We start from the raw sequence: 230,686 nt of genomic DNA on the forward strand, positions 1-230,686 counted from the left end.
GAGGAGATACGGTTCCAGATCTCCGGCGACCACACGGCCTCGGACATAGACGCTGTTCTGGATATCCTCAGGGAGTACAGGGATAAGAGGTAGAGGAGGTCGGCCACTCTCGTTCCACCAGAACAAGAAACACCGCCAAAGCCAGCATATCGGCACTGCCTCCGGGACTTACCCAGTTATCCAGACAGTAGCGTTCCATGGCGGCGACCTTGCGACGTCCCTCGGAGGTCTTCATGCAACCAAGGCGCAAGGCCTCCTCGGCGGCCTCCGCCAGGTAGATCATTCTCTCCTTTCCTCCTCGGGACAACACGTTGGTATCGTTTCCCGAGGCCAGGACGGAGAGCAAAGCGTCGCACATAGCGAAAGACGATAGAGGATCGGGATAGGACTTAAGGCGGGAGAGGGCGACGAGAGCGCTGGGGAACCCTCTCTCCGCCTCTCCCCTGATACCGTCGACTCCCATAGACACGAAGAGCCTCTCTCCGGCGGAGAGGGGCTCTTCGTGTCTAAGAAGCAGGGGAGTCAACTCTCTCTCGACTATTCCTGCCACGAAGGATCCCGCAGCCTTCGCCACCGCCTCTCCATGAGGGATCTCCCCTAAAGACACGGTCCTCGAGACTGCCGCCACGGCCAACCCCATAGAGAAGATCGCTCCCCTGTGGGCGTTCACTCCTCCGGTGGCCTCCTCCATCGACGACTCCGCCTCTCTTCCGGCGGATCTCAACACCTCCAGACATTCCTCCGGAGGTTCACGGTGAAGCTTCGTTCCTATAGTGGCAGCCTGTTTAAAAAAAGGCCCCAAGGCCAAGGCGCTGGCAACGAAGGACCCGAAATCCATGTCGTGGTGGGCTCCTCTGTCGATAGACGTTACCAACCCGGGTTTGGGCGAGGAAGCGGCCTCGTGGATAAGAGCCCTCTGAGCCAAGGTCGCCAACCTGTCGGACAGCATACGAGGGGAGCTCAGCGGACTCCAGCCCTGTCTAAAACGGTGTTTATCCTCGCTCTCAGAGTGCACTCCAAGGCGCCTTTATCCTGAATTCTAAGGACACCCTTCTCAAGGCCGACTTGGGAGACAAGCTCATCGACTACCTCCCTTATTCTCCTGCCTCTTTGCTTCATAACGATACTCTCGACCTCCACCTCTAAGACTTCGTCCGACGGAGAGAAACTAACCATTACATCGCTGGATTCGAGGGTACCTGCTACCGCGGCGGAACTGAACTCCATGCCAATCACTCCTCGTTTTCTTTATCTTTATATCGATTTAAAAGGTAATTCCAGGTTACGTCGGGAACCAGTGGGCGGACCGAATCCATCTCCCCCGACTCCAGCAAAGCTCTAACCCTGGAAGCGCTTATGGGGACACCGCCGCTCTCTATCCGAGACAGCTCCTCCACCGCAACTCCCAGAGGTGGCAGATCGGTCTTCATGGTCTCGTTGTAGAGCGCGGTGAGACGACAGTTCGGTTCGCTACCCACGAATCGTCTGGAAACACCGAGTGCCGGAGCTATTTTAGTACCGAATAACCGGATGTCCAGAGAAGCGTGTACTGACTCCGCCTCCCCTCCCTTGGTGAAGTAGGTGGGAAAGGTTGCGGAGGAGATGACGTAGGGTCCACTGGGTATCACCGTAACGTTGTCCAAATCGGACAACCCGGAACTCACCATAAGGAACCGGTCCTCGAAGGGAAAGATCGACCGATCCTCCTCCACCACGAGGACGAAAAGATGGGATGACGAAGAGGAGGCCCTCTCGAGAAGCCATCGATGGCCCAGGGTAAAGGGGTTGCAGTTTACGACCACCGCCGAGCTGTCCCTTCCAGTAGCCATTTCGGAGAGGCCGGCGAGGTATTTGTCCAGACCGGGACTTCCCCACTCCAAAAGAGAGGCCCCTTGAACCGAGACGATCTCTCTGAACCCTAGACGGGAAAAGCTGAGGGCCTCCGATGGCTTGGTGAACAGAAAAAGGTGACCGATCCCCTCCGAGACCGCCAGAGAGATGACCCTGGAGAGAAGGGAAGCCGCCAAGCCCTCCCCCTCGAAAGAATCGTCGACCGCCACACCCTGGACGACCGATCGAATCAAAGAGGCGGTACCTACAAGCCTATCGGAATCGAAAGCCCCCCAAATTCTTCCACCTCCACCGGGGACGGCAAGCCCCCTGGAGGCCAGAAGCGAGGTCCTCTCCTCAATCTCGCTTTGAAAACAGAGTTCCCTTATCTCAACCATAAAAAAGCACCTCCCAATAAAGGGCAAACAGCAGGTTGAATATTCAGAGACTGTCTTGCCGTGCATATATAGCGTCTTGTGAGAAAACGTACTTTACAAACTTCCCTTTTGAGCATAGTATAACAGATATGGATGCTGCATCAAGCATCCTGGATCCAAAAAGGAGACTGACCATGCCATTACTTTCTAAAGCCAAGGAAATAAAGATCAAGCCGGTAAGGGAGATCGTCTACGAACACATCAGACAGGCCATCGTAGGCGGCGAACTGGAACCGGGCACCAGGTTCACCGATGGAGAGATCGCGACCGAGTTCAATATCAGCAGGACTCCCGTCAGAGAGGCTATACAAAAACTGGAGACCGAGGGCCTGATAGAGAGGGTTCCCATGAAGGGCAACGTGGTAAAGGGCCTGCTCCCCAAGGACGTGGCTCAGATATTCGCCTTGAGAAAAGCACTGGAATGTCTGGCGGTACGTTATGTAGCGGTCAACGCCACGGAGGAGGAACTCGGCCTCATAAGGGGCACCCTGGATCAGGCAAAAACCTATATGAACACCCTACAGGGAGACGCCCTGGCGGACGCATACGTTCCCATAGTGGCAAGGTACAACAAGGCCATGTTCGAGGCATCCCACGCCCCCAGGGTGGTGGACCTCATATGGAGCCACCGAGAGATGCTGGACCGGTACAGGGTCGTAAGGATCGTCATAGCCAAAAGACTTAACGAAAGCTACAGCACGAGAGAACAGATGTACGGCTATTTCGTGGACAGGAAGCCCGACGACGCTGCGATCCTCTGGGCAAGCCATATAGACAGGTCCTACAGGATATGGACCGAGGTTATAGGTTGCTCCGAGGATATAGGGGCACACGACTATATGTGAGATACACCCCTACGGGGTTATTTGTTTGAGGAGCGGGTAGGAAGAGAACGGTAAAGAGCTTCACAAGAGGGGTAACAAAGTCCGTCCAAAATCGAAGGGAGGAAACGTTTCATGAAAAAGCTTTTCGTATTGTTCTGCGCAACTCTGTTGGTCGTAGCCTCTTCCGGCGCGGCCCTGGCCGACTGGTCTCCCAAGAGACCTATCGAGCTCATCGCACCGGCCGGTCCTGGAGGTGGTTGGGATCTGCTATGCCGCACCATACAGAAAACCCTTAAAGAGGAAAAACTGGTCGATCGTCCCGTGCTCGTCACCAATAAACCCGGCGGAGGCGGAGCTACCGGATGGAACTACCTCAAGGGAAAGGAAGGCAAGGGCGAGTATATAGCGGCAACCTCCACCCTTCTCATACTGAACAACCTGTTCGAAAAGAGCCCTCTTACATATAAGGACTTCACCGTCCTCGCCAACCTTCAGGCCGAGTGGATCGCCGTAGCTGTGGCCAAAGACGCTCCCTGGACCAACGGCAAAGAGCTTTTCGAGGCCATCGACGCCGATCCGGACGGCATGGTCATAGGGGTTGGACCGGCTCTCGGAAACGACGACCACATATCCTTCCTGATGCTGGCACAGAAGTACGGCGTAGATCCCCAGAAGATCAAGTTCGTCGTCTATCCCAAGACCGCCGCTGAGCAGATTCCCGCTCTCATGGGCGGCCACGTCAAGGCCATCACCATCGGCCTGGCCGAGGTAATGGAGCAGCACAAGGCCGACAACCTGAGGATAATCGGCATCAGCTCCAAGGAACGTCTCGAGTCCCTCCCGAACGTAAAACCCTGGGTGGAGCAGGGAGTCGACATGGTGTTCCCCCACTGGAGAGGCATCATCGCCGCTCCCGGATTGAGCGAGGAGCAGATTGCCTATTGGCAGGGAACCGTCGAAAAGATGATAGAAACCCCCACCTGGAAAGAACAGCTCGAAAAACTGGAGTGGGCCCCCTTCTACGAAAATCCCACGGAGTTCGCCGCATCCCTTGCGGACCAGACCGAAAACTTCCAGGCTACCCTCAAGAAGGTCGGACTCATCAAGTAGACAGGAACAAAGACACAACCGAAAAGGGCGGGGATAAGGTTCACCCCGTCCTTCTCTTCCACCCCCCTCTATAAATTTTGACTTTGGCCCATCCAAATAACAGGAGGTAAGGAAATGACGAAAAACATGATCTCCGGGCTTCTCGCCGTCGTCCTGGGCTTAGCCTATATCTACGGAACCGCCTTAATTCCGGAGGTAAAGGCGGGAGACGAAATAGGACCAAGGCTTTTTCCCTACATAATAGGTATCTCTGCCGTGATATGCGGAGGTTTGTTGACCCTGTCGGAACTACGAAAGAAGGAGAGGGAGCCGTTTTCCTTCGGCTTCGTGACGGAAAGGCCCATATGGATCAAGATATTCGCCATCATAGTTCTGGGGATATTTTATGGAGAGACCCTGGATTATCTGGGCTACGTCATAGGGACAATCCTCTTCATGATTCTGGTGGGATCGATCCTGAACAAAGGACGGTTCGTTCAGAACACAGTCATAGCGGTTTCCTTTTCCTGCGTGTGTTACGGAGTGTTCTCCATAGCCCTGAAGCTGAGTCTCCCCAGAGGGCTGCTGAGCTTCCTGCCCTTCTAGAAGAGGTGATATGAATGGACGCTGTTTTCGCAAACTTGGCTCTAGGATTTCAAACGGCTCTCACTGCGACCAACGTACTGTGGGTCTTCATCGGAGGATTTCTCGGCACCATAATGGGAATGCTGCCGGGCTTGGGCCCCGCCACCGGGGTAGCCATACTGATACCTATAACATACGGAATGAACCCCACCACCGCCCTGATAACTATGTGCGCCGTCTACTATGGGGCTATGTTCGGAGGCTCCAGGGCCTCAATAATGATCAACACCCCCGGGGACGCCTCAGCCATAGTCAGTTGCTTCGACGGATACCCGATGACGAAAAACGGCCAGGCCGGATCTGCCCTCGCCATATCCGCCATAGCCTCTTTCATCGGAGGAACCATCGGAATGATCCTGCTGGTGTTCCTTACGGGCCCCATAGCCAGCTACGCCTTCAAGTTCGGTCCGGTGGAGATGTTCTCGCTGCTCATGTTCGCCCTGACCGCCACGGTTACCCTCTCGGAGGGCAGTATCCTCAAGGGATTCATCGCTGTAGCCATAGGCTTCATGATATCTACCATAGGGATCGATCCCCAGACGGGGATCAATCGCTTCACACTCGGAGTTGAACCCCTTCAGGACGGAGTGGACTTTCTGGTCGTCATGATAGGTCTCTACGCCGTATGTGAGGTATTCAAGAACATAAAGGACGTAAACGTACAGCATAAGATAGATTCCAAGACCATAGGCAAGGTGTGGGTATCCTGGGCGGACTTCAAGAAATGCCTCATGCCCATGCTGAGAAACTCGCCTCTAGGCTTCTTCATCGGGGTACTCCCCGGAATGGGAGGGACTATAGCCACCTTCATGTCCTATGCCATGGAGAAATCGCTCAGCAAGACTCCCGAAAGGTTCGGCAAAGGCGCCATCGAGGGACTAGCCGCTCCCGAGGCGGCCAACAACTCCTGCTCTTGCGGGGCCATGGTTCCCCTGCTAACACTGGGTATCCCTGGATCGGGGACGACTGCGGTCATGCTGGGAGCCCTGATGTTATTGGGAGTTCGCCCCGGGCCTATCCTCTTCGCCCAGTACCCCGAGATAGCCTGGGGGGTCATAGCCTCTCTGATCGTCGGGAACATCGCTCTGCTGGTTATAAACCTGCCTCTGGCCATCCCGCTTGTCCAGCTTCTCAGGATACCTCAGAGGATCATGCTTCCTCTCATCCTGGGAATGGGATTCATGGGAGCCTATTTCCTGAACTACAGCGCCTTCGACTTCATTTTGGTGACCGTGTTCGCTCTGGGCGGCTATATGTTCAGTAAGCTGGGAATTCCTATACCGCCTCTGGTTCTGGCTCTGATACTTGGAAGCTCGACGGAACAATATTTCAGAAACGCCATGACCATAGCCAACAGCGACCTGGCCATCTTCGTAGAGAAGCCCATATCCGCCGTGTTGCTCTCCATGGCTGCCATATCCTTCTGCTACGCTCTCTACAAAAGACGAAAGGTGGCGACTGAATAGATGACGAAGACAGCGATAAAAAGACCTCGTCGCTCTCTTCTCTACGTACCGGGCAACAATCCGGCTATGGTGCAGAACTGTAGCGTATACGGGGCCGACGGGGTACTGCTTGATCTCGAGGACGCCGTCGCCGTTACCGAAAAGGACGCGGCCAGACATCTGGTTTCCCAGGCCCTTGTGGACCTTCCCTTCGACGGAGTGGAAAAGGTCGTCAGAATAAACGGCAGAGACACCCGATTTTTCGAGGACGATCTTAAGACAATAGTCCCTGCCAAACCGGACAGCATAAGGCTACCGAAGACGGAATCCCCCGAAGACGTAGTCGAGGCGGACCGCATAATCTCCGAGCTGGAGAGAAAAAACGATATACCGGTGGGATCGATAGAGATCCACGCCATGTTGGAGACCGCCTTGGCCCTCATCAACGCCTACTCCATAGCAACGTCGTCTCCCAGGGTCACTGCTCTTACTCTTGGAGGGCAGGACTTGGCAGCTGACCTGGGGATAGCCCGATCCAGAGAGGGGACCGAGCTGCTCTACGCCAGGAGCCACGTCATATTGGCTGCGAAAGCGGCAGGCAAGGAGGCTTTGGACACGGTCTTCACCGACGTAAACGACCAAGAAGGGCTGGAGGCCGAGTGCCGTCTGGCTGTACAGCTGGGATTCTCCGGCAAGGCGGCCATACACCCGTCTCAAATAGGGACGATACACAGGGCCTATAGACCGGACGAAAAGAAACTTATTAAGGCCATAAGGGTAGTCAAGGCAGCTAAAGACGCCGAGGCGAAGGGACTGGGAGTCATCGCGGTTGACGGCAAGATGGTGGATGCTCCGGTGGTTGCTCAGGCCAACAGGACAATCGAGCTGGCCAAGCTCTCCGGGATGGAGGTATCGCTTTGAAGCTGGATACGACCGTAAACTCAATAGGGAGAAGGATCCCTCGTTCCATCCCAGGGCTTGGAGATCTGGCTCCCTTCGACGGAGCTTTCGCCAGACTGGACGGATCCTATCTCTGGTCCCCTGAGTCTAGGACCAAAAAGATAGGAGCCTTCGGAGGCCGCAAGCTGGCCTCAAACCTAGCCGAGGCAATTAAGAGATCTGGACTTCAGGACGGAATGACCATATCGTTCCACCATCACCTCAGAAACGGCGATGCGGTACTTCCGACGATCATAAAGGCCATCGAGGAACTGGGAATAAAGGGACTGACCCTGGCTCCCAGTTCCCTGACCGACGCACACGAGATAGTGGCCGATGCGGTTCGACGGGGAACCATAGCCAGGATACACACCTCCGGTGTAAGAGGCGAGATAGGCAGGATGATATCCCGAGGCGAGATGGAGATTCCCGTGATGATACACAGCCACGGAGGGAGAGCCAGGGCCATCGAAGAAGGGCGCATCTCGGTGGACGTGGCGTTTCTCGGCGCTCCCACCTGCGACACCATGGGGAACATGACGGGCTCCACCGGTAAGTCCGCCTGCGGAACCCTGGGCTACGCCCAGATAGACGCTAGAAACGCCGGACACGTCATAGCTGTCACGGACAACCTCGTGGAGGCTCCTCTGCCACACCACATATCGATTCCCCAGTACCTGGTGGACCAGATAGTACTGGTCGATTCTCTAGGCGACGCATCCAGGATAGCCTCCGGTCCTGCCAGGATATCCAAGGACCCGGTCAACCTGAGGATAGCTGAGAACGCCTTCGACCTGATCAGGGCCTCCGGGCTTATGGTGGACGGATGCTCCTTCCAGGTAGGAGCGGGAGGAGCCAGTCTCGCCGTGGCCAAGTACGTCAGGGACTACATGAGGGAGAGCTCCATACAGGGAGGCTTCGGCATTGGGGGCATCACCGGCTACATGGCGGACATGCTCGGCGAGGGGCTGTTCAGAGCGCTCTTCGACGTACAGAGCTTCGACGCAGCCGTCACCGAATCGGTGGCGGGACACCCTAACCACGTGGAGATAGACGCTTCCTGGTACGCCAACCCCTTCAGGAACTGCGTCGTGAACGACCTGGACGTAGTGGTCCTAGCGGCTCTGGACGTGGACGTGGATTTCAACGTCGACGTACTGACCGGCCACGACGGGATACTCAGAGGCGCATCGGGAGGTCACTCCGACACAGCGGCAGGCTCAAAGCTCTCGATAATAACCATACCGTCCATAAGAGAGGGAGTACCGTCCATAAGGGATCAGGTACAGACGGTGGTAACCCCGGGAGAGACGGTGGACGCCATAGTAACAGAGAGGGGAATCTGCATAAATCCCCGAAGGGAGGACCTGGCGAAGCTCGCCAAAGACGCCGGTCTTCCGGTCAAGGACATAGGTCGGCTCAAGGCCGAGATAGAGAACATGACCGGTGTTCCCGATCCTGTGGAGTTCGACGACGAGATCGTAGGAGTGGTCGAATACAGAGACGGAACTATAGTGGACTCTATAAGAAAGGTCCGCTGATCCGATCGAAGAAACGAAAAAATGCCCCTGCTTAAGCAGGGGCATTTTTCAGTTCTTCAGACCTTCGGTAATGGCGATGAACTCCTTCTTCAGCCTATCGTTGGAGAAAACCACCACGTCGGGAATCTCCAAAGAGGCTAGAGCGTCGAAATCCTTCCTGTTGGCCTTGACCAAATCAAGCAGTCCTCTGGCGAGCCTCATAGTCCTGTAGGCGTTGTAGGCCACTCCGTAATCCCTTCCGAAGGCATCCACGTTTTTCAAGGCAAAATCCCTCTGTTCCTCCAGATATCCCCTGTATGCCTCTATAGCCCTGAGGGTTATGGCGGTAGAATCGAGATTGCTCCTCAGAAGAGCCCTCTGTGAGGAGGTAAGAGACGGATCGCCCATCTGAGCCCCCATCTCCGCGGCAAGGCCTTCGGCGGAGGTCTCCATGTCGTTCAGTTCCGGAATATAGCGGTTCTCTATCTTCTCCACGAATCTCTCGTTCATGACCAGACAGGTCCGAATCAGCAGGGCATAGATGCCGTAGTACCTCTTGGCCACGGAGATATCGTCCGATGAGCTCTCCATCAGCTCGGTCAACTTGTCCGCAAAGAACCTGACGTTGAGGTAGACCCCCTGCATGGCCACTATATCGTCGGCGGTGACCCCCGCCAGCATTCCACGGATGCTCTCGTCCGATCCGTTCACCCCGGATTTTTTCATCGCAGACACGAAGTCATCCTCCAGGGAGTCCAGAGCTCTTTCGTCGGATACCATGGCCTCCGTCTCCGACTCTATAGTCTCGTCCAGATCGTCCTTGCCTCGGTTGAGAAGCCCTCCCTCGGAAGGAGCGGAGACCCTACGTTCCTGAAGCAACGCCAACTTGGCCCTTCGCGAGGCGATCCTCTCTCTCAAAGCCATTATCTCCGCCCGAATATTTGAGGCCTCCGAATCGGCCAATATCGCCACGACCTCCTCCAAGATGGAGTCGATCTTTCTGTCGTTTTTCGATCTGTCGTTCCCGATCAGCCGTTCATCCGGAAGGTATTCGGCCTCGTCGAGACGCCCCAGTGCATCGTCCAACTCCCCCATCGCATCATCCCACAGGGAGGAAAATCTGTCCGAGTCAGACCCTGTAAGCCAGGATGGGAGGGACAGAGAGGGCAACTTCAGATCCCATTCGTAGGCAGGGGAACAGATCAACAACAAAGAGGCTAAAAACGCACAAAGACGGGATGTCATACAATTCATCTATTTGATCAACTTCACCGAGATACTGCCCTCTCGCTTGGAGGAAACCCTCATAACCAAGGACGATATGTGGGAGGACCCTTCCATGAAGGCCTCGACCCCTTTCCGAATATCGTCGTCCTGGAGGAAAATGCTGTTGGCGTCCACTATATCCTTGACCGCCTCGCGAAGGTCGGCGACGGAGATCGCCATTACCGCCAGATTACCCTCGTCCAGAATCGGAACCAGAACGGCAGGTACCTTTCCGGGAAGACCGATCCTCTCGTAGTCCACCGCTCCGAGAACCAACCGTCTATCTCCCACCGCGACAGTCGCACTGACCATGCCGTTCATGCCGTAGGCCTTGCTCCAACCGTCCAGGTCCAGTTCTTTCAGCCCTACGGGAGGGGCCATTGCGTATATCCTTGGCAGGGCCTCCGCGACTTTGGCCAGCACGTCGGATTTCTCAGGCTCCATCAGAAGGAACAACCCCGGCACGTCCCCTATGGGACTTCTGCTCCTGGCCCCCAGTACAAGAGAGATCCGACCGCCCAGAAGATCAAGGAGGTCCCCCACCTCGAGCCCCGTCGCCTCGTAAAGCTGCTCCATTCCTCTGTCGAACTCCTCCATGTCCCCGGAGGACAGACTACTACCGAGAGACGCGAACAATCTGTCCCTGTCGATTCTGGCCAATCGTGCCGAGAGGAAACCGAGGATCCGATCTCCCAGCAAGGGAATGTCTTTACCTATAGGAAGAAGAGCTCCTCCGACGGTAGGATCGACGAAGAGGTCCATGGCGTTGGTGAACCATTTGAGAGAGATCTCCTCCGTTTCCCCCAGCAAAGCCACCTCGAAATCCAGAGGATCCTTGCTATAAAGGGCCATCTCATCGTCCATCTCGGACCGAAGCAGTTCGTTGGAGACGAAGGCCTTCATCAGAATCTGAGGCGAGCCCTCGAAACGACAGCTTGCGTCGACGGTTTTTCCATGTCCCGATGCGACGTCGATCATTTCCCTCAGCCCCTTGCCGGAAAGGGCTATCAGCACCGTCTTTCTGTCCTGTTTCCACAAGGCGGAGTAAAGCCTGGGCATATCGTCGTCGTCGGGGAACTCCACTATGGAAAGGGGTATGAGTTCCTTCCCCAGCTCTTCATCGAAAGGCTTCAGAACCACCTCTTCGTCGTCGGCCATACGGGACACTGTCAACCTCATAGCGTCGGATGGATCCACGTCCTCCAGGGACCTGAAGGCCCCGTAGACAGAGGCGATCTCGTCGGACTTCACCGTGAGAACCATCGCTCCCTCGGCGACCGGAGGCATCTGATCGGCGATCTCGTCCATCTCCTTCTCGGAAACGGAGTTGCCTGCTAGTTCTTTGAAAAGCCCTATCGGGGCGTTCCATCGAATAAAAAAGGACACCTGGTCCTCCTCGGAAGCGGGGAGAAAGCTCTCCGGTATGGCCGACTCGGGAACAACTGCCGCCTTCCGGCTCTCTAACTTTCCGGAGGAAATGACGGGGACCTGTTTTTCTGCACTTTCACCGTCCAGAACGGGGAAAATCCTGTCGAAGCTGGATCTCTCCTCAGCAATTTTTCCATTTACTAGACCGTAAACCCTTCGATAAGAAAAGGTCTTGGTCCTCTCGTCAGGGTAGGTGATGGTCATGACATCCTCGACTGGAAGTCCCGTCTCTCCATCTTTCTCTACGACCCGTCCCACCGATAACCTATCGAATCGAACGGTCGCATCCATTCTATTGAGTCTAACGATCCAGGACAGGGTCTCTCTACCGTAATCGGTATCCACGTCAAGAAACGGAGAGAGATTCTCCAAATTGCCGTCCGAGACTGACCTCTCCAGAGCACCGTAATAATCCTCGATAAAATTCGACATATCCGCCCCGTAGGATATCCCACAAAGCGCGGTTACCACCAGGGACAGGGCTAAAAGCGACAAAAGCTTGCGCATTCTCATCGGGTTTACCTCCTCGTTTTGAGTTTATTCGGCCCCGGATATCTCAACCCCAAAAAAAAGGGAGAAACCTCCAGATTCTAAGATTATGACACATAGAGGCGCTATACCCCAAGCCTCGACCTCACATTCTCGTCTATGGCCGCCATAACCCCGTTCTTATCGGCCAACCAGGAAGGGGCCACCAAACGTCCGCCCCACACGTCAGCGGTAAGTCTCTGGACCACGAAGCGACTGCCCTCCAGGGCCAGAACTTCGGCGACCTTCGAGACGTATCGATCCATCGACAGGGGCTCGAACCGTCCACTCATATAAAGATCCTCCAAGGGGGTACACCTCAGGACGTAGAGAGGATGGAATTTTAGGCCGGTGACGCCACGGTCCAAAAGCCACCTGGCCGAACGGAGAAGCTGGTCGTCCCGTTCACCGGGAATACCTGCTATCAGGTGTGCCGACACTGAAAAAGGTTCATCGAGACACCTGTTCAGAGTATCTTCGACACAGGCCAGATCGTGCCCTCTTCTCAACCATCTCAGACTGTCCTCGTCGGTGGTCTGCACCCCCAGCTCCAACCAGACCTCGAAGTCAGATCTACAGAGAGAGGAAAGATAGGAGACGACCTCGTCCGAGACGATATCTGGCCTGGTTCCCACGGCTAACCCTAAAACCGGAAGATGACGAGTGGCCTCGGCTTGGGCTCTTTCGATCGCCTCTTTAAGTCTACCCAGAGGACCGTAGGTCGATGAATAACTTTGAAAGTAAAGGATACAGCCTTTAGCTTTGTAGTGTTCTACGGCTGACTTCATGCCTTTTCGAACCTGAAGTTCCAGACTTTCTCCTCTCATCCAGGCCCCGTTACCTCCCCCGGACGAATCACAGAAGATGCAGCCCCCCTCCCCCAGGCCGTTCCTGTTGGGACAACCGGAACCTATGTCCAGGCTTATCTTCTGGACACGGTTTCCAAACCTACGCCTAAGATCGGCTGACCATTTTTTATACAGCAAAGAAACACCTCCAGCTCCAGACAATCGAACTAACGGATACGAAAAACATAAAAATACACTTGACTTTACCCTCAATTAGGCCCTATCGTTGAGTGGTAATATTCATTTTTGTTCATTCAGAGATTCGAAAAAACCCTACATCTACGAAAAGAGAGGAGATGTAAAAAAATGAAACTATTGAACAGAATGACGATAAAGGCAAAACTGGTGATCGCCTTCGGATTTCTCATATCGGCCATGATATCGGTATCAACCGTAGGTATAGATGGCATGGCAAAAATAGCTCGAAGGGTAAAACTAGCCGACGACATGAACCGTCTGGTGAAGATGGCACGACAGGTTAGGGTAAACGAGAAAAACTATATCATACGCCAAGATGCCGCCTCTCGTGAAGCGGTGTCCGAGGAGATCTCAAATATAAAAAAGCAGATATCCCTCAGCAAGGAACTTTTTCTCGATGAAAATAAAAAAGCAAATCTGGGAAAAACCGAGGTCATTTTACAGCATTACGAGAAAAGCATCTTTTCCTTGATAGAGGCTATAGATGAAAAGACGAACTCTCAGATTAAAATGGAAGAGTCGGCTAGAAACGCACTTAATTTAGCAGAGGAAATCCGAAAAAGACAAAAAGAAATGACTGCACAGCTTATGGAAGAGTTTCGCAAAAACGACGCTCTTTTCGGAGAGGACATAATCTTCACAGCTGACATGCTTTCGGAGGGGAACGACAGGGCCGATGTAGCCAACAGACTCATAAAACTAGTCCTACAGGCAAGAAGGGAGGAAAAGAACTTTATCCTAAGAGAAGACGAAGAATTCTACAAAAACGCCGTCTCTTCGTTGGAAAACCTTATAGGACAGGCTAAGATATTGGGAGAAAGCTCTCCAGATCAAGAGATAAAGAAGCTTACAGAAGGCATAATATCCGCTTCGAATGCATATAAAGAAGCTCTCGATTTATATCGAAAAAGCTGGGAAAAAGCCAGCGCTCAGACACCTATTCTACTGGAAAACGCAAGATCGTTCGTGAAATTAGCGGAAGACCTTCGTGCCGACGAAAAAGATGCAACCGCTTTGGCCGAAAAAGTCACGGCTAGAATTTTTATGTCGATCGCCATAGCCTCGGTTTTGTTCGGCATCGTCTCGGCCTGGCTAATAACGTCAAGTATACTGAAGTCCATATCTGAGAAAATAAAGCTCATAGAAAAATTCAGCGACAAAGATCTAACTGTAAACTTCAGGACCGATAGCAAAGACGAACTGGCAAGAATAAACGTCGCCCTGGAGTCGATGGGAAAAGCGATTTCGCAAAGTTTTATGCATTTAAAAGAAAAGGCCGATAGATTCGCCGATATGTCGGAAAACATGGCGGCCCTGTCGGAGGAGACGGCAGCATCGATAACCGAGATAGAGACATCGGTCGACCGTTCTACCGAACTGGCAGAGAGCAACTCGGCCGGTCTGGAAGAGGCTAACGCCGGAATAGAGGAAGTAGCAGGAGGAGCTACCAACAGTGCCTCTTCGGCGGCAAAGGGACTGGAAGCAGCGGAAGAAACCGGTCATAGAAGTAGGGAAGCGATGAATTCGATGAAAGAAGTCTCCGATAGAATGACCCAACTAGGAGAACATTCAAAACTGATAACCAAGACGATGGAGTCCGTTGGACATTCGGTAACAGGAATATCCGGTTTCGTGGAGACCATCGCCACCATAGCCGATCAGACTAATCTGTTGGCCCTTAACGCGGCTATTGAAGCGGCAAGAGCGGGAGATGCAGGAAAGGGCTTTGCCGTCGTGGCGGAGGAAGTAAGAAAGCTGGCAGAGGAATCCAATCAAGCGGCTCAGGAGGTAGGACGGGTTATAGCGGAGCTGAAAGAACATTCGTCTGAAGCAGAACAGGCTATGAACAGATCGAACGACCTGGTACAGGAAACCCTAGGAGTCACAGAAAAAACCAGAGAAGACATGGAAGAGATGCTGTCCGTTGCGGAATCGCTGCAGGAGGTAGTAAGATCTGTAGCCACTACGGCGGAGGAACAGGCCGCCTCTTCTCAGGAGATGGCATCATCCATAGACATGATAACCAAAGGGACGGTGGAGATGGTTGAGGCGTTCGAGACCATCAAAAACTCCGTCGTTGAAACAGCCAAAGCATCTCGAGGTTTCGCAGAAGACTCGCAGGAAATCTCCTCCGGTGCCGCGGAAATACAGTCCATCGTCGGGGAATTCAGGATAGAAAATCAAGGAAGAGAACTCTGTCCCGTAGAGCGGTAGACCTGAAGGCCAAAGGGTGGTAGTCTAGTGGGAAAAGCAGCGCTTCGGGGGGACTCAGATGAACGATGGAAGGTTCAAGACGAAAAAAGAAGAGATAATGGCTGCCATCAAGGAAAGCGGCTTTCGTATGACCCGACAGAGGGATCTCATAGTGGCTACGGTGCTGGAGCGGATAGAGAAAGAGGACATCGCTCCGGGAATGCAGGAGATACTTACCTCGGTCCAGGAGCTGGATCCTTCTATAGGGATGGCCACCATATACAGAACGGTCGAAGTGCTGTCCAAGCTGGGATTCATAAGCCTGATAGACCAAGGAGAGGGGTTCAACAGGGTAACCCTCAACCAGGGAGATATCACCATACACGCCTTTTGCCGAAACTGCGGTAAATCGATCTCCATACCGAACGAAAAGGACTTGGTCGACTCCATAAGAGAACTAACTCTGTGCGATGAATTCACTCTTCTTCCTCAGGCCTTCAGGATATGCGGCATATGCGATGACTGCCGCAGCAAAGGCGTTTCATTAGAAGACCTACCTCCCGGTCGAGGACGGGGGATGGGACGAAGATGCAGAAGGAGACGGGGATATAAGGAAGATTGACATATTAGCCGAATGGACTTATCCTGCTTATGATAATCAATATCATGAGCAGGATTTTTTTTCGAGGAGGAAGAGACACCATGAAGATAGCTTTTCCAGTTGAAAAGGGGCTTATATGCCCTCATTTCGGCCATGCACCGGAGTTCGTATTCGTAGAAATAAAGGACGGAGTTCAGGGGAAAAGGGAGACGGAAACGCCTCCTAAACACGAACCAGGGGTGCTCCCGAGATGGCTCAAGGAAAATGGTACGGATGTACTCGTCTCGGGAGGACTGGGCAGCAGAGCGTCGGAGATTCTGGTCTCCCAGGGAATTCAGGTGATCACCGGCATAACCGGTCCGATAGACCAGGCCATAGCCAAGCTCGTCGACGGTGAACTGAAGGGAACCGGATCCCTCTGCTCTCACGATCACGGAGATTGCGACCACTGATATGACCGTATTGGCAGTAGCCAGCGGAAAGGGAGGAACCGGCAAGAGTTGCATCGCCTCTTCCTTGGCCTTGGCCGCTGGACAGGTCGTGGCGGTGGACGCCGACGTAGAGGAGCCCAACCTAGGCAAGCTTTTGGGCATGGCTCCGAAGGAGATATACTCTGTGTCCCTTCCCATGCCCGTTTTCGACGAAAAACTGTGCAAGAGATGCGGCCTATGCGCCAAGGAATGCCGGTTCAACGCACTGGTGCAGTTCGGAGATCTTCTGCCCAGGTTGAACGAAGGACTATGTCACGGTTGCGGCGTTTGTTCCATGGTATGCCCTCATGGGGCGATAACCGAGGGGTCTCATGTCATAGGCAAGGTCTCCAGAGATCAAGCGGGAGATCTTGCCTTCCTGGAGGGTAGGCTCGACGTGGGATGCCCCAACCCGGTACCGGTCATAAAATCCGTAATAGATACGGCAAAGGAAGAGGGAGATCTCATAATAGTGGACTCACCTCCCGGGACGGCTTGCTCCATGGTCGAGGCAACCGAGCAGGCGGACTACGTATTGCTGGTCACCGAGGGAACTCCTTTCGGAATGGCGGACCTTAAACTCGCCCTCGAGGTAGTGTCGGATCTGAAACGTCCGGCAGGGGTCGTGGTAAACCGCAGCGATCTAGGCGGGAGCGATCCCGAGGAGATCTGTCGTCGCCACGACGTACCGGTCCTCGCCAGGCTCCTCTTTTCCAGACAGGTAGCTCAGGTCTACGGACTAGGAGAGTCTCCCTACAGAGGATCGTCCCTCTGGAGAGAACAGATGGACCGCCTCTGGAATTCGGTCAAGAAGGAGGCGGGACTATGAAAGAGATAGTCATAGTAAGCGGCAAAGGCGGCACCGGGAAAACCTCGGTAACAGCCGCCCTTGCCTCTCTTGCCTCTCAGGAAGGGGTCGTGCTCTGCGACGCAGACGTCGACGCACCGGACCTGTGGTTGTTGATTCCTCCCAAGAAACAGGAGGAAATCCTCTTCATGGGCATGGACGGCGCAGAGGTGGACGAAGCGGTCTGCATTGGATGCGGGAAATGTCGTGGTTTCTGTCGTTTCGACGCAGTGGCCATGGTGGACGGCAGGGCCCGCATAAGACAGGGCAAATGCGAGGGCTGCGCAGGCTGCACCATGGTATGTCCCGTCCAGGCCATATCCATGGTTCCAAGACGACAGGGAAGTTGGTTCAAGGCCGAGACGGAAAAGGGCAAACTGGTCTATGCCAGACTATATCCCGGAGGGGAGAACAGCGGGATGCTGGTCACCACCGTCAAAAAAGCGGCGGAGGAAACGGCTAAAAGAGAGGGACACCCCTTCGTTTTGGTGGACGGACCTCCCGGAATAGCCTGCCCTGCCATAGCTGCTTTGACTGGAGCTTCTCTGGCGGTAGCGGTCACTGAGCCGACCGAATCGGGCATACACGACCTGCTCCGGCTACATCAGATAGCAACCAAGCTGGACGTACCTACGGCGGTCGTACTGAATAAATGGGACGTGACCTCCTTAGCTCCCAGGGTCAGAGAGGTCTGTTTGGAGACAGGTATCCCCATCCTGGGAGAGATCCCCTTCTCCAAGGAGATCCCCGAGGCGGTGGCTTCCGCCAAGGTTCCTTTAGAACCGATGACCCCTGCGATACAGAAGATCTGGTCAGACATAAAGGAACTGACGAAATAGCGAAGAGGGTCGAGCCTGAAAAAGGTTCGACCCTCTCTTATTTTCTTGAAAAAAGAAAGCTCTACACCGACCTCTTGAGCTCCCCGGCGATACAGAGCCTTACGGCCTCGGAAGCTGAGACGCCCGAGGCTGAAAAGGCGGTCATCCCACCGGCCCTCATGGCTGATTCAGCGTTGGGTCCGAACTGTGGCCCTATGACGATCTTGGCACCCTCGGACGCGACCATGGCAACGGCCTGACCGCCGGCACCGTGGGCCACTGACGATGTATCGTTCCTGAGGGACTTGATATAAACTCCGTTTTCGTCGAATATAGCAAAATAAGCGGCTCGCCCGAAACGATCGGCCACCAAGGCTTCCGAACCCTCTCCCTGAGCTGCAACAGCGTACATAAGAAGACCTCCTATTGATATCAAAATTCCTTATCATTGTAGCACAGAGACCTCTTTCGTCGAGTAGCAAACTCTAACATCTGTAAGGCTAAAAGAGGATCGGAACTATCGAATCCATCTCCATTCCGTCCGAATCGACGTGTATGGAGATGCCGGTTCTGAGGGGGAAGAACTTACCCTCCAGTGTAGCAGCCAGAGCCATCTGACCTCCGAAACCGGTGCAGTGGCCCGCTCCTACCCAGCTGGGAGATCTCTCGGCCAGAGCCTCGGCGGTCCACTCTATCCGTTCCGGCTCGGCCTCTATAAGATGAAGTCCTCCCACTATGCCACTCAGCGATTCGCCGGGGAAAAGAGCCGCTCCCATATCCAGTATGTTTATTATACCGGCGTGGGCACAGCCGGTGAGCACGGTCATCCCGCCGCCCTCAACCAGTGCATAGAGAGAGATATCGTCGTCCATACGATCGGGTACCGCCATGCCTCCTCTGGAGGTGCGCAGCCCCGTCGGTGGAAGCTCCACCTCGTTCAATCTGGGGACCTCTCCGGAAACGTAGAGCCCGGGGAATATCTCCATCGGATCGGACGTGAGGATCAGCTTGCCTCCGGAGGACTCTATACGCTCCGCAGAATCCTCCTCGGACATCCCTATGTTCCTCCACTCGGGATCGACGACGAAATGGGGTCTGAATATGTCGGGATGGGCGATCACGGGGATGCCGCTGGAGGAGGAGGCGGCCAGAAGCTGAGCTATTCCTCTAGTGTGATCGTAATGACAATGGGTCAGCACCACTGCATCCAGATCGTCCAGGTCTATCGACAGCTCCTCCATGTTGTTTACCAACGCCAGAGGGTTCTGACCTACGTCCACCAAGATCCTACGCACCACCCCGTCTCTCAAGGTCTCAACGTAAAGGGAAATTCCATGCTGTCCTAGAAAGGGCGATTCATACAGAACCGTATCCTCCGCCAGGATCGTTATCGACAGACTGTCCAGACGGGAGACGTTAGGATATTCCTTCGTGATCCTTTTAAAGGGAGAAGCCATCGGGCAACAGTCCTTCCACCGTCCACCGCAACTCGTCCGATCCGTCGCAGAAGGCACGAACCTCCGAGGACGGATCGAAGAACTCGGCCAGTACCTGACGACAGGCACCACAGGGAGAGTTGGCCTTCTCTCCCGGGGTAAATACCGCCAAGGCCACGAAGTCCCCTCTACGATATCCTGAGGCCACGGCGGAGAATACGGCGGTACGTTCGGCACAGTTGGTCAGTCCGAAAGAGGAGTTCTCCACGTTACAGCCGGACAGAATCTCCCCATCGGCCATCAATATGGCCGCACCCACGGGGAAACCGCTGTATGGGGACCAGGATTTAGTCGAGGCCTCGGAAGCCGCTTTCGCCAGACGGGGCCAGTCCACAGAGACGGGGCTCATCGTTCATCCCCTCCGACCACGTCGTCCACGATCCTGCCCAGGATATCGTCCTCAAGAGGATCTCCTCTGTCTCTCATGCTTATGGCTCTGTCCACTATCGCTCGAAGTTCCTTCATGGACACCGACCCCAATCGAGGGTAAGCCGATTGCTCAGCAAGCCAACGGTCGATGATCTCCCTCTGGAAACGCCAGTGTCGTCCCACCTTGTGGCCCGGGACCTTACCCTCCTGGCAGAGTTTATACATACTCGACTTGGAGATCTTAAGATATTTAGCCAGTTCCTCTATGGTCATTATCTCGCTCAAATAAGGACACCTCCTTGAAAGACGGCGCGTTCAATATACGACCGATTATAGCAATATCGACAGCAACAGACAAAAAAAGACTACCGAAAACAGAAAGAGGCACGACGGAGTAACGTCGCACCTCTTAAAAATTCTATCCTATCCTGAATTAATCGTAAAAAACTTTAACTCCCGGAGCTGCCTCAGGATCGTGGTAAAAAGCTCCGACGCCCTTGTCAACGACATCCTGATAGGAGGGGATACCGGAGATTACTACGGCTCTATCGGGGGTCGTCTGGTTGAAGACCTGGAGCATTGTCATAAAGGTCGTAACGTGACGGCCGACTCTTACGTCGATATGCCATCCGTTCTCGTCGATGGGAGCGTAGAGAAGCCTGTGCTCCCCGGCCTTCATGACGAAACGATCTTTACCGGTCATAAGCAGCTCCTCGTCGGTTATGCCTCTGATGCGGTCCAGCATGGGCTCCGCCACCTCGGCCAGCAGGGACATGGCCTGGCTGTGATCCCCGATCTCCCTGTGGGAGAGCCCGTGAAGAGCGGCAGGGGAAAACTCCATTCCGATAGGAACGGGAAATACACCGGAGGTCAACATCATGGAAGTCATGGCTGCCACTGCCTGTCCCTTTTCGTGGGTAACTATGGTGTTCTCCACGGGATACTCCAGCTCGGCCTCGTGATAGTCCATGGCCAAATCGACGTTCTCGTTACGGATCAGCTCCATCATAGCGAAGTTGGTCCGTTCTGTGATAAGCCCGTCAGGACGACCGGGCCAGGTCCTGTTGAGGTTCCTTATGTCCATGTAGGCCAGGTTCTGACCGCTGGGATAGTGGACGTAGACCTCGGGATCGGGCCAGGAGTCCAGTGCGTTGCTGCAACGATCCCCCATCCTCCAGGTTTTGGTACCCCAGGGGGTCTTGACGCTGTAAAAACGAGGATAGGCCTCGCCGTTTCTGGTGATCTGAGACGCGCTGGTGTTGGCTCTGGTGACCACTATGAGTCGCCCCTGCTCAACCACAGCGTTCTCTACGAACACCTGAGCGGCCATGTTGCTGGCAGGCTCCTCCGGATGGGTACCACCTATGAGAAAGGCAGTTCCCCCCGGAACCCCGCTGTCCAGGATATACACATTGCAATCGTTTACCGTATCGGCGACTACCGGGCTGAAATCGCCGAGTTTCTTTACCTCTGTGACCCCGGGCCCCGCAACGGTAGGCTCCTTGAAAAGACGATGCTCTCTGAACATGGACCCAGAGAGGGCCACCAGAGCACCGGCCGCTATAACGGCGGCAAGCTTGACTGTCTTCAAATTGCTCATTCCGTCCACTTCCCTTATTTAAGCCGAAGAATCCGGAGGACGAAGGGCATCATTATGATGCTGTAGAGAATCGCCTCCTGGGGACTCCTGGTCTTTACGAAATTTCTTATCACTGCCACCAGGAAAAACACGCTGATGGCGTAGTAAAGGGCCATCACGCCGTTGTTGAGGGTAACGAGACTCATCGATCTAACCTCCCAGGAAAGCCAGTTTCTTGCTGTATATCAAGAAGAGGGTACACAGCAAAGCTACGAAGAGGGACGGGACTATGCAGGCCTTTACAAAGTCGGCGAAGTATCTCCCCTTGTAATCCATCTCCATGACGGTAGCTCTTCCCACCACCGCTGTCGGAGGCAGACAGTCTCCCAGAGGCCACATGACTGCCCAGGCGGAGAGAGATACTATCGGGTCGAGTCCCTTCATGTTGAAGAGCATTATCAGAGGAACCCCTATCAGGGGCGCGACAGCGTACTGGACCAGCCCTTCGGAAAGGGGGAGAATTATCCACAGAGTCGCGAAAAGAACGGCCATGGGGAGGGTCACCACCGCCAGGGATATCAATCCTCTGGCTCCGCTGAGAGCCATCACCTGTATGAGCGATCCGACGACCACCATGATGCCGACCAGACCGAGAAGGTTCTTGACCGTATCGGTCGCTACGTCGAGAATCCTGAGCTTAACGGGGCTGAGGATTATCGTAACGGCGGCACAGATCATGAATATAAGGGGCAATCCCACGGTGGGGAAGGTGTAGGGCCATATCCTGCCAGCTAACACCAAGGCGACCAACGTCAGGAAGGGAAGAGCTGCCTTGAGCCAGTTCCATCCCTCGGGAGCCTCTGGCAGTTCGGAGAGAGCCTTTTCCGTGTCGACCGGTTCTCCCTTGCCGGCGAGATAGAAGGTGGAGAAAAGTGCTCCCGCCACCGATAGTATCAACAGAGGCTTGGCGAATCCCACGTAGGGCATGTTGGCACCGGCGGCGGCCATCATGGCCCACAGGTTGATCGGAGGTGCCGCAGCGCTCATGGCCGCCAGCATGAACACCAAGGCGACCCTTCTGGTCTCCGGAACTCCCATGGCGGCCAGGACAGATCCCACCAGGGCTCCGACGGTGAGGACCGTGGTAGCACCGGACCCCGTGATGGCGCCGGGGATTAGCATGACGACGGTCAGCAGAAGCAGACAGACGAAACGATGCCCGGCGAAAGAACGGACTATCTTGCGGACTATGAAAGCCACGCCTCCGGCCTCTTTGAAAAGGGCCATGAAGAATGTGGCGCTCATGAAGATAAGACATACGTCGTAGTAGGTAAAGGCACCTTCGACGACGTGGCGCAGGAGCTCCGTCACGGTAATGGCGGAACGGGGGTCCACCCCTTTGGGCAGGATCATGTGAGCCAGGGCTCCAAAAAGGGCGGCAAGGAACATCGAGAGCTCGGTGGTCACCTTCATCCTCTTCGCCAGAGCGAAGACGACCGCGATGACTATCAGGACTCCGATGGAGTGATGGAACATGGTCATTCTCGGCTACGTCCTTTCCTCTTCCAAAAATAAAGGGGCCCCTAAAGGCCCCGTACGGAGTCTCCTTTAATTCTTCAGACCCTGTCCGATTCCGAGAGCGTCCTTCACCTTGATAATCGGGATATTGTGCTCTTCGGCGTATTTGGTAAAGTAACCATCGCTGTCGCTGTCGACCGTTGCGAGAACTGCGTCGGCATTGGAGAGAACCGCGTCTATGGATGCCTGGTCGGACTGGTCGGTCCTACGGGCCATCCCCTCGACGTGGGCTCCTATGACCAACATGCCCTCGGCCTTGGCGGCCTCCATGAGCTCCTGGACTCGTGCGATCTCCTTGTCGACGTTGGTTCCGGCAGCACCCATGCCCTTCATGCTGGTACCACTGGTGACGATAAGGGTCTTGTATCCTTTGCCCTTAATGTCGGCGGCGGTAAGGTTATTGTTATGCTCCGCCTTGAATCCGGCCTGCATGCTGGACATCTTCACCATCACGGCACCTGGACTCTGTCCGCAGGTGGTGACTATCAGAGGATCTTCGATAACGGGTTTATCCGCAGCAAAGGCGACCGAGGCGAAAACGACGGTCAGAGCGACGAACAAAAAAGCTACAAACGTTTTTCTCATTGTCAACACAACCTCCCTAAATAATATCTCTTCGATATCAACGTTGTACATCGCTGTAAAGTATAGTGGACGGAGCGGAGAGCGCAAGAAAAAGTACACTTATGTCCTCTTTATTGCCTCATTTGGTTCAAATTGGCCATCTTCCCCGAACAAAATCAGGCAGTGAGGGGGGACGTCGGATCTAAGCGGGGACCGAGATCATCCGACGATCCCCGCGACGTTACCGAGTATCAGTCCTTGAAATCCTCGCCGAAACCGACGGCCTCAAGCCACCAAGTGGGGTACCCCACGGACTGCTGTTTTCCCTCGGGGGTCATGATGTAGCCGTCCTGGTACTTTCCGACCAGCTTCCAAGCAAGGCCCCACATGGCGTTCTGGACCTTCTCCATGTTGCCGTAGGTGTAATCGGTGAGGTAGGCGACGGCCTTCTTGGGATCCTTCTTGTAGAGGTCGACGGCTTCCTTCTCTACGGCGTTCTGCTGCATGAAGAACTCTTTCTCCCACTTCTGCTGTTCGGCGTTGACGTCCTTGATCATAGAATCCCAGCGAAGCTGAGCCCAGTTGTTGACGAAGTTGAACGCCCACCAGGCGGAGTTGGGGTCGAACTCGTGGCGTTTGCCCTCGCTCCATCCGGCGGGAACCTTGGTCACGCCGCAGTAGAGAGGCACGTATATCGTGGTGTCAGGAGCGTCCTGTCCGAACCACAGCACTCCACCGACGGGATCGGGAAGCCACTCGCGGCTCTGGGACACGAAGCTGTAGGAACAGCGGAACATGGAGATGGCTCTGGGCCAGTCCTTGTCCTTTTTGCCCTCGGGACGGACGTCCTTGGGGGTGGGCCAACGATGGGGGTTGCCGAAGGGGCCAGCGGCCATACCCTTGGTGAGATCGTACTCGGTTCCCTCGAGATGGTCTCTGTAAATGGCCATGATATCCTTAACCGCAACCTTCTTGTCGGGCTTCGCGGAGAAGGGGTAATGACTCTTCTGGGAGGTCAACTCGAAATTCTTCGAGGGAGCCAGAAGGTTGAAGCCCCTCCACTCGCGGATCGACTGATAATGGCCTGATCCGTAGGGGTTGGGGTTGTAGGCCTCGGAGAAATTGAAGGGAGAGCCGGGCTTCCACCAACCCATCTCCTTGGCCAGGTCGGTGACGTTGGAGGAATACATGAAGTTATCCTTATCCTCGAAGTCGATGACGCCGATACGGGAGCGGTTGGCACAGACGACCACGTGATCGTCCGGAACCCTGCGAGCGGCCCAGATGGCACCGGGTTTGCCGCTGTCCTTGTTCCAGAGCATTCCGGGACCGCAGATGTCGAACACCCAGAGCTCCTTGGTGTCGGCGATGATAAGGGTCTCTCCGCCGTCACCGTAGCCGTATTCCTCGGCCAGCTCGCCCATGACCTTGATCGCCTCTCTGGCGGTCTTGGCCCTCTGAAGTCCGAAGATCTCGAGGGTCTCGATCCAGAAGGCGCCGTCCTTGGCGTAAAGCTCGTCACGGCCGCTCCAGGTATCCTCGCCGAAAACGAGCTGATGCTCGTTCATGAAAGGATAGCCTATGTGAAAATAGGTATAGGTCTTCTCGACCTGGGGAATGTCCAGGACCTTCTTGAGAGGCCTGGTGGGCTGGGTCCCGTGACAGACGTCCTGATAGACCGGGGTGGTTGCTCCGGCCTCGAAGGTCTGTCCAGGGATTATCTGAATCCTGTTGTCGTACCATCCGTCGCAAGTATGGCTGACCATAACTGAACCGTCCACGGTGGCGTTACGACCTGCTCCGATAGGAGTACAGGCCAAGGCCGCGGAAGCCATAAAGGTACCGGCCAAACCAAGAAGCAGGCTTTTTACCAAAGCTTTCTTCATAAAAAAAACACCCTCCTCGCACACTACATACCGATATGTCTCCGGTACGTCTCGATCTCGACACCCCTCCGCACCGTCCAAAATAGGATGCCATTGGACCTATCGATCATTGTAAGGGAAAGCTGCGAGGAAGGACAGAATAATAAAAATTTATGGCCGAAATTGTACTATTTTGTTCATGGAAAAAATGCCCCCTGGATACATCTATCGGGTGAGCTCATACTTGTTTATAGGCCTGCCTACCTCCTGGTACTCCCTCTCCATCACGGCCTTATCGGAGGCGACCAGATACTCGAGATATCTTCTGGCCGTTATCCTGGAGACCCCTATGGCCTCGGCGGTCTCGACAGACGAAAGGGGCTTGTCAACCTTGGTCAGCAGAGCTTCCACCTTTTCCAGGACATTGGGATTCAACCCCTTGGGCAGCACGGTCTGCACGTTTTTCTTATTTCGCGCCAACAGAAGATTGTCTATGTCCTGCTGGTCCACCTGGTTGGGCCCCTCTGTCAATCGATGGACCACCTGGCAAAAGGCCTGAAGGGCCGCCTTCATCCTATCGAAGGCGAAGGGCTTGACTATATAGTCGAAAGCGCCGGCCTGAAGGGTTTTGTTCACCGTAGCCTTGTCCCTGGAAGCGGAGATTATGATGACATCCACGTTGCTGCCGCTTTCCCTTATCCTCTCAAGCGTCCCCAGACCATCCAATCCGGGAAGAAATATATCTAGTATGACAAGACGGACCGGCCTTTTTCGAAGAAAATCCAAGGCCTTCAGCCCGTTGTCCACCATGCCGACCACACGGAACCCCTCCACCGAATTGACGTAATTCTGATGTATATCCGCTACCATAGGATCGTCCTCTACTACCAGGACATCTATATAATCCATGTTCAGATACCTCCGTTAGGTAATGTCACCATAAACTCTGTGAATCCTCCCGAAACATAATCTATCGAGAGATCACCGCCCATGGCGTCCACCAGTTTTTTGACGTTGTAGAGTCCGAACCCGGAGGGACGGCTCTTGGTCTTGGTGGAGAAACCCTTGTCGAACATACGGGACTCTATCTCGTGAGTGAGGGTCCCCCCGTTGTCCTCGACGCTTATCATAATCTGGTTAGACTCGTCGAATATGGCGAAGTCGATTCTGGGATTCTCTACTCCCGAGGAAAGCACCGCCTCCATGCCGTTCTCCAGCAGGTTGCCTATTATCACCACCATGGCCTGGTCGCTTATGCCGACACATTCGCCGCAGTAGCTGTCCGGATCTATACGTATCTCTATGCCCAACTCTCGACATCTCCCTACTTTCCCGATGACTATCCCTCCGACGGCAGGGTTTTTTATATTCTCCGAGATGAAGGACGTGGTGGAGCTTTCCGGGTTCGCCTCGGACGTTATGAACTCGATGGCCTTTTCATGCCTTCCCATCTGGATCAGTCCCGCTATGGCCTGCAGCTTGTTCTGAAATTCGTGGTTCTGCACCCTCAGGGACTCCACGTACATCCTGACGCCGGTTATCTCCTCCGCCAAGGCGTGCATCTCCGTCATATCCCTGAAAGTGGCTATAGCTCCGTATACCACGCCTCTGTAGACCACGGGAGCCTTGTTGCCTATCACTAAAGTTCCCCTAAGGTTCTGCTCTAAATCGAAAACTGGCTCCCCGGTGTCCAATACCTTGACCAGATCGACATCGGGGACAGCCTCTTCTGCCGGTTTTCCCACCACATCCAGGCCGACGGCCAACAGTTCCTGAGCGACCTTGTTGATCATGGACACCCTGCCGTCTTTGTCCACAGCTACTATCCCGTCTCTTATAAAGTCCAGGATCTTCTCCCTCTCGCCGGAAATCCGAACGACCTCTCGCTTGAGCATGACGTTCCAACCGACTATCGTGGCCAGTATAGCCAGAAAGAGGCCGCCTATCTTCATCAGAGTGTCCCTATCGACGATAGGTCCGTCGTAACCTCCGAACCATTTGCCCACGAGCCTTCGATAGGATCCGTTTTGTCTGAGGGTCTCGAAGGCCTTGCCCAGCCTTATGGCGAGTTCCGAGTCACCTCTGGTCACGACCATGCCCTTCTCCAATGTGAACACCGGAGGGGATATATACTCCAGATTACGGACCCCCATCTCCTTCCAAAGATAAAGTCCCTGATAGGTTCCCACCAGAGCTCCGGGATAAAGACCGGACGAAACCATTCTAACAGCCTCGTCCAGGGTCTTTACCGACACTATCCTAGAAGTGAGCCCACCGGAGGTCAGAAACGCCAGTCCGGCACCGTCCTTCTCGACAACCAAAGGCTTTTCCCTGAGATCTCTTATGGATTCCACCCCTCCCTCTTTCCGGACGAGGCAAGAGTAGGGTTCTTCCGCTATGGGGAAGGAGAAACATATATCCCAAGCATCCTTGCCCGAGATACCCTGTATCGGCAATTTCAAGGGATTGGTCCCACCTAGTTCCGATGGATCAACGTTGTATACCTGCATATAGGAAAAGGGCTCCACGTCCCTGGGGACAGGATGAGGTGTTCCCAACACGACGTCTATACGGCTTCTGTACATCGATTGGCGAAGTCCCTCCCAGCTCCCGATCCTAAGGCTGATCCTCATGTTCTCCACTGAGGCGATCTCCTTCATGAGGTCGACGAAGAATCCGGAAGGCAGATCACCCTCCTCCACCAAAAAGGGCGGATCGGCGGGAAGGCAGAGGACGTGTACGGTCCTTCCGACCCCTTCTATCAAAATCGGCTCCTCGAATGAAAAAACCGCGGAAGTCCAGGACAGCCAGAGAATCGATGCCAAAATCGGCAAGAGCCTCGTCATCACCAGAATTTATTTCCGTTGTACTTGGCTATGAGCTCGCGACACAGCCTCCAGTAACCGTCTCGAACTCCCTCCATCCTGTCGACTGTAAGTTCCGTCAAATAAATTGAACACCTTTCCGGCGACCGCTCGTAAAGCTCCACGGCCTCTTTGTCGACGAGGAGAAGAGACCCCATGAAACTCTTCTCCAAAGGATTTCTGAACAAAACCAGGTCTTTCATCGCCCTCTGATATCTTCTGTTCACAAGATCGCTGGCCAGACTGACACACCACCGAGCAGAGGCGGGATCGAAGAAATCGGCCTCGAAAGTACGCCAGCTATCGGCGGTATCGGTCACCCCGGCGTATATGGGAACGTAGCAGGAGAAAAGAGGCAACCCCATGCCGAACCACATAATTCCCCCGACGGGATCGGGCAACCAGTTTCTGTTCTGAGCGACAAAGCTATAGGAAGTCCTGGCAGCTATAGGCCTGGAATAGGGTATATTCAACAAAGACCTAGTAGCCCTGTCCGGCACCGGGGTGGCCAACTCGCTCTTCACGAGCTCCCCGTTTACCCCGGGGACGAGCCAGGCCTGGTTGTCCTCCATGGAAAAAGGAGTGTCCTGCAACCTGGAACGGAAGATATCGAATACATCCGATACCGAGACCGGGCTCTCAGGCTTAAAGGAAAAAGGATACGATCGAAGCTCACCGTATGGATCCCAACGAATCGATGGAGCCAAATCAGAATAGATGCAAAAAAGCCGACTCCTCACCCACATAGAGGACGGGGACCACGGCCCGTAACCGGGGGAGTATATCTCCGTCCAGTTGAAGGGGGCGTTCGATGCGGGATCGTACCAGCCGTTGCTCACCGCCGGATCCATGTAGTTTTCGGAGACCATGAAATGTTCGCCGTCGTCGGGGTCGACCACGCCTATCCTGCTGGCGTTGGCTATGACAGCCACGTGGTCGTCCGGCACTCTCCTGGCCGCCCAAATGGCTCCTGGACGACCGGAATCGGGGCTCCAGTCGTATCCGACGCTCATTATCTCCAGTATCCATATCTCGTCGGTGTCCGCTATGGCAAGGGACTCTCCCTCGTAGGCACAGGACCCCAGGAAACCGTACCTCTCGGCCATCTCGCCTATAAGCCTTATGGCGTCTCGAGCGGTCCTCGTTCTCTGAAGAGCCAGTATGGACAGCTGTTCCACCGTCATTATGGATTTTGTGTCGGGATAGAAGGCCTTGAGCTCGTCCTTCTGTCCTATGGTGGACTCCGCTATGGCTAGTTGGTGTTCGTTGTAGCTGGAGTAACCGGTCCTGAAGTATCCGTATGTCTCCTCAACCTCGGGAATCTCGGCTATCTTGACCGGCTTTCTATCGTCCTCCCCTAAAAGGTTCAGATATATCGGCGTAGATTCACCCGAGCCGTGTTTCTTTCCCGGAACGTATCTGATGTTGGAATCGTACCATCCGTCGGCGGTCTGAGAGGCTATCACTGAACCGTCCACGGTAGCACCCTTTCCGGCGACCACGACGGTACATCCGAAAGCAGCGTAATTACAGACTAAAGACAGCCAGACCACCATTGCGATCTTGCAATATCTCATCGTCACTCCTCCTTTCCCCCTGCATACCCTTATGATACCATCCAGTTTTACAAGGTTCATTGGTCCTCGTTTTGAATATGCGATAAAATAGGTCCGTCACGACCTGCCCTTCATGAGGCGGGACATCGAAGGGAGAGAAAGTTTATGGATATGCCTGTTCTAAAGATCGGCGGACACAGCCCTCGCCATCCTCTGATACAGGGGGGCATGGGGGTGCTCGTGTCCGGCCCGAAACTGGCTGGTGCGGTTGCCCGATCGGGGGCCATCGGTACCATAGCATCGGTAGGGCTTGCGGCGGCTCACCCCGACTTCACCGGACGTAACTACTTTGAGATCAACCAAAAAGCCATCAAGGAATACCTGGCGGAAGCAAGGGAGATAGCCGGCCCCGACGGTATACTCGCGGTAAACTGCATGGTGGCTTTGACTGACTACGAACTTCACGTAAAGGCGGCCTGCGAGGGAGGAGCTCAGATAATAATCTCCGGAGCCGGACTCCCTCTGAAGCTACCAGAGTATACCAAAGACTACCCCGATGTAGCACTGGTCCCCATAGTCAGTTCCGCCAAGGCAGCCCAACTGATAATGAGAAGGTGGAAGAAAACCTGCGGCAGGATCCCCGACGGATTCGTAGTGGAGACCCCGCTATATGCGGGAGGGCATCTCGGAGCCAGAGACGAGGCGATGGTAAAAGATCCGTCTTTGTCCCTTGAGGTAGTAGTCCCGGAGCTGGTGTCTTTCCTGGAAAAAGAGGGGCTGGACATACCTGTTATAGCTGCAGGGGGCATATGGGATAGAGAGGACATCCTAAAGGCGTTCGATCTGGGAGCCAAGGGAGTACAGATGGGAACCAAGTTCGCAGCCACTGAAGAAGGAGATGCCGATATAAGGTTCAAGCAGGCCTACGTGGACGCAACGGAAGACGACGTGGTGCTGATACACAGCCCGGCAGGACTTCCTGGCAGAGCGCTTAGGTCTCCTATGGTGGACCGATATCTGAAGGGCGATGTCGAGAGCAAACCCTGTATGGCCAACTGTCTGACCCACTGTAAATATCGCAAGACAAAGGAGACCTTCTGCATAGCCCAAGCCTTGGTCGACGCCTACAGAGGAGACTGGGAGCACGGACTTTTCTTCTGTGGGAGCAACGTCACGAAGGTAAACAGCATTGAGAAGGTCGAGGACGTGATCCAATCGCTTTTCCCAGAATAGGCATAGTCAAACCCAGAAAAAAGAGGGTTCCGAGATGAAATCGATCTCGGAACCCTCTTTTTTCTGGTTCAACCTTCAACCAACATGTCCTCCAGTCCACCTCCGGGAGTCACCATGGGAAAGACCTTGAAGTCGTCGCTGATGGGACATTCTATAAGACTCGGGCCGGGATATCCGAAGGCTCTGTCAAGACAGACATCCAGATCCTTCCTTGAGAAAACCCTAAATCCCTGGGCCCCGTAAGCCCTGGCTAGGGCTACGAAGTCACAGACCGGCGTCTCCACAGTAGCGCTGTACCTCTCATCCCAGAAAAGCTCCTGCCATTGGCGGACCATTCCCAGGGAACCGTTGTTGAACAGAATTATCTTGACCGGTAACTCCATGCGAACGGCGGTCTCCATCTCCTGAGAGTTCATTAAAAAACTCCCATCTCCGGAGAGACAGACCACCGGTCTTCCCGGTTTGGCCATGGAGGCCCCTATGGCGGCGGGCAACCCAAATCCCATGGTGCCCTGGCCACCGGAGGACAGGAAGGTCCTCGGCTTCAGGGACTTCCAGAAGAGGGCTCCCCACATCTGATGCTGTCCGACATCGGTGGTCACTACGTCCTCCGGGGAAAGTCTCTCGCGAACCGTATCCATTATGTCTTCGGGAGAAAGAACTCCGTCCGGGCTAACTTCCTTCGAGACTAGAGATTCCCATCGAGAGGCCCATTCCTCAAAAGAATGTTCGGGAGGCTGATCGTTTAATATCTCTAGCCCTCTCTTGAGATCGGACAGAACGGCCAGATCGACCGGGACGTTCTTCCCTATCTCCGCTCTGTCCAGATCCACATGGACTACAGAGGCATCCTTTGCGAAACTGGATACCCTTGCGGTGGTCCTGTCTCCGAGCCGACAGCCCAACACCAGCACCAGATCGGACCGAGACAGGGCCCTGTTGGCCCTTACCGTTCCGTGCATTCCCGCCATGCCCAGGGAGAGACGATGATCTTCCGGAAAAGCCCCTTTGCCCATCAGGCTGGTGGCCACAGGGATGGATCGAGAGGAGGCGAAGCGAAATAACTCGTCGGAGGCTCCGGAGAGGATCGCCCCTCCTCCGGCCAATATGACCGGCCGCTTCGATTCGTCCAACAGACCCATGATAGAAAGGACCACCGAAGCCCCGTCCTGATCGAAGCTCTCCCCGGGGAAGGTCCTCTCGACTACCTGTTGTTCTCCATCGATAACGACCTGACGTTGAACGTCAACCGGGAGATCGACCAGGACCGGTCCGGGACGACCGGAGGAGGCGAGTCGAAAAGCGGATCGAACGGTGGAAGCCAATTCCTCCACCCTCTCGACGGAGAAGCTGTGCTTGACCATGGACAGCGAGGCTCCATAGAGGTCTGCCTCCTGAAAAGCATCGCTACCCTTGAGTTTCCCCGCCACCTGCCCGGTCAACACGACGATGGGAACAGAGTCCGCCTGGGAATCGGCCAGAGCCGTCAAGGTATTCAAGGCTCCCGGCCCCGAGGTGGCTATACATAGACCGACCTTGCCGGAGGCCCTGGCGTAACCGGCCGCTGCGAAACAAGCCCCCTGTTCGTGTCGGAACAAGACGTGCTTTATCGACGACCCATAGAGGGAATCGTACAGAGGTATAACTGTTCCCCCGGGAACTCCGAAGGCCACGTCAATGCCACAGCTCTCGAGGGTCTTTATCAATATATCCGCTCCGGTGAAGGACGACTTCATCTCTCGATCCCCTCCTGGGTAAAATACCGTCTCGGGCCCTATCTAGGGGCCTTTTTAGCCTCCAGCCAGGGCATCATATCCCTGAGATCGGCTCCTACCTGCTCCAGCTGCTGCGAGACCTCTCTCCTCCTCCAGGCCTTCATCCTCGGACGACCGGTCTGATTTTCCAGGATCCAGTCCTTTGCGAAGCTACCGTCCTGGACCTCTCTGAGCAGCTCCTTCATAGCCGTTCTAGACTCCGATCCGATCACCCTGGGACCGGCCACCATGTCTCCGTACTCGGCGGTGTCGCTTATGGAGTATCTCATCCAGGAAAGACCTCCCTCGTATATGAGATCGACTATGAGTTTCATCTCGTTAAGACACTCGAAGTAGGCTATTTCCGGCTGATATCCCGCCTCCACCAGGGTCTCGAAACCGGCCTTCATCAGTTCCGTAACGCCTCCGCAGAGCACCGCCTGCTCCCCAAAGAGGTCCGTCTCCGTCTCCTCCTCGAAGGTGGTCTCGATAACCCCGGCCCTTCCGCAACCTATGGCGGACGCGTAGGCCAGTCCCAGATCCTTGGCGGATCCCGTGGCATCGTTGTAGACGGCCAGCAATCCCGGAGTTCCCTTCCCCTGGGTATACAGACGCCTCACTATGTGCCCCGGACTCTTTGGAGCCACCATGAAGACATCCACGTCCTCCGGTGGCTCTATCTGGTGATAGTGAACGGCGAACCCGTGGGCAAATGCCAAGGCCATGCCGGACTTCAGGTTGGGGGCTATCGATTCTCTATAGACCGATGGCTGGACCGTATCGGGCATCAGTACCATGACGAGATCGGCCTTGGCAACCGACTGGGCCACGGAGAGCACCTCGAAACCGTCCTCCCTGGCCACCCCGGCGGAGCGGCTGCCTTCGTGAAGCCCCACGACCACAGAGACCCCGCTGTCCCTGAGATTCTGGGCATGAGCGTGCCCCTGGCTGCCGTAACCCAACACCGCCACCGTCTTGCCCTCCAGCTTTGCCGATACCGCATCTCCGTCGTAGTAGACCTTTGCCATAACCTTAAGCACTCCTTCGCTCTCTCTCGAAATCGGAGGCTCCCTCGAAGAGAACAACCTCCACCGTCTCCATCAACCGCCGAAGCTGCAGGATCATACGATCGCACCTCTCCTGCCCTTCGGCCACCTCCAGACGACACCAACAAAGCCCGTCGTCTCTGCCTCTCTCGGCGGAGAAGCTGATGAGATCGTAGCCTCTTCTCAGCACCATCGAAGCTATCCTCACCATGGTTCCGGGCTCGTCCTGGGCGAGAACCCCTATCCTCCGATACAAAGCACTCCCTCCTTTTCGACCATAAAAAAAGGCCGGGATCCTCTACGAGGATCCCGGCCTGGCGTCGCGGTCGGACTATACGCCGACAGTCACTCCAGGAAGGACCCCGCAGCTGATAACGACGACTATAATAATGACAAATAGATTAAGGGTTGCCGTTGCTTTCATAGCGAGCTCCTTTCCCGGTCCAGAACCGGCGGGTATTGGCGGAAATGATACGAGCGAAAGAGTTTTTTGTCAACCCCTACTTCTCCGATTCTTCCGAAATCAACTTTTTCAGTTCGTTAAGCTTCAATCCGATCTCCAGATAGCTGGTCTCCATTTCCTGAAAGGACTTCATATCCTCCAGGTAAGGACCCTTTCGGTACTTCCTGTCCTTTTTGTGTCTCTCCAGCTTCACGCACAGGTCCCTGAAGGACCCCATCGCTTTCGACATTGCCCTGGAGTAAGCCCTCAAGACCATCAGAAAACGGCCCTCCTCAGACTCTTCCGAAGGAGACAGCCCCTTTATCCCGACCCGGACCTTCTCCAGTCTGTCGAGAAGAGGAACGACCGCCTCGGAAGCCTCGAGAGGATCCGGTCTGAAAAGTCCGAGGGCTTTCTTGAGAGAGAACTTGAAGATCCGATTTTGTATCGAAAGATACTCCCTGAGTACCGAGTTGACCTCCAGAGCGAGATCTGCGACCTCCCCTGTCATCACGATTCGGAGCATCTCCTCTCGGCGGAAGCCACCACGTTGCCCAAAAGCATGGCGATGGTCAAAGGCCCTACGCCGCCGGGAACGGGAGAGATAGCTCCCGCAACGGAGGCGACCGAATCGTAATCGACGTCGCCGACGATACCGTCCTCTGTGCTGTTTATACCGACGTCGACAACGACCGCACCGGGTTTTATCATTTCGCCTTTGATCATTTTAGGACGGCCCACCGCAGCCACAACGATATCGGCGGAGCGCAGGACCTCCGTAAGGTTCGCGGTCCTGCTGTGACAGTAGGTGACAGTGGCGTTTTTTTCCAGAAGCATCATTCCTACAGGCTTGCCCACTATGTTGCTTCGTCCGACTACCACGGCGTGCTTGCCCTCGAACTCCACGTCGTAGCTCTCCATGAGATACATCGCCCCCTGAGGGGTACAGGGCCGGAGGGACGGTAGGCCGGACATCAACCGTCCCAGATTGGCAGGGTTGGAGCCATCCACGTCCTTATCGGGATCTATAGCGGCCTGGATTCTCTCGTTGGATATATGGCCGGGAAGGGGCATCTCCACCAGAATACCGTTAACTCCGTCATCTCGATTAAGTTCCTCAACGAGATCGAGAAGTTCCTCTTCCGAGGTCTCTCCGGGAAGCTGACGAAAGTCGAAGGAAATCCCTACGGATTCGCAGTTCTTCTTTTTCTGACCGGCGTACACCTTGGACGCAGGATCGTCTCCCACCAGCACCACCGCCAGAGAGGGAACTATCCCTTTTTTACCTAGCTCCAGGACCTTCGCCGCTATAGTCTCCTTGGCTTTCTTGGATACGGCTCTACCGTCCATCACGATATTATTCAAGTCACGACCTCCCTATCGTCATGAAATTACGATCTATCCGTTATTCTATCTCAAAAGGACCGAAACGACAGGGAAGTCGCCGAAGAATGCGGTTAAATAAGTCCTTTTTCCTCCAGATACTCCCTCGCCACCACGTCGGCGGGAAGCCCCACGGCGTCGACCTTATAGTTCAACTCCTGCATGATCTCGTTGTCCAGCTCCGATATGGGGGCCAGTATCTCCACCACGTCGGGATTGACATCGAGAAACTCCTTCCTAACGGTCACGCACAGGTTATAGGCAGGGAAAAATTTCTTGTCGTCCTCGAGGACCAGAAGGTCGAATTTAACCAGCTTCCCGTCGGTAGGATAGGCCATGGCTACGTCTATCTGTCCCCTATTGATGGCCTCGAAAGTCAGACCTATGTCCATCAGCTTTCTCTGCCCCGTGGTCAGCTCGATTCCGTAGGTCTCGATTATCCCGGGAATACCGTCGGGACGTTCGTTAAACTCAGAGCCTATACCGAACACGACCTCCTCAGGATGAGAGTTGTTGTACTCGGTAAGCTCCGAGATGGATGTGCCCAACTTCTCCGCATCGCCCTTCCTTATGGCCAGTGCGAAGGTATTGTTGATCTTGGAACGGTCAAGCCACACGATGCCGTTTCGCTCCAGGTCCTCGGCCTTAACCTTCTCGTAAAGCTCCTTGGGGTCTCCCACCTTTTCATCGTGTTTTAGGTAAAGAGGCCAGGCGGTTCCGGTATACTCGGCGTAGATATCGATCTGACCGGAGGTAAGAGCCGTCCTGGTGATGGAGCTTCCTGTTCCCATCTTCTTCGATACGTCGTAGCCCCCGTTCTCCAGGAGAAGTGCCATCATCTCACCTACCACGTACTGCTCGGTGAAGTTCTTTGCCCCTACCGTGACCTCTTTGGCAGAAACAGAAGATGCCCCGATAGTCAGGAGCAGACTAAAAATCCCTAACGCTAAAACCTTTGACGCTGACTTACTTAAAAAATTCATGTTTACCTCCTAAGCGTTATCTTCCCTGGGACAATCCCTTGGGAACAACTTTTTTCTCTACGGACGCGAATATGAAATCGACGACCAGGGCCAAGATGGCAGAGAGCCCGGCTCCCACCAGGATGGCACCGTTATTTTGCATCTTCAAACCGGTGAAGATAATATCTCCTAACCCTCCGCCTCCTATGACCGCCGCCACTGTGGCAGTCCCTATGTTTATGGTGGCGGCGCTTCTCACCCCGGACATGATTACCTCAGAGGCCAAAGGCAGCTTGACCTTCAGGAGAATCTGGCCTCTGGTCATGCCGATCCCCCTAGCCGCCTCCACGACCTCGCCGGGAACCCCCAGAAGTCCGGACACCACGTTGAAGACAACAGGGACGAGACAGTAGATTACAAGGGCAAGGATAGCTGGAGCCTTTCCTATCCCGACGAAGAGGAAGGAAAAGGCCACTACCGCGATGGAGGGGGTAGCCTGAGAGGCACCCAGAATCGTAAGAAGGGAACGCCCAAACCCCTTACCGCCACCGGTGGCTATGAAGATACCCAACAGCAAACCCAGGATTATTGATATAGCCATGGAGGAAAGAAACAGTGTGATATGGGAAGAGAAAGCTATCCATATCTGTTCTCCGTGACCGGCAATGTAGGAGATCACCTACGATCACCCTCTACCTGGGAAAACACGTCGGAGAGATGGATGACTCCCAACAGTTTTCCGATTCGATCCACCACCGGAAGCTGCCTAGCTCCGACCTCCAGCATCCTCGACAGGGAGTCGGTGACGCTGGTGTTCCTCTCCACTCTGGCACATTTCTCCTCGTAGTCTATGGAGATACGTCCTTTTTTATTCCCCTTGTCCAGGACATATCTGCCCAACAGGATTCCACCGTCATCTATCAGATAGGCGGTGTTAATCACCTCTCCTTCAAGACGTTTCATCAGAGCCTCCCTAGTCTGAGAGACAGTATCCTCTCTGACGATGGAGAAATACCCCCTGTCCGTGACGAATTCCTTGGCCCTCCTGAGAGACAAGGCCTTGAGGGTCCTGTCGTGCCCAAGTAGGCTCTCGACGAACTCGTCAGAGGGGTTGTCCAGTATCTCCGAGACCGAATCGTGCTGGACGACCGCTCCGTCCTTCATGACCACAACACTATCGCCCATCTTGATGGCCTCGTTTATATCGTGGGTTACGAAGACTATGGTCTTTCCTATCTCTTCCTGAACCTCCAGAAAAGAGTCCTGGATGGTAGTCCTGTTTATCGGATCTATCGCTCCAAAGGGCTCGTCCATCAAAAGCACCTCCGGGTCCGCCCCTAAAGCTCTGGCCAAACCGACCCTCTGTTGCTCTCCTCCGGAGAGCTGAAGGGGATACTTTTCGGCATAGCTTCCGTCCAAAGTCACAAGATCTAGCAGCTCGTAGACCCGCTTGGAGATTTTCTCTTCCTTCCACCCCAAAAGCCTGGGTACGGTGGCGACGTTGTCAAACACCGTATAGTGAGGAAAAAGGCCGACGTGCTGTATAACGTACCCTATGGACCTCCTCAGATCCACCGGGTTCATATCGGTAACGTCCTCTCCGCCTATCATGATCCTTCCGCCCGACGGTTCTATCAGACGGTTGATCATCTTAAGGGTCGTCGTCTTTCCACATCCGGAAGGCCCTATGAGCATGGTTATCTTGCCCTTCTCTATCGAGACGTTCAGGGAGTCTACCGCGACCTGATCGTCAAATTTTTTGGTTACGTCTATGAGATCTATCAACTATTTCAGCTCCTAATCTTCTGGCGATAAGCCCTTGGGGGTTACGATCGTCTCGAAACGCAGCAAAAGCCAGTTTGCCAATATCCCCAAGAGAGCAACCGACAGAGCTCCGGCTCCCACCATCATTATGTTCGACCGGGCTATCCCAGAAAAGATAAAACCACCCAACCCGCCGGCTCCCACCAGAGAGGCAAAGGCGGCCACGCTGATCCCCATGACCACGGCGAGACGGACCCCGGCCATTATCACCGGCAGGGCCAGAGGTATACGGACCTTCCAGAGAACCTGCATCCTTGAAAGACCGATTCCCGTGGCGGCTTCGATGATCGCCGGAGACACTCCGTTCAAGGCGGTATAGGTGTTCCTCGTTATGGGAAGAAGGGAATAGATGGAGATAGCCAAGACGGCTGGAACGACTCCAAGCCCCATCTTGACGGAGGCCAAAAGGGCCACCATTATTCCGAAAAGCGCCAAGCTGGGTATGGTCATCAAGATACTGGAACCGTATATGACCAAACGGGCTATTCTGGGACGAGAGGATATCCATATCCCCAGAGGAAGACTGATGCAGATCGCGATGGGAACGCTTATTCCGACTATGAGGAGATGTTGAAGAAGAGCCTCCAGAAGCTTTACGTGATAGTACTTTAAAAACATCGATAACGATATAGTACACTCACTCCTTTCCGTCGACAAAAAGATCCGACACATATAAAATAACACTAATAGCCGAACCGGACAACATAAAACGCCATGAAGAGACATATCCGCAACACAAAACACGCATACAGAAAGAGGAGAACATCAAATATGACTAAGAAAAGATACATGACACCGGAAGAGGCCGCGACGGCCAGAGGGGTGACTCCGGCGACCATTAGAAAATGGCTCAGGGAAGGATATATCGACGGAATAAAGATGGGGAGACTGTGGAGAGTCGTGGAGGACGGCGACGTCGAGATAGAGAAACTGGACAAGAAAACGGAGGCTCTACTGAGAGGCTCTCTCGAGAAACTGCAGGAATCGATGAACCGGATAACAGAGCTGATCGGATCAGGCGGCAACATCCAGCTGATAAGGGCATTGTGCACCGTTCTTCCCCAGCTAGAGGACGCCTCGGATAAGATCGTAGCTCTCTCCGAAATGGCATCGCGAGAAAAAATATGAAAAAATGGATCGACGGCCTCAGCTTGACGGCCGTCGATCTTATATGTTCAAACCATGTAACGGTTAAACCGGATCGGGAGCTCCTACCCCCGATTTTTCCATATGGACATCCACCTGAGGGAACGGTATCTCTATTCCCTCCTTCTCGAATATCTCCTGGATCCTGTAACGCATATCGCTGGCCACACCGGTCGGGAAACCATTTTTGACATCGACCCAGAAATACAGTATGAAATTCATCGAACTGTCTGCATATTCCGAAAAAAGAACGAAGGGCTTCGGATCGGGAAGCACAGTCTGATGATCCCTGGCCAGTCCCAACAGGATCTCCTCGACCTTTCTGGCAGGAGTGCCGTAGGCCACACCGATTTCCAGCTTCCCCCTTATGATCTTGTCCGATAAGGTCCAGTTGGTTATGCGGTTATCCAGAAAATAGCTGTTCGGAACCAGAACGTCGTAGTTATCGAAGGTCCTGATCTTGGTGGAACGGGAGTCGATCTCCAACACAGTAGCGGTGATATCGTCCACCTGGACTATATCGTTGATCTTGAACGGCTGCTGGACCATGAGTATAAACCCGCTGATCAGGTTGTTGAACAGATTCTGGGCTCCGAAACCGATACCGATGGCTACGGCACCACCGAGAAACGCAAAGGCAGTGAGAGGCACGTTGACGACCTTGAGGGCAATGAGGAAACTTCCGCATATCAAGACATAGTAGATAAGCCTTTCTATGGCATGAACCCCTGTGACGTCGACTCTTTTAGAGTGAACCAGCAGCCACTTACGGATGAACTTGGCTATCCTTCTGCTGGCCATAAGACCGAAGGACAACACCACCAGAGCTATCACGAACTCCCTCAGCCTGACGGCGTAGCCCCCCATATGCCATAGCTCGGTGTTCAAGATCTCGGCCGTCCTGGCACGCCACATGGAGGATACCTTCTCCGTTATGGCGACCTCCTTTATGTGGCTCTTGATCTCCTCCAACAGCCTCCTGTTCATGGTATCCAATGTTATAAGGGATACCATGTAATTCATGTTTTGTGACATTATATCGTCCAGAATCTTGGACCTTTTCTTTAGAGAGGCTACGGCAACCTTATCCTTGGCTTGATCAAGCTCACCGCTCAGGGCTATCGACCTAGCGTGAAGGGCGGCCTGATACTTCTGTTGCGAGATGAGGACATCCTCGAAACGTCCGACCTTTTGCTCTACCTCGTCCCTCTGCTTCAGCAGAACATCCGCACCGATGCCTCCGGGCTTCAAAAGATCGTACCGGTCCATCCATATATCCTTCATCTCGTTGAGAAAGCCGACCATCTCCTGGGTCTGCTCCATGGTGAGATGCAGATATTCCCTCTCTATCTCCGCCATGGAGAACACCCTCTGAGCCTCTTTCACCGCCTTATCGCCGGTGGCGGCACTGAGTTTGGCGTGAGCTTCCGCATAGGCGTCCTCGGCCTTGGATATGTCTTTTCCCAGGGCCTCCACCTTTTTCTGAAGGGCCTTGAGCCCCTCCTCGTATCTGCCCACACCGGCCTTCATGTCCCCCTCGTCGAAAGAAACGTTAGAATAGATATATCTCTTGACGTCCTCGGCCTGACCCAGACGAAGCCTTGCGGCATCCCTCTGAAGACGAAGATTCTCGAGGTTTCTCTCCAGATAGGCCAAGGTCACCTTCCAGAGCTCCTCGTTCACCTGCGCTTTTTGAAAGGCCCAGAGCTTTTTGTTCTCCCCGTCCGTTCCTTTGGCTTTATCCAGCTCGCTTTGGGCTAATCGAAGGTCCTTTCCCGCCTCGTCCAGCTGGGATCTGGAGCTGACTATGGCCTTCTGCTCTCTGGCTATGGACTCCTCTAAAGTCTCCAGTTTGGAGGATAGATCGTCAGCGTTGGCCAGATAATCGTCGTAAAAACTCAGTTTATAAGGAGGCTCTTCCTTCAGGGATAATCTGGCCTGCCCCTTTTCGGACTCCCTCTTCTTCAGGTCATCTTTAAAACCAACGGTCTTCTCGACCGCACCGTTAAGTCGCTTGTAGAAATTTTGGAGCGAAGATAGAACGGTGATCCTGTCCTCCACATCCGCCTCCGACACCCCGTAACGAGCGGCCGACTCGGCTACCGGCACGGATGCCCAGGATCCTATGGATCGATCCAGCTCGGCTATCCTGTTCTCGTTCTTCGCAATGTCGTATATGTCGCCCGACGCGGTATCTCCCGACGCAGGACCACCCTGAGCCTCTTCGACCGCTCCATCCTGTGCAACGGCGGTAAGGGCGTTCCCATCGGACACCTCGGGAAAGACCGTAAAGGACAGCAACAGAACGAAGATCAAAAACGTTTTTCTCATCCTATCTCCCCCCATCGTTATCTTATGGTACCACAACGCACTGGAGTTCAGCTCCCCTCCGGTGTATTATCGCCTCAGTTTTTATACCAACGAGGAGGTTCTCTGTATGAAAATATACATGAGCGTCGACATGGAAGGTGCCACAGGAGTAGTTAGATCGGAGCAGACGAAAGCTTCTCGCGAAGAATACCGTTTCGGTCAGGCCATGCAGACCCACGATCTCAAGGCCGCGATAGAAGGGGCATTAGAGGGAGGGGCTAGGGAGATCTTGGTCAACGACTCCCACGACGGGATGATAAACATATCCCCTGCGGATCTCTCAAGATACGGTGGCCGAGTCAGGATAATATCCGGCTCTCCCAAGAAGCTCGGCATGATGGAGGGGGTGGAGTGCTGCGACGGTGCCTTTTTCCTCTGCTATCACGCTATGGCAGGCACAGAGAGGGCCATTCTCGATCACACCATATCGGGAAAAGCGGTGTACGGGGCCTGGCTTAACGGCAAAGAGGTCGGGGAAATAGGGCTCAACGCCGCGGTATGCTCGGAGCACTCGATCCCGGTACTTCTCGTGACGGGAGACACCGCCGCCTGCGAAGAGGCCCGTTCCACCCTGGGACAACAGGCCCTAACCTGTTCGGTAAAACGAGGAATCGGCCACTCCTCCGCCGACTGCCTTCCTCCCGACGAGACTTTCGAGATCATCCGAAAAGGGGCCTTCGACGCAGCAAAAAGTCTGAAGGACGGAGAGACAGGAAAAAACGAAATTTCCAGGGGAGCTTTTCAGCTGGACATATCCTTCCACTACACATCTCAGGCGGACAACGCCGCAACGATCCCCGGAACGACCAGGGTCGACGGAAGGACCGTAAGGATAGAGGGCATCGGCATGGACCTGATGAGAAGATGGGCTGGATCCCTCATCTCCTTAGGTGGATCGGTGGCATTTTAAGGACGGTTAGTCAACAGGGGCGGATGAACCTAGGTTCACCCGCCCCTGTTGACTTTTTTCGGACAAATCTCTAAGATGGGAACGTATCCACTTTTGAATCCATTTGCACAGAGGAAGAAAGGGAGGCTAGCCATGGAGATACTGGCCGATGAACAGGCTTTCAGGACGATTATCGGTTTGATAGTGGAACACAGGCTTTCTCCGGGAGAGAGACTGTACGAGCCGGAACTAGTCGAGATGCTGGGGATGAGCAGAACTCCCATAAGACAGGCTCTCGGCAGACTGATGACCGAGGGCATCCTGGAAAAGATCCCGGGGCAGAAAGGATACAGAATTCCCGCCTTGACCAAGGAGGACCTGCTTCAGGTTTTCGTGGCCCGATCCACCCTGGAGAGCAGAGCGGCGGAGCTGGCGGCAGAACTGGCGACGGAGGAGGACATAGAGACTCTTTTAGAGCTCAACCACAGGGAATCGGATTTCGTAGAGCTCTACGGGAACCAGAGGAAGGGATTTTTCGCCGAGCTCAACGAGGATTTTCACACCAGAATAGTGAGGCTCAGCGGAAATCTCTATTTTCAACGTCATTTCAGCCAACTCTACCATCGGTCTTCCCTTTACACCTTCTACTTCTCGCCCTACTACATACTGGATGTAAACGCTCCGGAGTATGTAGCCCGCAGAAAGGACGGAAGGTATAAAAGCTCGATGGAACATAAGCTGATAGTCAGGGCTCTGAGCGAGAGAGACGGGTTGATGGCTCGAAAACACATGGAGGAACACATACTGAACACGGTGAAACACAGGCTCAGCCTTGGGATGCTGTAGAGAAAGCGACGACCGAGATCAATTCGAAGAGGAGGAAGGATTTTGGGTAGATTCATAGTTAGGAGGCTGATGCTGGCGATTCCGGTATTGATAGGGGTCTCTATAATAGCCTTCTTGATTCTTCATCTATCCCCGGGAGACCCGGCGGAGCTCCTGGCCGGAGACGAGGCGACCCAGGCGGATATCCAGCTGATCAGGGAGGAGTTCGGACTCGACAAACCCCTGACGACCCAGTACTTCCGCTTTATCCGAGGGGTCTTCACAGGAGAGCTGATCTCCATGAAATACGAGATCCCGGTGATGGAGATAGTCGGCAAGAGGCTCAAAAACACGCTGATCCTATCCTCCGCCGCCATAGTCATCTCCGTCGTGATAGGGATAATGGCCGGGATCCTCTCGGCGGTGCATCGGTACTCGTGGATAGACTACCTGTCGACCTTCATAGCCCTTCTCGGTGTATCCATGCCGGTCTTCTGGTGGGGGCTTCTGATGATCCTCCTGTTCTCCGTGACCCTGATGTGGCTTCCATCGGGAGGAATGGGGGGCATAAGACATCTGATAATGCCGGCCATTGCCTTGGGAACGGCGTCAACCGGGATCATAGCCAGGATGACCCGCTCCAGCATGCTGGACGTACTCCAGCAGGACTATATCACGACCGCTGTCGCCAAAGGACTGAGGCAGAAACTGGTCATATACCGTCACGCTCTGAGAAACGCCCTCATTCCGACGGTGACGGTAATAGGCCTCCAGTTCGGATATATGCTGGCGGGAGCTGTTCTGACCGAGTCGGTCTTCTCCTGGCCGGGAATAGGGAGGCTGCTGGTCGACTCCATAATGGGAAGGGACTATCCGGTCGTCCAGACGGCCCTGCTGGTAATAGCCCTAATATTCGTACTGGCAAACCTTGTGGTAGATGTCCTGTACGCGCTTTTAGATCCGAGGATCAGATACAATGACTGACGTTAAAAAAACGGCGAAAAACAGATCGCACCTGAGCATAATATGGCGCAGACTCAGCCGCAGCAAAACCGCCGTGCTGGGACTGTTCATAGTGACCCTTTACGTCCTCATAGCCCTGGTGGGACCCCATATGGCTCCATACGATCCCCTGGCCCAGAACCTCAGCGACGCATTTCTGGCACCGTCGGGAGATCATCTGATGGGCTGCGACGAGTTCGGACGAGATATATTCAGCAGGATAATCCACGGAGCTAGGATCTCGCTGATAATTCAGTTCAACTCGGTGGTAATAGCGTTAGTAATAGGCATAGCCCTCGGAGCAATCGGAGGTTATTTCGGCGGGCTGATCGACGAGATAATAATGAGACTGATGGATATAATGCTGGCTTTTCCCGGCATGCTCCTGGCCCTGGCCATAGTGGCCATGCTGGGCCCCAACCTGACTAATCTCATAGTCGCCATAGGGATATACTCGGTGCCCCAGTTCGCCAGGGTAACCAGGGGAGCGGTGATATCGGTGAAGAAAAACGACTACGTCACGGCGGCCCAGGCCATAGGAGAATCGAACCGATCGGTGATAATGAGATACGTGCTGCCAAACGCCCTCTCCCCCATCATAGTCCAGACCACCCTGAGGATGGCAACGGTGCTCCTCACCGCGGCGGGACTGGGTTTCCTCGGACTGGGAGTGCAGCCCCCCACCCCGGAATGGGGAACCATGCTCAGCGGAGCCAGGATGTACCTTCGAACCGCCCCCTTCGTGGCGTTCTTTCCCGGCCTGGCAATAATGATAGTTGTCCTGGGATTCAACTTTTTCGGAGACGGGCTTCAGGACGCCTTGAACCCCAGACTTAAGGAGTGACCGTGGTGGCTGAGAAGATATTGGAGGTCAAGGACCTCTCTACGTGGTTCTATACGGAGGAAGGGATCGTGAAAGCCCTGGAGAAGGTGAGCTTCTCCATAGGCCAGGGAGAGATCCTGGGCATAGTGGGAGAGACCGGATGCGGCAAATCCGTCACCTCCCGTTCCATAATGGGCCTGATTCCCCAGCCTCCGGGAAAGATAGTGGAAGGGCAAGTCCTGTTTCAGGGCAGGGATCTGCTTACCCTGCCGGACGACGAGATGCGCTCCGTCAGGGGCTGCGATATGGCGATGATATTCCAGGATCCCATGAGCAGTCTGAATCCGGTGCTGAAGGTCGGATTCCAGGTCGAGGAGGCAATAAAGGCCCACGGTTCGGTCTCCGACACGGAGGCAAGATCCAGGGCCCTCGAGATGTTCCGTAAGGTCAACATACCGGACCCGGAGAAGTCGCTGGGAAGATATCCCCATCAGTTCTCCGGAGGGATGAAACAGAGGGTGATGATAGCCATGGCCCTCTGCTGCAACCCCAAGTTATTGATCGCCGACGAGCCTACGACCGCCCTGGACGTATCGATACAGGCCCAGATACTGTCGCTCATCAAGGCTCTTCAAAGGGACTTCGGAAGCTCGATAATGCTGATATCCCACGACCTGGGAGTCATCGCCACCATGGCGCAGAAGGTAGCGGTCATGTACGCCGGCAGCATCATAGAGTACGGAACGGTTAACGACATATTCGACTCGCCTCTCCATCCCTACACTAAGGGACTCATAGGGGCGATCCCGAGGCTGGACAGGGATCAGGAGCGACTGGACGTCATAAAGGGATCCCTGCCGAATCTAATACATCTGCCGGAGGGATGCAAGTTCCGAGAACGCTGTCCCATGGCGGAGCCGATCTGCGCCACGGCCCGTCCTCCCAGAATTACCGACGACAAAGGACACGAGGTGGCCTGCTATGCCTATCGTTGAGGTTTCCAACCTGAAGAAGCACTTCCCCATCGACAAAGGGATCGTTTTCCCCAAGGTCGTCGGCCACGTAAAGGCCGTCGACGGAGTCTCTTTCTCCATTCCGGAGGGAGAGACCCTAGGGCTGGTAGGAGAATCGGGGAGCGGGAAGTCCACGGCGGGGAACATGATCCTACGGCTGCTCTCCCCCACGTCGGGAGACGTCCTCTACAGGGGGAGATCGGTGCTCGAGATGGACGAGGCCGAGCTTCACCGGTTCAGATCGAAGGCCCAGATGGTGTTCCAGAACCCCTTCGCCTCGCTCAATCCCAGAATGATAGTCAGGGACATAGTGGGGCGGGTGCTGAAGGTCCACGGGGTAAGGGACGAAAACGACATATCCGACAGGGTGCTAAAAATCCTCCTCGAAGTGGGACTCAAGGAAGAACATATGACCCGCTATCCACACGAGTTTTCCGGAGGACAGAGACAGAGAATCGCTGTGGCCAGAGCTCTCATATCCGACCCGGACTTCATAGTCCTGGACGAGCCCACTTCGGCCTTGGACGTATCGGTTCAGGCCCAGATCCTGAACCTTTTCAAGGATCTTCAGAGCGAGAGAGGACTGACGTATCTGTTCATATCGCACGACCTCAGCGTCATAAGACACATAAGCCACAGAGTGGCGGTACTTTATCTGGGAAAGATGATGGAATACGCTTCGAAAAGGGATCTGTTCTCCTCGCCTCTCCACCCCTATACCAGAGCTCTCCTGGAGAGCATTCCTAAACCCTACGTCACGGGAGAGGACATAGAGGACAAGGTCATAAAGGGAGACATACCCAGTCCCATAGACCCCCCGGCGGGGTGCCGATTCCACACCAGGTGCCCCGAGGCCTGCGAAAGATGCAGAGACGAGGAACCGGCTTGGAGGGAGGTGAGAGAGGGACACTTCGTGGCGTGCCACCGCGTCTGACAGGCCGGGGAACCGGCATAACGAACCTAAAGGACAAAAGGAGGTTTAAAAGAATGTTGCGAATCGGAAGAAAAGGACTGTTGCTCGCCCTCTTAACGGCCCTGGCGGCCACAAGCTTTACCGCGGCCGCCTTCGGAGGCGGCAAGGAACTTGTGATAGCAAAGAGCAGAGAGGCCCTCGCCCTGGATCCCCAGGACATAAGCGACACTCCCTCGGAGGAGATAAACCACGCCATATACGAGGGGCTGGTTACCTTTGACGAAAAGCTTAACGTAGTGCCTATGCTGGCGAAGGAGTGGAGCCACTCGGAGGACGGCCTGGAGTGGACCTTCAAGCTTAAAGAAGGAATCGCGTTCCACAGCGGCACCCCCTTCGACGCCGAGGCGGTAAAGGTCAACTTCGACCGGATACTGAACGGCAAATACAAGAGGACCTCCCTTTACGCCCCTGTCATAAAGGAGATCTCCGTGGTGGACGACCATACGGTCAAGTTCACATTGAAGGAGTCCTTCGGCCCGTTTCTGAACGTGCTGGCCCATACCGCCGGTCTGATCCTGGACCCCAGCTACGTCCAGGATCCGAAGAAAAACGAGTCGATCAAACACAGGCCCTCCGGAACCGGCCCGTTCATGCTGGACGAGTGGGAACAGGGAGACTATATCGCCCTCAAGGCCAATAAAAAATACTGGCAGGGAAAACCCAAGATCGACCGCCTCGTGTTCCGCACCGTCCCGGAGGACAGCGCCAGGGCGATGATGATAGAGACCGGAGAGGTCGACATAGCCGAGCAGATCCCTCCCACCGACGTGGAGAGGCTTCTCAAGAACAAGAAGGTAGACATGAAGGTCCTGCCCTCCATAGTCGTTCAGTTCGTGGGGGTCAACTGCCAGAACGAAGTACTGAAGGACCCGGCGGTCCGCAGGGCACTGGCCTACTCCATAGACCGTCAGGCCATCTGCGACAAGATCCTCATGGGCTACGCCGAGCCGGTCAACTCCATGGTCGCCCCTCTGGTGAACGGCTACAGCGAGGTCTCCGGCTTCACCTATGACCCCGAGAAGGCCAAGGCGACCCTGGAGGAAGCAGGATGGGCCGACTCCGACGGAGACGGGATTAGAAATAAAGACGGCAAGAAACTCACCGTGGAATTCTGGACTCACGGAAGGGATACCCTGTCACTGAAGGTTCCCCAGGCTGTTCAGTCCTTCGCCTCGGCCGTCGGTTTCGACTGTAAGATGAAGGTCATGGACTGGGGCGCATTTCTGGCCGCGACGAGAAAACCCGTAGAGGAGAGCACATCTCAGCTCATGTGGCTGGGCTGGAGCCCGTCCACGGGAGACGCCGACTGGGTATACCGTCCTCTCGTCCACTCGGACTACTGGCAGCCCAAGGGCCCCAACCGGCCGTTCTACAGCAACGAGATCGTAGACGAGAACATAATGGTCGGCTTCCACAGCGTAGATCAAGACGAACGTAGAGAGGCATACAGAAAGGCCCAGGAAATACTCAACCAGGAGCTTCCCTGGATTCCTCTCTACACCAGAAAGACCCTCCACGCCTTCAGCAAAAAGCTGGAGAAAGTGGAATATCTTCCTCTGGACTTCGTTGTCATATCTCACGAAACCGACAAAAAATAGCGTTTAAGACAGGCCTCCTCTAATCGGAGGAGGCCTTTTTTCGACCTCTGGGAGGGGACGAACTTGATCTCTTTCGGCATAGCTCTTTTATTCATCGCAGCTTCGCTGTTTCTTATACCTACAAAAGCCCGAGGCTGTACCTGCATAGTGGTGGGTAAAAATGCATCCGCCACAGGCAGGGTATTAGTGGGACACAACGAGGACGACCCGGGAAGATGCGTTATGGCCCACCACCTGGTACCTCCGGTCGAAAGGCCCGAGAGAACCGCAACTTCCTTCGAACCCTGTTCCGCCTCGATAGACCGCTCCGGAAGATCTCTGGGATACATATGGTCTCAGGCCCGTTCGGTGCCGGCCCTGTCCGGGGCGGACTGTTTCCTGAACGAGAAAGGGGTCTTCGTCGCGAGCGACAGCTGCCGGCATTCCAGACAGGATAACGAACCGGACCTGTCAGACGGAGGCCTGGTATACGGACTCAGAATATCCATAGCTGAAAGGGCCCGATCGGCCCGTGATGGAGTCAAAATAGCGGCGGATCTTATCGAACGATACGGATACGACAATACCGGCAGATGCTACATAATAGCCGACGCCGAGGAAGCCTGGCTTCTACAGGTTATAAAGGGAAAACACTACTGCGCCAAGAGAGTGGACGACGACGAGGTAGCCTTCATACCGAACCACTACACCATAAGACATGTCGTCCCGGGAGAGGAAGGGGTTTTTCTGTCCCGAGGGTTTATCGAAATGGGCGAAAAAAAGGGATGGCTGACGGGAAAAGACGACTGTTTCGACTTCGCCAGGACGGTACAGGACCGCAGCAGTGTAAACCTTCGAGGGAACCTGTACAGACACAGACACGCCTTGTCTCGGATAACCGGAATGGACTGGAGCGAAGAGGGAGACCTTCCCTTCTCGGTCGAACCGAGGCGTCCCATGGACATCAAGGATGTCATAGGGGTCCTCAGGGACCACTACGAGGGAAGCTCCGACGACGTCAGAGGAAAATGGGACAGCTCGCCCCACTACACAGAGATCCGCCGGATATGCACCGGCACCACATTAGGAGCCCTAGTGGTCCGGTTCAGAGACCGCCCGGAGCTCAACACACTCTGGACCTCCAGCGGAAGACCTTGCACGTCTCCATTCGTTCCCTGGTACGGAGGGGTTCTAGGCATGCCCCAGGAATTTCTGGTCGAGGATCACGAGAGCTCTCTGAAGAGACACTTTAACTTCACCCCGAAGGACATGGCCTACGATCCTTCCATTCCTTGGTGGGAGATACAGCAATTTCAGTCGCTCCTGGACGGCCAGTTCGATGACAACTTCGAGACGGTGAAAAGTCACGTCGAAGAGGTGGAGAAAAACTGGATCGACGAGGACGACGTAATAGCGGAAAAGGCCCGATCCCTCATGGACAAGGACAGGGAAGAGGCATTGCTGATACTGACCGGGGAGACCGCGAAAAAGGCGAGACAGTCGATGGACGTGGTCCGCTATATGGCAGGCAGACTCCCCAGAACGGAGATATCGACCGACTCGAAAAGGATCACCTACAAATCGAGAGAAGAGGAGATAACCCTTTACATCAAGAGCGACGCCCAACCCGTCGAGGATAGACTCATTTTCGGCCAGGGAATGCAATCCCCCGAAAGCTGGGCTACGGCTATAAGAGGTTCCCTCAGAAGGAGGGACTCGGACTGGGAGGTCTCCTTTAGGGTAAGGGAGCTAACGGAAAAATGCATCCCCTGTCACAGCGACTTCTGGCTCTACGGACTGGACGACTCGGGCAGCCCCATCGTGGGGAACGTAGTCATAGACGTGGTCGAGAAAAAAAGCAGCCTGTAATAAAAAAGGATCGCCTTGAAGGCGATCCTTTTTTATTACAAGCTGAACTTAGAGAACTGATCTCTCATGCCCTTTACGGCTTCAGCCAAAGCCTCGGGCTCGAGAACCATTTCCATCATGCTGATCTGGTTCTCCCATTCCTCCGGATCCGCCTCATCGCGGATATCCTGCTCGAAAATGTCGTAGACGGCTAGTCCTAACTGGACGCCGGCGAGTGGTCCTGCGTAGGTGGGGTCTCCGTTACACACGGTCTCGGCGTAAATCTCTGCGCCTTCCGCGTCGGAGGAACCCAGTACAACCACGATATCCTCGGGGTTGTACTTCTCAGCAGCGTCTTTGACGCGCTGCTGGTTCTGCAGGTCCATCGCTCCAGCCGCCGTTCAGACGAAGCACTCGGTGACGGAGAAGATCACCTCGGCTCCACTGTTCTTGAAACACGCCTCCATGGCAGGTGCGGGAACACCGTCACGCTCGCCGAGGAGGATAAGTTTCTTTCCGGCCAATTTGCCCATGCTTTTCACCTCCCTCTTCTTGATGACGGCTCTCGACAAAGGGGCGACACGAGCCCTTATGCCACCGTCTAAGGCCACATTATAACCGAAAAGGTCCTTTTTTGTATCCCCCTATTACGTTTTTCTGAGGCCGTTTTTTAAGTATTTCCTCTATGGCACCGTCTTCGTCCTTGCTCTCCGTTTCACCGTCGGGACGACGAAGCTCCACACGCTCATTCACGACAAAGATATCCCACGGGAAAGGGAAGGCCCCCTTCGGGTTTTTTCCACATTCATCATCGAGAAGAACGGATAGCCCCTCCGATTCGAGCTTCATTCCAATCGACACAGCCCGAGCCTCGTTCTCCTCTCCTTCGAAGCGAATCGAGACCTCCGCAGGCGAGACAACACCGGGCAAGGAAGTAAGATCGAACATGGCCCCCTCCAAAGAGGTCATATGGACTCTAACGGTCCAGCAGAACGGCCGGGCCTTCTTCCTCTCCTCGTCCACGTAGGTAAGGGAAGGTTCCGAATCGGCGAGCTCGTTCCAAAGCTCCAAAGTCGCCAAAGGGGTTACCGATGCCTCGAAAAGAGGGGCACCACAGAGAGGACACATATCCCCGGGCTCCATCGCAGCAATGTCCGCCACGGGAGCAGAGAAATCCCTACCCCACCTGGCGCCGGTGAGATGGTAATCCCTCTCGTTGGCCCCCACGACCGCCCAGGAGATTCCCTCCACCGATCTGTCCGCAAACAGGACGATCCCCTCGGGGAGCCCGATGGGACCTAGGTATCCGGCCAGGTTTCCAAGGAGATACCGAAGCTCGTCGTCCGACGACGGGTGCAGATCCGCACCGGCAGCGGCGGACAGCTTGTCCAGAGAGACCGACCTGTCCCCCCTTATCAGGGCGATTACGCCCTTGCCGTCCCGATCGGAGAAACACATGGTCTTGACGGTCTTCTCCGGCGACAGGGACAGAAAATCGCATAGAGAATCTATGGTGCCGACCCCTGGGGTATGGATCCTGGCGAGCTCGGCCTCATCTTCGACGGGAGCCCCTCCGAACTCCATAGGGGAGGAGGCAACCCCTCTCCAGCCGCAGGAACATCCCAGTCCATCAAGCAGGGAGAGATCGCCTTTCTCACCGTCATGGACCAGACGACACCTCGTTCCCTGACGGACGGTCTCGTCCCATCGTCTGACGGCAAGCCCGACCTCGGCCAGGGCGATTCCCAGGGCCCTGAAGACGGAGATAGCCATGGAGGCTCCCTCTTCTTCGTCGAGACAGTAACCCTGTAGCTCCAGATCGTCTTCCCGTCTCTGGAGGAACAGCGCCGGCAGCTGGATCGATCTCTTTATGTGACGCACCGCTATAGCTAAAGCACCTTCCGGTACTGGACAATGGACCCTCTGAGGGTACCAGGGGGCGAGGGCCTCTACGAGATAGTCCTCAAGCCGTCTGTCCATATCCTCTCCCATAGGAAGCCTCATCACCGCGTGGGCGTTGGGGTTCCACATGGCGAATCCGGCCTTGACCATGGCTATTACGCCTCCGTCTTTAAGCTTGGACGGGGTCTTTCCTCTAGGCGCCAACAGTTCGCTGGATTTCAACAACGATCATACCTCCCGATTATATGTTCTTCGAACTCGGCCAGGCTTCTCCTCTTTCTGCCTTCCCGTCCCTCAACCGGGGAAGAGAGGAGCATGGAGTCGATCACCGCTTCCTCCGTAGCCTCCACGACGGCCCGGAAGAAGCGGTTCGCCAAATTATCGCTGACAGGAGAGATCTCGACTGGTTTCACCCCTTCGTGGGGTATCCTGTAGGCCGTAGAAAAGGCTAACGCGATCTCTCCGCTCCCGTTTCCTATGTAGGCTCCGGTCCTGACTATGCCCACCGACGTCCTCTTGCAGAGTCGCTTCAGCTGTCTGGATGTCATGGGAGCATCGGTGGCGACGACCGCTATTATCGATCCCTGCTCCTTCAGTCTCTCAGGAGGAGCCTCCCTAAAAATGGCCTTCCCCACCTTGACCCCGTCGATCGACAGGTCTCTCATCTCACCGAAATTCGAGAGCACCAGCACTCCCACGGTGTAACGAGCCCCGTCCAGTTCTACCAGACGGGAGGAGCTCCCTATGCCTCCCTTGAGCTGATAGCAGGACATGCCCTTCCCCGCTCCGACGTCTCCCATGGAGAAATCCGGCGAGGCGGATCTAACGGCCTCTCCTACATGTCGGGGCTTAACGTTAAGCCCTCTTATATCGTTCAGAAAACCGTCGTTGCACTCGCACACCACCGAATTTACCGTTCCTGTGGTGTCTCCGATTCCCCCATCCAGGGCCAACATCTCGTCGACCAACCCTCTGACGCAGTCTCCCACCGAAAGGGTGTTGGTCAGCACGATCGGGGTCTCCAGGGTTCCCAGCTCCTCTATCTGGACGAGTCCCACCGACTTTCCGAACCCGTTTATGACGTGACAACCGGCGGGAAACTTGTGTCTGAAAGTATTTCCCGGTCCCGGTATGATCGCCGTCACCCCGGTCTTTACCGGTCCGTCGTCCAAGGTGACGTGCCCCACCGATACTCCCTGGACGTCGCCGATGGAGTTTTTAGCACCGGTCGGCATAAAACCGATCTCTATTCCCATCTCCCTGGCTCTGACCATATCGACATCCACCTAAAGGTCGAAAGAGGCCAATACGGGCGTGTGATCCGAAGGCTTTTCCCAACCTCGAGGATCCCGATATATCCAGCTGTCCGACGACAACTTGGCCAGATCGGGAGAAGCCAGGATATGATCTATCCTCCAACCGATGTTTCTGTCCAGGGCGTTCTTGACCCGATAGTCCCAGAAGGAAAACTCACCTTCCTCCGGCCGATGGGACCGGAAAACGTCCACCAGCCCCTGACAGACGGTCCCGAAGAGATCCCTGATATCCCTGTGAAAGCACACGTGTTTCGCCTTGTTCTTAGGGTTGGCGACATCCTTTTCCTCCGGAGCTACGTTCATATCCCCCACCCACAGGACCCTCTTACCATCGGAGATACGGTCGGATATCGTCGTTTGTGTCCTTCTCAAAAACTCCTGTTTCACCATATAATCGTCGTGATCGATGGATTTTCCCTGAGGAACGTAGGTGTTCATAACCCAGATATCGCCGAAGCGAACCGACAGAGCTCTGGTGTCGAATACAGGTTCCTTTCCGTCGTCGAAGCCGTAGACTATTTCGTCCGGCTCCTCCAGAGAGGCTATCGCCACGCCGTTGTAGCTTTTTTGGCCTCTGAAGGCCACAAAGTACCCCATGTCCACGAAGGCCTGGAGAGGGAAATCCTCGTCCCTCGCCTTGGTCTCCTGAAGACACAGGACGTCCACTTTGCTATTATTGAGCCATCTCTCCAAAACGGGAAGTCGGCTTCTTACCGAGTTGACGTTGAAGGTCGCTATGGTCCAGGACACTGAGATCCCCGCCTTTCTAGTCGATTTAGCCTACATTCTACATCAATCGGAGAGACGAAGAGGAGGTCGGTACATGAAGATACAGAGACAGAGTCGATACCTCCTGGGCTGGATATCGGGGGTAACCCTGACGGGGATACTGGGCATGAGGTTTTTTCTGGACTTGTCGTGGGTGGACTCGATCTTCTACACCGCCACCACCGTCTCCACCGTGGGATACGGAGCTCCTCCGGGAGTGGACGACTCGGACAAGCTCTTTCTCGCCATTCTCATCGCCGCCAGCCTGGGAACGGTGGGATACGCCATAGGCATAGTCAGCCAGAATTTCTTTACCATGCACATAAGGGCCTCCCTGGGGAAGGGACACGACAGGAGGATAAAAAGAATGGATAACCACTGGATAATATGCGGATTGGGAAGATACGGTCGACAGGTGGCGGCGATGCTGCGACACGAGGGGGTTCCCTTCTCCGTAATAGAGAGCAAGGAGGAAGTGGTAGTGGAGGCCAGGGATCAGGGGTATCTCATGGTACAGGGCGACGCCAGCGAGGAGGACGCACTTCTCAACGCCGGGGTCGAGAGAGCCAAGGGACTTATCGTCACCCTCGACAGCGACGCTCAGACGGTGTACGTCGCACTGACCGCCAGGGCCCTCAACAGGGATATCCACATAGTGGCCCGAGCCAGCGACACGAAATCCGTATCGGTTCTGACCAAGGCAGGGGTCAACAGGGTGGTCAACCCGGTGATAGCGGGATCGGCGTCTCTGGTCCGAGCCTCGCTTAAACCCTCGGTAGCGGATCTTCTGGACCTGGTGGTCATGTCGAGAAAGCTGGACCTCGACTTCTCCACCGTGACGGTGGAAAAAGGGTCCTCCCTGGCGGGGAAGACCCTTATGGAACTGGACTTCAGAAACACATACGACGTCACGGTACTGGCCATACTAGGCGCCGACGACGCCCCGGTGTACAACCCAACGGGAGGGCAGACCATAAAGGGCGGCGACAGAATAATGGTCTTCGGAGAAAGACACCGCATAGCATCTCTAAGGGAAGCCCTCGGGAAACTGGCTACTTAACGGAGATACTCGTCCTTTCGAACCAGTCCGGAAGGACCGTTTCCGTCCAGGATCCTGAGGCAATTCTCAAGAGCTATCTCCAGGGCCTCGCCGGGGGCCGTCTCGGTCTGGTTCGAGTTATGAGACGAGCCCACAAGATTCGGCAACTCCATCAGCGGTTCATCGGTCGAGAAGACCCCTCCGTCTCTGGGCTCGTTCCACCAGACGTCCAAAGCGGCGAAAAAGTCGGGGCTGCTCTTCAATCTGCGGTAGAGAGCTCCTTCATCTACTATGGCGGCCCTGGCTATGTTTACCAGGATGGCGTCGTCCTTCATGGAAGTCAGGATATCGTCGTCGAAAAGACCCTCGGTCTCCTTGGTCAGAGGAAGCGCCAGGACCACCAGATCGGCCTGACCGAGAGCTTCCTCGAGCTCCGACATGGTCCAGCCCCGACTGAGAAGGGAGTCCTCCGGCCTACGCCTTCCCAGACCTTGAACCTCCATTCCGAACCGAGACAATACAGACGCGGTCTCCCTGCCGATTCCCCCGTAGCCCACTATCAGAGCGACCTTGTCCTTCAGGGTTTTCAGTCCGTATCCCATAAAACCGAAAGTCCCATCCGACAGGTCCCGGGTCTGCTGGACCAGCCTCCTGGAACAGCACAGAGCCATAGCAAGGACGTGCTCCGCTATGGGAGGAGCCCAACCGCCCACGTTGGCGTAGAGATCGGTATCGTCGCCCAGACGATCCATCGGAACCTGGTCCACCCCGGCCGAAACCGTCTGGACCGCAGGAACATTTCTCAGAGCCGCCCATTCCCCATCTGTCAACTCCTTTGAACTGAGAAACTGACAGAGAAGAAGATCGCATTTTTCAAGCTCTCCAGGCCTGTCTTCCTCGGCGAGGTCCTTCACCCAAACGACCTCTATGCCCTTAAGTATCCTCTCCACCTTCTCCGATACCCCGTCGGGTCCGAAGGTTATCCCTATCCTGCCGGACATAAAAACCCTCCTTTTATTCTCGATAATGCCCACCGGGGGCATATCTGCAAACTACAAAGTCATTTTACTATCGCAAACCGCGATTGACAAAGGTCAAAAAAGGTCACTCCCTAAAAACACCATGATGAAATGAACAGGTGCCTTTTCAGATCCACGATCGGATGTAAAATAACAGAAAAAACAAGGTGGTGTCCCTATGAGATACGAAGATACCCCTCCTGCCGTGAGGGTCAGAAAAAAGGAAAGCTCCTGTTCCGCCAAGGAACCACCTCGCCTCGACTCTTCTCTTATATCCCAGATGTCCACCGCCACCATCGCGGCAGTCAGGTCTGCCCTCCGAGGGCTCACCGATGGGGATGGAGCCGCCCTGGCACAGGCCGCCAGAAACGGCCACATAGTAGAGGAACTGTTCATGCAGGAGAACGACCTCTCCCAGATGGAATCGCCGGAGAGGGATCTCCTTGACCTGGCGAAAAGGCTCAGCGACGTAGCGTCTCTAGCGGTAGAGGCAAGCAGAGAGGACGACGTCATGAAATCCGTGATGGACGAACTTCCCCTCTATATCGAGACCATACTGGACGATCTAGCACCGTCGCCGGCAAGATGCTATCTGCCATCCTCCGGCGTCAGAGCCTCCAGAAAAAGGCTTTCGTGCATAAAGGAGGAGTTGGTGAACTCCATGGCCAGGACCTCCGATCCAAAGACGATAAGATCGGGGATCTCCATATTCAAGCTGATAGAGCATCTGGAAGAGGCCATGCCTTTGGCTATAAAGGTCGGATCCGCCTTGTCCAAAGCGAGGAAAAGGATATAATGTGAATATACGGTTCTTTCAAAAAAGTCCATCGACTGAGGAGAGGGGAGGATTTTTTCATGAAAATGAAAGAAGCACTGGAACTGGCAATCCATGCGGAGATAGAGGCCGGAGAGTTCTACAGGGCCTGGGCGGAGAACACCGACAAGGATTTCCTTAAAAAAGAGCTCGACGACCTGGCGATATGGGAAGGAGAACACGAGGAGGGACTCAAGAAGCTGTATCTACAGGAATTCGGTGTAGCCTTCGAGAGAGATCCGTCCATCGTGGTGGAACCGGAGCTGAAGGTCCAGACGAAGGACTTCGGCGACGTCACCAGCCTTCTCAGGATAGCCTCCGCCGCCTATTTATCCGAGATGCGAGCAGCCGAGCTATACGAAAGGATGGCGGAGGGCTCTACCGGAGAGGCCAAGGACATCTTCATTAAGCTCAAGAAGATGGAGGAAGGCCACATGGACCTAGCCAAGAAAAGGTACATGAGCATAAGGGAAGACGTCGTGGGCTTCAAGGCCTTCTGATCCTGCCCTAACTGCGAATATCGAGAAAAGGCGCCGAGGACAGGGAGAAATCCCCATGACCTCGGCGCCTTTAGAAAGATCAGAGATCTCTGAGCTTTCTCCTGAGAACCTTTCCCGACGGAGACATGGGAAGACCCTCAACGAAATCCACCTTCCTGGGGATCTTGTAATGGGCGAGCTTGCCTTTGCAATAGGATATGAGCTCTCTGGCCGATACGGATCGGCCCTCCTCCAGAACGACGAAGGCCCTTCCTATCTCGCCCTGAACCGGATGGCCCATGGCGACCACAGCCACCTGAGCAACCGCCGGATGACGACTTATGACCCTTTCCACCTCCTGGGGGTACACGTTGAACCCTCCCACGATTATTATGTCGGTAGCCCTGTCCAGAACCGTGATATATCCATCCCCGTCGAACCTCACGATATCCCCGGTGTTGTACCATCCGTCGGCCATCCGTTCCGCCGTGATCTCCGGAGCCTTGTAGTAACCGTCGAACACCGACGGACCCTTGACCCAGAGGATGCCGTCCTCTCCGGGACCCAACGTCTTGCCGAACTCGTCCCGGACCTCCCAGCTATAACCGGGGATAACAGGACCGATGGTCCCCAACTTTCTGGAATCGTAGCTCGGGTTGACCGCCACTACAGGTGAACACTCGGTAGTTCCATACCCCTCGAGAAGAGGCACCCCTAAATACTCCTTCGACGCCGAGTCCAGCTCGAGATTAAGACGATCTCCTCCGGTAACGACCATACGGACCGATTCGGGACGTGGAGCTCCGTGAACTATGGCCCTCTTGAGGAAGTCCACCATGGCGGGGACGAGAAGGAGAACGGTGGCCTCACCCTCCTTTATGGCCTCCAATGTCCCTCCGGGGGGCATGAAAAGAGGGACGACTACCTGCATCGCACCGTGGACCAGCCCCATGAGCCCTCCCAGGGTAAGTCCGAAAGAGTGAAAGTTGGGAAGGGCCCAAAGGATCCGGTCCTCCTGGGCCAGCTTGAGCACGGACCAACAGACGTCCACGTTGTCCAATAGGTTACTGTGGGACAGGGGAACTGCCTTGGGCAGCCCGGTGGTCCCGGAGGTAGCGAAGATAACCGCCATATCCCCACCGGTTCTCTCCGTGTCGGTTTTTCCAGAAAGGAAGGATATCGGACCATCCAACGGCATCCTTGATACAGTGTATCCCTCCACGGAATTCTCCGTCTTGTCGTCGCCTTCTCCGCACACGACGGTAAAAGGATCCACCAGATCCAAAGTAGGCAGCAATACGTCCGACCCGGCGCGATAGTTGAGAGGTACGACGGTTCCCTTAAGTCGCCAAACCGCAAGAGCCAGGGCCAAAAAGGCGGGACAGTTGGGGACCAACGTCACCAGACGATGGCCTTCGCCGAATCCGGCCTCCCTCAAAAGAACTTCGTCCCTGTCCGCCATAGAGGATAGATCCGACCTGCTCAGCCAATCGCCAGCCCACCAAAGGACATCGGCATCTCCGTCCTCTGCTAGAACGGATGAAATCCTCTCTTCCAATCTTTCCACTTTAACTCCTCCCCCGGGTTCCCCCAATACGGTAAAATACATATAGAGAAACATTGTAATATCTAAATCCTTTCCTGTCCAAAGGGTTGCATAGAAAAGCACGTACCTAAGCCCCATCCAGTGGTATCATTGGGTCATTCCACCAAGAGGATACGGAGGGAAAACCCTATGAAAAACCTATACGAAGAACTTACGTCGGAATTGGACCACGTCATATCCGAAAACGCCGTCGATGCGGCCGCTCTAAGCGACGATCTGGCCGACAATCCCGAGCTGGGAGGACAGGAATTCCGCTCTAGCGAAAAGATGTCCGATTTCCTGCAAGAAGCGGGGCTTCAGGTGGAGAGACCCTTTATGGACATTCCCACAGCCTACAGAGCTACGGCAGGAAAGGGAGGACCGGTGGTCGCCCTTCTGGCTGAATACGACGCTCTGCCTGGGCTCGGTCACGCCTGCGGCCACTGTCTCAGCGGAGCCATGAGCCTTCTGGCTGGAGCGGCTCTGGCCAAGATAGCCAAAAAGGTCGAGGCCACCCTATGGGTAGTGGGAACTCCCTCGGAGGAAACCGACGGGGCCAAGGTCACCATGTCGGAGGTGGGAATATTCGACGAGGTCGCCCTGGCAACGATGATCCACGCCGACTCGGATAGATCCCACGTAGGCTACAGAAGCCTGGCCATGGACGCCCTAGAGTTTCGTTTCACCGGAAAGGCCGCCCACGCCGCCGGGGCTCCCTGGGAGGGCAGAAACGCCCTTAACGGGGTACAGCTCTTCTTCCATGCGGTGGACATGTTGAGACAGCACGTAAAACCGGAGGTCAGAATGCACGGAATAATCTCCTCGGGAGGAGAGGCCCCCAACATAGTGCCCCAAGAGGGAGCGGCGAAATTCTACTTCCGATCGCCCACCAGATCCTATCTGAACGAGATAACGGAAAAGATCTGCGACTGCGCAAGAGGCTCAGCTATGGCGACCGGAACCGAGGTATCATGGTCAAACGTCGAATTCAGCTTCGACGAGATGATCCCGAACGAGCCAGCGGAGAGAATGATGGAAGGGGTGTTTGACGAGCTGGGGGTTCCCTACGATCCGCCCCATGGAGCCCAAGGCTCCAGCGACGTGGGAAACGTTTCCCACCGATGTCCGGCCCTTCAACCTCAGCTCTCCATAATGGACGTATACGCCGCCCACCATACGGAGGAGTTCGAAAGGGCAGTCAAGACCGACAGAGCTCATAGTGCCATGGAGACAGGCGCCAGGATACTGACCAGGGCGGCGCTTAAGACCTGGCTGAACCGTGATCTCAGGGAAAAGATGAGATCGGCCATATCCGGATAGAGGTGGTCCGCTCCTATCCGCGATGAACCGGGAGGTGATGCAGCTTGAACAGGGAAGGACGAGACAAAGACAGTTTCTTCACCCTTACCCGCGACGACATAAAAGAGGAGACTCTCCCGGATCTGAAGAAAAACACCCTTCAGATCTTCCTGAGCATGCTGGTTTTCGTCACCTTCATATCGACCCAGATCTGGATGGACCGAAGGGCTATAGGGAGACACGAATCGACCTTCAACATACAGCAAAGTCGCCAGATAATGGTAGGAAGGGAGGCCATGGAGGACAGGCTAAGGTCCCTCATAAGCAGGCTGTCGAGCCTCACCAATACATCTCTCCCTCAGGCCATAAAGATGGACGCCACGGACTTTATCAAGGAGAGACTCTCCCTGATGGTCCATGCCAACGAAGACGTTGCGGCGGTCCTGTTGAAGCTGAAGGACGGCACAGGATGGGAATACTCCTACAACCGCCTTATCTCCCCCGGCCCGGCTGCCCTCAGAAAGGCCAGAGAGGCCATGGCACTGGGGATGGACGACCGCTCCAGAAAAGCCTCCCCCATAAGGGTGGATACCGTGGACATAGTGGATAGACACCCGATAATGGTGATTACCTTCGATATATTCTCAGGCCATGGAGAACCTCAAGGACATATGGTCGTAGCCCTTGACCTGCTGCCGGCCATAGATCGCTACGTAGTGCCCCTTCGAGGAGGGGCTCACGGATGGGCATACCTCGTCGACGAAGGAGGCAAGATCCTTTACCACCAGTTTCCGTCTCTGATCGGATCTTCGGCATCATCCTTTCTGACAGGAGACGGAGAAGCCATCGATACCATGATGAGGCACCCCAGCGGAGAGGGCTCCCTTTACGAAAACTACGGCTCGGGGCAGGACAGAAAGCTGGTGGCCTGGGATACTCTCAGGATATTGAATCGCAAGCTGTTACTGGTTCTGTCTACTCCTGAAGAGGACGTAGACGCCATAGTGCAGGAGGACAGGACACTGCGTTTTCTCCTGGGGCTCATGCTCCTCAGCTCTCTGTCTCTTTCGTTTCTTTGGGTAGCCGACAGAAGACACCGGGCTAAGCTAAGGGAAAGCGAGGCAAGATACCAGACCATAATCGACGATCAGTTCGAGCTGGTTAGCCGTTTCGACACGGACGGAAGGTTCTCCTTCGTCAACGACGCCTATTGCGGCTTTTTCGGATTTAAGAGAGAGGACGTACTGGGCAAACCTCTGGGATCGGTCAGGGACTCGAGATACGCCCGTATCTCTATGGAGTTGTTCAAGTCCATATCCACAGAGAACCCGTTCAACTTCAACGAGGAGAGAATATCCATGCCGGATGGTTCGACGAGATATTTAAGCTGGTCGAACCGAGGGATCTTCGACGAAAAGGGGAAACTCGTCGAGATACAGGGCGTCGCCCGAGATATCACCGACAGAAAAGAGGTCGAGTTGGCCCTCCAGGAGGAGACGTTACAGCTGGAAAACCTACACAGTATAGTGCAAAAGCTGACCTCCGCCGGAAGCAAGTCGGAATTGATACGTTCTCTTATAGAATCCCTGACCGAGGAAATGGACTACCGAAGCGCCTTCGTGTCTCTGAGATCCGGAGACGACGAAGGATCGGAACTGTTCAGCAGCGGCGACAGAAAAAGACCTCACGTTAAGACCGAGGACCAGGCTGTGACCACTGAGCACCCCCTCGTCCTCCAGCGGGAAGATCGACTCACACAACTGTCCGTCCCTGTGACCTTCAAGGGAAGAAAACTCGGCGTGCTTTCGGTCCTGTCGGTGGTAGAGCCTAAAGAAAGAGAGATCAAGAAGATCTCCATACTGTCGGACCATCTGGCGGGACTGCTCGTCCTGCTGGAGGTGATGGACAAGAGGACCAGAGAGGCACTGATAGACCCTCTGACCGATATATGGAATAGAAGGTACATACTCAAACACCTGGAGAGCGAGAACAACCGGATAAAACGCTACGGAGAGAAGGCCAGCCTGGCAATAATAGACCTGGGAGAGTTCAAGCTGGTGAACGATCTTTACGGCCATGAGGCCGGAGATGAGACCCTGAAGAAAATCGCTTCCGTCCTGAAGGAAAGCATAAGGATCTGCGACATGGTGGCCCGATACGGAGGGGACGAGTTCCTTGTGTACCTGCCGAACACGTCTCCCAAACAAGCGGAGGTAGTGCTATCCAGGGCCAGTCAGATGGTGGCGATACGTGACTTTCCCCATCCGGTAGCTCTCGATTACGGTATAGCGGGGTTCCCCGACGACGGAGAGACCATCGAGGAGATCATAAAGGTGGCGGACGACAGGATGTATGCCGCCAAGGCCAGGAGAAAACAAAAGATATAGACGATAAAAGCGCTCGCCCCTTAGAGGCGAGCGCTTTTTCGTACGTCTTACTTATCGATTTTTCCATAGAGCTGCCGGTAAACGAATAGGTTTCCCATGACCTTCTTCACGTATCCTCTGGTCTCGGTGAAGGGTATCTCCTCCATCCACAGGTCCAGGGATCTGTCTCCGAAAGACTTGTTCCATTTGTTGACGTTGCCGCTACCGGCGTTATAGGCCGCCAGCGACCACTCCAACCTTCTGTAGGAACGGAGCAACCTGGAGATATGGGCGGTACCGAGGGTTACGTTATCCCTCACCGAGAACAGATCGTATGTTCCCATCTTGAGGGTATCCGCCTCCCACTTAGCAGTACGGGGCATCAGCTGCATAAGCCCGGAAGCCCCTACCCAGCTCACCGCAGAGGGGTTGAAAGCGCTCTCCTGCTTCATTATGGACCATATCATGGCGGGTTCCACCTGAAAACGGTTCGCCATCTCCTCCACGACATCCCTGTAGGGCCTGGGATATAGGAATTTCGCCAGATCCCTGTAAACCCCGTCGGGCCCTACTGCATAGGACGCCAGCGAACGGGCGGCCCGAAAGGCCTCGTCCTCGTTGCCCATCCACGCCGCCAACCAGGCTCCGTTATACCTCTTCTGAGGATCTGAGCTACCGGAAAGACGCATCTTAGCGTGAATGACGAACCCCCAACGCTCCAGCTCGGACTTCTCCCTCTTTAACTTTCCCGCTCCCGGAACCATCGATACGGGGTCGCCGGGAAAGGCGAGATAGGAATATATCGACAACGGATAGTTTTCCGAGAGTGCCTTGAATGACTTAACCGCTTCGTCCGGACGATTCAGCCTCTCCAGACATCTGCCCTTCCAGTAAAGGTGCTCCGCCGGGGCCATTCCCTTGGAGCTCGACGCCTTCTCGAAAAAGGAGAGAGCCCCTTCGTAGTCCCCTTTGTCCCAACGAACCCAGGCCCTGTCCCACAGGATCGAGCTTGCCTCGGAGGATCGGGGGTAAAGCTTCAGGATCCTGTCCTCCTCGTCAGTCTTAGCCTCTCCGGAGAGGATCCCGGCGTAGGAGCTCTCCGCAGACAGAGCCCTGTCTCCGGAGAGCTCTCTGGAGGCCCTGAAGAGGATCTTCTCCGCCTCCTCCATATGTCCTCTTTTGGCTATAAGGGCGATCCTCCTGCTGCCCCGAACAACGTAATCGCTGTCATCCATGAAGATCAACCTGGACAACAGAGGAAGGGCCTCTCCATAACGCTTCAGCCGATAGAGGGCCATGGACCTATAGTAGAGGGCGCTCTGTGAGAAGGAACCGCTCAGGGGGACCTGAGCCAGATATTTCACCGCCTTGTCGTGATCCTCACGAAGATAGGCGGCGTATCCCAGACGGTAAGACTTTTCCCGGGACGGAGGCGCCTTCTCGAAAAGCTTCAAGGCCCTGGAGTTGAGGGGCCTTATCCTGAGAGCCGCCGAGGCGTCCGAGAGAGAGGGATCGGGAAAATCCATCAGATCGTCCAGGGTCTTGGCCTTCAATGTAGAGTCGTCCGTGGCCGAGAGCATCCTTCGCATCCATTTACGTCTTTCCTCCTCGTTGCCGGTGAGCCTCGACAGGGCATAGCAGACGTAGTAGGTCAAATCCTCGGGCGGCGAGGACAGATAGAGGTCCAATGCCTCTCCGTAGGCGGCCTTCGGATCGCCGATCCTCTCCAGGGCCAACACCCTCAGCATCGACGCGTAGGGTCTGATCTCCTCAGGGTAACGGTCTCCCACCTCATCCATCAAAGCAAGCGAATCTTCCCAACGGCCCTTCGTCCAGAGACCGTTGGCCAACATAGACATCTCCCTGGGAGACAGGTCCTCCGACGTCACGGAGGCCAACTCGTCCCATCGACGTTCCCAGAAAAGTCGTTCGACCTCCGAGGAGAACGACGGCGAGACCTCAAGCGAAAGCGACATAGCTAGACACAAAACCATGGAAAACATAAATTTTTTCATGTAAAAACAGGCCTCCTTCCGATCATATAACAGCATAACATGGCATACCTCACCTTCAAAGGGCTATAATCTCTACTGTAGAATCGAGAAAAAGGAGGTTTACCATGATAACCCGTTCCCTTATAGAGCTGATATTCTCAGCGGCCAGTATAGAGAGGTGGAACGACCATCCCAGACCGGTTCAGTTTACCGAGATGGCTAAACAGGCCCATAAGTTCGTCATAGCCTACGTCATAGGCCGCTACGAAGAGGACAGAGGCGCGGAGGTCGACTGGAACGCGATCATAGAGGGAGGAGTGTTCGAATACCTTCACAGGGTCGTGGTCACAGACATAAAACCTCCGGTCTTCCATCGATTGATGGCGAACGAGCCCCAGAGAAAAGACCTCAATCGATGGGTCATGGACAGGCTTTATCCGCTTCTGTCACCTCTTCCGGGCGGAGTCGCAGACAGGTGTCGGACCTATTTCGACGAGGACGACCACAGAGTAGAGAAAAGATATCTCCAGGCCGCCCACTATCTGGCTACGAAATGGGAGTTCGAGTTCATATACGGCTGGAGCCGTCCCATATTTCACATCGAAAGGACCAAAGAGGAGATCGAAAGACAGGTAAAAGAACATATGGACATAGAGGGGGTCAGGCAGCTTATAATGAGCGATAGTCTCCCGGAGAGCGACAGGGGGTTGGCCGGATTCATCTCCCTGGTCGGCCAGCTCAGGTTCCAGAAAAGATGGGCTCAGACTCCAAGGATCCCTCAGACCTCGGTGTTAGGGCACCTTCTGTTCGTAGCCGTCCTGTCATGGCTGGTCGTGCTGGAGACGGGGGGATGTTTCAGAAGAAGATACAACGCCTTCTACGGAGGGCTATTCCACGATCTTCCCGAGATCCTGACCAGGGACATAATATCCCCGGTAAAGCGATCCGTGGAGGGGCTGGACCAGCTGATAAAGGAGCTTGAGATGGAGGCCATAGCCACCGACGTGCTCCCTCTACTTCCCGAATCGTGGCATCCCGAGATGCTGACCTTCGTGAAGGACGAATTCGAGAACCGTATATGGCCGAAAGGGCAGACGGCCCCGACGATATTGGACCGAGACATAGGGGAGGATCAGGACAGAGACGAGCTGAACCCCATAGACGGCAGGATAATCGAATCCTGCGACAAGCTGGCGGCCTTCATAGAGGCGTCCGAATCCGTAAGGCTAGGCATAAAATCCAACGAACTTTTCGAGGGCAAGAGAAGCATATATATGCGATACGCCCATAAATGCGTCAACGGCTACCCGGTAGGGGTACTGTTCGATTACTTCCGATAGAAAAAGAAGGTGCGACCGCAGATGACGGAAACGGAAAGACCGATGCAGGAAGAGGAAGAGAAAAAACCGTCCCTCCTGAAGAGATTCGGGAGAAACTTCGTCACAGGACTTCTGGTATTTCTGCCGCTGGCCATACTCATATTTATAGTAAGGCTCCTGGTGCAGACCTTGACCACCGTCGCCAAGATACTCTTCGGCTTCACCGAATCGGTGGAGATGACCATGATCATGTTCGTATCCATAGTATTCGTGATAACCTACGCCGGGAGCAAGTTCGCCCGCAGAGAACGATGGACCCTGAACTCGCTGGAGAGAGCCATAGTGGCCATCCCTTTGGTCGGGTCTTGGTACGAGACCATAAAGGACCTGGTCGGATCCTTCACGGGGACAGGGAAGACCGACGCATATCTGGGGGTGGTGCGGATACCCATGGGCCCGGGGCATCTTCTGGGTTTCGTCACCAGAAGGGACGTGGAGCCGGACGGCAGAGTTATGCTCAGCATATTCATGCCCACGGCCCCCAACCCTACATCCGGAATAGTCATGTTCTTCTGCGAGGATGACATAACCTACGTAAACATATCTCCGGAGCACGCCTTCAAGATCATCATCTCGCTGGGACTGAAGCGCTAGGAGAACATCCCCGTGCTGAGATACTTTTCCCCTCTGTCGGGCAAAACCGTCACCACCAAACCTTCGGGGCCGATCTCCCTGGCCTTCACCACAGCGGCGTGGAGATTTGCCCCGGAGGATATTCCGCAGAGGAGACCCCATCGAGAGACCAGCAGCCTGGCTCCATCCCTCGCCTCTTCGTCGTCTACTGCGACGATCTCGTCGATCAAATCGACGTCCAGGACCTTGGGAACGAAGCCGGCTCCGATGCCCTGGATGTCGTGAGAACCGGAACGGCCTCCGGACAGCACGGAGCTTCCCTTAGGCTCCACAGCGACCACCGAAAAAGAACGTCCTGCCCCTCTGAAGGCTTCGGCGATTCCGGTCAAGGTACCGCCGGTACCGACCCCCGCCACGAAGGCATCTATCCGCCTTCCCCAGAGATCACGGAGTATCTCCTGACCGGTGGTCACCCTATGGGCCCAGGGGTTCCCGGGATTGGAAAACTGGTCCATCGTCAAGGCTCCGGGGATCTCCGCTACCAGCTCCTCCGCCCTTCGGACGGCCCCCATCATACCCTCTCCTGCGGGAGTAAGGACGACCTCGGCTCCGTAAGCCTTCAGCAAAGACCTCCGCTCGACCGACATGGACTCGGGCATGGTCAGCATTACCTTGAGCCCCAGACCTCGACTCAACATGGCCAGAGCTATTCCGGTATTGCCCGAGGTGGGCTCCACCACGACGGTCCCATCGCAGAGTTCCCCTCGTTCCTCCGCCCGACGGAGCATCCCCCAGGCGGCCCTGTCCTTTATGGACCCTCCTACGCCGTTCCCCTCTATCTTCAGGGCTATCTCCGCACCGTCCTCGAAGGGACGCACCACGATCATAGGACTCTCCCCTATGGCCTTCGACTTGACCAGCTCGTCCACCTTATATCTCATCACGCGACCTCCATGTTTTTTCCAATCCCGGCCATCGAGGCCTCCATGTCGGCTAGACGACGTTCCAACTCGGCCACCTTTACCGCAAGCCGAGGCTCTCCGTCCTTTATTCCTGCCGGCTCTCCAACTACCGTTACACCGTAGGGAACATCGTCCAACACCACGCTGCCCGCCCCTATACGGGCTCCGTCTCCTACCTTCACAGCTCCGAGGACCAGTGCTCCCGCACCTATGATTACTCCATTCCCGATCGACGGGTGTCTCTTTCCCTTCACGTTTCCTCTGCCGCCCAAGGTCACTCCATGATACAGGACCACGTCGTCGCCCACTTCGGCGGTCTCTCCCACCACGACCCCCATTCCGTGATCTATGAAGACCCTCCTGCCGAGGACGGCTCCGGGATGGATCTCCACTCCGGTGAACCATCGGGCAAGCTGACTTATTATCCTGGGAACCAGCGGAACTCTCCAAAGACCCATCCGATGGGTGACTCTATGAGCCCATATGGCGTGAATACCGGGATAGCATAGGAGCGCCTCCAAAACGCCTAGCCATCCGTCCGGAAGAGCCGGATCCTCTCTTTTGATTACCTCCACGTCCTCGATCAGACGACCGAAAAAACCCTTGTTTTCACTTTTCATGGCTCAGACCTCCCGAAAAAGACAAAACCGTAGCGATCGAAGACGAAACAAAAAAACGGAACCGCCCTTACAGGGCGATCCCGTTGAGATCCCGTATTACCGGGTATATTCGTCAAGAGAGTTGTCGTATCCGTCTCGCGGACCGCAACGGGCCAATATGCCCCGCAGTCCACGACTGCGGCGGATCAGTAGTTCATCCACCGACAACAACAGCTGAAAAAATTGAGAGCTTCTAGACGGACGTACATATGACTATCTCCCTTCATCTGTCTTGATTATCAGGCAAGATAACATAGACCGACCGATACAGTCAACCCCTTTTTTCAGTGGAACTTGTTGTTGTTATACTTGGTTATGAGGTTCCAGTTAAGCCCCCACCAGGCTCTTTCCACCTGGTCCATGCACTCTAATGTGAAATCGGTGAGGTATTCCCTGGCCTTCTCTGGACTCTCTTTGTACAGCTTGGCAGCCTTGGCGTCCACCTCGGCTATGCGATCGAAGAACCCCTTCTCCATGGGATCTCTCACAGCTCTAAGATCGGTCATGGCATCGCCGTAACGATGGTTTACCAGCTCATCGGAGAGGATGAACCCCCACTGGGTCGACTCGAGGCTAAACTGTTCGCGATCGAAGGTTCTCCAGCTCTCCTTTGTGTCGGTCACGCCGTTGTATATGGGCACGTAGCAGCTGGTATGGGGGTTATCGTAGCCGAACCAGAGAATGGTCCTCATAACATCCGGAACGTCACTCCTGGCCTGGGAGACGAAGCTGTAGGCACAGTCCCATTTGGAGACGGGACGGTTGTAATCGATTCCCAGAAGGCGACGAACGTCCCTGTTGGGGAACGGGGTTGCCAGAGGGCTCTTGACGCACTTCTCTCCGTCCCTGACGTACCAGGCCCCGTCTTCGTACATGTCGAAGGGGGTTCCGGTCATGTGGCTTCTGAGCATCTCCATCACGTCAGCCACGGATATCTTCTTCTCCGGCTTGATGGCGAAGGGATAGGACATGGTCTCTGCATTGGGATCCCACTCTCTGGAGGGAGCCAGGATCTTGTGGATCGTGTGAAGCCTGTTGCGGACCCACATGGACGAAAGGGCCCAGTCGTCGTTTCCGGTTAGGGAAGAATAGGCCCTCTGCCAGATGAAGGGCTCGCCCCCTTCGAGGTCGTACCATCCCATGTCTATGGCAAACTGCCTGTACCCCTCGGCGACCATGAAATTATCCTTGTCGTCTGGATCGATCTCCTGAATACGACTCATGTTCGGGACCACGACGACCATATCGTCCGGGACCCTCTGGGCGACCCATATGGCTCCGGGCTTGCCGCTCTCGGGAGTCCACATCATGCCGGTGCTGCGAAGCTCGAATATCCAGGCCTCCTCCGAGTCGGTCACGGAGAGACATTCTCCCTCGCTGCCGCAGGAGGGAAGGAAGCCGTACTTCTCTGCCAGATCTCCCATAACCCTTATGGCCTCCCTGGCCGTCTTACCCCTCTGAAGGCCGAATACCTCCAGCTGCTCCACAGTCATGATGGCCCTGGCGTCGGGGCGGAAGGTCTTGAGCTCTTCCTTCTGACCGATGGTGGTCTCTCCTATGGCCACTCCGTGCTCGTTCATGAAGGGATATCCCACGTGGAAGTAGGAATAGGTCTTCTCCACCTGGGGGATCTCACCTATCTTGACCGCTGGACCGTATTCCTCGTTGGTTATGTTCCAAAACACCGAAGCGGTCTCGCCTTTCTCATGGGTCCTTCCGGGAATAATCCTGACCCTGGCGTCGTAGAAGGCACCGTCGGCGGTATGGGAAGTTATCACCGATCCGTCCACGGTGGCGTCCTTACCAGCCACGATGTCGGTACAGCCGAGGGATGGACCTACCATAAATACGGAAATAGCCAGAGCGCCTATGAAGCGTATTGCGGATTTTCTCACAGGTATCTCTCCTTTCGTTCCAAACAACTCGTATCGTCGAAACCACGCCAACCCCGTAAATACACCTCCATCGTCTTCAATCTACCTATTTCCGACTTAGGAATCAACTTTATGTTCTATTCTTTTCCGTTTTGTTCGTTTTTTTACGCGAGCCTATCGACATGGAGGCAATTGAGGGGTTTGTGTGCTATCATCTCTTTCTATATTCGAGCTTAAGGAGGCAACTATATGTGGTTGCGACAGATAGCCGAACATATACCGCTCTTCGGATCGATAGCCAACGCCGTCGCTATCGTCATAGGAACGTTGTTCGGCCTGACTTTCAGATCCAACCTGCCGTCCTCGGTCACCACGGCGGCTTTTCACTCTATCGGTCTCGTGACCCTTTGGCTAGGGGTGTCCATGACGGGATCCACCGGTAACGTTCTGGTGCTGGTGTTCAGCGTCGTTGCAGGCACAATAGCGGGGGAGTTTCTCGATCTGGACGGAAGGCTCCGAAGAGGAGCCGAATCCCTACAGAAGAAGATAGGGGCGTCGGGGAACGCAACGGAGGGATTCATGACCGCCTCGTTGGTGTTCTGCATGGGGTCCATGGCGATACTGGGAGCCATAGAGGAAGGGGTCGGAGACTGGCCGAGGCTCCTCCTTACTAAGTCGCTGATGGACGGCATTGGGTCGGTGGCCTTCACCGTATCGCTTGGAGTCGGAGTAGGCCTGTCGGCTATATCGGTCTTCCTGTATCAAGGATCCATAACCCTTGCCGCCAGTGCCCTTCAACCTTACATGACCCAGACCATGATAGACGAGATCTCGGCGGTCGGAGGGATAATGCTCATAGGGATAGGCCTGGGAATACTGGAGATAAAGAGGATAAAGGTGATGAACATGCTGCCGGCACTCCTCGTGGCGGCAATCATATCGGCTTTCATCTAGCCATACGGGAAAGAGCGGGGGACTCCCCTCCTCTTTCCCGTATTCTATTTTTAGATGTGTTTCCAGTGCTTGAAGCCCTCTCCAACCACCTCGGCGACGTCGGATAGGACGATGAAGGCCCTGGGATCTACGGACACTACGAAACGCTTGAGCTCCATGGCCTGCCTCCTGTTTACGACCACTATAAACATCATCCTCTCGTCGCCGGTATAGGCCCCCTCGGCCTTTACAACCGTGGCGCTCTTGCCAAGTATCTCGAGGATAAATCGTCGGACCTCGTCGTCTTTGGACGTTATCACCGTGACCTGTTTTCTCCTGTCGAAGGACTTCAGGACGCTGTCTATGACCAAGCTCTCCACATACAGGGCAATGCCTCCGAGCAATAATTTCTCCAGATCTACGACGAACCATGATCCGAGAAGTATGGCTATGTTTATGTAAAAAGAGTACATACCGACGTCGACTCCCCACCTCTTCCTGGCAGCCATCACTATGACGTCGGTCCCCCCTGTGGAGGCCCCCACACGAAACACCAATCCTATACCCAGCCCACCGAAAACACCGGCCAGAATAGCCGCCAGAAACTCGTCCTGTAGCATCGGATAGGAGAACAGCTCGAAAAACGCCACAGCCCCGGAGGTTAGCATAGAGACGTAAAGAGTCCAGAGAACGAACCGAGGAGACAGGACCTTCCATCCCCAGCCAAGCAGAAAAACGTTTCCGAAAGCTATGACCCACGCAGGAGAGATATTCCAGACATATTTTGTCAAAATAGCGATTCCGGCCAGACCGGCACCGGCAAAACGATAGGGAATAGTGAGAGCAACTATGGCAAAGCTCATCAGAACAGTCCCAACGGTAGCTAGCCAAAAAGTGTTCCACTCCCTGCGGACCAATTCCGCAAAACGCCCTACAAGGCGATTAGGCGACATAAACTCCATTTCAAACCTCCCACTAAAAATTCCGAGAAATAAAGAAAGCTCTCTAAACACCATGATAGGTATTTTTACCTATCTAAATCGACGAGGATACCTTATAATAAGCGTAGGATATTCCACCGAAAGGAGGCGGAGCAGATGAACACGAGAAAGATAATAACCCTGGTGACCGTCTTTCTGATCATCGGGGGAACGTTGTACTTCAAGGGACTGAAAGGCACGGAGACACCTGCTACAGCGGAGGACAATGCATCGGAGAATTATCCTATCCTCCTCGACCTCAGCGCACCGGGCTGACCTGCCTGCGTCGAGATGGCGCGAATCCTGGAAGGGTTCGAGGAAGGGTACGACGGCGTAACGGTCAGAAAGATAAACCTCATGGAGAACATGGACTACGCGAAAAAATACGGAGTAAGGGTGGTCCCCACATTGGTATTCCTGTCCCCTGAGGAAGAAGTGCTCCTAAAGCACGAGGGGATAATGAACTCCGAACAGCTCAAGGACAGCTGGAAGGAGCTCGGATACGAACTGGAGGACTTGAAATGACCGGGAGGTATCGCCTTGGGTAACCTACTGGCCGCGGTCCAAGCCGCCCTATCTGGCACAGGCTCTGCGGCACTTGTAGCGGCCTTCGTATGGGGCATATTCAGCGTCCTTTTGAGCCCTTGCAGCTTGGTGAGCATACCACTTGTAGTCGGTTATATCCAGGGGCAGGAGGAAAAGGGAACGAAGAACGCTCTCCTGGTCTCGGGAGCCTTCTCCCTGGGGATACTGGTCAATATAGCCCTGGTAGGAATGGTGATCGCCTCCGCAGGAGCTCTCATGCAGGGACTCAGCTCCGCCATGAACTACATCGTATCGGCGGTGCTCTTCGTCTTCGGCCTTCATCTTCTGGACGTGATAACGATCCCCTGGTTCGTTTCGGGAAACGTAAAGGCCGGGAACAAAAAGGGTCTGCTAGGAGCCCTGGCTCTTGGAACGGTATCCGGAATGGCGCTTGGCCCCTGCACCTTCGCCTATATGGCCCCTATGTTGGTCATAGCCATGAAGGCATCGACGGACAGCCTCGCCAGGGGGGCGTCCATAGTAACACTCTACGGCCTGGGCTACGCTTTGGTCATTCTACTGGCCGGGACCTTCGCGAACGGATTGGACCGATACATGAACTGGACCGACAACAGCAAAGGGCCTTTCGTGATCTCCCAGATATGCGGATGGCTCGTGGTGGCAGCTGGAGCCTACTTTCTCTACGTTGCCTAGAAAAGGATACAGATGGAGCGTGCCGTTCAGGTACGCTCCATCTTTTGTTGCAAAAACACCTCCGAGTATTTAGAATTGACGATACAGGGCTTCGCTCTGACATATCATCGAAGGGAAGTGTTTTATCGTGAAAGTCTTCAGGCGTACGTCGACGATACTGCTTATGTCCTTGATATTGATGGGACTCACCGCGGTAACCTCTACGGCGGTGACGGTGAAGATGTCCTACAACGGACCGCCGAAAGCGGAGGACAACGCAGTCCACGCCTTCGCGGAAAACTTCAAGAAGTTGGTCGAGGAGGGAACCGAGGGACGGGTTACCTTCGAGCTCTTCCCCGATAGCCAGCTGGGGACGGAAGAGGAGCGAATGGAGCTCCTGATGAAGACCGGCCTTAACCAGCCGATGGCCAATATAGCCTCCTTCGCCGGAGTGGCTCCGGTTTTCCCCGAGATATACGCCTCGTCCATACCCTTCATGTTCGATTCCTACGAGGCGGCCCACATATTCTTCGATAAAAGTCAGTACTGGAAGAAAGCCCAGGAGGAGTTCCGCAACAGGACCGGGGCGGTGCTGCTGGAGGCGGTCGAGGAAGGCGGATTCCTGGCCTTCACCAACTCGAAGAGAGCCATACACGGCCCGGACGACTTCAAGGGACTCAAGTTCAGAGGAATGGACGAGGGTCAGTTGGCCATATACAAGGCCTTCGGAGCCAGCGGAACACCCATCCCCTGGACGGAACTCTACATGGCCCTCAAGACCGGTGTCGTTGACGGTCAGATGAACCCGGCCATGTACATAATCATAGGTAGCCTCTACGAGGTACAGAAATACATGACTCTGGCCAATATACAGTACTCCGATCAGTTCTTGGTCATGAACGGTGACCTGTTTGATTCCCTCTCCGAGGAGGATCGCAGGGTAGTCGTCGAGGCGGGCAAGGAGGCCAACCGCATCAGCCGCATGGAGGTGGAGGCGGCTGACTCCAAACAGGTGCAATACCTGAAGGAAAAGGGTATGGAGGTATACTCTCCCGACGAAAACGAGATGGATCAGTTCAGAGAAAAGGGACAACCGGAATACATAAAATGGCTCAAGACCAAGGCGAGTCAGGAATGGCTGGACCTGGCGGTGCAATGCGCCACCAGAGCGAACGAGGCGTCAAAGGAATAGCGCTATGGACGGCTCGAGCGACCTCGGAAAAGTCCAGAGGATGGCCGTCGCCATGGAGCGACTCAGCGCCGTGGTGGCCGGCTTTCTCCTGTTGGTCAACGTGGGAGATATAGTGCTAGGCATCTTCTTCCGTTACGTTATGAAAAGCTCGATCATATGGACCGAGGAGGTAGCTCGATATTCCCTGGTTTGGTTGGTGATGTTGGGCGCGGCGGGAGCCCAGGCAAATGGGGACCATATGTCGATAGACTTTCTGGCGCCGCGTTTCCCAAGATGGCTGAAAAAGGTCTCCTACATAGCCAGGATGGGAATACAGGCGGTGGTACTGATCCTCCTGATATGGCTCGGCAGCAAGAACGTCGCAGGGACCTGGACCATGAAGACCATGGCTCTAGGCATCCCCAAGGCCATTCCGCTCATGGCCGTTCCCATCGGCATGTCCATGTTGTTGATGCAGCTCCTGCTCCAGGAGCTGCATCGCCCCTCAGACGGAGGTGACCGGTCATGACGGGACTCATGCTCCTGGGAGGGTTCTTCCTCCAGATGGCTCTGGGAGTGCCCCTCTACGCCTCCTTGTTGTTCACGGGATTTCTCGGCATATTGGGTACTGGAAACCTGACGCTCCTCAGGGCCATTCCGCAGCAGTTCTTCGGAGGAATGGACGTTTTCTCGCTGATGGCCATTCCCTTCTTCATACTGGCCGGAAGCCTGATGAACCGTTCTGGACTGACCGATCGACTGATCGACTTCAGCCGTCTGTTAGTAGGGTCGGTCCGGGGGGGGCTGGGATACGTAAACGTGGTGGGAGGCATTATTCTGGCTGGGGTAAACGGTTCCGCCGCGGCGGACGCCTCGGCCCTGGGATCCATTCTGATACCGGCAATGGAGAAAGAGGGTTTTCCCAAAGCCTATGCCGCAGGGCTTACCGCCGGAAGCTCGCTGATAGGCCCGATAATACCGCCCAGCATATTCATGATAATCTACGCCGCCATGACCAACACATCCATAGGTGGGCTGTTCGCCGCTGGGGTGGTCCCGGGGCTGGTCCTCGGGCTGGCCTTCATGGTCATGAACTGGTTCTTCTCCAAACGCTACAAGGTTCCCATGACCGACACCGCCGCGGTTAGGGCCAGGGCCAAGACCATACTGAGAAAGTCAGTAGCGGCACTAATTGCGCCACTGATAATAGTCGGAGGTATCGTGACCGGGGTGGTGACCCCAACCGAGTCAGGAGCTCTGGCTGTGGTCTACTGTCTGCTGGCGGGGATAGCCGTCACAAGGCAACTGACATGGTCCGGCCTCTGGGACTCGATCTACGAGACGGTCAGGCTCACCAGCGCCATCTTTCTGATAATGGGAGCCGCTACGGTGGTAGGGTGGTTTCTAAAGTGGGAGAGGGTAACACAGAAATTCGCCTCTGTGATAGTGGGGATGGGACTGTTGGAACATCCTTGGCTGCTGATGCTAGTGCTCAGCTCCATAATTTTCGTCATAGGGATGTTCATGGAGGAGGTGGCGGTGCTCACCTTGCTGACCCCTGTCTTCGCCCCTCTGGCGGTAAAGGCGGGGATAGACCCATTCCACTTCGGCATAGTAATGACCTTGAACGTGACGATAGCATTGATAACCCCTCCCGTCGGGGCCTGCAACTATATCGTGGCAGCGGTGGGCAAGGTACCGCTAGGAGACCTGTTCCGGGAGATATGGCCCTTCATAGCGGTGGCCATGACCGTGTTGATGGCCATAATATCCTTTCCGGCGATAACGGTCACGTTGCCCCGAATGTTAGGTCTCTAGTGACGGAGGTGAAAATATGACGAAAAAAACCCCTCTTCTGGTCGAAAGCGGAGAGCCTCTCGTATCGGCCAGCCTGTACCCCGAAAAGATACTGTCCAGGCCTCAATATTTCATACAGGGCCTTAAGGAAAGCATCCCCGAGTCGTTTCTCCGAGTAGGGGTCTACGAACGGCTGGTAAGGGCGGCGGATCGCCTTCCGAAGGGATGGAAGTTCGTTCTTCTGGACTGCTGGAGAGCTCCCGAGCTACAGAGGGAGCTGTTCGACACCATAAAAGACGAGATTTTCAGGGACCATCCGGAACTATCGCCGGACGAGGTGGACCAAAGGGCCAGGATATTCGTGGCCTACCCCTCGACCGAGCCAGATCTCGTATCGGGACACTGTACGGGAGGATCGGTGGACCTGACCCTGGCGGACGAAAAAGGACGGGCCGTTCCCATGGGCTCGGGGTTCGACGAGACCTCCGAGAGGTCCTACACCGACCACTACGACAGGACCCTGGAGAGTAAAGATGCCCTTTCCCAGGAGGAAGAGGATATACGGAACAACAGGAGGTTACTGCTGAATCTCATGGAGAGCGAGGGGTTCTCCAATTATCCCAATGAATGGTGGCACTTCGACTACGGCAACAGGAACTGGGCAATCAGAACAGGTCAGGAAAAGTGCATATACGGTTTCGTCCGTCCCAATATGAGATGGCGAAGTTGACGAAACAAACGATAGCCCCGCCCGGGCTCTATTTAGCCCGGGCGGGGCTATCTCATGGACAGACACTCGGAGAGATACCCTTCAGTCGAAATGGACTCCCTCTATAGCCAATAGTTTACTCTTGATCCCCAGTCCGCCGGAATATCCACCGAGAGAGCCGTCGGCCCCTATTACCCTGTGACAGGGGATAACCACCGGTATGGGGTTTCTGCCGTTGGCACCACCTACTGCTCTGCAGGCCTTCGGCTTGTCGATCGATGCGGCCAGCTGGGAATACGACACCGTGGTACCGTAGGGGATGGCCTTCAAGGCGTTCCATACCTTCAGCTGAAAATCGGTGCCGTTCAGGGAAAGAGGCAGATCGAATTCCCTCAGCTCTCCGGCAAAGTAGGCCCTAAGCTGTTCCACTGCCTCTCTGAGATCCGAGGGAGACCGTCGCCAACGGTCGAATAGAGACTTAGGGGCATCCTTGCCCTCGTACAGTCTGATCCTGCTGATCCCTACTTCGTCCATGACCACCAGGGCACCGCCCCATTCGGTCTCGACGTTGTCGTAGAGCATCTTACCTCAAGCCTCCCATTATGTTTACCATCCAACCGTAGAGGACCGGTATATGCTGAGGTTTAAAGGCGAAGGTAGCGAAGGCCCCCATGGCGACCACACTGTGTAGGATAGACAGGAACCCCTCGTATTTCTCCCTCAAGGCGATATAGCCCAAGGTCCACATACATATGGCCATACCTATGATGTAGAAGATAACCGGACTGCCTGCGTCGGGCAGATGGGTCATTATTCTTATCTTGAGGACCGCGTAGGCGGACCATCCCATCAGGAAATAGGCCTGAGCTATGAAAAACACCAGGTCCAGGGCCACCCTCAACAGCTTGCTCTGAAGATCGTCGCCAGTGGTATCGCCGAACTCCCCGGAGGCGATGGAGCGCCTGGTTCCGGACACGAAAGGGGTCACGTACCGAGCGTACAGCACCGCTATGATGTAACCCCACAGTATCAACGACAGTGTGAAAGAAAAAGCCTTCATGCGCTACATCTCCCTCAGAACGTAATCCAGATGGCCCAATCCGACGGCCTCTCCGTGACGAAGCTGCTCCATCGAATCGATCCTGTCGTACAGTTCCTTGAAGGGATCGGTCCCGGCCCTGGAGATCACCATATCGAGACAGGCCTTGTCCAAAGCTACAGGATCGGTCGAGGCGGCAAGTCCTATGTCGGGCACCACCGGGGCGTCGCTCCAGGGGACGCAATCGCACTGAGGCGTCACGTCCATTATGAAGTTCAAAAAAACCGTCTTTGTTTCCTTGTCCGCCACGGCTCCCAGGGCGTACTCGGCCATCCTCCGGTGAAACTGGACTACGTCGGTCCTCCAGTCCAGAGAGATCGCCGAGGCGGGACAGACAGTGAGACATTCGCCGCAGCCGATACAGACGTCCTTATCTATAACGGCCTTTCCTCCCGTCATGGAGATGGCCTTGACCGGGCAGTTTCTGAAACAACGGCCGCATCCCACGCATTTTTCGTCGTCTACCGACATCCTGGCCGAATGCTGCTCCTTCTTACCCTCGGCGGGAGCGCACCCCATGGCCAGATTCTTCACCGCACCTCCGAAACCCGCCATGACGTGCCCCTTGAAATGGGACAACACTATCATCGAGTCGGAGGAACGGATGTCCGAGGCTATCTTGACAGAGGAGAACATCTCTCCCCTCACGGGGATCTCCTGAAAGTTCCCGCTCCTGAGACCGTCGGCTATTACCAGAGGAGCCCCCGTTACCTCGTAACCGAAGCCGTGCTCTATGGCGGTCAGAAGATGGTCCACCGAGTTCTTCCTGCTGCCGGTGTAGAGAGTGTTCGTGTCTGTAAGAAAGGGCTTAGCTCCCTTTTCCTTGGCCCAGTCCACCGCTTTTCTCACGAAGATAGGGCGTATGAAACCGTCGCATCCCCTCTCGCCGAAATGGAGCTTTACCGCCGTAAGGTCCCCTTTTCGTAAAGTCCTTCCTCCGGCTGCTTCCAGAAGACGACGTATCTTGTTGCCCTTGTTGTCCTCCGGCGTCTTGCTCCTCATATCGCTGAAATAAACGGTCGAAGTCATCGGCTCCCCCCCTATAAAAACTGATCTGCTATTCCACAAGACTTAAAAAATCCCGTCCTCTATAATAGCAACTTTAGGGGACAAAAGCACGAAATGCCGGGACAGGATCTAAACCTTGACGACCATATCCGGAGGATTCACCCAACGGCGCATCTCCGCCCTGACCATGTACCAACCCAGCATACCGCCACCCACGTCGACGATCGGGAAAGAAAGCCATACTCCATCCACTCCCATCAGAGGGGGAAGTATAAACAACGGGGGCAACAGAAAGATCACCTGGCGGCATATATTGAGGATAAGGCTCTGTTTCGCCTTACCCAGGGCCTGAAATACGAACCCCGATATTATGGCGACTCCCGCCAGGGGGGCCCCTATATAGCCTATTCGGATGGCCCTCTCAGCCAAATCCAGCAGAGGCTCGCTCTCCTTGTTGAACAGCATGGCCATCTGCCTCGGGAAAAGCTCTGCAACTATCAACGAACAGAGGAAGAAAATCACCGCGGACGCCATGGCCATGCCGACGGTCTTCTTAACCCTGTCGAAATTCCCCGCCCCGTAGTTGTAGCCTATTATGGGTTGAGACGCCTCTCCTATACCGACCGCCGGCATGAACAGCAGACTGTCGAGGCTGAAGAAGATACCCATGGCAGAGACCGCCAGCTCCCCTCCCAGACGGCTCAGTGTACGGTTGAATATGACCATTACGAAGACGAAAAACATCTCCATCATGAAGGGAGAAAACCCCACAGCTATCATCTCCGCCATTATCCTCTTTCTGGGGCGGAAGCTCTCTCGGGTGAAACGAAGCTCGCCCATCCCCTTAAGATAGAACAGCAACACCCAGCAGGCGGCTCCCAACTGAGCCAGCACCGTCCCGAGAGCCGCCCCTTTAACTCCCATGCCCATCTTAACTATGAAAACCCAGTCCAGAAAGACATTGGTGCAGGCCCCAAGGATAAGGGTCCACATAGCATATCTCGGATGCCCCTCGGCCCTTATGAAGTAATTGCAGCAAAAGCTTATCAGCTGAAATGGAACGCCCCAAAGTATGACCGACATATAGGATCGAGTGAGAGGCATCAGGGTCTCGCTGGCACCGCAGAGATACATAAGCTCTTCCATAAAGGAAAAGACCAGCACCATGAGGACCACCGAGGAGATCAAGACGGCCAGGAAGCCGTTTCCCATGGCAAGTTGAGCCCTGTCTTGCTCGTTCTCCCCGAGTCTCCTGGATATCTGAGACGAGGTTCCCACTCCTATCAGAATACCGGTGGATATAACGAGAAGGAAAAACGGGAAAGCCACGGTTATAGCGGCTATCCCGTTAGGACCGACGGCGTGACCTATGAACATCCGATCCACTATGTTATAAAGGGCACTGGCGACCATTCCCACTATGGCTGGAAGGGAAAACTGAAAAAGCAGCCGCCAGATCGGGTCACTACCCATGCGCTCAGAACGTTCTTTAGATGTCATTTTTGCTACCTCCATATTTCATGCGACTCGCGGGTCGGTCAACCCATTCTACGACAAGATAGGAAAAAATGGCGATTTTTATATCGGTAATCTAAAAACATAAAGATAAAACCCCAAGGAGGTGCTACCATGAAAATCGATATCGTGTTGGAGACCTCCGACACATCTTTATACCTTGTGGATCTTCCACAGCCGATCGAGGGATTCGAACACTTCATATGCTCCTGGATACTGGAGGATCGAGCAAAAGAGATCGTGTCGGTGGTGGACTGCGGCCCCCGCTCCTCCATACCGGTACTGGACGGGGCCCTGAAATCTTTGAAACTACGGCCGGACAGACTTCTGCTTACCCATATCCACCTCGACCACGGAGGAGGTGCGGGAGATCTGTGTAGACTCTACCCCGACATGACTGTTACGGCACACCGAAGAGGGCACCGTCACCTGATGGACCCCGAAAGACTTTGGAAGGGAAGCCTTCTGGTGCTCGGAGACACGGCGACATCCTACGGAAAGCCACTGCCGGTACCGGAAAAATCTCTGAACTATGCCCTTTCAGATATATTTACAATAGAGACCCCGGGACACGCTCACCATCACCTGTCGTTCCTATATTCCGGGGACAGGAGGATACTCTTCGCAGGGGAGGTCGCAGGGGTATGTGCCGATCGCATGGTAAATCGATGGTACAGAGATAAAACAAAAAAGGCCCCCTACCTTAGACCGGCAGCCGCTCCCCCCTTCCGCATCGAAATTGTCAGAGAATCGCTCCGATCCATCCTGAAACTGGATCACGACCTGTTCTGTCCGGGACACTATGGACCGGTCGACGACGGAGCGACCTTCATGGAAAAAGCCCTTGACCAGCTGAATCTTTGGGAGGAGACTATCTCCCTAGCTCGTGAAGACGAGGATCCCGACGCCCTGGTGGGCCATCTCATCAAGACGGACCCGGCTTTGAAGCCCATGGAGGACTTTCTTCCCGAGGTGATATCGAGAGAGAGAGCCTTCATGACCAACAGCGTGAGGGGTTTTATGAAAGATATATCGGATAAAAACTGAGAGGAGACGTATTATATGCTGAAAGCCATAGTAGGAGGAACGGTAGAAACGATATCGTCCGGGACGATTCAGGGAGGTACCGTCCTGATAGAGAACGGCAGGATAAAAGAGGTCGGAGCGGGACTTTCCATACCAGGCGAAGCTGATATCGTAGACGCCTCGGGCATGACGGTCACCCCGGGCCTCATAGACGCACACACCCATATAGGGACCTGCCCGGAGGGAATTCCCTACTCCATGACTGACGAGAACGACATGACCGACCCGAGCACCCCTCAATTGAGGATATTGGACTCTATATACCCATTCGACGAAGCCTTCGGCGAGGCTAGGAAAGGAGGAGTGACGGCGGTGCAGGTCCTTCCGGGAAGCGCCAACGTCATAGGAGGACAGGGGGCCGTCATAAAAACCAGAGGTCTAGTCGTGGACGAGATGGCTGTCCTTGCCCCGTCCGGCATGAAGGCAGCCCTGGGAGAGAATCCCATAGGGGTCTACAAAGAGAAAAACCAGCTGCCAACCACGAGGATGGGCAACGCCGCCTGCATGAGGAACACCCTTCAGGAAGCCTTCAACTACAAGGCCGCCAAGGAACACTGGCTAGCCAAAAAAGACGAAAACAAGGATCCCTTCGAGATAAAACCCGGCATGGAGGCTCTGCTGCCGGTGGTGGAGAAAAAGATGCCCCTCAGGGTACACTGCCACAGGGCCGACGACATAGCGACGGCCGTAAGGACCGCCGAGGAATTCGGGATAGAGCTGACCCTGGAACACTGCACAGAAGGACACCTCATACTGGACTACCTGGCGTCGAAGAAAGTAATGGCGGCGGTAGGCCCCACCCTATCCTGCCGTCCTAAGATAGAGCTCAGACACATGACCTGGGACACCCTTAAGGTCTTCTCCGAGAGGGCGATCCACTTCTGCATAATAACGGACCACCCAGTGACCCCGGTCCACTCCCTGATGCTCTGCGCCACCATGGCCCACCGGGCTGGACTGTCCAGGGAAGAGGCCCTAAGGGCAGTAACCCTGTCCTCGGCTGAACATCTTGGCCTGGAGGCTAGAATGGGATCTCTGGAGCCGGGGAAGGACGGAGACATAGTCCTATGGAAGGGCGACCCCTTCGACGCAAGAACGGAGGTAGCCATAACCTTCATAGACGGAGTAGAGGTCTACAGGGCCTAGAAAAAAAGGCGGAGCCGGGATGCTCTCGGCTCCGCCTTTCTTTCTACCTTTCAAGAAGGAAACACGCCACCTCGTGATCCTTCTCCACCTCCACCAGAGGTGGTTCTTCCTCTCTGCACCTATCCATGGCGTAAGGACATCTGGTGTGGAACCGACATCCCGAAGGCGGATCTATAGGAGAGGGAATGTCGCCCTCCAAGGGGACCCTCTCCACCTTCACGGTGGGATCGGGAAGGGGGATCGCCGACATCAACGCCTTAGTATAGGGATGAAGGGGATTGATGAATATCGAGTCCTTGGAGGTTATCTCCACCACCTTGCCGAGGTACATTATGGCGATCCTGTCGGAGATATGCTTGACCACCGACAGATCGTGGGTGATGAAGAGATAGGTAAGGCCCAGCTCCTGCTGAAGATCCCTCAGCTCGTTCAAAACCTGGCTCTGAATGGACACATCCAGGGCAGAGACCGGCTCGTCGCACACTATGAACTTGGGATTCAAAGCAAGGGCTCGAGCTATACCTATTCGCTGTCTCTGACCGCCGGAGAACTCGTGGGGATAGCGGAAACGATGTTCGGGACGAAGACCGGCTTTGACTATCACGTCGGTGACGTACCGGTCAAGCTCCTTACGACCTTTGGCGATACCGTACAGCTTCACCGCCTCTCCCACTATCTCGCTCACGGTCATCCTGGGATTGAGGCTACCGTAAGGGTCCTGGAAGATTATCTGGATGTTCTGTCTGACCTGTCCGGGGTTTTCCTTGAGCATCTGCCCCAGCTCTCGACCCTGAAAGTAGACCGAGCCGTCGGTCGGTTCCAGAAGGTGCATCAAGGTCCTGCCGGTGGTCGACTTTCCGCATCCGGATTCGCCCACCACTCCCAGCGTCTCTCCCTCTCGGATGGAGAATGAAACGCCATCCACCGCCTTCACGTGGTTGACCACCTTCTTGAATATGCCCTTCCTTATGGGGAAATATTTCTTCAGGTTCTCTACCCTCAGAAACTCCTCCCTCTCGACGGGAACGCTCATTCCTCGACCCCCTCTCTGTCGGGATGATCCTCGTACAGCCAACAACGTACCTTGCGGTCGCCCTTGAGCCTGTATATGGGAGGCTCCTCGACGCTGCATCGATCTATGCACTTATCGCAGCGATTGTGGAACTTACAACCCTCCGGGAAGTCCAACGGGTTCGGCACCACCCCGGGAATGACGTCCAATCTTTCCTTGTCGCAGTCCATCCTCGGTATGGACCGAAGAAGCCCCTGGGTATAGGGATGAAGGGGGTCCTTGTAGAGGGGAACCACGTCGGCCTCCTCCACGACCTTACCGGCGTACATCACCACCACCCTCTGGGCCATCTGGGCTATGACTCCCAGATCGTGGGTTATGAACATTATGGCCGAGTTCAGCTTCTCCCTCAGATCGTTCATGAGATCCAGTATCTGAGCCTGTACCGTCACGTCCAAAGCCGTGGTGGGCTCGTCCGCTATCAGCAGAGCAGGGTTACAGGCCAAGGCCATGGCTATCATGGCCCTCTGCCTCATCCCTCCGGAAAGCTGGTGAGGGTATTCGTCCACCCTCTGATCCGGAGAAGGTATCCCGACCAGGTCCAACATCTCGACGGCCCTCTTTTTGGCCTGCCGATCGTCCATCTTCTGATGAAGCCTCAGAGGCTCCATGATCTGCTCCCCTATGGTGTACACCGGGTTCAAACTCGTCATGGGCTCCTGAAATATCATGGAGATATCGTTGCCTCGGATCTTCCTCATCTCCGGCTCGGAGAGGTTCAACAGGTCGACTCCGTTCATGACGATCTCTCCTCCGGCCACTCGACCGACCGGCTTGGGCAGAAGTCCCATTATGGACAGAGAGGTCACAGACTTGCCACATCCCGATTCACCGACTATGCCCAGGGTCTTGCCGGGCTCGATGGAGAAGGAAACACCGTCCACGGCCTTGACCGTTCCGGCGTCGGTGTCGAAATAGGTCTTAAGGTTTCTGACTTCCAACAATGCCATGCCCGACACCTCCTATCTCTTGAGCCGAACGTCCAGAGCGTCCCTCAGGCCGTCTCCGACGAAGTTAAAGGCCAAAACAGTGTACATTATGGCCAGACCGGGGAAGATCGCCCACCACCATTGACCGGTAGCCAGGTACTTCTGCCCCACCGAGATCATCAGCCCCCAGCTCGGAGTGGGAGGCTGAGCTCCGAAACCGAGAAAGGCAAGCCCCGCCTCCACCATTATGATGCTGCCCAGCCCCAGGGTCGCCTGAACTATGACCGGAGCCAGCGCGTTGGGAAGAATGTGGGAAAAGATGATCCTCCAGGTCGGTATACCGAGCGCTTTAGCCGCCTCTACGTACTCCCTCTCCCTGAGGGATATGAACTGGGCCCTGGTGATCCTAGCGACCGGAACCCAGGAGACCAGACCGATGGCGACGAATACGACCATCATGCTGGGATTGTTGAACACGGCGATTATAGCCAGAACGAAGAGAAAGAAGGGAAAGGCGAATACCACGTTTATCAACCACGATATGGCATCGTCGACCCAGCCTCCAAAATAACCGGCCAGGGCCCCCAGAGGGATGCCTATCATGAGGGACACCAACGTGGCGAAAACCCCTATCTGTAGGGAGATACGGGCCCCGAATACGACCCTGCTGAGGATATCCCTTCCGTAGAGATCGGTACCCATGAGATGACTAGCAGTAGGGGCGGCTAGCTTGGCCGCCTTTCCCTCGGTCCATATAAGCTGTTTAAAGGGATCGTAGGGAGCTATCTGAGGAGCGAAAAGAGCCACGGCCAGGAGAAAGAGGACCATGATAAGCCCCAACATGGCCAATTTATTCCTTCGAAAACGCACCCATGCCTCATACCAGAGACTGCCGTGCTTGCGGTTCTTTGCGGTATCGACCGCTTTATCCTTTTTATTCAACCTCGATCCCCCCTTAATCGTAACGGATCCTGGGATCGAAGAAGCCGTAGGAGATATCGACGATCAGGTTGGCGACGAGGAAAATCAGCGCCATAAAGATGACCGTCCCCCTTATCATGGGGAAATCCCTGGCTATGAGAGCCTCCACCGAGAGACGACCTATTCCGGGCCAGGCGAATATCGTCTCGGTGAGAACCGCGCCGGAAAGCAACGAGGCTATCTGAGTCCCCACTATGGTGACCACAGGTATCATTGCGTTTTTGAGGGCATGCTTCATCACCACGACATTTCCCGCCAATCCCTTGGCTTTGGCGGTCCTTATATAGTCCTGGTTCAAGACCTCGAGCATACAGGACCTGGTAAGACGGGCGGTCAAAGCCCCCGGTCTCACTCCCAAGGTAATCACAGGCAGTATGAGATAGCGCCACGATCCGTCGCCGTATCCCGCTCCGGGCAACCATCCCAGACCATAGGCAAAGACCAGAAGAAGCAGAAGCCCGACCCAGAAGACAGGGGCACTCACCCCTGCGATAGCTATTATCATGGCCGAATAGTCGAACACCGAGTATTGCTTGACCGCCGAGAGAATCCCGGCACCGACTCCTATCACCGTACCGAGCAACAATGCCCACATGGCGAGCCGTGCCGTCGCTCCTAAACGATCCTTGATGGCATCTGCCACCTTCTCGTTGGTCCTGTAGGATGTCCCCAGGTCCCCCTTAATCAGCTGACTAATGAAGTTTATGTATTGTTTATGAAGGGGCAGATCCAACCCCAGATCGTGACGGATCTTGGCTAAGGTCTCGGGATCTCCTCTTTGACCCATCATAATCATGGCCGGGTCTCCGGGAACTACGTTGATCAAGATGAAAACGGCCGTAACGACTCCCCAAACCACGGGAATAGTGTATAAAATTCGCCTCATTATATAAGTAAACATACCAGGGTCACCTCCTGTCTATCGTGATAAAGACTCTACCGTAAGAGACGCCGTGATGCCGAGATAAATTCCCCTTCAGAGATCTCCCACGACAAAGCGGATAACTTTATCGCACAAATCAATCACCTCCCCAAACAAAGCCATGAACATAAGTTACAAAACCCCCTCCCGACGACGCGGGTATCAGAGTAATTGCCGCTAATAACAGGACTCAACAAACAGGAAGATAGAAAAAACAGTCTTTTTTGAGAAAACTTGAGAGATGAAGACGATGTAACATGAGGATCAATAAGTTTATTATACTCCTATTTGTCGATAGAATCACCTACTTTTTAACACCGCTACTATTGCCCCGATACCAAAAGAACAGTATACTCGCAATGTATCCTCAAAATGGATTCCTTTGTGGATTCTAAAAACTCGACATCACAGAGGACCCATGGGGATCGATCATCTCGGCAGAGAGAAAACGGAGGGAAGAAAAAATGAAAAGAACCTTTGCGCTGGTATTACTGGGCATCCTTATCGTAACTATCCTGTCTACCACGGTATCGGCGGATCCTAAAAACGGGGGAATCCTCAGATGGAGGATAATAAACGACCCACCGTCGCTCGACCCGGTTACATCCAACATAACCACAGCCACGAGGGGAACCAATCTCTATCTAGAGACACTGGTCAAGACGAGTCCTTCCGGCAAGGAGATACTCCCCTGCCTCGCCGAAAACTGGGAGGTCGACGACGACTCCAGGGTATGGACCTTCCATCTCAGAAAGGGAGTGCTCTTTCACGATAACGTACTGGGAGAACCTACTCTCAACGGAGGCAGAGAGATGACCGCCGAGGACGTAAAATATTCCTTCGAGCGTTTGGTAAAGATGAAATCCGCCAGGGTCTTCTTCGCAGACAAGATAAAGGGCTACCAGGAGCTCAACGATGGCAAGGTCTCCGAGTGGGCCGGAGTTGAAGTCCTGGATGATTACACCGTTCGGTTTACGCTGGACGAGCCTTTCGCGCCGTTTCTGGCGGTACTGACCTATCCGTCCTTCGGGGTGATTCCCCGAGAGGACGCCGAAAAATGGGGCAAGAATTTCACGTTTCATCCCGTAGGGACCGGCCCCTTCGTCCTCCAGGAATGGAAACACGACAGCGTCGCCTCTTTCCGCAAAAGCCCGAATTACTGGGGCCAGGACGATAGGGGAGTGAAGCTGCCATACCTGGACGGAGTCGATCTTATGGTCATACCGGACAACGGCGTGGCCTATCTGGAGTTCAAAAAGGGCAATATAGACGTCCTTCCGGACATACCGGACGAGTACTATCAGGAACTCAAGGACGGCTTCGGCCCATCCTTCCAGGAGCGCCCGGGACTCAACACCTATTACTACGGCATGAGCCAGTCTGGCAAGCCGTTCATGGACAACCTCAAACTCCGTCAGGCACTCAACTACGGGGTAAACAGAGAGGGCATAAACGAGCTGGTCCTCAACGGCAGATACCAACCGGCCAAAGGAGTGCTGCCTCCTGGAATGCCGGGCTACAACGACGATCTGAATGGCTACGAGTACGATCCGGAAAAGGCTAAACAACTCCTCTCGGAGGCAGGCTATGAGAAAGGCCTGGAGCTTACACTGTACTTCAACAACAACCCCAGACACCGCTCCATAGCGGAGGCCATGCAGGCCCAACTCGGAGAGCTGGGAATAAAGATCCGGCTATCCTCCTCCGAGGTAGGGGCCCATTACGACGCGGTTCGGCGAGGAGATTTCAAGTTCTTCCGGGCCGGCTGGGCCGGGGACTACGCCGATCCGGACAACTTCCTCTACACCCTGTTCTGCTCCGACAACTTCGGCCCCAAGGGCAACTACTGCCGATATAAAAACGACGACGTCGACCGCTGGCTGAAAGAGGCCAGAAGAGAGACCGACCCCGACAAACGTTGGGAGCTCTACGGAAAGGCGGAGCAGCAAATAGTGGACGATGCGGTCTGGATGTTCCTCTTCTACCAGACCACCAGCCTTGTCACCCGCCCCGACGTCCAGGGGGTAGAGCTGGCATTTTTGGGAGATTACATGACCGAACTGACCGAGGTCTGGCTGGACAGATAAGGGTTAGGGTAGGAAAATCGAGTCGAAACTACAAGACGATAGGGGGGCCGCGTCCTGCGGCCTCCCTATCTCTGGAACTGGATGAAAGAAAGGGATGACCTATCGTGAAAAGGGAAAACATGTCGCCCGAGGACCTGCTGGAGTTTCGCTTTCTCTCCGGTCCGTCCATCTCTCCCGACGGAAGAGCTATCTGCTACTCGGTCCATAAGGCGGACCTGGAGAAAAACCGCTACGATTCGAGACTGTGGCTCCATATCCTGGACTCCGGGGAAAACCGCCCTCTGACGGGATCCGGGAGGGAAAAGTGTTTTTGCTGGAACAACGACGGCGAGGAGATCGTCTTCGCCAGCGACAGGAAAGACCCAGAAAAGGGAACCACCGACCTGTACGCCATAGCTCCAGGGGGAGGGGAAGCTCAGCCTATCGGATCCCTGCCGTTCGCGATCTCGTCCATCGTCCACCTTGAAGGGAACCGCTATCTCCTGTCGGGAGAGGATCCCAGGAAATCGGAAAAGCTGGCGGAAGCGGACTACATGGTCTTCGAGCAGGTGCCTTTCTGCTCCAACGGCAAGGGGTACACCGCCCAGAAGAGAACGGCTCTGTACATCTACGAAAGGGGTGGCAAAGCCAGAAAGCTGACTCCCGACACGCTGGACGTGGATCGCTACAGGCTCTCACCGGACAAGACCAAGGTTCTGATAACCGGCCCGGACTTCACCGACGTAAGGCCTATCAGGAGCGGCCTCAGGGAGCTAGACCTGAAAACGGGGGAGATCGACGAGCTTATCCCCGACGGATCCTTCGCCTGCAAGTGCGCCGACTATCTGGACGGAGTCGTGGTGCTCACGGGGTCAAAACTCGACAGACACGGCATAAACGAAAACGTCACCTTCCACGTGCTCAAAGACGGCGTCCCGAGAGAGATCATACCCGGACTCGACAGAGGACTCAGAAACTCCGTAGGCTGCGACTGCCGTTACGGAACCTCCGATCTCAACCTGGCCTTCTTCGTGGACGGCGGCAAGATCTGGTTCGTCTCCACCGACGGAATCGAGTCGCATCTGCACTCTCTGGACCTGTCGGGAAAGATCGTTCAGGAAACCGAAAAGATCTCCTCCGTGGACGATTACCATGTAAGTGGCGGGAAGGCCGCCGTGATCGGATTAAAGGGGCTCGCCCTCCAGGAGCTCTACATCGTCGAGAGCGGAGAGGAGCGCAGGGTCTCGGGCTTTAACGGATGGACGACGTCCGAGAGGAATCTGTCCGTTCCCGAGTCCTTGGCGAGCCGTTCCGACCCGGGTTACCCCATAGACGGATGGATCATGAAACCCACGGATTACAGGGAAGGAGAGAGGTATCCCGCCATAATCCACATCCACGGGGGCCCCAAGACGGCGTTCGGCGAGGTGTATTTTCACGAGATGCAGCTCTGGGCCGCCAGAGGCTATGTGGTGGCCTTCTGCAACCCCAGGGGAAGCGACGGAAAGGGCAACGACTTCGACGATATCAGGGGTAAATACGGCACGGTGGACTACGACGACATCATGGCCTTCACGGACGAGGTGGGAAAACTGCCCTTCGTGGACGAAGACCGCATGGGGGTTACCGGAGGGTCCTACGGAGGCTATATGACCAACTGGATAATAGGTCATACCGATCGATTCAAGGCCGCGGTATCCCAGAGGAGCATCTCCAACTGGATCTCCAAGGCCGGGATCTCCGACATAGGATATTATTTCGTCCCGGACCAGCAGGACGCCGACATATGGGACGACGTCGAGAAACTCTGGTGGCACTCCCCTTTGAAATACGCGGACCGCGCGACGACGCCTACTTTATTCATCCACTCCGACGAGGACTATCGGTGCGAGCTGTCCCAGGGGCTTCAGATGTTCACCGCCCTTAAGCGCCACGGGGTGGACAGCAAAATATGCGTCTTCAAGGGAGAGAACCACGAGCTAAGTCGAGGGGGGAAACCACGAGAGAGACTGGCCCGTCTGGAGGAGATCTCCCGTTGGTTCGATAGATATCTCAAGGACTAGAGAAACGATCGGAGGGAGAGCGATATCGCTCTCCCTCCGATTTATCACAGAGATGGATCAGGGAAGTATGGCAAAACAACGGGCGGGGAAACCCGAGCCGTCCTTGAGCTTCGGGAAAGCCGCTATTATCAAAGCCCCTGTAGGCGGCACCTTATCCAGGTTCGCCATCAACTCTATCTGATAGCGATCCTGGGCCAGAACGTAATGCTCGCAGACCATATTACCGTTGGAGGAATCGACGCCGCAGTCGGTATCGGCGGTCTCGTGTCCCGATGCAGTCACTCCCCTCTCCTCGTAGAGGAACTTGAGGGAATCGAGGCTGTACCCGGGATAATGGGCAATGCCCTTCTCGTCCTTGTTGTCCATGGCATCGCAGTCGGGCCAGCGTTTGGACCAGTCGGTCCTGAGGGCGAAAAAGCAGCCCTCCGGGACCCTGCCGTAGGAGTCCTCCCAGGCGATAATATCCTCCCTGGAGAGACATCTGTCCGGATTTCCCGAGACATCCCGAGAGAGGTCCAGAACGACCAAAGGCAGAAACATCTCCTTCACGTCGATCAGATCCACCGTCCTTCCTCCCGGGACGAAGTGTCTCGGAGAATCGACATGGGTTCCCCATTGGCCCACCAAAGTCATCTTCTCCACCCAGAAACCGTCGTTTTCCACCGTGTAGAGGTCTCGCCTCTCCATATCGTGAAGAGCGGGATAGTGGGGAATTCCGGGACAAAAGGAGTGGGTGAGGTCGACGAAAGTCCTGCCCTTCAGCTCGCGGTAAAGCTCCATCAAATCCATTACAGACACCTCCTATAGGTCATCCGGACCATAGGGATCACACTTTGAATTGATCCAGATGCCTTCTAAGCTGATCCATCCCCTCCAAAAGGACCTCTGTCTGAGAGACCACCGATTCGAAAGCGTCCTTGGCCTCCTCTGTAATCCCTCCGATATCGCCCAGACGTTCGACTATCTCGGAGGTTCCCTTAGCTATGCTGTCCACGGCGTTGGCCATCTCCGTGCTGGACATGGACTGAGCCTTGCTCAGCTCTGAGACCTCGTTCATGACGCCATCAACCGCCTCGATCTCCTTCATGCTGGAGGCTAGATCGTTCCTGAGCCTATCGGCCCGATCCACCACCTTACCCAGGATCTCCTCCTCCTCGACCGTTCCCTGGATGGATTCTTTGGCGTAGACCGACAGGGTCTCTATCAGGGAGGATATCTCCTGAGCCGCAGAGTTTGACTCCTCGGCAAGCTTGCGGACCTCCTCGGCGACCACGGCGAACCCCTTTCCGGCGTCTCCAGCCCTGGCGGCCTCGATGGCGGCGTTGAGAGCCAACAGGTTGGTCTGATCGGCTATACCGGTGATAGCTCCCACAAAGCCGGTTATGGACTCCACCGCGTTCTCCAGAGAGGACATCTTTTTCCTGTTCTCCTGGGATTTGACGCTGACGCCGTTTATATCCTGTACCACCTGCTCCATCTGATTAGATACGCCTTCGGTAAACTTATAGGTCTTGGACGAGGCTTCCACTCCCCGTTCCGAGGCCTTCGCGACGGAGTCGGCTGTGGCGGCCATCTCCTCTACCCCGGCATTGGACTCCTCCACGGCAGCGGCGTTGGTCTGAGAGAGCCCCATAATCTCCTCCATCGAGGATTTCACCGTATCTATCGTGCCTAGAGAGCTCTGCGATCTCTCCGCCAAGACGTGGGAATCCTCCCCGAGCTTTCGAGCTATGGACATCATGTCGACCACGAGAGCCGAAAGCTTGTCCATAAACTGGTTCAACGACCCGCAGAGTCTGCCTACCTCGTCGGAGGTCTTTATGTCCATACGGACCGTGAGGTCTCCCTCTCCCTCGCCGAGATCCCTGACGACCTCGGTCATCTTACGAAGAGGCGAGGCGACCCTTAGAAGGACGAAAACGTTCAATGCCAACACGGCGGACAGCAACACTATAGATATGGTTACGGTCCTGTTCCTGATGGCCCTCTCGGTCTCGGAGGCCTGTCGGTTGAACTCGGCTATAAGGTGATCTCTGGTCTCCTCGCTGCCCTTTCTGAGGTCTCCCAGATAGGACAGATCGAGACCTACCTCCACGGAACCGATGACCTCTTCCTCGTGAACGATGTCTGCCTTGAAGGAGGAAAAACCGTCACCCTCGGGCTTCTCTCCCGCCGCAATCGCACCGCCGTCGTCGTAGATGACCGCATAGGCGACGTTGGGGACCTCCAACATCCCGGCGGCGTAATCCATCAGAGACTCCTCGTTGAAGTTCCACAGAGGAGCGGCGGATATCCAGGCCAGATAGCTCGACATGGCCTTCCCGTAGTCCTCGGCTCCCTTGGCGTTCATGGCGTTCTTATTCTCTATGTCCTCGTTCAACATACGTTCAGCCACGGAACCGACTGAAAGGGACATATTCTCCACACCTCTGATGGCGACGAAGGCCAGGGCTCCTATCGACAATATTAAGCTGAATGCCGTCAGGACCCCCAATTTGGAAACGATACTACGAGACAAATAAAGCCCTCCTTTTCATTCTTATCTCGGCAAAAAGACAATCCCATACAAGCTATATATGTCAGTATATATCGAATCCATCAAAAAAACCAAAAACTATCTAGGGGGATTACAACGGGAACAGGGAGAATAACCCAGGGATTTAGCTTTATCCAACGACATAGGCTCTCCCTTGCCCTTCAGATACGAGCATCCCTTGGAGTGATACTTTTTCCCCGTTGCCGTCACGTACACGATCTGTTCCTTTTTCTCCACGTCATAAACGTCTTTCGTCGAGGACGGGCTTCCATCCCAGTTCAGGTCCAAAAGGACCATATCGTGATCGGGGCTCTGGCTTCTCTTAGTAGACCTGGCGGGGATCGACGTCTCCACCTCGATTATCCTCCACGAGTCGGACCTCTCTATGCCGCTGTAGCCTATGTAGTCCAGACGGCTCTTTCTATCGTCGTAGCTGTAGCTCCCCTTCGGCAGGGAGAGAAGGGGAAAGTTCGTTCCCTTTGGATCGTCCACGTTGTAATCGCCTAGGATGAAGACCGGCCCCTTGAGAGAGCCGACTATCCCGTTTATACCGTCGATCTGAGCCCCTCTCTTGAAATCGTTGTAACGCTTCGCCCTGTCCTGATCGTCCTTGCCCCTGGTGCTCTGGCTCTTTAGATGGACGTTGACCATGTGGAACCGCCTGTCTCCCTCGATATCCAGGAAGACTCCCACCATTGGAGGCCTGTCGTGGAGACGATAGCTTTTTCCCTCGAACCGGAAGGACCCGTTGGCGCCGTAAACAACGGGGCCGTCCAAGATTCGTACCCTGTCCTTCCGCCACAAAAAATAGAGGTCCTGCCTGCCTCCGGTGTCGTTGCCCGAATAAGCCCATCCAGGCAGGAATTTGGTGACGAAAAACCTCATAGTAGCGTCGCCCTCTATCTCCTGCAGGGCCAACAGGTCCACGTCGCTCTCCTTTATTAGTCGAGCCAGGTAGCTACAGTCCTCCTGCGAATATGCCTTTTTTCCCGACACGTTGAAATACTCGATGTTGAAGGTTCCTATGACCAAAGCGGAGGCCTGAGCCGCCCATATGACCGCCAAAAGCACCCCCAAAATCACCTTTTTCGTAAACCTTCTCATAAAAAAAACTCCCTTCCATTACAGACATTACCTAGGTTCGTGAAGATAAGCATATCAAAAAGCAAATAGGGCGGGGGAAAATCCCCGCCCTATTTGCTTTTGACGATAATCCAGAGGATACCTAAACAGACAGACGTTTTTCGATCGATTCCCACGAGATCCCGTCAAGACTCTCCTCGTCCACCGCCGCGAAGGGAAGGACGATACCTCTTTCCTCCAGCATCTCCGACAGGACCTTCATGAAAACCCCTCGTCCCGGCCCCATCTTTACCGAATCCAAACTTCGGGCGACGGCATCGCTGCCTCCGATCATGCCTCCGGTGTAACCGTAACAGGTGCAGTCGACCCCGCAGCTCGGACTTCCGTCCACCCCGACGACGCCGAGGATAGACACCCCGTTGGCAAGATCGTCCTCGACTTGATCTACCACGTGCTCCAACAGCGATATACTGTGACGGCGATAGGCCGGGATATCGTACTGTTCGACGGTCATTCCCCATCGTCTAGCTCCGGCGAAGGTGGCCTCGGGACATGGAAGCTGAAAGATCCCTATCCCCGACTTTATCAACGGGAGGACCAGAGGTTCCAAAGCTCCGGGATATAACCCATAGCCATCGACCTTGGAATTTACGTTCAAAAGGCAATGAGATATAAGTACATAGCGCCGAGATCTGTTCACAGACACCCCTCCAATCAAGCATCTTGATTATAACAAAAAAGACTCCTTTATCTGCACGGAAAGGCGGCTTTTCCGAAAAGATATCCACTAGTACAATGGAGACCGAAAGGAATGGTGGTCCATGAAGGGAAAGATACTGACGATGCTCAAGAAAAGACAGGGCGACTTCGTCTCGGGGCAGTCCATCTGCGACAGTTTGGGAGTAAGCAGGACGGCGGTATGGAAGCACGTCAATCAGCTGAAAGAGGACGGCTACCGGGTCGAGTCCGTGCCTAGAAAGGGATACAGAATAGTCTCGTCTCCCGATGTCCTGACCTCGGAGGAGATCGTTCCTCTTCTAGACACCGACTTCATAGGCAAAAACATAATAAACCACCACGAGGTGGAGTCGACGAACCTGACCGCCAAGGCGGCGGGAAGATCGGGCTGCCCCGACGGCACGGTCGTTACGACGGAGCATCAGACCGGAGGAAGGGGAAGGAGCGGCAGAAGCTGGATCTCCTCTCCCGGCGAGGCCGTTCAGATGTCCATCGTGCTCAGACCGGGGACCCCTCCGGCAACGGCGCCGCCGATAACCCAGATAGGGGCGGCAGCCGTCGCGGTGACACTGGAGGCTATGGGATTCGCTCCCAAGGTAAAGTGGCCCAACGACGTCCTTATATCCGGTAAAAAGGTATGCGGCATACTGACCGAGATGACCTGCGAGTTGGACAGAATAGACTTCATAGTGATGGGGATAGGCATAAACGTCAACGTAAAAGCCTTTCCGAAGCCGGTGGACGAGGTGGCGACATCGCTTCTGTTGGAAGGGGGTAGATCTCTCGACAGAAGAAAAATCGCCGCGGAGGTACTGAACCGTTTCGAGCCTCTCTACCGAGAATACCTGGAAGGAAACGGGGATGCCTATCTTGAGATATGCCGCAGGCTCTCCTGGCTCGAGGGCAAAGAGATATCCTTCGAGAAAGACGGAATCACCGTTACAGCTACGGCAGGAGACATCGACGAAGATGGAAGACTGGAGGTTCATTTTCCGGATGGACGCAGCGAAAGGCTTCTGTCCGGAGAGGTACATCTAGGATCCGTTTAAAAAAGATGCGATCGGGAGAGGAGGTAAGAACCTCCTCTCCCGATCGCATCAGGAAATCGAGTTTTTGGCCGATACGACCTCCTGGGAGGACAAAACGCTCTCGGGAGAAAGGACCAAAACCATCCTCTCGCCCTCTACGTCCGTTCTGGCCACCTGGGACACGAAGTCCCTGGCCCTTCCCAGCTCCTTCATGGAAAGAGGGGGCTCGCTCATGTGGGACAGGGGAACCTCCATCACGCCGGTGACATCGTCGACCATGAAACCGAGAAAGGAGTCGTCCAGCTCGACCACCAAGATCCTGCCGTCCTCCTCGGAGCCCTCGCTGGACTTAAGGCCCAGTCTCTTGCTGAGGCTCACGACAGGTATGACGTCCCCTCGAAGGTCCAACACCCCCTCCACAAAATCGGGCATACCGGGGACCTCGGACAGGTTGCCGACCCGATTGATCTCCTTGATCCTGGTTATCGGAAGACCGAAAGGCTGGCCGCTGACCTTGAAGACCACCAGTGTCTCCGAGCCTCCGCCGTCCTCCTTATCCGCAACGGCCCTGTCGTCCTCCGAGGCCATTTCCCTCAGCCTCTCACGATCCACCAGACCGTCTTTATCCAAGATGGTCACGATCTCATCGTCGTGATGGACTATGGCGCTCACGGTCTGCCTGTTCGAATCGCCTCTGACCACGGAAGGAGGCTCGCTGACCTCCGACATGGGAACCTCCAACACCTCTTTTATCGCGTCCGCGACAAATCCTAGACGGAAGTCCCCGTAATCCGCCACGAGGATCTTACCCTTCTCCTGATCCAGCTCCCCCCCTCGGCGAAGCCTTTCCCTCAGGTTAACCACAGGGAGGATATTGCCCCTTACCTGTAGTACCCCCTCGACGAAAGGAGGCGCGTCGGGGACCGACACCGGAGGCTGATACCGAAGGATCTCCCTGACCTCCTCCAGGCGGAAACCATAGTTATCTCCGTCTAGATCGAAGGTCACTATTCTCATAGTTTCGTATTTGCTCTGAGAGTCCATGCGATCGTCATGGTTTTCAGCGGCTATACGCTTCAACATCTCCCTGTCCACCGACAGAATGTTGGCCGCATCGAGAAGAACCACAAGACGGTCTTCGTGTCTGACCACTCCCTTGACGGCGCTCCTGTCCAATCCGGCACCTTCATTCCCCTCCGGCTCGGAGAGGTCGCCGAGATCCAGCTCTGCGACCTGCGACGCAGAATCCACCATGACCCCTGCGGTAAGGCCGTCCAGGACAAGTATAAGGACCTCGGAGCGATCGACCTTATCTTCGCTGCTTCCCAGTCGTATCGCCAGATCAACCACCGGAATAACGTCACCTCGAAGATTGATTATCCCTCTGACGTGTTTCGACGCCATGGGCAATGGGGTAATCTCAGGGCGGGAAATTATCTCCTTGACGTTCTCCAACGGCAGAGCAAAATAACGCCCGTCGAGGACGAACTCGATACAGCTGTTTTTAGCCATCATCTCACTTACCTCCCTCCACAGATTCAAATCCACTCTCAAAAAGACTACACATAACACCTCGAATGGGTCATTCTACGACAGCGACACCGGGTCTTTCCGCTCAATCTATCGGGAAACCCGAGAAGAAAGACAACATAAACTTGCCTAAGGCAACGTTTTTGTTTAAAGTGTCGAAGGCTGCCTACACGATCTCTCGGAAAAGAGCTGTTATTCATGAAATTGCGATCCCAATCTCTATCAGTGATAGTGGTAGCCACGACAGCCCTACTGTTCATGGCGACATTGCTGGTGGGGACCATCCAGATGGCTCGCTTCCGGAAACTGGAGGTACAGCAGCTGGAGGACCTCTCGACACATATGACCTCCGCCGCCGAAAAGATGCTAGAGGCCCAGCTTCGTCTGAACGAGGATTGGTCCTGGTGGGACGCAACCTACGATTTCGCTCGAGACAAAGACCTTTCTTATATAGATGAAAACATACCCCCCGAATCTCTATGGGACAACGGACTAGCCTTGATAGCGGTCTTTGGCGAAGACGGTATGCCGATCTGGAGCGCTCTTAGAGGCGAAGAGCGGCCGACCATCGTAACCATCCCCAACCCTATAATACATTCTATTCGAGAAATTCTCACGGATCAGATTCAATATGAAAACTGTAGCCTATCCGGGTACGGAGTACTGCCCATACTCGGGATAACCGCAGTCACGGTGTCTTCTATTCTCCAGAACGACTATTCCGGTCCGTCGGCGGGATGGATGGTCATGGCATCGATCCCGGATAAAAGCTGGTTCACCCCTTCGAGAGAGACGACGGAGGTAAGGCTGATCCCGGAGGACGGCATACCAGGGAGGTCGTTCCCGGAAAACATCTTCCAGGATCGGGTGTACCTGACGGTCGACCTACCAGAGATAAAAGGCCTTACCCCCGTAAAGATGGTCGTCAACCGTCCGTCTCATCTGATACAAGCCGGCGAAAGCCTCCTTCTTTGGTGCATATTGGCCTTGGTCATCTCCAGTCTTATCGTGGGATCCGGCACGTTGTTATGGCTGGACCGAAAATTCTTCAAGAGGCTCGAGTCCCTGGAGAAACAGTCGTCCAGGGGTACCCCTCTTCTGCTGGACGACTATCAAGACGACGAAATAGGAACGCTTTGCAAGGCCTTCAACAACCTTCTCAGGACCAGAAAGAAAGAATCCCTCGAGGATGTCCTGACCGGTCTCGAAAACCGAAGATCACTGGAGGAAAAGCTCGCCGATACCCTCGACAAATCCCTACCGGAAAAACTTCAGGTGGGACTGATAATGGTAGACCTCAACGGCTTCAAGGCCATAAACGACAGGTTCGGACATTCCGTGGGAGACCGATTGCTGAAAGAGGTCAGCCTTCGATTTTTATCGGTCATGGACGGAGAGAACTCCATCGCCCGAATAGGAGGAGATGAATTCTCCGCCGTAGTGGTAGGACAAGACGATATATTTTCGAGCACCATGGCACAGAGCGAGAGAATCCTGAACTCGTTGAGAGAGCCTTTCGCCATGGAGGACTCCTCCCTCCTGGTGTCGGCCAGCTTAGGGATCGCCTTTTATCCTAAAGACGGCGAGACCCCCGATTCTCTCTTCCGATCCGCCGACTCCGCCATGTACAGGGCCAAGAAAAGATGTCTGGGCATCGCGGTATACGACGAAAAAGAGGACGGAGTCGATGAAGAGAGCACGAAGCTCGACAAAAAAATCCGAAAGGCGATGGAAATGGACGCCTTCCACCCCCACTATCTACCGGAATTCCACATACAGAGGGACAAAGGGCTCAGGGCTATAAAGGTCGTTCCAAGATGTGACGAACTAGAAGGTTTACCCTACATGGAAAGGGCGGAAAACACGGGAATAGCCACACAGATAGACCTGACAGTTCTCAGAAAAGCCATGAAGGAAAAGCCTATGACTCCTCTGACCATGGATCTGTCTTCCTGGCATCTGTGGAACGGCGCCCTTTCGCTCTGCCTCTCCGGGATGCTTAAAGACGAGGGTAGAGATCCGTCGTCTTTGGAGTTGTCTATCGACGACGCTCTTTTGGCCAGGAACGTAGAAAGACTGACCTCCCTGTTGGACGAGCTATCCTCTATCGGAGTCTCTCTGGCCATAAGAAACTTCGGCAAACACTACATACCAATGGAGATGCTGAGTAAGTTGCCCCTTAAATCGTTGAAAATCTACCCGGAGATGACGAAAATCGACAGAACGGAGGAAGATCTGTCCTATTTCACACTGAAGATCATGATCGGCCTGGGGGCAAAGCTGAGCCTGGACACTGTGGCGACGGGAATAGACACGGAGGAACAGCTCGATTTCGTCAGGAAAGCCGGGGTTTCCGCCGCGACCGGCGCCGCTCTAGACTAGTGATAGACGTTCTTGACAGGAAAAGATGAGATGTTATAGTTAGTAAAGGATAAAATCACACTAAGGGAGGCGGAATTATGGCAGGGTATTTCGAACCCTATGAAGCGCTTGACGACAAGACCAGAGAGATCTCTCGTGCTATCAGCAGCCTGAGAGAGGAACTGGAAGCGGTTGACTACTACAACCAGAGGGTGTCAACGTCCACCGACGCTCAACTGAAGGCCATAATGGCCCATAACAGAGACGAGGAAATAGAACACGCCTGTATGACCATCGAGTGGTTGCGCCGCAACATGGACAAATGGGACGATGAACTGAGAGATTACCTTTTCACCGAAGCCGAGATACTCTCCCTGGAGGACGGCGGAGACGCCGATTCCAGAGGAACATCGGCCGGAGGATCGGACCTCGGCCTCGGCAAGCTTAGCTGACGAATAAGGAGGAACAGACATGGACCTTTTGAGAAGATCTTTGGCTCCTATCACTCAGGAAGCCTGGGACGCTATAGACGAACAGGCCAGAGACGTCCTCAAGGGCTGCCTTTCGGCCAGAAGGGTCATAGACGTCAAGGGACCCTTCGGCTGGGATTACCACGGCTGGCCAATGGGAAGATTGGACGTGTCCGACTCCCCCTTCGTGGAGGGAGCAAGCCACGGAGTAAGGAGAATTCAGCCTCTGGTGGAGGTCAGGGTTCCCTTCTCCATGAGTCGCTGGGATCTGGACGACATCAGCAGGGGCAGCGAGACCACCGACATGAGTCCACTCGAGGAGGCGGCCAGAAAGATCGCTCTCTTCGAGGAAAAGGCGATCTACACCGGAATGGACTCCGGCTGCATAATGGGAATGGAGAACTCCTCCGAGAACGGGGCTGTAAAGGTGTCCTCCGACGACGACGGAGCCATACAGGCCATTGCCGACGCCGTAATGACCCTGAAAGCCAGCTCGGTAGAGGGACCGTACGTCCTCATAGCCCAAAAGGAACTGTGGAAGAGGATAGCCACCCTCTCCAAGGGATATCCCCTCAGGAAGAGGATAGAATCCATGGTGGACGAAGTCGTGTTGTCCCCCATGGTGGATCGTTCCTTCGTCATCTCCAAGAGAGGCGGAGACATGGACCTGGTCCTTGGGCAGGATCTCTCCATAGGCTACTCAGGATCCTCCAACGGAATGGTGGAGCTGTTCCTCACCGAATCCTTCACCTTCTTCGTTCCCGGACCGGAGGCAATCGTACCTCTGACACTGTAATAACGGAAAAAACGGCATAACCGACGGGGAGGAAGCGATATCGCTTCCTCCCCTTTTCTCTTAGAAGGGACGAATCTCGATTGAGCATGACAATTCAAGAGATCCTGGATCTGCCGTCCATGAAGGGACTCAGGGTTATAGCTGGAGCCGAATGCATCGGCTCCAGACAGGTTAGAAGCGTGACGGTCCTGGACGCACCTGACGCTTGTTCATGGGTCAGGGAAGGGGATCTCATCGTAAGTTCCGGCTATATTTTCAAGGACTCGACTGAGCTCTTGATGGACTTGATAAAAAGCCTGGCGGAGATAGGGGCGGCGGGCCTTGGCATAAAGACCGATCGCTACATAAAGGAGGTCCCCTCTAAAGCGATAGAGCTAGCGGAATCCTCATCGATACCTCTGATCCACGTCCCCAATCACTTCGCCTTTGCCGACATAATCCATCCGGTACTGTCGGAGATAGTCAACAAACAGGCCAGGCTTCTACGCTATTCAGAAACGGTCCGTCACTCCTTCTTCAACCTATCGGTAAACGGAGCGGATCTTAAGACTATACTGGAGAACCTACAGGACTTCACCCATAAACCCTTCGGGTTCGTCGACACCCTCACAGGGGAAAGATACTTCTTCGGAGAAGCCCAGTCGTTACGGTCCAGGTTCGATTCCATCCCGCTGAGAGACCTGCTCTCGTCGGGGACTACAGACTCCATATCGCTAAACGGCAAAGTATACGGATATCTCCTTTTCGACTGCAAACAGGAGGACCTAGCGGAGCGGAACTGCGAGATACCCATCACCCAGGCCAAGGGAGCAATATTGCTCTACATGCAGAGACGCGTAGCCGAGATCCAGGCGGAGAGTCGATATCGTAACGAGTTCGTACAGGATATCCTCATACATAACCTAAGGTTCGAGGGAGAGGTGTGGAACAGAGCGAAGATGTTCGGATGGGACCTCCAGGGATCCCACTGCGTCGTCGTCATGGACATAGACAACTACAAACACCAGTTCGAGAAGAGATCCAGGGAGAGGGATTTTCTTCCTATGCTGGAAAGCACTAAAAAGCGGATATACCGCATCTGCAAAAATCACATTCACGGCCTGTTCGAATCGGTTCCATACACAGAAATGAGCGACTCCATCTCGTTCATACTGCCCACAGAAGGAGGGTTCCCGGCCTTTAAGGCCAAGACCACATCGCTTTTTAGGGATATCCAGACCTCCATAAAGGAGGACACCCACTTTACCGTGACCATAGGGATCGGAAGTCCCAAAGACAGCGTCTTCGAATGTCACCACAGCTACGATGAGGCGAGAAAAGCCCTCGAGACGGTCAGGGCGGCAACAGGCGGTAACCGGGTAACTTTCTGGAAGGATCTGGGAGCTTACAAGATTCTGGGATCCCTATACGACACCGACACAGGACATTCCTTCTACAGAGAATACATCGGCCCCATAATAGACCAAGACAAAAGACGAAAATCCGAGCTGCTTAGGACTCTCAAAGCCATGGTCAGGAACAACTGGCAGATGAAGGCAGCGGCCAAGGATCTGTCCGTTCACTACAGCACCCTGAAATACCGCTACGCCAAAATATGCGACCTTCTGGAGTTCGACCCAGATGACAGTGAGCAGAGGCTAAATCTGACGCTGTCGCTAAAACTGTACATAATGAACCAAGATCTCGAAGAATATTGACCTAAAGGGACAAAAGATTCCCGGCCTATATTTGGAGTTTAGCCAATTAAGCTCTAAATATAGGTTTTTTTCGTCCTGTATGTAGGATGACCTTCCTCACGTTGGACCATATGATATGGGCATCCAGAATGCATAGGGGATCTGGATAAACACAGGAGGAGGGATTCATCGTGCCAGCGGAAGTTCTAAGGATAGCCAACAGCGGCGTAGTGTGGACGATAGCTGTGCTTATAGTGCTAATCGCTTTGATTCAATCTTTACTATACATTCGACTAGCCTTTAAAACAGCTGACCAGATCGGATTTTCGAGGGATCTCTGCGTAAAAGGACTCAGATCGGGAACCATATCAGCCATAGGCCCTTCCATAGCGGTCTTTATCGTTATGGTCGGGATGATGTCGGTAGTAGGAGCGCCTATAACCTGGCTCAGACTATCAATAATCGGGGCAGCACCGACCGAGCTGACAGCGGCTACGGTAGGATCCCAAGCATACGGGGTCGAGTTCGGTTCGACATCCTACGACCTGACAGCTCTGGCCACTTCCTGGTGGACCATGACCATAAACGGGGTCGGATGGCTCCTGTTTGTGGGGTTGTTCACTCATAAGCTGGAGGCATTGAGAGAGAAAGTCGGAGGGGGGGACACCAAATGGCTGGCTATCCTCTCCGGTGCAGCCTCTTTGGGATGCTTCGGTTTTCTCAACGCAGGCAATATAAAGACTGGAATAGATCAGCTCTCCGCGTCAGCACAGATAGAGGGAGCGGGGGGCCCCCTCTACGCCGCCATAGGAGGCCTGATCTCCATGATAATCCTGCTAAAGGTCGCCGAGAAGGTCACCTGGCTAAAAGAATACACCCTCGGCATAGCCATGCTGATAGGAATGGCCTTTGCCGTGGTCATGGTATAGGAGGCAAGGAAAATGAGCGATAAAAACGTATTTGACTCCCTTTGGAGGGCACCGGCCATCAGGATAGGCCGTTTCACCGTTTTGCTAACAGCAGCCCTCACATTTTTACCGTGCGTTTACCTCTATCTGGTCCATGGAGCCTTTCCCTCGATGGCCGTAGCCATGAAAAGCTGGGCTATGGTAGCCTCCATGTTCGGCGCATTTTATATAGTAGAACCAGTATCATACTTCCCGATACTGGGACTGACTGGGACCTACATATCTTTCCTGACCGGCAACATAGGCAACCTGAGAGTACCCTGCTCCGCCGTCGCCCAGGACGTTGTGGGGGTCGAGCCAGGAACACCAGAGGCAGAGATAATCTCCACTCTGGGGCTTACCGGATCGGTGGTGACAAATCTGTTTTTCGTCACGTTAGCGGCGTTGGCCGGCACTGCTCTGCTAGCGGCGTTCCCACCTGCTATAGCCCTGGCCTTCAAGAAATACACCGTGGCGGCCATATTTGGGGCGGTTTTCGGCCAGTTCGCCCTAAAATATCCGGTGCTGGCGATACCGGGAATAGCCATACCGCTGGGGCTATATTGGAGCGGAATAGGGTTCTTCACCCAAACATGGGTGGTTATAGTAATGTCAATATTCGGGACCATAGCTATAGGCAGGCTCCTGTACGTTAAGAAGCTGATCTAGAGCGCGAAAGACCGAAAGGAGCATCACCATGAGAGACGATATCAGGCGATCCATAATAGACTTCGTGGACAGCAATACCGACAAGATCCTTGATTTCACGTCACGGCTCATAAAGGCCAACTCGGTAAACCCTCCTGGAGACGAAAGGGAGGTTGCCGACGTGGCGGCAAGGGAGATCAGATCGTTAGGGCTGGACTGCGAGATATTGGACCACGGCGCGAACTACCGAAGCGTGATAGCAACGGTGGGCAAAACCAAGGACGTTCCAGGGATCATGTTAAACGGCCATCTGGATACGGTTCCGCCAGGCGAGATCACATGGGACAGGGATCCTTTCTCAGGCGAGGTGGAAGGAGGCTACATCTACGGCAGAGGATCCTCCGACATGAAGGCCGGAGACGCAGCGATGACATACGCGACCGCCGCCCTCGCTGCATCGGGAGTGGCACTGAGGGGGCCCCTTACGCTGGCCCTGTCCTCCAGCGAGGAAACCGTAAGCATGGGGGCCAAGGCCATAGCCTCATCGGACTCGGTGAAGGAGATAGGAACTGTCCTCATCGCTGAGCCAACCAACCTGGAGATCTACACCGCCGAGAAGGGCTGTTTTTGGATCACAGTGACGGCTAAGGGAAAGACCGCCCACGGATCGATGCCGCAATGTGGGGTAAACGCCCTGGAGGGGCTGTGCGATTTCCTGTGGAAGCTCAGATCCAGATGGGTCGAATTCCAGAGCCAACCTCACCAGGATCTCGGTCCCTCCACGGCCAGCGTAAACCTGATGTCGGGAGGTGTCGGAACCAACGTCATACCGGACCTGGCCACAGCCAGCGTGGACATAAGGACCATCCCAGGACAGGACCATCAGGAGCTTCTGAAGGAGATGAGCGATTGGGCGAATCAGCTGATGCGAGACAGGCCAGGGCTTGATATATCGATCAAGGTGCTGAACGATCGCGCTCCGTACGAGATAGACAAGGGACATCCTGCGGTGAAATCCCTTGCAGACCAGGTGGAGCAGCTTCTGTCCGTATCCCCCATAAAAAAAGCGGTGGCTTTCTACACCGACGCATCCATATTCGGGCCTCACTGCGGCCTTCCGGTCGTCATATTCGGACCAGGAGATCCAACAATGGCACATCAGCCCAACGAGAGATCGGACACGGCCTCTATCGTTAAGGCGACTAAACTGATAGCCCTCTGGGCCGCGGAACAACTGAGCTAACGAGCATATACGGTCTCTCCGTCTATAAAGGTCATCTCCACCCTGGAGTTGAACTCCAGAGGATGTCCGCTCCAGAGCACCAGATCGCCGTCTTTGCCTTCCTCAATGGACCCAACCATGTGGTCTATGCCCAGATGCTCCGCGGCGCTTAATGTGACGGCCCTCATGGCGGTCTTAATCCCCAGTCCGGCCCTGACCGCCAGGGATGTCTCAAGGATCAAGTCTGATATCGGTATCACAGGATGATCGGTGATGATGCAGAAATGCACCCCCTGTTTTTCAAGCGCGACAGGGAGCTCCCAGCTTCTGTTGGTCAGCTCCATCTTCCTTCGGGACGTGTTCAGCGGCCCAATTGCGGCCTTCACAGATTTCTCAGCCAAGAAATCCTTTATTAAATGGCCCTCAGTGCAGTGTTCGATCGTGTAGGAAACCTTAAACTCCTCTGCCACCCTTATGGCGGTGCAGATGTCGTCGGCCCTGTGGGCGTGTACGCTTAAAGGGATCTTGCCCTCTATAACCATGGTCATCTGCTCCATGGCCAGATCCCTCTTGAAAGGCTTGCCGTCAGCCTTCTTATCGGATCTTTCCGCAATATAGGACTGGGCATCCGCCAGAGCTTTCCTCAAACAGGCGGCGCATCCCATCCTGGTTGAGGGAAGACCGCTTTTACCCTGGAAGGTCCTTATGGGATTCTCCCCTAACGCGGCCTTCATGGAGGAGGGAGCGACTACGATCATTCGATCCACAACGTTTCCGACCGTCTTTACGATTGCTCCAGTTCCACCGACCACGTCGGCGCTTCCAGGAAGGGTCTGGACCGTGGTCACGCCACCCATTCTGGCCTCCTCGAAACCTGGATCACCAGGGTATAGCGAGTCCACTATCCTGAGCTCAGGAAGGACCGACGCGGAACGATCGTTGTGATCGTAGAACTCCGCAGGGGAGCCCTCGGTGGAGACGCCAAGATGGGTATGGGCGTCGATCAGGCCGGGGGAGAGAATTTTTCCCCTCCCATCGATGATCTCGGTCCCATCCGGAATCTCCGTCGCTCCCACCGATTGGATCTTCCCGTCCTTAAGGATAACCGTGGCTCCGGCGAGGTCCTCCCCAGAGACCGTTATAACCGTTGCGTTGACTATAGCCCTCATAATATAAAAACCACCCCTCACACTAAAGGACAGGACCGGAGAAGATCACCGGACCTGTCCACTGATTACTTAGATGTCTTCCATACGACCGAGAGATCGCAGGTATCGGGTCCAGCACTGTGGAGGACTAGCCCTTTGACACTGTCGTTCCAGGCCATGCTGGACGTGTAGTTAAACAGGAAAAGCCACGGAGCATCGTCGACTATGATTTGCTCCGCCTCGTTGTAGAGGGTCATCCTGGCCTTGGGATCGGTCTCGGCCCTGGCCCTCTCCAGAAGGTCATCCACCTTATCGTTCTTGTAACGTGCTCTATTGCCCTTTCCACCCCAATTGGAAGAATGAAGAAGGTCGTAGAGGAAACTGTCCGGATCCGGTGACGCAATCCAACCAAGTCGGAATATCTCGAATTCACCTCTGGCCAAAGTATCCAGATGAACTCCCCAATCTACCACCCTTATACTCATATCCACTCCGATATCTCTCATCTGAGCTTGAATAGCCTCTCCCAACGATCTGTGTCTCTGATCATTGTTGATCTGGAGAACGGTCTTGAATCCATCGGCATAACCTGCCTCGGCAAGAAGCGCCTTTGCTTTTTTAGGATCGTAGCCATAACCTTTTATAGGCTTTTCGTACGGAAAGAACCCAGGAGGGGTTACGCCATCGGCTGGCACGTAACGACCGTTTATAACAAGATCGTTAAGAGCTTCTCTGTCTATAGCGTAATTCAAGGCTCTTCTAAGGGTAGGATTATCTCCAAAAGGAGGCCCCATGAGGTTGAACCCGTAGTAATACACTCCGGTCCAAGGCTTTTCAACCATAAGCCCCTTGGGTTTGTAGTTCCCCTTGACTTTTTCGTAAAAGGCATCCGGTATATCTGGCATGACATCCAAATTAGCCTTTTTGAACTCCATATAGGCTATGGCATTATCCGGAATCACGACGTATTCGACTCCATTTAAATAGGGCAGACTCCCTCCTTCTTCATCTTTACGCCAGTAATCGGGATTTCGCTTCATGATATATTTGCTATCATGGACCCAGCTTTTGAAGACGAAGGGACCTGTCCCTACGGGATGAAAGACGAAATCCTTTCCCCACTTTTCGCAGTCCTCCCTTGGGACTATGACGAAATAGGCCTGAGTCAGGTTTATGAGGAACGGCACGAAAGGCTTGGACAGGGTGAATTTCACCGTATGGTCGTCCAGAACATCTATACCTTCCCAGCTATCCGATTTGCCGTCAAGAAAATCCTGATAACCAAGTATGGATTCAAGTCTGGTCATTCTGGGAGAATTCATCTTTAAATGACGTTCGAAAGAGTACTTGACGTCAGAGGCCACCATCTCTCTGCCGCCGTTTAACGTGGGTTCTCCACCGGCCTCTTTTTGAAAATGAACTCCCTTGCGAAGGTGAAAAGTCCACCGCGTTGCGTCGTCATTGACTTCCCAGCTCTCTGCCAAGCTAGGAAGGATTTCCATGGTGTCTGGATCGGTCTTGACCAGCCCCTCGGCGTACTTAAATATCACCATGGTCGAGGTCGTGTCGGTAGCTTGAGCTGGATCGGGCCTAGGCGGATCGGCAACTATCCTCCATTTTAGGGTTCCTCCGTACCTATCGACAGTTTCAGCAACCGACACAGAATCATAGATGAACACAAGGACGCAGGCTAAAACAACCAAAACGACAACTCTCTTCATGGTATAAAATCCCTCCCTGGTTAAAAGATATGGTGATAATTTGACACATTATCACATCTACTAAGTAAATCCAAGGAGGTAACGTCGTATTTTTCTAATCATATAAAGTTTTCAAAAGACAGTCTTTGGGGCATATTTAAAAACGTTACTTCTCGAAGAGGTCGTTTCGGAGGAGACCGCTCAAGCCCGTATTTACGAGTTACCGTCGTGTATTACAAATGAGACGACAGAACGTCTCTCCAAGCCGCGAAGGCAAAGAACCGACCCCTCCGAGAATACTCGAAATTTGAGTTTTTAGAGACGTCCCAAAAAGAGCCCCCGAACTTCCAAAAGATAGAGAAGCTCTCTTTAAATTACTCTTTTAACCCAAGAGAAACTCCAGACAGGTTCTGACCCCGAAGGCGGTAGCTCCCTTACCGTAGCAGTCGAAGGCCTTCTCGTAGAAGTCCACCCCGGCTATGTCCATGTGGGCCCAGGGTATCTCGGGGCTCACGAACTCCCTGAGGAACATGCCAGCCGTTATCATGCCGCCACCGGGACCGCCGGAGTTAAGGACATCCGCCACGGGAGAATCTATCTGCTCCCTTAGCTTCTCGTCGTCCATAGCAAAACGGTGGAACCTCTCCCCAGACTTCAGGGAAGCCGACAACAACCCATTGCTCAGATCGTCGAAGTCGCAGACGAGACCTGCGGTGTAGTTCCCGAGGGCAGTCACGGCGGCGCCGGTTAGGGTCGCCATGTCGATTATGATATCCACCTCCAGCTCGGAGGCAAAGGATAGGCTATCCGCCAAGGTTACCCTGCCCTCGGCGTCGGTGTTGACTATCTCTATGGTCTTACCGTTTCTGGCCCTCACTATATCGTCCGGGCGGTAGGAGGCCCCGTCGGGCATGTTCTCCGCCGCTCCCACTATTCCGTGAACCTCGACGTCCGGCTTAAGCCGGCCGACCGCCTCCATTATCGCCAGGACGTTGCAGCCCCCGGTTTTGTCGCATTTCATCGTTCTGATGCCGGTCCGCCCTTTTATACAGAGGCCACCGCTATCGAAGGTTATTCCCTTGCCCACCAAGGCCACCTTTCGACGAGGCTTTCCTGCGGGACGATAGACCATGTGGACAAAGCGAGGCTTGTTCTCCGACCCTTTCCCGACGTGCCACAGAGCCGACATCCTTTCCTCCTGGATGCGATCTTCGTCCCAGACCTCGCATTCCATACCGTATTTTTTCGCGATTCTCGCGGCCTCGTAGGCCATCGTCTCCGGTATCACGTCGTTTCCGGGACGATTTGCCAGATCTCTCGAGGCAGACTGGGCCTCGCCTAGGACAATTCCCCTGTCGAGTCCAGATCTCTGTCCGTCCTTGAGGTACAGTGTATCGATCGATACGGAACGCTCCTCTTCCTTGGGAGAACGGAAACGGTCGAAACGATAGTTCCCCAAAACGGCTCCTTCCGCCACGGCGGAGCTGATCGCCTCGTCGGGAGTCACCGGAAGGACGAAGGCCAACTCGGAGATTCCCATGGCCCCGATCTTCCTCACGGCATCGGACACCGCGTTTCTGTAGTTTCCAAGACCGCATTCATCCCTCTTCCCCAAGCCGACGAGGAAGAGATCCCTTACCTTTCCCTCCAGGGGATAACGAAAGAACTCGCCCTTTTTACCCTTGCCTTCGAAATGGGCCATAGCCCTGGTCGGAGCTCCATCCAGCACGTCCTCCGAGATTCCGTCGTCAAAACACAAAACCGCCACCGCCCTCACGGCGGGGAGTTCACCGCTGAAAACCGCTATATCCATCGGTATCACCTCCGAAAAATGTATCCGTTAACGAGTATAGCACCAAAAAACCAAAAGAGAGGCCCCCTTGAAGGAGGACCTCTCCGTTTTCCCGATCGAAGGTTGGGTTACTTCTTCTCCATCCAGACCTCTGTAAGATCGGTGGTGTAGTCTCCCATGGCCGGAAGATAGACGTTCTCGACGTCGGCGCCGTGTACCAGGCTGGTGGTGTAGTGGAAGAGGAAGATCCACGGGGCGTCGTCGACTATCTGCTGCTCCGCCTTCTGGTAAAGCTCAACCCTCTTGTCCCAGTTCGTCTCGGAACGGGCGGCCCTGAGCCACTCGTCCACCTGGGGGTTGCTATAGCGGGAATAGTTACCCTTGGAGCCTATGTTCGAGGAGTCGAGCAGAACGAAGAGGAAGTTGTCCGGATCGGGATAGTCGACGACCCAGGCCATCCTGAACATCTCGAACTCGCCTCTGGAGCAGGCGTCCAGATGGGTTCCCCAGTCCTGAACCTTCAGGTTCAGTTTTATCCCCAGCTCCGACACCTGGGCCTGTATAGCCTCAGCGATGGATCTATGCCTGGGGTTGTTGTTATACATGAGGGTAAGTTCTATACCGTCGGGATAACCGGCTTCCTTGAGAAGCTGCTTGGCCTTTTCCGGGTTGTACTCGTAGCCCTTTATGTTCGGGTTGTAGCCGGGCATTCCGGGAGGCAGTATTCCCTTGGCGGGGCCGTAACGTCCGTTGATGACCAGCTCGCTGATCCCCTCGCGGTTGACAGCGTAGTTGAGAGCCTGACGAAGCTTCTTGTTGCTCTTGAAGGGCTCCTCGGCGTTGTTGAAACCATAGTAGTAGGTTCCCATGTGAGCCCTCTCCTGGAACTGACCGCTCTCGGAGTAGTCACCCTTGATCTCCTCGTAGAACTCGTCGGGGACATCCTGGAGAATGTCGATGTTGCCCTTCTTGAACTCCAGATAGGCCACGCTGTTGTCGGGAATGACCCTGTAGACGATCTTATCCAGGTAGGGAAGGCTGTTGCCTTCGGCGTCCTTCTTCCAGTAATCGGGGTTTCTGACAAGGACGACCTCGTTGTCGTGATCCCACTTATCCAGCATGAAGGGACCGGATCCAACGAGATGGAAGTTGAAGTCTTTGCCCCACTTCTCGGCGTCCTCCTTGGGAACTACGGTGAAGGAGTTATAGGCAAGTATTGACAGGAAGGGAGCGAAGGAATAGTCGAGGGTAAAACGAAGGGTATAGTCGTCCACGACCTCTATACCGACCCACTCGTCCGCCTTGCCATCGGTGAAATCCTGATAGCCCTTTATCTGTTCGATGAAGTAAGCCCTGGGGGAGTTCTCCTTCACGAGACGCTCTAGGGAATACTTGAAATCCTGAGCGGTGACCTCTCTGCCGCCGTTGGCGGTGGGCTGACCTTCGCAGGTCTTGTGGAACTTGACTCCCTTTCGGAGGTGGAAAGTCCACACCGTGGCGTCGTCGTTAACGTCCCAGCTTTCCGCTATCTCCGGAAGGACTCCCTCTCCATCGGGATGGTATCCTACGAGCCCCTGACAGACCATGTTGAGGGCACGACTGGACGTAGTATCGGTTGAAAAAGCCGGATCCATCTTGGGAGGATCGTTGACCAGACGCCATACCAGAGTCCCGCCGTAGACGGGCTCCTCCGCCGCCAGGGATACCCCCGAGAGACAGAAAGCCAGGGCAACACCGAAAACCAATAAAGCACATATTTTCTTCATTAGCCAAAACACCTCCTGATATGATAGCCTCTATAACTAGGTATATTGCGAAACGGCTGAGGCTCAACCGTTCATTTTCATAATACCACCTCTGTCAATATATTGCCAAAAATAAATACACCCAATCTCATGACAGAGCCCGACAGGGAAAGTATAATAAGTCGGTATACGGCTTGGGCCGTGGAAATCAGTTCGAGGAGGATTTTCTATGCAAAGCTTAACCGATCTACTGGTAAACAACCCCTTCGTGCAGGGCCTGGTGTTGGGCCTGGCCGTAGCCGCCATCGCCTGGCTACAGGGGATAGTGAAAAACGGGAAACTCAACAAGGAAGTCAACAAGCTTAAGGACGGTCTAAACGCCCAGATATCCACCTCGGCTCAGAACAACGCCCAGTACATCAGGGAAAACGAGGAGATGAAGAAGAAGCTGGCCAACATGGAGATGACCTTGGCCACACTCTCCCAGAAACCGAAGAGAGCCGAGCTTAAGACCCTCTACGTCTACGACAAGGCGGTCCATCTGATGTACGCCAGGACCCCGGGATTCGCCACCGCCTGGGAGAGCGTGATAAAGGAGGCCGAACAGGAGGTCGCCAAGGCAGAATCGGGGATTATACCTCTGATGAAAAAGGTCTTCCACCCGTCTCTATCGGCCAAAACCGAAAGCGACGAGACCGTGACGGAGACCGACACGGAGCGAAGCGAAGAGGTTCAATAGACGGGGAGGGGATCGTTCCCCTCCTTTTTTGGAATCAGGAGGTGCTGCCATGAGAAAGGGAGCTATCGGTTTCATCGTCGCCATCTCGTTGGCGATACTGGGAACGACCTGTGCCTTTCAGCCGAAAGCGGAGGCGATCGTCCTCCCCTGGAACAAGGAGCACGCCGACGCACTGAGGGTATTCCAGTTTCTGAACTACATAGATTTCGGACTATCCGAGGCTATACAGACCGAGGACGCTCTCGTACTGGCCCGACAATACGAGATACTGGCGGGAAATTTGGATCTAGCGGTCATCAAAGACGAACAGTTGATAGAGGTGATAGAGGCTCTAGGAGAGCTGGTCGACAGGACGGAGACGGACAGGCTCGACGAACAGGTCAGAGCCGTCTTCTCCGTCAAGACCAGGGAACGGATCTACGGAAGCCTGTCCGGATCCGAAGACATCCTGGACTCTATAAGACAACAGATACCCCGTCTAGGAGCCCCATGGTACGACTATCGCAAGAACCGGGACGAATACGCTGCTATACTGCGTGGAAAGATAAAGCTTACGGAGGGGCAGATCAGAAAACTGACGGAGCTGCGAAAAGAGATGCTCAGGGTCTCTTGGGAGCTCTTCGGAAAGTACCAGATAGGCGAGGAAGAGAGGATCATGGAGAAGGAGATGGACCGATTCGTCGCTGTGATAGACGAGTACGATTCCGACCTCATGGCAAGACAGCTCAGAAGACTCCTCAAAGACCAGCCAGCCTTCGAGGCCTTCCCCCCCTTCTGGTTCTACTCGGGGATGGCGGAGATAGAGGCAGGGAGAGTCCACGACAACTACGGACTGAACTGTTTCAACCGGTATCACCAGACATACAGAGACCTCTTCAAAAAGGACCCACTTCTGGCCATGACGGCGATAGAGAGACTTTACCTCCTTCATGCCGGAGAGAGGGTCCAGAGACTTAAGAATCTGGAGCTTATGAGATCTAACTGCTCGTCCACCGACTGGCAGTTCTATCTCTTCGCCTCCATCCTGGAGGGCGAGATGGGGATGATACCCCAGGCTCGAGAGGATCTCTACAGAAACATCGACAACGGAAGACAGGTCTCCCTCTGCAGCTCCGTTCTCGGAAGAATCCTTATGGACAGCAAGGACATAAGGGGTTTCTCCAATGTAATGACAGATTTCATCGAGAACGACAGGGTCCTTCCAGGAGACATACTCATGCTGGCCTCCTACTGCGACCTGAAAGAGTGCGGAAAATGGCTGGACGGAGAGATGTCCAAATTAACCCTGTCCATAGCGAAAAGCGACGAAAGCTGCATCAGGATGGAGATACCATCGGGTTGGATCGACTATCCCTGCTCCATGGACGTAGACGTCTCATGGTCGAGGGACGAGAGGGGATGGAATACGTCTCTTTCGCCTACCGCCATAGCGGTACTACCGGAAGGGACTGTCGACGAGAGGAACCGTCTCGTCGAGACATACAGCATCCCTGACGGCCCGGAACTTCCGAAAAAACTGTACGCCCAGATAAACCACCGGCTCTTCGAGACATCCTCTGAATGGAAGCTAATCCCTCCGGAAGACGGAATCGGCAGAGACGTAAGGTTGGCCTTGGGTAAGGCCTTCCCCTTCTATCGACCGGAGATAGGCCGTTATGAGTTGGTCTATTACCGTATCGGAGACAGATCCATGAGGAAAGAGCCAGCGGAGCGAGAACATCCCTCAGAAGAGATCGTCACCGCTCCACCCGCTCCCCTATCGGAAAAATCGATCTCGAAGGACTCCCTGCCGGATAGTTCGGGCGATAAGATATCGGAGGACGCACTATCTCCCGATGTAGTCCTATCACCGGATATATCCGGCGAAGAAAAAGTCAGTAACATATCGGGAGACCTTTAGGTTATCTCCAATAACTCACATCCGAGCCCTCTCGGAGAGATCTTTTCGCCTCCACCATGTCTCGCCCGAACGTCTAATTCGAACTGCCCGTTTCGTACGGGACCGCCTTGGGGGCACATCCTGTGCCCCAAGGTTTGAGGCGACGTCCTGTCACTCCGTCAGTACTAATAGTACTAAACGACGGGAGCTCGAACGGTTTTTATCGAGAGGACTCGCGTTTTTTAGAAGTTACCTAGAGACAAATCTAATCCATTAGATCACTTGCATAGTACGTGAGGGGAATCAGGTCGCTTTTATCCAGATATTTAAGATCAAACTTGCGATTTAAGGCTGCAAAATGTCTCAAACCGCAACCTAGCTTGTTGAGATAGGAGAAAACCCCAACGGCTCCGGTGGAAAAACCATCCGCTTCCTTTCCGTATATTGCCCTCAGGTCCGCCAGATCATGGAACACCTCGTTAACGGTGTTACCGAACTTTTTGAAAAGCTCCGGCGTATTGCCCGCCTTTATATCATCTCCAACTTTTTTTCCAGTCATGGCAGCTGCCATAGAAGCACGACAGACACCGATGCCGCCTATAAATCCATCTCCAAACGCAAGGGACTTGAAAAGCTGATCTTCACTGGCAAAACCACCGGCCATTACCATAGCAGGAAGGATCTTGCCCTGTTTTTCCAGTTTTGAACAGATATCCACGACAGCTTTTTCGAGCAAAATCGTAGGTAGAGACCATTCGTTCATCATCTTTGAAGGGCTGTAACCCGAACCGCCACCAGCACCGTCAAAGGTTATCATGTCCACTCTGTTTTCAATGGCCATGTCGATAACCCGTTCTATATCTGGAAGATCGAATCCAGCCATCTTAAAGTAAACGTTCTTCATACCCATGGCACGAAGCTCGGAAATTCTCTTTGCCATGGACTCTTCCGTCCACATCGGGAGCCTGCCATATGTGTAGAAATTAGGACAGCAACCCTTTTTTCTAAGAGCCAGTATTTCAGGATCGAATGGATCTGGCATGACAAGGCTCCCACTCTCGACTTTTCTCACAGCCTCGTCGTAGTCCTTAAGCCTATTAACCGGCTGAGTCCCCTTTGCACCCTGTCCAAACTTAAACTCCAGGGCCTCAAAGCCGTATTTATCGAGAGCTATCTCGGGAACTCCCATAAGATGGTCGTCTACGTTACACTGAAGCACCATCTGACCGAAACCCCGGTGGTATTTATAATAACTATCGTGAATTTCCTTGAGCATGGGAAACGAAGTAATCTTACCCTTCTCTATTTCAAGCCTGGAGTCCTTATTTCTAGCATCTTCCCCTACCATACAGCTAACGCCTGACATAGCGGCTCCGGCAAAGTAATCTGTCCAGTTCATTTTAACCAGTGCGGGCAAGACGATAGGCAACTCAAGTTTTATTTTATTATCACAACCATATTCGGAGGCCAAGTTAACCTTGAATATCTCAGCATCTCCACAATCGGGATCTAGCCCTACCGCACCGAAGGCCCGACCGTTTATATTAAAATGAGAAAAATCGACAGGGTAATCTTTTTCCGACGCTATTTGGTTAGAACCTGTAGTCGTCGGATAGACAGACAATCTTCCTAAAACAGCGGCCTGAGCAATCTCGCAAGTTCCTGCACATTCATCCGTACATAAAGAACACATCCCAGATTGAGGAGAGATAAACTTACTTCTATTCCTCGCTGCCGTAAAACCGGAACTCAAACTAGGTGAAAAGGACATCACAATACCCCCTATAAAAAACTCTCAACAACGGCCTCCTGAAAATACGCTGCAACACTTCCTATAATACTGCAAAAGAAACAAAATATTTAGGGCTTCCTATACAAGCCACCTGAAGTTGCCTGGCTAAACGCTCGTAGGTATTTGTGGATAGCCAGCTCGGTCAAAGAAGTAGGCCCCCTCTTTTGTCCGATCTGAACTGTGGAGACTCCAAAATAACGAGAGAGCTTCACCAGGATCTTATATTCCTTCAGCGCTGCTAGGATTACCTTGGCCTTGAATTCCGATAAACATCTTTGTCGTTTGTCTGCCATTATGTCCCCTCTCTTTCTGAGACCTATGATACAGCAGCCTGTCCTTCACCTTAACCTAGCAACTTACTCGGTAGGCCATTTTTCCGGGTCCACTATACCATCCAGCCCCCCTGCTGATTTATTTCGAGGCTAAACCAGAGGAGAAACTGAATAGTTACTGTCTTTTCTCAAAATATCGAGTTGACGAATTATAACACACCTTGTATTATGCAGCATAAGCTGCATTGCAACTTATCAACCTGACAAAGCAACGCATGAAAGGAGAGCGCCTCTGGCACAGAATCGTATGGCAAGTTTTATAAAAAAACCAAAAAACAACATTAGATTAGCTGATCAAGCCGCAGATCGAATCAGAGAAATGATAATTTCTGAGGAACTTCCGATGGGTGAGCCTATAGCAGAAATTCCGCTCTCAAATGCATTCGGTATGAGCAGAACTCCTATTAGAGAGGCTATTTCTCAACTGGAGCAAGAAGGGCTTTTAAAGACCATTCCAGGACGAGGAGCCTTCGTAGCAGAGATAACCATCCAGGATATACATGAGATAAACGAACTTAGAAGAGTCCTAGAACCTCTAGCAATTGAGTCCGCCATAGAGGAAATTACTGACCAGGAAATATGTCAACAGCACAAAATTTGGCTAAATTTCAAACATCAATATGACAAAACAGATAAATGTCCGAAGAGCGACCTTCTTGCTATAGAGGACCATAAATTACACGAGTTATTCTCCAAAAAATGCAAAAACAAGCGCCTCAGAAACTTCTTGAACATTTTAAGAATCCAGACCTTAAGATACATGTCTGCCTACTGGAGCACAGAGGAATATGTAAACGAGATAATAGATCAACATATCGAAATACTGGAAAGCCTCAAGTCAAGAGACCTTGAAAGAGCTCAGAAGGCCATCAAAAAGCATATCAAGTTCAACAGGAAATTTTATTCTTTTAATTAAAAGAGAATTTTGGATATTGTTTTGTGTACACCATAATACAGGGTGCATAATATTTGAGCCTTATGCACCTAGAAGGAGGAACCATGACGGAACAACTACCATATGGAGAACTAGAGATAACCTTTGACGTATCGCCTGATAAAGTCATATTTAGAGGAGACATGACAAAAGCAACGCCCTTAAAAGACCTAAAAAAAGAACTGCTAATGAAACTTAACCACCCCACAGGAACACCTCCTCTTTATAGCCTTATCAGAGGCAAAGAAAATATCGTCATATTGATTGAGGACAACACCAGGAACACTCCACTGAAGGAAATCCTCCCGGTCCTGTTAAACTATCTCCTCAATCACGGGCAGAAAAAGGAAAATATATCTTTTCTCACTGCTCCAGGAACTCATCGAAGGATGACAGATGAAGAAATACTGGAAAAGGTTGGGCCTGAAATAGTATCTAGCTACTCTATATATCAGCACGATGCAACAAGGCCGGAGGAGATGGTCATGCTTGAACCAGCATCGATTGAGGGTTACGAAATACCGATAGAGGTCAATAAAAAAGCCATAGAAGCAGATTTCCTCATAGGTATAGGCAACATCGTCCCCCATTCAGACGCAGGATTCTCAGGTGGGGGAAAGATTGTCCAACCAGGTATATGTGGTTTCTCCTCTACATCAGCAACTCATGCATCATCGGCTTTGTCGGGAACTATACCTCTAGGAATGATGGATAACCCCTGCAGAAAGGGTATCGAAGAGGTTGCCAGAAAGGTAGGCCTTTCCTTTATTGTTAACACGGTGAAGAGCAACGATGATGCAGTAATAGCCATAGTCACAGGTGACCTGGTAAAAGCCCACAGAGAAGGGGCTAAGATCGCACAAAAAGCCTTCTCCGTAGCTATTCCAGAATTAGCCGATATTTTAGTAATAAGCTCTTCTCCATGTGACATTGACTACTGGCAGGCAAATAAAGCCATCAGTACATCTTATTTTGCCGTAAAAAAAGGGGGGATTGTGATCTTCGTGTCCCCCTGCACGGAAGGACTTGCCTTCAACCATCCGAAGTTTAGAGATTGGCTGTCGATGCCGCTTAATAAGATCATTTCGTCTATAAAGGAAACCAATCCCAACGATAAAGAAGCAGATCTCATCTCGGCAGTTTTGGCAGCATGCAACTCAAGGGTAAGAGAAAAAGTCTCGTCTATCTTCTCTGTAACTAAAGGTTTAACGAAAGAAGACTTACTAGCTCTTGGATACGAGAACTTTAATACGCTTGAGGAAGCATTAGAAGAGGCAATGAGACGAATTCCTGATGGGAAAATCGGGATTATATCCAAAGGGGGGATAGCTCTTCCAGTTAAAAAATAGAGAGGATACATGATAAGACAGACGTCGCCATGGAGCAAGATTTAATCATTTTACAGAAAAAGGCAGGGGGATTTCTATGTTCAGCAAGAAGAATATCGTAAAGTTCCTAAGTACAGTAGCTCTTACAGCTGTTATGACAACATCAGCTTTTGCTGCAAAACCGAAATTCGTCTTTAAGTTCGGAACAATAGTACCTGGCACCCATGCCGACTGTATCGCCGCAAATAAAGTCTTCAAAAAAAGCCTGGAGGAAGGATCTAACGGAAGAATCAAGTTTGAGCTCTACCCCAACGCACAACTGGGAGGAGACAGGGAAATGGTCGAGGCATGTCAATTAGGAGTACTCGATGGCTGCCTTCCCGCTGGATCTACACTCGTAGGTTTTGACAAGAGGTTCCAGATGTTGGCATTACCTTACCTCTTCAGAGATAGAGAGACTGCCTTTAAATCCCTAGACGGAAAAGTAGGACAGACCCTTAACAGCCACCTCCCAGAGATAGGTCTTGTCGGCCTGGGTTTCACAGAAAACGGATTTCGTCACGTCAGCAACAACAGAGGACCTATTAACACACCAGAGGATATGAAGGGCATCAAACTCCGTACCATGGAGAACCCAATGCACCTGGCCTACTTCAAAGCAATTGGTGCTAATCCTACACCTATGGCATGGGGGGAACTTTACACAGCACTACAACAGGGCGTCGTAGACGGAGAGGAAAACCCCGCAGCATTGGTCAACGAAGCCAGATTCTACGAAGTTCAGAAGTACTATTCAAAAACCGGCCATGTATTCTCAGCCTGTGACATCATCGTCAGCAAGGTCTTCTTCGACAGTCTTCCTGAAGACCTCCAGAAAGTTCTCATCGAAAGCGCAAAGAAATATGCTGCCGCCCAAAGAAAAGAGATCATCAAACAAGAAAGAGAGAGTTTCGAAGCTCTGAAGGAGAATGGAATGATCCTAAACGAAATCTCTCCAGAGAACAGAGAGAAATTTGCCGAACTTGCTGCACCTCTCTACTCTCAATTCAAGGAAGAGATCGGAGACGAGCTTTACCAGATGGCTATGGAGCTTCAGAAAAATAACTAGTAGGTTTTCTTGATAAATCGGGCAGGAAAAAATTTCCTGCCCGACATAACAGGGGGGGTCCACATGTGGAAAGAAATTTTTGACGATATAGAGGAAAAATTCCTCGTATGGACGATTGCGATAAGCGTTCTCCTCACATTTTCTCAGGTCATAATGAGATATGCCTTTCACAATTCTCTATCCTGGAGCGAAGAACTCTCTCGCTATCTCTTCCTTTGGTACTCATGGATAGGAGCCAGTTACTGCGTCAAGGAGAAGGCACATCTCAGGGTGGGAATATTGACGGATAAATTATTGGGAAGAAAAAAGGCATTTTTTGAGATAGTTATACTCCTAGTCTGGATAGTTTTTTCTATCTTTCTGGCATGGCAAGGGGGAGTGCTGACTGGATTTCTTATAAAGAGAGGCCAGTTATCAGCTGCTATGAGAATTCCTATGAGCATAGCCTATTCCTCAGTGCCAGTAGGCTGTTTTCTAATGGCACTGAGACTTATCTTTGAACTGCCGCCTCATTTTAAAAAGCTGTTTGGGAAGGAAGTGTAAAAGATGGAAGCTGTTCTCCTTTTCTCCGTTCTCATTCTCCTTATAGTGACAAGCGTCCCGATCGGGATAGCTCTGGGGATAGCTACATCGGTCTGTCTTTACTTCACGACTCACATTCCTATGGTCATGATCGCTCAAAAAGCGTTCACCGGCCTCGATTCCTTCCCTCTTCTGGCAATCCCATTCTTCATTCTCGCAGGCTCGCTAATGTGCAACGGAGGTATCTCCAGGAGACTCATCGAGTTTGCAGAATGCCTTGTTGGCTTCATAGTGGGAGGTCTGGCGATGGTGACAGTTCTGGCCTGTATGTTCTTCGCTGCCATATCAGGCTCAGGGCCTGCTACTGTCTCCGCCATAGGGACATTTATGATACCCGCGATGAAAGAGAGGGGCTACGGTGGTGGTTTTGCAGCAGCTCTCACGGCTACAGCAGGAACGATCGGAGTAATAATTCCTCCAAGTATTCCTTTTGTCATCTACTGTGTCGTAGCACAGACATCCATAGGGGACATGTTCATCGCGGGCATCGTGCCAGGAGTCATAATCGGCCTGTCTCTCATGGGGACCTGTTATTACATAGCAAGGAAAAGAAACTATATCAGCTACACAAAACCACCAACTGCCAAAATTGTAGTACATCGTTTTAAAGAGGCTATATGGGCTCTCATCGTTCCAGTAATCATACTAGGTGGAATCTATGGAGGTATATTCACCCCAACGGAAGCAGCAGTCGTTGCAGTAGTCTACTCTGCTCTAATAGGAAAGTTCGTATACAAAGAGCTGGACAAGGCAGCACTTTACGATTCTTTAAAACAGACTGCCATAATAAACGGTTCTCTTGAATTCATGATCGGTCTTTCAATTGCCTTCGGAAACTATCTGGCTATGGCGAGAATTCCCGAGATGATGGCTGGTTGGCTTATGTCTCTCTCAAATTCTCCCATTGTGATAATGATCCTTATAAACATTTTCCTGTTGGTGATTGGGTGTTTCGTGGACAACATCGCAGCTGTAATCATACTTACGCCTATTCTCCTCCCAATCGTGCAGGGGATCGGGATAGACCCCATACATTTTGGTTTGATCATAACGTTCAACTTGGCAATAGGCTTCATAACGCCGCCTTATGGAATAAACCTCTTCGTAGCGTCTTCCATATCGGGAGAATCGATAGAAGTCATATCCAGAAACATTATGCCTTTCATCTTTTCCATGATCGTTTGTCTGTTGCTCTTTACCTTCTGTCCTGCCTTCACGGTCGGAGTGGTAAATCTATTTGGATAGACACATAAAAACAACGCAAGGGAGCTGTATCTATGAAAATAACTAAAGAAGAACAGGAAATCCTTCAAGGTAAACTGGGCGAGGGAATGCAAAAAGCCTTGGAACTCCAGGTAGCGCTAGGGGAAGCCTTCGACGCAGAAAGATTTGTAGATGTATCTAGAACACATGTGGCCCTCAGTGGTCAAGAGGGAGATACCTATTGGTGCGAACTGCTGGTCAAGGGAGGCGCAAAATGCAAAGTCCCTTGCACCACAAACCCAGCATGGGACACCAAAACATTAACACAGTATTATGGAGTGACTCAAGATGAACTTGAACTAGTCAAGAGGACGTACGACGTATATACAAAGATCGGAGCCGTCATGTCTCTAAGCTGCACTCCAGAGCTTCAGCAGAATGTACCGGCCTTCGGCGAGGTAGTTGCCTTCTCCGAGTCAAGCTGTACTCCCTATGTCAACTCCGTATTAGGAGCCAGGTCGAACAGAGAATCATCGGTAAGCGCTCTCGCAGCAGCAGTAACAGGGAAGACGCCTCTTTACGGTCTCATGTTCGACGAAAACAGGAGAGGCACCATGGTCATAGAAGTTGAAGAAGCTCCTAAAGACGCCTATGACTGGGGACTTCTCGGATACAACGCTGGAAGGATCATAGAAAAGGATGTACCAGTATTCGTATTCAAGAAGATCGACGGAAGACCTACACCAGAGTCTCTACTCTACTTTGGAGCAGAGCTGAACACATCAGGTGCAGTTCCTATGTATCACATAGTGGGAGTAACACCTGAAGCTCCAGACCTTGAGAGTGCCCTAAGAGGCAACAAACCGACCAGAACCGCTTACATCTCCAACGAAGACATCAGAGAAGAGGAGAAAAAGATCTCTGAGGAAGGCGGAAAGATAAACCTTGTCATGTTAGGATGCCCACACTACACGCTGGACCAGGTTATGGAGCTAGAGAGACTTATGGACAACAGAAAGTCCTCTGTCCCATTCTGGGTTCTCGTATCCGAAGCCACTCTTTCACTTGCCAAGAGGAATGAATCGTTCTACAGACTGGCAGAGTGTGGAGTAAATCTCGTAGCCGAGACCTGCATTGACGAGCCTTGCTTTAAGAGTTTCGAAGGAGGACTAGGCCTTACAGACTCTCCCAAGTGTGCCTACTACAGAGAGAGACGGGGACAGCCTTTCGTATTGAGACGCCTGTCAGAATGTGTAGAGGGAGCAATCAAAGGAGAGGTGAAATAAGATGGAACAGGCCTACAAATGTAGAAAAATTTTAAAAGGTAAAGGAGAAGGAGAAGCTATAGTATCGACAGATCCTATCTGTTTTTACCTCTGTGATCCCAAGACTGGAAAGGTCATAGAAAAAGGACACTCCATAACAGGCAAGACCGTTGCAGGCAAGGTGCTCGTAGTAAAATCAGGCAAGGGCAGCTCTGTCGTAATGGTAGATGGTCTTTATCAACTCAAGATGCAGGATAACCTCCCAGCAGCTATAATAGTCCGAGACATTGAACCGGTTCTGGTCTCATGCGCAGCAGTAGTAGGAGTTCCAGTCGTAGACAGACTCGAGATCAATCCCTATGAGGCTATCAAGGACGGAGATAAGGTAATCGTAGACGCAGATAATTGCACAGTAACGGTAAAAAGAGTAGACTAAATAGATATATGAGTTCCAGAAATATAAAGGTAACTCTGCGGAAAAATAAGGCAGCTATAAAAATCCCTATGTCCAATCTATAATCTACAGACAGGAGGTCTTTGAGGGAGCCTCTATCAACCCCATATTTAGCAGTCTGCGCAGACAAAAAAGCCTCTCATCGGAGAGATTTGATTGTTTTGGAGGAATCCCGTTCGAGACCTTATTCCCTAACCGCCATCATATGTACGAAAGGGGCGACAGGATGTCGCCCCTTTCGTACAGGAGAGCACCGGCGTCTCTCAACGAAACCATTTATCGTATAGGATCCTCCGGGCCTCAACCACCACGGAATCGACTACCTTCCTCAGAGCCTCCTCCCCTTTGGGAAGCACCACCCCGTATCTCTCGGTAGTAACCATTCCCTCGAGAGCGATCAATCCGTCGTATTTATCAGCCGCAGCGATCACTATGGTGGCATCGGAGAGAGCACCGTCGACACTCCCTGCCCTCAGGGCATCGACGGTCTCCTGAGGACTATCCATGACCACGGTCTGGGCAGCCAGATCCCTCTTGGCCGTCTCATAGCCGGTGGAACCGGCCATCACCGCGATAGTCTTCCCCTCCAGATCGAGAGGGGTCTCATAACCGTCACCCTCTCTGACCAAAAGCTTCTGCCCCGTGTAGAAATACCAGTCCGAGAAATCGCAGGCTCTGGCTCGACTCTGCCTTATGGTTATGCTGGCGATCGCCATATCGTAACGACTCCAGGGATAACGGCTGTACCAGGCCAGGGCTATCAGACCATCCCATGGAACCCTCACGAAGCGAACGTCCACCCCGATCTCCTTTGCTATCATACTGCCCAGGTCGACGTCGAAACCGACGAGATCACCATCCTCGACGAAGAAAAACGGCTCGTTCTCGAAATCGCCGACAGCCACAACCATCTCGCCTCGTTTTACTATGTCGTCCAGTCTATCTCCGGCCCAAGCACAGGAGGCGGAGAGAAAAACCGTCAAGAAAACCGAGGATATAAACTTCATAGAGACACTCGTTTTGAACATATTGAACATCGCCGATATCCCTCCCTACTACCATTTAAGCCCGGCTATGAAGATAACCAGAATACATATCGGAGCCACGAAACGGAGAATGAAAAGCCAGACCTTCTTTCCTCCAAACGGCCTGGTTCCTTCGTTGGTGATGCCTTCTTCCGCGACTGAGGGGACGACCCAACCGAGAAACACGGAGATGAGAAAGCCGACGATCGGCATTATCAGATTGGAGGCGAAAAAATCGGCTGCGTCCAAAAATGAAAGCCCAAAAACGTTTATCCTAACCGCCCCCTGAGACAGGGCGGAAGGGATTCCGACCAAAGTTATGAGACATCCCAAAAAGATCGTCGCCCTTCGCCTCGCCCAACCTAGACTGTCTATGAGATAGGAAACAGCCACCTCGAGAAGAGACACCGACGAGGTCAGGGCCGCGAAGAAAAACAAGACGAAGAATGACGCCGACCAAAGCACTCCTCCTGGCATCCTGGAGAAGACCACCGGCAAGGTTATGAAGGTCAGGCCAGCCCCGGCCCCTGGCTCCATTCCGAAGGCGAAGAGAGAGGGAAATATTATCAGACCGGCCATCAGGGAGATCAGAAAGGTGAGGAAGCAAATCTGGAGGCTGGACTTGGGAATATCCGAATCCTCAGGAAGGTAGCTGCCGTAGATTATCATGGCCCCGATACCGAGTGAGAGCGAGAAAAAAGCCTGTCCGAGAGCGGAAAGGAAGACCTCGCCGGTAACCTTGCTGAAGTCGGGCTTTAGAAAAAAGGCGACCCCCTCCATGGCTCCCGGCAGGGTAACCGACCTCCCTATCAAAAGCAGCATCAGGACGAACAAGGCCGGCATACAAAAGGTACAGAGCCTCTCGATACCTCCGCTGACCCCTCTAAAAACGACGAACACGGTTGCCCCCATGAAAAGACACTGAAAAAAGACCATCTGAGTCCCGCTGGATATGAAATCCTGGAAGACCCTAGCTACCTCACCGGCACCGGTGACCTCCATAAGCCCGAAAAAGGACTTGAATATATAGGCTATGGTCCATCCTCCTATGACACCGTAGTAGGATAATATGACGAAAGCCGCCACGACCCCCCCCCAACCGACCAGCGACCACCTCCGTCCGCCCAGTTTCCCGAAGGAACCTACGGCGTTCAGCTTTCCCTTTTTACCTATGACTATCTCCGCCATCATCAGGGAGATCCCGATCGAAAAGACGAGGACGAGATAGACCGCCACGAAAGCGGCTCCTCCCGATTGCCCCGCGATATAGGGAAACCTCCAGATACTTCCCAACCCTATGGCGGAACCTGCGGCCGCAAGAATGAAACCTATTTTACTGCTCCATTCGCCCCTGGACGATTCATCCTTCACGATAACGCCTCCTTATGATAGAAATTTAGTCAGACTACTCACACAAGGAGTGTATCATAACTCACAAAGCAATAAAAAAGACTAAAAATAAAGAATGTACGGTTTATTGCATCTTGGAACATTCATCATGTCGAAAGCAACCCACCAGATGGTCGTTGACCAAGCCTGCCGACTGGATCAGGGAATAGATTATGACGGGACCTACGAAGCGAAATCCCTTCTTTTTCATGTCCATGGAGATCCTCCTGGACAGATCCGTCTCCGGCGGGACCTGTGAGATAGACTTCCATCGGTTCACTATAGTTTTTCCGTCGACGAAACCCCATAGATACTCGGAGAAGCTCCCCTCTCTTTCCTGCAAATCCAGAAAAACCCTGGCGTTTTCCACGACCGATCGAACCTTTAGCCTATTTCTTATTATCCCTTGATCCGTCAGGATCTCGTCTATCCGTCGCTGGTCGTAACGGGCCACCGCCCCAGGATCAAACCGATCGAAAACCCTGCGGTACGCCTCCCTTTTTTTGAGAACCGTTATCCAGCTGAGACCGGCCTGAGCTCCCTCAAGACAGAGAAGCTCGAAAAGCGCCCTGTCATCTTTCAGGGGCACACCCCATTCTCTGTCGTGATAATCGACGTAGAGGGGATCTTCCCCGCACCATGGACACCGGAAGATATTGTTCACTAAATTCGTCCTCCTGACTAAAATCCAAGACTGAAATAACAGAGTGGAGGTTCCCCTTAGGGGAACCTCCACTCTGTTATTATATCGCAAGCTCACATTATCCCGTATTTTTTAAAGGCCTCTACGGTGGACATTCCCTCGGAAATCTCCCTGGCAACGATGTCCTCGCCTCTGGATTTCTCCAGGGCCCTCTCCAGGACCTCGTTCTCGACGGACCTCGGTATTATGACCACTCCTCCGTCGTCGCCGAACACCAGGTCGCCGGGCTCGACCGTCACACCGTTGGAAAAACGGATGGGACAACGATAATCCACGGCTCGCCCTCTCTGACCCTGATCCTGAGCGTAGCTTCCTCTAGAGAAGACCGGCAGCCCCCGCTCCAATACCTGGGAGGTATCCCGGCTGTAGCCGTCCACAACTGCACCGGCGGCCTTAAGATAGCTGGCTCTCATGGTCATCAAACCGCCCCATAAGGCATAAGAAGGGGACGATCCGGTACAGAGATATACCTCTCCCTCCTCGAGGCTGTCCAGCGCCTCGAAGATCAGTCCGAAAGGCTCGTCCCTGTCTTTATGCCCCACCCTGGTTCCACAGCAATCGGCCTCCAATACTGGCATGGCTCGACCGATTATCACCATTCCCTCCTTCAAGGGACGGATCCAGGGAGGCAGAAACTGACATGTACGGCCCATGGCATCCATGACGTCTCCGCAGAGAGCGGTGAAAAGCTCTTTCCTCACGATCCCGAAAAGCTCGGAATCAGTCATTACGGCGCCTCTAATCCTCGGCCAGAGATACTATGGCGGCGGCCATTATCTTGGTGCTGGTCATCATGTTGTCGATGCTCCAGCACTCGTCGGCCTCGTGTATGTTGGATGGCTCGCCAGGAAGGGTCGGGCCGAAGGCCAATACGTTCGGCATGGCCTTGGCGTAGGTTCCTCCTCCGATGGACATGGGTTTGTCGTCCATCCGGCCGGTCTCTCTGCGATAGACCTCCATCAGTTTGACCACCAGCTCGGAGTCCTCCGGCATATAGAGAGGCTCGTCCTTTCTCATGGACAGGATCTCGAATCCCGCATCGGAGAAGGTCTTCTCTAGAATCTTCACCATGTCCTCGGTACGGTAGCTCACGGGGAACCTCGGGTTCAGGCTGAAGACTACCCTGTCTCCATCGGTCTTCATGGTGCCCCAGCAGAGCGAGGTGTATCTGGACACGTCGTCGTAGACGCAGACTCCCAGGCTCTCTCCGTGACAGTCGATTCCCACGTAGCGATCCAAGGCGGCCAGGGTACGCCCCTGCTCACCGGTAACACCAAGAGTGAGCAGGACCTTGACAAGCCAGGCCACTGCGTTGACTCCCTGCTCCGGAAGACTACCGTGGGCAGGAACTCCCTCCATGGACAGCAGGAAACGGCCCTCCCCCTTATCCTCCAAAGACAGTTTTGCCCTCTCCGGGCCATGCCAGTTCGATACGGTGTACTTGACCCTTTCGGCCATATCGGACTTCACGAAGATCTCCGCCTTGGCAATCGAAGGCACCGAGTTAGGCGCCACGCCTCCGTCGAAGGAAACCACCTGAACATCTCCGTCGGCCTTGAAGGGGGCGGACAACCTGGCTATGACGATACCTTTTTCTCCGTTTATCAGAGGGTACTCCGCATCGGGGGTAAAGCCCGCGACGGGGAGATCCTGTCCTGCCTCTACGTAACGGGCTACGGCCTTGCTGCCGCTTTCCTCGTTCGTTCCGATCAGGATCCTAACCCGTTTTTTGAGAGGAATCTCGAGGTCTTTTATGGCCTTTAAAGCGTAGAGAGCACAGATCACCGGCCCCTTATCGTCCATGACTCCTCGGCCGTAGAGTTTGCCGTCCTCTATTTTGCCTTCGTAGGGATCGCAGCTCCAGCCGTCTCCCTCGGGGACCACGTCGACGTGACCGAGGATGGCCACCATATCGGCATCGGGATCTCCGAACTCGGCCCAACCGACCATATCCTCGAAGACACCGGTTTCGAAACCGAGGCGACCGGCTATCTGAACGAAGTTATCCATCGCAGCTTTAGGTCCGGGGCCGAAGGGAGCTCCCGGCTCGGCGGGACCTTCCACGCTTTTGACCGCTACGTTTTCCCTGATGGCCGCTACGATATCGTCCTTCATGGCATCGATGCTCTGTCTAAGTCGTTCCACGTCTCTACCTCCTAAAATGTTTCGATAAAATTCACCGAATTCTATTATAGGGGATATCCGACTAGACCGGGATAACACTTGTTTACAAAACCGGGCAGGTCTCCTTGATTATGGAGAGTCCAGAACTGGTTCCGAAAACGTCTCCTCCGACCACGACGAACCTCTCCAAGTCGGCCATGGACCGTACCCCTCCGGAGACCTTTATCCTCTTCTCGCCCATCATGGTCTCCGCCAAAATCCTTACATGGTCCTCCGTGGTGGGGCTTCCGCAGAAACCGGAAGAGGTTTTGACGTAGTCCAACCCATCGACGCCGGCGCAGATACGGCCGATTTTGCGTATCTCATATTCGGATAAAAGAGGGGTCTCGACTATAAGCTTGAAGACCCTGTCCGAAAGCCTATCGGACAGACTCCTTATCTCGCTTTCCACGTAGTCCCACATGCCGGATTTCAAGGCCGACAGGTTCAGCACCACGTCGAAATCGGTCACCCCTGGCCCTATTTTCATATAATGATCTATCTCGGTCAACTTCACCCCAAGAGGATGATACCCCAAGGGGAAGCCTACCACGACGGATACCCCGGTTTCGCTATTCTCCGTCATGGAGACGGCATGGGCTACCATCCAGGGGGGGACCACCACCGTACGGAAACGGGCCTCCACCGACCGGGAGATGAACTCCTCTACCTCGACCACCGACACATCCTGACGGAGAAGGGTGTTATCTATCGTTCTGCAAAGATCCCGCAATGAATCCAAGACATCGACCTCCTTTTATCATCGGATACATAATATCCCTTCCTCCGAAGGGAGGACAGGGACGAGGGTACCGTTATGGAGAGTATAATGGCTCATGAATCGGAAAGGAGAGATAATTTTGAGGTTGAAAGAAATAGACGAAATACGCCGCTGGTTCGACGACTACGTGGCTTCTTTCTACAGCACCTGCGGAAGACTTCATCAACTGGAATTGAAGGAAAGGCACAGCCACAGGGTCGCGGAAAACGCCGGACTCCTGGCGGACGAACTCGGATGGGATGAATCGGCCAGACACCTGGCGGTCGCGGCCGGCCTCCTCCACGACCTAGGCCGATTCCCTCAGTATAGGGACTACGGCACCTTCTACGACTTCAGATCTCTGGATCACGGAGACAGAGGAGAGAGGGTTTTCAGAGAGGATTTCCCCGGGGACATTATCGACCCTATCGAACTGGAGCTTATCGCCTTCACGACGAGAGAACATAACAAGAAGGATCTTCCGGTAGGACGCACAGAGAAAGAGATGGAACTTCTGAAACTAATAAAAGACAGCGACAGGATAGACATCTTCCGGGTGGTCCGAGAGCACATCAAAAGAGGGGAGACCGACTCCATATACCCAGGGATAGGACCGGAAGGGCAATTCACCCCAGCGGTGCTGGACGAATTGAGACGTTATGGCAAGGCCCGCTACGACCAGTTAAGGACTCTGTCGGACGTGCTGCTGTTTCAGCTCTGCTGGATCAAGGACATGGCTCATCCTCAATCGGTAGAGCTCCTAAGGGACAGAGGAGACCTAGAGTGGATTTTAGACCGTCTGCCGGAGAATTCCACCGCCGCCGAAATCCTGGGATCCCTGAAGGGGTCCATGCTGCCATCGCAGACCTGCCGATGATGTTGACAGCTCGTCCATTCTTATAGATAATCTTTTTTATAGGTTCAAAGCATAACAGAGGAGTGAAAAAATGAGAAAGACGACGATTTTAATAGCTTTATCGGCGATCTTGGCAACGGCCTCTATCTCGTTCGCACAGACGGATAAACCCCTGAAGGGGCAGAGCATCAGCATTTTCGCCGCCGCCACCGGCATAGACGAGACCTTCGCCGAGTTTACCAAGGACACGGGGATCAAGGTCAACTATCTGGAGATGTCCTCCGGAGAGGTACTCACCAGGCTCAGGGCATCCAAGGGCAAAAACCTGGCGGACGCCTGGTTCGGAGGCGGAGTCGACAGCTTCATGGTAGCGGGCCAGGAGGGATTTCTGGAAAGCTACGTCTCTCCCGAGGCGGAGAAGATCCCCGAGGAATACAGGGATCCCGACGGATTCTGGACGGGGCTGTCCCTGGTGGCGGTGGACTTCATCGTCAACGAGGATATATTGAGAGAAAAGGGAATTTCCGCTCCTAAAAGCTGGATCGATCTGGGCAAACCGGAGTACAAGGGCGAGGTGATGATGAGCAACCCGACCATCTCCGGCACCAATTACTCGGTTATCTTCGAGATCCTCGAGATATTCGGAGAGGAAAAAGGCTGGGAGGTCATCCGAAACATCGACGCCAACATCCCGTTCTACACAAAGAGAGGCTCCGCTCCGCCGAACAAGGCGGCCATGGGCGAGGTAGCAATCGGCATAGATCCCTACGACGTGGGAGTCAAACTGATAGCTCAGGGACATCCGGTAATCTCAGTCTTTCCCGAGGAAGGCACCCCGGGGTCGCTGGCTCCGGTCGCCATAATGAAGGGCGCAAAGAACGTAGAGGCGGCTAAAGCCTTCGTCGACTGGTGTCTCTCCAAGAGAGGCCAGGAGGTCCAGATGGCAAACACCGCGAAGGTCGGAACCAGGCCGGACGCGGAGGTACCGGAGTATCTCAGGGGACTGAAGGACGCCAAGATAATTCTGGTGGATCCGATAAAATCCGGAGAGAGGCGCGAGGAGATACTTGGCAGATGGCAGAAGGAATTCGGTGAGAAAACCGAGTAGACAGGCCGGAGGGGCATCTCAGGATGCCCCTCTTATACTGTTCGCCCTTCTGGCAGTAGGCGTCCTGATATTCGTCCTGTGGCCTACCGTAGCCATACTGAAGGAAAGCCTGTATCCCGACGGACATTTCAGCTTGATGTACTACCAGGACCTGATCGAGAAAAATCGCAGACTGATCGGCAACAGCTTGTTCATCGGGTTCTGGACCACTCTGTTCGCCGTATTCATGGGGCTGTGCTGTGCCCTCTACGTTACCTACACGAACTATCGGGGCAAGAAAACCGTCCTGGCAGTGCTGATGATGACTCTTATATCGCCACCCTTCATGTCCTCTCTGTCCTATATCATGCTGTTCGGCAGAAGAGGCCTGATATCCTGGAAACTTCTAGGTCTTCACTGGAACCCCTACGGTCCTCACGGGATAATACTGATGGAGTCTATCGGATTGGCCTCCATAGCAGCCTTCCTGATAATGGCTGTGCTCAAGGGAACGGATCGAGACCTGGAAAGGGCGTCGCTGGACCTGGGAGCGGGAAGATGGGCAACCATGCTAAACGTCACCTTTCCTCTGGCCAGGCCGGGAATCGTGACGGCAGGACTTATCGTTTTCGTTAGGTCTCTATCTGACTTCGGCACCCCCATATTCATAGGGGGAAGCTACAATGTCCTGGCCACCCACGCCTATACCACGGCGGTAGGATCCTACGACCTGCCGAAAGCCGCCGCCATATCGACACTGCTGCTGGTTCCAGCCCTGATAGCCTTTCTGATATACAGACGGCTTATGGCAAAGAACTCGCTGTTCTCCATCAAGCCCGGAGGCCAGGAGATATCGGAATCCCGACTTCCACCGATGGTGGGAGCGGTGGTCTGCACGGTAGTCTGGGGCTACGTCATTTTCGAGATCGCCAAGTACGGAACCATTTTATCCGGAGCCTTCGTCAAGACCTGGGGAGTGGACTTCTCCTTTACGGGCAGACACCTGGAGGCCCTGAAGCTGGCTAAGATGGGCAGCTTGTTCAGAAGTCTAAAATACGCCGTGATCACCGCCGTCGCAGCCGGGCTGATGGGAGTGCTGATGGCCAGATATCTAGGACGGGCCAAGGGAATATTCGCCAGGACGATAGACTTCGTGGCAGACCTCCCCTTTATCCTTCCCGGGCCCTTCTTCGGAATATCCTATCTACTGGCATTCAACTGGATGCCAGAGGCGGTACTGGCCTCGGGGTTTCTGATCGTCACGAACTGCGTCTACAGACAGCTCTCCCTGGGGATAAAGAGCGGCATCTCGGTCATGGGTCAGATCAATCCAGAGCTGGAAGATGCAGTAAGGGACCAGGGAGGAAGCTCCTTCTTCGCGTTGAAGGACGTCACCATTCCCCTCATGACACCAGCCTTCGCAATAAGCTTCATAAACACCTTCACCTTCACCATGACCACGGTGGGAGGAATTATATTCCTGATAACCCCTTACACGAAGGTCATGACGGCGGAGATGTTCGAGGCCATACAAAGCGGCAACATAGGGGCCAGCTCCGCCATGGCGTCCGTCATAGTGGTTGTGACTATGACTGTGAATTTGATATTCTCCCGATTGGTCCTCGGAGGGAAGAAACGGGAGGCCAAAAAATGTATCTTCGGCTAAATAATCTTAAAAAAGCGTTCGATGAAGTTCCGGCGGTGGACGGACTTTCCATCGACATAGAGGAAGGCGAGATGGTGTCACTGCTGGGCCCAAGCGGCTGTGGCAAGACCACCACACTGAAAATGGTGGGAGGCTTCATACGGCCGGACGCCGGAAGGATAATTCTGGACAGAGAAAATGTCACGGAGCTTTCGCCAGATAAAAGACCTACCGCCACCGTGTTCCAAAGCTACGCTCTGTTTCCTCACATGACGGTTATCCAAAACGTGGCCTACGGATTGAAATTTCGAGGAATAAATAAAAAAACTGCGCAGAAGGCAGCTGAGGAAATGCTCGATAGGGTTGGTCTTCCCACGTCGCAGGACAAGACAATCCACCAGCTCAGCGGGGGGGAACAGCAAAGGGTCGCATTGGCCAGAGCTCTAGTGATAAGACCTAAGGTCCTCTTGATGGACGAGCCTCTCAGCAACCTGGACGCTAAGCTCCGGATCCGGATGAGATCGGAGATAAGAAAGGTTCAAAGAGATATGGCTATAACGGCCATATACGTCACCCACGATCAGGAGGAGGCACTGGCCCTCTCGGACAGGATCGCCGTCATGGAAAAGGGAATCGTGGCCCAGATCGGCACACCATACGATATATACAGTCATCCCAGAACGATATTCGTAGCCGACTTCATCGGCAGAAGCAACTTCGTTACGATGGGCGACGGTCGTAAAGCGGCTGTTCACCCGGAGGACGTATCCCTATCCTCGGACGGAGGTGATTTCACCGGAAAGATTACCGGCCGACAGTTCAAGGGCGCCATGACCACCTACTCCGTAAGAGTCGGACAATCGACGATGGAGGCCGACGTTCTGAGCAGGGACGATCTGAGATGGAATGAGGGAAAATCGGTGCACTTAAAGTTGAACAGGGACAAGCTGGTCTATCTGGACTAGCTTGTCCCTGTTCTTCTGGCCATCAAGGTATAGATCGAGACCGACACCACTATGATCAGTCCGTATATAAGCCTGGTCCAGAACCCGGCCAGACCGGCGCTCACTATGCCAGCCTCTATGATGCCTATTATGGCGGCCCCTATCAACGAACCGTATATGGTGCCCTCGCCTCCATAGGCCGAAGTTCCTCCTACGAAGACCGATGCGAAGACCAACAACATGTATCCCTCGCCCTGGGTTGGCCACCAGTTGGCCAACTCCAAGGTGGACAACATCCCGGCGAAGGCGGCCAATATTCCCATCAGGACGAACGCCAGTATTCTGACTCGCTCCACCGGTATACCCATCATGGCAGCAGCACGGCGGTTGTCCCCTACGAAGAGCAGAGAGTCACCGAAAGCGTGCCGGTTCAGGAGCAAGGCCAGACCCAGGGCTATCGCCAGACACCACAGAAACTGGGCCGGGATCTCGCCGCCCAGTCTCCCTACCAAAAGAGAGTGTAGACCGTTGCCCCTTATGGAAGCCAAGCTCACCGCGACCCCGTCGGACAGCAGCAGAACAAGACCACGCCAAAAAAACTGGGTACCGATGGTGGCGATTATGGACGGCACCCCTATTCGAACCACAATCAGACCGTTGGTCCAACCGATGAAAGCCCCCGAGAGAATCGCGGCTCCGAAGGCAAACCAGGAAGACCCGGTCCGAACGAAGACCTCGGCGAAGAGATAGGCCGACGCCGCGGCCACGGAGGGGAAACTCAGGTCCATGTCTCCGGCCACCACGAGAAGGGTCATACCCATGGCGAGGACGGCGGTAACCGGAATGGTGGACATGAAGGACCGGTATATCCTCATGCCGGTAAAGGTCCTGGGGCTGGCGATGGCAAAGGCGAGCAACAACCCCGCGAAAGCAAGGGACACCAGAACCTGGAGTCGATAGCGTTTCAGTAAAGCTCCCATCACGAGGCCTTCCCGTTCACCAGATGGAGCATGGCCTTCATAAGCTCATCCACCGTCACCTCGTCCTTCGAATAGGAGGACTCGATTCGTCCTCTATCCATGAGGACGAATCGGTCCGCGACCTGTGCCACGTGCCCCAGATCGTGACTTATGACGACGCAGGATCGCCCGTCCTCCTTTATGGAACGTATGAAGGAGAGCACCTTGGAGACCTCCCCGAGAGAAAGAGCCGTAGTAGGCTCGTCCAACACTATTATCTCCGCCCCGAAGTACATGGCCCGCCCTATAGCAAGGCCCTGTCTCTCCCCTCCGGAGAGGGTCCCGACGCTGGCGTCTGGGTCAAGCCCCACCCCTCTAAGGCCCAGGACGGACGAGAGAAGATCCATGGTATCCCTTTTCTCTCGGGACACGTCGATAAACCCCCACCGGTTAGTCAGATGTCTTCCCATGAAAACGTTGCGCCAAAGGGGCTGTTTCTCTCCCAGCGACCTCTCTTGATAGACCGTCTCTATGCCCAGAGACCGGGCACGACCTACGCCGTAACGGTCCAGATCGATATTCTGCCCCGAGATGGACATGGTTCCGCGATCGGGACGATGGACCCCGGAGAGCACCTTTATCAAGGTCGATTTTCCGGCGCCGTTGTCCCCCAACAGAGCGACTATCTCTCCCCTCTTAAGGAAAAAATCCACCCCTCTGAGGGCCTCTACGTGGCCGAAGGATTTGACGATTCCTTCCATCTCCACCAGCTTATCCAAATCCTCACCGCCTTGATGTCAGGATATCAGCGAATACCCTTAGCCGCCAGAGGCGCTATGACCTCCACGTTTTCGGAGGACACGAAACCGCCGCCTGTGTCTATTACTAATCCTCCGAAACCGTACCTCTTGGTCTGGACTATCTGAAGCACCGACAAATACCCCAGCAGATATGGCTGATGTTCCGACACCAATGTCAGGTAGCCCTCCTCGATGGCGGAAGCCGTAGCAGGGGAGAGGCTGAATCCAGCGGTAAAAATCTCTCCGGGCTTCACCCCAGAGGCCCTGAGAAAGTTCCCAACCTGAGAGGTCAAAGCCCCATGGTCCATGATCATGAGCTTGCAGTCCGGATGGCTGGACAGATAGCCCGTAACTATCGGCGTCCCCAGGGCGGTGTCCTTGTCCACCTCGGGGGAGATCTCCAGATAATCGACCACCATGCCGGCGTCCTCCAAGGTCTTTATTATGGCCCTAGCCCTGCGTCCCCTGTTCTTGAGCCTCTTGAGCCCCCACACGAAGGCCCGATCACCTTCTTTGAAGTCACCCCTACGAAGAACTTCCTTGGCAAGATCCTCGCCCTGCTTCCATCCGTCGGGCCCTATGTAGCCGAAACCCTTGGACTGGAACATCGGCTGAAGGCGGGGCAGTTCGGTATCGATGGCGGTCACGATTATCCCTCTGTCGAAGGCCTCCTTGACCAAAGGCTCGTAGGCGTCGTCCCCCGGGGAACCGTAGATCACCATGCCGTCGGGATCCATGGCCATGCCGTTTTTGAAGTTCTCCAGCATCTTCTCCGGATTCCAGTCCGAGTACACCAGCGTAAGCTCACAACCGAGATCGACTGCCGCCTGCTTGGCTCCCTTGCCCACCGTGGTATTGTAAGGACCTCCCACGGGACCACCGGTGTCGAACCAGATCTTAATTCCCTCTCCGCTGCGGACGGTATCGGCCGAAGACGCTCCGGCAGTCATAACGATAGAAAGAAACAGCACCGCGATCAGCTTGGACAAAACTCTCATGATATCTCTCCTCTCCATGCGATAAAGAAATCGATCCTAAAAAATCACAGCATCTCCAAAAAGGCGCCTATCCTGGTGGCGAGCTGGCCTATATCGCTCTTGGAATAATCGGTCTCGACGGACATATAGGGCCGTCCGGTGGAACGGACCAGCTCTCTGACCTCGTAGGTCTCCACGGCATAGGTGTGACAGGCCTGTAGGACCACCTCCACCACTCCATCGACATTATAGCTTTCGATGAGGTTTTTCAGGTTATCCATACGGGAAGTATTGGGGGTCATGACGGAGCAGCCCACGTTAAGATATTTATCCGTCAGGGCCTCCATAGGAGGCCTGTCCTCGTCCACCAGAAAACCCAGTTCCTTGACGCCCCCGCAGTTCTCGTAACAGACGACCACGGCTCCGGCGTCCTCTATGGCGTGGATAACTTTCTGAGCCCCTCCCAGAGGACAGCCCGTTATCAATATCCTGGGGGCGTCCTTGCCAACCCGCCTCTCCCCTAGGTCGTAGGCCTCTCGGATCTGAGATACCAGGTTCTCCAGCCAGGGGACCAGCTCTTCCTTGTGGAAGTGGAACTCGCAGTATTCGGATATGAGATACTGCTCCTTGCCGGTTATGGCGGGAGGATCCATCATGGACAGTTCCCAGAGGGATTTCAGGGCAAGACGCTCCCTGTTTCTAAGGGAGATTCTCTCGGAGATCGCCCCGTCGTCTATGGAGACGTCGAAAGCCCTCTCCAGTCCGTCTTTAAGTCTGTCCAGCTCGGCACGCCAGGCCGATCGGGATCCGTCTCCCTCGGCGGTCTGAGGCAGCATCATCAAGTGTAGGGGCTTCATCCTCGACATGAGTTCGTACATCTTCTTCTTGCCGTCGCATGTACTTTCCGCTATGACCATGTCGCAGAAGTGAAAGTAGGGACATTTATCGGTCAAGGCGTAGCCGTAGCTCGATTTTATCAGAGGGCAGAGATTCCTGGGCAGATGCTCCTCCGCCGCGGTTATAGGGTCCTCCCCTCTGGCGCACAGTGTGGCCGGAATGGCCCCGGCCGCGGTGATAAGCTCCCAGGGAGCGAAGGTACAGTAGGTTCCGACGATGGGACGCCCTTTCTCGGACGCCTCCTTCACCTGAAGGACCCCGTCTTTTAAATGGGCCTCCACATCGGCCAGCAGTTCGTCTATCCTCGACACGCGCTTCATCCTCCTCACAGCTCGGAGGCTATCAGAGCGGAGCCAAGGGCTCCGGCGTAATGAGAGTCTCCGTAAGTTCTAACGTCGCAGTTCAGCTGCCCCTCCAGAAGAGAGACCAGGGAAGGACAGCGGGAAACCCCGCCGGTAAAGCCCACGACGGGCTTTATCCCCAGACGGCCCAACATGGAGGAAGCCCTGACCGCCACCGATTCGAGCAACCCCAAGGCCACCGCATTCTTACTGACTCCTTTGGCCAGATGGCTGACGACTTCCGACTCGGCGAAGACGGTGCACATACTGGAGATCTTCTGCATTTCTCCATCCGGATCTACCGCCCCGAATTCCTCTATGGAATACTCCAGCAAGGTCGCCATTACCTGGAGGAAACGGCCGGTACCGGCGGCGCATTTATCGTTCATCATGAAGTCCAAGACCCTACCGTGATCGTCCAGGACTATAACCTTGCTGTCCTGACCTCCTATGTCCAGAACGGTACGGACCTCCGGGTCCATAAAGTGGGCCCCCCTGGCATGGCAGGTTATCTCCGTGACCGCCTTATCCACCTCCGCGAAGGACTTTCTGCCGTATCCGGTGGAGACCACACAGTCGATCCTGCCTGGCGACAGCGAGTTCCTTTTCAATAAGGACTCCATGGCCCTATGCCCCGCCTCTGAGGGATTCCAACCGGTGGGCTCAAGATGCCGGTCCACTATGTCTCCGTCGAACAGAACTGCCTTGGTTCCCACCGACCCTATATCGACACCTATGGTCAGCAAAGGATCACCCCTATCGGTAATATTATTTATTTACTTTGATTATGATCCAAGCGAATAGTATATAGGTCACGGATAAATGAGTCAACCGCGTCATGACCGATGGCGACAGGACTGATATACTTAAAAAACAGAGTGGACTCGAGAGGGGGAAGACCGATGTCTAGAATTATGGTGGTGGACGATGCCGCTTTCATGCGTATGATGTTGTCCAACATGCTCACCAAGATGGGACATGAAGTGGTGGCCGAAGCGGACAACGGAAAGACGGCCTTGGAGATGTACAAAAAGCACTCTCCCGACGTGGTCACGATGGACATAACCATGCCTCATATGAACGGCATAGAGGCGGTAAAGGGCATCATAGGGTTCGATCCGAAGGCAAAGATAGTTATGGTAAGCGCCATGGGACAGAAGGAAATGGTAATAGAGGCGGTGAAGGCGGGAGCGAAGGACTTCATCGTGAAGCCCTTCAAGGAAGATGCGGTCTGGAAAGCTATAGAACAGGCCATGGAAAGCTGAGAAAACGAGGTGGGGACATCCGACGAGAGATGTCCCCACCTTTTTTATCTTTATCCGATCGTCAAGACGGCGCTACACGTCCAGATTTTGGACCTCATGGGAATGAGCTTGAATAAATTCCCTTCTGGGCTCGACCTTGTCGCCCATCAGTATGCTGAAGTACTCGTCCGCGGCCAGGGCATCGTCCACCTCTATCCTCTTCATGACCCTGTTTTCAGGATCCATGGTGGTCTCCCAAAGCTGCTCCGGGTTCATCTCTCCAAGACCCTTATACCTCTGAACACCTATCTTCTTTCCCGTGTCCTGATGACTGTTCATGAAGGAACGGAGGTCCTTGTCGCTGAAGATATACTCCGAATGCCTGCCGATCTGAACCCTGTACAGAGGTGGCTGGGCTAGATAAATATATCCTCCCTCGACAAGCTCCTTCATGTAGCGGTAGAAGAAGGTCAGAAGAAGAGTGCTGATGTGAGCTCCGTCGACGTCGGCATCGGTCATGATTATTATCTTGTGATACCTGAGCTTCGAGACGTCGAAGTCCTCCCCTATTCCACAGCCGAGGGCCTGTATGATGGTCCTTATCTCTTTGCTGCTGAGGATCCGATCCAGCCGGGCTTTCTCCACGTTGAGGATCTTTCCCCTCAGGGGAAGGATGGCCTGAAAGCCCCTGTCCCTGCCCTGCTTAGCACTTCCTCCGGCACTGTCTCCCTCGACTATGTAGACCTCGCAATTTTCCGGGATGCGGCCCGAACAGTCCGCCAGCTTTCCCGGCAGGTTCAGGCCGGTCATAGCTGTCTTGCGAACGAGCTCTCTGGCTTTCTTGGCAGCTTCCCTAGCCTGACGGGCCTTGACCGCCTTGTCAACAACGGGTTTAAGGACGGAGGGGTCGTCGTCCAGGGCCACCAAAAGCCCCTCGTAGACGATGGAATCCACTATCCCCTTGACCTCGCTGTTGCCGAGCTTGGTCTTCGTCTGACCCTCGAACTGGGGATCGCCGAGCTTAACCGATATCACGCAGGTTAAACCTTCCTTGAGGTCCTCTCCTGACAGGTTGGCGTCCTTATCCTTGAGGACCTTGTTCCTCCTGGCACTTTCGTTTATGGCCCTCGTGATGGCAGAACGTAGGCCTATGACGTGGGTTCCGCCCTCCATGGTGTGGATCAGGTTGGCAAAGGAAAACAACCTCTCGTGATATCCGTCGTTGTACTGAAGTCCCACCTCGACGAAGGTGGATTCCCTCTCTCCCGACACCACTATGGGCTTGGGAAAAAGCGAACTCTTGTCTCGGTTGAGGTATTCCACGAAGGACGCCAGTCCTCCCTCGTAGTGGAAGGCCCATTCCTTTTCCTCTCTGTCGTCGACCAGGGCTATCTTCAGCCCCGGGTTCAGGAACGCCATCTCCCTGAGCCGGTTGCCAAGGATCTCGGCGGAAAAGCAGACCTCCTCGAAGATCTCGTCGTCGGGCATGAAGTGAACGGTCGTACCGCTTTTATCCGTCTCGTAGCCACCCTCCAGGTCGGTCACGGGAATGCCCTTCTCGAACCTCTGTCCCCAGGTCTTGCCGTTTCTGCATATATCGAGCTCCAGCCAGGACGAAAGGGCGTTCACCACCGATACGCCTACTCCGTGAAGTCCGCCGGAGACCTTGTAAGTATCGTTGTTGAACTTGCCTCCGGCGTGCAGAACGGTCAAAACGACCTCGCAGGCAGGACGTCCGTTGGAGGGATGGGGATCGACGGGGATACCTCTGCCGTTGTCCGACACGGACACACTTCCGTCGGTATGTATAGTTACCTTTATCTCGGAACAGTAACCGGCCAGAGCCTCGTCAACGGCGTTGTCGACGACCTCGTAGACGCAGTGATGAAGTCCCCGGGTCGCGGTGTCTCCTATGTACATCCCCGGGCGCTTGCGTACCGCCTCCAAGCCCTCGAGAATCTGTATGCTCTGTGCCGTATATTGAGACTGGGCCGAAGTTGCCGTCATATATTCATTCTCCTTCCTTTCGGGAAACCAGATCGGTTCGCCTCGGAAAACAGCGCCGTGCCAGAGTATCCGGTCTGAAGACCGAACGCTCCACGGTCCCGTCGTCGCGATATATACATGTCCCATCTCCATCCTTGACGAGAACCACTACCGTCTCCAGTGACAGGACATCTTGGGATTCCAACATCAAAAACATAGCATCCCCCTTTCGGGAACACTGTCCTCAACCGATATATTATAACTCAACAGAGGAATATATAGTAACAGAGCTAACGAACTCCCTCGGAGTCGAACTTGGTCTTGAACCAGTCCCTGACCTCCCTGGGCAGAACCCTGAAGCCGAACCTCTCCTTGGTGAGCCATAGATAGTAATCGTTGGAAAAAGACGATGCCAGCCCCTTTATCGACTTGCCCCGATTTTCCTTTAAAAGCTCGTAGGTGTTCTTGAACTCTCTGTCCTCGTCGGCGTCCCACCTGAAGGTCGCCAGGGAATATGCCACGGCCCTCTCGGCACTATGACTCGGGAAAAGTGGAAGCATAAAGGTGTTGTCCGTCCAATCGTACGTTCCGTATCCCTGACCGGGAACTATTACCACCCGGGGAATTCCGTACATTCGCACCCTGGGGACCCTGAGCATGTCGTTGTCCAGAGGTACTAGACGGTTCAATATCTCCGAGACGGCCTCAAAGGTCAGAGGAGGCTGATGAGACTGTTGACACAGAGGAGACGTGTCGGTCCGGGCCATTCCGGCCATCTGCGCCGCTACCTCCTTTTTTACCTTCAAAGCCTCTTCCACCTGGACCAAGCGATCTCCATCCGACTCCGTTCCAAACTTGGCGGAACCTCTCTCCACCGCCTTGTCCCAACGGTCCATCTCGTTTCTTATGTGTATGGTCACCGATCCCAGAAAAACGACGTCGTCCAGTAGCCCCTTGAGCTTGCGCCTCTGGCTGTCCTCGAACCCCTCCACAGACTTAACCGCCCTCGTAAGGATCGACTCTATTTCCTTCCTGGCATAGTGAAAGGAATTGGCCCCGTCCACGACCTCGTTGTATTCCTTTTTCTCCAGCTCCCTGAAATAGCGGGTTCTCATATGACGTTCAAGAAAGGGCTCCAGGTTCTTCTCCAACCTGTCCACCAGTTCGTCCGCCTTATCCTTGGGACATTCGGGGATCTGAGGCAACATGGCCTTCAGAGAAAAGGCCGCCCTCTTAAGAGCTCCGGAAAGCTGGGCCTGATACCGTTGAAGCTTGTCCCCGAACCTTCCGGCACCGCTTCTTTTCTCCCTGTTGTACAGTAAGGCGTATTTCTCGATCCAAAGATCCGTGAATGTAAGATAACGGAACATATCGTCCGGCATATCCTGGGCCAACCAGACCGGCAGGTCCTCGTTGAACGGGGTCACACCGGGGGAGAGAAAGCCGCAGTCCAGGAAAAGCCTCTCCTTCGACTGAAAAGAGAGCGACACCGGAAGTGTCTTGATCATGGCGACAAGTATCTCCCTGAAGATCTGCCAATAGCGATCGGACATGGAGTTCCATAGCTTTCTGGCCTCCACTCGATCCTCTCTCTCCGAGGACTCCTGATATTTTCTGTATGCCCCTATGTCCTTGCCGTAATCGGAGCAAAGGGTCCTTATTCCTTCCTCCTTTTTCCACCGCTCCACGAGAGCGGAAAGTACTACCTCTTGTGCCAAGGGGGACTCCCCTTTCATAGTTAGATATATACATTCCCTATTGTACCGTAACCGGCCGAGACCTGTGCCACTTGAGCAGGGATTTCAGGCCTATCTGGCTATGGAGCCTGGGAACTAAAAGGACTACAATCTAAACAAAGCTAATCGAGGTTAAAAATCCGGAAAGGATGACGACTATGAAAAAGACTCTAGTACTGGCGATCGGGATCATCGTCCTGGCTCTTTCTGCTTCCTCCGCAACCGCGTCCCAAGAAAGCCTGAGGGCCTATACTATATGGTCCGAACGATATGCAAAGGCGATCTTCGATGCATTTACGTCGGACACCGGGATAAAGGTCGAATGGATGAGGTTCTCCTCGGGGGAACTTCAGGCGAGAATGGAGGCAGAGAAGGCCAATCCCCAGGTGGACGTGGTTTTCGGCAACATGGCGGAGGCCTTCGTGGACGGAATGGCCAAGGGACTGTTCGATCCCTATCTCCCGGAAAATGCGGAGAAAATCCCCTCGGAGTTCAGGGACAAAGAAGGTTACTGGACGGGCGTGGCACTGGACCCCATATGTTTCATGACAAACCAAAAGTTTCTACAGGATAAAGACATGACTCCACCGAAATCCTGGGAGGACCTACTGGACGACCGCTACGGCAAGAAGCTACAGATGGCCGACGCCAGGACCTCAGGAACGGCCATGTATAGGATACTCAGTCTGGTTCAGGCCATGGGAGAAAACGAAGCCTACGTCTATCAGACGAAACTCAACGATAACGTACAGGTATACACTAAGAGCGGATCGGGAGGAGCCCTGCCCATCGCTCGAGGCCAAGCCGCCGGAGGCATATTCTTCCTGGTTGACGCCCTGGAGATGAAACAGAAGGGCTACCCCGTCGTGGTCAGCTATCCGGAAGAAGGGGTGGTGGCAGGGATAGAGGCCATGGCCCTCGTGAAGGGAGCGTCGCAACCCGATCTGGCTAAACTCTTTCTCGACTGGGCCTCGGGAGAGAGAATGCAGCACCTTTACGGGGAGAACGGCATAAACCTCATCCCCACAAATCCCGACGTCCCTCCCGCGACGCCGGAGCTGGATATCAACTCGATAAAGATCCTGCCACTGGACGTCGAATGGGCGGGAGAAAACAGGGACAGACTGGTCGAGAGATGGGTAGAAGAGGTGCTTCGCTAGCTTTATGGGCGGCCTTGGGGGTGTTCGTGCTTTATCCCCTGGGCCGTCTCTTCGTAGTAGCGACCACCCATGGCGGAGGATTCTCGCCGACCCCCCTGCTGAACGTGATGACCGACGGATACAGCCTCGCCGCCATGAGGAACACAGCGATACTGGCGACGGCAGTGGCCACGGCGGGAACGGCGATAGGTTTCGCCTTCGCGCTCTGCTCCTCGGGGATACCGATTCCCCGTTGGATCGGAAGATCCGTCGACAGCGTAGTCGTATTGCCACTGGTCTCTCCGCCCTTCATGACCGGAATCTCTCTGTCGGTACTGTTGGGACCGGGGGGGACCATACCGAATCTGATAGGCATGCCCGACCTGAACCTCTACGGGTTCTGGGGAACCTGGCTCGCAGAGATCATGACCTATTTCCCTCTAGCCTATCTGGCACTGTCGGCGGTCCTCGAGGGGATAGACGGAGAACTGGAGGAATCGGCCATGACCCTGGGGGCCACCAGGCTCCAGGCCTTCCGAGAGGTGACCGTTCCTCTGGCGATTCCCGGACTGGCCAACTCGTTCCTGCTGCTCTTCGGAGCCTCTTTGGCCGATTTCGCGTCTCCTATGGTGATGGGAGGACACAACTTTCCCGTCCTAACCACCCAGGCCTATCTAAGGATAACGGGCATGTACGACCTCCAGGGAGGAGCGGCCCTCTCTCTTTTTCTGATAATACCCGCTATAGGGGTTTACCTGATCCAGAGAAGGTGGACAGAGAACCGGGAGTTCACCACCATTTCGGGAAAAGGCGGCAGGGACCGTCCTCGAAGACCGATCGAGAAGTGGGAGAAGTGGGTCCTGGCCGTCGTGGCGTCCATATCGTCGTTCCTGTTGGTCGTATACGGCACTATACTGACGGCGTCGTTGGTCCGGGCGTGGGGACTGGACAACTCCTTTACGCTGGAACATTACGGCTACGCCCTGTCGTCGGGGTTGGGATCCATAAAGGACACCTTCCTACTGGCTACCACCGCCACTCTGATCGGCACGGTCGTATCGGTCACGGCGGGATATCTGGTCACGAAAAGGGAGACCCCCCTCAGAGGAACCATGGAGGCGGTCTCCCTTCTGAACTCCATATTGCCCGGCACTGCCGTGGGGATAGCCTACGTGATAGCCTTCAACTCCGGCCCGATCGTCTTGACCGGAACCATGACCATACTGGTGGCCCTGTGCGTTTTCCGCTACGGCGCCGCGGCGATGAGGCTCACGATAGCATCGCTGAGCCAGATGGACCGTTCCCTGGAGGAGGCCGCCATGAACCTAGGAGCCTCGGGGTTCACCGTGTTCAGGAAGATAACCGTCCCCCTTATAGCCCCGGCCATATCGGGAGGGATGAAATCACTGTTCGTGATATCCATGACAGCGATAAGCGCCATGATATTTCTGGTCTCGGTCAGATGGAACCTCCTCACGGTTAGGATACTGGAGTGCATCACCGAGCTTATGTTCGGCCAGGCGGCGGCCCTGTCGGTGGTGCTGGTTACCATCGTCTTCTCCGTTTCGAAGCTGATAGACCGGCTCTTTCGAGTTAGATGGAGAAGTTGAGCTTATCCAACATCTCCTCTATCTCGTCGTCCGTCACGTTCAGAGCCGGCAGAAAACGTATGGCCCCTCCGGCTACATTGAGCAGTGCCCCTCGATCAAAGGCCGCCTGGCGAACGGTATTGGCGTCTTTCGTGACTGCGCCTATCATGAGCCCCAAACCTCTGACCGAATCGACCCAAGGAAGCCTCTTCAGCCCTTCGGACAGAAGCCGCCCCTTACGGGTCACCTCCGAGAGAAAATCGTCGGTCATGGCCTGCAAGACCGGAAGCCCCGCCGCAAGGGATAGGGGGTTTGGGGCAAAGGTGGAGCCGTGTTCCCCCTGAGCGAAGGGAGAACATCCGAAGGCCAGAAGTGCTCCCAGAGGGAGCCCTCCCCCTAGCCCTTTCCCCAATGTAATCAGGTCGGGTTTTAAGCCGTAATGCCGATAGCCATAGCCCTTTCCGGTCCGCCCCAGGCCGGACTGGATCTCGTCGGCCACCAAGAGGAACCGACCTTCCTCGTGAAGGGAGTGTATGGTCTCGGCCAGATCCTCCGAGCAGGGCAAAATTCCGCTGTTGCCCTGCACCGTCTCCAGAAAGACCGCCGCCACCTCGTTGGCCTCGCAGAAGAGCCTCAGGCACTCGCCGCTCAGAGGTAAAAATATCCCATCGGAAAGCAGCGGCTCGAAGGGCTTCCTTATGCCCGGCCCCCAGGTGATGGACAGGGAGCCGCAGGTCCTGCCATGAAAATTCCCCTTAAAGGAGATTATCTTGCCCGGCCGGAGGGCCTTAACAGCCTTGATAGCCGCCTCGGTGGCCTCCGCTCCCGAGTTGGAAAATGCTACCTGTCCGTCTCTTCCGTCCAGTGCCAGAACGGCCTCGGCCATGGAAAGGGCGTCGGGATCGAGAAAGTAGTTTCCTAGGTGAAGATGTCGGCCTGCCTTGGCCTCGATGGCCTTCAAGGTCGGTCCGTAGGAATGGCCCATGGCCATGACTCCTATGCCGGAGTAACAGTCCAGAAACTCTCCCCTGTCGGTGAAGAGCCTGACCCCCTCGGCACGTTCCACCGTGATCGGGAGGGGACTGTAGAGAGGTGCCAGCATCAGGCTTGCTCCTCCCTACGATCGAACTCCGCCACCAGAGCTTTGGCGGCGTCTCCGGCCTGATCCCTCGGGACTAGCACCGATATCTTTATCTCCGACGTGGTGGTCCCTAGAACCGAGACCTCCGCTCCGTCCAGAGCGGAGAAGAAACGGGCCGCCACGCCGGAGCTGGTCTTCATCCCGACTCCCACAGCCGACACCTTGGCGACGGTGGAGTCGTCCGACAGGGACCAACCGTCGATACCCTCCAGACTCTCCCTCACGGAATCACGGACCTGACATATATGCCCCGACACCACGGAGAAGGTTATGGACGTCCTCCCCCCGGCGGAGACGGTGGATATCATGTCCACGTTGACACCGTCGGCGGCGAGACATCCGAAGAGCCTCGTGAGGAGGTCGACCCCGTCGGGCAGCCCCTCCAGAGTGACCTTCATCTGATCCATATCGACGGCGATACCGGTTACCACAGGTTGTTCCAGCCACTCCGGAAGCGTATTCACGATTCTCGTCCCCTCCTCGTCGGAAAATGTGGAGCCACAGTAGAGGTCCACCTCGTATTTCTTAGCTATCTCCACCCCTCTGGAATGGAGGACCTTGGCTCCCAGAGCGGCCATCTCTAACATCTCGTCGTAGACCACGTAGTCCAGCTTCTTGGCCTCCGGCACGACCCTGGGATCGCAGGCGTAGATACCGGCCACGTCGCTGTATATCTCACAGGGAACCCCCAGCTTGGCCGCAACTGCTATGGCAGAGGTGTCCGAGCCCCCTCTGCCCAATGTGGTCACGTCGCCGTCGGGCGATATGCCCTGGAATCCGGTGATGACCACCACCTGGACGTCCTCGAGACGATGCCTTAGCCTTGATAGGTCCAGATCAACTATGCGGGCGTCGCGAAACCGTCCGGTGGTCTCTATGCCGAGCTGGAAGGCATTGAGAGACAGTGCGGAGACCTCCATATCGTGCAGGGCCATCGCCAGCAGGGCAGCGGAGGTCTGTTCTCCCGTAGAGAGAAGCATGTCCATCTCCCTTGGACTCGGCGACGAACTAACCTGCTCCGCCAGGGAGATCAGGTCGTCGGTGGTATCTCCCATGGCGGAGACCACCACGGCCAGCCTGTCCCCTCGAGCTACTCTATCGACTATCTTTCGGGCGACTGTCTTTATATGCCCCGCAGTGGCGACCGACGAACCTCCGTATTTCTGGACCACTAAGGCCATGGCTAAAGTTCCCTCAGATCCGCCACTATGCGGGTTTTATCGGCGGTCTGGGCGTCCACGTCCTTTACCACCCTGGCCGGAATACCGGCCACCACTACTCCGGGAGGAACGTCCTTGGTGACTATGGCTCCGGAGGCCACCACCGAACGGGCTCCGACTCTCACTCCCTCGAATATGACGGCGTTGGCTCCTACCAGGACGTCGTCCTCCACCACCACAGGCAGGGCGCTAGGGGGCTCTATGACGCCGGCCAGAACCGCTCCGGCACCGATATGACAGTTCTTCCCCACCGTGGCCCGACCTCCAAGCACGGCGTTCATGTCTATCATGGTGCCCTCTCCTATCACCGCTCCGATGTTTATGACCGCCCCCATCATGACGACGGCCCCCCTGCCTATCTCCACCATATCGCGGATTATCGCTCCGGGCTCTATTCTGGCCTCGTATTTAGTGAGGTCAGCCATCGGCACGGCCGAGTTCCTGGCCTCAACCTCGACCTCGAAATCGTCGATGCGGTCCGAGTTGGCCTCCAAAAAGGCCATAACCTCGGCTCTGTCTCCCTTGACGACGCCGAACTCGGAACCTCCGACGAAACGGAGATCGCCCCAGCTCAGCCCATCCAGTTTGCCGGAGAGAAAAACCCTGACCGGCGTTTTCTTGACCGACTCCTTTATGAGTCGGATCACCTCTTCAGTGCGCATCGAACGACCTCCTCGAAATCGTAAAGTCCCGGCTCGCTATCCAGGGCAAAGCGAGCCGCCCTGTAGGCTCCCATGGCGAAGACCTTTCTGGACAGGGCCCTGTGTCCGAAGGACAGCACCTCTCCCTCGTTGGCGAAAGATACGGAGTGATCCCCGGGAACTCCGCCAAGTCTGAGCGAGTGGGTGGGACAATCCCTGCCGACAGCGTCTTTAAGTAAGATGGCGGTACCTGAAGGGGCGTCCACCTTGTGGACATGGTGGGTCTCGCATATCTCGACATCCCAGTCATCGAGGGCGGTGGAATAATCCCTAAGGACCATCTTCAACAGTCCTATGCCCATGGAAAAGTTGTATCCCTGGACCACCGGCACGGTCCTAGCCAGTTCAGCCAGGGCGTCAAAGTGCCTTTCCTCCAGTGCCGTGGTGCCGAGGACCAGGGCCGACCGATATTCCCTGCATATACCCAGGGTCCTCTCCAGCGCCTCGGGACGTGAGAAGTCGACCATCACCTCCGGCCGATCGAGAACGGCCTCGTCCTCCAGGGATACGGTGGCTACACAGTCATCCGGACCGAATACCTCCAGAAGTTCACGGCCCATTCGGCCGGAGGCCCCGGTTATTCCGTACTTCATATCAGAGCCCCAGCTCGTCCATCAGGCAGTCTAGACCGTCTCTGGCTTTCTCCGACAGAGGCACCAGAGGCAGGCGTATCTCCTGAGAACAATAGCCGATACGGGCCACCGCGTACTTGACCGGTATGGGGTTGGTCTCCACGAAAAGCCCCTTCATCATGGGGAAGAGCTTCATATGGGCCTTTCTGGCCGCAGACAGATCCTCGTCCAGGGCGGATCTGATCATGGTCGAGGTCTCCCGGGGAACCACGTTGGACAGAACGGAGATCACTCCGTCCCCTCCGCTACAGACCAGGTGGAAGGCCTGGTCGTCGTTGCCCGAGTAGACCTTGAACTCAGAACGGACCTTCTTGACCCTCCGTATGAGATCGTCCACCTGGGCCATGTCACCGCTGGCCTCCTTGATCCCTGCGACGTTTTCCAAATCAGCCAACCTCAGGACCGTATCGGGATGGATGTTGCATCCCGTACGTCCCGGAACGTTGTATATCACCATCGGTATAGATATGGCCTTGGCCACCTCCCGGAAATGACGATAGAGCCCCTCCTGTGTGGGCTTGTTGTAATAGGGGGTGACGACCAAGACCCCATCCGCTCCCAGATCCTGGGCCCTCAAGCTGGACGACACCGCATGATCTGTCGAGTTGCTGCCGGTTCCCACTATCACAGGGACCCTGCCTGCCGCGGTAGCGACGGCGCAGGAGATTATCTCCGTCCTCTCCTCCTCGGAGACCGAGGGGGCCTCGCCGGTCGTGCCGAGGACGATCAGGGCCTCCACGCCACCCTCTACCTGAAAATCTATGAAACGACGAAAGGACTCCTCGTCGAAACGCCCCTCGGCAAAGGGGGTTACCAAAGCCGTTCCGGTTCCTCTGAACATCTCTCAATTCCTCCTCTCGAATTTCGGGATCCTCCGGGATCCCAGTAAATGATATCCCTATTGTACGAAAAAAGCTCGCCCCCGAAATAGGGACGAGCTCGAGCCCGCGGTACCACCCCGATTGGACGATAGGAAGTTTCACCGAATGGATTTCGCGAAGGCCTGTCCTAAAGACAAGGCCCGTCCCTCGTCGAGGGACGGGCCGAAAACCCGCGGTACCACCCTGGTTGAGCATCTTCCGACGCCCCGCTTACGGCCCTGTGACGGGAGCCTCCCGGAGAGCTTACTACGACGACCTCCACAAAGATCGCCTTTCGGCCTCGGCTCACCGGACCTTACCCCCCGAAACAACGTCTCAGGTCCCTTCCAGCCGATGGAGACCTCTCTCTGGCGAAACGTCATACGTCACAGGGGCTTCCGGTTCATCGCCTTTGACGGTATGCTTGTGTAACTCCGATATCCGGAGATTTCCGAGAATTATATACGCCTGTGTATATGAAGTCAAGTGGAAAGGATGAGATAAATGGATACCATGGTTCAGGCCAGAGAACTGAGCGGGTGGCTCACCGATCTCCGCCGGGAGATACACCTCAGACCGGGGCTGGATTTCGACCTGGAGGAGACAGCTCTGTTGGTGGAAAGAGAGCTTGACGAGATGGGGATACCGTTCAGAAGACACGCGGGAACCGGAATAGCCGGAAGAATAGAGGGGAACTCTAAGGGACCTACCGTTCTTCTCAGAGCGGACATGGACGGCCTTCCGGTGAAGGAGCTGACCGGTCGACCTTACTCATCAGAGATCCCGGGAGTCATGCACGCCTGCGGACACGACGGACACACCGCCTGTCTGCTAGGAGCGGCGAAACTGCTGAACTCGGCGAAGGATTCCCTCGAGGGGGATATACTGCTGGTCTTTCAACCGGCGGAGGAGACCTCCGGAGGGGCCAAGCCCATGATCGACGACGGCCTGCTGGACTCGGGCAAGCCGCTGGCGGCGCTCGGGCTTCACGTGAACCCCAACCTGAAGGTCGGAACGGTGGGGATAAACCCGGGGAAGACCATGGCGGCATCGGATATGTTCGACCTGGTGATCAGAGGAGAGGGATGCCACGGAGCGGAACCCCACCGCGGACTGGACGCCGTGGCCATAGCCTGCCAGACCGTCACGGCGTTGCAGCAGATAGTCAGCAGAAGGACCGACCCGGTGGAGTCGGCTGTATTGACCGTGGGCTCCATCCACGGGGGCAACGGCAGGAACGTGGTTGCCTCAGAGGTCCGTCTGGAGGGAATCATAAGGACGGTGGACAGAGACCTCAGGGAAAAGCTGAGGGAGGAGACCGCCAAGATGGCGGTGGAGATCCCTAAAGCCATGGGAGGCGAGGCGGAAATAACCTTCGTGCAGGGATATCCTCCTCTGATAAACGACAGGCGGGTATGTTCCACCGTGTCCCTGTCGGCCCGATCCATACTGGGCGACGACTCGGTGATACCGATGGACAATCCTTCCATGGGAGTCGACGATTTTGCATACTTCGCCGAACTCTGCCCTTCCTGCTATTTCATGCTGGGGGTAGGCAACGGAGGCAAGGGGATATCGGCCCCGCTGCACAGCCCCTATTTCGACCTGGACGAATCAGCCCTCCCCATAGGAGCGGCGATCCTAGCCAAATCCGCGGCAACCCTGTTGAAGGAGGGACTCACCGACCGAAAGCCTTGATAAACCGGCCCTTCCAGTCGGACAAGACCGACCATTCCGACGGGTCCAGTCTTTTGTCCTCCTCCCTCAGGGCAGAGAAGAACTCCCGCTTCACCCTCCAGGCCAGCCCCTGGAGGGTGGAACCTCCCAAAAGCACGTCCTCGACTCCGAAACTGAAGATATCGCCCAAAGCCCGTCCTTTTAAGGGGGCCATCAGAGCCAAGACCCTCCCCCACGGGCCATCAGAACGGGTAACCATGCAGACCTCCCCTCTTTTAAGAAGGACGAAGCATCCTACGGGAAAGGGCACCACCATACTCTCCAGCAGAGAGAAGGCCTTGGCGTCCAAGGCATCTCCCACGGACTTTCTCATCGTTCGCAGGACCTCCCAGGGAAGATATCCCGGGCGATAGGGACGGTCGGTGGCGATGGCGTCGTACACGTCGGCAACGGAGGCGAGACGGATTATCTTGGGGATCCTGTCGCCGGACAGAATATTCTCCCTGTTTCTAGGGCCGTATCCCTTGCCGTCCAACCTCTGATGATGGTGGATTATGATCCCCCTCGCCATGGGCATCACGTTCGGCTGGTTCCTCACGAGCTCCAGTCCATGCCAGGGATGGAGCCTCATCTCCTCCCACTCATCCTCGTTAAGCATGCCCGGTTTGTTGAGTATCTCCAGCGGGACCTTCAACTTTCCTATATCGTGTAGAACCGCTCCCAACCCCATGTTTATACCGTCCTGAAAGGTCCCCAGGGGAAGCCAACCGTCCTCTATGGCCTCCCTATACAGGGCAAGGGACAACACAGCCACGGACCAACAGTGGTCGAAGGTCACCTTGTCCATATCAGCCACTGCCTTCAGACTGCCCATGGTCAGAGAACCGCCTTTTGAAAGCTCCGCCATAACGGAAGAGAGCAAATCTGACAAGACCTCGATGTCTTTCACGGAAAGAGACATTTTCTCCACCGCGTTCGAGAAGATGGCCTCGACCTTTCGCCTGCCCTCCCTCTCCAGTTCGTGGGATAAAAGTCCTTGCGGAGTCTCGGACGGCCCATCGGAGTCGTCCTTTATGTATATCTGATCGATCTTCTGCCTGCGGATGGCGTTTATCAAAGCCCCCGATAGAGGGACCCCCTGGGTTACCAAGGGAATTCCTCCTGCTCCGAAGATGGGGCGTCCAACCACCATACCGGGTTCCAGATCGTCTATGGATGCTATATATATTGCCATCGTAAAACCCCCAAAATATAGCAACATTATGCACTATCCGAGTTGACCTCGCTAGGCCGCTCTCCTTGTTTACTAGCCTAGGATTACAGTATTATATAAAAAAAGGAGGCTTCGCCATGAGAAAATCGCAAAAACCGTTTTTCGCCTTCCTAGCTGCGATAGCCGCTCTAGTTACGTCGTTTAGCGCCGCTGAGGGATCGGATCTCGTGGAACCTCTGATCCTATGGTCCGAGGACAGAGTCACCGCGGCCGGACAGGGCGTCGCTCCAGAGTCGGTAGAGTCTCCCGGCAGAGCGAGGTTAATGGCTAGAAGGGCCGCCGTTTTGGACCTCAAGAGAAATCTTTTGGAGTTCGTAAACGGCATATCCATCCAGTCCACGACCACATTGAAGGATTTCATGGCCTACGACGAGGTAAAGACCTCCGTCGAGGGAACCATAAGAGGAGTCACCATAGAAAAAGGAACCTGGGACGGACAGATCTACACCGTCGTAGGATATCTACCTATGAAAAACCTCCGAGGAGCGGTTGCCTCGAAAGTTCCCGACCTGAAAAGCAGGGAGGTCCCCGCCTACGAAGGGACCGGGTTCGACCGCCTGGTGCTGAACCTGGGAGATCGTCCCTTCCAACCGTCCATGATACTAACCGTGGTATCCAGATCGGGAAAGCAGGTATACGGAGCTTCGTTCATGGACAAAGAGACCTTCGTCGAGAGAGGCGCGTTCTCCCTTGAAGAGGGCGAGGTCTCTTCAAGGGGTATCTCCTGGGGAAGTTCCCCCGCCTGGGCAGCAGAGGGAAAACCTCTGGTCATATCCGACGACATATCGGTCGCCCAGGACGGAACCTTGACCATATCGGACGAGGCCGCATCCATCATAGAGGCCAACGGTTTCGATTTCAGAATACCCTGCAACGTAACTATAATATCGAAAGCCGCGGCGGTCAGGGGAGACTCCGGAAAGGTAAGAGTAGCCAAACAGGTACTGCCCCAACAGGGTGATAGATGAGACATACCAAATACCTCCGGAGCAAGGGACTACTTCTACTCATCGTGACTACCTTCGGGACTATACTTGCCATGTATCCCCTGGACATGTTCGTCCGGTTGGATCGGATCCTCATGGACCGTTACACCGACTATCTCGCCCCTCCCGAGATGAAGGACAGAATCATCCTGGTCCTGGCACAGGAACCTTCCTTTATGGAGCTTGGAGGGTGGCCCTGGCCCAGGTCGGTACACGGGAGACTTCTTACTCAGTTGCACGATGCCCGTACAGTAGTGCTGGACATGATATTCCCGGAAAAATCGGTATCCTGGCAAGACCGTTTCCTGGCAGAAAAGGTTGCGGAACAGGGCAACTGCGTCGTTGCCTATCATCTGACGGAACAGAACGGAACGGTAGATCCAGTACTGCCATATCGAGATCTGGTTCTATCGGCGAAATCCTTCGGAGTCGCCAACGTAATTCCCGACGTAGACGGACTGTATCGGTTTCTCGTCCCTCTGTGGACCGTTGGAGAGAGAAGCCAGCCGTCTCTTCCTCTGGCCGCCGCTATTGCTCACGGAGAAGAGCCTCTGACCATCTCGAAAGAGGCGGGGCGAGCTACTCTCATGCTGGGAGATCGGGCCTTCCCCATAAACGACGGAGGAGGCATATGGATAACCCATCGTCCCCTGGAGGAGATACCTGTCTACGAGTACTCGGACGTCCTGGCAGGAAGGGTCCCCAAGGACGCCTTCGAGGACGCCTTGGTCGTAGTAGGAGTAAACGCAGCTGGACTGGGGATACAGGACACGGTCTCCCTCTACAGCCAAGGGGTGGTAAGGCCGATTCCCGGCGCCTCCTTCGTGGCTCTCTCTATAGCGACCCTTCTAGACCCTGGCGGCATCCGGTCGGTACCCAGACGCTACGAGACCTTGCTGAGCGTTTTCTCCATACTCTGTTGCGGAGCGATCGGACTTTTGGCTCCTCCGATATGGAGCTGGGTCGTAGTATCTATAATGGTTATCGGCACAACGACAATACCCTTTATACTCCTCTCTCTGTGGGGTCTTTGGCTATCTCCCGGTACGGCTGTTGTCCTGGGGCTCTCGTCCTATCTGATATCAGTGGCATACAGGCTGTTGGGGCTCTCTCGATCGGCTAGAATGGGAGCCCTTTATTCCAACCTTCTGGCCTCGATAACATTCGGAGCCTGGAAGAACGGGGATATCGGGAAATCGCCGGAGACGGTTCTGGATCGGGTTTGGCCTGAAATAGATAAGCTGACCTCCATAAAATTGATTAGAAAACACGTGTCATCCCGAGTCGTTTCCGAAGTCATGAAAAGAGGAGAGGTAATATCCCAGGACGACGGGACCTCCCTGGTGAAGCTTCCGGGAGACTCGGAAAGATACCACATGTTCATAAAACCACCATCAGGATGGGAAGGGCTGGTGGAACTCGGCTGGACCGGCGAGATCTCCGAGGAGGATCTCGGGAGCGCCGTCGCTGTCGTCCTGACAGCCTGCTGGTTCTCCGTGGCTCTACAGAGAGAACAGCAAAGGGCTCAGGCCATACAGGGCGCCATAAAGGCCATAGTGGCAGCGGTCGACGCCAAGGATCAGGACACCAGGGGACATTCCGACAGGGTAGCCTCACTATCGAGGGAGCTGGCAATGGCCATGGACCTTTCGGACGACTTCGTAGAAGAGCTATACCTGGGAGCAACCCTGCACGACGTGGGCAAGATCGGTATACCGGACGCCATCCTCCAGAAACCGGATAAACTTACCGAGGAGGAATATGGAAGGATAAAGGAACATCCATCCATCGGCAGGGATATCATGGCTACAGTTACCTTGAGCGAGGTGGCGAAAAAGGCGTTGCTGGAACACCACGAAAAGCTGGACGGAAGCGGATATCCTCTGGGATTGAAGGGGGAGGAGATAAGCCTGGCCGGAAGAATCGTGGCTGTGGCAGACACCTTCGACGCCTTATCCAGCAGAAGGAGCTACAAAGAAGGCTGGGATCTCAAGGACATATTGGAGCTCTTCGACCGGGACTCGGGGACACTGTTCGACCCTCAGGTGGTTGAGGCCCTTCACAGGATAGGCCCCTCCTGGTACGAGAGAAACCATAGAGACATATAAGACGTAAGGTGCGAGACCCTTGGGTCTCGCACCTTACGTCTTTCGTCCGGGTCTCCTCGGAGAGATTCCCTAGAGTATCTTTTCCATCTCGGAGAGCGCTTTTTTCAGTGAAGCCACGTATCTATCGGCCAGGTCTCCGTCGCTCTTCCAGGAGGCCACGTGGAAGATAAGCTCTCCCCGCCTGGAAAGGTATCTGGAGCTCAGCCCTCCGGGCTCCACCGGACCGTAGCCAGCCAGCCTCAGCCCGTCGCCTCTGGTGGTGCTGGAGGAGATGACGTTTCTGGTCAGCCTTCGCCAGGCGGGAGAGCTATAGAGCTCCGGCTCTTTAGGGATATTCAGATCGTCGCCTCTCTCCCTCCATATCCTTCGCAGAAGGGATAGATGTCCCTCCGGCCCCTTGCCGTCCATGCACTGAGCTATCCTGTCCCTGTGGGCTTCCCCCGCCTTCTGAAGAAGGGACTTCAGCGTCTCGCCATCGGACTTCCCCGACAGAAAGGCGTCGACGAAAGCCGCGGACTCGGCGGTCAGAGGCCTGGTTCCCTCGGTTCTGCCACCTTCGAAACGACGCAGCTGAACAGATTCGTAGACGCTCTGCCACTCGTCCCATATCTCTTTTTGAGCCATAAGCATGGCGGTCTGGACGAAAGCGTCCGGACTGACTCCACCGCTCTTTATCCTATCCCGTCCGAAAAGATCGAAGACGAAAGGACGCTGAACTATCGAGTTCCCCAGTTCCTCACAGTTCTTCCGGGCTTTCTCCAAAAGCTCGACCAGTCTGGAAGAACGGGAGAAAGTCAGCTCCGAAGGATCGGACATGTCTGACCGACCGGCCCCGGCCGCACCGCAACCGGTCAGGATCTCTCGAACCAGCCTCCCGACGTAGGTTCCATCCCTGCCCGAATGCTCGAAGTTCAACCCGCAGTGTCCGTCGGATGTCACTACTATCTGGAAGGACTTCTCGAACCATCGGTTCCTCCCCCCATCGAAGAGAAAATGCTTGGCTCCGTCACAGAGCTCCGGGCCGCAGTCGCCGTCCAAACAGAGGGCGAACAAAGCCCCCTCCAGGGAGGCAAGGGCACGGACATTTTCCTCGTCCATGCAGAGCTCCTTCCTGATCCTCGCGGCTCCATCTCTGTCGGGACAGGTCATCAGTCCTATGGGGAGCTCATCCTCTTTATCGTCTAGCCAAAGGGAATTCAGAACTCCGACGAGATCGTCGAAATCCCTAAGCTCCCCCTCCGGAGATATAAGCTCGACCAGAAAAAGTCGCCCTCTCACCAAGACGAGAGCGGATCGACCGGCAAGGCTTTCCGGATCTCCGACCATGACCCTGTCCTTGCCGGCAAAGGCTCCCCTGGAGGATCGGAACAAAGTGTCGTAACGATCCATACAGAGAGGCTCCCCTCTGAACTCGTCCGGAGTAATATCCCCCCGGTCTATACGTGAACAAAAGGAGGCCGCAGCCAAGGAGAGACGGGCGGCGATACGGAGAGGATCGTCTTCGGTGATCTCATCTCCGTCAAACAGGTAAAATGGATTGACGTGTACCGGCAGAGGCTCCCTCTGCTCTAGGTACCATCCTCTCCAATAGGGCAGAAGCTCCAGTATTTCGTCGTCGTCATTTCTGAGACGATTCAGCTCCCGCTGCAAAAGGGAGGCCGGCCCGGCGCAGAAGTCCATGACCGCCCTTCTTGAAAGATCCAACTCCCCCGTAGAAAGCAGTGGCTCCGCCCATGAAACCAATTTTTCCGCGCTGTCGTAAGGATCGTCGAAAGGCAGACGTCGAGACGAACCTTCCATAGCCGAACCGGACAAGACGATCACCTCCCCTTAATTAAAGGCCTAAGGCCTTGGATACCTTCGCCCTCACTTCTTCGTCTACCCAGGACGACCATACCTCGGGATGCTCTTTCAGGAACCACTCCGCCGCCTGGGGACTGCTCATACCCTCGGTATCCATGACGGCGAGAGCTTCGCTGGTCAGCTCTAAAGAGGTCTCGTACCTCTCTACGAAATCCCTGATCTCCGGCTCGGATTCCAGAAATGCACGGTTTCCGGTTTTGAGGACTCTACAGGCGGGGAAGGCGCACATACCGGTTTCCTTCCATACCTTCGGATCGTAGGGCGACTCCTCCAGTTTGGTCATGTCGTATTTTCCAAGCAGAGGGGTAGGCTCCCAATAATAGGCCAGAACCGGCCTTCCCTTCTCGAAGGCACTGGCTATACCGACGGCCAGAGCCGCACCGGAACCGGCGTAAAAGTTAACGTATGTATCGTCGAGTCCGTACGCTTTCAGCCTATCGACGTTCTTGATGCTGATCGGCCAACCGGTGGGACCGTTCAGGAAACGGCCTTTATCATCGTTCTCCGGATCCTGAAAGATCTTCCAGTACTTGGGAAGATCCGTAACCGACCTGAGATCCGGGGCAAGAGGCTCTATCCCCCTCTCGGGGTCTCCCTTTATGATGAACGTGGGGACATACCAGCCCTGAGGAGCGTTGGGGTAGTTTTTCCCCATCTCCAGGACCTTCCCCTTCTTCGTTATCTTATCCCAGATGGCTATGGAGTTATCCACCCACGTCTCCATGGCAAGCTGAAGATCGCCTCTCTCCAGTCCCAGAAAACCGGGCATCTCCTCGGTAAGCGAATAGGCTACCTCGCGGTCGAATCCATGCTCCAGTATGTAACCGGCCACCCTGTTGTGGAACTGGGCGCTTTCCCAGCTGAAATCGGCAAAGACTATCTTAGACCCGGCCGAGGCCGCCATAGAGGACAGAATAACCCCCAACGTCAAAATCACACTGAAAAACTTCGCACTCTTTCTCATACATCGACTCCTCTCGAAAAAGTCTCCCCGATCTCGGGGAGAACGCCTGACCCATGCAAGGGCCTTACCGCTGTAAATTTACATAATAACATAAATTTATCTCTCGGACCGACAATTGACGGAATCTTTCCCCTCTCATCGCCCGATTCAGGACGCTAACCGAGGAAGAGATCTCTAGACGATATCTCCATTACACAAAAAGTCAAAAAACGGCCCCCTCCCTAAAGGGACGACGGACACATCGTGATCGATATAGCTTGACATCGGTCGAGACGCTGGAATAATATGAGATACCAATCGTAACTGAGCCTGCGGATGAACGGGAACCCGGTGAGAGTCCGGGACGGCCCCGCCACTGTAACCGTGACGAAACCCCGCCATATCACTGAAGACAGCTTCGGGAAGAGGGGGAAGTAGGATGAACGGAAGTCAGGAGACCGGTCTGCAGGAGCAATCAGCGTCTGCGCGGGCGGACGATGTTGTTCTCGCGAGGGAGGAATCCCCCGTGGAATGTTTGCATATGCTCTAGCCGCCCGCAGGGGCGGCTTTTTTTATCCACAGGCACTCGGTTAGCGAGAGGCGGACACTATCCCACGATAAGGAAGGTATGATCGCCCATGGATATGGAAGAACGGGAAAACCCTAAGCCGTTTCCCGCCGTAACTTTCGACGAGTTCTCCCCGACCAGCTACGAAGAGTGGAGAAAGGAAGCGGAGGCAGCTCTGAAGGGAGCCCCATTCGAGAGACGGCTGCTTACCAGGACATACGAGGACATTACTCTGGAACCGATCTACCGAATGGAGGACATCGAGAATCTGACAGAGCCTCTCACCCTGCCGGGGACCCCCGATTATCTAAGGGGAACGGACCGTAGAGGCTACATGGATCGTCCCTGGTCCATAGCCCAGGCCATCGACGAATACCTGCCGGAGGAGGCCAACAAGGCTGTTAGGAAAGAACTCTCAGGAGGTTCGAACTCCATACATCTGGTGCTCAACCAATCTACCAGGGACTGCGTGGAGAGCTCCGATCGATACGATACCAGAGGGCTATCCCTGGCAACCCTGAAGGACGTCGACGACCTGTTGAACGACCTGGATCTGACGACCTATCCGATTCACCTTTTCACAGGTGCCTCCAGCGCTCCCATGTTGGGACTTATGTCGGCCAGGGCGGTGGCGCAGGGCAAGAGGGACTCTTTGAGATCTCGACAGGGGTGCATAGGAGCGGATCCGATAGGGACCCTTGCGGGATCCGGACATCTATCCTGTCCCATGGACGAACTGATGGACGAGATGGCCCTGTCCATACAGTGGAGCAGAAAATCCGCCCCCGAGCTCAAAACGGTGCTGATAAGGGGGGACGTGTACCACGACGGCGGAGCCAACTGCGTCCAGGAACTGGCCTGTTCTATGGCTACCGGCATAGCCTACATAAGGGCTATGGTTATAAGGGGCATCGACGTAGACCATATCGCCTCCCAAATACGCTTCAGCTTCCCCGTCGGAGCCAACTTCTTCATGGAGATCGCCAAGCTCAGGGCGGCCAGAATGTTCTGGTCCAGGATAGTCCGCTCCTTCGGCGGTAAGGACGAATCGGCCAAGATCGACCTGTTCGCCTCCACGTCCCGGTTCACCCAGACCGTCTACGACCCCTACGTCAACGTCCTCAGAGGGACGACTCAGGCCTTCTCAGCCGTGATAGGAGGAGCCGATTCCCTATGGGTACGTCGCTTCGACGATCCGATCAGGACGGGGACGGAACAGTCCAGAAGAATATCGAGAAATATACAGGTTCTCCTTCAGAACGAGTTCAATCTCAGACAGCCGATAGACCCGGCCGGCGGATCTTGGTACGTCGAAAAACTAACGGACCAGGTCTATCGCAAAAGCTGGGAGTATATGCAGGAAATAGAGAGATCCGGAGGAATCCTGGAGGCGCTTCGCTCCGGCAAGGTTCAGGACAACGTGGCCGGAGTACTGAAATCCCGACTTGAAAAGCTGGACCGCCGATCCGATAGATCCGTAGGCACCAACGCCTACGCAAACGTCACAGAGAAGCCTCTGGACGAATCACCCCGATCCGATCGAGACGTGAGATCCGTCAGGAAGAAAGCTATCTCCGAATATCGGGAACTGACCGACGAGCTACATCGAGAGAAAACCCTGAGCGCCATCCTGGACAGCATCGGAGGAGAACCTGGGGCCTTCATGAAGGCCCTTATCGAGGCATTTATGGCGGGAGCCACTCTATCGGAGATACGACATATCCTGGACGACGGATTTCAAGGGGACATAAGGGTTCGGCCCATAGCCCCTCACAGATGGACGGAGAAATTCGAGAAACTTCGCCGTCGCACCGAGGACTTCGCCATCAGGAAAGGCGGTTTCAAAATATTTCTGGCCGGAATGGGTCCGCTCAAACAGCACAAGGCCCGGTCGGACTTCAGTGCGTCCTTCATGGAGGTGGCCAACTTCGAGGTCATAAGAAATGACGGATTCGACACCATCGAGGAGGCGGTCAGGACCGCATCCGAATCGGGTGCCGCGGTAACGGTGATATGCTCCAGCGACGAAAGCTACCCCGACCTGGTACCCCCTCTAGCCAAGGCTCTCAAGGAAAACAGGCCGGAGATGAAGGTCCTCCTGGCCGGAGCCCCCGCTCCGGAGTTCAAGGAAATCTACGAGAACTCCGGCGTAGACGACTTCATCCACGTCAGGGCCAACTGCTTCGAGATACTCGAATCGCTACAGAGAACCGGAGGAATGTTCCAATGACAAGAGCAAAACCGGACTTCACCGAGATACCCCCCGTTCCATCCACCGACGAAAAAATGTCCCTTCCGAGGTGGGAGGAGAACCAGGACGACCTCGCAAAGACCATGGAGCAGATAGACCTCAAATCCCTTTACAGAAACGAGGATATCGCGAAACTGAGACACCTGGACTTCATGGCCGGGGTTCCACCGTTCCTAAGGGGACCCTACTCCACCATGTACGTCACCAGACCTTGGACGGTCCGGCAGTACGCCGGATTCTCCACCGCCGAGGAGAGCAACGCCTTCTACAGAAGGAACCTTGCGGCTGGACAGAAGGGCCTGTCCATCGCATTCGATTTGGCCACCCACAGGGGTTACGACTCGGATCATCCCAGGGTAATGGGGGACGTCGGCAAGGCCGGAGTGGCGGTAGACTCCATACTGGACATGGAGATCCTATTCTCCGAGATCCCTCTGGACCGTATGTCGGTATCCATGACGATGAACGGGGCCGTCCTCCCTGTCATGGCCTTCTACATCCTTGCGGCGGAGGAACAGGGGGTAGACCGCTCCCTTCTGAGCGGAACCATCCAGAACGACATACTAAAGGAATTCATGGTCCGAAACACCTACATATACCCCCCTGACGCATCGATGAGGATCATAGGGGACATATTCTCCTACACATCCCGGCATATGCCCAAGTTCAACAGCATAAGTATATCGGGCTATCACATGCAGGAGGCTGGCGCCACAGCCGACATAGAGCTGGGCTACACCTTGGCCGACGGCCTGGAATACATCCGCACCGGCATAGATGCGGGACTGGACGTGGACAACTTCGCCCCGAGGCTCTCGTTTTTCTGGGCAATTGGGAAGAACTACTTCATGGAGATCGCCAAGATGAGGGCCGCAAGAATGCTCTGGGCAAAGATAGTAAAACAGTTCGATCCGAAAAAGGCCAAGTCCATGGCTCTCAGGACCCATTCCCAGACCTCGGGATGGAGCCTGACCGCCCAGGACCCATTCAACAACATCGCCAGAACCTGCGTGGAGGCCATGGCTGCGGCTCTGGGACACACCCAGTCGCTCCACACCAACGCCCTGGACGAGGCCATAGCTCTGCCAACCGACTTTTCCGCCCGAATAGCCAGAAACACCCAGCTCTATATCCAGGACGAGACCAGCGTATGCAAGGTAATAGACCCCTGGGGAGGCTCCTACTACGTAGAGGCCCTGACCGACGAGCTTATCCGCCGGGCCTGGGGACACATCCAGGAGGTGGAGGAACTAGGGGGCATGTCAAAGGCCATAGACACCGGTCTTCCAAAGATGAGGATCGAGGAGGCGGCGGCTAGACGGCAGGCCCACATAGATTCGGGCAAAGAAAAAATCCTGGGAGTGAACTTTCACAAATTGGAAAAGGAGGACCCCATAGACATCCTCGAGGTGGACAACTCGGCGGTCCGACAGGCCCAGATAAGGCGGCTGGAGAAGCTTCGCTCCGAGAGAGACACCGACCGGGTAATAAAGGCGTTGGACGCCCTTACCTACTCCATGGAGACCGGCGAGGGAAACCTGCTTGACCTGGCGGTCGACGCCGCCAGGGCGAGGGCCAGTCTGGGGGAGATTTCCGACGCCGTGGAAAAGGTCTGCGGAAGACATAAGGCGGTCATACGGTCCATCTCGGGAATCTACAGCAGCGAGTTCGCCGACGAGGATATCATAGAGGAAGTTCGCGGAATGACCGCCGACTTCGAGAGACGGGAGGGACGGAGGCCCAGGATAATGGTGGCCAAGATGGGCCAGGACGGACACGACCGAGGAGCCAAGGTGGTGGCAACCGCCTACGCCGACATGGGGTTCGACGTGGACGTCGGAGCCCTCTTCCAGACCCCGGCGGAGACTGCCCAGGAGGCTGTGGACAACGACGTCCACATAGTCGGCATGAGCTCCCTGGCGGCAGGGCACAAAACCCTTCTGCCCCAGCTCATAGAGGAGCTGGCGAAGAGAGGCAGAGACGATATAATGGTCATAGCCGGAGGAGTCATACCGGCCCAGGACTACGAATACCTGAGAGAGCACGGAGCTGCTGCGATATACGGTCCCGGAACGGTCATACCGGCGGCGGCCAAGGAAATGCTGGAAATCCTCAACCGTCGACTGACCGATCAGGAATTACCCTAGATGACCTACGATACCTACAGGCCCGACTGGGTCCCCCAAGAGGGGGGATCCCAGTTTTCCTGTCGGGTTATGACCGGGGTCGACGGAGTCAAGGATGGAGCCGCTCCCACCGGGACGGGGAAGACTCCATCCAGAAAAAAACTGACCTTGGACGACTACGAGAGGGGCATCCTCGCAGGAGACAGGATGATTCTCTCCAGAGGGATAACCCTCATAGAGAGCAACGCCTCCAGACACTTCGACCCGGCCCAGGAGCTCGTCCAGAGGATATTACCGAATACTGGAAACGCCGTCAGAGTAGGGATAACGGGGATTCCCGGAGTCGGGAAAAGCACCTTCATAGAGACCCTCGGCTGCTCACTCTGCGAGAGAGGACACAAGGTGGCGGTGCTTGCCGTTGACCCCAGCAGCTCCGTCTCGGGCGGAAGCATATTGGGAGACAAGACCAGGATGGAAAAACTGACTAGGGAAACCAGAGCCTTCATAAGGCCCTCTCCCTCCAGCGGAACCCTGGGAGGGGTCACCAGAAAGAGCCGGGAGACCCTGCTGCTTTGCGAGGCGGCGGGCTACGACGTCATACTGGTCGAAACGGTAGGGGTCGGCCAGAGCGAGACCACCGTTCGGTCCATGGTGGACTTCTTCATGGTACTGGTGTTGACCGGCGCGGGAGACGACCTTCAGGGAATAAAGAAAGGGATCATAGAGCTGGCCGACGCCATAGTGGTCAACAAAGCCGACGGAGACAACCTAAGAAAGGCCTTGGTCACAAGGGCGGACTACGAGCAGATACTTCACTATCTCCGTCCCGCAACGGAGGGATGGACCACCGGAGCCTACGCCTGCTCCGCCCTTACCGGCGACGGTATAGACGATCTATGGAAGCTCGTTACCAAGTTCGAGAAAGCGATGAAGGAATCGGGGTTCTTCCAAGAGAGGAGAGCCAGACAGGCCCTCCAATGGATGGACACCATGGTGGAAGAGTACATTCACCATAAAATCTCTCAGGATCCCTCCATAGCAAAGAAACGGGATTCAATCCGAGAGATGGTGATCCGTGGAGATTCGCCGCCCACAGTTGCAGCTAAGGCCATTATAGATGCCCTGGAGACGACTATTTTTCGACGATAACGGGAGGAACCTCTGAAAACAGGATATAAGCACACCGTGCACAAACGATCTAGATTATCTCTATCGACACTTGACCTGACGCATCTTCGCTGTTAGCCTCTCCTTAAAACAGTCAGACATCTCTTTGCTAAAAAATCACAAAGACGATTGCCCTACGAAGATAAGGGCAGTCGTCTTTTTTAAACCCCAACCCCATCAATGTGGAGGGGGTATCCAGAACGAGACCACCGATAATCGGGAGGCCCAGAAACATTAAGGCATACTAAGGACAAGGGGGTATCGAATTGAAAAAAATCGACTGTCTAGGGGACTTTTGCCCCATACCTGGAATGAAAGCCAAGGTGGCAATGGAGAAGATGAGGCCGGGAGAGAGCGTCCTCCTTGTTTCAGACCATAGCTGCGCCCCATTGAACGTCAAGGATATCGCCGACGAGATGGGATGCTCTATCGAGCTGGAAGAGGTCGTACCTGGCGTTTTCGAGATCACCATCAGCAAAAACTGTCTTTCCCCTCATGAAGCATAAACTCTATAAAAGAATCCAACTCGGGCATCTGAAGAGACGACCGATGGTAGACTATCGAGACGGGACAGCTCATGTCCACATCCGGGATAATATGTTGTTTCAACATCTCAAGATAAAGCTCTTTTTTAATTGTAACGTAAGGAACTATAGAAACTCCATCATCGTTCGCCACAGATGCTTTCAATGCCTCTAAGCTGCCCATCTCCATTACCACGTTCAGTTTTTCCGGAGACACTCCGTTATCGGAGAAAGCTTTATCTATTATTCCACGAAGACCGGACTTCTTAGGACACAACAATAGGTTCATGTTAGCGAGCTCGCAGAGCGATCGGATATCTTCGATCGCTCTATTTTTTGGAGAACTTATTATCGCCAACCTATTGTCCATCAACTTGTGCACAAAAAGGTCCTCGTCACTCCCCTTCTCCTGGGAGATGAACCCTATATCGGACCGAAAATTTCTGACGTCCTCCAGTACCTCCTCGGTATAGTTACAGATGTTGTTGAACCTAATAGAGGGATTTCTCCTCTGGTAAGCCGTCAAGGCACAGGGTACAAGATACTCGCAGATGCTGGTGGACGAACTCACGCGGATAACGGATATTGATCGATGTTTCAGAAGCTCCATCTCGGACCTCATCTTCTCGTATAACTCCTCGAATATCTGGGCATAGCAATAAAAGAGATCCCCCGACTTAGTCAGGGAGATACCATGATTGCTCCTCTCTAAAAGCAATGTATCCATCTCTTCCTCAAGCTGTTTAAGCTGCTGACTTAATGCCGACTGACTCATATGGAGTTTTTGAGCGGCCTTGGAGATGCTCTTTTCCTCAACTATATTAAGGAAATACTTTATGGTCGACTGGTTCAAATACGGTCCCCTCCTGTCCATCGGTAAGAGCGATGGTGCATAAGATTATCCGTTAACTACTTCACTAAGGAAAAGAATATAATGACCATAGAGCATGATAGTTAAATATTTAACTAGAAGGGAGGTGAGAGACGTGGAGAGAGCAAAGAGATCTACACGGAAGAAGAAGGCAAATCAACTCCCAATCGCCCTTCTTTTACTGGTTGTTATTGTAGCTGTAGGATTTTATTTAAGCAACTTCAGTCCTAGTAACCCATCTTTTTGGTTTTTTGGAATATTACTGGGATTGACCCTAAGAGCCTCTCGTTTCTGTTTCACCGCTTCAATGAGGGATCCGGTTCTTACAGGTGGAACGAACCTAACCAAGGCGGTGATAGTCGCCATCGCACTGGCCACTGTAGGATTTGCGGCTATTCAGTACAAAGCCAGCGTAACTGGGCAACCCATTCCCGGGAACATCTCTCCTGTGGGAGTTCACATAGCCATCGGAGCGTTTATGTTCGGGATAGGCATGGTCATAGCAGGAGGCTGCGCTTCAGGAACCCTGATGAGAGTAGGAGAAGGCTTTTCTATGCAGTGGCTCTCACTGGTCTTCTTCATCGTCGGCTCTGTATGGGGAGCTCGTGACTTCAATTACTGGAAACCGACATTTATCGATGGAAGCGTAAAGATATTTCTTCCCGACGTACTAGGATGGTTCCCTGCTTTGGTCGTTCAATTTGGCCTTCTGATGGGGCTTTTCATCCTGGCAGACTGGTTTAGCAACAGAAAAAGCCTAGAAAAATAAACAATAGACATATCTTACAAAAAAACTAAGGAGGACACACACCATGGCGAAAGAATACACTCTCGACTGCCTCGGGGAAGCCTGCCCCATACCGCTTATAAAGGCCCAGAAGAAAATGGCCGAGATGTCCGTCGGCGATACCATAACAATAGAGATCGATCACAGTTGTGCGGTAAAGAACATCCCAGAGTGGGCCAACAAAGAGGGTTACAACTGCGAGATAGAGGAGATCGACGACGGGCAGTGGGAGATTTGGATCGAGAAGACGAAATGAGTGGATAAAGGTGAATATAAGGGATAACAAATACTACAGGCTTTTCCTTAAAACCCCTTGGCCTTATTACGCAGGTGCGGTTATCCTGGCGGTCCTCAATATCGCTATTTTCGCTTCATCCGGCAAACCTTGGGGAGTGACATCTCCTTTCGCCCTTTGGGGAACCTGGATCTACGAGACATTGGGAGGATCGGTCGATACATGGGTATACTACGCTGGTAGTCACGGAAAGGCGTTATCCAAGGGATTGTTGGCCAACGGAGGAAGCATCAGAAACATAGGTATAATCGTAGGAGCCCTCCTTGCGACATTGTTGGCATCGGAGTTCAAGATAAAGAAGATAAAGAGCCTGAGACAGGTGGTAGCCGCAATCCTAGGTGGTCTCCTCATGGGATACGGGGCCAGAATTGCCTTCGGATGTAATATAGGAGCCCTTTTCAGCGGGGTGGCCTCCATGGCCCTATCCGGATGGATCTATTTGGCGTTCATGTTTCTGGGGGCCTTCGTGGGCAGCAAACTGCTGGTGAAATTCTTCATGTGAGGAGAGGTCCTTAATGGTTAAGAAGAGAGAGGACTACGACGTAGTTATCATAGGGGCAGGGTCAGCGGGACTGACGGCAGGTATATACTGCGGAAGAGCCAGGCTCAACACCCTGGTAATAGAACAGGGATTGGTCGGCGGATTGATAACCTCCACACAGGGCCTAGAGAACTATCCTGGTTTTCCCGAAGGGGTCGGCGGAGAGGAATTGATGAACCTCTTTTACAAACAGGCCAAAAGGTTTGGATGCAAATTCAAGCTTACAGGAGTAAAAGAAGTCGAACTAACAGGGACGGATAAAATAGTCCACACCTTTAGGAACGAGTACCACGCCAAAAGCGTGATAATAGCCACAGGGGTAAAACCCAAACCAATCGGTTGCGACGGAGAAGCCGAACTCATAGGCAAGGGTATTTCCTTCTGTTCCACCTGCGACGCTAACAACTGCATCGGCAAGGACGTCTACGTCGTAGGCGGAGGAGACTCCGCTGTGGAGGAAGCCATGTACCTCACCAAGTTCGCCAACAAGGTGACTTTGATCCACAGAAGAGATCAGCTTAGAGCGGCTAAATCCATACAGGAGAGAGCCTTCGAATGCAAATGCCTCGACTTCGTATGGGATTCTGTCGTCAAATCCATCGGAGGCACGGACTGCGTGACATCCATGGTTATAGAAAACGTAAAGACCAAAGAACAGAGGACTATCCTCCCTGGAGAGGGAACGAAGGACTTTATCGTCTTCCCCTATGTAGGGCTGACGCCTAAGACCCAGATCTTCCAGGGCCAGATCGAGATGGACCAAGGCTTCATAAAAGCCAACGAAAAGATGGAGACATCCTGCCCGGGCGTGTACGTGGCAGGGGACGTCAGGACAAAGACCCTCCGGCAGGTCATCACAGCAGCCTCGGATGGCGCAATAGCAGCGGTGGAAGCGGAAAACTACATACTTACCAGTTGATAATCTAGATGGCGGCATCTAATAAATGCCGCCATCTACAGTAACCATAAATCTTCCGCGAGGCCACCCCGACAGAACCCGTTCGAGACAGGGCCCAATTAGTGGAGCTATGCAATCATCTTACAATTTCGGGCAAGCCCTCCACGAAGGCCTTGATCTCGTCTCGAACCCTTCGGTAAAAACCCAACGCCTCCTCCTCGCTCTGGGCCTCTCTTGCCAATGCCGGAGGATCCTCGAATCCCACGTGAATCGTCTCGGCATCGCCGGGAAAGACCGGACAGGTGCCTCTGGCCTTGTCGCAAACGGTTATAACCAGGTCCATGGACGAATCGAAAAACTCTGTAACGCTCTTGGATCGGTGACCGGAGATATCCACTCCAGCCTCGGCCATTACCTTTACTGCCAGAGGATCCAGACCATGAGGGGCCGATCCGGCGGAAAAGGCGGTGTATCGATCCCCCCATGTGTGCCTCGTCCAACCCTCCGCCATCTGACTTCTACAGGAATTCCCGGTGCATAGAAACAATATCCTCATGAGATATACCCGAATATGGTTCCCACTATGGTCGACATGACGACCACCAACCCCACGTAGACAACGGTCTTTCTGGTGCCAATGACGCTTCTAATGACCAGCATATTGGGCAACGAAAGTGCAGGTCCCGCCAAGAGAAGCGCTAGTGCTGGTCCCTGACCCATTCCGGACCCCAGAAGCCCCTGGAGTATAGGCACCTCCGTCAAGGTGGCGAAGTACATGAAGGCCCCGGAGATGGAGGCGAAGAAATTGGCCCCCACCGAGTTTCCTCCCACCAAAGAGGCTACCCATCTGCTAGGGATAAGAGCCTCGTGTCCAGGCCGTCCCAGTAGAAAACCAGCAACCAGGACCCCGCCAAATAAAAGCGGCAATACCTGTAGGGCATACTCAAAGGTAGACCCCATCCATTCCTCTTTTTCGTCCCTGTTGAACCACACGAAAGTCGCGACCAACGTGGAGAGAAGGGCTGCCGCAGCTACATACCATTTGACGGAATAAACGGCCTCCCAGACTCCTCCGGGAACCTTCGGCGCAGCCCAGTTGGCGAAGACCAAAAAAAACACCATACTGGCCATATGCCAAACAGTCTTCCAAAGGGGTCTTTCGGAACCGTCGTCGGGAAGTTGGGCAAAACCCTTCTGCCGCACCTCCTCCTCACCACGGAAGATGAACGCCATGGAAATTCCAATTAACACGGAAAAAATTATAGCTCCTGCTGCTCTAGCTAAACCCAACTGGAACCCCAGGACCCTGGCAGTAAGAATGATCGACAACACGTTTATAGCCGGTCCGGAATACAGAAACGCAGTGGCAGGGCCGAGACCTGCTCCTCTTTTGTATATACCGGCGAAAAGAGGCAGTACCGTGCAAGAACACACGGCCAGGATTGTCCCGGAGACCGCCGCTACCGAATAGGCCACCCATTTTTTAGCCTGACCCCCCAGGTATTTCATAACCGCCTGTTGACTGACGAAGACGGAGATGGCCCCGGCGATGAAGAAAGCCGGTATCAGACATAGCAACACGTGTTCTCTGGCGTACTCGTGAAGCATCGCCAAGGCCTCCACCGCACCAGACCGCACTCCCTGAGAGTCGATAGGAAGCCAGTAGGCAAGAAGAAACACCCCTAATATCCAAGCAAATTTCCTTTTATCCTCCAATGTGGGCCCCCTCTTTCCTTCGTTTTCCCCTACGTATGTGACGTAAATACCACATATCTTCTCGAAAAAAAGGCCCTCAAGGGGCCTACAACCCTAAAGAGCCTCGGAGATGAGCCTCTTGACCGCCAGAGGGGTCGGGATCCTTCCAGCCGACACAACCTTGTCGTTTACCACCAAACCCGGCGTACCGGCCACGCCGAACTCCATGATCTCGGAGATATCGGTTACCTTCTCCACCGAGTAATCCAAACCCAACTCCTTTGCAGCGGCCTCGGCCAGTTCGGCAAGTTTCTTGCACTTGGGACAGCCTGTCCCCAGTATTTGAATCTTAACTGTCATCTCGACAACCTCCTTTAGGACAAATAGGCGCGCATCGATTGGAGTCGACGCACTTTATCATGTCGAAGACGCAGGGCAAAGCTATGGAATAGAGGATCTTCTGTCCCTCCCTGCGATCCTTCAGTACCTCTGCATCCCTCAACACAGCCAGATGCTTGCTGACCGTGGTTCTATCCGACTCGAACCACCGGGCTATCTCGCAAGCGCAAACCTCTCCCCCGCCCAGCCTCCTGACTATCTCCAGCCTGAGGGGATGGGCCAAGGCCTTAAACACGGCGACGGTCCGGTCCTTATCTGCCATGGGACCCCCTCCTTTATGTGGCGATATTACCACACAAGAAAACAGGAGGCAAGGGACCGAGGGTAAAAAAATAGGGCCCGGTTCAAAGAACCGGGCCCTACTCCTGTGGATCAATCTCTTTTATTCAAAAAATCCCACGCCACCGACGAGAGAAGAGAGACTCCGTCGGCCAGGACCGACTCGTTCACCCTGAACTTCGGATGATGATGAGGCCAGTCCGCTCCTCCTTCGCCTCCCATCCCCAGGAAGACGAAGGCCCCCGGCACCTTCTCGAGATAGAAACTAAAGTCCTCCGACGCCATGGTCGGACGGATCTTTCTCACCCTGTCCTCCCCGAAGAGCCCCGAAGCGACCTCGGAAATCCGCCGGCCCATTTCCCCGTCGTTTATGACCGGAGGCAGGTTTTTGAGATATTCCAGCTTCGCACCGCATCCAAAGGCTTGAGCGGTGTTTACCGCCAGTGTCTCGATCCTTCCCGGCAGCTCGTCCCTTATCTCCCTAGAGAGGGTCCTGGCAGTTCCCTCGATCGTCACTACGTCGGGAATCACGTTGAACGCCTCTCCCGCTCTCAGGTTCCCCACGCTGACCACCACGCTGTCGAGAGGGTCGGTCTGACGGCTGGCGATGGTCTGCAACGCCATGAGGAAAGCTCCGGCGGCCACTGTAGGATCCGCCGTCTGATGGGGCATGGCGCCGTGACCTCCCTTACCCTCGATGGAGACCTTCCAGAAATCGGAGGACCCCATGAGAGGGCCGTCCGACCATCCAAGGATCCCAGACTCCAGAGGCTGCCAGACGTGAAGACCGAATATGCCGTCGACTCCATCCAGGACACCGGAATCCACCATGGCATCCGCACCGGATTGAGGCACCGAGGCCTCCTCCGACGGCTGAAAGACGAGTCGAATCCGACCGGGAAGCGAGTCTTTCCTCGACGAAAGTATCTCGGCGGCACCGAGCAATATGGCCATATGGGCGTCGTGTCCGCAGGCGTGCATCACCCCTACGTTCTCCGACTCGAAAGGAAGCCCGGTATCCTCGACTACCGGAAGGGCGTCCATATCGGCCCTGAGTGCCACGGTTGGCCCTTCTTTCCCTATCTCGGCCACTACGCCGGAGGGAAAATCGCCGCACCCTACTCGGACGTCGTCGATTCCCATCTCCTCCAGCCTCTCTGCTATCCAACGGCTCGTCTCAATCTCCTTGAAGGAAAGCTCCGGATATCTGTGCAGATGACGATACCAGTCTGTTATCTTTCTCTCTATATCGCTGGCATGATCTTTAAACGAATTCGAAACGGACAAAACAGCGACCTCCCCTTACGCCGGACCCCAGTTTATCGCCACGGCTAGAGCCAGGAAGAACCAGCTCATGACGAGTATCTTCAGGGCCAGAGGGAAGGCGAAACGGAACCAGCGATCGAAGGGAACCCTGGCCAAAGCGATCATGGCGAGAAGTCCGCCCAACGTCGGGACCAACAGGTTCATCACTCCGTCTCCCACCTGGAAAGCAAGTATGGCGGTCTGTCTGGTCATACCTATGAGGTCGCTGAGGGGGATCATTATGGGCAGGGTAGCCATTGCCTGTCCGCTGCCGGAGGGGATGAAGAAATTGATTACGCTGTGGACCATCGTCATCAATATGGCAGAGAGGGTGACAGGAAGATCGGCGAGCGGCGCCGCCAGAGTCTGTACTATGGTATCGCCTATATGACCGGCATCCAGTATGACCTGAATTCCTCTGGCCACGCCTATGATCAAGGCTCCTCCCACTATGTCGCCCGCTCCCTTTACCATCTTGGCTATAATCTCGTCCGAGTTCATACCGGCCAAAAGCCCGGCCACAACCGCCATTATTATGAAGACCGCCGAAATCTCGGTGATATACCATCCCCAGGTGAACACGCCGAACAGGATGGTAGCCATCCCCAAAACAAAGGAGGTCAGGACGATCTTGTCCTTTCCGCAGAGGGAATATTCCTCTATGGGATGGGTCAACGAAAGTCCATCAGTGCCGATCCCCGCTACCAAACTGGCGGAGGGATTCTTCTTTATCTTGCCCAGATATCTACAGGTATGATGGGCCACCAAAGCCAGACTCGCCAGGCAGAAACCGGTCCTCAGCAAGGCTCCGGAGAACATGGGGAGATCGGCTATAACAGCTCCTACACCTACGGTGTAGGGATTTATAGGCGACGTGGCGAATCCTACCCCGATACCTGCGACGGCCATTCCCGCACCGACCATGAGATCTCCGCCGAAGGCCAGGGCCACCAAAACGGCGATAGGAACCAGAGCGATGTTGTTCTCAAAACCCACCGTAGCGCCTAGAAATCCGAACACAAAGGTCATAAGCCATATGAGGCGATTGCTCTTGTTAACCCCTATGCGACGGACTATCACTCCCACGGCATTCTCCAAAGCCCCTGTGGCGTTAAGCAAATTGAAAAGGGCCCCGGAGATAAGGGTGATGAATATGATGCTGGCAGCCTTGACCATCCCCATGGGAAGGGCCTTGAAAAGGTCGAAAAAGCCGACTGGAGACTGCTCCACGTGATGATAGGTACCGGCGACCACTCCCATACGGGTACCCACCTGGGCCCTATCGAACTCCCCGGCCGGAACGATGTAGGTCATTATCCCTGCCACTACTATAATCATGAAAAGAAGGACATACGGATTGGGTATTTTATGATACCAACGCTTTTTCTCCACCTGGAACCACTCCCTATTTAGTTTTATAAAAAAGACCTCGGGAACTACGACGCCGTAGAGGACGGGTATTTTCGTCTTTATCGGGCCTCCTTCTCACAAATTGAATACCATTCCTTTCTACAGGACGCCATTCCCATTTCGAAATTCTATCAATTTGTAGGATTATGTCAATTGACTTTACCTCCCCTATGAGTGGAAAATGTTGTCTGCCTCTTGAAAAACACGGGTAATTCGGAGGGAGGACTCTGAAAATGTCCAACGGACTGACGGGAAAGGTCATGAAGCTTCTCGAGATCCTCTTTCTAGCCGGAGGAACCATGGACCTGAAGGAGCTATCGGAAAGAAGCGACATACCGAAGAGCACGGTGCACCGCATATTGACGTCCCTAGGAAAAGACAGATGGGTAATCCAGGACCCCAGGACCAGACTCTACCGCCTCGGACCGAGGATGATGATCTTCGCGAAGGAACGTCAGATAAGACAGGAACTTGTCAGGCAGAGCGATATCCCTATGAGGGATCTGGTCAAGGAGGCAGGAGAGACCACGGTCCTGGCCGTACCGGATGGCGAGGTGGCTCGATGCGTCCATATAGTGGAGACCCCCAAGGCGATAAAGTTTTCCTTCTCGGTGGGAGGAGAGCTGCCCATATACGCCGGAGCGATGGGAAAGATCCTCCTGGCCTACTGTCAAGAGACCTTCAGAGAGTGGATGCTCGATCAGTCTCTAAGACCTTTTACGGAAAACACCCTAATAGACTCAATAAAGCTGAGGGAGGAGCTGACGGCTATTAGAGAGAGAGGTTATTCCATCAGCATCGAGGAGATAAATCCTGGAGGGATGGCCATAGGAGCTCCTGTATTGTCTTCGAGGGGAGACCTCATAGCTGGACTCATCCTCTCGGGACCGAGATTCAAGTTCGAGGATAAAAGCGGAGATCTCGTGATCCCGGTAATGGAGACGGCCAAGAGGATAGAGAGGAATCTGGCATAGACCGGACCTTGATCGAAAGACTGCTATTGCCTAAAAGGACGGGAAAGACAATGAAGGGGAACAAAAAAACCAACGCCGTAAGGGAACTGGAGAGGCTGGGGATTTCCGTGGAGGTCCTGGAATACGAGGTGGACGAGGAAGACCTAAGCGCCGTAGCGGCGGCGAGCAAGGTGAACTTACCGATCGAGAGGGTATTCAAGACCCTGGTGGCCCGGGGAGACGACCCCAAGAGGGATATCGTGATGGCCTGTATCCCTGGAGCCTCGGAGCTGGACCTGAAAAAACTGGCAATACTGAGCGGGAACAAGAAAATGGAGATGGTCCACCTGAAGGAGCTGCTGCCTCTGACGGGCTACGTGCGCGGAGGCTGCTCCCCGGTAGGTGCGAAGAAAGGCTACCCGGTCTACCTGGACGAGAGCGCCATAGGACACGAGACAGTAGCGGTAAGCGCCGGTCAGAGGGGGCTTCAGATGATACTGTCCCCGGAGGACCTGATAAAGGCCACCGACGCCACGGTGGGGAGGCTCACCAGATGAGATTCCTCTCCAGGATTCTGAAAACCCTCCTGGTGACCTCGGCGACGGCCCTCCTGGCTATATCGGCTCATGCGGCATCGGAACCGCCCTCGGATATGGACTGGGGCATGGATCTGCCGGGAATATTTAAGGGTATAGAGACCGACGAAAAGGTCCTGGCCCTCACCTTCGACGCCTGCGGCAAGAGCTCCTACAGCGAAGAAGAAAGGGACTACGACGAAGAGCTCATCGCCTTTTTGAGGAAAGACGGTATACCGGCGACCCTCTTCGTAAACGAGCGATGGATCAAGGCCCATCCGGACGAGTTCGCGTCCCTGGCGGAAGACCCCCTATTCGAGATAGGCAACCACGGGACCAGACACGTGCCTCTTTCCCTGACGGGAAGATCGGCCTACGGCATAGCAGGGACCAAAAATCGGGAAGAGGTGATCTCAGAGGTAAAGACCTGCGGGGACACCATCGAGAGTTCGACAGGGAAGAAACCTCGATTCTTCCGGGCCGGAACGGCCCACTACGACAGGGCCTCGGTGAAGATCGTAACGGAGCTGGGATACGTCGTGGCAGGTTTCTCCGTCAACGGCGACGGAGGGGCGACTTTCTCCACCGATCGGGTCAGAGACAGCGTATCGTCGGTCCGGCCCGGCGGAGTGGTGCTCTGCCACATGAATCACCCCGAGTCCGGCACCGCCAAGGGAGTTCGCGCCGCCGTGGAGAATCTAACCAAAAGAGGCTTCCGCTTCCTAACGTTGAGTGAGCTTTACGACATGCAAAGATAGATCTCAAGAGAAACATCGGGCTATCGACAAATACATAGCTGATATAATCAGCGTACGCATATTAGACGACATTACCTTGTATTCGATAGGAGGAGATCACCCGTGATAAAAAAAATATCCATGAAAAACATAGGCCCATCTCCCTCCATGGAACTCGAATTCGGAGAAAGGCTGAACTTAATCACCGGTGATAACGGCCTCGGAAAAAGCTTTCTTTTGGATATCGCTTGGTGGGCGATGACTCGAAGCTGGCCGGGGGAAGTCAATCCTAAATTATCGATCGGCAAGATAGCCCTTCCTACGATAAAAAAGGAAACAGCAACCATAAGATGCTCCTTTTCAGGAAGAACCAATGACGTTCAGACAAGCTTCGAGTACGACGCAAAATCTGAAAGCTGGCGAGTTCCACGAGGCAGACCAGGAATGCCGGGACTTGTCTTCTACGCAATGGTGGACGGTAGTTTCGCTGTCTGGGATCCGGCCAGAAACTACTGGAAGGAGAGAGGACAGCCACAGGAGAGAGAGCGTCCGTCCGCTTACATATTCAGCCCCAAAGAGGTATGGGACGGACTGGAGAGAGACGACGGGACCTGGCTTTGCAACGGATTGATACGGGATTGGGCCGGATGGCAAAAGGAAAAGGGACGCCCTTTCGAAATTTTAAAATCCGTCTTGAAAGAGCTCTCACCGGTATCGGGCGAAAGACTTGAACCGGGCAAGCTTACCAGGATAAGCCTGGACGACGTCCGAGACATGCCAACCATAAGGATGCCCTACGAGCAGGATGTCCCCGTAGTACATTGTTCCTCCGGTATGAAAAGGATCATAGCTCTGGCCTACTTCCTGGTATGGTGCTGGGAAGAGCATTTAAAGGCGAAAGAGCTTTTAGGAGAAGAGCCGGAACTCAACGCCATCTTTCTGGTGGACGAAGTTGAGTCTCACCTTCACCCAAAATGGCAGAGGACTATTTTAAGATCTATAATGGACGTAATGGAAAGGTTAAACACCGAAGCCAAGACGCAGATCATCGCGGTAACCCACTCGCCTCTAATAATGGCCTCGGCGGAAACCCTGTTCGACCCCGAAAAAGACGCATGGTTCGATCTGGACATGAAAGACGGCGCAGTAACGTTGGAGAAAAGAGAATTCCTACGCCAGGGAGACATATCCGACTGGCTAACAAGCCAGGCCTTCGACCTCAAATCCGGATACTCGCTCGAGGCGGAAAATGCTATGGAAGAGGCGTCTCGTCTTTTAAGCGACGAGACTATGGACAAAAATAGGGCAAGGGAAATATACGACCGTCTTAAAACCGTTCTGTCGGACACCGATCCTTTCTGGATTCGTTGGAACTTCGTGGCGGATAAAAAAGGATGGTTTCGATGATCCACGTAAACGCTAAGCCGGAACCACCGAGCTTCGACAAAAAGGTACGACAAAAGGGATTGAATCTCATGAAGAAAAATGGAATTAATCCCCGTATTCCCCTACCGAAGGGAACTGAGCTACGATCTTGCTGGACGAAGTGCCTCGACGACCTTCATTCATGCTATGGAGGTATATGCGCCTATCTGGCGGTATACGTAGAAAGGATCACAGGAGCTAATTCGGTGGATCACTTCGTACCGAAAAAAAAGCGCCCAGACCTGGCCTACGAGTGGAGCAATTACAGGCTGGCGTGCACAAGGATAAACAGCCGTAAAGGCGATTACGAAGACGTTCTCGACCCTTTTGAGGTAGAGAACGAATGGTTTTATCTTGATCTCATAACAGGGCGGATATATCCCAACCCCGATCTGGACGATCAGGTCAAGCGCAAGGTACAGAGCACCATAGACCGTCTAGGTCTTGACGACGACGACAACAGAAAATTGAGGACGAAATATTATACTTACTATTTAGGCCAAGAGATCTCTTCGGACTACCTAAAAAGCCACGCCCCATTCGTATGGATGGAGGCTGACAGGCAAAATCTCTTATAAAAAACGATCGTAGAGACGGATGACGAAGAGGCCAATGACTCTGCCCTCTTCGTCATCCGTGAAGGGCCCTTCTCTGGGTCCGTATCTTGCTCCGTCGGTCCTCGATATCGTCGCATATGAACTCGTGGGTAAGATAGTCGGGCTCCAACAGATCCAGCAACCGGCGACAGGCCGAGGTCCTGAACGGACGATGCTGATCTATCTTGGACATCCTTCTCCAGGCCCTGTCCAGTCGAACCATAAAGTCCTCCTCAGGATCGTGATCCAGCCAATCATGGGCCTCCCTCATCTCACCGGACAGACTCAAGCTCAGATGAACCCCCTCTATGCGACTGCGAATCTCCTTTGGTAGTCCCCCCAAAACTGACGTCAGATAATCCATGGCATCGTCCTCGTTCCGACAGGTCGTCGTGGTGTTCAGAAGATGGCCAGTATCCAGCAGAAAGGCCCAGTTGGAGAAGTTCAACGACGACGCAAAGAGGTCTACCAAATCTAGATCAAGAAAGGTCAAGCCCTCCCACCACAAATTCTCGAAGAAAATCCTCACGGGGGGCTCTCCCCGGGGGAAATTCGATACCGCCTCGTTCACCATCTCCGCCGCGGAGAGGAGCACCGAACGGGAGCCGTTGGCCTTTACTCCCCCGAGTACCTCCCCTACGGAGGTGTTGGTTAGGTGGAATACCCCGTAGGCCGGATCGAGGGACGACGCGTCGAAGAGATAGCGTCTCAGATTGGACACCAGATCTTCCTTGGAGGAACCTCCCCTGAAATAGACCTCCTCCTCCGGGGAGAACGATCCCTCAAGCTCTCCTCCGTTCCAAAGAGGCATCCAGTCCATGCAGAAGGGCAGATGGACCGCGGTAACCACGTCTTTAGGAACCCCCATGGTGCCGTCGAAGGCCGTCAAGACCTCCAGACCGTCCAGCCCCAGAGACAGGTGAAACTCCAGCGCCCTCTTCCAGGAACCGAAAGGCTCCAGGTCGAAGGGATACACAGATATGTTGGCCAATTCCTTCAAGATCTTTCCTCCTCTCCTCCATTGCCACGAATTCTGACACTCCATAGGTCGCACCGCAAGAAAAAACCCCGCCGAATGCTCTCGACGGGGCGATTTCGCCTATTGAAAAATCATGATCTATACCACGTGAAGAGGCACCACCAGGTCGAACACGTCGCTATCGACGTTTATCCTGTCTATCCTGACGTTCACGGAGAAACTGGAGCGCATGGCCTCTTCGTTTATTATCGACTTGCTGTCGCCGAAGCTGGCGTGGCCGCAGCCGTCCATGAGAAGGGATTTCGTCGCTATCCTCAGAGCGTGGGCGGGATAGTGGGTGTTGAAGATGGAACAGATTCCCCTCTCTCTGGCCAATTTCTCGATCACGTCCAGAACGATAAGCTGATTTCTGTAATCCAGATTGGACTCCGGCTCGTCCAGCACCAAAAGCTCGGGCTCCGCCGCCAAGGCTCTGGCTATCAGGACCATCTGAAGCTCCCCTCCGCTCATCCTGCAACAGGGCTTATCCCTCAGATAACTTATCCCGACTATCTCCATAGCCATCCTGGCAGAGGCGAGATCCGCCTTGGAGGGTTGCCCTATCGTGCTCACATAGGCACTTCGACCGAGGAGGACCATCTCCTCGGCACTGTAGGAAAAAGCCATTCCCTTGGCCTGAGGGACGTAGGCCACCTTCCGCCACAGTTCCCCGGCGGAGAGTTCCCTTATATCCCTACCGTCGAGACGGCTACATCCCGTGCGCCACGGCAGAAGTCCCATCATACAGCGCAACAAGGTGGTCTTTCCCGCTCCGTTGGGGCCAAGGATCGCCATGACGTCCCCTTCTTCCACTGAGAAAGAGACGTCGTTCAGCACACCGTCGCCCGAAGGATAGGAAAAACAACCTCCCTCCACATCGAAAATCATAATCTGTTCCCTCCCGTCTTTTTGAGCAGGAATATGAAAAAGGGAGCCCCTATGGTAGCGGTCAAGATGGACACTGGAATCTCCGCCGCTGTGGCGCTTCTGGCTACAGTATCTATTACCAGCATGAACACCGCTCCCAAGCTGATGCTGGCCGGGACCACGTAGCGATTGTTGCTCCCGAAGAGCATCCTCGCCACGTGAGGCACAAGAAGTCCGATCCAGCCCACTTGGCCGCACATGGAGATGGCCGAGGCGGTTATCATGGTCGCGGCGACCACTATCACGGCCCGCAGGATATTTACGTCCACTCCCATCGAACGGGCCTCGTCCTCCGACAGGGACAGGACGTTGAGCTTCCACCTGGTCGCGACGAGCACCGCCAACCCGAAGAGTATAAAAGGCGCCCCTATGGCGAGGCTCTTATAGGTTATGCTCGACAGGCTCCCCAGAAGCCAGTAGGTGATGGCAGGAAGCTTGTCCTCCGGATCGGCCAGATACTTCACCAAGGATACGAAGGCCTGGAACATGGAGGAGACCACAACCCCCGACAGTATCATCATCAAAACGGACGATTGGCCTCTGCTCCTGCTTATCCAGAAGGTAAGCGAGACCGCCGCCAACCCCGAGACAAGTGCCATCGCCTGAATCCATAACAGATTGTCCCAAAAAAGCAGGGCCAAGACCGCTCCGAAGGAGGCCCCGGCAGCCACGCCGAGAGTGTCAGGGGTGGCCAAGGGATTTGTGAAGATGGACTGAAACGCCGCCCCAGAGGCCGCCAAGCCGGCCCCGCACAGAAGAGCAAGCAGGACCCTGGGCAATCTTATGTTGACCACCACGCTGTAGTTCATGGGATCCACACCGTCACGACCGAAAGCCAAGGCCCTGGCAAGCACTTTAAAGGACTCCCCTACGGTCAGTGAATAGCGGCCCACGCCGATGCAGAAAAGCCCCGCCAAGAGAGGAAGCAACACCAGGGCCCAGAGCAGGACCACCTTAAACTCGAACCGCTTCGCCACCGATCAGACCCCTCCGGCTGCCTCTCTAACGGGATGGAAGACTCTGTCCACCTCTTCGTCGGAGAGATCCATGTGATAGAACCTCCTGTAGTAGTCCCGTACCTCCTTATCGAGATCCATGTCCTCGAAAAGCTCCGGGTGGTTGTGCTTGGCCAGGAACTTCAGGTTCAGAGGAGAGTCTCCCGACGGGGGAAACCAACGATATATTCCCAGAGGAAACTTGTACACCCTTCCCTCTCTCACGGCCTTGACCCCGCTCCAATCGTGGTTCGGCAGGGCCTTGTTCTCGTAGAGATCCTCCGGCATGAAGCTGGAGAAATTCGTTATATATATTATGTCGGGATTCCACTCGTAGACCTGCTCCATGTTTATATCCGTCATCCCCCTCAGCTCGGAGGCCACGTTCACAGCACCGGAGGCATCGCACCAGTACTGGCCGTAGAAGCTACTACCGGAGGTCATGAACTGGGTCTCGCTGTAGTGAAACAGTATCAGCACCCTGGGCTTGTCCTCCTCGGCCAGGCCGGCCAGACGAGACTGTATGGCATCGTAGGTCTGTCTGCCGTAATCCACTATCTCCTTAACGGAATCCTCCTTCTGGAAGACCTCCCCCAAAAGCTTTACCCAGCTGTTCAGGGTATTCATCACGTTGAACTTCTCCACCGAGGTACTGAAGGCCACTGCGGGAATTCCGGCCTTCTCGAATATGGCCTTGTTCCTGAGGTTGGAGGCGTTGTAGAGCACCACATCAGGTCTCATTTTCAACAACTCCTCCACGTTGATCTCCCCGTTTTTTATAAAGGACGAGTCGACCTCCACGACCTCCGGAGCGATCCGGGGCAACAACGAATACTTGGCGGCGCTGAGAGAGGCGGGGTGCATCCCTATCAGCTTATCCGCCGATCCGTGAAAGAGCACGTAAACCGAGGGAAGAGGCCAGGGAGAGGTTATCACCACCCTCTCGACCTTTTCAGGGATGGACACCTCCGTACCGGTCTGATCGACCACGACCCTGCGAGAATCGGTCGCAAAGGCGGCACCCGCGGCCAGTTGGACCAATAGGGAAACCGCTAATATGGATAAAATCGTTCTTCTCACTCTAGGACTACTCCTTTCAATAAACCGTCCAAACCGTCTCCGACCAGTCTGATCGGATCGTTCCAATGGAGCTTACTGGAAACAGCGACATGGGGGACATCGACGAAGACCGCAGACCGGCGAAGCAGGGACCTGTAGAGAGGATCTCCGACCACCAGCGAATAACCCTCGTCCTTCAGAACCGCCTCTACGGACTCCTCGGAGGGGAGAGACAGGACCCCGTCGCCCCTAAGAGGAGGGATCGTCATGAAGGGACAACCGACATGAACCGGTATCCCGTAATCGTCCTTAAGACATCTTCCGATAGACATTGCGGTAACCTGCTCCCCTATCAAAAAAGCGGAGGCCTCGGATGAGCATGGAGACTCGGGCAGGCGGGACTCCCCTGAAAATTCGGCCTCCTCGATTAACCGGCATAGACCCTCTCTCTGGGCTCTGCCCACCGGCTGCCCCACCACGAAGGGGATGCCGTGGCGATCGAAAAACCATTCGGCCAGACGATAGCCCGAGGCGGAAATCACCACGTTCACCGAGGCTGATGCGGCCTTCGAGAGATCGTCAAGAGACGAACCCATGGCGAAGGTGGACAACACTCGATAGCCCATATCCTCGAACTCGGCCCTCATGTCGGGGACAAGGTTTTTTATGCCGAAATCCAAGGGAGTGGCCCCGAGGAGATTAAGGGTACCGGATACCCGATCTCCGCTGGGACAGACGAACCTCTCGGCTATGCGGATCAGGGCATCGGAAACCCCTACGTCGTACAGCTGTAATCCGGTCGTGGCGAAACCGAAGGAAGGGATCCCGCTCCTGGTCTCTATCTCCTTGGCTATGCCGGTAAAATCGACGCCTATAACGGTGGGGACGGGACTGCCCATGAGACCGATAAACCTCGGATTCAGGTCCTCCGCAGCCTCCAGAATTCTGTCTATCAGCTTATCGTCGTTTCCAAGAACGGCATCCAGCTCCCTAAGAGCCGTACAGTACACCTGGGCCCTGGAACCGTACCATCTGGGCTCGTCGTACCCCGTGTAGTTTCCCGTACAGCCCGAGGCATCGTGGATAAGCAGCATGCCCCCCAGCTCGAACAGGGCGGAACAGACCCCGGAATAATCGGGCGAGAAGGGCGGAAGAGAGACCGTAAGCTTATGCATGGCCCTAGACCACTATCCCGTAATCGTCCAACAGAGCCCTGAGGTCCGTGGGACGCTCCACCGCCCGAGCCATCATGGCCGCCAACTTGGAGACGCCGTGATAACCGTACAGGGTCTCGTCGTTGGCCACGTTGGCCACGTACCGCGCTCCGGAAAGATACGCCCCCTCGAACCCCACCGCCAGACGAAACGATTCGGCCTCCCTCGCAATGGGAGACCTATGATGCTCCGGCTGAAGCACCTCGGTGTCGGGAAATTTCTCGGATATCCATTCCAGATAGGGCCGGTCCAGCGGTATGCACTTCTGGGCGTAGACCGTATCAACCTTGAAACCGTTCATAAGGAGGGTCCTGGCCAAACAGAAGGGTCGGACCGTGGCGGAGGCGTCCACCACCACAGGCAATCCGTCCAGCCTATTCGCCGTCTCGTCCAGCGATCTCTGGGCCTCCCTACGGTAATCCCCCAGGTCCATGGACCTTCCGGACCGAGAGAGCAGCCTGCCGTAGCACTCCTCTATCTCGTCGAAATCGTAGCTCACGGGAACGTACTCGGAATCGATTCCCAACGCCTTCTCTGCGTCCTTCGCCGCCAGTCGGCCGGTCGGGGTCGGCACCAGATTAAGGGACATCCTGGAGAGTTCGTCAAAATCGTCGAAATCGGAACAGCCGGAGATATGACGTACGTCGTGAAATCCGGAGGTCCTGAGGACCTCGAAGATCTCTCCTTTTTCGTCCAAAGGCACGTTGTTGCCGTAAAAGGCAGCAGTCCCAGGGATGGCCGGCTCGTCGGGACGTTTCAGAAGACCGTACATGGACCTCTGTATATTGACCGCCGGCGGAACGTTGCCGTCCAGGGAGATGGGGTTCATATGCCCTACTCCCACTCTTAGCCCCGGATGACGTTCTCTTATGACAGCCAGAAAAGCCTCGTGATCGGTACAGAGCAGGTCGTCCAGGCAGCTGACCACTATCATCAAGGCCCTCGGCTCCTTAACCAGACGCTCCAGAAGACGATCCACCGCCTGGGGGATCAGTTCCTCATAGCCACCGGAAACTATGTCGGCCTCGTCGATATAGAGGTAGGAAAGTCTGTCCTTGAAACCCTGAACGAAGGCCCCCAGGGCTCCGTGACGACCGCAGGCGAAGGGCGACACAAAAAGCTGATGACACTCGGGAACAAGCATGGCGGTCCTAACTATGCCCCACCCGCCGTGAGAGGGGGAACAGTAGCGCACCGTATTTCGGAATATCCCCGATGCGACTGGACAACCGCAACAGCTACGCATCGTCGACGCTCCTCTCCAGGACCTTCTCGGCCAGTGAAACGTACTCCTTCGCCATGGGGCTGTCGGGGAAAAGGCCAACGACGGTTCCGTTTCCGTCCTCGGCCCTCTGAACCACGGGACTTCGACTGAGCACCTCCACCACGGACGTACCTATGCGGCCAGCCAGATCCTCCACCATCTCGACCTCTTTCTCGATGTTTCTCGAGTTGAGGATCAGGCCGGAGAGCCTGGCATAGCCCCTGGACTTGAAGTTCGACAGAGCCGTGGCTATGTTGTTCGCCGCGAATAGGGCCATCTTCTCTCCCGAGGTCACTATGAACACGTCTCTGGCGTAGCCTCCCCTTATCGGCATGGCGAATCCTCCGCACACCACGTCGCCCAACACGTCGTACAGGACTATGTCGGGCCTGTATATCTCGTAGGCGTCCAGCTCCTCCAGCTTCTCGAAAGCCGTTATTATCCCCCTGCCGGCGCACCCTATGCCGGGGGTCGGCCCTCCCGCCTCGACGCAGAGAACCCCTCCTGCCCCCTGGACGACTATGTCCTCCAGGGTCACTCCTTCCGGGTTGTTTCTCAAAGCGTCCAGGACCGTCGGGACATCCCTTCCGCCGTTCAAACCGGTGGTCGAGTCGGACTTGGGATCGCACCCTATCTGCATGACCCTGTACCCCATGGACGACAGAGCCGCCGAAAGGTTCGAAGTCGTCGTGGATTTTCCTATGCCGCCCTTACCGTATATAGCTATTTTTCTCATGGCCCCTCCAAAGTAATTCCTATTATAAAACTCTGTTTGATGAATCAAACATAAAAAGTCTAGCCTCTTTCATCCGGAGAGTCAAGGGACTAAAAACTCTAATAAGCACATGTCCGATGAAGATGACAAAAAAAGGAGAACCCCGTACGGAGCTCTCCTTGAATTAACGATATACACCGAACATAGCTATCCTCTAGACAAACGGTCCATACCGCGGCAGCGCCGGAAAAACGGACAGCTTTCGCAGCGATCCTCCCTCTTCGGCCAGGGACCGGCAGCCGCCTCCAGCGAATCCTTACGGATCTCCTCGGCCAGACCTTCCCAGTTTTCGAAGGGGCTCAGGAAGACTTTCTCCGATCGTCCCCTTTCCCTGAGACGCCACAGGGCCATGTCGACGGACGAAGCGTCCATGCCGATGGTCACGGCCAAGCCGTAGAATCTAAGCTGATCCTCGTATAGCCCTTCGGGGGCCCCTCCCTCCAGGGTTATCTTGTAATCTCGAATCGAATAGGCTCCGTCGTCTCCGGGCCACATAACGTCCACAGCCCCTACCAACAGGGGGCCGTTCCTCAAGGGGACCCTGAACGGAGCCTCTCTCATGAGAACTCCCGAATCCCTCAGAGGACGAAGCTTGCGCCCCTCCTCGGAGGAGATCAGGTCGACGAGCCACCCTCTCAGCCTATCCTTGGTCTCCCGATCGCCCCAGATGGGTCTAAGATCTCCTGGGAGTAAGGATCTTTCCGAGGAAAGCAGTTTTTCCAGCCCCTCGACGGAGAAGTCCCACCGGGCCAGGATCCAATGGGCGAGGCTTCCCATGTCCGGACCGCCTCCCGTCTCGCCGTCGGGCTGTTCCCAGGTCAGGTCCAGGCCCTGACGGAAACGGAGCCTCCAACCGTAGGGACAATGACGGTAAAGTGCCCAGGAGGTAGCGCTGATTCTCTCCAGTCCCCCAGGCAATCCGGAGATGGTCACTATCGGGCCTCTCTCGGGCAGAGACCTATCGACCGATCTTTCCGGGAGATCTCCTTCCGCATCGGACGCCTTATCGACCTCTCCGGAGCGGATAGCCATGTCGAACCAAGAATCCTCCGGTGGATCCCACGAACCGCTCAACACGAGACAATCTCTGGCCCTGGTGCAGGCCACGTAAAAGAGCCTCTCGCTCTCCTCTTTCTCGGCTGTCTCCTCCAACAGTCTGTGGACCTTTCTGCTGATAGTGTCTCCGTTCCCGCCGTCGTCCCTGGAAAGGGCGGCTCCCAGATAGGCAGAGGGCATGAGCGACGACGGGAAACCCTTTCCGTTGGAGTCGCAACCGGCGACCACCACCACGGGAAACTCCAGCCCCTTAGAGGCGTGGACAGTCATCACCCTGACAACGTCCTCGTCCGGACCGACGGCCCCGGCCTCCTCTTCCTTGGCCCTCTTCCTCAGGGCCTCCCCCAGCCAAGAAGCAGCGCCGGAAAGTCCGTTGCCCAGGGTAGACTCGTATTCCCGGAGGAGGTCCACCGTTCTCCTCAGATTCGCCGCCACTCCCCGCCTCTTCCACTCGGCGAAACGGTCGAGAACGGCTCCGTCGGCGACCAGTTCCTCCATGACACGGGAGGCCCCCTGGACCAGCCCTATCTCCCTCCATCTCTCAAGCCGGTCGTAGATCTCCGGATACCGGCCCCTCAGTTCCTCCGACAGGTCTTTTCCGGCGGACCGGTCGAGCAACCGCGATCCATCCGCCAGAGAGAGACCGGAAAAGGGGGAACAGATGTATCCCGCCAGGGCAAGATGGTCCTCTCGGTCGAATAGACACCTCAGCAGGGCGACGCAATCCTGCACCTCGGTCCTGGCGTAATAGCCGGTGTTCTTCTCGAAATGAAGCGGGATACCCCAGAGATCTCCCAGCACCCTCTGGATCGAGGGGAAGAGAGTCCTGGAGGGAACAAGTATGGCGACATCCCTCCACCTCACGGTCCTCGCAGACGATTCCGCCTTGTCCCAGATCGTTTTCTCCCCGACCATGCCGGTCAGTTTGGCCGCCAGGAGGGATGCGGAACGATCCCGCCTATCCTCAGCGGATAGACTCTCGTCCTCTCTCGTTTCCAGTACTATATTTTCCCAGGGATCGACCGATACGTCTTGTCTGACCCCGTGCCAGGGTTGATCCATCGGCGGCCGGAGCGATTCGTAACGGTGACGCAGAGTGGCTCCCAGGCCGTCTCTCCATATGTGGCCGAACAGGCGGTTAACTCGGTCGAGAAGGACATCCCTGGTCCTGAAGCTGACGTCGAGGGATACGTAACGTCCCCCCTTCCGGGCTTTCGATATATAGCTTCCGAAGAGGGACAGGTCGGCGTGACGAAACCGGTAGATAGACTGTTTTAGGTCCCCAACCAGAAAGAGCCTTGCGTCCCCGTCCGACACAACAGAACGAATGAGCCTGTCCTGAAGGCCGTTGGTGTCCTGAAACTCGTCCACCAGGACCTCTTTGAACCGCCCGGCGTATTCCCTGTTTCTCTCCAGGGCTCGACCGGCGTGGAGGAGCATGTCGTCGAAGGCTATGAGCCCTCTTCCGCTCTTTCTGCTTTCCCAACAGAACCAGCACAGAGCGACGAGTCTCAACAGTCCCCTGGTGAGGTCCAACTCTCTCTGACTCCAGCCCTCCTCTGCCAGACTCCAGATGAAGGACCGGCTCAATATGCTATCTCGATGGTCCTTGACCTTGTCCTCCGGCAGTAGCGACGCTATGGAGTCGGCCAGCTTTCCCCGGGCTCCCTTTATCGCCTCGCAGAGGTCCCTAAGAAAGGCTATGTAGCGGTCCTCCTCGATTTCTTCGCACCACCGGTCCCTCAATGCGGCCAGACGGATTCCCAGCTTCGTGTCGCCCAGGGTCAGGCCGGAGAGTATCCCCCTCGGGCCGCACCACATCCGGTGAATCGACCGCCATTCCTCAACCGAGGCCGCGATCAAGGGGGCGATCACAGCCTCGTGACGTTCGTCGAGGTCCTCCGCCCAGGAGAGCAGATCTTCCGGACGGTCCCCTCTGCTGGAGGATATGTCCATAAGGCCTCTTGCGAAACGGACCACGCCGGAGGGCCCGTAGTTTTCCAGAAGCTCCAGTGTCATGGGATGCTCCATCAGGGCTATGCCGAAATCCCTGACCTCGCCGGAGAGATTACGACCCACCCAGCGACGGTCCAATCTGTCCAGACAATCGGTCATCTGAGACCAGAACAGATCCTCCTCCGGAGCGGAGACCACCCGGCTGGCCGGATCCAGATCCAGAGAGAGCCCCGACTCCCTTATTACCCTGGAGGAAAAGGAGTGTATGGTCGATATGTAGGAATCCTCCAGACTTTCCAGCCCCTCCCTTAGAGCAGCGGAAACGGTCGGAAGTCCCTTCGTTTTGGAAAGAAGCCCCTCCATCAGGAGTCGGATCCTCTCGGCCATCTCGGTGGCGGCCTTGTCTGTGAAGGTAAGGGTGAGGATCTCCCCCGCCCTGGCCCTTCCGGTGGCCACGGCCCAAACGAAGCGCCAGGCCAACGTCCAGGTCTTGCCGGTGCCGGCTCCGGCGCTGACCACCACCAGAGACTCCTCGGCTGTAATGGCCTCCTTCTGTGCCGGAAGGGTAGCAGAGTTCACCATATCGGTCAGAGAGGCTATCTCCCTATCGATCGTCATCTTCGTCGTCCTCCCTTCCGTGGAGCTCGCCTCTGCGACAGAGGCCGCTGTAGGGACAGTTTCTACAGGCCTGATCGTTATCGTAGTTCGGAGGGAAAAGCCCGGAATTGGCGGCGAATGCGGCTGCCTCTATCACATCCGAGGCGTCTTTCAACCGAGTGTCCAGGGCGACCCTACTCCTGGGAGAGAGCCCCAGAAACTCCCGAAGATCCTCGTCGGCGGCTCCCACGACCTTCTGATCCCTCTGACAGATAAAGCCGTATCCTCCCACTCGGGATATCTCGAAGGGCAGGCTGTCCGACAGCTCGAGAGACCTGGCGTAACAGGCCAACTGAAGAGAACGACCGTATTTCGAGGAACCTCCGGATTTGTAGTCCCATATCAGCACGGTTCCGTCGTCCAACAGGTCTATCCTGTCCGCTATGCCCGTAAAGAGAATCCCATCGAGCTCGAGGACCGGCAGCTCCCACTCGAGAAAGGACGCGACCCTCATGTCTCTGAGTCCGATATCCTCGAGTTCGCTCAGATAATCGGCGGTTTTGAGGATGTCCTTCAAAAGAGCGTCGCCTCTTCGCTTGAGATCTGGAGAGTAGAGCAACCCTCTGTAAACCTCCTCGAGGACGGAGGGCCAGATATCGCAGGCCAGAGAGGCCAGATCCGCGTCTCTATCGACCTCGTAGGCCTTCCAGACGTCCCTCCATAGTCTGTGAGCCGCCGTTCCGGCCAGTCGTCCGTCGTATCCCGGCCTCTCCGGAGGTTCGAGACCCAGTATCTGGGAGCATCTGAACATGAAGGGGCAGGCCGCGAAGGAGTCTATCGAGCTGAGCCTTATGGAGCGGATCTCCGCCGTGATCGGATCCGAGGGCAACCGACGGTCCGGCCTGGCCGTCACGATCCCCCTGGGCGGTTCCTGGACCTCCGATGGCAGTAACGCCGGTTCCTCCCAGCGGGGAAGTACGTTCCCCACCGAACGGACCTCTTTCCCCAATTCGTCTATCCAACGATCTCTCAAGGCGCCTCCGATAAAGGAGCTCTCCGGCAGTGGGCGCCCCGCCCCGTCCAAAGACGGATAAGACAGTATTACCAGGTCGTCGCCACAGGCCAGAATTCTCCTGAACAGGACCTCCCTCTGAGCCCTTTTCTCCGACATGAGAGGCAGATGGGTCCTGTCCAGCCTGCTGCCCCTGAGATCCATGTCGTGAAGTAGTTCCTTGTGGCAGTCGCCGAGAAGGGGCGACTCCGCCATGGGTCCGGGCCAATTCTTAGCGGTAACCCCGCAGAAGGCCCAGATAGGATGATGGGCCAACACCGGGGGGGTGCCTCCGTAAAGGGTCATCGTTCCGCTTCGGGAGGCTCCGGGCCATACGACGGCGCTTTCTGCCCAGACGGAGAGAAACGCCATTCCGTCGCCGCCTTTCAAAACCGCTTTTCCCGGATCGCCCAGGTCGGCCTGGAGCTCGGCGATTCGGTCGAGCTTTCGATCCAATTCCTGGACCGCCGATCCAAGCTCCAGGATGACCTCGTCCAGTTCGGGACGGTCCTCCAACCGTGAGGACAGCACTTCCCGCCAATCCGGAGAGGAGGTCACCAGTCTTTTCATCGCGGTCAGAAGCTCCTCGGCGGTGCCACCTTTTCCGACGGCTTCGGCAAATGCAACCACTCTCTCCAGAGGTTCAGCTAGACTCTCCTCCGAGGAGGCCAGATCCCGCCACCCCTTGAGACCTCTGGGAGAGGCCATAACAAGCCTCCGCTCCGAAAGACCGTGGCAAAACCAGGGCAGACAGAGAAGCTCCGCCGTAGGTTCGGGCTGCCATCCGTCCCTGTAGCAATCCCAGGCCCTCCTGACAGTGTCCCACAGGATCGTCTCCGCCACGGTGCGGCCCTCGGACCTCCTGAACGGCACGGAGTAGCGCCGCAGCACCTCCGAGGCCAAAGAGGTAGACCTGGCGTCTACAGTCATCCCGACCTCTCCCCAGCCAGGGAATTTCCCTATATCCGCCAAGGGGCCTTCGCCGGAGCTCCAGAGGGCCAGATCCCGGACCACGGTCTCCAGCTCTCCTCTGGCCGCTCCTCCCGATATGGAGAAACACCCAGTCTTACAAGACTTCGACCTTGTAACATCCGCTCCCTCCAGCTGGGAAGGGGCTCCGTACTCTCCTTCCAATCCCGCCTCGGGAGACAGCAAGGTGACGTCCGCCCCATTTCTCACCATGGCCCGTACCATGCCGAGCTGAGAGTGGGTAAAGCTGTAGAAGCCGACCAGAACGATCCTCCATCGCCGAAGCCATTTTGCCGCCTCCGGATTTTCCCCGATAAGGGATGCCATCTCGGTGGAGACCGCGGCGCTGTCCATAAGGCCTCTGGATCTCAACAGCTCCAGATAACGACGGTAGAGGTTCGCCAGCAGCCAGGACGGCTCTTCAGGATGATCCTCTCCGTCGGGGTACAGAGCCTCCGACAGGGCTTCCGGAGGAACCTCCTCCCTTATGAGCTCCCTAACCGTCTCCCCCAGGGTCTGAACGAAACTCGATTGTCCTGTCCCCGGAGGCATGAGATCGCTCCATCTGGTCAGGCTTTCCCGAACCAGATGATAAAGGGCCAGCCAGTGGTCGGGCGGATCGATCTGCACCATAGGCACCGATCCCGCGGCGGAGCAGGCCTCTCGATATAGGTCATCCCAACGCCAGATACGGAAGGCCTCCCTGCCGAAGGCTCCCTCTTCGAGCAGGATATCCTTGAGCCACTCCCGATCGGACGATCCTGGGACGAGGTAGACCACCGGGTTGCCCTGTTCCCTCGAAATCCTCGACAGGATCGGTTTCATCGATCCTACTTTTCTGTATTCGTATATTCTCAAAGCCATAAAAATCCTCCGATGCAGGCAAATTAAAAGGGGAGGCCATCCCGCCTCCCCCAAACTCCATTTATTTTGGGATCATTGAAGTATGTTCCAGGCCTCCTGGGACAACACCATCAACACCGGCCCCACGTCTCTGTTATTCTCGACCGCCGCATAGGCGGTCCGTCCCGTAGCGAGATGGGTGACCGCATAGGCGGTAGTATTCCACGAGCTTGAGACGTGCCGTCCTCCTTTGCCCTCTATATCGGCACAGAGACGACCGACCGAGGTCGTTCCCGGTCTGTAGAGCTGGGCCATGATATGGACCTGACCGTCTCCTCCGTAACCTACGAACACCGACTCTATCTCTCTGGAATTGCTCACCCGGTAGATCTCCAGATTCGTACCGAAATTATCGTTCCACTCTATCGAGTCGGGACGACCTATAACGTTGTACACCCAGTTTCTCGTACGATACAGATCGAACCTGTCCACGGCGGACCCCGAGATCATGGCCTCTGCTCCTACCGGTAAGACTAGAGATGAAAGTACGCAGGTCAACACGACGATATTCATACACCTTCTCATAGCTCTCCACCTCCCTTGAATTTATAGTATCACCAGAAGAACGGAAACTTCAAGTTTCATATCGATCTAACTGATGCTACAATGGTGAAAATCTATGTAATCGAAGGAGGACTTGGAATGGGAACATCGGCGATCATACTATCGGCGATTGCGGCAGTCGGGGCTCTTTGGGCCATCATGGCCTACAACGGTCTCGTCAAGAAGAGGACCATGGTCGAGGAGGCCTGGAGCGGGATATCGGTCCAGCTAAAACGCAGACACGACTTGATACCGAACCTTATGAACACGGTAAAGGGATACGCATCCCACGAGAAAGAGGTGTTCGAAAAGGTATCCGAGGCCAGATCGGCTTCCATGTCGGCAGGATCGGTAGGCGACTCCGCGAAGGCCGAATCCATGCTGACCGGAGCTCTGAGGAGCCTCTTCGCAGTGGCCGAGGCCTATCCCGACCTGAAAGCCAACGAGAACTTCGTCCAGCTTCAGGGACAGCTTTCCTCCCTGGAGGACGAGATCCAGATGGCGAGACGTTACTACAACGGCTCTGCCAGAAACCTGAACATAGCGGTACAGACCTTCCCGACCAACCTGATCGCGTCGACGTTCGGATTCAAGAAGGCCGAGTTCTTCGAGCTGGAGGACCGCTCCGAGGGAGAAGTTCCTCTGGTGTCCTTCTAGCGACATGAGGTCAAATATGAGGCTGGCGAAAGCGGTCGCCCTCTTTATTCTGGGGCTCTTTCTCTGTGCTATGCCGATCGAGGCGGCGGAGGTCATATCCGATTTCCGAAGCGACGTATCCGTCGAGATAGACGGTACCGTCAAGGTGACGGAGACCATATCGGTAGTAGCGGAAGGCCGTAACATAAAGAGAGGAATATTCAGGGACTTCCCCACCGTCTACGAGAGACCCGAAGGAGGAACCGTGACGGTCCCCTTCGAGGTGAGCGAGGTGACGAGAGACGGAAGACCCGAGAAGTGGAGTACCGAGGCACTGTCCAACGGAGTCAGGGTAAAGATAGGGGACCCGGATCACCTTCTATCCAGGGGGGAACACCGCTACACGATATGTTACACGACCGCCCGTCAGATAGGCTTTTACGAGGAATACGACGAGCTATACTGGAACGTCACGGGGAACGGCTGGATCTTCCCCATAGAAAAGGCCTCCTGCACCGTAAACCTCCCGGAAGGGGCCAAGATACTCCAGACCGGAGCCTGGACCGGGATACAGGGATCGAAGGACAGACACGCCGTCATGGAGGCGGAGGGAGGCGAGGCATCCTTCGCCATCACCAGACCCTTAGCTCCGAGGGAAGGGCTTACCATAGCCCTGTCCTGGCCTAAGGGAATCGTAGCTCCTCCGGCTAAAAACGCCTATTTCATGACCGATCACGGTCTTGAACTGGCGTTCGGAGGGACCGCCTTGATCGGTCTACTCTACTTCTTCTGGGCCTGGTTGAAGGTCGGCAAAGACCCTAAGAAGGGCATCGTCGTCCCGAGGTTTCTGCCTCCCGATGGCATGTCTCCCGCTGCTGTAAGACAGCTGTCCATAATGGGCTTCGACGGCAGGTCCTTTTCCTCCGCCATAATATCCCTGGCGGTAAAGGGGTATCTGGTGATATCCGAGGAGGAGGGCTTCTTCAAAAAGTACAAGATAACGAAGACCTCTAAAGACAGGCGAAAGGGAGCCCTTCCTCCGGAGGAGAAAAGACTGTTCGACACCCTGCTGGGCAGCAGGGAAAGCATCCTGCTGAAACAGGAAAATCACGAAACCCTGGGAGCGGCGAAGGAAGCCCTTTCGGACAGTCTTAACGCCGAATACGGAAGGCTCTACGATAACAACCTCGGCTACGGGATAATAGGGGTGCTGATCATGACGGCCATACTGGTTCCGTCGTTCTTCCTGTTCGGAAGAGGAGAAGAAGAGATCTTCTTCGGACTGGGGGTAACCGTGGCCACATTGGTCATGGGCTTCATGGTCATGGGCTTGGTCAAAAACCTGCGAAGAACATGGAGGGAGAACTCCGGCTTCAAGGCCTTCTTCAAGATCCTGATAAAAACGCTGGGATTGCTTCTGATGCTTTTCTTGATGCTGATGGCCATCTCTCTGGCCTTCTACGTACTCTCGCCCATATGCGCCATGACCATGCCCATAATAGCCTTCATACCGGTGTTCTTTATTCCCATACTGAGGGCACCTACCAAAGAGGGCAGGATCCTGATGGACGAGATAGAGGGATTCTCCATGTACGTCAAGGTTACGGAGGAAGATCGCCTCAACCTCCTGAACCCTCCGGAGAGGACCCCCGAGCTGTTCGAGAGGTACCTGCCCTACGCCCTGGCTCTGGGACTGGAGCAAAAATGGGGAGAGAAGTTCGCATCGGTGCTCTCCTCCGTCGATTCAGGAGACGGCGGATATAACCCGACGTGGTACGTGGGATCCGCTCCTCTGTACGCAGCAGGAATGGGAGATTTCGCGTCCTCCCTGGGATCCTCCTTCTCGGACGCGATCTCCTCGGCCTCTACCGCCCCGGGATCGGAGTCCGCCTTTTCCGGAGGCGGAGGTGGCGGTGGTTCTGCTGGCGGAGGCGGAGGCGGTGGAGGTGGCGGCGGCTGGTAGACGCAAGAGAGAGGGCGGGGATCACTCCCCGCCCTCTTCGTTCAAAAACCTCAAAGCTTCCTCGAAACGATATTCCTCTATCATCAGGCCTACCCTCTCGGCATCCTCCAGGGACAGATCACCTCGATCGACCATCTCCTCTAGAGCCAACCTGGACTCTCGAGGACGATGTCCTAAGAGGGATTCCTCGAGGGAGCAGACTATACGGACCGGCTTGAAATCCCTGCTCCGGCCGGAATCTTCCAACACCGAGTCGGACCCTTCAAAACTGCTGCCGCCGTATTCCTCCTTGAACAGAGGTAAATACAGAGAAAAGGTGGTTCCTTTTCTCTCCTCCGTTTCTATGGACAGACCTCCTCCGTGGGATCGAACTATACCGAAGACCTCCGGCAACCCCATGCCTATCGAGTTCATCTTGGTGGAGAAAAAGGGCTCCATTATCCTGGAAAGATCGCTTCTTCGAATTCCCGAACCGTGATCCTCCACCGATATGCGGATGTAATCGCCCGGGGAAGGGTCTCCCAACAGATCCGCACAGCTTTCCTCGTTCAGACGGGCGAAACCGGTGTAAACTGTGACGGCGTCTCCATCGGGGTCGGCCTCCTTGGCGTTCAGCATCAAGTTCATGAACGCGTTGTACAGCTGCCCCTCGTCGCCCAGTACCCGACCGATAGGGGCCTTCAGATAAAGTTTGACTTCGGGGCCCTCTTCGAATCCGTGGGAAAAAAGGCCCCGCAGTTTCAATAAAACGTCGTGTACGTCCACCGGGCAGAAATCCACATCTCCCTTTTTGGAAAACGCCAAAAGCTTTCTTATGAGCGATAAAGCCCTTTCGGAAACGTCGATGATCCTGCTCCCTATGACCCTGGCCGAAGGATCGCTGGAATCCTCTCGAAGGGTCTCGCCGTAGCCGGAGACGGCCTGAAAATAGGCCAAGAAATCGTTGGAGATCCCCCCGGTGAGCTCTCCGAGAGAACGGAGCTTCTCCGTCTGTCGGATAAGTCTCTCCAGCCTTCTCTCCTCGGTGATATCCCTGATCAGAAGGGCGAACTGCCCCTCTTCCGGCGAGAACACCACCACATCCCAGACCGTTCCCTTTTCGAGAGAGGAATGGACGAACCTCTTCGACTCTCCGGAAGTAGCTATCGAATGGTACAGATCGAAAAGAAGAAAATCCTCACCGGGAAACAACTCCAAGGCGGTTTTCCCTACGAGTTCCTTCCTTTCTTTCCCGGTCAACTTCTCGTAGGCCCTATTGACCTCCAATAGTCTATAGTTCCACGGCTTGCCCTCTTCGTCCGTCATTATCTCGTTAAGAGAAATGGCGTCCACAAGGTTATCGAACAGCGATTCGTATCTTTTCTCGGCAAATCGCACTCTGCTGGAAGCCCTGACTTTATCCGAAAGATCTCTCACGACCGTCATCACTACGGGATAATCCCAAAGGGGTATAACCCTGGCCGACAGCTCCGCCGGAAAGATCCGGCCATCCTCTCTCAAGAGATCCAGAGTAAGCAGCAGCTCCCCTTCTTCCAGAAGCCTGTCGAACATACCCTCCGCCTCGTCCCTGGACCTGGAATCCACCACATCTATAACAGGACGACCGACCAGATCCTCTCTGGGAAACCCCAACATGCGACAAAAACTGTCGTTGACCTCCGATATCCTGTTCGGCATGTCCGAACGGATGGTACCGCTTATGAAAGCCCCGTCGCCCATGGAGTTGAAAAGCTGCCAGTATTTCTTCTCGCTCTCCCAATTGGACTCCTCTGCCCTCTTCCTCATTGAGATATCCCTCAAGAACATGAGGGTTCCTCCCCCCTCATCGGGTTTCATCGGGAATATCTCTATGTCTACCGGGGCCGAAGATCCATCTTTTCTAAGAAACCGTTCCTCTCCCACCACTACATGTCTGGTGGCGGCGTTGGGGATCCTCTCCCAGAGAACGGGCCTGTCGTCGGGATGTATAAGATCGAGCAGGGGACGACCGACTATGGCTTCCTGATCCTCGTAACCGAGGATGCTGATGGCCTTTTTATTGGCAAACGAGATCCTGTCGCCATCGTAGACCAACAGCCCATAGAGCACGGAGTCCAGTATGGAAAAACACATCTCGTCGTGGGGGAAAGGCAGAGCCATATGGAGACCTCCTTTTACAAAAGTTCAATTCCATATTTTTTATGAATAAGGGTTGACAGGTTCACACCCGAGGTATATCATAAACTCAACTTCAAGAACGGCATCAAAATAAACTACATTAAGGAGGAACGGACCATGTGGAATAAGGACGACTGCGGGAACTGGTATCCCCTGATGAGCTCGGTAAGCGAGATCGAATCGGCGTCTTCTCTGTGGGACAAGGACAGCGAGGGGAACTGGTATCTCCGAAGAGTCGTCCAGGAAAGCGCCGTTTCGGTTAAATGATCCGTAAAAATATAAACGCAGGACGGGACCTTTAAAGGTCCCGTCCTTTTTTCAGGGCGTGAACCCCGCATCTCTACAGATTTTGAGGTGAACACAGTCGCCTCTGGAGGCGAACTCCTCGCAGCTGCACCGAAGACGGGGCAGATCTACGAAATACCGTCCATCTCCGTCGGAGAAGACGACTATCTCCACCACCGCCTGAGAGGACGTCTCGTCCTTCCCGGAGGAAACGTCGTCCGAAGGAGCCAGGCCGTCCATGGCGAGGTTGGCCATGCGGTCCGCCTCGGAGTTATCCTTCCTGGGAACCCAGCGGAACCTCACCGACAGGCCCTTAGCCAATGCGTTGAACTCCTCGGCCAGAACGCCCAGCCTCGGCTCCTTTATCTTCCAGGCTCCCGAGAGCTGGTTGATCACCAGCTTGCTGTCTCCACAGAGCTCTATCTCGTTCAAGCCACGACGGACTACCTCTTTAAGAGCCAATATGGCCGCCATGTATTCCGCCTCGTTGTTGGTCCTCTCTCCCAGGGGCTCTGCCCCCCTCCATATGAGACGTCCTCCGTCGTCGTACAGGGCCGCCCCCGCTCCGGCTACGCCGGGGTTGCCTCGAGAACCGCCGTCGAAATGGGCTTTCCAGGCCATCTCAGCCTCTCTTTCCTCTGAGCTGTCCGCAGGCGGCGTCTATATCGGTTCCCTTTTCCTTCCTCAGTTCGACCTCCAGCCCCAGTTCTCTCAAGGTCGCCATAAAGGGGTTTATTCTGCTGGCCGAGGGTCTGCCGTAACGGTCGACTACCGGGTTGTAGGGAATCAGGTTTATGTACACGTCCAGGTCGGACAGAAGAGCGGCTATCTCATAGGCCATGGAGGGCTCGTCGTTGATCCTCTTGAGCAGAACGTACTCCACCGTGATCCTGTTACCGGTCTTTTTCTGGAACTCCTGAAGGGCCTCTACCACCTGCCCCAGGGGATAACGCTCGTTGACCGGCATGAGCTTCGAGCGAATCTGGTCGTTCGGAGCGTGCAGGGAAAAGGAGAGTCTAACGTCGAGCCCCGAATCGGCCAAGGCCAGAATTCCCGGGACTACCCCGGCGGTCGATATGGTTATCCTCCTGATTCCCATCCCTCTCATCTTGGGATGGTTAAGGATTTCGATAGCCTTCTTTACATTCTCCCAGTTTAGCAGAGGCTCTCCCATCCCCATGAAGACTACGTTCTTTATGTCCTGCCCCAGCCAGGATTCCATCGCCAGAAAATGTCCCACTATCTCTCCCACGGTGAGGTTCCGAACGAAACCCTGTCTTCCGGTAGCGCAGAAATCGCACCTGAGGGGACATCCCACCTGGGTGGAAAGACAGGCGGTATGGTGGTTGCCGTGATCCATCAGAACCGACTCCACCTCCTGACCGTCGAGAAAACGCCACAGGAACTTTACCGTTCCGTCCGAAGATTTCTGTACGTCCACGGCGAAGGGCGGCTGGACGTACAGATGCCCCTCCAGCTTCGAACGAAGTTCCTTGGAAAGATTAGTCATCCTGTGTATATCGAAAACCTTTTTCCCGTATATCCATTGACAGAGCTGATCCGCTCTGTAGGACGGCTCTCCCGTCTCGTCGACGAAATTCCGCCACTCATCGTAATTGAACTCTAGACCGTAGGTCATATCCGACATGGTGTTCCTCCTCAAAAAATAAACCTCTTAATACCCCCCATTGTAACCTACATGGACGGAAGATAGCGAAAAAAAACGATCCCGTTGCAAAAACCCTACCGGCATGCTATGAATATCTGTGTATATTTTCTTTAGAAAAGAGAGGTGACCTCTACGATATGGAAAGTTTCGTTCAACTGCATCCGGTGCTTCAGGCACTTATAGGGACCCTCTTCACCTGGGGAATGACCGCCGCTGGGTCCGGGATGGTGTACGTAAGCAAGGAACCGGGGCAAAAGACCCTGGACGTCATGCTGGGCTTCGCGGCGGGAGTTATGATAGCCGCCAGCTACTGGTCCCTTCTGGCTCCGGCGATAGAGATGTCCGAGGACATGGGGGTTCCCGGCTGGATTCCGGCAGCAGTGGGTTTTCTGGCCGGAGGCGGCGTCCTGAGGCTTGTGGACCGATATCTGCCCCACCTGCACCTAGGACTTCCGACCGACGAAGCGGAGGGCGTACAGACCAGATGGAAAAGAACCACCCTGCTGGTACTGGCCATAACCCTGCACAATATACCGGAAGGCCTGGCGGTTGGAGTGGCTTTCGGCGCAGTGGCTTACGGTCTCCCCTCTGCCACCCTGGCCGGAGCGATAGCTCTCGCCCTGGGAATAGGCATACAGAACTTCCCCGAGGGCATGGCGGTGTCCCTGCCTCTCAGAAGGGAGGGACTCTCCCAGAGAAAGAGTTTCCTCTACGGTCAGCTATCCGGCGTGGTCGAGCCCATCGCAGGGGTGATCGGAGCCGCCATAGTGGGAATATCCAGGCCGATCCTTCCCTACGCTCTGGCCTTCGCCGCCGGAGCCATGATATTCGTGGTGGTGGAGGAGGTCATTCCGGAATCTCAGCAGAGCGGAAACGGCGACCTGGCAACGATGGGAGTCATGCTGGGATTCACCGTTATGATGATCCTCGACGTGGCTTTGGGCTAGCAGGATGAGGGTAAAAAACGTTCGATTTGCCGCCGTGGCCACGGTCCTTCTGTGCCTCCATCTCCCAGCCTGGGGACTCGGAGGCATAGAGGGGATACCACAGTCTCCGATGTATCACGCCGTCTCCCAGACGGATCGACCGATAATACCAAAAGAAATTCAACAGAGACAATACGAAATACTCAAGACACGCTTTCACTCTCCCTGGGACCAGAACGAGCCGAGAGAAGCCCAAGAGGTTATCCTATGGGCTCTGGACCGTTACTGTCAAGACAGAATATACGGCGAAAACCTCTCCCCTCGCACCGACGAATGGAAAAAGAGGATGGCCGAATCTTGCCGGGTCGACTCGGTCGGAGAGCTGGGCACGAGGGCAGTCTCCTTGAGGGAGACATCCTTGAGGCTGCTCCCTACGAAATCACCCGCCTTTCTGTCTCCCGACCTGCCGGGAGAGGGCTACCCCTTCGACTACCTACAAAACAGCCTGGTCCACGCCGGAGAACCTCTCTACCTGTCTCACCTCTCCGAAGACGGACTTTGGGGCTGGTGCGACACGTCCTACGCCTCAGGATGGGTGAACATGGCCGACCTGGCGACGGTGAACGACGAACTGGCGACGAGATGGAGATCCCTGGAACTGGCGGCAGTAGTGAGGGAAGACGTCGTTCTGGCATATCGCGGTAGATCGCTCTTCGAGGCCAAGATAGGAACGCTGCTGCCGATGAAATCCAGAGGGGCAACCACTATTATCGTAGAGGTGCCAAGGGCAAGGCCGGACGGGGTCGCCTCGTCCATCGAGCTGAGGATACCCATGACCTCCGTGTCCCCGGCTCCACTATCCCCCAACGCCTGGACCGCCGCGGCCCTGGCGGAGCAGTTGATGAACGAGCCCTACGGTTGGGGAGGCTTCCTGAAAAACCGAGATTGCAGCGCCACCACCAGGGATCTTATGTTACCCCTCGGCATCTGGTTGCCCAGAAACTCAAAAGCTCAGGCCAAAGAGGGAAAGGTCATATCCCTTGAAGGAATGTCCAGAGAGAAAAAGTTAAAGACGATCTCTAGAGAGGGAGTACCGTTTTTCTCCCTGATAGGCCAGCCCGGACACATAATGCTCTACGTGGGAACCTATAGGGGGAAACCCTTGATACTTCACGACATGTGGGGAATAAGGACCGAGAGAAAAGGCAGTGAAGGACGGTATATAGTGGGCAAAACGGTGATATCCACACTGGACCTGGGAGAGGACCTTCCGGACCACGTCCCGGGCAAACTGATACTGGACCGAATCGACAGATTGACGATTCCATGGCTTCCCGAAACATAAGTTGACATTTTTACTCCAAGAAGATATAAAGTAAGCTATATCGTCTTTGGAGGGAGTTGCTCACAACTATGTTCACCGATTTACTCGCCGCTCTTGCGGTGGTAGTCAACGGAATACCTCAGGGGCTATTGGCCCTTATGTTCGGCTTCGCCGCCCTGCCTACGGCGTTGGCCTTCGGGGTGGGAATAGCCGGATCCCTTTACTTCAACTCGGTAGCCACCATATCGTTCCAGGCCGAGACTATCACTCTGGCAGGCACAATGGGAAAGGACCTGTCCGAAAGGCTCAGCATGGTCTTCTGGGGAGCTTTGTTCCTGCTGATACCGTCGATGCTGGGCATGAACGAAAAGATAGTCTCGGCGATAGGCCCTGTGGTGGTCAACTCCATGATGGCCGGGGTGGGCCTGATGTTGGCCAACGTGGCCATAGACCTCTTCTCGTCGGAGCGCTGGTCCGGTTCGGCCTCGGTAGCGGTGGCTCTCGTGGTATGGTTCCTGACCAGAGATTTGGCCAAGACCATCATCGTGTCCGTCCTGGCCTCGACGCTTCTGTACAACTACCTTCTGAGAAGCAGAGGGATGGACCTGGACGTTCACGTAATAGACGGAGCCAACGAAAAGTTCCGTTTCGGCATGGTCAAGTGGGACATATGGCGCCATCCCAGGATACTCTACGGAGCCCTGGCCATGGCCTGTCTCAACATAGGGGCCAACATCTCTTTCGGAAAGATAACCGGCAGCATAGCGGGGGTCGGCACCGACATAGATCACCTGGCCATCTACTCCAGCCTCGCCGACATGGCCTCCACCCTGTTCGGAGGAGCTCCGGTTGAGTCCATCATATCCGGAACAGCCACGGCTCCGAACCCGGTTAGATCGTCCGTCATGATGATGGCCATAATGGCCGCACTACTGCTGTTCAAGCTGCTGCCAACCATAGGACGGTACGTGCATCGCTCGTCCATCGCCGGTTTTTTGCTGGTGCTGGGGGTGTTCGTGACCTTTTCCACCAATATGGCCGCAGCGGTATCTCTGGTTCCGGATTTTCAGGGCCCCTTCGGCATGACCCCCTGGGGAATGGTGATCGGAGCTACCGTGTTCGCCTCTGCCAGATGGAATCCCTTCTTCGGATTGCTGGCAGGAGTCGTCGTAAGACTGGTCTTCGGGATATAGGAGGGTGGATTCGATGGACTTTTACGAGCTACACCTGGCGGGACTGGTCAGACGACTGCCCAAGGTAGCCATCTCGAAGAACCTGTCCATAGCGTCTTTCGTGATGATGGGAGACACCGAACTGGTGGAACGATGCGCCGAGAAACTGACCGAAAGGCTGGGCGATATATCCCTGGACGCACTGGTCTGCCCCGAGGCGAAGGCTATTCCCCTGACCCACGCCATGGCCAGGATCATGAAGCTGAACTACGTTGTCATAAGAAAATCGGTAAAGGGCTATATGGTGGGACCTCTGGTCGAGACGGTGAGATCGATAACCACAACAGAAGAACAGACCCTCGTCATGGACGGATCGGACGTAGCCAAGATAAGAGGGAGAAAGGTGTGTCTGGTGGACGACGTGGTGTCCACAGGGGCGTCCCTCCGATCGGCCAGACAGATACTCGACAGGGCCGGAGCCATAACGGTGGCTCAGGCGGCGCCTCTGCTCGAGGAGGGAGGTCACGACGGAGAAGGAGTGACCTTTCTGGAAACTCTGCCGGTATTCCCCACGGAGAAATAGATCGACCGATAGACGGGAGGGACCCACGATCGGGCCCCTCCCGTTTTTCTCAATCCACCGCTTTCCAGAGCAATCGCCCTCGATCCTCCAGGGGCTCCACCTCTCCACGGTCTATAAGATAGCTGAGATGGGCCGAAAGGGCCCCGAGGTTCAATACGTATCTCAGAGGATCTACCTTCTTGTCCAGCCATTCCATCAACTTTCCCAACAGGTCGTCTCTGGTCATCGGGGTTCTGCAAAGGGAGAGAACCCTGTCGGATATATCCAACAGATGCCGTCTAGTCACGGAGATAAGCTCGGAGGGATCCTCCACAGTCGAAGCGTGGCAGGGAACGAACCACCGGGCCTCCAGCCTCTCCAGAAAGTCGAGGGTAACGAGCCATTCCGCCACGTCCACCACGTAAAGCATTCCGTGAGCCTCCACCATATCGGAGTCGAACAACGAGTCTCCTACGTAGGCGACCTCGTCCGGCGTAACGTAGCCCACCATCCCCGGAGAGTGCCCCGCCAGTGAGACCAGTCTCAGACCGGTCTCCTCCCACTCTCCGGACTGAGGCAACCGTCGATCCACCTGACACACCGGGGCCATCAGAAACTTGTTCTTGAGAGCCCCAAAAGGCGACGCCCCCCACAGGAACGACGGCTCGTAGATCGTCTCCTCCAGAAACGGACTCTCGAAGGCTGGCATAGCCACGGAACATCCGGTGGACTTCTTCAGATAGGCGCATCCACCGACGTGGTCGGCGTGAAAATGAGTGCAGGCTACCCAGTTCAGACGCCGGCCTTCCCTTTCGATCATGCGTCTCAAAGCCCTGCCGGACGATTCGTCCATGCCCGAATCCAGAAGAACCGTATCGTCCTTAGGTCCCCAGAGCCCCAGCTTTATGCGCCCCTCCACGACATAGCTATCTCCCAAGAGATGTGTCAATTTCAGATCCGCCATGGCGACTCCATCCCCTTCATGTCTATCTACCCCCGAAGAACCGGTCCAGATCGGATTTGAGCGCCGCCTTGGCGGATGGATTGGTGTACATCATGTGGCCGCCGTCGTAGGTCTTAACCGTGACGTTTTCCTTCAGCCTCTCCACGGGAACGTCCAGACGTCCCAGTGTATAGAGGATGGAATCGGCGGTACAGGTCATATCGTAAGCTCCCATGGCCACGAATACCTTGAGAAAATCGCACCGTCTCATAGCGCTGGCCAGGAGATCCACCGTGTTCGGGTACCCTACGAATGCCTCCGAGCCGGACTGGAAGTTCCAGCGGTAGAGGGCCTCGTCGTTGCCGCTCAGATATTCTCTGTCGGTGGAAAAATCTAGCTCGTCCCTGAGATAGGACATGAAAGCCGTGTAGTAAGGGGCACCGACCAAGGTGAACATGGGATCCTCTCCGTAGTCGTACCAGCCGCCCGGGCCGGTGAGCCTCGTATCGTAACGACTGATCATGAGACGATCATCCTGAAGGAGCCCGGAGAGGAACACCGCCGGAGGAACCCTCAGATTCAGGCTTTTTATGTCCCTTTCAGGGAGAGATGTGTAACGGTTCAGCCCCTCCAGCACTGCCTCGAACTCCTCCTCGGACAGCCCGTTGCCGTCCCAGAGAGCCTTCAGATAGGTGCTGGAGGCCCAGTCTCTGGCATTGTAGAGGACCTTCTCCAGAGGCAGGCTTTGAAGATCCTCCGGAAGCTTGCCATGATACCAGGCCGCTGCCGCCATGGCGGGCAGGGCGTGGATGTAGGGTCTGTCGTTGCTGCTGTCCGGCACCAGGTCGCCGTAGCTCGCCACCGGAGCCACCAAAATGATACCGGAAGGCATTATGCCCATGTCCATGAGAGCCGACGCCAGCCCGGTGGCCCTGATGCCGCCGTAGCTCTCCCCGGCGATATATATAGGCGATCCCCAACGGCCCTCTCTGGTCAGATACATCCTTATGAACTGAGCGACCGAGGCTACGTCCTCGGAAACTCCCCAAAAACTTTCGCTAGAATCCGGATCGAAACCCCTGCTGAAGCCGGTTCCTATGGGATCGACGAATACCAGATCCGTATCCTCCAGGATCGTATCTTCGTTATCCTGAACGACGTAGGGAGGCCTGGGAAGGCCTATGCCATCGGGAGAGGACTTGACCACCTTGGGGCCGAAAGCCCCCATGTGGAGAAAAAGAGACGAAGAACCGGGGCCTCCGTTGAAGGCGAAGGTAACAGGTCTGTCCTTTCCGGAGACCTTCGTCCTGGAGTAGGCCACGTAGAAGACCCTGCCCATTTCGTCGCCCTTATCGTCGAACACCGGCATCAACTCAGCCCTGGCCCGATAGTTCAACTTCTTGCCTGCCACCGTCACGGTGTGGTCGGTTACGGAGGCGTCCAAAGGCACGATCGCCTTTTCCGGAACGACCTCCTGAGACCTAGGCTGTTCCTCTGGAGCAACTACATCCTTTTCCGTCTCAGCCCATCCTACGGAGGACAGGCAGGTTAAGATAAACGCCCCCAACAACAGGGTCAGATAATATTTTTTCATTTTTCGATTATCTCCTCTCGGTAGAGGATGCCAGAGCAGGAACCCCTGAACCCTTTCCGGAACACTCTCGGGCCAAGTCCATCAACAGAGAGGCCAATCGAGAGCTTACATCTCTCGCCTCCGCCGTCGCCTTCTCCGCCGAGTCCTTCCTTCCCTCGGAAACATGGGCCTCTATCTCGTGACCCATGTGATGGAGCTTATCGTGCAGAGAGACCACCTCTTTCCACCTGTCGGTCAGGTGATCAGGAGGGGTCGCCGTGGAAAGGAACAACCCGAAGCGACACTTGGTCGGGTCGGTCTCGAGATCCCAGAGACCTCCCTCGAGCAAGGACTCCAGACGATCCATCCATGCTCTGTGAGCGTCAACCGCCTTTGACACAACCGACATCATGTCGGCACAGGTACCCAGGTTCATCTTGGAAAGCTCCTCAAGAAGCTCCTCGCCTTCCCTGGCCCCGTCGTTCACCCTGTCGGACAAATCGTCGACCATGCCTGAAAGGGACTTGACCGACTCCCCGGCGTCCCCTATAACCTGGTTTATCTCCGACGCGAACCGGGAAACCGACTCAGCTCCGGATGCCATCTCCTGAGAGGAGGCGGAGAGTTCCTGAGCGCTGGCCGCAACGGTCTGAGATACCTCGTTGGTGTTGTCCATGCCCTCCAGTATCACAGTTATGGCCTGGACCACTCCGGAAATCCTCTCGGCCACTCCCTGCATCTCGTCCGACATGGACATGACGTCTTTGGATGTACCGTCGACGCCATCCATAAGTCCCGTCAGGTTATCGCCTATCTGAACTGCAGCACCTTTGCTCTCCTCCGCCAGTTTCCTGACTTCTTCGGCAACTACGGCGAATCCCCGCCCCGCCTCGCCAGCCCTGGCCGCCTCTATAGCCGCGTTGAGTGCCAGTAGGTTAGTCTGTTCCGCTATTCCCTGAATGGTCTGTACCACCTGGTGTATAACCTTAGCCTTATCCGCCAAGGATAAGGCCCTCTGGGATACCTGCTCCGCCTGTCCTCTGGCTGATTCCATAGCGACGGAGGTCTCTCCCAAGGCGGCCTCTCCCTCTTTGGCCTTGGAAACCACGTCCGCCACGGTCTGGTTGAGGTCTTCCGCCATGCGGGCCAAAGCCTGAGAGGTGGAGGCTATCTCCTCCGAGGTAGCGTACTGGGTCTCCACAGCGCTGGAGACCTGATCCACCGCCTTGGCGCCTCGTACCACACCCTCCTCCATGGACCTGAATGTACGGGAAAATAGCTCCAGAGAACGGGCCAGAGAGTTGAAAGCCGCCAAAAAATCCTGGGTTCCCTGAGAGGTCTCCCAGAAATTGGCACGAAGGAGCTCCATAAAGTCGTTAAAACCCGATGCCATCCGTCCGGTCTCGTCGGAAGAGCGAACTGGAAGGCGCCATGTGAGGTCGGCTTTCCCCTCGGTGGAACGCCCCATGAAGAGGTTCATCTCCCTTATGGGAGCTACCAGGGATTTACGATAGAAAACCACACACAGAAAAGCGATCAGGAGGGCCAGCACCAGCGAAACCTCCTGTATCCTTTCCAATATTATTACCTTCCGTCCGGCGTAGGTCTCTATTGCAACGGTCGCCTTAGCCGCCGCGGCGAGGACGGACTGAGCCTTCTCGACTACGTCTTTCCAGGCCCTTTCGTCCGAACCGGACAACACCTTATCCACCGCCTTAAGGTAAGAGGAGAAGGACTTGTCCACCTCCCTGAGAAGCGCTACCGCCTCGGGGGAAGCGGCGGGGATATCGGTCCAAGTGCCCGCCTTGGGATCCAGCGGAGCTTTTCCCCCCGATATCAGAACACGGTTGGTCTCCTTGAAAAGGGAGATGGAGGACAAAGCCTCCTCCTTGTACTTGCTATCGCCGGATAATCCGTAGGCCAAGGAGGCCTTGGCGATACTCTGGGAAAGCATCCTCTGCCTGCCTGCCAGGTTTATGACCATCCCGTCTTTGTCCTGACCGGAGGTTATAACCAAGGTAGACCCCAGTGACAGGGTGAACAGCCCCACCAAAACCCCTAAGGGCAACACCAGCTTGAGAAGAAGACTTCTTTTCATTTTTCATCCCTCCATATCGTTAGCTCGACAGACAACGAAGATGAACGTCATATGTTTCGTAATTATACACGGAAGAGACTACAAAGCCCAAGGGGGCGATGGGCTACAGTTACAATCCTTTATGATTCCCTCCATGTGATGTATAATTTCTTGTTCTAGGGAGGTTCCTGGCCTTTGACCTCCCCTTTCATACTGAGACATATCGGGAGGATTCACATGACCGTCAGCAATTCCTCGGAACTTAAAAGACAGATAGAGCGTCGCAGAACCTTCGGCATAATAAGCCACCCCGACGCGGGAAAGACTACCCTCACGGAGAAGCTCCTGCTCTTCGGAGGAGCCATAACCATGGCGGGAGCGGTAAAATCACGCAAGGCCTCCCGTCACGCCACCAGCGACTGGATGTCCATCGAGCAGGAAAGGGGAATCTCCGTCACCAGCTCGGTGATGAAGTTCGAATATCGGGACTACGAGATAAACCTGCTGGATACCCCGGGACACAAGGACTTTTCCGAGGACACATACAGGGTTCTCACCGCCGTGGACAGCGCCGTGATGGTTATAGACAGCGTCAAGGGGGTCGAGGAACAGACCAGAAGGCTCATGGAGGTCTGCCGGATGAGAAACACACCCATCATGACCTTCGTGAACAAGCTGGACAGGGAGGGAATGTCTCCCTTAGAGGTGATGTCCGACATAGAGGAAACCCTACAGATAGAGTGCGCCCCTCTCACCTGGCCGGTGGGAATGGGCAAGGGCTACAAGGGAACCTACGACATATACAGAAAAAAGCTCACCCTCTTCCGTGCCGGCTTCGAGTCCCTGAGGGAACAGGACATGGTGACGGAGATATCCGACCTGTCCGACCCCAGGCTGGACGAGCTTCTGGGATCCCAGGCGGACGACCTGAGAGGCGATGTGGAACTTCTGGAGGGAGCGGCCAACCCCTTCGACCTGGACGACTACCTTAAGGGCAGCCAGACCCCGGTCTTCTTCGGAAGCGCCGTGAACAACTTCGGGGTCAAGGAGATGCTGGACAGCTTCGTGGAGATAGCTCCCTGCCCCGGCCCCAGGGAGACTACGACCAGGACGGTATCTCCCGACGAGGAGGAGTTCTCCGGCTTCGTCTTCAAAATACAGGCCAACATGGACCTGGCCCACAGGGACCGCCTGGCCTTCATGAGGATATGCTCGGGAAAATTCCAGAGAGGGATGAAGGTCAAACATCACAGAATAGGCAAGGACATAACCATGTCCAACCCCACCATATTCATGGCCCAGGACAGAGAGCTGGTCGACGAGGCCTGGCCGGGAGACATCGTGGGCATACACAACCACGGCACCATAAAGATAGGGGACACCTTTACCGACAAAGAACCCCTTCAGTACACCGGAATACCGAGCTTCGCGCCGGAGCATTTCAGAAGAGTCAGGCTGGACTCTCCCATGAAGTCCAAACAGCTTCACAAGGGGCTGTTGCAGCTATCCGAAGAGGGAGCGATACAGGTCTTCCGGCCGATAAACGACAATATATTCATACTGGGAGCCGTCGGCGTGCTTCAGTTCGACGTGGCGGTGGCCAGGCTCAAGGCCGAGTACTCGGTGGACGCAAGCTACGACTCCACCCCCTACTCGGTGGCCCGGTGGGTCCGTTGCGACGACCCCAAGAAAATGGCCGAGTTCGAGAAAACCCAGCAGAACAACCTGGCCAAAGACAGCGCCGACCAGTTGGTCTACCTGGCGGCCAACAACTGGGACCTTAAGTACGTGGAGAACCACTGGCCGGAAGTACAGTTTCTGAAGACCTGCGAACACTCGGGGGAATAACCTAAACATTACGGAGGAGGAAGCGGGATGCTCACGCTAAAGGACACATGCAGGATCGCTGTGGTCCAGGCGGCACCGGTCATGTTCGACAGCGAAGCCTCTACGGAAAAAGCCGTCGACCTTACGAGTAAGGCCGCCGAGAAAGGGGCGGAGCTGATCGTTTTCCCCGAGCTTTTCATTCCAGGCTATCCCTACGGGATCACCTACGGGTTCACGGTGGGAAGCAGGACCGTCGAAGGTCGGGAGGACTGGAAAAAATACTACGACAACTCGATCGTCGTGCCAGGTCCGGAGACCGAGGCTCTCGGTAAAGCCGCCGAGGAGGCCGGTGCGTTTTTGAGCATCGGAGTGTCGGAACGGGACTCCCTATCGGCGACGCTCTACAACTCCAACCTGCTGTTCTCCCCGGAAGGAGAGCTGCTCTTCTCCCACAGGAAACTGAAACCCACCGGCACAGAGCGGGTGGTATGGGGGGACGGTGACAAAGGGCTCTTTCCCGTGGCGGAATCGCCCTGGGGACCGATCGGAAGCCTAATCTGCTGGGAAAGCTACATGCCCCTGGCCAGGGTCGCCCTCTACGAAAAGGGAGTGACCCTCTACATCTCGCCCAACACCAACGACAACGAGGAATGGCAGTCCACCATCCGCCACATCGCCATAGAGGGACGATGCTACTTCGTCAACTGCGACATGTACTTCACGAAGGACATGTACCCCAAGGACCTGAACTGTTCCGACGAGATAGCCAAACTGCCGGACACGGTCTGCCGTGGCGGAAGCTGCGTCATAGATCCCTACGGTCACGCCGTGACTGAGACCATATGGGACGAGGAAGCAATCATATTCGCCGAGCTGGACATGCAGAAGGTGCCCGCCAGCCGCATGGAGTTCGACCCTTGCGGCCACTACTCCCGACCGGACGTGCTGAAACTGGTGGTGCAGGATAAATAATCGATCACCTCGTTTAGGTTATCGTACGAGACAGCTATTACCGTTTATCCGCAGGAGAGTTATCGAGATACCTATCAACCAACGTCATCAAATCGTCCACGTCTTTCGGATTATCGGCCTTTAGCGCCTCTAACCTCTCTTGTAGGACTTCATCGTTACCGTAAAGTTCTTTTAACTTATCCCAGCAGAGTGTGACCTCTCTAAGGACCGCTCGGCTTCCATAATGTTGCCCCAATTCTTCGACCTTCGCTGACTTAAGGACAGACAATGTCACCGACGGCAAATCCGGCACATCGAACGGCGGTTCCGAAGGGTCGGCCATTCTTTTTACACGCAATAAGACGTTAAGAAGTTCCCTTTCCTTGATCAAACTTTCGACATCGGTCTGACGAACGTCCTGGCGCCAGTCTTTTTCAAACTTATCAAGCGCTTCTTCAGGCATGTTCTCGATGTCTTTTGCTATGCTCAACAACACCCCCCTTGAGTAAAGGCCCCGGAGTTTCGACAAAACACTCCCAACCATTTTCGCCAGCTCTTCAGAATTACTGAAAGAGCGTAGAAGCTTACTTATAACCCCTCTCACGGTCCAATCAGGACCAACATCCGCTGACGATCTTCGACGCTCGGGAATCAACGGCAATACATTAAACAGTCCCAATATACCAGTCTCTACGCATTCAGGTCTAAACCGCTCCTCAAGGTCTCCGAGACGACCGATAACCTCCGCCAAACGCTCCGGTGGAATCGATCGCAAAAAATCTTCGAAAGCATCGGGGGCTTTCATCCGAAGCAAAGCGCTTTCGGCATCCATAATGGACATCAACTCTTCGCCGACTATACGTTCGAGATACAGTCTGAGGAAAAGCCCATGAGCGACACGGCGATCTTGACTCCACTGCGGCTCGAAATCTCGATCGTATTCGGCACCCCCTATAAAACGGACTGCCATCGGAAAAAGCCTTTTTATCATAGAAATAACAACTGACATCGGAACACTTAAGACCTCTCCTGAAAGCTGATCTATTCGTCGTTCGTCGAGAGGTTCCTCACTCGCAACCCTTATGAGGCTGTAAACTTGATTTTTCAGTTCTTCATTGCTTTTCTCGCATGAATAGCTCAAACCATCGATCGACTTAGGAAGTTCGGCGAACACGTGGGGAAGAAAAACTCTGACCGCCTCCAAGGCCAAAACATCCGCAATCGCGACCTGCCCATTCAAATTACACAGGGTAAATCTAACCGCCGCCACGTAGCGCCTCACGTCCCGGATATTATTTATCAAAGGCCAGATTATCTCCACAGAGACATCAGGCCAAACCTCATCCTGGTCATCTATCTTTGAGAGGACATCAGACAACTCTCTTGAAAATTCTCTTTCAAGAAGACGCGACGGCATCGTAGGCAAATCTACGTTGACCTGAACTATCTTCTCGAGGTAATCCCGTCCTGGAAGACCGTCCTCTTCCAGGGCTTTCTCAACTCTGTCACGATCGAAGGCCAAAACGTAGATGATGTTAGAAAAGCTCGCCGTCAGACGCACCAGTTTGAAAATATCCCTTATTTCCCTGGTGGTAAGGCGGTCGATGTCATCCAACACAACGACGATAGGTCTATCGAGCTTTTTTAACGCTTCCTCCACCTTTTCCCTTCTAGCTGTCATGCTCTCGTCAGGACATTCTTTCGCGATAACACCAAATATTTCAACTACACTTTTTAGAAGCTTCTCAACGGGACCAATCGAAGGTCCAAAAGGCAACCATCCCACTATATGCGAAAGAGGCCTGCCGTAACGCTCGAAAAACTTTCCAATATCGGGAAGACCTAAGCGAGACTTCAGCTGAGCGGAAATCTCGGCGAAAAAGGTCCCTACTAGTTGATCCGTGTCGCTGAACATCCATGGATTGAACTCGATATTTTTAATCCCAAGCTCCTTCAAATGTTGCTTCATCAAATTAAGGAAAGACGTCTTGCCGCACCCCCAGGGGCCGAGAACCCCAACTACGGCCCCCTTAGATACATCCAGCTCGACTATCCGTTCGACGAAAAGTTTGGCCATATCATCTCTCTCCAAAACATCTTCTTCTGCTTTCTCGATCGGATTATCCAGCTTTATTTTTACGAGATCTTCGGTCTCATCTACGCCCATACCGTGACTCCTCCTAACCTTGGATTGTCAGGAACTAAGCGAAAGTTCCACTTCGACACCCTTTATGCTACCATCCTACCTAACGGAGGAGAAAATCCATCAGGAGGCATCTACAATGAAAAACTCTCTGGATAAACTGACTATAAAAGGTTTTAAGTCGATTCAGTCCCTCGACAATTTTGAGCTTAGAAACCTAAACGTTTTCATCGGTGGCAACGGAGCTGGAAAAAGCAATCTGATAGACTTTTTCCGACTGCTTAGAAACCTCATAGATGGCAACCTGAACGATTACGTCCGTATGTCTGGAGGAATCAGTGATCTGCTCTTTAACGGTCGCAAGACCACCCATAAAATGGAGTTCGAAGCTTATTTCGGCCAACGAGGCTATCGTTTCAGCATAACTCCCGGCCCGGCAGAAGATTGCATATTAACCGAAGAGGCTCGATACTATGACAACAGTTCTAGCGGTTGGTGGAAACTAACGGGAGAAAGAAGAGAAAACGAATCCTTGTTGGTGAAAGAAACAAAGAGCAAAACCAAAGATTCAGAGTACAGCAGCCCCGTCCACGACGCTATTTCATCCTGGCAGATATATCATTTCCACGATACCGGCTCAACGGCAGGTATGAGGCACTACGAAATCGTCCAGGACGACAAAAATCTACGCTTCGACGGATCAAACATCGCACCATATCTCCTTAGGCTCAAGAACGAAAACGTACAGGAATACCGGGAAATTCTGGACGCAGTGCGTCTGGTTACACCCTTTCTCGATGATTTCATCCTTGAGCCATCGTTATTCGGCGAAAGGGAGAAGGTCAATCTTTCATGGACTCAAAAAGGATCGGACTACCCCATGCAACCGTACCATCTTTCCGACGGTTCAATACGGTTCGTCTGTCTCGCAACGGCGCTTCTTCAACCGGACCCCCCATCCACGATCATAATAGACGAACCAGAACTAGGGCTTCACCCTTTCGCCATAGCGATACTGGCGGAACTAGTTCAAAATGCGTCGGACAGAACACAGTTGATCGTAGCGACACAATCGCCAAAATTCATAGATCACTTCGATTTGGAAGATATCGTAGTAGTCAACAGGAAAGACGGCTCGTCCGATTTCAAACGTCTACAGAGGGCGGAATATGCTACCTGGCTGGATGATTACTCGGTAGGAGAGCTGTGGGACAAAAACGTCATCCCCGGAGGACCTCGCCATGAATGACTACATCGAGGTAGTCGCGATTGTGGAAGGACAAACGGAACTGGCCTTCATAAAATATATTTTAAGAGAATATCTCTCCACAAAGAACATCTTCATAACCCCTATCATGACATCTAAGCCAGGGCAAAAGGGAGGAGATGTTAAGTTTGCCAGAGTAAAAAGGGACATCAGTCATCAACTGAAACAACGAAAAGATACGTTTTTAACTACCTTCATAGATTTCTACGGTATAGACAAAAAATGGCCCGGTGTCGATAAGGCGGTGGGACAGACAACACCTTCGATACAAGCGAAAACCCTAAACGACGCCACTAAACGGGAAATCGGTGAAAGTTTCCCCGACTTAGACTCAGATAGACGATTTATCCCTTACGTATCTATACATGAATTCGAGGCTCTGCTTTTCAGTGACACGGAGGTTCTCTCGAAACATATTGGAGTTTCCTCAAAAAAGATCGATAAAATCATAGGACAATGCAAGGAACCAGAAAGAGTGAATAACTCACCGGATACCGCTCCGTCTAAAAGACTAAAAAAACTAAGCTCCAGGTTCCAGAAAACGACCACGGGAATAGCGATAGCAAAAGAGATAGGGATTCCCAAGATGCGTAAGAAATGCCCGGTTTTCAATGCCTGGCTCTCTGAGATAGAATCCTTGAGATAAGACGATTCAGACGAATCCATTTTCTCATCCTTGACATCTCCCCCTGCATGCCCTAGAATCCTCCTCAACTTACCGAACTCTGAAAGGAGAACCGCGAGATGAATATAAACGTAATCGTCAATAGCCTCGCCCTATCGCTAACCATCGACCGCGGAGTCTCCCTCCGGAGTCGTCGGTAGCGTTTACCTCGTCTATCGATAACGACCTTCCAAGGGCCGATTTCGCACAGTCTTGCGGATCGGCCCTTTTCATTTCTCTCGGGTCCTCCCAAGACCGTGCGCACAAAAACGCAAGGAGGACAACATGAAGAGAACCCTCGCATCTCAGATAATAGCCAGCCACACCACGGATCCCGTCAAAGAGGGAGCCATCTGCCGGGTATCGGTGGACTTCGCCTTCGTAAACGACATCACCGCTCCTCCCGCCATAGACGCCATGGCGGCCATGGGAAGAAGCCGGGTGTTCGATCGGAAGCGATGCGCCATAGTTCCGGACCACTTCACCCCCAACAAGGACATAGCCTCGGCGGAACAGGCCAAGAAATCCCGTATATTCGCCTCGGAGCAGGAAATGCTCTACTGGGAGGTTGGACGGGCCGGCATCGAGCACGCCATGCTTCCCGAAAAAGGCTACATACTCCCTGGCGACATCGTTCTGGGCGCCGACAGCCACACCTGCACCGGCGGCGCCATGGGAGCCTTCTCCACGGGGATGGGTTCCACCGACCTGGCCGGAGCCTGGGCCACAGGCGAGACCTGGCTCATGGTCCCTCCGACGGTACGCATAGATTTCCGGGGCTCCATATCCAGACACATCACGGGAAAGGACCTCATATTGGCGGTCCTGCGCGAGATATCGGTACAGGGAGCCAGATACATGGCCCTCGAGTTCGGAGGGGATGCCTTGGCCTCCATGTCGATGGACCACCGATTCACCGTGGCAAACATGGCGGTCGAAGCAGGAGGCAAGGCCGGGCTCTTCGTCCCGGACGAGACCACCCTGGCCTACGCAGAGGCTAGAGCCTCACGCCCCTTCACCGCCAGATATCCCGACGAGGGATGCGAATACGCCAAACGGGTGGAGATCGACGTGGACAAGCTCACGCCGCTGGTGGCGGCGCCCCACTCTCCGGACAACGTAAGGCCAGCATCCACCTTCGGAGACACCGAGATACAGCAGGTCTTCATCGGATCCTGCACCAACGGAAGGCTGGAGGACATGGCGGCGGCGGCATCGGTGCTCGAGGGGAAGAAGGTCCATCCGTCGGTCCGGTGCATAGTCATACCGGCGTCCTACGAGGTATATAACGCCTGTCTGGAGAAAGGCTACATCCGGACCTTCACCGAGGCAGGGGCGGCGGTCTGCACTCCGACGTGCGGCCCATGCCTGGGAGGACACATGGGGATACTGGCGGAAGGCGAGAGATGCGTGTCCACCAGCAACAGAAACTTCGTCGGCAGAATGGGACACCCGAAGAGCGAGGTATATCTGGCCAGCCCTGTGACGGCGGCCTGGAGCGCCGTCAAGGGACACATCGCCGATCCGGCGCAGGAGGAGGCATAGCCATGAGAGGAAAAGCCTGGAAATTCGGAGACCACGTGGACACAGATGTAATAATACCGGCCAGATATCTGGTCACGGCCGATCCTGAGACGCTTGGCGCCCACTGCATGGAGGACGGCGACCCCGATTTCGCTAAAAAGATATCCCAGGGGGACATCATTATCGGAGGAGAGAACTTCGGCTGCGGATCCAGCAGAGAACACGCCCCCATCGCCATAAAGGGAGCGGGGATCTCCTGCGTCATAGCTAAATCCTTCGCCAGGATCTTCTTCCGCAACTCCATAAACGTGGGGCTGCCCATCTTCGTCTGCCCCGAGGCGGCAGAGAGAATATCCCAGGGCGACGAGGTGACGGCGGACATGGAGGTCGGAGTCATCTCGGACGAGACGACCGGGGAAAGCTGGACCGTACCGGCATTTCCCGAATATCTCCGTGGAATAATCGCCGCCGGTGGACTGGTGCCCTTCGTGGCGTCCGGAGCGGGGAGATAGGGCCATGACAGTTAAGATAATAGCCCAGATCGCAGGAGACGGAATAGGTCCGGAGGTAATCAGGCAGGGACGAAAGGCGGCGGACGCCGCCACGGCCAAGACGGGGACGGATCTGGAATGGAGGACCTTTCCATGGGGAGCGTCCCACTACCTCTCCACCGGTGAGATCCTTCCGGACGACGCAGTGGAGAGGCTTTCGGAGTGCGACTCCATATATCTGGGAGCCATAGGGGATCCAAAGGTCAAGCCGGGGATACTGGAAAGAGGCATCCTTCTGACGCTGCGATTTGGCTTCGACATGTACGTGAACCTCCGTCCCGCCAGAGCCTTTCCCAAGGTACCGGTTCCGATAGCGGGAGCGGACGGCCATTCGATAGACATGCTGGTGGTCCGGGAGAACACCGAGGACCTCTACATGGGGCTCGGAGCCACCGGAGACGGAAGCATCGACGAGGCCATAGAGGCGAAAAGAGGGCTCTACGACCTGACTGGCAACGTAAAGCTGGAGACTGGACACAGGATGGCCATGCAGATGGGAATAGCCACAGAACCGGCTATCAGAAGGATAACCGCCACGGCCTGCCGCTTCGCCAAAGGACGAGGAGACGATTCGATACTTCTGGCAACCAAGGCAAACGCTATGCCCCAGCTTTACGGCTTCTGGGAGGAGATAGCCGCCGACGAGGCCAAGGCTCAGGGAATGCCGATGGAGACGATGAACGTGGACGCCATGTGCTACCACGCAGTCAGAAGCCCTTGGGATTTCGGCACCGTGCTCTGCCCCAACCTGTTCGGCGACATAGTCAGCGACCTCTTCGCCGGAATAACCGGAGGGCTTGGAGTGGCGGCGGGAGGCAACCTGGGAGACGGGCTGGGGATGTTCGAGCCCATACACGGCTCGGCCCCGGACATTGCCGGAACGGACAGGGCCAACCCTCTGGCCGCCATCCTATCGGCGGGACTGATGCTCGACTCCCTGGGAGAACACCGGGCCGCCAAGACGATAGACCGAGCGGTGGAGACCTTCCTTAGCGAAAACGACGGAGACGACCTTCCGAGAGAGATGGGAGGCCAGGCAGGCACAGAGGCGGTCGGAGACAGGGTCGCCGAGATAATAGAGAGAATCGGAGAGGAGACTCCTTGACATGAAAGACACGGTTCGCATCTTCGACACCACCTTGAGAGACGGAGAACAGGCGGCGGGCATAAACCTCAACGGAACGGAGAAACTTCAGATAGCCAGACAGCTCGCAGCCCTAGGGGTGGACGTCATAGAGGCGGGCTTTCCTGCTTCTTCACAGGGCGATTTCGACTCGGTGAGATCCATCGCCTCCGAGATAGACGGTCCGATCATAGCCGGATTGGCCAGGGCAAACGAAGGGGACATAAGAAGAGCCGCCGAGGCCGTCAGGGAAGCATCTAGAAGCAGAATACACACCTTTATAGCCACCAGTCCCATCCACATGGAGCACAAGCTCAAGATGTCTTCCGAAGAGGTCGTTAAAAGGACGACCGACGCGGTTTCCCTGGCCGCCTCTTTGGTCAAGGACGTGGAGTTCTCCGCCGAGGACGCCAGTCGATCCGACCCGGAGTTTCTCATGGAGGTCTTCACCGCAGCCATAGCCGCGGGAGCCACGACGATAAACGTCCCGGACACGGTGGGCTACGCCACCCCAGGAGAGTTCGGCGACTTCCTCTCCCGCATAATGGAGGGCACCGAGGGATCGGAAAAGGCCATATGGTCCGTCCACGTCCATAACGATCTTGGGCTGGCTGTGGCGAACTCGGTGGAGGCGGTAAGACGAGGAGCCAGACAGGTGGAGTGCACCGTCAACGGCATAGGAGAGAGGGCGGGCAACGCGTCTCTGGAGGAGATAGTCATGGCCCTCAAGGTCCGCCGGGATGTTTTCTCGGTGGACACCGCGATAGATACCACCAGGCTCTACGACACCAGCCGAATGGTCTCCCGGCTCACCGGGGTCCATCTTCCGCCCAACAAGGCCATAGTGGGAGACAACGCCTTCGCCCACGAAGCGGGGATACACCAGCACGGAGTCCTCTGCAAGAGAGAGACCTACGAGATAATGCATCCCAAGGACGTTGGGGCTCCGGAGACCAAGCTCGTCATGGGCAAGCACTCTGGTCACCACGCCTTCGCCAAAGAGCTCGAGTCAATGGGATACTCCCTCACCGACCAGGAGCTCAAGAGGGCCTTCTCCCTCTTCAAGGAACTCTGCGACAAGAAGGAGATGGTGACGAAAAGCGACATGGAGGCCCTTGTTGTGGACGAGATCCTCTCGATCTGCCCGGACAGAAAGTTCTCCGTCAAGGATTTCGCCGTCCACTCCGGCAGAGGAAGGGCGACCGCCGCCATATCGCTGATCGATGGCAAAGACGAGATCCATGACGCCGCCACGGGCAACGGCCCGGTGGACGCCTCCTACGCGGCGATAAGGAGGATCGTGGGAATAGAGCCGGAACTGGCGGCCTACAGGATAATATCGGCAAGCGAGAAATCGGACGCACTGGGAGAGGCCAGGGTCACCCTGCGGCACGACGACATGGAGGTTCAGGGACGGGGAGTCAGCACCGACGTTATAGAGGCCAGTATAAAGGCCTACGTAAACGGCATAAACCGACTGTATCAGACCGCCGCCGCCAGAGGGGTGGAGATAGTGAGACAGAGGCAGGCCGTTTAGATTTTTAAATAAGGCGGATCGAATCATATACGGTTCGACCCGCCTTTTCATGTATAGATACAGGCTTCCTGAAAAAGAAATTTTTTTAATCACGTCCGAGCGCATTTTCGCTCTACATGTTCCGTGCAGACCGTTACGAACACCTAATGTTTTTATAGATCTCCTAAGCGTCTTTTACGATGAAATTAGTTTAATCTAGGTGCGTCGGCATGGTAAACATGCTATGATCTAAACATTCCCAAATAGACAAAAGAATGAAACAGCCTACTTTATGAGAGGAGGATTTACGTTGAAGTTCAAGCTAAAACAGAACATAATTCTAATCTGCATTGTGGCACTGCTTACGGCGGCGCTATTCGGAACCGGAGGATGCGGCGGCGGAAGCTCTCTTCCCGCCACTCCCAAGGAGATCGAACCGGGGTCGGAATATGAGGGGACTCTGTCCTTTAACGATAACGGAGAGGAAACCATCCTTATGAGCACGAGGTACGAGGCTCATAATATCGAGACAAGCGCCAGCCTGCCTCCCGCAGTGGCCTTGTTCGTGACGGAGGAAAAATATCTCGACGAGACCTCCGGGAAACTGAAGGCATCGTCCAACACCTCCTTTATCACGGAAAACGACGTGGAAACCTTCCTCAAAAACACCTGGGATCCTTTTTACGATGGGAAGGACGATGAAGGGGTTAACGCTCGAGAGTTTCTCGACTTCTTGACCGAGTACAACATGCCTATGGACCAGTTCTTCCGCTTCCTTGAGGCTACGGGCGGTTCCGTCGGCGAGTTGGACAACATAGTGAAGGTTTATTCGTCTCAACTGGAAGAACTGGACGGAAAGGATGTCTTCAACGAAATAGAGTCGTTCTGCGATCTTACAGGTATAGAACTGGAGACCTATTTCACCGATATCAAGGAGACATTCACGACCTACTCCGTCTTTTGTTCGAAGCTTGTGGAACTTGGCACGGGACAATCGGGACTTTACAGCTCCTATGTCGACTGGTATATGGAGCAAGAAACAGAGTTGGCCGACCCATTCGGATCGTTTTTGAGCTATCTGAAAAACAAGTCCAACAACGCTAAAAACGGAGAGAATAAGATCGATCCGGTAGAGATAGGAAAGTTGGGTCTGGAAATAATGAAGTTCGGCTGGGACGTCATAAAGGACGGCAAGCCTCAGCTTTCGGCGGACGGGGCCTTTACCTCCGTTCTGAGAAAGGACACCTCTGGACTGGACTACGGATACACCAAGACGAACAAAACCGGAACCATAGAGTTCAAGGTCACCGACGCTTGGATCAAGTCATGGGTTCTGATAGACGCGAAGATGAAGGGCGTAGCCTCCTATGCAGCGACCAATCCTAATTTCGGGGGACAATATCTTCCGAACGTCCAACTGGACGTGGAAAGCGCCTATTTAATATGGGGCATGAATCTCAACGTAAACGCCCAGGTATCAAACGTTATAAACGTCTCTTCGGTGGACAACCCCGATCCTGTGATAGACGTTATAGCTAAAGTCAACGCAGGATGGCTATTCCAATCGTTCAAAGAATCCGCCTACTTCAAGGTACAGGGAAGCAAAGGTATTTCTTTTGAAGGATGGAAATAAGAAAATTTGACGTTTAGTAAAAACTTCCCCTGATTTTTCGGGGGAAGTTTTTACTTGAAACCCAACTGACAAAGGAGGGACCACAATGAGATATGCCCTAGCGATACTGTTACTTTTCTTCTTATCGATAGCACCGTCTCTGACGGAGGGATCGGAAAACGGGACTATACCGAAGGGACTATCCAGGGGAGAGATTCTCCTCTCGTATTTTCAAGACACCGAGATGGATTTTCAGCTTCTTAGAAGTCTCGGAGCCGACGCGACAGGAGGAGGTTCTCCCGGAGAGATTCTTCTGGCGGCCAAAGATATAGAGGAGGGTGACCCAGCTTCCTGGTCAGCTGCCTTTCTTTCCCTCGCAGAAAGGGTCGAGACGGACGGAAGGACTCGTCTGAAAAGGGGTCACGAAATAAGCGCAGGGGAAAGCCTTCTGAGATCAGCGTCCTATTATCGCGCGGCGGAATACTACGGCGATCCGACCTCTCCCGAAACCGCAAAGTGGGGAATGAAATGTCGAAAAGCTTTCATCGATGGGATGAAGCTATCTCCCTGGAAAATAGAGGAACTGTACATACCTTTTGGAGAGGACTCTCTTCCGGGATATTTCATATCGTCTCCTTCGAACGATACGCCGATAAAAACCCTGATAGCCCAAAGCGGTTTCGACGGTACGGCGGAGGAGATGTACTTCGCCGTGGGAGAAGCCGCCCTCAGAAGAGGGTACAACGTCCTTCTCTTCGAGGGCCCGGGACAGGTGGGAAAACGTCGATTCGACAAAGAGTCTACCTTCGTTCCCGACACCTCCCCAGCTCTCAGGGCGGTGGTGGATTTCGCCCTGTCCAGACCTGAGATAGACCCTGAAAAGATCGCCCTTTACGGGGCCAGCTTCGGAGGCTATTTCGCCCTGTCCGGAGCGGTCGGGGAAAGTAGGCTGAAAGCCCTTATAGTAAATTCCCCTATAATAGACGCTCGGGAGTACTTTTTCGCCGCAGTAGGCCCCAAGTTCGTGGAAATGTTCGAGAAACAGGACCTGACGGTGGAGGAAATCCTGAAACTGTCAAAGGAAGAACTTCCTCCCAAATATCGTTTTTCCCTCCTGAACCTGTGCATCCGCTACGGCAAGCCATCCGTAAAAACCACACTGGAGGCCATGCAGGAATTTCATGTCGACGAGGATCGTATCGAAGCCATGGAATTTCCGGCCCTGGGAATGGTGGGGGAAAAAGAGGGAACGGTACCGCTGAGCCAGGCGAAACGGTTCGAGAGACTGGCCCAAAAGGGAAGCCTCCACATATTCGAGGAAAAAAGCGGAGCCAACATCCACTGCCAGCTGGACAACATGCCCCTGTCATGGGCAGTAGCCCTGGACTGGCTTGACGAACAGTTCGACTAAAGCGATAAAGGCATGCGACAGGCCTAATCGTCGGTCGCATGCCTTTCTGCTTTTTGCGTAAATTGTCTTATACCATCCCGAAACACCTTGAAATTTTGAGATCTGTTCGTCTCAACGCCCCCTGATCCTCGTTTACTCCTTCCTCTTGCCCCTTCCAAGCGAGTCCCTTTCCATGCTCCAGAAGAAGAAAAGAAAAAGGCCAACCACGCTTCTGTCCCTTACGGCGCTGTCTAAGACACTCTCTAAGGACATAGGGTCTGCCTGAAGAGTCAACGTCTATCGATAAGACAACACAAAGCATGTATCTATCGCTACTATACAAGGTAATTGGACCTTCCCACACGAACATGTGTAGACATACCACTATTTGGAGCCAAGACGGTACACCATTTTTAGCTATAGACCACCATAAGTCTATCGCTCACGGCGGAGACCAGCTCGTCGGCGCTCTCCCTCACCAAGGGCATGACCCTGCGGTGACAGCGGAAGAACAGAAGGTACGACCACAGCACCTCGAAACCGCCTCTGTCGAACTCCGCCGCGGTGGGCAGGTATCCCCTGCACCCGTTGGTATAGCCTCCGAAGAAGACCAGTTCGCTGCCCACCCTCTCGGCTATATCCAAGGCTATCCCGCACATGGCCTCCTCCGGAACGCCGCAGATACAACCTTCGTCCAGAAGAAAATACTGGATCTCCATGTTCACCCTACCCTCGGTCATTCCGGCCTCTCTCAGCCCGGCGACCTCCGCCAGCCAGGAGGATCCGTCTATTCCGCACATATCCAGAGCCTCTTTGGCGATATCCTCGGCACGGACTTTCGAGGGGATCTCGAATCTAAAATCCTTCATCTCCGAAAACATCCTCAGCCTGGAAACGGGACGGACCACTATCCCGGACATCACGTCACCCACGGCCCGCTCTATCTCGTCGGCCATCTTTTCCAAAGCCTCGACGTTCTCTTCTTCAAGCCTCTTCAGAATATCCTCACCGAGGGACTCCGCCTCTCTGGAATATATCTCCAACCGCTCCCCCATGGAATTACGGAAACGGGGTCTCACGTCGCCGGAGGCCCCCTGAGTGATCATCACAGGGCAGCCGTAACGTTTCTTTAGCCTCTCCCTGGCGAAGCCCACGTAGTCCGAGGAGATCTTTCGATTGTCCCCGACCAGTACGTTGGCGTGGGCGGTGCACCTGAGCAAAAGGGCCTTTACATCTCCGGAGGATTCGCCCACCACCTTAAGCACCCCTATCCGCCTGTCGAGACATTCGGCATCTCCACGGCGGTTCAGGCCTATATCGCCGTAGGCCACTCCCCATCCGGCATGGACGGGACACAGGTCCGCGACGGCTCGTGACACTCCATCGGTCAGGCTCGATAGTAGAAAATCGACGTATTCTCTCTCGAAAAGGCCGTCGGGAGCCGAATGGGTATGGGTGAAACATACCATTATCCTCTCGACCGGTATCCCCGACGATTCGGACAGCTCCGACCTGAGCCAGGTCGTTATCTCCACCGTGAGCCCTATGCTGTCCACCGAGATAAGGCAAAGACGCTCGCCGTCCTTCTCCCATAGGAACACCTGAGCGGCCAGGCCGTCCAACACCCCTACGGAGGTCTGATCCGACCTGTCGAATCCCACCATGGTAACCGGGTTCTTAGGGGTGATATCGACCTCGGCACAGCCCATAGAAGTTTTTGAAGTTTTATAATTCATGACACCATCTCATTTCGTAAAAAAAATCGAGTTCATTATAGACGGAATAGGCTAAAAGACCAGTCCTACAGGATGCCTCTGAACATTGGAGGGATAGAGCCCTTCACTTATCCCTACTTATATGGTATGTTTTTATCGTGCACCACGATAAAACACCGTAAAAGGAGGGATCGATTTTGGATCTTGGACTGAGAGATAAGACAGCCATAGTGATGGCCTCCAGCGGAGGTCTCGGCAAGGGTATAGCCACCGAGCTCGCCAGAGAGGGAGCCAAGGTGATGCTGTTCAGCCCGTCGGAGGAAAAACTGGCAGAAGCTCAAAGGGACATAGAGAAGGAGACCGGCAACAGGCCGTCCTTCTTCGTCGGAGATATCACCGCGGCGGAGGATATAAAGGGCCTGGTGGACGCCACCGTGGAAAAGTTAGGGCCTGTCTACGCCCTGGTGAACAACACCGGAGGACCTCCTGCCGGTACCTTCGACGACTTCGAGGACACAGCCTGGCAAAAAGCCTTCGAGCTTACGCTTTTGTCCTATATCCGTACCGTCAGGGCGGTCCTTCCGTCCATGAGGGGCAACGGAGGCGGCAGGATCGTGAACTCTACTTCGTCTTCGGTAAAATCGGTCCTGGACAACCTGATACTGTCCAACACCTTCAGGACCGGGGTAATGGGGCTGACGAAATCCCTGTCCCAGGAGCTCGGAAAGGACGGCATTCTGGTCAACGTCATAGGTCCGGGAAGGATAGGTACCGCCAGGATAGAGCACCTGGACTCGATCAGGGCGGAAAGGTCGGGGCTGTCGGTCGAAGAGGTTCGACGCAAGGCCTTCGATTCCATCCCCCTGGGAAGATATGGAACAGTGGACGAATACGGCCGATTGGCCGCCTTCCTCTGCTCCGAGGCCAACACCTACATAACGGGACAGACGATCCTCCTGGACGGAGGGATGGTCAAGGCGTTCTAGCAAAGGGCAAGTTTTCATGCAAGGGGCGGAGGCGGAATTCCCCCCCGCCCCTTTAGGTCACCTCAACAACGGCATGGCACCGGTGAGGCTGTTCACCTTCTTAGCGTCGCCGCAGATGGCCAACCCCAGATAGACGTAACAGCTCTCCTCCGTAGAGGCGGATTTTTCAACGTACTCTCCGTAGGTCCTGCAACCTCGGGCGACGTCGGAAAAGTCCACCACGGTCAGATCGTCGTAATCCTCCCGATAGAGCATGCCGCGAAGCTCCTTCAGTTTTTCCTCCGACCCCTTCAAGACCGGAACAGGGATCTTGACTATGCCCTCGTGGGAAAAGCCGCTTCCATCGGTCACGTCCTCCCCCACCGCCTCGGGGAACCTCCGCCCCAGAGATACGCCCAGGATGGCCGCTGTGTTGGCCATCACTCCCGAAGGGAGGTTTTCGTTCAGCAACAGGACGAGCTTCTTTCCATTCAAACGGCTACACCTCCATGATCGTCTACGTTGAAAAACCGTATTTACCCGAAAGACATAAAGTAACGTTTCGGCGTTATTCCCAATATCTTCTTGAAACAGTTGGTCAAATGGCTTTGATCGCTGAACCCGGCGGAACAGGCTACCTCCGCTAGGGGCATTCCCCTCTCGAGAAAACTCCTGGCCCGATTGACCCGAACCGTCTCCAGGTAGCGATGAGGAGGCATGCCGATCAAGGAGGAGAAGGACCGAACCAGATGGTACTTGCTCAACCCCGCCACCTTGCCCAAGGTGTCCAAGGTTATCGGTTCGGAGTAATGGGCTTCCATGAAGTCCACGACGTCTCTCAGTCTGGAGAACCCCGCCAGGGACGAAGGAGGACGGAACGATCTGCCGAACAGTCGCCCCAACCGGGATAGCAACGACAGAAACAGCTCCTCCCTGGACATATCGGCGGATCCGTTCGATATGAGACCATGGAGGGCTCTCAGCTCCGCCGCAATGGCCGGATCGGAGATCACGTTATGGCGAAAACCGAGGGGAATCGTCCGTTCAGACACATTTGTCAAAGCCCCGGACATTACCTCGGTCTTAACGTTGATGCACCTGTAGTCCAGAGGCTCCTCGCCGACCTGACGGCACCCGTGGCTGTCGCCTGGGGCCAAGAGCAGTACGTCTCCCGGAACCACGCAACTCTCCTCCCCACGGCAGAAAAGCATCCGCCTGCTCCTCTCCACGAAACCGATAACGTAGTGCTCGTGGGAGTGCTTCGGAAATTCCTGTCGGATTCCCCGAAAACGATAGGCCTCCAATTTCAGCTCCGAATCGTAAACTATCGCCCTGCTCTCGCCCATATCCCAAACACCTCTCGCAGCCTCTCGTCTAAATTACCACCGTCGTAAAGGATTTTCTTGTAGAATCTTGCTGTTTTGTCGATAGACATATTCTCGTATGTTATAATTTTTATCTCCAAAGGAGGCCGAGATGCGATATAACGACATCGTCCTGACCGTCCGTTCTTTAAAGAAAAGTTTCGGCCCCGTAGACGCCCTCGTAGAGGGAGATCTGACCCTCGAGAGGGGAAAGATAACTGCGTTGGTGGGAAACAACGGAGCGGGAAAGACCACTCTGATCAAATGCATAACCGGAGCGCTGCGGCCGGATTACGGCTATATATCCCTTAGGGGCGAAGCGACCCCTTCTCTTACCCTGGCCGAAGCTCGTCGTAGGGGGATAGCCACAGTCTATCAGGATTTGGCCCTTGTGGACGTGTTGGACGTAGCGTCGAACATATGGCTCGGGATGGAACCCTCGAGATGGGGCATCGTCGATCGAGAGGTCATGAGAAGGCGTTCGATCGAGCTGCTTAAACGATTCGCCATAGACCTTCCGTCCGTCGCTACCCCCGTCTCCGATCTCTCCGGAGGGCAGAGACAGGCGGTAGCCCTGGCCCGGGCGATCGCCCAGGGAGGAGATATTTTGATACTGGACGAGCCGACGTCTGCCATGGGGATAGTGGAAAGATCCCACATCGTCGATGCCGTGAAGAAGTTACGGAAGGACGGACAGGCGATACTCTACATAAGCCACGATATGGAACAGGTCCTGGAGACCGCCGACGAAGTGGTTATCATGCGCAACGGAAGAACCATAGCCTGTATTCCCGTCGGCGAACTCGATCCCCTATCCCTTGCGGGATGGATCTCCGGAGCCATCTCGTGAAAAGCACTAGACCGCTGCGATTGGCTGGAGTCATCTCGATCTCCTGTTTGATCTTCGCCCTGTCGTCGCCTTACTTCATGAACTGGGACAACATCAGGAACGTGCTGGATCAAAGCACTCTCAACATAGTCGTAGGCCTGGGGATGTCCCTTTTGATCGCATCAGGAGGGATAGACCTCTCGGTAGGCTCCGCAGTGGCGCTGATAGGGGTGATGATAGCCCCCGCGCTGAAAGCGGGGCTACCGACGTCCACGGTGTGCCTGGCCGCCCTGGCGGCGGGGACGATCTCGGGCCTATGGAACGCGGGTATCGTCGTTTTTCTGAGGATCAATCCCTTCATAGCGACCTTGACCTCTATGTCTCTGATGTCCGGTCTGGCACTGATAATCACGCAGGGAACGCCGGTTTACGGCTTCCCGCCGTCTTTCACGTTTATAGGCAGAGGCCGGATCATAGGCCTCCCTGTGTCGGTTATAGTCTGCGCCCTGTTATTTCTGGCTCTGTGGTTCTCCTTCTCGTTCACTCGATTCGGGATATACACCATCGGACTGGGCGACAACGAGGAGGCCCTCAGACGATGCGGAATCAGGGTAAAGCGCTGGAAGACCGGCCTATACTGCCTTTGCGGATGCTGCGCCGCCATAGCTGCCGTGCTTATTACCTCGCGTCTCAACAGCGCGGAACCTCTGGCGGGGGCGATGATGGAGATGGACGCCATAGCCACGGCGGTGCTCGGAGGGACGGCCATACAGGGCGGTAAAACCAGCCTGACAGGGACCGTTCTGGCGGGGATTCTGCTGGCGCTGGTAAAGAACGGCCTCACCATGCTCGGAGTCTCGTCCTACTATCAGGGATTTTCCGTAGGTGCCATCGTCCTCATATCGGTAGTTCTTTCGGAGCGATCGACGAGGACGAAACAATAGATAGCGGAGGGTGATTTGAAAATGAAGGTAGCGAAGTTCTTATGTGCGGCGGCGCTGTGTTGCGCCATGGCGACAACCTCTTTCGCAGGCGAACCAAACCCGATGGTGTCCAAATCGATAGCGACAATCGAGGATCAGCTGGGGGCGTTGCCCGACATAACCGGCCAGGAACGCATAGGGGTTCTGGTGATAACCCTGTCCAACCCTTATTGGGTTACCATGAAAGAACGCTACGGCGAGTGGGCAAAGGAGATGGGGATTTCGGTGGAGGTTATGGCGGCTCCGACCGAAAAGGACCTCAAGTCTCAGCTCAACACCCTGGAGGCCATGGTGGCCAAGAAATACGACGGAATCATAGTTACCCCGATGGACCCGTTCAATCTTATACCGGGCATAGTCAAGGCCGACGAAAAAGGCATCCCAGTCGTATGTTCCGGCCCCGAGGTAAGCAGAGACGGTTTGAAGCAGGCCGGTGCCGTAATGGACGGATGGATAACCGCCACGTTCAAAGACCAGGGTCGACTCTGCGCCGAGGACATGGGTAAAAAGCTGCCCTCCGGATCGGAGGTCGCCATAATAGAGGGGATCCCCGGAGCCGGACAGAGCAAAGCCCGGAGAGAGGGAGCGACCGAGGGCTTCGAAAAAACCGGACTGAAGCTGGTCGCGGTGGAGGCCGGCAACTGGGACAGAAACAGGGCCTACGACATAACGACAAACCTCGTGAAAGCCCATCCTAAACTCAAGGGAATATATTGCGCCAACGACGTGATGGCTCTTGCCGCGGTGGACGCCCTCGAGGTAGCGGGAATAAAGGGAGTGACGGTATACGGAACGGACTTCATCCCTGAGGCGGCAGAGGCCATAAAAAGCGGCAGGTTGGCCGGATCGACCACATTCTCCCAGGCCGCCTGGACCAGAGGAGCTCTCGTCTACACTCTGAAGCTGATAAAGAAGGACGAGGACCTTCCGGAAAAA

General features: G+C 54.7%; 207 protein-coding genes and 1 riboswitch (1 of these 208 cut by a window edge). Of the genes, 101 read left to right on the forward strand and 106 right to left on the reverse strand.

The features are described from left to right. Positions 1–67: 67 nt before the first annotated feature. Genes L2W48_RS06690 through citC form a run of 3 tightly spaced genes read right to left on the reverse strand, consistent with a single transcriptional unit; the run spans position 68 to position 2,228 of the window. On the reverse strand, positions 68–949 hold the full coding sequence (locus L2W48_RS06690) for a triphosphoribosyl-dephospho-CoA synthase (protein ID WP_236099502.1): 882 nt from the start codon (positions 947–949) through the stop codon (positions 68–70). Positions 950–960: 11 nt separating this feature from the next. After that, the gene (gene citD, locus L2W48_RS06695; protein ID WP_236099501.1) at positions 961–1,227 is read right to left on the reverse strand and encodes a citrate lyase acyl carrier protein; all 267 of its coding nucleotides are present in this window, start codon (positions 1,225–1,227) and stop codon (positions 961–963) included. Positions 1,228–1,232: 5 nt separating this feature from the next. After that, on the reverse strand, positions 1,233–2,228 hold the full coding sequence (gene citC / locus L2W48_RS06700; protein ID WP_236099500.1) for a [citrate (pro-3S)-lyase] ligase: 996 nt from the start codon (positions 2,226–2,228) through the stop codon (positions 1,233–1,235). A gap of 173 nt (positions 2,229–2,401) precedes the next feature. Here citC and L2W48_RS06705 point away from each other — a divergent pair, with 173 nt between their 5' ends. The 6 genes from L2W48_RS06705 (at position 2,402) to citF (ending at position 8,750) form a co-directional block, all read left to right on the forward strand. After that, a complete protein-coding gene (locus tag L2W48_RS06705) occupies positions 2,402–3,112 on the forward strand; it encodes a GntR family transcriptional regulator (RefSeq protein WP_236099499.1) in 711 nt (236 codons plus the stop codon). 111 nt (positions 3,113–3,223) lie between these two features. Continuing rightward, positions 3,224–4,201, forward strand: coding sequence for a Bug family tripartite tricarboxylate transporter substrate binding protein (locus L2W48_RS06710; protein WP_236099498.1), 978 nt, complete (start codon positions 3,224–3,226; stop codon positions 4,199–4,201). Positions 4,202–4,315: 114 nt separating this feature from the next. Beyond that, a complete protein-coding gene (locus tag L2W48_RS06715; RefSeq protein WP_236099497.1) occupies positions 4,316–4,786 on the forward strand; it encodes a tripartite tricarboxylate transporter TctB family protein in 471 nt (156 codons plus the stop codon). Positions 4,787–4,800: 14 nt separating this feature from the next. Then, positions 4,801–6,291 (forward strand): tripartite tricarboxylate transporter permease, encoded by a 1,491-nt coding sequence (locus L2W48_RS06720; protein ID WP_236099496.1) that lies wholly within the window; start codon positions 4,801–4,803, stop codon positions 6,289–6,291. Further along, the gene (locus L2W48_RS06725; protein ID WP_236099495.1) at positions 6,292–7,191 is read left to right on the forward strand and encodes an HpcH/HpaI aldolase/citrate lyase family protein; all 900 of its coding nucleotides are present in this window, start codon (positions 6,292–6,294) and stop codon (positions 7,189–7,191) included. Continuing rightward, positions 7,188–8,750: a citrate lyase subunit alpha gene (gene citF, locus L2W48_RS06730; RefSeq protein ID WP_236099494.1), complete on the forward strand. Its 1,563-nt coding sequence runs from the start codon at positions 7,188–7,190 to the stop codon at positions 8,748–8,750. The genes L2W48_RS06725 and citF overlap by 4 nt, the downstream gene beginning before the upstream one ends. A gap of 48 nt (positions 8,751–8,798) precedes the next feature. On the opposite strand, the gene L2W48_RS06735 is transcribed toward citF, so the two are convergent. The 3 genes from L2W48_RS06735 to mnmL all read right to left on the reverse strand — a co-directional run bounded on the left by L2W48_RS06735 (position 8,799) and on the right by mnmL (position 12,937). Continuing rightward, positions 8,799–9,974, reverse strand: a complete 1,176-nt coding sequence (locus tag L2W48_RS06735) for a hypothetical protein (protein ID WP_236099493.1) — start codon at positions 9,972–9,974, stop codon at positions 8,799–8,801. Positions 9,975–9,983: 9 nt separating this feature from the next. Next, positions 9,984–11,936 carry a TcaA NTF2-like domain-containing protein gene (locus tag L2W48_RS06740; RefSeq protein ID WP_236099492.1) on the reverse strand — a complete coding sequence of 651 codons (1,953 nt, stop codon included), beginning with the start codon at positions 11,934–11,936 and terminating at the stop codon, positions 9,984–9,986. Between the two features lie 101 nt (positions 11,937–12,037). Next, on the reverse strand, positions 12,038–12,937 hold the full coding sequence (gene mnmL / locus L2W48_RS06745) for a tRNA modification radical SAM protein MnmL/YtqA (RefSeq protein ID WP_236099491.1): 900 nt from the start codon (positions 12,935–12,937) through the stop codon (positions 12,038–12,040). Between the two features lie 168 nt (positions 12,938–13,105). On the opposite strand from mnmL, the gene L2W48_RS06750 reads away from it, so the two are divergent. From L2W48_RS06750 to L2W48_RS06770, 5 genes are all read left to right on the forward strand, one after another. Further along, positions 13,106–15,211 carry a HAMP domain-containing methyl-accepting chemotaxis protein gene (locus L2W48_RS06750; protein WP_236099490.1) on the forward strand — a complete coding sequence of 702 codons (2,106 nt, stop codon included), beginning with the start codon at positions 13,106–13,108 and terminating at the stop codon, positions 15,209–15,211. Positions 15,212–15,269: 58 nt separating this feature from the next. After that, positions 15,270–15,812, forward strand: a complete 543-nt coding sequence (locus L2W48_RS06755; protein ID WP_236099489.1) for a Fur family transcriptional regulator — start codon at positions 15,270–15,272, stop codon at positions 15,810–15,812. 80 nt (positions 15,813–15,892) lie between these two features. After that, positions 15,893–16,243, forward strand: a complete 351-nt coding sequence (locus L2W48_RS06760) for a NifB/NifX family molybdenum-iron cluster-binding protein (RefSeq protein WP_236099488.1) — start codon at positions 15,893–15,895, stop codon at positions 16,241–16,243. Between the two features lies 1 nt (position 16,244). Then, positions 16,245–17,090 (forward strand): ATP-binding protein, encoded by an 846-nt coding sequence (locus L2W48_RS06765; protein WP_236099487.1) that lies wholly within the window; start codon positions 16,245–16,247, stop codon positions 17,088–17,090. Next, positions 17,087–17,947: an ATP-binding protein gene (locus L2W48_RS06770; RefSeq protein WP_236099486.1), complete on the forward strand. Its 861-nt coding sequence runs from the start codon at positions 17,087–17,089 to the stop codon at positions 17,945–17,947. Before L2W48_RS06765 ends, L2W48_RS06770 begins: the two co-directional genes overlap by 4 nt. Positions 17,948–18,008: 61 nt before the next feature. Here L2W48_RS06770 and L2W48_RS06775 read toward each other — a convergent pair whose 3' ends face one another. The 12 genes from L2W48_RS06775 to L2W48_RS06830 form a co-directional block, all read right to left on the reverse strand. Further along, the gene (locus L2W48_RS06775) at positions 18,009–18,338 is read right to left on the reverse strand and encodes a NifB/NifX family molybdenum-iron cluster-binding protein (protein WP_236099485.1); all 330 of its coding nucleotides are present in this window, start codon (positions 18,336–18,338) and stop codon (positions 18,009–18,011) included. A gap of 88 nt (positions 18,339–18,426) precedes the next feature. Beyond that, positions 18,427–19,383, reverse strand: a complete 957-nt coding sequence (locus L2W48_RS06780) for an MBL fold metallo-hydrolase (protein ID WP_236099484.1) — start codon at positions 19,381–19,383, stop codon at positions 18,427–18,429. Then, positions 19,367–19,771 (reverse strand): cytidine deaminase, encoded by a 405-nt coding sequence (locus L2W48_RS06785; RefSeq protein ID WP_236099483.1) that lies wholly within the window; start codon positions 19,769–19,771, stop codon positions 19,367–19,369. Before L2W48_RS06785 ends, L2W48_RS06780 begins: the two co-directional genes overlap by 17 nt. Continuing rightward, positions 19,768–20,076, reverse strand: a complete 309-nt coding sequence (locus L2W48_RS06790) for a helix-turn-helix domain-containing protein (protein ID WP_005660825.1) — start codon at positions 20,074–20,076, stop codon at positions 19,768–19,770. The genes L2W48_RS06785 and L2W48_RS06790 overlap by 4 nt, the downstream gene beginning before the upstream one ends. A gap of 148 nt (positions 20,077–20,224) precedes the next feature. Next, positions 20,225–21,391, reverse strand: a complete 1,167-nt coding sequence (locus L2W48_RS06795) for a succinylglutamate desuccinylase (protein ID WP_236099482.1) — start codon at positions 21,389–21,391, stop codon at positions 20,225–20,227. Between the two features lie 14 nt (positions 21,392–21,405). Continuing rightward, a complete protein-coding gene (locus tag L2W48_RS06800; protein ID WP_005660822.1) occupies positions 21,406–21,576 on the reverse strand; it encodes a hypothetical protein in 171 nt (56 codons plus the stop codon). 4 nt (positions 21,577–21,580) lie between these two features. Then, positions 21,581–22,912, reverse strand: a complete 1,332-nt coding sequence (locus L2W48_RS06805; protein WP_236099481.1) for a transporter permease — start codon at positions 22,910–22,912, stop codon at positions 21,581–21,583. A gap of 66 nt (positions 22,913–22,978) precedes the next feature. After that, positions 22,979–23,533 carry a DUF6305 family protein gene (locus L2W48_RS06810; protein ID WP_236099480.1) on the reverse strand — a complete coding sequence of 185 codons (555 nt, stop codon included), beginning with the start codon at positions 23,531–23,533 and terminating at the stop codon, positions 22,979–22,981. Between the two features lie 230 nt (positions 23,534–23,763). Beyond that, on the reverse strand, positions 23,764–25,398 hold the full coding sequence (locus L2W48_RS06815; protein ID WP_236099479.1) for a dipeptidase: 1,635 nt from the start codon (positions 25,396–25,398) through the stop codon (positions 23,764–23,766). A 204-nt stretch (positions 25,399–25,602) separates the two neighbouring features. Next, entirely contained in the window at positions 25,603–26,286 is a 684-nt protein-coding gene (locus L2W48_RS06820) for a response regulator (protein ID WP_236099478.1), read from the reverse strand. A gap of 2 nt (positions 26,287–26,288) precedes the next feature. Next, positions 26,289–28,202, reverse strand: coding sequence for an ATP-binding protein (locus L2W48_RS06825; protein ID WP_236114866.1), 1,914 nt, complete (start codon positions 28,200–28,202; stop codon positions 26,289–26,291). Positions 28,203–28,222: 20 nt separating this feature from the next. Next, entirely contained in the window at positions 28,223–29,818 is a 1,596-nt protein-coding gene (locus L2W48_RS06830; protein WP_236099476.1) for a dipeptidase, read from the reverse strand. Positions 29,819–29,962: 144 nt separating this feature from the next. Between L2W48_RS06830 and L2W48_RS06835 the strand changes: the two genes are divergently transcribed. Then, entirely contained in the window at positions 29,963–31,030 is a 1,068-nt protein-coding gene (locus L2W48_RS06835; RefSeq protein ID WP_236099475.1) for an NAD(P)H-dependent flavin oxidoreductase, read from the forward strand. A 68-nt stretch (positions 31,031–31,098) separates the two neighbouring features. Here the strand turns inward: L2W48_RS06835 and ilvB are convergent, their stop codons facing one another. The 9 genes from ilvB to L2W48_RS06880 all read right to left on the reverse strand — a co-directional run bounded on the left by ilvB (position 31,099) and on the right by L2W48_RS06880 (position 39,059). Further along, on the reverse strand, positions 31,099–32,766 hold the full coding sequence (ilvB, locus tag L2W48_RS06840; protein WP_236099474.1) for a biosynthetic-type acetolactate synthase large subunit: 1,668 nt from the start codon (positions 32,764–32,766) through the stop codon (positions 31,099–31,101). A gap of 38 nt (positions 32,767–32,804) precedes the next feature. Further along, on the reverse strand, positions 32,805–33,812 hold the full coding sequence (ilvC, locus tag L2W48_RS06845) for a ketol-acid reductoisomerase (protein ID WP_236099473.1): 1,008 nt from the start codon (positions 33,810–33,812) through the stop codon (positions 32,805–32,807). Between the two features lie 4 nt (positions 33,813–33,816). Continuing rightward, positions 33,817–34,086: an ACT domain-containing protein gene (locus L2W48_RS06850; RefSeq protein ID WP_236099472.1), complete on the reverse strand. Its 270-nt coding sequence runs from the start codon at positions 34,084–34,086 to the stop codon at positions 33,817–33,819. A 244-nt stretch (positions 34,087–34,330) separates the two neighbouring features. Then, positions 34,331–34,798, reverse strand: a complete 468-nt coding sequence (locus tag L2W48_RS06855; RefSeq protein WP_236116521.1) for a hypothetical protein — start codon at positions 34,796–34,798, stop codon at positions 34,331–34,333. After that, a complete protein-coding gene (gene folD, locus L2W48_RS06860; protein WP_236099470.1) occupies positions 34,783–35,637 on the reverse strand; it encodes a bifunctional methylenetetrahydrofolate dehydrogenase/methenyltetrahydrofolate cyclohydrolase FolD in 855 nt (284 codons plus the stop codon). Before folD ends, L2W48_RS06855 begins: the two co-directional genes overlap by 16 nt. A gap of 92 nt (positions 35,638–35,729) precedes the next feature. Further along, positions 35,730–36,638: a glycine betaine ABC transporter substrate-binding protein gene (locus tag L2W48_RS06865; RefSeq protein ID WP_236099469.1), complete on the reverse strand. Its 909-nt coding sequence runs from the start codon at positions 36,636–36,638 to the stop codon at positions 35,730–35,732. Positions 36,639–36,654: 16 nt separating this feature from the next. Further along, on the reverse strand, positions 36,655–37,296 hold the full coding sequence (locus tag L2W48_RS06870; protein ID WP_236099468.1) for an ABC transporter permease: 642 nt from the start codon (positions 37,294–37,296) through the stop codon (positions 36,655–36,657). Continuing rightward, positions 37,293–38,402 carry an ABC transporter ATP-binding protein gene (locus L2W48_RS06875; protein ID WP_236099467.1) on the reverse strand — a complete coding sequence of 370 codons (1,110 nt, stop codon included), beginning with the start codon at positions 38,400–38,402 and terminating at the stop codon, positions 37,293–37,295. Before L2W48_RS06875 ends, L2W48_RS06870 begins: the two co-directional genes overlap by 4 nt. A gap of 12 nt (positions 38,403–38,414) precedes the next feature. Then, on the reverse strand, positions 38,415–39,059 hold the full coding sequence (locus tag L2W48_RS06880) for an ABC transporter permease (protein WP_236099466.1): 645 nt from the start codon (positions 39,057–39,059) through the stop codon (positions 38,415–38,417). 153 nt (positions 39,060–39,212) lie between these two features. Here L2W48_RS06880 and L2W48_RS06885 point away from each other — a divergent pair, with 153 nt between their 5' ends. After that, a complete protein-coding gene (locus L2W48_RS06885) occupies positions 39,213–39,569 on the forward strand; it encodes a helix-turn-helix domain-containing protein (RefSeq protein WP_236099465.1) in 357 nt (118 codons plus the stop codon). A gap of 63 nt (positions 39,570–39,632) precedes the next feature. Here L2W48_RS06885 and L2W48_RS06890 read toward each other — a convergent pair whose 3' ends face one another. After that, the gene (locus tag L2W48_RS06890) at positions 39,633–41,918 is read right to left on the reverse strand and encodes a mechanosensitive ion channel domain-containing protein (RefSeq protein WP_236099464.1); all 2,286 of its coding nucleotides are present in this window, start codon (positions 41,916–41,918) and stop codon (positions 39,633–39,635) included. Positions 41,919–42,024: 106 nt separating this feature from the next. Between L2W48_RS06890 and L2W48_RS06895 the strand changes: the two genes are divergently transcribed. The 8 genes from L2W48_RS06895 to L2W48_RS06930 all read left to right on the forward strand — a co-directional run bounded on the left by L2W48_RS06895 (position 42,025) and on the right by L2W48_RS06930 (position 50,928). Then, positions 42,025–42,867: a M55 family metallopeptidase gene (locus tag L2W48_RS06895; RefSeq protein ID WP_236099463.1), complete on the forward strand. Its 843-nt coding sequence runs from the start codon at positions 42,025–42,027 to the stop codon at positions 42,865–42,867. Positions 42,868–42,999: 132 nt separating this feature from the next. Beyond that, complete coding sequence (locus tag L2W48_RS06900; protein ID WP_236099462.1) at positions 43,000–43,692, forward strand: GntR family transcriptional regulator; 693 nt, start codon at positions 43,000–43,002, stop codon at positions 43,690–43,692. Positions 43,693–43,734: 42 nt separating this feature from the next. Beyond that, on the forward strand, positions 43,735–44,655 hold the full coding sequence (locus L2W48_RS06905) for an ABC transporter permease (RefSeq protein ID WP_236099461.1): 921 nt from the start codon (positions 43,735–43,737) through the stop codon (positions 44,653–44,655). Further along, entirely contained in the window at positions 44,648–45,517 is an 870-nt protein-coding gene (locus L2W48_RS06910; RefSeq protein ID WP_236099460.1) for an ABC transporter permease, read from the forward strand. The genes L2W48_RS06905 and L2W48_RS06910 overlap by 8 nt, the downstream gene beginning before the upstream one ends. A gap of 2 nt (positions 45,518–45,519) precedes the next feature. Continuing rightward, on the forward strand, positions 45,520–46,491 hold the full coding sequence (locus L2W48_RS06915; protein ID WP_407928678.1) for an ABC transporter ATP-binding protein: 972 nt from the start codon (positions 45,520–45,522) through the stop codon (positions 46,489–46,491). Next, positions 46,478–47,443, forward strand: a complete 966-nt coding sequence (locus L2W48_RS06920; protein ID WP_236099458.1) for an ABC transporter ATP-binding protein — start codon at positions 46,478–46,480, stop codon at positions 47,441–47,443. Before L2W48_RS06915 ends, L2W48_RS06920 begins: the two co-directional genes overlap by 14 nt. Before the next feature lie 53 nt (positions 47,444–47,496). Beyond that, entirely contained in the window at positions 47,497–49,080 is a 1,584-nt protein-coding gene (locus L2W48_RS06925) for a glutathione ABC transporter substrate-binding protein (protein WP_236099457.1), read from the forward strand. Positions 49,081–49,143: 63 nt separating this feature from the next. Further along, a complete protein-coding gene (locus L2W48_RS06930; protein WP_236099456.1) occupies positions 49,144–50,928 on the forward strand; it encodes a C69 family dipeptidase in 1,785 nt (594 codons plus the stop codon). Positions 50,929–50,963: 35 nt separating this feature from the next. Here L2W48_RS06930 and grdA read toward each other — a convergent pair whose 3' ends face one another. The 4 genes from grdA to xth form a co-directional block, all read right to left on the reverse strand. Next, positions 50,964–51,440, reverse strand: coding sequence for a glycine/sarcosine/betaine reductase complex selenoprotein A (gene grdA / locus L2W48_RS06935; RefSeq protein WP_236099455.1), 477 nt, complete (start codon positions 51,438–51,440; stop codon positions 50,964–50,966). A gap of 79 nt (positions 51,441–51,519) precedes the next feature. Further along, the gene (locus L2W48_RS06940; protein WP_236099454.1) at positions 51,520–53,034 is read right to left on the reverse strand and encodes a YbaK/EbsC family protein; all 1,515 of its coding nucleotides are present in this window, start codon (positions 53,032–53,034) and stop codon (positions 51,520–51,522) included. Continuing rightward, the gene (locus L2W48_RS06945) at positions 53,028–54,083 is read right to left on the reverse strand and encodes a DmpA family aminopeptidase (RefSeq protein WP_236099453.1); all 1,056 of its coding nucleotides are present in this window, start codon (positions 54,081–54,083) and stop codon (positions 53,028–53,030) included. The genes L2W48_RS06940 and L2W48_RS06945 overlap by 7 nt, the downstream gene beginning before the upstream one ends. Before the next feature lie 12 nt (positions 54,084–54,095). Further along, entirely contained in the window at positions 54,096–54,875 is a 780-nt protein-coding gene (gene xth / locus L2W48_RS06950) for an exodeoxyribonuclease III (RefSeq protein ID WP_236099452.1), read from the reverse strand. 73 nt (positions 54,876–54,948) lie between these two features. Here xth and L2W48_RS06955 point away from each other — a divergent pair, with 73 nt between their 5' ends. Then, positions 54,949–55,953, forward strand: coding sequence for a potassium channel family protein (locus L2W48_RS06955; protein ID WP_236099451.1), 1,005 nt, complete (start codon positions 54,949–54,951; stop codon positions 55,951–55,953). Here L2W48_RS06955 and L2W48_RS06960 read toward each other — a convergent pair. Then, entirely contained in the window at positions 55,950–56,933 is a 984-nt protein-coding gene (locus L2W48_RS06960) for a 2-hydroxyacid dehydrogenase (protein ID WP_236099450.1), read from the reverse strand. The two genes, L2W48_RS06955 and L2W48_RS06960, sit on opposite strands and share 4 nt — an antisense overlap. 196 nt (positions 56,934–57,129) lie before the next feature. Here L2W48_RS06960 and L2W48_RS06965 point away from each other — a divergent pair, with 196 nt between their 5' ends. Together L2W48_RS06965 and L2W48_RS06970 are read left to right on the forward strand one after the other, a co-directional pair. Then, positions 57,130–57,747 carry a hypothetical protein gene (locus L2W48_RS06965; RefSeq protein ID WP_236099449.1) on the forward strand — a complete coding sequence of 206 codons (618 nt, stop codon included), beginning with the start codon at positions 57,130–57,132 and terminating at the stop codon, positions 57,745–57,747. Positions 57,748–57,806: 59 nt separating this feature from the next. Next, positions 57,807–58,265, forward strand: coding sequence for a ferritin-like domain-containing protein (locus L2W48_RS06970; protein ID WP_236099448.1), 459 nt, complete (start codon positions 57,807–57,809; stop codon positions 58,263–58,265). A gap of 79 nt (positions 58,266–58,344) precedes the next feature. On the opposite strand, the gene L2W48_RS06975 is transcribed toward L2W48_RS06970, so the two are convergent. Then, positions 58,345–59,811: an AMP-binding protein gene (locus L2W48_RS06975; protein WP_236099447.1), complete on the reverse strand. Its 1,467-nt coding sequence runs from the start codon at positions 59,809–59,811 to the stop codon at positions 58,345–58,347. 168 nt (positions 59,812–59,979) lie between these two features. Here L2W48_RS06975 and L2W48_RS06980 point away from each other — a divergent pair, with 168 nt between their 5' ends. Further along, the gene (locus L2W48_RS06980; protein WP_236099446.1) at positions 59,980–61,149 is read left to right on the forward strand and encodes a M20 family metallopeptidase; all 1,170 of its coding nucleotides are present in this window, start codon (positions 59,980–59,982) and stop codon (positions 61,147–61,149) included. A gap of 44 nt (positions 61,150–61,193) precedes the next feature. Continuing rightward, positions 61,194–63,515, forward strand: a complete 2,322-nt coding sequence (locus tag L2W48_RS06985) for a diguanylate cyclase (RefSeq protein WP_236114870.1) — start codon at positions 61,194–61,196, stop codon at positions 63,513–63,515. Between the two features lie 47 nt (positions 63,516–63,562). On the opposite strand, the gene L2W48_RS06990 is transcribed toward L2W48_RS06985, so the two are convergent. Then, positions 63,563–65,509: a transglycosylase SLT domain-containing protein gene (locus L2W48_RS06990; protein WP_236099444.1), complete on the reverse strand. Its 1,947-nt coding sequence runs from the start codon at positions 65,507–65,509 to the stop codon at positions 63,563–63,565. 104 nt (positions 65,510–65,613) lie between these two features. On the opposite strand from L2W48_RS06990, the gene L2W48_RS06995 reads away from it, so the two are divergent. Together L2W48_RS06995 and L2W48_RS07000 are read left to right on the forward strand one after the other, a co-directional pair. After that, positions 65,614–66,828: an HD domain-containing protein gene (locus L2W48_RS06995; protein ID WP_236099443.1), complete on the forward strand. Its 1,215-nt coding sequence runs from the start codon at positions 65,614–65,616 to the stop codon at positions 66,826–66,828. Positions 66,829–66,849: 21 nt separating this feature from the next. Then, positions 66,850–67,461: a DUF502 domain-containing protein gene (locus tag L2W48_RS07000; protein ID WP_236099442.1), complete on the forward strand. Its 612-nt coding sequence runs from the start codon at positions 66,850–66,852 to the stop codon at positions 67,459–67,461. Here L2W48_RS07000 and cysK read toward each other — a convergent pair. The 3 genes from cysK to L2W48_RS07015 all read right to left on the reverse strand — a co-directional run bounded on the left by cysK (position 67,458) and on the right by L2W48_RS07015 (position 70,956). After that, complete coding sequence (gene cysK / locus L2W48_RS07005) at positions 67,458–68,381, reverse strand: cysteine synthase A (protein ID WP_236099441.1); 924 nt, start codon at positions 68,379–68,381, stop codon at positions 67,458–67,460. The genes L2W48_RS07000 and cysK overlap by 4 nt on opposite strands. After that, positions 68,381–69,022 carry a serine O-acetyltransferase gene (gene cysE, locus L2W48_RS07010; RefSeq protein ID WP_236099440.1) on the reverse strand — a complete coding sequence of 214 codons (642 nt, stop codon included), beginning with the start codon at positions 69,020–69,022 and terminating at the stop codon, positions 68,381–68,383. The genes cysK and cysE overlap by 1 nt, the downstream gene beginning before the upstream one ends. A gap of 323 nt (positions 69,023–69,345) precedes the next feature. Beyond that, entirely contained in the window at positions 69,346–70,956 is a 1,611-nt protein-coding gene (locus L2W48_RS07015) for a dipeptidase (RefSeq protein ID WP_407928679.1), read from the reverse strand. Positions 70,957–71,184: 228 nt separating this feature from the next. Here L2W48_RS07015 and L2W48_RS07020 point away from each other — a divergent pair, with 228 nt between their 5' ends. Then, the gene (locus L2W48_RS07020; protein ID WP_236099439.1) at positions 71,185–71,889 is read left to right on the forward strand and encodes a DUF554 domain-containing protein; all 705 of its coding nucleotides are present in this window, start codon (positions 71,185–71,187) and stop codon (positions 71,887–71,889) included. 50 nt (positions 71,890–71,939) lie between these two features. Here the strand turns inward: L2W48_RS07020 and L2W48_RS07025 are convergent, their stop codons facing one another. Further along, on the reverse strand, positions 71,940–72,830 hold the full coding sequence (locus tag L2W48_RS07025) for a YitT family protein (protein WP_236099438.1): 891 nt from the start codon (positions 72,828–72,830) through the stop codon (positions 71,940–71,942). 135 nt (positions 72,831–72,965) lie between these two features. On the opposite strand from L2W48_RS07025, the gene L2W48_RS07030 reads away from it, so the two are divergent. The 7 genes from L2W48_RS07030 (at position 72,966) to L2W48_RS07060 (ending at position 77,764) form a co-directional block, all read left to right on the forward strand. Beyond that, the gene (locus L2W48_RS07030; protein ID WP_236099437.1) at positions 72,966–73,124 is read left to right on the forward strand and encodes a hypothetical protein; all 159 of its coding nucleotides are present in this window, start codon (positions 72,966–72,968) and stop codon (positions 73,122–73,124) included. A 15-nt stretch (positions 73,125–73,139) separates the two neighbouring features. Further along, a complete protein-coding gene (locus L2W48_RS07035) occupies positions 73,140–73,373 on the forward strand; it encodes a thioredoxin family protein (protein WP_236099436.1) in 234 nt (77 codons plus the stop codon). A 15-nt stretch (positions 73,374–73,388) separates the two neighbouring features. Beyond that, positions 73,389–74,087, forward strand: a complete 699-nt coding sequence (locus L2W48_RS07040; protein WP_236099435.1) for a cytochrome c biogenesis CcdA family protein — start codon at positions 73,389–73,391, stop codon at positions 74,085–74,087. A 127-nt stretch (positions 74,088–74,214) separates the two neighbouring features. After that, positions 74,215–75,258: a TRAP transporter substrate-binding protein gene (locus tag L2W48_RS07045; protein WP_236099434.1), complete on the forward strand. Its 1,044-nt coding sequence runs from the start codon at positions 74,215–74,217 to the stop codon at positions 75,256–75,258. Between the two features lie 4 nt (positions 75,259–75,262). After that, positions 75,263–75,766 carry a TRAP transporter small permease gene (locus tag L2W48_RS07050; protein WP_236099433.1) on the forward strand — a complete coding sequence of 168 codons (504 nt, stop codon included), beginning with the start codon at positions 75,263–75,265 and terminating at the stop codon, positions 75,764–75,766. Beyond that, complete coding sequence (locus L2W48_RS07055) at positions 75,763–77,055, forward strand: TRAP transporter large permease (RefSeq protein WP_236099432.1); 1,293 nt, start codon at positions 75,763–75,765, stop codon at positions 77,053–77,055. The genes L2W48_RS07050 and L2W48_RS07055 overlap by 4 nt, the downstream gene beginning before the upstream one ends. Before the next feature lie 16 nt (positions 77,056–77,071). Then, positions 77,072–77,764: a M15 family metallopeptidase gene (locus L2W48_RS07060; RefSeq protein ID WP_236099431.1), complete on the forward strand. Its 693-nt coding sequence runs from the start codon at positions 77,072–77,074 to the stop codon at positions 77,762–77,764. A gap of 81 nt (positions 77,765–77,845) precedes the next feature. Here the strand turns inward: L2W48_RS07060 and L2W48_RS07065 are convergent, their stop codons facing one another. From L2W48_RS07065 to L2W48_RS07085, 4 genes are all read right to left on the reverse strand, one after another. Then, a complete protein-coding gene (locus L2W48_RS07065) occupies positions 77,846–78,325 on the reverse strand; it encodes a methylated-DNA--[protein]-cysteine S-methyltransferase (protein WP_268906503.1) in 480 nt (159 codons plus the stop codon). A gap of 1 nt (position 78,326) precedes the next feature. Further along, positions 78,327–78,803, reverse strand: coding sequence for a hypothetical protein (locus L2W48_RS07075; protein WP_236099430.1), 477 nt, complete (start codon positions 78,801–78,803; stop codon positions 78,327–78,329). Positions 78,804–78,806: 3 nt separating this feature from the next. Then, positions 78,807–79,871 carry a DUF362 domain-containing protein gene (locus tag L2W48_RS07080; protein ID WP_236099429.1) on the reverse strand — a complete coding sequence of 355 codons (1,065 nt, stop codon included), beginning with the start codon at positions 79,869–79,871 and terminating at the stop codon, positions 78,807–78,809. A 108-nt stretch (positions 79,872–79,979) separates the two neighbouring features. Next, positions 79,980–81,350, reverse strand: coding sequence for an MATE family efflux transporter (locus L2W48_RS07085; protein ID WP_236099428.1), 1,371 nt, complete (start codon positions 81,348–81,350; stop codon positions 79,980–79,982). A gap of 129 nt (positions 81,351–81,479) precedes the next feature. On the opposite strand from L2W48_RS07085, the gene L2W48_RS07090 reads away from it, so the two are divergent. Together L2W48_RS07090 and L2W48_RS07095 are read left to right on the forward strand one after the other, a co-directional pair. Next, the gene (locus tag L2W48_RS07090; RefSeq protein WP_236099427.1) at positions 81,480–82,412 is read left to right on the forward strand and encodes an MBL fold metallo-hydrolase; all 933 of its coding nucleotides are present in this window, start codon (positions 81,480–81,482) and stop codon (positions 82,410–82,412) included. Positions 82,413–82,427: 15 nt separating this feature from the next. Beyond that, complete coding sequence (locus L2W48_RS07095) at positions 82,428–83,597, forward strand: amidohydrolase (protein ID WP_236099426.1); 1,170 nt, start codon at positions 82,428–82,430, stop codon at positions 83,595–83,597. Between the two features lie 43 nt (positions 83,598–83,640). On the opposite strand, the gene L2W48_RS07100 is transcribed toward L2W48_RS07095, so the two are convergent. The 4 genes from L2W48_RS07100 to L2W48_RS07115 are packed head-to-tail and all read right to left on the reverse strand — an operon-like array spanning position 83,641 to position 87,480. Further along, entirely contained in the window at positions 83,641–84,630 is a 990-nt protein-coding gene (locus tag L2W48_RS07100) for an ABC transporter ATP-binding protein (RefSeq protein WP_236099425.1), read from the reverse strand. Then, positions 84,627–85,619, reverse strand: a complete 993-nt coding sequence (locus L2W48_RS07105; RefSeq protein WP_236099424.1) for an ABC transporter ATP-binding protein — start codon at positions 85,617–85,619, stop codon at positions 84,627–84,629. Before L2W48_RS07105 ends, L2W48_RS07100 begins: the two co-directional genes overlap by 4 nt. A 12-nt stretch (positions 85,620–85,631) precedes the next feature. Next, positions 85,632–86,540 carry an ABC transporter permease gene (locus L2W48_RS07110; protein ID WP_236099423.1) on the reverse strand — a complete coding sequence of 303 codons (909 nt, stop codon included), beginning with the start codon at positions 86,538–86,540 and terminating at the stop codon, positions 85,632–85,634. Between the two features lie 13 nt (positions 86,541–86,553). After that, positions 86,554–87,480 (reverse strand): ABC transporter permease, encoded by a 927-nt coding sequence (locus tag L2W48_RS07115; RefSeq protein WP_236099422.1) that lies wholly within the window; start codon positions 87,478–87,480, stop codon positions 86,554–86,556. A 485-nt stretch (positions 87,481–87,965) separates the two neighbouring features. Between L2W48_RS07115 and L2W48_RS07120 the strand changes: the two genes are divergently transcribed. Continuing rightward, positions 87,966–89,588 (forward strand): ABC transporter substrate-binding protein, encoded by a 1,623-nt coding sequence (locus L2W48_RS07120; protein WP_236099421.1) that lies wholly within the window; start codon positions 87,966–87,968, stop codon positions 89,586–89,588. 104 nt (positions 89,589–89,692) lie between these two features. Beyond that, entirely contained in the window at positions 89,693–91,630 is a 1,938-nt protein-coding gene (locus L2W48_RS07125; RefSeq protein ID WP_236099420.1) for a S9 family peptidase, read from the forward strand. Between the two features lie 57 nt (positions 91,631–91,687). On the opposite strand, the gene L2W48_RS07130 is transcribed toward L2W48_RS07125, so the two are convergent. From L2W48_RS07130 to L2W48_RS07145, 4 genes are all read right to left on the reverse strand, one after another. After that, entirely contained in the window at positions 91,688–92,419 is a 732-nt protein-coding gene (locus L2W48_RS07130) for a cyclase family protein (RefSeq protein ID WP_236099419.1), read from the reverse strand. A gap of 37 nt (positions 92,420–92,456) precedes the next feature. Next, the gene (locus L2W48_RS07135) at positions 92,457–94,148 is read right to left on the reverse strand and encodes a methyl-accepting chemotaxis protein (RefSeq protein WP_236099418.1); all 1,692 of its coding nucleotides are present in this window, start codon (positions 94,146–94,148) and stop codon (positions 92,457–92,459) included. Positions 94,149–94,244: 96 nt separating this feature from the next. Beyond that, entirely contained in the window at positions 94,245–95,270 is a 1,026-nt protein-coding gene (locus L2W48_RS07140; RefSeq protein ID WP_236099417.1) for an endonuclease/exonuclease/phosphatase family protein, read from the reverse strand. Positions 95,271–95,391: 121 nt separating this feature from the next. Then, entirely contained in the window at positions 95,392–95,949 is a 558-nt protein-coding gene (locus L2W48_RS07145; RefSeq protein ID WP_236099416.1) for a CD3072 family TudS-related putative desulfidase, read from the reverse strand. 121 nt (positions 95,950–96,070) lie between these two features. Between L2W48_RS07145 and L2W48_RS07150 the strand changes: the two genes are divergently transcribed. After that, on the forward strand, positions 96,071–97,036 hold the full coding sequence (locus L2W48_RS07150; protein ID WP_236099415.1) for a biotin--[acetyl-CoA-carboxylase] ligase: 966 nt from the start codon (positions 96,071–96,073) through the stop codon (positions 97,034–97,036). Between the two features lie 48 nt (positions 97,037–97,084). Here the strand turns inward: L2W48_RS07150 and L2W48_RS07155 are convergent, their stop codons facing one another. After that, on the reverse strand, positions 97,085–98,530 hold the full coding sequence (locus tag L2W48_RS07155; RefSeq protein ID WP_236099414.1) for a chemotaxis protein CheW: 1,446 nt from the start codon (positions 98,528–98,530) through the stop codon (positions 97,085–97,087). 213 nt (positions 98,531–98,743) lie between these two features. On the opposite strand from L2W48_RS07155, the gene L2W48_RS07160 reads away from it, so the two are divergent. The 7 genes from L2W48_RS07160 to L2W48_RS07190 all read left to right on the forward strand — a co-directional run bounded on the left by L2W48_RS07160 (position 98,744) and on the right by L2W48_RS07190 (position 106,686). Beyond that, entirely contained in the window at positions 98,744–100,927 is a 2,184-nt protein-coding gene (locus L2W48_RS07160) for a sensor domain-containing diguanylate cyclase (protein ID WP_236099413.1), read from the forward strand. A gap of 77 nt (positions 100,928–101,004) precedes the next feature. Then, positions 101,005–101,358: an encapsulin-associated ferritin-like protein gene (locus L2W48_RS07165; protein WP_236099412.1), complete on the forward strand. Its 354-nt coding sequence runs from the start codon at positions 101,005–101,007 to the stop codon at positions 101,356–101,358. Positions 101,359–101,377: 19 nt separating this feature from the next. Continuing rightward, positions 101,378–102,172: a family 1 encapsulin nanocompartment shell protein gene (locus L2W48_RS07170; protein ID WP_236099411.1), complete on the forward strand. Its 795-nt coding sequence runs from the start codon at positions 101,378–101,380 to the stop codon at positions 102,170–102,172. Positions 102,173–102,258: 86 nt separating this feature from the next. Then, complete coding sequence (locus tag L2W48_RS07175; protein ID WP_236099410.1) at positions 102,259–103,869, forward strand: PucR family transcriptional regulator; 1,611 nt, start codon at positions 102,259–102,261, stop codon at positions 103,867–103,869. A gap of 170 nt (positions 103,870–104,039) precedes the next feature. Then, positions 104,040–104,777 carry a DUF5058 family protein gene (locus L2W48_RS07180; protein ID WP_236099409.1) on the forward strand — a complete coding sequence of 246 codons (738 nt, stop codon included), beginning with the start codon at positions 104,040–104,042 and terminating at the stop codon, positions 104,775–104,777. Between the two features lie 12 nt (positions 104,778–104,789). Further along, a complete protein-coding gene (locus L2W48_RS07185; RefSeq protein ID WP_236099408.1) occupies positions 104,790–105,464 on the forward strand; it encodes a hypothetical protein in 675 nt (224 codons plus the stop codon). A 28-nt stretch (positions 105,465–105,492) separates the two neighbouring features. Then, the gene (locus tag L2W48_RS07190; protein WP_236099407.1) at positions 105,493–106,686 is read left to right on the forward strand and encodes a M20 family metallopeptidase; all 1,194 of its coding nucleotides are present in this window, start codon (positions 105,493–105,495) and stop codon (positions 106,684–106,686) included. On the opposite strand, the gene L2W48_RS07195 is transcribed toward L2W48_RS07190, so the two are convergent. The 4 genes from L2W48_RS07195 to L2W48_RS07210 form a co-directional block, all read right to left on the reverse strand. After that, positions 106,683–107,834: an amidohydrolase gene (locus tag L2W48_RS07195; RefSeq protein WP_236099406.1), complete on the reverse strand. Its 1,152-nt coding sequence runs from the start codon at positions 107,832–107,834 to the stop codon at positions 106,683–106,685. The genes L2W48_RS07190 and L2W48_RS07195 overlap by 4 nt on opposite strands. Before the next feature lie 65 nt (positions 107,835–107,899). Further along, on the reverse strand, positions 107,900–109,534 hold the full coding sequence (locus L2W48_RS07200; protein ID WP_236099405.1) for an ABC transporter substrate-binding protein: 1,635 nt from the start codon (positions 109,532–109,534) through the stop codon (positions 107,900–107,902). Between the two features lie 361 nt (positions 109,535–109,895). Continuing rightward, positions 109,896–111,326 carry a leucyl aminopeptidase family protein gene (locus L2W48_RS07205; protein WP_236099404.1) on the reverse strand — a complete coding sequence of 477 codons (1,431 nt, stop codon included), beginning with the start codon at positions 111,324–111,326 and terminating at the stop codon, positions 109,896–109,898. Positions 111,327–111,433: 107 nt separating this feature from the next. Then, positions 111,434–113,071 (reverse strand): ABC transporter substrate-binding protein, encoded by a 1,638-nt coding sequence (locus tag L2W48_RS07210; RefSeq protein ID WP_236099403.1) that lies wholly within the window; start codon positions 113,069–113,071, stop codon positions 111,434–111,436. Positions 113,072–113,279: 208 nt separating this feature from the next. Here L2W48_RS07210 and L2W48_RS07215 point away from each other — a divergent pair, with 208 nt between their 5' ends. Together L2W48_RS07215 and L2W48_RS07220 are read left to right on the forward strand one after the other, a co-directional pair. Next, positions 113,280–113,789, forward strand: coding sequence for a hypothetical protein (locus tag L2W48_RS07215; protein WP_236099402.1), 510 nt, complete (start codon positions 113,280–113,282; stop codon positions 113,787–113,789). A gap of 49 nt (positions 113,790–113,838) precedes the next feature. Next, a complete protein-coding gene (locus L2W48_RS07220; RefSeq protein WP_236099401.1) occupies positions 113,839–115,689 on the forward strand; it encodes a hypothetical protein in 1,851 nt (616 codons plus the stop codon). Between the two features lie 244 nt (positions 115,690–115,933). Here L2W48_RS07220 and L2W48_RS07225 read toward each other — a convergent pair whose 3' ends face one another. Then, positions 115,934–117,439 carry a glutamate synthase-related protein gene (locus tag L2W48_RS07225; RefSeq protein WP_236099400.1) on the reverse strand — a complete coding sequence of 502 codons (1,506 nt, stop codon included), beginning with the start codon at positions 117,437–117,439 and terminating at the stop codon, positions 115,934–115,936. Positions 117,440–118,039: 600 nt separating this feature from the next. On the opposite strand from L2W48_RS07225, the gene L2W48_RS07230 reads away from it, so the two are divergent. From L2W48_RS07230 to L2W48_RS07260, 7 genes are all read left to right on the forward strand, one after another. Then, positions 118,040–118,708: a GntR family transcriptional regulator gene (locus tag L2W48_RS07230; protein ID WP_236099399.1), complete on the forward strand. Its 669-nt coding sequence runs from the start codon at positions 118,040–118,042 to the stop codon at positions 118,706–118,708. Between the two features lie 83 nt (positions 118,709–118,791). Continuing rightward, a complete protein-coding gene (locus L2W48_RS07235; protein WP_236099398.1) occupies positions 118,792–120,075 on the forward strand; it encodes a nickel-dependent lactate racemase family protein in 1,284 nt (427 codons plus the stop codon). Positions 120,076–120,151: 76 nt separating this feature from the next. Continuing rightward, positions 120,152–121,162: a TRAP transporter substrate-binding protein gene (locus L2W48_RS07240; protein ID WP_236099397.1), complete on the forward strand. Its 1,011-nt coding sequence runs from the start codon at positions 120,152–120,154 to the stop codon at positions 121,160–121,162. Positions 121,163–121,225: 63 nt separating this feature from the next. After that, positions 121,226–121,705 carry a TRAP transporter small permease gene (locus tag L2W48_RS07245; RefSeq protein WP_236099396.1) on the forward strand — a complete coding sequence of 160 codons (480 nt, stop codon included), beginning with the start codon at positions 121,226–121,228 and terminating at the stop codon, positions 121,703–121,705. 3 nt (positions 121,706–121,708) lie between these two features. Further along, positions 121,709–122,989, forward strand: a complete 1,281-nt coding sequence (locus L2W48_RS07250) for a TRAP transporter large permease (RefSeq protein WP_236099395.1) — start codon at positions 121,709–121,711, stop codon at positions 122,987–122,989. A 32-nt stretch (positions 122,990–123,021) separates the two neighbouring features. Then, positions 123,022–124,233: an aconitase X catalytic domain-containing protein gene (locus tag L2W48_RS07255; protein ID WP_236099394.1), complete on the forward strand. Its 1,212-nt coding sequence runs from the start codon at positions 123,022–123,024 to the stop codon at positions 124,231–124,233. 1 nt (position 124,234) lies between these two features. Then, positions 124,235–124,648: an aconitase X swivel domain-containing protein gene (locus L2W48_RS07260; protein ID WP_236099393.1), complete on the forward strand. Its 414-nt coding sequence runs from the start codon at positions 124,235–124,237 to the stop codon at positions 124,646–124,648. 281 nt (positions 124,649–124,929) lie between these two features. On the opposite strand, the gene L2W48_RS07265 is transcribed toward L2W48_RS07260, so the two are convergent. The 6 genes from L2W48_RS07265 to deoC form a co-directional block, all read right to left on the reverse strand. Next, positions 124,930–125,673 (reverse strand): ABC transporter substrate-binding protein, encoded by a 744-nt coding sequence (locus tag L2W48_RS07265; RefSeq protein WP_236099392.1) that lies wholly within the window; start codon positions 125,671–125,673, stop codon positions 124,930–124,932. A 48-nt stretch (positions 125,674–125,721) separates the two neighbouring features. Continuing rightward, positions 125,722–127,062, reverse strand: coding sequence for a sodium-dependent transporter (locus L2W48_RS07270; RefSeq protein WP_236099391.1), 1,341 nt, complete (start codon positions 127,060–127,062; stop codon positions 125,722–125,724). Positions 127,063–127,165: 103 nt separating this feature from the next. Beyond that, positions 127,166–127,744: a DNA-3-methyladenine glycosylase I gene (locus tag L2W48_RS07275; RefSeq protein ID WP_236114873.1), complete on the reverse strand. Its 579-nt coding sequence runs from the start codon at positions 127,742–127,744 to the stop codon at positions 127,166–127,168. Between the two features lie 92 nt (positions 127,745–127,836). After that, positions 127,837–128,511, reverse strand: coding sequence for an RraA family protein (locus L2W48_RS07280; protein ID WP_236099387.1), 675 nt, complete (start codon positions 128,509–128,511; stop codon positions 127,837–127,839). Between the two features lie 10 nt (positions 128,512–128,521). Further along, positions 128,522–129,928 (reverse strand): dipeptidase PepV, encoded by a 1,407-nt coding sequence (pepV, locus tag L2W48_RS07285; RefSeq protein ID WP_236099386.1) that lies wholly within the window; start codon positions 129,926–129,928, stop codon positions 128,522–128,524. A gap of 82 nt (positions 129,929–130,010) precedes the next feature. Continuing rightward, positions 130,011–130,688, reverse strand: a complete 678-nt coding sequence (gene deoC, locus L2W48_RS07290) for a deoxyribose-phosphate aldolase (RefSeq protein WP_236099385.1) — start codon at positions 130,686–130,688, stop codon at positions 130,011–130,013. 118 nt (positions 130,689–130,806) lie between these two features. On the opposite strand from deoC, the gene L2W48_RS07295 reads away from it, so the two are divergent. The 4 genes from L2W48_RS07295 to L2W48_RS07310 all read left to right on the forward strand — a co-directional run bounded on the left by L2W48_RS07295 (position 130,807) and on the right by L2W48_RS07310 (position 135,259). Beyond that, complete coding sequence (locus L2W48_RS07295) at positions 130,807–131,583, forward strand: HD domain-containing protein (protein WP_236099384.1); 777 nt, start codon at positions 130,807–130,809, stop codon at positions 131,581–131,583. Between the two features lie 70 nt (positions 131,584–131,653). Next, complete coding sequence (locus L2W48_RS07300; RefSeq protein WP_236099383.1) at positions 131,654–132,670, forward strand: ABC transporter substrate-binding protein; 1,017 nt, start codon at positions 131,654–131,656, stop codon at positions 132,668–132,670. Beyond that, positions 132,654–134,315: an ABC transporter permease gene (locus tag L2W48_RS07305; protein WP_236099382.1), complete on the forward strand. Its 1,662-nt coding sequence runs from the start codon at positions 132,654–132,656 to the stop codon at positions 134,313–134,315. The genes L2W48_RS07300 and L2W48_RS07305 overlap by 17 nt, the downstream gene beginning before the upstream one ends. Beyond that, complete coding sequence (locus L2W48_RS07310; protein WP_236099381.1) at positions 134,300–135,259, forward strand: ABC transporter ATP-binding protein; 960 nt, start codon at positions 134,300–134,302, stop codon at positions 135,257–135,259. The genes L2W48_RS07305 and L2W48_RS07310 overlap by 16 nt, the downstream gene beginning before the upstream one ends. Here the strand turns inward: L2W48_RS07310 and L2W48_RS07315 are convergent. Genes L2W48_RS07315 through L2W48_RS07335 form a run of 5 tightly spaced genes read right to left on the reverse strand, consistent with a single transcriptional unit; the run spans position 135,256 to position 139,958 of the window. Continuing rightward, a complete protein-coding gene (locus L2W48_RS07315) occupies positions 135,256–136,218 on the reverse strand; it encodes an ABC transporter permease (protein WP_236099380.1) in 963 nt (320 codons plus the stop codon). The two genes, L2W48_RS07310 and L2W48_RS07315, sit on opposite strands and share 4 nt — an antisense overlap. Then, complete coding sequence (locus tag L2W48_RS07320) at positions 136,218–136,976, reverse strand: ATP-binding cassette domain-containing protein (RefSeq protein WP_236099379.1); 759 nt, start codon at positions 136,974–136,976, stop codon at positions 136,218–136,220. Before L2W48_RS07320 ends, L2W48_RS07315 begins: the two co-directional genes overlap by 1 nt. 26 nt (positions 136,977–137,002) lie before the next feature. Next, positions 137,003–137,995 carry a sugar ABC transporter substrate-binding protein gene (locus L2W48_RS07325; protein ID WP_236099378.1) on the reverse strand — a complete coding sequence of 331 codons (993 nt, stop codon included), beginning with the start codon at positions 137,993–137,995 and terminating at the stop codon, positions 137,003–137,005. A gap of 44 nt (positions 137,996–138,039) precedes the next feature. Next, positions 138,040–139,191 (reverse strand): double-cubane-cluster-containing anaerobic reductase, encoded by a 1,152-nt coding sequence (locus L2W48_RS07330; protein WP_236099377.1) that lies wholly within the window; start codon positions 139,189–139,191, stop codon positions 138,040–138,042. Positions 139,192–139,196: 5 nt separating this feature from the next. After that, complete coding sequence (locus L2W48_RS07335; protein WP_236099376.1) at positions 139,197–139,958, reverse strand: acyl-CoA dehydratase activase; 762 nt, start codon at positions 139,956–139,958, stop codon at positions 139,197–139,199. A 156-nt stretch (positions 139,959–140,114) separates the two neighbouring features. Between L2W48_RS07335 and L2W48_RS07340 the strand changes: the two genes are divergently transcribed. After that, positions 140,115–140,477, forward strand: a complete 363-nt coding sequence (locus tag L2W48_RS07340; RefSeq protein ID WP_236099375.1) for a response regulator — start codon at positions 140,115–140,117, stop codon at positions 140,475–140,477. A gap of 72 nt (positions 140,478–140,549) precedes the next feature. On the opposite strand, the gene gyrB is transcribed toward L2W48_RS07340, so the two are convergent. The 3 genes from gyrB to L2W48_RS07355 form a co-directional block, all read right to left on the reverse strand. Continuing rightward, positions 140,550–142,463: a DNA topoisomerase (ATP-hydrolyzing) subunit B gene (gyrB, locus tag L2W48_RS07345; RefSeq protein WP_236099374.1), complete on the reverse strand. Its 1,914-nt coding sequence runs from the start codon at positions 142,461–142,463 to the stop codon at positions 140,550–140,552. 4 nt (positions 142,464–142,467) lie between these two features. After that, the gene (locus tag L2W48_RS07350) at positions 142,468–142,659 is read right to left on the reverse strand and encodes a hypothetical protein (RefSeq protein WP_236114927.1); all 192 of its coding nucleotides are present in this window, start codon (positions 142,657–142,659) and stop codon (positions 142,468–142,470) included. A gap of 73 nt (positions 142,660–142,732) precedes the next feature. Beyond that, entirely contained in the window at positions 142,733–144,160 is a 1,428-nt protein-coding gene (locus L2W48_RS07355; RefSeq protein WP_236099372.1) for a hypothetical protein, read from the reverse strand. Between the two features lie 176 nt (positions 144,161–144,336). On the opposite strand from L2W48_RS07355, the gene L2W48_RS07360 reads away from it, so the two are divergent. Both L2W48_RS07360 and L2W48_RS07365 read left to right on the forward strand, forming a co-directional pair. Next, complete coding sequence (locus L2W48_RS07360; RefSeq protein ID WP_236099371.1) at positions 144,337–145,338, forward strand: ABC transporter substrate-binding protein; 1,002 nt, start codon at positions 144,337–144,339, stop codon at positions 145,336–145,338. After that, a complete protein-coding gene (locus tag L2W48_RS07365) occupies positions 145,314–146,927 on the forward strand; it encodes an ABC transporter permease (RefSeq protein WP_236116523.1) in 1,614 nt (537 codons plus the stop codon). The genes L2W48_RS07360 and L2W48_RS07365 overlap by 25 nt, the downstream gene beginning before the upstream one ends. On the opposite strand, the gene L2W48_RS07370 is transcribed toward L2W48_RS07365, so the two are convergent. The 5 genes from L2W48_RS07370 to dapA are packed head-to-tail and all read right to left on the reverse strand — an operon-like array spanning position 146,911 to position 151,441. Further along, positions 146,911–148,008: an aspartate aminotransferase family protein gene (locus L2W48_RS07370; RefSeq protein ID WP_236099369.1), complete on the reverse strand. Its 1,098-nt coding sequence runs from the start codon at positions 148,006–148,008 to the stop codon at positions 146,911–146,913. The genes L2W48_RS07365 and L2W48_RS07370 overlap by 17 nt on opposite strands. Beyond that, positions 148,008–149,228 (reverse strand): aspartate kinase, encoded by a 1,221-nt coding sequence (locus L2W48_RS07375; protein WP_236099368.1) that lies wholly within the window; start codon positions 149,226–149,228, stop codon positions 148,008–148,010. Before L2W48_RS07375 ends, L2W48_RS07370 begins: the two co-directional genes overlap by 1 nt. 2 nt (positions 149,229–149,230) lie before the next feature. After that, positions 149,231–149,929, reverse strand: coding sequence for a 2,3,4,5-tetrahydropyridine-2,6-dicarboxylate N-acetyltransferase (dapD, locus tag L2W48_RS07380; protein ID WP_236099367.1), 699 nt, complete (start codon positions 149,927–149,929; stop codon positions 149,231–149,233). Next, the gene (locus L2W48_RS07385) at positions 149,911–150,561 is read right to left on the reverse strand and encodes a 4-hydroxy-tetrahydrodipicolinate reductase (RefSeq protein ID WP_236099366.1); all 651 of its coding nucleotides are present in this window, start codon (positions 150,559–150,561) and stop codon (positions 149,911–149,913) included. Before L2W48_RS07385 ends, dapD begins: the two co-directional genes overlap by 19 nt. A gap of 1 nt (position 150,562) precedes the next feature. After that, positions 150,563–151,441: a 4-hydroxy-tetrahydrodipicolinate synthase gene (dapA, locus tag L2W48_RS07390; protein ID WP_236099365.1), complete on the reverse strand. Its 879-nt coding sequence runs from the start codon at positions 151,439–151,441 to the stop codon at positions 150,563–150,565. A 523-nt stretch (positions 151,442–151,964) separates the two neighbouring features. Here dapA and L2W48_RS07395 point away from each other — a divergent pair. Next, a complete protein-coding gene (locus tag L2W48_RS07395) occupies positions 151,965–153,158 on the forward strand; it encodes a M20 metallopeptidase family protein (RefSeq protein WP_236114925.1) in 1,194 nt (397 codons plus the stop codon). Here L2W48_RS07395 and L2W48_RS07400 read toward each other — a convergent pair. Continuing rightward, the gene (locus tag L2W48_RS07400; protein WP_236099363.1) at positions 153,139–154,371 is read right to left on the reverse strand and encodes an HD-GYP domain-containing protein; all 1,233 of its coding nucleotides are present in this window, start codon (positions 154,369–154,371) and stop codon (positions 153,139–153,141) included. The two genes, L2W48_RS07395 and L2W48_RS07400, sit on opposite strands and share 20 nt — an antisense overlap. A 116-nt stretch (positions 154,372–154,487) precedes the next feature. On the opposite strand from L2W48_RS07400, the gene L2W48_RS07405 reads away from it, so the two are divergent. Together L2W48_RS07405 and L2W48_RS07410 are read left to right on the forward strand one after the other, a co-directional pair. Next, positions 154,488–155,378, forward strand: a complete 891-nt coding sequence (locus L2W48_RS07405; protein WP_236099362.1) for a hypothetical protein — start codon at positions 154,488–154,490, stop codon at positions 155,376–155,378. Then, positions 155,375–157,504, forward strand: a complete 2,130-nt coding sequence (locus tag L2W48_RS07410; protein WP_236099361.1) for a CHASE2 domain-containing protein — start codon at positions 155,375–155,377, stop codon at positions 157,502–157,504. Before L2W48_RS07405 ends, L2W48_RS07410 begins: the two co-directional genes overlap by 4 nt. Positions 157,505–157,573: 69 nt before the next feature. Here the strand turns inward: L2W48_RS07410 and L2W48_RS07415 are convergent, their stop codons facing one another. Next, the gene (locus tag L2W48_RS07415; protein WP_236099360.1) at positions 157,574–159,319 is read right to left on the reverse strand and encodes a choline/carnitine O-acyltransferase; all 1,746 of its coding nucleotides are present in this window, start codon (positions 159,317–159,319) and stop codon (positions 157,574–157,576) included. A 19-nt stretch (positions 159,320–159,338) separates the two neighbouring features. Next, positions 159,339–160,331: an ABC transporter substrate-binding protein gene (locus L2W48_RS07420; protein WP_236099359.1), complete on the reverse strand. Its 993-nt coding sequence runs from the start codon at positions 160,329–160,331 to the stop codon at positions 159,339–159,341. A 296-nt stretch (positions 160,332–160,627) separates the two neighbouring features. Next, a riboswitch (cobalamin riboswitch) is annotated at positions 160,628–160,791 on the forward strand. A gap of 163 nt (positions 160,792–160,954) precedes the next feature. On the opposite strand from L2W48_RS07420, the gene L2W48_RS07425 reads away from it, so the two are divergent. From L2W48_RS07425 to L2W48_RS07440, 4 genes are all read left to right on the forward strand, one after another. Beyond that, on the forward strand, positions 160,955–163,108 hold the full coding sequence (locus tag L2W48_RS07425) for a methylmalonyl-CoA mutase family protein (protein ID WP_236099358.1): 2,154 nt from the start codon (positions 160,955–160,957) through the stop codon (positions 163,106–163,108). Next, positions 163,105–165,276: a methylmalonyl-CoA mutase gene (gene scpA / locus L2W48_RS07430; protein ID WP_236099357.1), complete on the forward strand. Its 2,172-nt coding sequence runs from the start codon at positions 163,105–163,107 to the stop codon at positions 165,274–165,276. The genes L2W48_RS07425 and scpA overlap by 4 nt, the downstream gene beginning before the upstream one ends. Beyond that, entirely contained in the window at positions 165,277–166,404 is a 1,128-nt protein-coding gene (gene meaB, locus L2W48_RS07435) for a methylmalonyl Co-A mutase-associated GTPase MeaB (RefSeq protein WP_236099356.1), read from the forward strand. Positions 166,405–166,688: 284 nt separating this feature from the next. Continuing rightward, positions 166,689–166,928, forward strand: a complete 240-nt coding sequence (locus L2W48_RS07440) for a sulfurtransferase TusA family protein (RefSeq protein ID WP_236099355.1) — start codon at positions 166,689–166,691, stop codon at positions 166,926–166,928. On the opposite strand, the gene L2W48_RS07445 is transcribed toward L2W48_RS07440, so the two are convergent. After that, positions 166,894–167,799, reverse strand: a complete 906-nt coding sequence (locus tag L2W48_RS07445) for a LysR family transcriptional regulator (RefSeq protein WP_005660606.1) — start codon at positions 167,797–167,799, stop codon at positions 166,894–166,896. The two genes, L2W48_RS07440 and L2W48_RS07445, sit on opposite strands and share 35 nt — an antisense overlap. A 286-nt stretch (positions 167,800–168,085) precedes the next feature. Between L2W48_RS07445 and L2W48_RS07450 the strand changes: the two genes are divergently transcribed. Genes L2W48_RS07450 through L2W48_RS07465 form a run of 4 tightly spaced genes read left to right on the forward strand, consistent with a single transcriptional unit; the run spans position 168,086 to position 170,359 of the window. Then, positions 168,086–168,586, forward strand: a complete 501-nt coding sequence (locus L2W48_RS07450) for a YeeE/YedE thiosulfate transporter family protein (RefSeq protein ID WP_236114920.1) — start codon at positions 168,086–168,088, stop codon at positions 168,584–168,586. Between the two features lie 43 nt (positions 168,587–168,629). After that, a complete protein-coding gene (locus L2W48_RS07455) occupies positions 168,630–168,860 on the forward strand; it encodes a sulfurtransferase TusA family protein (RefSeq protein ID WP_236099353.1) in 231 nt (76 codons plus the stop codon). Positions 168,861–168,870: 10 nt separating this feature from the next. Beyond that, positions 168,871–169,401, forward strand: a complete 531-nt coding sequence (locus L2W48_RS07460; RefSeq protein WP_236099352.1) for a YeeE/YedE thiosulfate transporter family protein — start codon at positions 168,871–168,873, stop codon at positions 169,399–169,401. A 13-nt stretch (positions 169,402–169,414) separates the two neighbouring features. Continuing rightward, positions 169,415–170,359: an NAD(P)/FAD-dependent oxidoreductase gene (locus tag L2W48_RS07465; protein ID WP_236099351.1), complete on the forward strand. Its 945-nt coding sequence runs from the start codon at positions 169,415–169,417 to the stop codon at positions 170,357–170,359. 115 nt (positions 170,360–170,474) lie between these two features. Here the strand turns inward: L2W48_RS07465 and L2W48_RS07470 are convergent, their stop codons facing one another. The 6 genes from L2W48_RS07470 to L2W48_RS07495 form a co-directional block, all read right to left on the reverse strand. Then, positions 170,475–170,894: an arsenate reductase ArsC gene (locus tag L2W48_RS07470; protein WP_236099350.1), complete on the reverse strand. Its 420-nt coding sequence runs from the start codon at positions 170,892–170,894 to the stop codon at positions 170,475–170,477. Next, positions 170,891–172,054 carry a permease gene (locus tag L2W48_RS07475; protein ID WP_236099349.1) on the reverse strand — a complete coding sequence of 388 codons (1,164 nt, stop codon included), beginning with the start codon at positions 172,052–172,054 and terminating at the stop codon, positions 170,891–170,893. The genes L2W48_RS07470 and L2W48_RS07475 overlap by 4 nt, the downstream gene beginning before the upstream one ends. A 93-nt stretch (positions 172,055–172,147) precedes the next feature. Beyond that, positions 172,148–172,393 (reverse strand): thioredoxin family protein, encoded by a 246-nt coding sequence (locus L2W48_RS07480; protein ID WP_236099348.1) that lies wholly within the window; start codon positions 172,391–172,393, stop codon positions 172,148–172,150. Then, positions 172,383–172,694 (reverse strand): ArsR/SmtB family transcription factor, encoded by a 312-nt coding sequence (locus L2W48_RS07485; RefSeq protein ID WP_236099347.1) that lies wholly within the window; start codon positions 172,692–172,694, stop codon positions 172,383–172,385. The genes L2W48_RS07480 and L2W48_RS07485 overlap by 11 nt, the downstream gene beginning before the upstream one ends. 110 nt (positions 172,695–172,804) lie before the next feature. Then, positions 172,805–173,998: a M20 metallopeptidase family protein gene (locus tag L2W48_RS07490; protein WP_236099346.1), complete on the reverse strand. Its 1,194-nt coding sequence runs from the start codon at positions 173,996–173,998 to the stop codon at positions 172,805–172,807. 15 nt (positions 173,999–174,013) lie between these two features. Next, on the reverse strand, positions 174,014–175,408 hold the full coding sequence (locus tag L2W48_RS07495) for a YfcC family protein (protein WP_236099345.1): 1,395 nt from the start codon (positions 175,406–175,408) through the stop codon (positions 174,014–174,016). Positions 175,409–175,659: 251 nt separating this feature from the next. Between L2W48_RS07495 and L2W48_RS07500 the strand changes: the two genes are divergently transcribed. From L2W48_RS07500 to L2W48_RS07520, 5 genes are all read left to right on the forward strand, one after another. Further along, on the forward strand, positions 175,660–176,400 hold the full coding sequence (locus L2W48_RS07500; RefSeq protein WP_236099344.1) for an IclR family transcriptional regulator: 741 nt from the start codon (positions 175,660–175,662) through the stop codon (positions 176,398–176,400). A gap of 50 nt (positions 176,401–176,450) precedes the next feature. Then, complete coding sequence (ybaK, locus tag L2W48_RS07505; RefSeq protein ID WP_236099343.1) at positions 176,451–176,936, forward strand: Cys-tRNA(Pro) deacylase; 486 nt, start codon at positions 176,451–176,453, stop codon at positions 176,934–176,936. Continuing rightward, positions 176,933–177,712: a polysaccharide deacetylase family protein gene (locus L2W48_RS07510; RefSeq protein ID WP_236099342.1), complete on the forward strand. Its 780-nt coding sequence runs from the start codon at positions 176,933–176,935 to the stop codon at positions 177,710–177,712. The genes ybaK and L2W48_RS07510 overlap by 4 nt, the downstream gene beginning before the upstream one ends. 102 nt (positions 177,713–177,814) lie before the next feature. Continuing rightward, a complete protein-coding gene (locus tag L2W48_RS07515; protein WP_236099341.1) occupies positions 177,815–179,098 on the forward strand; it encodes an AAA family ATPase in 1,284 nt (427 codons plus the stop codon). Continuing rightward, positions 179,095–179,694, forward strand: coding sequence for an HNH endonuclease family protein (locus tag L2W48_RS07520; RefSeq protein ID WP_236099340.1), 600 nt, complete (start codon positions 179,095–179,097; stop codon positions 179,692–179,694). The genes L2W48_RS07515 and L2W48_RS07520 overlap by 4 nt, the downstream gene beginning before the upstream one ends. A gap of 52 nt (positions 179,695–179,746) precedes the next feature. On the opposite strand, the gene L2W48_RS07525 is transcribed toward L2W48_RS07520, so the two are convergent. The 10 genes from L2W48_RS07525 to L2W48_RS07570 all read right to left on the reverse strand — a co-directional run bounded on the left by L2W48_RS07525 (position 179,747) and on the right by L2W48_RS07570 (position 194,021). Continuing rightward, positions 179,747–180,712: a hypothetical protein gene (locus L2W48_RS07525; protein WP_236099339.1), complete on the reverse strand. Its 966-nt coding sequence runs from the start codon at positions 180,710–180,712 to the stop codon at positions 179,747–179,749. A gap of 117 nt (positions 180,713–180,829) precedes the next feature. Then, on the reverse strand, positions 180,830–181,618 hold the full coding sequence (locus L2W48_RS07530; RefSeq protein ID WP_236099338.1) for an ABC transporter ATP-binding protein: 789 nt from the start codon (positions 181,616–181,618) through the stop codon (positions 180,830–180,832). After that, the gene (locus tag L2W48_RS07535) at positions 181,615–182,634 is read right to left on the reverse strand and encodes a FecCD family ABC transporter permease (RefSeq protein WP_236099337.1); all 1,020 of its coding nucleotides are present in this window, start codon (positions 182,632–182,634) and stop codon (positions 181,615–181,617) included. Before L2W48_RS07535 ends, L2W48_RS07530 begins: the two co-directional genes overlap by 4 nt. A 3-nt stretch (positions 182,635–182,637) precedes the next feature. Next, positions 182,638–183,732, reverse strand: coding sequence for an ABC transporter substrate-binding protein (locus L2W48_RS07540; protein WP_236099336.1), 1,095 nt, complete (start codon positions 183,730–183,732; stop codon positions 182,638–182,640). Beyond that, positions 183,729–184,886 carry a nitrogenase component 1 gene (locus tag L2W48_RS07545; protein WP_236099335.1) on the reverse strand — a complete coding sequence of 386 codons (1,158 nt, stop codon included), beginning with the start codon at positions 184,884–184,886 and terminating at the stop codon, positions 183,729–183,731. The genes L2W48_RS07540 and L2W48_RS07545 overlap by 4 nt, the downstream gene beginning before the upstream one ends. A 4-nt stretch (positions 184,887–184,890) precedes the next feature. Then, on the reverse strand, positions 184,891–186,171 hold the full coding sequence (locus L2W48_RS07550; protein ID WP_236099334.1) for a nitrogenase component 1: 1,281 nt from the start codon (positions 186,169–186,171) through the stop codon (positions 184,891–184,893). Beyond that, positions 186,164–186,925, reverse strand: a complete 762-nt coding sequence (locus tag L2W48_RS07555; protein WP_236099333.1) for a nucleotide-binding protein — start codon at positions 186,923–186,925, stop codon at positions 186,164–186,166. The genes L2W48_RS07550 and L2W48_RS07555 overlap by 8 nt, the downstream gene beginning before the upstream one ends. A 186-nt stretch (positions 186,926–187,111) precedes the next feature. Beyond that, entirely contained in the window at positions 187,112–190,594 is a 3,483-nt protein-coding gene (locus tag L2W48_RS07560; RefSeq protein ID WP_236099332.1) for a UvrD-helicase domain-containing protein, read from the reverse strand. Next, positions 190,581–193,457 (reverse strand): PD-(D/E)XK nuclease family protein, encoded by a 2,877-nt coding sequence (locus L2W48_RS07565; RefSeq protein WP_236099331.1) that lies wholly within the window; start codon positions 193,455–193,457, stop codon positions 190,581–190,583. The genes L2W48_RS07560 and L2W48_RS07565 overlap by 14 nt, the downstream gene beginning before the upstream one ends. A gap of 72 nt (positions 193,458–193,529) precedes the next feature. Further along, positions 193,530–194,021 (reverse strand): hypothetical protein, encoded by a 492-nt coding sequence (locus L2W48_RS07570; protein ID WP_236099330.1) that lies wholly within the window; start codon positions 194,019–194,021, stop codon positions 193,530–193,532. Between the two features lie 117 nt (positions 194,022–194,138). Here L2W48_RS07570 and L2W48_RS07575 point away from each other — a divergent pair, with 117 nt between their 5' ends. Beyond that, entirely contained in the window at positions 194,139–194,696 is a 558-nt protein-coding gene (locus L2W48_RS07575; protein WP_005660582.1) for a LemA family protein, read from the forward strand. A gap of 16 nt (positions 194,697–194,712) precedes the next feature. Further along, positions 194,713–196,638: a DUF2207 domain-containing protein gene (locus L2W48_RS07580; protein WP_236099329.1), complete on the forward strand. Its 1,926-nt coding sequence runs from the start codon at positions 194,713–194,715 to the stop codon at positions 196,636–196,638. A gap of 21 nt (positions 196,639–196,659) precedes the next feature. On the opposite strand, the gene L2W48_RS07585 is transcribed toward L2W48_RS07580, so the two are convergent. Next, positions 196,660–198,777, reverse strand: coding sequence for a PAS domain-containing sensor histidine kinase (locus tag L2W48_RS07585; RefSeq protein WP_236099328.1), 2,118 nt, complete (start codon positions 198,775–198,777; stop codon positions 196,660–196,662). Positions 198,778–198,912: 135 nt separating this feature from the next. Between L2W48_RS07585 and L2W48_RS07590 the strand changes: the two genes are divergently transcribed. Next, positions 198,913–199,062 (forward strand): hypothetical protein, encoded by a 150-nt coding sequence (locus tag L2W48_RS07590; protein ID WP_236099327.1) that lies wholly within the window; start codon positions 198,913–198,915, stop codon positions 199,060–199,062. 51 nt (positions 199,063–199,113) lie between these two features. Here L2W48_RS07590 and L2W48_RS07595 read toward each other — a convergent pair whose 3' ends face one another. Together L2W48_RS07595 and rlmN are read right to left on the reverse strand one after the other, a co-directional pair. Beyond that, a complete protein-coding gene (locus L2W48_RS07595; RefSeq protein WP_236099326.1) occupies positions 199,114–199,701 on the reverse strand; it encodes a ribonuclease HI family protein in 588 nt (195 codons plus the stop codon). Between the two features lies 1 nt (position 199,702). Then, positions 199,703–200,728, reverse strand: a complete 1,026-nt coding sequence (gene rlmN, locus L2W48_RS07600; protein WP_236099325.1) for a dual-specificity RNA methyltransferase RlmN — start codon at positions 200,726–200,728, stop codon at positions 199,703–199,705. A 158-nt stretch (positions 200,729–200,886) separates the two neighbouring features. Between rlmN and L2W48_RS07605 the strand changes: the two genes are divergently transcribed. The 4 genes from L2W48_RS07605 (at position 200,887) to L2W48_RS07620 (ending at position 204,754) form a co-directional block, all read left to right on the forward strand. Continuing rightward, positions 200,887–201,696 (forward strand): ZIP family metal transporter, encoded by an 810-nt coding sequence (locus L2W48_RS07605; protein WP_236099324.1) that lies wholly within the window; start codon positions 200,887–200,889, stop codon positions 201,694–201,696. Positions 201,697–201,700: 4 nt separating this feature from the next. Then, positions 201,701–203,020, forward strand: coding sequence for an SH3 domain-containing C40 family peptidase (locus L2W48_RS07610; RefSeq protein WP_236099323.1), 1,320 nt, complete (start codon positions 201,701–201,703; stop codon positions 203,018–203,020). Between the two features lie 68 nt (positions 203,021–203,088). Beyond that, positions 203,089–204,192 (forward strand): NCS2 family permease, encoded by a 1,104-nt coding sequence (locus tag L2W48_RS07615; protein ID WP_236099322.1) that lies wholly within the window; start codon positions 203,089–203,091, stop codon positions 204,190–204,192. A gap of 13 nt (positions 204,193–204,205) precedes the next feature. Further along, on the forward strand, positions 204,206–204,754 hold the full coding sequence (locus tag L2W48_RS07620) for a phosphoribosyltransferase family protein (RefSeq protein ID WP_236099321.1): 549 nt from the start codon (positions 204,206–204,208) through the stop codon (positions 204,752–204,754). 49 nt (positions 204,755–204,803) lie between these two features. Here L2W48_RS07620 and L2W48_RS07625 read toward each other — a convergent pair whose 3' ends face one another. From L2W48_RS07625 to L2W48_RS07635, 3 genes are read right to left on the reverse strand one after another with little or no spacing between them, the layout of a single operon-like run. After that, positions 204,804–205,697, reverse strand: coding sequence for an MBL fold metallo-hydrolase (locus tag L2W48_RS07625; protein WP_236099320.1), 894 nt, complete (start codon positions 205,695–205,697; stop codon positions 204,804–204,806). Between the two features lie 22 nt (positions 205,698–205,719). After that, positions 205,720–207,270, reverse strand: a complete 1,551-nt coding sequence (locus L2W48_RS07630; protein ID WP_236099319.1) for a S10 family peptidase — start codon at positions 207,268–207,270, stop codon at positions 205,720–205,722. A 7-nt stretch (positions 207,271–207,277) separates the two neighbouring features. After that, entirely contained in the window at positions 207,278–209,347 is a 2,070-nt protein-coding gene (locus L2W48_RS07635; protein WP_236099318.1) for a methyl-accepting chemotaxis protein, read from the reverse strand. 216 nt (positions 209,348–209,563) lie between these two features. Here L2W48_RS07635 and L2W48_RS07640 point away from each other — a divergent pair, with 216 nt between their 5' ends. Both L2W48_RS07640 and L2W48_RS07645 read left to right on the forward strand, forming a co-directional pair. Beyond that, positions 209,564–211,174, forward strand: a complete 1,611-nt coding sequence (locus tag L2W48_RS07640) for a peptide chain release factor 3 (protein WP_236099317.1) — start codon at positions 209,564–209,566, stop codon at positions 211,172–211,174. 27 nt (positions 211,175–211,201) lie between these two features. Then, positions 211,202–212,125, forward strand: coding sequence for a carbon-nitrogen hydrolase family protein (locus L2W48_RS07645; protein WP_236099316.1), 924 nt, complete (start codon positions 211,202–211,204; stop codon positions 212,123–212,125). A gap of 37 nt (positions 212,126–212,162) precedes the next feature. On the opposite strand, the gene L2W48_RS07650 is transcribed toward L2W48_RS07645, so the two are convergent. Then, positions 212,163–214,271 (reverse strand): KAP family P-loop NTPase fold protein, encoded by a 2,109-nt coding sequence (locus tag L2W48_RS07650; protein WP_236099315.1) that lies wholly within the window; start codon positions 214,269–214,271, stop codon positions 212,163–212,165. 115 nt (positions 214,272–214,386) lie between these two features. Here L2W48_RS07650 and L2W48_RS07655 point away from each other — a divergent pair, with 115 nt between their 5' ends. The 8 genes from L2W48_RS07655 (at position 214,387) to L2W48_RS07690 (ending at position 223,915) form a co-directional block, all read left to right on the forward strand. Continuing rightward, positions 214,387–215,496 carry an AAA family ATPase gene (locus L2W48_RS07655; protein WP_236099314.1) on the forward strand — a complete coding sequence of 370 codons (1,110 nt, stop codon included), beginning with the start codon at positions 214,387–214,389 and terminating at the stop codon, positions 215,494–215,496. Beyond that, positions 215,489–216,160: a DUF4276 family protein gene (locus L2W48_RS07660; RefSeq protein WP_236099313.1), complete on the forward strand. Its 672-nt coding sequence runs from the start codon at positions 215,489–215,491 to the stop codon at positions 216,158–216,160. Before L2W48_RS07655 ends, L2W48_RS07660 begins: the two co-directional genes overlap by 8 nt. Positions 216,161–216,463: 303 nt before the next feature. After that, positions 216,464–217,723 (forward strand): 3-isopropylmalate dehydratase large subunit, encoded by a 1,260-nt coding sequence (locus L2W48_RS07665; protein WP_236099312.1) that lies wholly within the window; start codon positions 216,464–216,466, stop codon positions 217,721–217,723. Between the two features lie 2 nt (positions 217,724–217,725). Beyond that, positions 217,726–218,214: a 3-isopropylmalate dehydratase small subunit gene (locus L2W48_RS07670; protein ID WP_236099311.1), complete on the forward strand. Its 489-nt coding sequence runs from the start codon at positions 217,726–217,728 to the stop codon at positions 218,212–218,214. 4 nt (positions 218,215–218,218) lie between these two features. Then, positions 218,219–219,358: an isocitrate/isopropylmalate dehydrogenase family protein gene (locus tag L2W48_RS07675; RefSeq protein ID WP_236099310.1), complete on the forward strand. Its 1,140-nt coding sequence runs from the start codon at positions 218,219–218,221 to the stop codon at positions 219,356–219,358. A 1-nt stretch (position 219,359) separates the two neighbouring features. Next, positions 219,360–220,913: a 2-isopropylmalate synthase gene (locus L2W48_RS07680; RefSeq protein ID WP_236099309.1), complete on the forward strand. Its 1,554-nt coding sequence runs from the start codon at positions 219,360–219,362 to the stop codon at positions 220,911–220,913. Positions 220,914–221,202: 289 nt separating this feature from the next. Further along, positions 221,203–222,525 (forward strand): hypothetical protein, encoded by a 1,323-nt coding sequence (locus L2W48_RS07685; RefSeq protein WP_236099308.1) that lies wholly within the window; start codon positions 221,203–221,205, stop codon positions 222,523–222,525. An 85-nt stretch (positions 222,526–222,610) separates the two neighbouring features. Then, on the forward strand, positions 222,611–223,915 hold the full coding sequence (locus L2W48_RS07690; protein ID WP_236099307.1) for an alpha/beta hydrolase family protein: 1,305 nt from the start codon (positions 222,611–222,613) through the stop codon (positions 223,913–223,915). 392 nt (positions 223,916–224,307) lie between these two features. Here the strand turns inward: L2W48_RS07690 and L2W48_RS07695 are convergent, their stop codons facing one another. Continuing rightward, a complete protein-coding gene (locus L2W48_RS07695; RefSeq protein WP_236099306.1) occupies positions 224,308–225,630 on the reverse strand; it encodes a hypothetical protein in 1,323 nt (440 codons plus the stop codon). A gap of 176 nt (positions 225,631–225,806) precedes the next feature. Between L2W48_RS07695 and L2W48_RS07700 the strand changes: the two genes are divergently transcribed. After that, complete coding sequence (locus tag L2W48_RS07700; RefSeq protein WP_236099305.1) at positions 225,807–226,595, forward strand: SDR family oxidoreductase; 789 nt, start codon at positions 225,807–225,809, stop codon at positions 226,593–226,595. Positions 226,596–226,652: 57 nt separating this feature from the next. Here the strand turns inward: L2W48_RS07700 and L2W48_RS07705 are convergent, their stop codons facing one another. Further along, a complete protein-coding gene (locus L2W48_RS07705) occupies positions 226,653–227,069 on the reverse strand; it encodes a DUF2000 domain-containing protein (RefSeq protein ID WP_236099304.1) in 417 nt (138 codons plus the stop codon). A gap of 41 nt (positions 227,070–227,110) precedes the next feature. After that, positions 227,111–227,920: a helix-turn-helix domain-containing protein gene (locus tag L2W48_RS07710; protein WP_236099303.1), complete on the reverse strand. Its 810-nt coding sequence runs from the start codon at positions 227,918–227,920 to the stop codon at positions 227,111–227,113. A gap of 130 nt (positions 227,921–228,050) precedes the next feature. On the opposite strand from L2W48_RS07710, the gene L2W48_RS07715 reads away from it, so the two are divergent. The 3 genes in view from L2W48_RS07715 to L2W48_RS07725 are tightly spaced (at most 21 nt apart) and all read left to right on the forward strand, a layout consistent with a single transcriptional unit that may run on beyond the window. Next, positions 228,051–228,788 carry an ATP-binding cassette domain-containing protein gene (locus tag L2W48_RS07715; RefSeq protein WP_236099302.1) on the forward strand — a complete coding sequence of 246 codons (738 nt, stop codon included), beginning with the start codon at positions 228,051–228,053 and terminating at the stop codon, positions 228,786–228,788. Next, positions 228,785–229,711, forward strand: coding sequence for an ABC transporter permease (locus L2W48_RS07720; protein WP_236099301.1), 927 nt, complete (start codon positions 228,785–228,787; stop codon positions 229,709–229,711). The genes L2W48_RS07715 and L2W48_RS07720 overlap by 4 nt, the downstream gene beginning before the upstream one ends. Before the next feature lie 21 nt (positions 229,712–229,732). Further along, positions 229,733–230,686: the 5' portion of a sugar ABC transporter substrate-binding protein gene (locus L2W48_RS07725; protein ID WP_236099300.1), read on the forward strand. Its footprint extends 63 nt past the window's final position; the window shows 954 of its 1,017 coding nt (coding positions 1–954); the start codon lies at positions 229,733–229,735; its stop codon lies beyond the right edge, outside the window.

Source organism: Dethiosulfovibrio russensis (assembly GCF_021568855.1).
Lineage (GTDB): Bacteria > Synergistota > Synergistia > Synergistales > Dethiosulfovibrionaceae > Dethiosulfovibrio > Dethiosulfovibrio russensis.

Excerpts from the sequence above, each read along its gene's own strand:
- L2W48_RS07060 (WP_236099431.1), top strand. The coding sequence starts at position 77,072 with ATGACGAAAAAAACCCCTCTTCTGGTCGAAAGCGGAGAGCCTCTCGTA.
- L2W48_RS07075 (WP_236099430.1), bottom strand. The coding sequence starts at position 78,803 with ATGAAGGCTTTTTCTTTCACACTGTCGTTGATACTGTGGGGTTACATC.
- ybaK (WP_236099343.1), top strand. The coding sequence starts at position 176,451 with ATGAAGGGGAACAAAAAAACCAACGCCGTAAGGGAACTGGAGAGGCTG.
- ilvC (WP_236099473.1), bottom strand. The coding sequence starts at position 33,812 with ATGGCAAAGGTCTACTACGACGGAGATGCGGTATCGGCAAAGCTGGAG.
- scpA (WP_236099357.1), top strand. The coding sequence starts at position 163,105 with ATGACAAGAGCAAAACCGGACTTCACCGAGATACCCCCCGTTCCATCC.
- L2W48_RS07690 (WP_236099307.1), top strand. The coding sequence starts at position 222,611 with ATGAGATATGCCCTAGCGATACTGTTACTTTTCTTCTTATCGATAGCA.
- L2W48_RS07235 (WP_236099398.1), top strand. The coding sequence starts at position 118,792 with ATGACGGAACAACTACCATATGGAGAACTAGAGATAACCTTTGACGTA.
- L2W48_RS07635 (WP_236099318.1), bottom strand. The coding sequence starts at position 209,347 with ATGAAAAGAAGTCTTCTTCTCAAGCTGGTGTTGCCCTTAGGGGTTTTG.
- L2W48_RS07150 (WP_236099415.1), top strand. The coding sequence starts at position 96,071 with ATGAAGGGAAAGATACTGACGATGCTCAAGAAAAGACAGGGCGACTTC.
- citD (WP_236099501.1), bottom strand. The coding sequence starts at position 1,227 with ATGGAGTTCAGTTCCGCCGCGGTAGCAGGTACCCTCGAATCCAGCGAT.
- gyrB (WP_236099374.1), bottom strand. The coding sequence starts at position 142,463 with ATGACGGCAACTTCGGCCCAGTCTCAATATACGGCACAGAGCATACAG.
- L2W48_RS07190 (WP_236099407.1), top strand. The coding sequence starts at position 105,493 with ATGAGAGACGATATCAGGCGATCCATAATAGACTTCGTGGACAGCAAT.
- L2W48_RS06800 (WP_005660822.1), bottom strand. The coding sequence starts at position 21,576 with ATGAGTCTCGTTACCCTCAACAACGGCGTGATGGCCCTTTACTACGCC.
- L2W48_RS07555 (WP_236099333.1), bottom strand. The coding sequence starts at position 186,925 with ATGAGAAAAATAGCTATATACGGTAAGGGCGGCATAGGAAAATCCACG.
- L2W48_RS06810 (WP_236099480.1), bottom strand. The coding sequence starts at position 23,533 with ATGAGAAAAACGTTTGTAGCTTTTTTGTTCGTCGCTCTGACCGTCGTT.
- L2W48_RS06725 (WP_236099495.1), top strand. The coding sequence starts at position 6,292 with ATGACGAAGACAGCGATAAAAAGACCTCGTCGCTCTCTTCTCTACGTA.
- L2W48_RS07565 (WP_236099331.1), bottom strand. The coding sequence starts at position 193,457 with ATGGCTTTGAGAATATACGAATACAGAAAAGTAGGATCGATGAAACCG.
- L2W48_RS07130 (WP_236099419.1), bottom strand. The coding sequence starts at position 92,419 with ATGGATTTGATGGAGCTTTACCGCGAGCTGAAGGGCAGGACTTTCGTC.
- L2W48_RS07030 (WP_236099437.1), top strand. The coding sequence starts at position 72,966 with ATGAACACGAGAAAGATAATAACCCTGGTGACCGTCTTTCTGATCATC.
- L2W48_RS06970 (WP_236099448.1), top strand. The coding sequence starts at position 57,807 with ATGAAAATGAAAGAAGCACTGGAACTGGCAATCCATGCGGAGATAGAG.
- L2W48_RS07195 (WP_236099406.1), bottom strand. The coding sequence starts at position 107,834 with ATGAGGGCTATAGTCAACGCAACGGTTATAACGGTCTCTGGGGAGGAC.
- L2W48_RS07470 (WP_236099350.1), bottom strand. The coding sequence starts at position 170,894 with ATGAGGATATTGTTTCTATGCACCGGGAATTCCTGTAGAAGTCAGATG.
- L2W48_RS07330 (WP_236099377.1), bottom strand. The coding sequence starts at position 139,191 with ATGAAGCGCGTGTCGAGGATAGACGAACTGCTGGCCGATGTGGAGGCC.
- L2W48_RS07530 (WP_236099338.1), bottom strand. The coding sequence starts at position 181,618 with ATGATTTTCGATGTGGAGGGAGGTTGTTTTTCCTATCCTTCGGGCGAC.
- L2W48_RS07405 (WP_236099362.1), top strand. The coding sequence starts at position 154,488 with ATGAGAAAATCGCAAAAACCGTTTTTCGCCTTCCTAGCTGCGATAGCC.
- meaB (WP_236099356.1), top strand. The coding sequence starts at position 165,277 with ATGACCTACGATACCTACAGGCCCGACTGGGTCCCCCAAGAGGGGGGA.
- L2W48_RS07570 (WP_236099330.1), bottom strand. The coding sequence starts at position 194,021 with ATGAGAAGGTGTATGAATATCGTCGTGTTGACCTGCGTACTTTCATCT.
- L2W48_RS07265 (WP_236099392.1), bottom strand. The coding sequence starts at position 125,673 with ATGAAGTTTATATCCTCGGTTTTCTTGACGGTTTTTCTCTCCGCCTCC.
- L2W48_RS07055 (WP_236099432.1), top strand. The coding sequence starts at position 75,763 with ATGACGGGACTCATGCTCCTGGGAGGGTTCTTCCTCCAGATGGCTCTG.
- L2W48_RS07620 (WP_236099321.1), top strand. The coding sequence starts at position 204,206 with ATGGACTTTTACGAGCTACACCTGGCGGGACTGGTCAGACGACTGCCC.
- L2W48_RS07400 (WP_236099363.1), bottom strand. The coding sequence starts at position 154,371 with ATGGCAATATATATAGCATCCATAGACGATCTGGAACCCGGTATGGTG.
- L2W48_RS07245 (WP_236099396.1), top strand. The coding sequence starts at position 121,226 with ATGTGGAAAGAAATTTTTGACGATATAGAGGAAAAATTCCTCGTATGG.
- L2W48_RS07675 (WP_236099310.1), top strand. The coding sequence starts at position 218,219 with ATGACAGTTAAGATAATAGCCCAGATCGCAGGAGACGGAATAGGTCCG.
- L2W48_RS06955 (WP_236099451.1), top strand. The coding sequence starts at position 54,949 with ATGAAGATACAGAGACAGAGTCGATACCTCCTGGGCTGGATATCGGGG.
- L2W48_RS07255 (WP_236099394.1), top strand. The coding sequence starts at position 123,022 with ATGAAAATAACTAAAGAAGAACAGGAAATCCTTCAAGGTAAACTGGGC.
- L2W48_RS07350 (WP_236114927.1), bottom strand. The coding sequence starts at position 142,659 with ATGTTTTTGATGTTGGAATCCCAAGATGTCCTGTCACTGGAGACGGTA.
- L2W48_RS07395 (WP_236114925.1), top strand. The coding sequence starts at position 151,965 with ATGGATACCATGGTTCAGGCCAGAGAACTGAGCGGGTGGCTCACCGAT.
- L2W48_RS06880 (WP_236099466.1), bottom strand. The coding sequence starts at position 39,059 with ATGTTTTTAAAGTACTATCACGTAAAGCTTCTGGAGGCTCTTCTTCAA.
- L2W48_RS06720 (WP_236099496.1), top strand. The coding sequence starts at position 4,801 with ATGGACGCTGTTTTCGCAAACTTGGCTCTAGGATTTCAAACGGCTCTC.
- ilvB (WP_236099474.1), bottom strand. The coding sequence starts at position 32,766 with ATGAAGTCGTCCTTCACCGGAGCGGATATATTGATAAAGACCCTCGAG.
- L2W48_RS07550 (WP_236099334.1), bottom strand. The coding sequence starts at position 186,171 with ATGCGTAGCTGTTGCGGTTGTCCAGTCGCATCGGGGATATTCCGAAAT.
- citC (WP_236099500.1), bottom strand. The coding sequence starts at position 2,228 with ATGGTTGAGATAAGGGAACTCTGTTTTCAAAGCGAGATTGAGGAGAGG.
- L2W48_RS06770 (WP_236099486.1), top strand. The coding sequence starts at position 17,087 with ATGAAAGAGATAGTCATAGTAAGCGGCAAAGGCGGCACCGGGAAAACC.
- L2W48_RS07220 (WP_236099401.1), top strand. The coding sequence starts at position 113,839 with ATGAGAAAGGGAGCTATCGGTTTCATCGTCGCCATCTCGTTGGCGATA.
- L2W48_RS06765 (WP_236099487.1), top strand. The coding sequence starts at position 16,245 with ATGACCGTATTGGCAGTAGCCAGCGGAAAGGGAGGAACCGGCAAGAGT.
- L2W48_RS06835 (WP_236099475.1), top strand. The coding sequence starts at position 29,963 with ATGGATATGCCTGTTCTAAAGATCGGCGGACACAGCCCTCGCCATCCT.
- L2W48_RS06780 (WP_236099484.1), bottom strand. The coding sequence starts at position 19,383 with ATGGCTTCTCCCTTTAAAAGGATCACGAAGGAATATCCTAACGTCTCC.
- L2W48_RS07155 (WP_236099414.1), bottom strand. The coding sequence starts at position 98,530 with ATGATGGCTAAAAACAGCTGTATCGAGTTCGTCCTCGACGGGCGTTAT.
- L2W48_RS07185 (WP_236099408.1), top strand. The coding sequence starts at position 104,790 with ATGAGCGATAAAAACGTATTTGACTCCCTTTGGAGGGCACCGGCCATC.
- L2W48_RS07650 (WP_236099315.1), bottom strand. The coding sequence starts at position 214,271 with ATGGGCGTAGATGAGACCGAAGATCTCGTAAAAATAAAGCTGGATAAT.
- L2W48_RS06795 (WP_236099482.1), bottom strand. The coding sequence starts at position 21,391 with ATGAGCAATTTGAAGACAGTCAAGCTTGCCGCCGTTATAGCGGCCGGT.
- L2W48_RS07640 (WP_236099317.1), top strand. The coding sequence starts at position 209,564 with ATGACCGTCAGCAATTCCTCGGAACTTAAAAGACAGATAGAGCGTCGC.
- L2W48_RS06945 (WP_236099453.1), bottom strand. The coding sequence starts at position 54,083 with ATGGTCAGAGCCAGGGAGATGGGAATAGAGATCGGTTTTATGCCGACC.
- L2W48_RS06960 (WP_236099450.1), bottom strand. The coding sequence starts at position 56,933 with ATGTCCGGCAGGATAGGGATAACCTTCGGACCCGACGGGGTATCGGAG.
- L2W48_RS07325 (WP_236099378.1), bottom strand. The coding sequence starts at position 137,995 with ATGAGAGTTTTGTCCAAGCTGATCGCGGTGCTGTTTCTTTCTATCGTT.
- L2W48_RS06820 (WP_236099478.1), bottom strand. The coding sequence starts at position 26,286 with ATGGATTATATAGATGTCCTGGTAGTAGAGGACGATCCTATGGTAGCG.
- L2W48_RS06815 (WP_236099479.1), bottom strand. The coding sequence starts at position 25,398 with ATGAAGAAAGCTTTGGTAAAAAGCCTGCTTCTTGGTTTGGCCGGTACC.
- L2W48_RS07560 (WP_236099332.1), bottom strand. The coding sequence starts at position 190,594 with ATGACGATCGATAGGGAGATAGCCTCTCTGACCGATATGGTGAACTCT.
- L2W48_RS07385 (WP_236099366.1), bottom strand. The coding sequence starts at position 150,561 with ATGAAGTACGGAATAACCGGGGCCTCCGGCCGAATGGGCCGTGAACTT.
- L2W48_RS07100 (WP_236099425.1), bottom strand. The coding sequence starts at position 84,630 with ATGAGCGTTCCCGTCGAGAGGGAGGAGTTTCTGAGGGTAGAGAACCTG.
- dapD (WP_236099367.1), bottom strand. The coding sequence starts at position 149,929 with ATGCGCACTGAAGAGGTGATCCGACTCATAAAGGAGTCGGTCAAGAAA.
- L2W48_RS07465 (WP_236099351.1), top strand. The coding sequence starts at position 169,415 with ATGGTTAAGAAGAGAGAGGACTACGACGTAGTTATCATAGGGGCAGGG.
- L2W48_RS07670 (WP_236099311.1), top strand. The coding sequence starts at position 217,726 with ATGAGAGGAAAAGCCTGGAAATTCGGAGACCACGTGGACACAGATGTA.
- L2W48_RS07500 (WP_236099344.1), top strand. The coding sequence starts at position 175,660 with ATGTCCAACGGACTGACGGGAAAGGTCATGAAGCTTCTCGAGATCCTC.
- L2W48_RS07485 (WP_236099347.1), bottom strand. The coding sequence starts at position 172,694 with ATGGCAGATAAGGACCGGACCGTCGCCGTGTTTAAGGCCTTGGCCCAT.
- L2W48_RS07025 (WP_236099438.1), bottom strand. The coding sequence starts at position 72,830 with ATGGAGTTTATGTCGCCTAATCGCCTTGTAGGGCGTTTTGCGGAATTG.
- L2W48_RS06965 (WP_236099449.1), top strand. The coding sequence starts at position 57,130 with ATGAGATACGAAGATACCCCTCCTGCCGTGAGGGTCAGAAAAAAGGAA.
- L2W48_RS07370 (WP_236099369.1), bottom strand. The coding sequence starts at position 148,008 with ATGCTGGCACCTCTCTACAGTCCCCTCCCGATCACGGTGGAACGTGCC.
- L2W48_RS07085 (WP_236099428.1), bottom strand. The coding sequence starts at position 81,350 with ATGACATCTAAAGAACGTTCTGAGCGCATGGGTAGTGACCCGATCTGG.
- L2W48_RS06910 (WP_236099460.1), top strand. The coding sequence starts at position 44,648 with ATGACTGACGTTAAAAAAACGGCGAAAAACAGATCGCACCTGAGCATA.
- L2W48_RS07715 (WP_236099302.1), top strand. The coding sequence starts at position 228,051 with ATGCGATATAACGACATCGTCCTGACCGTCCGTTCTTTAAAGAAAAGT.
- L2W48_RS06760 (WP_236099488.1), top strand. The coding sequence starts at position 15,893 with ATGAAGATAGCTTTTCCAGTTGAAAAGGGGCTTATATGCCCTCATTTC.
- L2W48_RS07520 (WP_236099340.1), top strand. The coding sequence starts at position 179,095 with ATGATCCACGTAAACGCTAAGCCGGAACCACCGAGCTTCGACAAAAAG.
- L2W48_RS07420 (WP_236099359.1), bottom strand. The coding sequence starts at position 160,331 with ATGAGAAAGAGTGCGAAGTTTTTCAGTGTGATTTTGACGTTGGGGGTT.
- L2W48_RS07695 (WP_236099306.1), bottom strand. The coding sequence starts at position 225,630 with ATGAATTATAAAACTTCAAAAACTTCTATGGGCTGTGCCGAGGTCGAT.
- L2W48_RS06900 (WP_236099462.1), top strand. The coding sequence starts at position 43,000 with ATGGAGATACTGGCCGATGAACAGGCTTTCAGGACGATTATCGGTTTG.
- L2W48_RS07160 (WP_236099413.1), top strand. The coding sequence starts at position 98,744 with ATGAAATTGCGATCCCAATCTCTATCAGTGATAGTGGTAGCCACGACA.
- L2W48_RS07615 (WP_236099322.1), top strand. The coding sequence starts at position 203,089 with ATGTTCACCGATTTACTCGCCGCTCTTGCGGTGGTAGTCAACGGAATA.
- L2W48_RS07645 (WP_236099316.1), top strand. The coding sequence starts at position 211,202 with ATGCTCACGCTAAAGGACACATGCAGGATCGCTGTGGTCCAGGCGGCA.
- L2W48_RS07660 (WP_236099313.1), top strand. The coding sequence starts at position 215,489 with ATGAATGACTACATCGAGGTAGTCGCGATTGTGGAAGGACAAACGGAA.
- L2W48_RS07680 (WP_236099309.1), top strand. The coding sequence starts at position 219,360 with ATGAAAGACACGGTTCGCATCTTCGACACCACCTTGAGAGACGGAGAA.
- L2W48_RS07315 (WP_236099380.1), bottom strand. The coding sequence starts at position 136,218 with ATGGGAGCTTTACTGAAACGCTATCGACTCCAGGTTCTGGTGTCCCTT.
- L2W48_RS07590 (WP_236099327.1), top strand. The coding sequence starts at position 198,913 with ATGTGGAATAAGGACGACTGCGGGAACTGGTATCCCCTGATGAGCTCG.
- L2W48_RS06890 (WP_236099464.1), bottom strand. The coding sequence starts at position 41,918 with ATGAGAAAAACGTTTTTGATCTTCGTTCTGTTGCTGTCCTTTACGGTC.
- L2W48_RS07175 (WP_236099410.1), top strand. The coding sequence starts at position 102,259 with ATGACAATTCAAGAGATCCTGGATCTGCCGTCCATGAAGGGACTCAGG.
- L2W48_RS06885 (WP_236099465.1), top strand. The coding sequence starts at position 39,213 with ATGACTAAGAAAAGATACATGACACCGGAAGAGGCCGCGACGGCCAGA.
- L2W48_RS07140 (WP_236099417.1), bottom strand. The coding sequence starts at position 95,270 with ATGAGAAGGTTTACGAAAAAGGTGATTTTGGGGGTGCTTTTGGCGGTC.
- L2W48_RS07200 (WP_236099405.1), bottom strand. The coding sequence starts at position 109,534 with ATGAAGAGAGTTGTCGTTTTGGTTGTTTTAGCCTGCGTCCTTGTGTTC.
- L2W48_RS06750 (WP_236099490.1), top strand. The coding sequence starts at position 13,106 with ATGAAACTATTGAACAGAATGACGATAAAGGCAAAACTGGTGATCGCC.
- L2W48_RS06925 (WP_236099457.1), top strand. The coding sequence starts at position 47,497 with ATGTTGCGAATCGGAAGAAAAGGACTGTTGCTCGCCCTCTTAACGGCC.
- L2W48_RS06785 (WP_236099483.1), bottom strand. The coding sequence starts at position 19,771 with ATGAGCCCCGTCTCTGTGGACTGGCCCCGTCTGGCGAAAGCGGCTTCC.
- L2W48_RS07365 (WP_236116523.1), top strand. The coding sequence starts at position 145,314 with ATGGGTAGAAGAGGTGCTTCGCTAGCTTTATGGGCGGCCTTGGGGGTG.
- L2W48_RS07375 (WP_236099368.1), bottom strand. The coding sequence starts at position 149,228 with ATGGCCTTAGTGGTCCAGAAATACGGAGGTTCGTCGGTCGCCACTGCG.
- L2W48_RS07610 (WP_236099323.1), top strand. The coding sequence starts at position 201,701 with ATGAGGGTAAAAAACGTTCGATTTGCCGCCGTGGCCACGGTCCTTCTG.
- L2W48_RS06920 (WP_236099458.1), top strand. The coding sequence starts at position 46,478 with ATGCCTATCGTTGAGGTTTCCAACCTGAAGAAGCACTTCCCCATCGAC.
- L2W48_RS06995 (WP_236099443.1), top strand. The coding sequence starts at position 65,614 with ATGATAACCCGTTCCCTTATAGAGCTGATATTCTCAGCGGCCAGTATA.
- L2W48_RS06805 (WP_236099481.1), bottom strand. The coding sequence starts at position 22,912 with ATGACCATGTTCCATCACTCCATCGGAGTCCTGATAGTCATCGCGGTC.
- dapA (WP_236099365.1), bottom strand. The coding sequence starts at position 151,441 with ATGTTCAGAGGAACCGGAACGGCTTTGGTAACCCCCTTTGCCGAGGGG.
- L2W48_RS07210 (WP_236099403.1), bottom strand. The coding sequence starts at position 113,071 with ATGAAGAAAATATGTGCTTTATTGGTTTTCGGTGTTGCCCTGGCTTTC.
- L2W48_RS07105 (WP_236099424.1), bottom strand. The coding sequence starts at position 85,619 with ATGGCATTGTTGGAAGTCAGAAACCTTAAGACCTATTTCGACACCGAC.
- L2W48_RS06740 (WP_236099492.1), bottom strand. The coding sequence starts at position 11,936 with ATGAGAATGCGCAAGCTTTTGTCGCTTTTAGCCCTGTCCCTGGTGGTA.
- L2W48_RS07225 (WP_236099400.1), bottom strand. The coding sequence starts at position 117,439 with ATGTCCTTTTCACCTAGTTTGAGTTCCGGTTTTACGGCAGCGAGGAAT.
- L2W48_RS07260 (WP_236099393.1), top strand. The coding sequence starts at position 124,235 with ATGGAACAGGCCTACAAATGTAGAAAAATTTTAAAAGGTAAAGGAGAA.
- L2W48_RS07020 (WP_236099439.1), top strand. The coding sequence starts at position 71,185 with ATGTGGTTGCGACAGATAGCCGAACATATACCGCTCTTCGGATCGATA.
- rlmN (WP_236099325.1), bottom strand. The coding sequence starts at position 200,728 with ATGTCGGATATGACCTACGGTCTAGAGTTCAATTACGATGAGTGGCGG.
- L2W48_RS07710 (WP_236099303.1), bottom strand. The coding sequence starts at position 227,920 with ATGGGCGAGAGCAGGGCGATAGTTTACGATTCGGAGCTGAAATTGGAG.
- L2W48_RS07575 (WP_005660582.1), top strand. The coding sequence starts at position 194,139 with ATGGGAACATCGGCGATCATACTATCGGCGATTGCGGCAGTCGGGGCT.
- L2W48_RS07545 (WP_236099335.1), bottom strand. The coding sequence starts at position 184,886 with ATGCATAAGCTTACGGTCTCTCTTCCGCCCTTCTCGCCCGATTATTCC.
- L2W48_RS07090 (WP_236099427.1), top strand. The coding sequence starts at position 81,480 with ATGAAAATCGATATCGTGTTGGAGACCTCCGACACATCTTTATACCTT.
- L2W48_RS06990 (WP_236099444.1), bottom strand. The coding sequence starts at position 65,509 with ATGAAAAAATTTATGTTTTCCATGGTTTTGTGTCTAGCTATGTCGCTT.
- L2W48_RS07630 (WP_236099319.1), bottom strand. The coding sequence starts at position 207,270 with ATGAAAAAATATTATCTGACCCTGTTGTTGGGGGCGTTTATCTTAACC.
- L2W48_RS07215 (WP_236099402.1), top strand. The coding sequence starts at position 113,280 with ATGCAAAGCTTAACCGATCTACTGGTAAACAACCCCTTCGTGCAGGGC.
- L2W48_RS07410 (WP_236099361.1), top strand. The coding sequence starts at position 155,375 with ATGAGACATACCAAATACCTCCGGAGCAAGGGACTACTTCTACTCATC.
- L2W48_RS07115 (WP_236099422.1), bottom strand. The coding sequence starts at position 87,480 with ATGTTTACTTATATAATGAGGCGAATTTTATACACTATTCCCGTGGTT.
- L2W48_RS07205 (WP_236099404.1), bottom strand. The coding sequence starts at position 111,326 with ATGGATATAGCGGTTTTCAGCGGTGAACTCCCCGCCGTGAGGGCGGTG.
- L2W48_RS07250 (WP_236099395.1), top strand. The coding sequence starts at position 121,709 with ATGGAAGCTGTTCTCCTTTTCTCCGTTCTCATTCTCCTTATAGTGACA.
- L2W48_RS07035 (WP_236099436.1), top strand. The coding sequence starts at position 73,140 with ATGGCGCGAATCCTGGAAGGGTTCGAGGAAGGGTACGACGGCGTAACG.
- L2W48_RS06735 (WP_236099493.1), bottom strand. The coding sequence starts at position 9,974 with ATGACATCCCGTCTTTGTGCGTTTTTAGCCTCTTTGTTGTTGATCTGT.
- L2W48_RS07120 (WP_236099421.1), top strand. The coding sequence starts at position 87,966 with ATGAAAAGAACCTTTGCGCTGGTATTACTGGGCATCCTTATCGTAACT.
- L2W48_RS07340 (WP_236099375.1), top strand. The coding sequence starts at position 140,115 with ATGTCTAGAATTATGGTGGTGGACGATGCCGCTTTCATGCGTATGATG.
- L2W48_RS07480 (WP_236099348.1), bottom strand. The coding sequence starts at position 172,393 with ATGACAGTTAAGATTCAAATACTGGGGACAGGCTGTCCCAAGTGCAAG.
- L2W48_RS07000 (WP_236099442.1), top strand. The coding sequence starts at position 66,850 with ATGACGGAAACGGAAAGACCGATGCAGGAAGAGGAAGAGAAAAAACCG.
- L2W48_RS07580 (WP_236099329.1), top strand. The coding sequence starts at position 194,713 with ATGAGGCTGGCGAAAGCGGTCGCCCTCTTTATTCTGGGGCTCTTTCTC.
- L2W48_RS07170 (WP_236099411.1), top strand. The coding sequence starts at position 101,378 with ATGGACCTTTTGAGAAGATCTTTGGCTCCTATCACTCAGGAAGCCTGG.
- L2W48_RS07655 (WP_236099314.1), top strand. The coding sequence starts at position 214,387 with ATGAAAAACTCTCTGGATAAACTGACTATAAAAGGTTTTAAGTCGATT.
- L2W48_RS06865 (WP_236099469.1), bottom strand. The coding sequence starts at position 36,638 with ATGAATTTTTTAAGTAAGTCAGCGTCAAAGGTTTTAGCGTTAGGGATT.
- L2W48_RS06705 (WP_236099499.1), top strand. The coding sequence starts at position 2,402 with ATGCCATTACTTTCTAAAGCCAAGGAAATAAAGATCAAGCCGGTAAGG.
- L2W48_RS06775 (WP_236099485.1), bottom strand. The coding sequence starts at position 18,338 with ATGTACGCTGTTGCAGCTCAGGGAGAGGGTTCGGAAGCCTTGGTGGCC.
- L2W48_RS06715 (WP_236099497.1), top strand. The coding sequence starts at position 4,316 with ATGACGAAAAACATGATCTCCGGGCTTCTCGCCGTCGTCCTGGGCTTA.
- cysE (WP_236099440.1), bottom strand. The coding sequence starts at position 69,022 with ATGAAAAGTGAAAACAAGGGTTTTTTCGGTCGTCTGATCGAGGACGTG.
- L2W48_RS07455 (WP_236099353.1), top strand. The coding sequence starts at position 168,630 with ATGGCGAAAGAATACACTCTCGACTGCCTCGGGGAAGCCTGCCCCATA.
- cysK (WP_236099441.1), bottom strand. The coding sequence starts at position 68,381 with ATGAGATATAAGGTGGACGAGCTGGTCAAGTCGAAGGCCATAGGGGAG.
- L2W48_RS06830 (WP_236099476.1), bottom strand. The coding sequence starts at position 29,818 with ATGAGATATTGCAAGATCGCAATGGTGGTCTGGCTGTCTTTAGTCTGT.
- L2W48_RS06755 (WP_236099489.1), top strand. The coding sequence starts at position 15,270 with ATGAACGATGGAAGGTTCAAGACGAAAAAAGAAGAGATAATGGCTGCC.
- L2W48_RS07425 (WP_236099358.1), top strand. The coding sequence starts at position 160,955 with ATGGAAGAACGGGAAAACCCTAAGCCGTTTCCCGCCGTAACTTTCGAC.
- L2W48_RS06980 (WP_236099446.1), top strand. The coding sequence starts at position 59,980 with ATGAAAAACCTATACGAAGAACTTACGTCGGAATTGGACCACGTCATA.
- L2W48_RS06895 (WP_236099463.1), top strand. The coding sequence starts at position 42,025 with ATGAAAATATACATGAGCGTCGACATGGAAGGTGCCACAGGAGTAGTT.
- L2W48_RS07280 (WP_236099387.1), bottom strand. The coding sequence starts at position 128,511 with ATGACTGATTCCGAGCTTTTCGGGATCGTGAGGAAAGAGCTTTTCACC.
- L2W48_RS07585 (WP_236099328.1), bottom strand. The coding sequence starts at position 198,777 with ATGGCTCTGCCTTTCCCCCACGACGAGATGTGTTTTTCCATACTGGAC.
- L2W48_RS07510 (WP_236099342.1), top strand. The coding sequence starts at position 176,933 with ATGAGATTCCTCTCCAGGATTCTGAAAACCCTCCTGGTGACCTCGGCG.
- L2W48_RS06855 (WP_236116521.1), bottom strand. The coding sequence starts at position 34,798 with ATGCTCCGAATCGTGATGACAGGGGAGGTCGCAGATCTCGCTCTGGAG.
- L2W48_RS07230 (WP_236099399.1), top strand. The coding sequence starts at position 118,040 with ATGGCAAGTTTTATAAAAAAACCAAAAAACAACATTAGATTAGCTGAT.
- L2W48_RS07310 (WP_236099381.1), top strand. The coding sequence starts at position 134,300 with ATGTATCTTCGGCTAAATAATCTTAAAAAAGCGTTCGATGAAGTTCCG.
- L2W48_RS07165 (WP_236099412.1), top strand. The coding sequence starts at position 101,005 with ATGGCAGGGTATTTCGAACCCTATGAAGCGCTTGACGACAAGACCAGA.
- L2W48_RS07065 (WP_268906503.1), bottom strand. The coding sequence starts at position 78,325 with ATGCTCTACGACAACGTCGAGACCGAATGGGGCGGTGCCCTGGTGGTC.
- L2W48_RS07665 (WP_236099312.1), top strand. The coding sequence starts at position 216,464 with ATGAAGAGAACCCTCGCATCTCAGATAATAGCCAGCCACACCACGGAT.
- L2W48_RS07360 (WP_236099371.1), top strand. The coding sequence starts at position 144,337 with ATGAAAAAGACTCTAGTACTGGCGATCGGGATCATCGTCCTGGCTCTT.
- L2W48_RS07240 (WP_236099397.1), top strand. The coding sequence starts at position 120,152 with ATGTTCAGCAAGAAGAATATCGTAAAGTTCCTAAGTACAGTAGCTCTT.
- L2W48_RS07080 (WP_236099429.1), bottom strand. The coding sequence starts at position 79,871 with ATGACTTCGACCGTTTATTTCAGCGATATGAGGAGCAAGACGCCGGAG.
- L2W48_RS07595 (WP_236099326.1), bottom strand. The coding sequence starts at position 199,701 with ATGGCCTGGAAAGCCCATTTCGACGGCGGTTCTCGAGGCAACCCCGGC.
- L2W48_RS07095 (WP_236099426.1), top strand. The coding sequence starts at position 82,428 with ATGCTGAAAGCCATAGTAGGAGGAACGGTAGAAACGATATCGTCCGGG.
- L2W48_RS07300 (WP_236099383.1), top strand. The coding sequence starts at position 131,654 with ATGAGAAAGACGACGATTTTAATAGCTTTATCGGCGATCTTGGCAACG.
- L2W48_RS07050 (WP_236099433.1), top strand. The coding sequence starts at position 75,263 with ATGGACGGCTCGAGCGACCTCGGAAAAGTCCAGAGGATGGCCGTCGCC.
- L2W48_RS06710 (WP_236099498.1), top strand. The coding sequence starts at position 3,224 with ATGAAAAAGCTTTTCGTATTGTTCTGCGCAACTCTGTTGGTCGTAGCC.
- L2W48_RS07625 (WP_236099320.1), bottom strand. The coding sequence starts at position 205,697 with ATGGCGGATCTGAAATTGACACATCTCTTGGGAGATAGCTATGTCGTG.
- L2W48_RS07605 (WP_236099324.1), top strand. The coding sequence starts at position 200,887 with ATGGAAAGTTTCGTTCAACTGCATCCGGTGCTTCAGGCACTTATAGGG.
- L2W48_RS06690 (WP_236099502.1), bottom strand. The coding sequence starts at position 949 with ATGCTGTCCGACAGGTTGGCGACCTTGGCTCAGAGGGCTCTTATCCAC.